Origin of the sequence: Pseudomonas sp. 2957, assembly GCF_031456345.1 — a bacterium.
GTDB lineage: Bacteria > Pseudomonadota > Gammaproteobacteria > Pseudomonadales > Pseudomonadaceae > Aquipseudomonas > Aquipseudomonas siliginis.
The window spans coordinates 1-230686 of the sequence record NZ_JAVDUL010000006.1; the positions used below are offsets into that span (position 1 = coordinate 1).

Genomic DNA, 230686 nt, shown 5'->3' on the forward strand with positions numbered 1-230686 from the left:
GAATGCTGACCGCGCTGTTCTAGCGTAATAAGCCCTGCGGAAATCTTCGAGGCAGGCTCAGGAGTTGAATCCACCCGCGATCGGCTCCCTCTCCCTCCGGGAGAGGGCTGGGGTGAGGGTGCTTTTGATCTTTCAGCCATCCGTCGAACGACTAAGCGCTGCCCATTGCTCAATACTCTCCGCCGTCTGCTGCAACTTGTCACGCACCAGCGCCAGCGCATCACTGCCCAATAGCAGGTGAGCCGGCGGATCTGGACTGTCGATGATGGTCAGCATGGCCCGTGCAGCTTTCAGCGGATCGCCCAGCTGCTGGCCGCTTTTCTCCTCCCGGGCCTTGCGCACCGGATCGAAGCTTGCGTCGTAGTCACTGATGCTACGCGGCGTGCGTTGCATCGAGCGGCCTGCCCAGTCGGTGCGAAATGACCCCGGCGCCACAGCGGTGACAAAAATATTGAAGGGTGCAAGCTCCTTGCTCAAGGTGTCGGAGATCCCTTCAAGCGCAAACTTGCTGCCGCAGTAATACGCGATCCCGGGCATGGTGATATGGCCCCCCATCGACGTGATATTAAGAACATGCCCCGCGCGGCGCTGGCGAAAATACGGGACGAACGCCTTGGCCACCGCCACCGCGCCGAACACGTTGACGTCGAACTGGCGGCGCATTTCCTGCAGCGACGACTCTTCAAAAATCCCCTCGTGGCCATAACCTGCGTTGTTGACCAGCACGTCCACCGGGCCGTGGCGATCCTCCACTGCCGCAACCACCCCATCGATGGCATCGAAATCGGTAACGTCCAGCACCACCCCATGAGCGCGTTCGGGCGACAGCGCTTCGAAGGCTGCCAGCGCTGATTCGCTGCGCACTGTGCCGATGATCTTATGGCCCTGGGCAAGTGCTTCCTTGGCCAGCGCTTGGCCAAAGCCGCTGCTGACACCGGTGATGAAAAGGGTCTTCATGGATCTGTACTCCAGCAGGCAATTGGAGAGGCCATGCTAGGGCGGATAACGCTGGCGGACGATGCCGAATCGGATCGGAGTATTGCCTGTTCCTATCAATAGGGTTTTCGATCAGGTCTTGCCTCAAAAAACGGAAAAGTCCTGCAGGTTTCAAACCTGCAGGACTTTTCTTGTTTCAGCGACACGCGCTTATGCTGCGCGACGACCTAGGGTCCGGTCTGATCCATCAGCGGCGAGGGCCTGGCCCATTGAGGTGCGGTCTGAGCCGTCGGCAGCGATGGCCTGACCCTGCGGCGTACGTTCCGAGCCATCGGCAGCAACAGTCTGCTGTGGTTCGTTGACCTGGGTGAAGAAACGATCTTCCTGATTGCTCGGTACGGCGAATGCGCTGGCGCTGAGGGCGAAAGTGGCGACGGCGATCAGTTGGCTTACAGTTTTCATGGCGGTGACTCCGGTCAAGTTGAGATTGAGGTCCGGGTCGTTCAGATCCGTATCTGGTTAACCCGTTGCAGTGGTGTGTTCTGCATGGGTTCAGATTAGGGGGCAGGGCGGTGTCGGCGTTAGGCGGATACTGTTGGCAATTTGCTTGATTCTGCTCGCTGAAGATGATTTACAGGCTAGCGACCTTATGGCTTCACGGCGCCGCGAGCAATCAGGTTCCGCCAGTGAGATAGCTTTGCACTTGCCTGACTACATCCCGGGCGGTGCGGGTTACGCCGATCAATGTGGCAGAAGCGAGCCCCGTCCAGTCGCCGTAACCCACCAGCCACAGATCGGGTATCGCAACGCTTCGGCTTTCGTCAACAATCACTTTGCCATCCCGGCCTACAACGCCCAGGTTGTTCAGGTGGTCGAGCGCTGGAGAAAAGCCCGTGCACCAGATGACAGCGTCCACCTTTGTCTCGATCCCCGATGACCACACAACCCCTGTCGAAGTAAAACGCGTGAACGGCCGTACTGCGTTCAGTACACCGCGTTCGCGAGCCTCCTTCACCGGTGGCACCATGACGATGTCGCCCAGCCCTCCAATGGGCTGTTGAGGCTCGACGCCATCCTGCTGCGCCTTCAGTCGAGCAGTAGCGCGTTCGAACAGGACGCGTCCATCCACCTCATCAGGTAAGAACGTTGGGGCCTGTTGCGTGACCCAGGTTGCCTGCGCCACTTTGGAGACCTCGGCGTAAATCTGGGCGCCGGAGTTGCCGCCACCGACGACAAGGACGGTTTTACCCGCAAACCCGTTCGGCCCGACGTAATGAGCGGAATGAAGCTGCCTGCCTGCAAACAACGCCTGGCCGGGATAGTCCGGTACGAACGGGCGGCTCCAGGTGCCTGTTGCACTGATAACCGCTTTGGCGTCCCAGTGGTTGTCCTTTGAGATAACGCGCAAGCCGCCTTCGATTTTCTCGACACCGGTCACCCGCGTGGAGCGGATGATGGGGAAGTCATACCGGCGCTCGTACTGAGTCAGGTATTCGACAACATCGTCTCGCCCGGGCGTCCCCTCGGATATGGCCGGCATCGGCCAGCCTGCAATCGAGCTCCATGCCGACGGCGAGAAGAGTCGCAGCGAATCCCAGCCATGCCGCCAGGCGCCTCCCGGTCCCGGCTCGGCATCGAGCAGCACGTAAGACAAGCCTGTGCGCTTCAAAAAATAAGCGACAGTCAGCGCGGATTGGCCACCACCAATGACCACAACATCAAGTGTCGAATTCTGACTCACCAGCATCCTCCCGGCGCAAAGGCCTCAACGTGTGAAAAATCGGGGTCCGGCCATACCGTTGTCCCACTCAGGCATCAAATGGAACGCTGGTTGACTCGTCTGGACAGCTCTTCGGCGGATTCCTTGCGCTCGGAATAACGGTCGACCAGGTAATCCTGACGATCGCGCAAGAGCAGCGTGAACTTCATCAATTCTTCCATCACGTCCACCAGGCGATCGTAGTAGGCGGAAGGCTTCATACGACCGGCCTCATCGAACTCTGTGAAGGCTTTGGCCACGGAAGACTGGTTCGGGATGGTGAACATCCGCATCCAGCGGCCAAGTACCCGCAACTGATTGACCACGTTGAATGACTGCGAGCCGCCGCAGACCTGCATCACAGCGAGGGTTTTGCCTTGCGTAGGTCGTACAGCGCCCAGCGCCAGCGGAACCCAGTCGATCTGCGCTTTGAACACGGCACTCATGGAGCCGTGACGCTCAGGAGAGCACCACACCTGACCCTCGGACCATTGCATCAGCTCGCGCAGTTCCACGACTTTGGGATGCGTGTCGGGTGCGTCATCAGGCAGCGGCAGACCCGCAGGATCAAAAATCCTGGTTTCGGCGCCAAACTCATTCAGCAGGCGTGCCGCTTCTTGCGTGACCAGACGACTGAACGAGCGCTCTCGCGTCGATCCGTATAGCAGCAAAATGCGAGGTTTGTGGGGCGAAGGATTACGCGGAGACAGCTGCTCCAGCGTAGGAATGTCGATCAGGTCGGCGTGTACGTTTGGCAATGTGTCTTGCATATGAACTCCTGCGGCGGCACCTGGAGGGGGGGCGCCTCGGTTGATCTTCAAAGCGAACCGATGCGGTTCAGTTCAGCTTGCAGTTGGTCAGGGCTCATGGTCTTGAGCGGCAGTGCGAGAAAAGCACTCACGCGTTCCTGGATTTTGGCCAGTGTGCTTTCAAACGCTGCGGTGATCTCGGCTTCCGACCCGCTAGCCTCAGACGGGTCGGCCAGCCCCCAATGCGCCTTCAAGGCTGGGCCGAAAAAGATCGGGCATGCTTCTCCCGCAGCCCGATCACAGACGGTGATCACGATGTCCGGAGGCGAGCCCTCAAAAGCATCCGAAGCCTTGCTGCTCAAACCCACTGTGGAAATACCCGCCGCCTCCAGCGTTTGCAGTGCCCGTTGATTCACCCGGCCACTGGGAAAGCTGCCTGAGCTGACAGCGTCTACGCCCTCGGGCGCCAAATGGTTGAAAAGCGCCTCGGACAGAATGCTGCGGCAGCTGTTGTGGGTGCACATGAACAAGATTTTCATCAGACGATTCCTTGATTCAGAAACTGAGGCGCAGTGCCAGGGTGGTTGATCCGGTGGGCATGAATCAGCTGCACATGGCCTGATTGACCGGTCGGTCGCTCATGCAGCACAGGCGCTTGGCCTCGGTTTCCAGCCATGGCTGATTGGCGTCTGCCACTGCCTTCAAAACTGCTGCCACCCACGCGGGCACATCAGGATTCAGTCGGTAGTACACCCATTGACCCTGGCGACGATCCAGCAGCAAACCGGCGGAGCGCAGCAGCGCCAAGTGGCGAGAAATCTTCGGCTGACTCAGGTCGAGCGCTGCCGTCAGCTCGCATACACACAACTCGCCTTCGCGCACGACAAGCAGGGAAATTTTGGCCCGGGTGTCATCGGCCAGACACTTGAACAAGGTGGTGGGGGTCATGGGTTCTGTCATACATCCTCCAGAAGCTTGTGTCTTGACCAAAACGAAGAGCCTGATGCGCTTGCGGATGTCGTGACGCGTAGGGTGAAAGGCGGCGGGATGATTGCCGAGCAATGGATACGGATAACCGAATATACGCATAGTCATATATCCGGTAAAGCGAATATAACAGGGGTTGAACCGTCGAGACTGATAGCGACGGACCGCGCGGATAGTGCCCGCGATTTGTCTGATTCCAACTGATTGAAAATAGCCATTGACTTAGAGCACGCTCAAACCTTTACGGTGATGACATGAATCCAGAACTGACAATTTCACAGTTGGCCAAGCGCCTTGATTTGAGCGCTCACACGATCCGCTATTACGAGCGCATCGGGCTGTTCGACCCGGTTGGGCGCGGTGGCAATGGCCACCGGGTGTACGCCGAGAAGGATGTGCTGTGGGCCGAGTTTCTGCTCCGGTTGAAGGCGACCGGAATGCCGATCCAGCAAATGCTGCGGTATGCCGAACTGCGCCGATCAGGCGACTCGACCCTGGCAGAACGCCGCGAGCTTCTCGAGCAGCATCGCCGGGACGTGCAAGCGCAGATCAGCCAGTTGAGCCAGTCCCTGGAGGTTCTGGATAACAAGATTCAGATCTATCACCAACTCGAGCAAAAGGAGCATCACCATGATCCGTAAACTTCCCGGTTTCAACCGCTTGCTGTCCGCCACATTGATTGGCGCAAGCGTGACCAGTGTGGCAGCGCCCGTGGACATGACTGATCGTCGAGCGCGCGGAGAAGCCGCTCTGACGCAGATTACTGGCGGACCTGGTCAGGCAGTGGTTGATTCATTGAAGGATACTGCTCCAGAGCTTGCGGACTGGATTCTGAGTTTTGCCTACGGCGATGTCTTCGCCCGCCCCGGGCTCGATCACTGCACTCGTGAGCTGGCAACCGTTGCGGCACTGACCGCACTGGGCAATGCACAGCCACAACTGAAAGTGCATATCGGCGGCGCCCTGAACGTCGGGTGCACACCGGAGGCGGTGGTCGATGTGATCTTGCAAATGACCGTATACGCAGGATTTCCCAGCGCCTTGAACGGTATAACGGCTGCGCGTGAAGTCTTTGCTGCTCGCGGGATCAGTGTTAAATCCTAGGTGCGCACGCTGCAGAAACTGCGGGATAAAGCCAGATTCAACCTACCACCCACCCCCCATGCAACTGCACAAACCGCACCTGCAGCCATTCGATAAACACCTGCACCTGCGCCGGCAAATGCGTGCGGCTCGGGTACAAAAGCGTCACTGGCCGAGGCAGCGGGCGCAGCGGTTGCAGAATTTCCACCAGAGCACCGTTAGCCAGATGCTCTGCCACCGCGATACCCGGTGCCTGAATAATGCCGAAGCCCGACACGCCACACTGCACGTAGGCGTTCGACTCGGTGACGGTAATACCTTGGCGGCTGACGTAGGATTTCTGTTTGCCCTCAACTGAAAACTGCCAGGGCAAGGTGCGGTTGTTCTGGCCCGAGAGAAAGTTCACGCCTTGATGGTTCGCCAGATCTCCAAGCGTTTCCGGTGTGCCGTGCTCGCGCAGGTATTCGGGCGCGGCGCAGGTGACCATGGTCGCCAAGGCGATAGGGCGGGCGATCAGGGTTGAGTCGGGCAGCTCGCCGATGCGCAGCGCGCAGTCGATGCCTTCGCCGACCAGATCAACCGCACGATCGGTGACGCCCAGCACCATATCGATGCCGGGGTAGGTGTCGGTGAATTCGCGCAGGCTTTTGATGAATTCCAGCTGCGCGAACGCCGTGGGAATGTCGATGCGCAGGCGGCCGGACAGCGTGGCTCCGGTGCGATCGAACATTGTGGTGGCGGCGGTGATCTCGGCCAGAATTTCCTGGACCCGCTGATAGAAAAGTTCACCCTCGGCGGTGAGTGCGACTTTCCTCGTAGTGCGCTGGAAGAGGCGCACGCCCAGCGATGTTTCCAGTTCCTGAATATAGCGAGTGACCTGCGGCCGGCCGATGTCCAGCGACTCAGCGGCTTTGGTGAAACTGCCCAGCTCCGCCAGTCGGGCGAACAGGCGCATTGATTGCAGTAATTCCATGACTTTTCCGGTGAGCTTCAGTATCTGGATTTGTTGCCTGAGAATAGAACAATCATGTCTGTTTCCAAGCATTTATTGCGCTGATGTAAAAGCCAATCATGGCCCCAAGGCAAGCCCGCTGAGGGTTTGCGGCCAATAATGCATTTGGAGACACATCATGAAAGCGTGGTTACTGAAAGATTTCGGGCTCGACAATCTGCAACTGGGCGAGACGCAAACCCCGCAGCCCAAGGCTGGCGAGCTGCTGGTCAAGGTCGGCGCGGTCTCGCTGAATTTTCGCGACAAGGCCATCGTTGACGGTATCTACGAGCCGCACCTGGTGCCGAAACCGCTGATTCCGGTGAGCGATGCCGCCGGTACCGTAGTTGCAATCGGCGCCGGTGTTACTCGTTTCAAGGTTGGCGACCGCGTCAATTCACATCTGTACTCGCGCTGGTTGGATGGCGAGCCGGGGCCGAGCGAGCCGGATTATTGCTTCGGTTCGCCGCTGCCCGGTGGCCTCGCCGAGTACATGATCATTCATCAGGACAGCGCCGTCGGCGCGCCGGCCAACATGAGCGATGAAGAGGCGGCGACACTGCCGATCGCCGCACTGACTGCGTGGTATGCGCTGGTGGATTTCGGCGCTATTCAACCGGGCCAGACTGTGTTGGTGCAGGGTACCGGCGGCGTATCGATTTTCGCCGTGCAGATCGCCACCGCGCTGGGCGCCAAAGTCATCGCTACCTCAAGCAGCGATGAAAACCTGCACGCGGTAAAACGTCTGGGCGCGGTCGCCGGTATCAACTACCGCAGCACGCCGAACTGGGCGGACGAGGTGCTGAAACTCACCGAGGGCAAGGGTGTGGACCTGCTGCTCGATGTGGCGGGAGGCAATGGCATCAATCAGTCGGTAGCAGCGACCAAGGCCTCGGGGCGGATAGCGCAGATTGGCTTTCTGACAGGGCAGACCGTCGAGCTGAACCTGATGCCGCTGATCTTCCGCCAGACCACCATTCGCGGCATTGCGGTGGCACCGCGTTCATCGTTCGACCGGATGAACGTGTTCCTCGCCGAGCACGACATTCGCCCGGTGATCGACCATGTCTATCCATTCGAACAGGCGCGCGAGGCCTATGAGCATCTGGCGAAAGGGGCGTTTGGCAAGGTTGTGATCAAGGTAGGCTGACAACGAAAAAGGCGCCGATCAAGGCGCCTTTTTTGCTGGTCTGGTTTTTTACGGCTCGCCTCGCTCAACCATCGCGCGCCATTGCTGCACACTCGGACGTTGCTGCATGCGCGCGTGCCATTCGCGCAGTGCCGTGCAGTCTTCCGGGACTTCCAGCTCAACCAGCGCCGAGAAGATCATCCCGCCCAACACGGCGATGTCCGCCATGGAAAAACTGGTGCCGGCCACGAACGGCTGCTGACGCAGCAAGTTGTCGAAATAGCGCATGCCGCGCACAGCCTTGTCCCGCATGCGCATGCCCCATTCAGCGTTCTGGTACAGCTCCACTTTCGGGCCGAGTCCCGGGGTTGCATGGTGGAAATACACGCTGACGGCATCGAGAAATTCGATCTCGGCACGTTTGGTCAGCATGTGTATTCGTCCTTGCTCAATCGGTGTGCGGCCGGTGAGGACAGGGTTGCCATCGAGAACGTCCAGGTATTGCGTGATGGCCGTGCATTCGGCGAGCAGCGTGCCGTCTTCCAGCTCCAGCACTGGCAGCGTTCCGGAGTAGTTCAAGCGCAAGAACTCGGGGTTCTTGTGTTCGCCTTTCCACAGATTTACCGAGACGAATTCGGTGCGGGCCAAAAGCGATTTTTCCGCCAGGGCGATGCGCACGCGCGCCGGGTAGGGGCCGTTGTACCAGTCGTAGATTTTCAATGCGGAAATGGAGTGAGCGTCGTTTTGAGTCGAGTTAGCGGTCATTTCAGTTGCCCTGCCTGTCAGTTGGTAGGCAAAGACTGCGACCAGAATTTATTCCTGTCAATCCCCTACCTGCCAATTGGCAGGTAAATCTTTCGCGGGTACACTCCGCCCCATTGACCGATAGTCAGCGAGGACACAGACATGAGCGTGAACGCACGCGAAGCTATTCTGGACGCCGCCAAAACAGCGGCGCAGACCCACGGCTACAACGGCATCAACTTCCGTAGCATCGGTGAAGTGGTGGGTATCAAGAACGCCAGCATCTACTATCACTTTCCCAGCAAGGCCGACCTCGGCGCGGCAGTTGCCGAGCGTTACTGGCAAGACGCGGCCAAGGCGCTGGACGGTATTCGTGAGGCCAATCCCGAGCCGCATCAATCCCTGAAGCTGTACCCGTCGATATTCCGCACTTCGCTGGAGAACGGTAATCGGCTGTGCCTGGTCAGCTTCATGGCTGCCGAATACCAGGATCTGCCAGACCCGGTGAAGGACCAGGTGAAGAAGTTCGCAGAGGTCAACATCGAGTGGCTGACCCAGGTGTTGATCGCTGCAGGAGCTGCCGACGAAGACAGCTGCGAGGCGCGGGCGCGGGCGATTTACGCGGCGGTGGCCGGTGCGCAGTTGATTGCACGCAGCCGAGGGGATATTGCGTTGTTTGATGAGTTGATCGGCAGCTACGAAAGCGCCGGGCTGATCTCGGCGGATTTCACTGAGTAGCTTGCCACTCGCGCCGAGATCCACTTGCGGCTGTAAGCCAGCACATGGTCAGCAGTGGCGGTCGGGAAGTGAATGAAGCCATGCGGACACTCTGGCAGCACGTACATCTCCACCGGCGCCGCTTGCTGCCAGCGCTCAGCGATGAGTCGCGTGTCATCCAGCAGCGGATCGAGGTCGCCGACAAACAGCAGCGCTGGTGGCAGTCCGCTGAAATCGCCGTACAGCGGCGACAGCGGTGGCTGGCGTCGTTGTTCGTCGCTGATATCCGGCGTGAGCAGGCGCAACGCTTCGACCATGCCGGGGCCGTCGAGCACCAAGGTATCGGCGGGCGCGGTGCGCACGCTGGGTGTGCCGGTCAGGTCGTAGACGCCGTAATACAGCAGCGCGCCGCAGATCCGTCGCAGCAGTTCTGGCGAAGATTTGAGGGCGAGCAGGGTGGCCGCCGCCAGATGTCCGCCGGCCGATTCACCGACGACGACTACGGGCAATCCGGCAAATTCAGCATCGTTCAAGATGCCGCGAGTGGCGCTTAGGCAGTCCTCCAGCAAGCCCTCGATCGGCGTCGACACGGCCAGCCGATAATCCACCGACAGCACCGCCACGTCGCAAGTATTGACGATGGCGATGTTGAAGTTGTCGTTCATCTGCGCATTGCCGATCACCCAGCCGCCACCATGGAAATCCAGCACCACGCCTCTGGCTTTGCCCTTGGGGCGGATGATGCGCACGGGCACCGTGTCGATGATCTTCCGTTCGGCGCTCAGCCGATGCTGGCGCAGCTTGCCAGCGCCGCCGAGCTGACCCGCCCGCAGCAACGCCTGAATCAGCCGTGGGGTGAGGCGATTGCGGATCTTGAAGCGTGGCAGCCAGGCGAGCTTTTTGTTGAATGCGCGAACCTGTGCCAGCTCAGGCTCGCCTTGCGGCCATGGAAATTCGCTCACAGGCGATTCTTCATCAGGATCGAGCAGTTCAGCGCCGCCGCAACGCACAGCCACGCCAGGTACGGGAACAGAATCAGTCCGGTGACCACGTCCAGTTGCAGGGCGAGCACGACCATCACCGCGACCACCACCCACAGCACCGCCAGAATCACCAGCGCCGCCAGCACCTGATGCGCGCCGAAGAACACCGGCGTCCACAGCGTGTTCAGGGCGATTTGCGCGGCCCACAAGGCCAGCACCGTTTGGCTGCCGGGAATCAGGCTCAGGCGATAACCGGCCCAGGCCAGCAGCAGGTAGATGATCGTCCACGCTACCGGAAAGGCCCAGTTGGGCGGGGTGAAAGAGGGTTTGGTCAGCGATTCGTACCACGGACCAGGTTTGAACATCACGCCAGTGGTTGCCGCCGCCGCGCAGGCCAAGAGGAAGATGAAAAAGGTCATTGCCAGTCCTTAGCTGTGATCAGCTGTTGTGGAGAGTTAAGAAGAGGACGCTTCGCTGCGCAAAAAGTTTGTTCGCAAATGCAATTTGGCAGTCAGGTTGAACTAAAAGCTGACCGCTGCGTCAGGATAAACAGTGCCTTTTCCCACCGACGCGGACGACAACATGTACACCTATCACATTGAATACCGTTTCAACGGCGAGCCTCGTACTTATCTGCTCGAACTCAAGGAAGCGCAACTGGCCGAGCACGACGCGGCGATGCATCTGCTCGAACTGCATCTGGGCGATGCAGAAAACAGCCTGGTCATGCCCACGGCGGATTCGACGCCAGAGCAGATTCTCGAGCAGGCCGAGCGGGTAGGGATTACGCATATCCGGGTGGTCAGCCGGACCAATTGACGCCCGCATGCGGCGCAGGCGTTAGCAGAATGTGCTCTGGATTCAGGCCATGCGCCGCAATACCAGCACCATCCCCGCGCCTACGAGGCCCATGCAGGCGATCAGCACGGGAAAGGACATCCACCATGGGACGCCGGACGTCATCATGCTGAACTCCGACATGCCACCGATGCCGGCGATCAGGTTCAAGGGAAGGAATACGACGTTGATCAGTGTCAGCTTGCGCAGGGCCCGGTTCATGCTGTTGTTGGCAAGATTGCCGTGGGATTCGATGAGGTTGGCGAACACCTTGGCGTGAATTCTGGCCTGCTGAAAGCTTTGTTCGTTTTCCACGATCAGATCGTTCAGCGCAGCCAGTTGACTGTCGCTGAAGCCCTGACGCTGGCCGTGGTTGCGCAGCAGGGTCAGCACCGCTCCGTTACTTTGAATCGCATTGACGTAGTACACGAGGCTTTCGCTCAGGTTGTACATCTGCGCCAATTGCTGATTGTCCATCGCCCGGGTGAATTGCTGTTGAATCTCCCGGGCGATCTGTTTGACCACGCGCAAATGCCCAAGGTAGTGATGAACGCTTTCAGCGAGTAATGCCATCAGCACGTCCAGCGGCCCGGTCATTTGCGCATCGTGTTCCAGCCCCGAAAGCAGCGAGTTGCTCGCGCAGATGACCACCAGGCGTTTTTCGCTCAGCACCACTCCGAACGACGAAACGTTGAATGCGCGCCCGTCGAAGCTTTCCGGACGCTTCCAGATCAGGAACAGGTGATCTGGCTTGACCTCGATGCGGGCCACTTCATCTGGGTCCAGCGACGACTCTATCGCTTGTGCGCCAATGCCCAGGCGTCTGTGCAAATCCAGTTGCTCGGCTGCGTCCGGGGCGACACACAGCCAGACAGTCGCCTGGTCCTCCGATGTCCTGTGCAGGGCGCCGCAATCAATGCAATAGCCTTCAATCATTGCTCACCACGCTTGGCCACGGTGTTTGAGCTCGAGCCTTTGGGTAAAAGCCTGTAATACGCGCCGGTACAATTCGTCGCCCAGCACCGCGTCTTCGATGCCCGCATCGAGGTTGGGATTGTCGTTCACTTCGATGACCAGGACCCGATCGCCCGCCTGCTTGAGGTCGACGCCGTAGAGGCCGTCGCCGATCAGCCGCGCCGTCTGTACGGCGAGCTGCACGACTGCGGGCGGGGCTTGCTCGACCGGCACCGCCTCGCACATTCCGTTGATCTCGCCGGGCAGCGCCTTGTGGTTGTAAATCTGCCAATGCCCCTTTGACATGAAATACCTGCAGGCATACAGCGCTTCGCCATTGAGCACCCCGACGCGCCAGTCGTATTCGGTGTAGCAATACTCTTGCGCCAGCAGCAACACCGAGTGTTCGAATAACTCTTGCGCGTCCGTGGCCAGCGCTTGTGCATCGGCGACCTTGATCACACCCCGTGAAAAACAGCCATCGGGGATTTTCAATACCAAGGGAAAACCGAGGCGACGCCCTGCGTTTTCGAGTTCCTGCGGACGATCCTTGTAGAGTATTTCCGTTGCCGGCATGCCCAGCCCGCGACGCTTCAGCAAATCGGCCAGATAAACCTTGTTGGTGCAGCGCAGGATGGACGACGGATCGTCAATCACCACAAGGCCTTCGCTTTCAGCCTTTTTCGCGAACCGATAGGTGTGATCGTCCACCCGTGTTGTTTCGCGAATGAACAGCGCGTCGAATTCGGCGAGACGTGCGTAGTCCTTTTTCTCGATCAGTTCGACATCGATACCCAGCTGTTCGCCCGCAGCGATGAAACGCTGCAATGCCTCGGGGTTAGACGGCGGCAGGGCTTCGTCAGGATCATGCAGGATGGCCAGGTCGTAGCGGGCCACACGTTTGGAGGCGGGCTGACGCCACGTTCTGCGATTGAAGGCATCCAGCGCATCAGCGAAAACATGCTGCTGTTCATCGCGAAGTTTGTGCAGTGCACCGGCCTTGATGCCTGCGATCTGCCAGCTCTCACCACGGCGGAATTCCACCAGCAGGATAGGGCAGGGGAACGCCTCGAACAGCTGACGGCCGATCTCTTGCAGCGGCTCGATCGAGGCCTTGCCGAAGTACAACGACAGCGTGAAAGCCTCGGTTTCGCCGTACGGGTGGTTCGCCAGCGCCCGCTCCAGGGTGCGCTCCAGATCATTCAGCCCCACCCCGTAAAGCGCTTTGCGCGCCAGCTCGCTGACGGTGCGTACCGAGGGGAAAACCTTGTGTCCGCGCGCTTCGGCCAGCAATGAGCAGTAATAGCCCTGACCGAGGTATTTGTAATTGCGGCAGAGGTTTATGACCTGGGTGCGATGAGGAAAATCATCGCTGTGTTCAAGGTAATCCTGAGCCAGCATCAGGCTCTCGCTGGGCAGGTAATCAGCCCAGTCATCCTTGCGTTCGACCAGTATGAGCAATCGACTTCCCGAGGGCTTGATACTGGGAGGTTCCTCGCTGAGGGAGATTGTCGAATGCTCGGTTTTGTCTAATACTTCGTTCACGTTGGCTTGCACCGCTGACATGAGTAATGAATCCCTGTTGAAGAAGACGCCGCTTCAATAAATCACGGGCCTTTCGGTCTGTCCCGGTTCGTTACTCAAACTTTACGGTGCGGTCATGTCTTTTGATTTTCGCTTTGCATCCATGGACGATATCGACGATCTGGTCGAATTGGAGCGGATGTGTTTTACCCTCGACCGGTTGAATCAGCGCAACTTCAGCTGGATGCTCAGTCGAGCGAATGCCGCGCTGATTGTCGTCACCTCGGGCGCAACACTTTGCGGTTACGCGCTGGTGCTTTTTCACCGTGGCACCTCACTTGGACGCCTGTATTCGATTGCGGTCAGCCCCGCCTGGCGCGGGCATGAGCTTGGCCAGCGTCTGCTGGAAAAGGCCCAGGCCTGCGCATTGGCGCGCAACTGCGCATGGCTGCGTCTGGAGGTGCGCGCTGACAACAGCGCTGCCATCCGCCTCTACGAAGCCAACGGCTATCAACGCTTTGCCAGTGTCGAGGACTACTACGAAGACCACTGCGAGGCGTTGCGCTACGAGAAACGCATCCTGCGCGAAACACCAGCGCCCGCCCGGCAAGTGCCGTATTACCAGCAGACCACCGAGTTCACCTGCGGCGCCGCGTGCCTGCTGATGGCCATGTCCGCCATCGATGCGAACCGTGCCATGACCCGAGCGGAGGAAATCCAGTTGTGGCGCGAGGCAACCACCATTTTCATGACGGCGGGGCACGGTGGCTGCAGTCCTCAGGGCCTCGCACTGGCGGCCTGGCGGCGCGGTTTCGATGTGCGCCTTGAGGTAAGTCACCCGGGCTCGCTTTTTCTTCACGGCGTACGCAGCACGGAGAAGAAGTCGATCATGAAACTGGTCGAGGATGGGTTTGCCCAGGAACTGGCTGCCACGCAAGTCGAGCAGGTTCTGGGTGATTATCTGCAGATCGGCGCTGCGTTGGCGGCCGGATACAAACCGCTGGTGCTGATCAGCAGCTACCGATTCACCCGCTTGAAAGCGCCGCATTGGGTCATCATCACCGGGTGTGACGAGGACTTCGTCTACTTGCATGATCCTGATGTCGACCACAGCAAACTCAAGCGCGGCCTGGACTGCCAGCACTTGCCGGTCAGTCACCAGGAATTCCTGCGCATGACGGTGTTTGGCGTACAGCGGGTTCGCGCAGCCGTGATGCTGCGCTCCCGTTGAGGAGGGTGGCTAGGCGCCCAGCACTTCCTCGCCGATACAGTAGCGATCCCTGCCTTTCTGCTTCGCGGCATAAAGCATTTTGTCAGCCGACTCGATAAGAGTGGCAGGGCTCACTTCATGTTCGGCCGGTTTGCCAACCGCAATACCTGCACTGGCGGTGACGTGACCCAGTGGATGGGCTTTGTGCTCCATTCGCAAGGATCGAATGGCCTCAAGAATTTCCTGCGCCACAAGCGCCGCCCCGCGAATATCGGTGTTGGGCAGCAACACGGAAAACTCCTCGCCGCCATAGCGCACGGCGAGATCACCCGGCCGTTTTACCGCCTGCGCAATGGCCTGGCCGACGGCGCTCAGGCAATCATCACCTGCCGCGTGCCCATAGCTGTCGTTGTAGAGTTTGAAGTGATCGACGTCGATCATGATCAGTGAGATCGACGAACCCTGGCGTCTGGCCAGACGAATTTCGTCAATCAAGGCAGTGTCCAGTCGCCGACGGTTGGCCAGCCCGGTCAGGCTGTCGGTCAAGGCCATGTCCTTCATGGCCTGGTGTGCCTTGCGCAAATCCTTTTCCATCACCATCCGTTGGCGCAGTTGCCTCAAGACGATCAGTCCGAAGACCGTGAACGCGGTGATCACCGACATCAACACAAAGCCGGTTTTGATGAGGTCCCAGCGCCACGGCGCAATGATCGATTCGCGGGACAGGCCGGTTTCGACCACCAGCGGATAGGTGCTCAAAGCTCTGTAACCGTACAGACGCTGGGTGCCGTCGACGACCGCTCGGACCTCGGCGATCCCTTGATTGGAAAAGGGCAGGTAGTTCTTGAACACCTCACTGTCGGCGAGGCTCTGACCGATTATCGAAGCGATGAAAGGACGACGCACGAGAATGGTTCCATTGCGCAACGCCAGCACCAGTGCACCCTTGTCGTCGATCTTGAAATCGCCGTAATAGTCGACGAAGTAACTGACTTTGATGGTGCCAAGCAGCACGCCGGCGAAGGAGCCGTCCGGGTTATTCAAGCGGCGGGAAATCGGAATGATCAGGTCGTCTGTGGATTTGCTTTTGACGACATCACCGATACGCACGTTTCGATCGGTGTTGGCGCGGTGATATTGAAAGTAGTCGCGATCGGCATTGTTCGCCGGGTCCGGAATCATTTCCTTGTCGGTGACGATCCATTTGCCGTCCGGGCCGTAGATAAACAGTCCATGCAACTGCGGCATCAATTTGGCCTGCTGCACCAGCAAGTTGTGGATGCGCGGTACGTTGATGTTCTGCAGACCGTCGCCTTCGACGCGCTCGCCCAGGGCGGCGGTCAACACATCGACCTGGCGGATGGCGTCTTCGGCATGTTGCGCGGTTGCCCGCGCGAGGTTGGTGACCGAATCACGCGCCGACGAGAAGGCTGCATGATAGTCACGCCAGGTTCGCCATCCCTCCACGCCGAGAAACGCCAGAATGACCGTCAGCATGAAGATGACTGTCAGGCGGAAAGCGGCTATCTCGCTGGCAGCTTTGATGGGAGCGGTTTCTGCGGCGTCATGCCCCTTGGTTTTGGGCATCTTACGACCGAGCATCTGAGGGTCCTTATGCTTGTCATCTCTCATCTCTTGAAAGATGACCATCCTTTTCCACCTGGAATTCAATTTACTGCCTTGGCCAGGCGGTCGCGATTGGATCGTTCAAAGCCGTGCCGGGTCAACATCTGTAATTGAAGCGCGCCTTGAGGTGAGACTTGTGAGCGATATCATCACGGCCGATGACTTGAACATCGACCTGCGCAATGCCAGCGAAACCGGCCTGTTCAAATGGTTGCTGGCGAGTTTTCTGATGGGCAAAAGGATTCAGGGCGCCATTGCCGCCAAGGCGTATCAAGTCATAGTAGAGCAGCATCACCAAGACACCCCGCAAAAGCTCGCGCAGTGTACGCACCGTCAACTGGTGTCGATGCTGGGGCAGGCGCGTTACGTGCGCTACGACGAAAGCACGGCGTCGCGACTACTCGCGCTGGCCAACAAGCTCAATGCCGAGTACGCCGGTAAGGTCAGTAACATCGTGGCCGCAAGCGCGGACCGTAAGGCGCTGGAGAAGCGCCTGTCCGAGTTTGAAGGGATAGGGCCGAAGACCGTCGAGATCTTCATGAGGGAAGCGGCGGCGGTACTTTTCTGAACGCCCGCTTCTGCATTGAAGACGGTGGCAACACTCGGCTCACAGAGCAGCAAGTCTTCCCGCCAGTTCCCGGTCAATGGATGGCTGCCACCTCCGATTGCTGGACTGTGGCTTGATCGGCAAAATTATTCGGGAGCAGGGTGCCCAAGCCGAATACATTCACCGCCATGCTGACTTTCAATCCTCGACAGGCCTGTTTGCAGTCCAGCTCAAAACCGGCGTATGCGTGCTCCATCAAACGTTGAAAATGTTCAGAAGTCAGTGCCAGGACTTTGCTGCTTTTCATGTGGTTTTCCTTGAGCAAGTGGCGACCCCGGTCCGGGGCCGCCGGACGGGTTCAGACATCTTTGCCTTGTACATAACCGGAGCCCAGATCAGCACCGGTCACCGGCTCGCTGAGTGGGTCAGAGGCTGTACGGGTCTTCATCGCTTCCAGCACCTGTTCGTCTTCAGCCGGAAGGGTGACGGTCGCCAGACCATCGCCGCCGTCGACTGCCGGCTCTGGGTTTTCCACGTACTCCCACGCGCCGCCCTCGTTCCACGGACCGCGCACGTTGGGCTCGCCAGACATATTGAAGTACTTGTTGGTGAACTCCGGCATCCCCGGCAGCTTGCCCTGCGGAAAGTTCGGCTGGATCGAATGCAGGGCTTTTTCGAAGGATTGTTGATGGGCGATTTCTCGTGTCATCAGGAAGCCAAGCGCCTCTTTGACGCCCGGATCATCGGTGATGTTGATCAAACGTTCGTAGAGGATTTTTGCCCGTGCTTCGGCGGCAATGTTGGAGCGGAAGTCGGCGGTAGGCTCAGTGATCGAGTCAACGTAAGCCGCCGTCCACGGCACCCCGGCCGAATTGACCAGCGGCGCGCCTGCGCCGTACAGCAGGCTGGTGATGTGCGAGTCATTACCGGCGCCATTCAGCGCACGGTACAGCTCGCCTTCCTCTTGAACGCCCTCGGCGAGTTGACCCTTGGCACCTCTGTTGAGCATGACGATGATCGAGCCGACCACCTCCAGATGGCTCAATTCTTCGGTGGCAATGTCCAGCAGAAGGTCTTTGCGCCCCGGATCTTCCTCGGCCAAGGCTTGGGTGAAATAGCGCGCTGCTGCGGCCAGTTCGCCATTGGCGCCCCCGAATTGTTCCAGCAGCAGATTGGCCAGACCAGGGTTGGGCTCGGCCACTCGAACGGTGTACTGAAGTCGCTTGTTATGTATGAACATTCAAATTTTCCTCAGACCAGGCTATCGCGCTTTTGCCCTGGTGGGCGTTAGCGCATGCATAGTTGTGAGGAGTGGGTGGAGCGGAAATTTCGTTTATTGCAGGCCGGCTGGACGGACGGCAGAGGGCGGAAAGTTCCGGAAACAGGACGGTTGGCTTGACCCTGTTCCACGACCAATGTGGGAGCGAGCCTGCTCGCGAATGCGGTACGTCAGTCACCGATTTGGCGGCTGATCCAGCGCTTTCGCGAGCAGGCTCGCTCCCACAATGGTTCGTTGGCAATCAAGCGATCTTCAACGCCCTCAGCACCACCAGCGTCTGCTCGGCGAAGACCTGCGCCTGTGCGGTCAGCGCGGCGATATTGGCTTCGGCAGTGAGCAGCGGCTGGCCGTTGTCTACCAGCACTTCACCTTGTTCGCTGATCACACTCCACGCCAGTTGCGCCCACTCGGCTGGCTGCTGTTTGCCTTGCTTGATCGAGATCAGGAACAGCTGCTGGAAGCGGCTGACCGTCACACCACCGCCAGTGACCGGGCTGGCCAGTGTCTGGACGTTGGCGCCGTACAGCGAGCGTTTGCACAGTTGCAGATTGAGCGCGGCGCAGCGACCGCTGACCTGCGACTCGGCGGCCTCGCTCTGGCACGGAGCGACCGCGCCCATACCGATCAGCACGGCCAGGGCTTGTTCGAGGTCGTCGTAAGCCAGCGCAGTCTCGGACAGCAATTGGCGCATGGATTTGGCCGCATAGTTTTGCGCCGCCAAGGCATCGAGCACCGGGCCGTAGATTTCCGCTTGCAGGGTCGCTTCGCCGGCAGGACCGGTGACCGAACCCGCGACAGTTTCCCAGGGTTGCAGCAACGCGAAACGGCTGTGCAGCATTCTCGCCCGGCGTTCGGCAGCGGACAGGCGGGTCGCGCCACGTACGTACAGGTCGCGGCGGAAGTGCTGGTTGACGAAGTAGTCCCGCGCTTGCTCGCGCATGATCGGATGTTCGATGGTTTCCAGAAAGTCCATGCCTTCAGCGCTCAGGTTGAGCGGGGCGACCGAGTCCAGCGGCACTGCCGTGGTGGCGTAGTCGAGTTTGGCCGGGGCCAGCGCGTCGACCATGTCGGCGAAGTACATGCAATTCCAGTCACGGTTGAAATACTCGTGGGCGACGTAGTGACGATCCTGACCCTTGATGCTCTGCAGCCGCGCGCCGAGACTCGGCGCCGCCGCGGCGTATTTCGGGTTGGCCGCGAGCAGTGCGTCGGAAAATTGCAGTGCGGCGTCGATGCGCTGGTCGGAGCGCGACGAGGCATTGGCAAAGCGGTCATGCAGGCTGAACAGATTGCGCAGCGGCGCCGACGGCGACCAGCCGGGGAAGCAGTTGTAACTGACGTAAAGCATGCCGCCCGGCTTCAGGTGACGGCGGGCGAATTCGACGATCAGTTTTTGATTGTCGCGGCTGACCCAGGTCCAGATGCCATGCAGGCTGATGCTGTCGAACTGCGGCAGATCATTGCGCGCCAGCAGCTGTTCGAAGCTGTCGTCATACAGGCGGGCGCCGTTGTTGGCGGCAGTCGCGAGTTCGATGGCATGGGCCGCCATACCCGGGTGAAAGTCCGTACCGACAAACGAACCCGGGTTGGCGGTGGCGTGGATGTTGATCGACACGCCCTGACCGAAGCCCAGTTCGCAGTGCACGCCTTCGTTGCTTTCCAGCGTGGCGAACCCGCGCAACAACAGGCAGTAACGCAGGAACACCGGATTGATCTCCCGGCTATAGCTGTAGGTGTAGCCTTCGTCGGTGAAATAACCTTCGTTCCAGGCGTTGCTCATGGGTACAGCCTCTTGTTCTTGAAAGTGATGGCAGTCTTATAAGGGGTTGTCGCTGCGCGCGACAAATTGAAAAAACGGATACTTCCCCAAACCCTGTGGGAGCGAGCCTGCTCGCGAAAGCTTTTTTTCAGTTTGAATATAATCGGCTGACACGCCGCTTTCATGAGCAGGCTCGCTGCCACAGGGATCTTCAACACATCCAAGCAGGATTGATACCGATCACGCACTCCACGGCCCATTCGCGCAGGCATTTTGTAGCCAGCCGAAACTGTCATATTCCCTCCCACTCGTCTGCCCATAGTGACCAGCCCAACGCTGATTTCATGAGGCTGCACTGTGTTCCAACGTCTTCTGTGTTCGCTGTCCGTTCTGAGCCTGTCCATCGCCGCTGCCCACGCGGCCGAGCCTGTCAGCCTCGACACGCCGCGCTTGAGCGGTATCGACAACTTTCGCGACATCGCCGGCATCACCACCGCGTACTCCACCGCCCACGACGGCGTTATGCGCAGCGGCGTGTTCTACCGTTCCAACGCACTGACGCCGTCGACGGCGGATCTGGCGACACTCAATGGGCTTGGCATCAAAGCCATTTACGACTTGCGCACGCCGAGCGAAATTGCCGCCACGCCCGACACGATGATCACGGGCGCGGCCTACCGCAATATCGACATCATTGGCAGCACCACCTCTGGTGCGAACATCACCAATATCTCGTTCCACAGCGCCGCCGAGGCCGTGGCGATGATGGAGGAAACCAACCGCGCCTTCGTCAGCGATGCCGGCATGCGCGGGCAGTTCGGCCAGTTGTTCAATGAGCTGGCCAGTGTCGACGCCGCGCAGTTGTTTCACTGCACCGCCGGCAAGGACCGCACCGGCTGGACCGCCGCCGTGTTGCAGAGCATCGCTGGCGTTGATGAGGCGACGATCATGGCCAACTACCTGGCGACCAACGACTACACCGCCGCCCGAGTTGCCGCGACCTTGAAAGCCTTGCCGCCGAGCATGGCCGCTGTCTACGAGCCGCTGCTCGGGGTGCAGGCCAGTTATTTGCAGGCCGGTCTCGACCAGGTCGCCGCTGAGTACGGCAGCATGGACAACTACCTCAAGCAGGGCCTCGGTCTGTCCCAGGAAACCATCTATGTGCTGCGCGGAAAATTGGTGGAGTACAACAGCTTGCCGGGTCAGGCCGGGCTGATCGGCAATGCCGCCGCTGGTGCCGAGTTGCTGCGCCAGCTGCAGAACTCCGAGCTGTCCGGCACCTACAGCGCCTACAACTACTACCTGCAATCGGCGATCGACGCCGGCAGTCTGGGCGGTGTCGAATCTCAAGTCGGCGGTCAGGTCCACGCTGATGCGGCCAGCTACCTGCTGCGGCAGAACGCGATGATCGAACAAGCCGCCGCACCGTTTGCCAGCGGCAGCGATCTGAAGATCGGCCAATACCGCCTCTGGAGTACCGCGCTTGCCGGCTACCTCGGCACTGACGGCTCGACCCATGCCGAGAGCAGCAACGAACACAGCCAGGGCCTGATGCTCGGCATTACCCAGCGCTTCAACGAACAACTCAGCGCGCGCGGCGGCTTTGGCTACAGCAAGGGCAGCGTGGGCGGCGCGGGTGGCGAGGCCAATACAGACTTCACCTTCCTCAACCTCGGCGCGCGTTACGGCCTGACCAGCCTTGAACGCGGCATGTTTGTCGATGCCAACGCCAGCGCCGGATACGTCGACTACGACAGCAAACGCGAGCTTGGCGGTGGTCTCGGCACTGCCAAGGGCGACACTCACGGCAATCTCACTGGCGCGACCGTGGCGTTGGGTTATCGCCTGCCGCTGAGCAGCGTGATTGTCGAACCGAACCTGGGCTTTCGCGTCAGTCATCTCGACTTGCAAGGTTTCAAAGAGAAGGGCAGTGAACTGGCGCTCGACGTCGACGGCATCAAGCAAACCCGCCGCAGCGCGGTGGCTAATCTCGACGTGTCATTCGCGCCGGTGGCAATGGGTGCGTGGCAGTTGGTCCCGGGCGTTCGCGTGGGCTATGAACGTGCGCTCGGCGATCAGCAAGTCGACAGCGAAGGCCACCTGCTGGGGCTGGATATCGAGCAGCGCGCGGCGTTCGACAATCGCGACCAGTTCAGCGGCGGCGTTAATCTGATGGCCAACCTCGGCGCCCTGAGTGTAGGCGCTGAGGTCGGCGCCAACGGTGGCGGTGACAGCCATGGTTTCAATGGCGGTCTAAAGGCCAGTTACGCCTTTTGAACACAGCGAGCTCGGCAGGTTGCCGGGCTCTTGCGCTCAAGCATGCTGCGCACGCGAAGGTTGCTGTGTGCGTGCCGGTTGCGCGGTGGGTTCGGGCAGCGAGGCGACATGCACGGTGCGCGCCGGGAAGGCGAACGTCGCGTCCAGCTCGGCCACCGCTTCCATGATTGCCAGATTGATGCGTTGCTGTACGTCCATGTAGACGTTGTAGCTGGCGTCCAGAACGATATACACCGTCTCGAATTCCAGCGCGCTCTCACCAAAACTGCGGAAATGGCAGCGGTCGAAGCGCGCCTGTTTTTCGTTCTTGATGATGCTTTCAACGCGTTGAGTGATCTGGCGGATCTGTTCGCTGGTGCACTCGTAAGTCAGACGAAATTCGAACACCACTCGACGCTCCTGCAAGCGTTTGTAGTTCTGAATGGTGCTGCCGATCATGTCGGCGTTGGCCATGACAATCTGCTCACCGCCAAGACTGCGGATGCGCGTGGTCTTCAGGCCGACGTGCTCGACCGTACCGGCCAGCGTGCCGACGACGATGAAATCGCCCACCTCAAACGGCTTGTCGACGGCAATCGACAGCGAGGCGAACACGTCGCCGAGAATGTTCTGCACCGCCAGCGCCACCGCGATACCGCCGACACCCAGGCTGGCGACGAACGCAGTGATGTTGACGCCCAGATTCGACAGCATCGCCAGCAGAATCACCGCCCACAGCAACACCTTGACGCCCCACAGGCTCAGGGTCGCCAGAGCGCTCGCCTGAAAAGAGCCGGTCGCGTTATGCCGCGAAAAATAGCGATGCAGCCCCAGCGCCAGTGCGCGGTTGGTCCACAGGCCGACCTGCAACGCCGCCACCACGAACCACAAACTGCTGACCCGCCCGAGCCAGCGCTCGGGCAAATCCAGCAAGCCGATGCCGACCAGAATCGATGCCAACAGCAGCAACGTGGTGCTGGTCGCCGCCAGCACTTCGCTGGCCATGTACGTCAGATGCCCATTGCCGGCAGTGGCCCGCGCCTGCACCTTGCGGAAAACGAAGCGGATAGCCGTGGTGGTCAGCAGATAACTGAGCGTTGCGGCGAGCAACGCCAAGACCCAGTTCGCCAGTGAAATTCCCAGAAGTGTGTGCGTCGTGAAAAAGCCGATGAAATCCTCAGTCATTGAAACCCCCTTGCGAAGCCTGCGACGACGCTGGCGCAGAAGCGCAGCGCCGGCCGCAGCCAGGTAAACGCCGCCTGAATCGGCTATGCCGTCAAGCGACCTGTCTGGGGTTAGTCGTCCTGAGATTCCTGCTGTTCAATCAAATGCAGGTTTCGCCGGACCGAATGGTCAACGCCTGGCCTTCAACTCCGCTGGGCTTACGCCGTAAGCGCTTTGAAAATACTGACAAAAGCGCCCGACATTACTGAAGCCAAAGCTCAACGCCACCTCCGTCACAGAGCTTGCATGCCCGCGCACCAACGCTTCATAGGCGCGCTGCAAACGCACCTGCCGCTGATACGCCACGATCGACATCCCGACAAAACGCCGAAAACCTTCCTGCAATGCGCGCTGGCTGACATGGCTCAACCGCGCCAGGTCCACGCCACTGACCAACTGCTGCGGATGCGCCTGAATAAACTCCATCGCCACCTTCACATGTCGCGGCGCCACACACGGCGCCGGCCCCCGTAATGCCTCGGTGAAATTGTGCGGCCACGCCTCCAGCACCGCATCGATCAACATCTCGCGCAACCGTGACGGCATCAACGTGCCGCTGTTGATCAAGGCATCGAACTCAGTGCCCGTGGCCAGATCGATCAACGCCTTGAGGCCCTGAAATGCCGGGGTATTCAGATCCACGCTTGGCTCAAACACGATCTTCTGCACGACCGGTTTCTCCAGCAGCGCCGACAACCGCTCGGTGAGCTGCAGACGATTGATCGAAATGCCGTGATGCGCGTGATCGTCAACAAAACGCATCGAACGGATATCCGCCTTGTCGATCGCCAGACCGATGTGCGCCATGCCGATGGACTCGGTGGCGTGGTTGAAAACGATCTTGCCGGCGGTGGGGATGACGAAAGTGATTTCGTTCTGCGGATCGGGGAGGGTGACGCTGAAGTCGCCGTGGTAATGCATACGCCGAAAACTCACCCCGTCGTGCCGCCCGTAGACCCCGCCGATGATGATGTTGGAGGGCGGCGGCGGAGTATCGGCGTAGCGGTTGCCGAAGAGCCTGGAGAACAGGGCGCCGAAGTCGGAAGAGGTGAGGTTGTCGGAGCGCAGGATGATTTTTTGCCGGGTTGGGGAGGTGGCGGTGATGGGCGGCATTTTGGAATGCGGGCTCTTGGGGCGACGGGAGGGATGGGAAGATTAGTGAATTGGCGTGACTGTCTGGTGACAAGGCTTTGGAGCATCGTTTGCTTTCGACTTCAGCGGTCACTTCTGATGAATCGCCAATTCGGCGCCAGCACTACATGGTTAAGTTGAATGGTGTGAGTTTGCAAAATTGAATGGCGGCGACGCTACCGAACTAAATCGAATTGTGTCCGATTGCTTTACAGTGTGGGGAAGGATAGGTGGGAGTGCTATTGGCTTTATAGTAATCGAATATATTGTCGATCCGTTCCGTGTCTAATATAAGTCCGGTACTTCTATAGCGCTTCAATAAGCGAAAGGGTGATAGTTATGAAAAAGCTCCTTTTTTGTGCGGTTGCCGTTCTATTTATGATTGGCTGCGCTTCGTCCGGTAATCAAGCTGCGCTCGATGCCCATGCGGACGCGCCGGCGACCGCAAAGCAGCTAACGGGCAGCGAAATAAAAACTACGGTCATTGGCCGAAAATATTCCAGCGTAACGTCAACTGGTTATCCTTTCTCTCAAGTATTAAGCGCTGACGGAACTGCACAAATTCAGATCTCCAGCGAGTCCATGCAGTCAGGAAGTTGGGTGATTACGGGGGATGTGATCTGCGTTGCCTATCAAAAATACGGTAAGGAATGCAGCAAAGTGTTAACAGATGGGGGCTCGATTTGGTTCGTTGACAGTACGACGAGTAAAACCAACAACAAATTTATCGCCAACTAGAGCGGACATCATTTTGAGAGCGGGTAGCGGCTGCTTCACGCCTGGTTTATATCAGGTATTGAAAGAACGACGCCACTGACTGGGCGTAACCTTTTCCACCTGCCGAAAGGCCCGATAGTAAGAGTTGACGTCGTCATAACCCAGAAGATACGCCACCTCTTTGAGCTCCAGGCTCGTATCAGCCAGCAGCTGCAACCCAACTTGACGCCTCGCCTCGTTGAGCAGCGCGTTGAAGGTCGTGCCCTCGGACGCCAAACGGCGCTGCAAGGTTCGCTCGCTCTGCAACAGTTCTCTGGCGAGGTGTTGCAAACTTGGCCGTCCGTTCGCCAGCGTGCGCTTGAATATTTCAATGACCTGCTCACAGAAGCCAATCGGCGCCTCAATTGCGCGTAATGCGGCATCGAGGCCGGGGCTCATCATGTGCAGCACCTGCGCATTGTGTTGCAGAAACGGCCGGTCAAGATCAGAGGCGCTCACGATCATCTCGTCATGGCTGGCGCCGTAGTTGATGGGACAGGCGAAATAATCCGAGTGAGTTTCCAGCGGTGGCTTTGGCCGCCGCAAGCTCAATGACATAGGCGTGATGTGTGTTCCGGTGCCTCGTCGACCGAGCTCCAGTACCAAGGCAAAACACGCCTCCACTGCAAGATAGGGCGCAGGCCCCGTGCCGGATGGCCACTGAATCGTGAATGACACAGTGTTCTGGCGCTCGACCATGGATAATTTGTCGGGACTGCACAGGCGCTGCAAGCGCGCCAACCGCGCAAGTCCGTCGCGATAATCAGCAGCATATAACGCCGTGATGAACGCCATTTTGTGCTTCGCACTGGGCGTGTCGCGAACCATTTTTATCGCAAAAGCCGGATCCGCCGAAAGCGCCTCAATGGCGTTCCAGACAGCGAACAACTGCTGTGTGCTGACAAAGGTCGATTCGTTCAAATGAAGGTCAGGGGGCAGTTGAGCATGTTGCTCAATCAACGAGGGATCCAGTCCCAGCTGCGCTATTGATTCCCAGAACACCCTGGGCAATTTACACCGCTCGGCGCTGGTGTGAAGGTGCGGCATTTCCAGACTCCGAACTGCAGGATAGCGGTGATGCGTGATGCAATGCGCCGCCAATGGCGCGTTCTGCAAGTATTCTGGCGGAAGGCGCCCACAGGCTCATACCGCTTCGCTTTTACCATTGTCGTCAACACACCGAGCCAAAAGGAGCTCACGATGACAATGACTTTCTATACCAACCCCAATTCTCGCGGCCGTATGGTGCGCTGGATGCTCGAAGAAATCGGCTGCGCGTATGAGACGGTGGTGATGGATTACCAGTCGACCAGTCAGTCTGACCGCTGGGGTGGTGCTGCGCTGGCGGCGCCGACGATGAACGACGCTGATGGTTCGCGCGCCAGTTTTTTTCGCGACGTTAACCCGATGGGGAAGATCCCGGCCCTGGTGCATAACGGGCAAACCATAACAGAAACCGCCGCCATCTGTGCCTATCTGGCTCAGGCATTTCCCGAAGCCGGGCTGGCGCCAGTGGCAGCGGAGCGCGCCGCTTATTACCGGTGGATGTTTTTCGCTGCGGGGCCGCTGGAGCAGGCGGTCACCAACTACCGCGCCAGTTTCAACCCGACTCCGGATCAGGAGTTTTTCTTTGGCTACGGAAGCTATGAGCGCACGGTCGATCAGCTTGAGCGCGCGGTATTGGCGCATCCGTTTATCGCCGGGGAACGCTTCACCGCTGCAGACGTTTATGTTGGCTCCCACATTGGCTGGGGGTTAGGCTTGCAAACCTTGCCGCCCAGGCCTGCGTTTCTCGCCTATGCCCAGAAGTTGACCAGCCGCGACGCCTACAAACGTGCGGTGGCGAAGGATGAAGCGCTGTTGGGGGCCAGATGACTGATGCGCCTGCCATGATTTTTCGCAAAACTCAGGGAATTTGATAATGCCGCTCAACCGACTCGACTTCACCACACGCTTGCTGATCGATGCGGGCATTGGTGAAGGGATGCGAATCCTGGACGTAGGTTGCGGTTCGGGTGATGTTTCGTTTTTGCTGTGTGATCTCGTGGGAAGAGGCGGGGAGATCATCGGCGTTGATCACGATGCCGCTGCCATTGCCATTGCCGTTGCACGCCAGCGCACCGCAGGACATGCGCCGACCTTTCTTGAGGGAGACCTCTTGGAATTGCCAGACTCTATCGGCAGTTTTGACGCCATCGTCGGCAGGCGCGTTCTGATGTATCAACCGGATGCGGTGGCGACGATCCGAGCGCTGTCGAGATGTCTGCGTCCCGGCGGGATCATGATCTTCCAGGAACACGATACGACGATGGCGCCCGCCAGCGTCGAGCCTTTCCCTTTGCATGAAAAAGCGCAACGTTGGTTACAGCAAATGCTTGCTCGCGAAGGAGCGGATTTGCACATCGGGTTCAACCTGCACGGCATTTTCACTCAGGCAGGCTTGACCGTTGAAAGCGTGCGCGCTGAGTGCCTGATGCAAACGCCTGATGCGCCCTACAGCCTTGGCGCCATCGTTCGAGCATGCTTGCCGCGAATCATTGCGTTAGGGGTGGCCAGTGCAGAAGAGGTAGAGATTGAAACATTGCAGGAGCGTCTGGATCAGGAGCGTTCAGCTTCTTCGGGCATCTACGTCGGTGATGTGATGTTTGGGAGTTGGGCTCGGAAAAGTTGACGTTTTGAGAGGAGGATATACCGCGGATGCAGTGGGAAAGTGCGACGCTTGGAACGACCCACTGTGCCCGCTAGTCGTACCTGTCTACGAACATTTTTACAGGTACGGCGCAATGGATAAGACAATCACCGTGGATCAACTGGCAACCACTGATCTTGGATCAATCAACGAGATATGGCTCGGCGGGACCCATACCCAGTTATGCCTATGGCGTGCTGAACAAGTCTTCACCCACGAAATGCTCAGCGAGGGAACCCATGATCAGAATGTTCGACGCCTGTGCTTGCAGTTGGTTGACCCTGACGATCGAGACGCAGTGGCCCGTGTTGAGGCGGTAGCGCGCGAACGGCTGGAAGAAATGGGCAAGCAGGGCGAGTTTTACCCGGCCGAGGAGGCGGACACTCGTCAATAGCCGCTCCGCAGCTGATGAAAAGCGCTGCTGCTAAAGCAGCGCCTCAAGCGTGCTCTTCAACCCTGCGCACATCCCCCAAGGAATCACGCTGCATCGACTGCAAGTTCTTTTCAATGGTTTCGCACAGCGCTTCCATCTGAATCTGGTGTTCGCTGTGGCGAAACGGACTTTGCAGATCGGTGCCGATGCGCTCGATGGCCAGCAGCATGAACCCGACCACGGTCGACGCCAGCGGCGTGAACCAGCCGAGGGATTCCACCAGTCCTATCGGGACGATCAGGCAGAACAGCGAAATGAACAGCCGTGGGAAATATACATAAGGGTAGGGCAGCGGGGTATTGGCGATCCGCTCCATTCCGCCTTGGCTGTTGGACAAGTCCACCAGGGTCGACTCGAGCCGCGCCAGGCGAATACTGTCCAGATGCCCGGCCTTGTATTCGCGAGCGAGCAGAGTCGCCGACCCGGTGAGGATATCGTTGGCAAAGTTATTGGTCGTGCCGCTGCGGGCAAATTCTTCGGCGGGAATAAACGCTCGCACCTCGTCGGGACATGGCTGGCCCTGTAGGTGCGCGGCGAGGCAATTCACGTAGGCCACGTGGCGGCGCAACAGCGTGGATTTGACCGGGTTCACCTCGCCACCAGCGTCGTCCAGCAGCGTCAGCACCTGCCTGGCGAAGCTGCGGGAATTGTTGATCATCGACCCCCACAGCGTCCGCGCCTCCCACCAGCGGTTGTAAGCGCTGCTGTTGCGAAAACTGATCAACACGATCAACGCCGAACCGAGCAAGGTCAGCGGCATCAACGGCAGGTTCAGCTTGGCGTTGAGAAACAGCATGAAGTCGACGGTGACGGCGATGTCCCAGAGCAGCAACCAGAACAAAGACCAGCCCACGTAACCCAGGGTCTTGATGATCAGACGGTATTTTTTGACGATGGCAGCTTTCAAACGGAAACCTCGTGGCGAGCAGTTTGCTTAAACGCTTAAGCTCGGACGATGCCTGGCACCCGCAGTTCCCTGGTGGAGCGGTCAGCCGTCAGTCAGTCTGCAAAGTCTGGCCCTGTGCATGGCGAATGCTTTCAAGAAAAATCCTCGTCTCTCGATTCGACCGCAGATGAACCACCCGGCAAGCCGATGGCGCCGTTGACACGAATTGGCGCATTTTGGCTCGCGAGGTTTTTCTCGTCCGCCACATTAACTTTAGAAACTCCGGCAGATTCGCCAGCTGTTCGGGGCAGTTTTCCGGCAAGTCGGGCCGAGACTGACCGTGGTTGAGCAGCGTTCTACGCAGGACGCGCAAGAATCGAAGCGGTGGCGAACGATCGATCCAGATCAGCAGATCTGCACGGGCGACGCGATTTTCCCAAGTGGTTGAATGGCCACCTTCGAATATCCAGCGATCACGCGCCTCGACCTCCAGGCAGAGTCGGGTCTTCTCATCCGGGCTTCGCTCGATCCAGCCTGGCTGCCAGTGGATCGTGTCGATATGCACGACCGGCAACCCCGTGCGCTTACCCAGCTTGCGCGCCAACGTACTTTTGCCAGACCCAGGCTGACCAACAATCATCACCCGTTGCATCGAAGCTCCTTCTCGCTCTGCAAGCTGATTTTTTGGGCGGGCGATTCTACGGCAATGCCTGTCTCAGTCAATGACTCTTGAGCGCTACGCTGGGTTTTGCCGGACTGCCGACAAACTGGCTCGGCGGTCCGCCCGTTCGCCGAGCCGCCATCCCAGCAGCCCCCACAGCAGTGCACACAACGCGCCGACCAGCGCTGCCATGCCTGCACCTTGGCTGAGGGCGTCCAGCGCGCTTTTCGCCCAGGCACTGATGGCATCGCCGGCGCGGTAGACCACGGTGTCGATGAAGTTCTTCGCCTTGTACTTGCTTTCGGCATCGAGCGGGGCAAACAGCATCTCTCGGCCTGGGCGCACGAAGGCGTACTCACCGATGCGGCGCACGATCATCAGCGCGGCGATCAGGCCAAAGCTGGGGGCGAAGATCAGCCCGATAAACCCCGCGCACATGACCAGCGGCACCATGGCCAACAGCACGCCGACACCTAGTTTTTGCGCGAGGCGTCCAGTGATGAACAGCTGACAGAACAGGGCGCCTGCCTGCACGACAAAGTCGATGATGCCGAACACGCGCACCTGCGCCTCGCGGTCCGGGAAGTGTTCGGCGACGACGCGTGCCTGCTCGAAGTAAAGGAAGGTGGAGACTGTTGCCAGCAGCACCACAAAACCGCAGATGCCGAGCAGATAAGGTGATTTCACAACGGCCGTCATACCGCTGAACGGATTGCCCGGCAACGGCCTGCGAGGGCTTTCGCTCGGCGCGGCATCGGGGCGTCCTGCGCCACCCCTTTCACGCCAGTGCATCAGCTGGCGCTTGAACCACATCGCAGCGCCCAGCAGAACAGCGGCCAGCAGCATCAGGCCGGACTCGCCCAGCGAACCGATCAGCAAGGCGCTCAGCGCAGGGCCACAAAGGCCGCCGACGCTGGCGCCCGCCGCGATGAAAGCGAACAGGCGTTTGGCCTGGGCACTGTCGAATACATCGGCCATCAGGCTCCAGGCGACCGATACGACAAACAGGTTGTAGACCGATATCCACACGTAAAACACGCGCGCCAGCCACGGGCTTTCCTCGCCCAGGAACAAGGCGGCGAACAACAGCAGATTGGAGCAGAAGAATCCGTATACCCAGTCCACGAAATGCAGGCGCGGCACGCGTGCGCTGAGCCAGGCGAACAGCGGAACGGCCGTCAGCATGACCAGGAAGGTCGCGGTGAACAGCCACTGCAAGTTCTCGACGCCGGCAGTGATGCCCATCGATTCGCGGATCGGACGGAGCATGAAATAGCCGGCGAACAGACAAACGAACAGCAGAAAGCCGTTGAGCGCAGGGCGCAGCTCGTGAGCCTCGGCATTGATGATGGCGCCGGCGCGGTGGGCAAGAAGAGACGTATCCATGTTGCGCTCCTGTGGGAGTGGCAGGGCAATGGCACGGGGCCTGCCCGTGCCGGGCGGTCAGCGGTAGGTGACGCCGGTCAGTCGCTCAGAGAGTTGCCACAGTGTGGCCGAATTCGAGCGATCGGCAGCGGCCGGCGGCATCTTGGCGAAGCCCAGCGGCCCGCGCTTCTCGTTATCACCGGTGGGGCCGTAGTAGGCGCCGCCAACCGCCTCCAGCGCCGTCGCCGCATACAGCGTGGGCAGCGCGCCCTGCGCTGCGGAATGATACATGTCCCGCTCTACCGCCCATTGTTTGCCGAATTGACTGTCCAGGCCAGGCCCACGGGCGATCAGCTCGGTCACGGCGACGCCGGGGTGCGCGGCGATGCTGCGTATCCCCCAACCGGCGGCATCGCTGCGCTGCTGCAGCTCGATACTCCACTTGAGTATCGCCAGTTTCGATTGGCTGTAGCTGGCAAAAGGGTCGTAACTGCGCTCAGCCTGCAGGTCATCAAAATTAAGGGTCGCGCGCCCGGCGGCGATGCTCGACAGGCTGACCACCCGACCATCGTCGCTTTTGCGTAGCAGGGGCATCAGCAGGCCGGTCAGGGCGAAATGCCCCAGGTAATTGGTCGCCAGTTGCATCTCGTAGCCATCGGCGGAAACGCCTCGAACAGGCGGCGACATGATCGCGGCATTGTTGATCAGCACGTCGAGCCTCGGCAGGTGCCCTTGCAGACGGTTGGCGAGGTCGCGCACCGATTGCAGATTGGCAAGGTCCATCGTTTCGAATTGCACGCGCGCCTCGGGCACGGCTTGTTTGATTTTTGCGATCGCCTCGCGGCCGCGCTCGGCGTTGCGTGCGGCGATGATCACCACGGCACCGGCGCGGGTCAGGGCCAGCGCGTCTTCATAGCCCATGCCGCTGGTTCCTCCGGTGACCAGCACGATGCGGCCTTTCTGGCTGTGCATATCGTGGGTGGACCAGTCCGGCTTCGGCTCCGTTCGGGGAGTCGCCTGCGCAGCCAGTGTGCCGGCCATCGCGGAAATGGCGAACAGCATTCGGGTGGCCTTGAGGAGGCGTTGGGTCGCAGTATTGCTCGGCGTAGCGGGTGAATGGCTCATTGGGGAAATCTCATTCGCGTGACAGGTTCCCGGTTGGCGGGGGCGAGTGAGCAGTATCGGTGTACGAATGCGCGAGGATAAGTCGGGCATTGGTGGATGGCCCGTACGCTATGGCGTACAGTCAGTCGCTTGCGGAGGGAGCGTCCATGCGTAAACCAAACCTTACCGATGTGTCGATATTTGCTGCGGTGGTCGAGGCGGGGGGATTTCGTGCTGCCGCGCAAAAGCGCGGGCTGTCCGCCTCGTCGTTGAGCGACTGCATGCGTCGGCTGGAAGGCGACTTGGGCGTGCGCCTGCTCAATCGAACCACCCGCAGCGTCACGCCGACGGCAGCCGGCGAGCGATTGCTCGAACGCCTGCGCCCGGCCTTGCAGGAGATCGACGCCGCTTTCAACGATCTGGACGACGACGCTCAGCGCCCGGTCGGCACGCTCAAGCTCAATGTGCCAGTGCCGGTGGCACGCTTTCTGTTGCCCGATCTGCTGGCGCGTTTTCTGCGCCTTTATCCAGGGATTAGTGTTGAAGTGGTGATGGACAACACCTTCGTCGACGTCAACGCTGGCGGGTATGACGCCGGCGTGCGCTATGAAGAGAGCCTGGCCAAAGACATGATCGCCGTGCCCATCGGCCCGCGTCGACAACGCTTCGTTGCAGCCGCCGCCCCGCGCTATCTGGCTGAACGCGGTACGCCCACTCACCCCGAAGAACTGCCGGGGCATGACCTGCTTGGCCATCGGTTCGAGAGTGGCAAAGTCGGCGTATTCGAGTTCCATCGAGACGGCCGTATCGTGCGTATCCCGCCTCAGGGGCAACTGCTGACGTCGTCACACGATCTGAAAATTCGCTCGGCCATCAACGGACTGGGCATCGTCTATACCTTCGAGGACTTCCTGCGCGAGCCGCTCTCCGATGGTCGACTGGTGCCGATTCTCGAGGACTGGTGGCAAGCTTTCGACGGCCCGTTTCTTTACTACCACGGCCGCCGTCACATGCCTTCGCCGCTGAGGGCGTTTGTGGATTTTTTGCGGGGGGAAGGGGAGATTGCGGAGAGTTCAGGTGTCTTTAGCATCGTTTCGTAAGGCCAATCAGCCCTCAATCGAACTCTGCTCAAACCCCAATGCCCTAATCTGGGGTACATATGGTTGGCGACCCTTCTTTTATGCCAGAATTCCTCTGATTCTAATTTTACAAGGATGTTAAAGATGTCAGGCAAACCTGCCGCTCGCGTTAGCGACCCTACCTCTTGCCCTTTGCCTGGTCATGGCGTTAATCCAATTGCCTCTGGGTCTCCAGACGTTTTCTTCGATGGGTTAGCTGCCGCTCGGCAAACTGATAAGAGCGCATGTGGCAGCCCTATCGTCGGAGATGTAGCTTCGACGGTGCTCATCAATGGATTACCTGCAGCAACCGTTGGTAGCACTGGCGCCCATGGGAATAACGTCATCACTGGCTCCAGTACCGTAATAATTGGTAACTCGCATACTCCAGCGGATTTCACACCTCCTTCCGCAATGCCGCTTTGGGCACTGGTCTTCGATGAGCAGTTTCGTATCGTTGGTACTGATGGTCAGCCATTAGCTAACGTTCCCTACCACATCAAAGATGAGTCAGGAATGGTCTATACCGGGTTTTCAGATGAGTCGGGACGTACTCCGAGAATTGCTACGAGCAAACAAGAAACTCTGGAAATTACTACAGGAGTTGCGGCCCTTGAGAAGTGGGGTGAAGCATGACGGAGTTTTCTTGCAAAGTACCCACAAACAAGGAAGCCGGCTCGGTAAGTAACGTACCTGGCTATGCGATGCCGGCGAATATTCATCTTTTCGTCGCAGTCGATGAAATCGGCAAGGATGGATTTTTAGTTAGAAAAATTTACTCGTCTCCGGACAATCCTCATCTTGTCGCAAAAAATTTACCGGAATTCCAGATGAAACACGAAGTCTGGCCCGAAAAATATGGTATGCGCCCCGTCGCTCCGAACTCAAATGCCACCGTAGCAGAACACGTATTTAGCAGCAGGAAATATCCATCAAGCTATCTTTCAACAAGCTCCGAGTTTCCCGGCGGCTCTCCAAGGTTCGACGGAAAAGTTGTCTATATCGACATTGAGAAAGCGAAGGCGGCTGGAGCAAAGTTAGTTACGACGGAGGAAATCCTTAAGTCGTTAGAGGACTATAAAAAAGTAGCTCCGAAGAACTCGGCGAGAATCGACCAGATTGCTAGCTGGGTGAGAGATATCGACAAAGAAGTACTGGTGAAAGCAGAAAAAGTACCAGCAAATGCGATTTTCACACCAAGGTCTTATCAAGTGACCAATACGCTCATGAAGGGGGCAAGAGTCGTAAGGGTTTTCGCCATTGGTTTTACTGCGTATGACCTAAAGTTAGCAGCAGAAGAATCAATTAAGCAAAAAAGCGTTAAACCTATTTCTGTCGAAGTTGTGAAGCAAGCAGGCGGCTGGGGAGGCGCGATGGCCGGTGCAAGGATAGGGTTCGTTGCAGGTGCTGCGGTTGGTATAGAAACCGGACCTGGTGCATTTGTAAGTGGTGCAATCGGTGGAATAATATTTGGCACTGCAGGGTACCTGGGCGCGACCTGGCTCGCTGACTACCTACAAGAGTGAAAAAGTATATGAGCTGGTTAGGTCGTATGAAAAACGTGTTCAAGACTACCCCCGAGGAGCAAATCGTTGGTTATTCGGTTGTAGAGTTAAAATCTATATTTGGAATCACGGTCACTGAGGCTGTAGCAGGACATCGAAATTACCCTGTTTACTCAGCGTTGACTACTGCAGGAATACAAGCCTATTACTCAAGTTTTGTCATCGGCAGAGCTGAGGTAGCGGATCTTGAAAGCCTCATTAAAGAACGGTTCACACCTATCAATGAAAGAGTGTTCAATGGATTGGTCGTAACCCGCTTTCAACATCGACTGAGTGATGAACAGCTTATATTTTCGATTTCATATAAAGAATTCAATAGCGCTACGATTCGGCTGATCACCAACAGTTCTGAGCTATTGACCCTGTTAAGCGAAACGAAAATTGCGGCCCCTCCGCCGTGGTTGGTCTTCGATGGATACGAGGCGTCTTGGTGGGGAGGTGACATGCAGGGGGCACAAGGTTTTTACAACGACAACTATTTCTTTCCATTTTTTTCATCGCTAAGTCCAGCAGAAAGAACCGCTTATTACGCAAGATATTCCGCACCTGAGGAGTGGATCAGGAGCCTAGAGTTGACTCTGGATCTCGAATAGCTATAGCTCTGCTTCGGCCGAAAGTGGGGCACAGTTCGATGGATGCTTTCTGTCATTCGCGGACGCTCACAAGCGACCGCTACGGGTCACAAGCAGTCATTGAAATGAGCCAGAAGATGTACACAAAAAAAGCCTACTTTGCGGGCTTTTGTCGTACGTGAGGTAAGAGTGCTATTTACTTGTTCCGCAATAGCACATACGCTTCAGCGCCGTTTCGGTCATGCTGAAGAATAAAGTTGTTGTCCTGAATACGCACAATTGCTTGCCCATTATTATACAAATAGATTGCCCCTATCTTCTCTACATCAATAGACGCAACCAAAATGACCGAAAACACCAACAGCGACAAATTTGCTCGAATCATGGCCGTAATATCTTTAGCTGTTGCTATCTGCGCTATCCTTGTGGCCTACCTTCAACAAACCTACGCCCTTGATGAGCAGAAACGACAATTTCAAATATTACAAAAAGAAGATTTGACTGTTCGATTAAACCCGCACGTTGACGGCTAATCCGTATCACTTCTCATGACTTAGGATCTCTTGGACGTGTCGTACAGATTCCTTGGGAAGTCAGTTTCTCAAACACTGGAAACCAAAAGCTCTCTTTAATGCAGTACTCGATGAGTACTGGCCAATCACCAGACTTCACCTCCTACAGTGGAATCGATGGTGGAATAATGACCGCCGATCAAAAAACTGTGAAACTCCCATTGTTATTAGAGCCAGGTGAAAGCCGCTCATTTGTTATCTATGTGGGTATCTTAGTCACACCTAACGTATACGAAGCAATATCGATTAAAAGCAGCTCTAATGTTCGGACTAATAGTTCCTTAAAACTTGCACTGGCGAAGCAGGGGATGGATCTCTATGGAAATCATGTGGATTATCAAGAGTTTCCCGGCGGTGAATATAAGATGACCATCGACAATGAGAATCAGAAATCGCCAACGTTCTGATGCAAAGTAATCACAGGGCGCGGAAATGTTTTCCTAGTCTCCACAACGGAATACAGATTGGGAAAGTGATTATAGATCCAGATCGGACTTATCTATTCTCTGGAAATAAATCAGCCCCCTTACAGGATTATCGAATTGAAAAAAAGGGACTGATTTATTTCTCAGGAATTAATCAGTCCCTTTTTCTGTCAAGGTTTGGAAGTCTGTCGATCACAACTAGAGTATTGCGGCAATTCTCGGGATAGAGCGAGCGAGGCTCGGTGATCGTTCTGAAGCCCGTTCAGCGCACCAAAACTCATGTACAAATTGTGTCAGGTGGTTGTTGTAACCCAAGCCCACAGGAGATGAGCTCCCTTTCCGAGGTAGCATCTCTTCCCTAAGATCTCTACGCTTTGATTTGCGAATGAGCCGAAGGAGTTCCTGCTTTGGATCCATGAGTTTATCAGGTGAGCGAGTCATCAATGCTGGGCTTAATTGAGCGAACGCAGAGAAGCCTTCATGATCCGCAAGAACCCATGACTCGGCTTCCCGTACAGCTAATCTTAGGGAAAGTCGTGGGGATGGATGGGCGGGCATCCAAGCGTCACGCTGGGTAACCACACATGGTGCTTGGTCAGCATCCGCAAGCATGAGGACCGGCATAACGGTTTGAGCGATTGAGTTCATTTTGTCTATCATTAAGCGAAAAGGCGCACATCCGTTTGCGACAGTCGATTGCTGAATGATTGCCTCCTTCTTTAAATGACGAACTAGCTTTATCGCCAAAGCGCAACAAAGCTGATCCTCCCCCACGACAACAATACGCACCTCCATCACAGCAGGCCTAATTGATCTATGTGGCTTGGCCGAGCTTTCGGAAGCATAACCTCTGCAGGTGTCATCCCTGCGTTCATTAAACCCATTTCAAATTCATCTGCTACACGCGCAGTAGTTCCGTCTGCTCCAGGCTCAAGTAGTAATATTGAATTGCTTTCGAGAGGATTCCTTAGAAGCGCCTCACTATGCGTCGTAATTATAACCTGCCTACCAAGTGCCTTTTGCTTTCGCAATATCCTGTCAATCATCAATGGAATATGGGACACAATTGAGTCATTGAGCGATAACTCTGGCTCCTCTAGCAACAATAAACTGTTGCTTTCTTGCAGCATCCAAAGCAGGCCTATAAGACGCAAGGTTCCATCAGAGAATTGGTCCTCCCTTTGCCACGCCCCATGGTTCCTCCAATGTTGATACGATGCCATTAAATGGGGTTGGCCATTTGTTTTATCCAACTCAAATTTAAGCTCGCTGAACTGGGGTACCGCTTTCTCTAGTGCTGCTTGAATACGCCGGAGTTTGGCATCTCTGGACCGAGTCGGGGTTTTAGCGATTCTTTGTAATAAACCTTGACCAAATGGATCATCCTCTAAGATTCTTCCTGATGCTTCTGAAAATTTCAGCAGCTGAGGCACTAGGTGAAGGTAAGTTGTATTTCCCAAGAAATCAGAAATGTCGCGGAAATCCTTGTTCGCATTTATTTGTTCAAGCGCGGTTTGGGTAAGGCGCACTCGATCTTTTGCATCGTATCTATCAGGACGATTTAGGACTACAGCTCCATTAAATTTTGCTATTTCTTGAGTCACAAATATTCGCTGAGCACCCGTCCCCTCAGGTTTGAAACCCAAGGAGTATTCCCAAACCGGAGGCTCACCAAATTCTTCAGAAATTTCAATATCGATTTTTACTTCGATATCAGATCTTGCTTGCAGGCATCGAAGCTTTTTTATTCCGCCTCGATCCTCGATTGCTTTCTGTAATCCTCCACCAGCAGGTTTGCAGATATCGCGAAGAAATCTAAAAACATCCAGCAAATTGGACTTGCCTGAAGCATTTGAGCCGATAATGTAGGTTCTGTTTTGGAGGGGGACTTCAAGTTTTTTGAAGTTGCGCCAGTTTTTCAATGTTAGCTTGGTAATTAGCATCTCGCCATTCGCCCCTTTTTTTCGATTTTTCTTGGCTTCATCTGGACTCGATCAATAACCCGAACTTGCTCTCAGCGTCGAATTATTGAGTTGAGTATGAGCCGATCGTCCCACGCTTAGTTAAGTGCCTAAGCCTGCGCTTTTTGACCGAGCTTATCAAATATAAGTGGCCATCGAAACGGTGGCATCATTACGAGGAGCAATCTCGGTATTTGGCGGGGAGTCTGCACAACCTGAGGCCTACATAGGATGTCCAGTTTTCGGCGACGTCGCCCAAGATTTTTACGTCCCACTGAGCAGAATTTCTGCTTCTGGTTGGCTTTGCACTGCGAAAACTTCCGCGCTCTACGCTGCCTCGAAGCATTTAGCAGGCGCCACCAAGCAATCGCAACGGAGGTAAGCTGGAGTCAAATCCTAGCAGACTGCTATTGGCCGAAAGCCGACATTCGGCGACATGTCCACCTACGTAATATCCTGCAGCCTCTCGCGAGCAGATCCTCAGTTGATCCTGGCGGGCTTCTTTATTCACCATCGCCTGCTTTAACCGGAATTCGTCTGATAACGTCGTCATAAGGCACCAGGTCGAGAAAGGCAATGACCTCAACTGCCTGCATATTTCGTATGCGCATGATCCATACGTAGCTGTTGCGATAAGGCGCGCCATCGGCTGCGGTGGCGGTGCCGTCCCAGTGCACGACGACGTCATCGCCCTCAGCCCAGATATCCGTCACCGTCGGGCGAACGGGCGAGGCGAGCCGTTTTGCGAAGGGTTGGACTGCGCGTTTCAGGAAGTCATCTCGGCCGCGATAAGTACCCGCCGAGGGGCTCGTCCCCTTGATTGTCCAGATCACATCGGGAGCCAGGACATCTGTGAAGAACGTCCGGCCGCCTTGAGCCCACTGGTTGAACGCTTGCGCAATGAATTGGCGATTGCGTTCCGTAGTCGGTTCGCTGGCCACGGCGGGCGCCGGCCCTGCGATGAGTGTGGTGAGGACCAGTGCTAGCGCTGTAGAGAGGCGTTGAACAAGCGTCATTTCCTGTGCTCCTTAATCTGTCCGATGAGCCCCGTCGAGTTGGATGGGCCGTGGTTGTTATCTGTAAGCCGCTAGTTGCGTTTTCCCGCGCCGTTGCTCTATATGGGGCTTTGGCAAAGAATCGGCGCGGGTTTGGCCGGCAGTACCTCTGGGCTTCATCTGAAGTGTGACTTATGAGCGGAGGAGGGCTGTTGCAGGATCGTCCTGATTTCTTGCTTGATCATCCGACAGGCCAGATGTTTAACCGCCGCATCCCCACGTTATGGAGTTGTGTTTGAATTCCCTTTCAAAGCTTGTCGATATCGTTGGTCGTCACGTCCTGGATGACGGCATTCACAGCACCGCGATCCCAGGTGTCAGCCTTATTCGCTCGGCTTCGCCCACGATGCCTATGCCGGTGGTGTACGAGCCGACACTCTGCCTTGTCGCTCAGGGACGTAAACAAGCGATGCTGGGTACTACCGTCTATGTTTACGATCCGGCCAAGTACCTGATTGCATCGGTAGACCTTCCGGTGATGGGCTCGGTCATCGAGGCGAGTGAGGGTGTCCCTTATCTGTGCCTGGCGCTGGATCTCGATACCGCTGTGTTGAGTGAACTTGCGCTGCGCCATCCGCTAAGAGAAGAGAGCGTCAGTGCACCGCCGGCAGGCGTTACGCTCAACGATACGACTCCAGAACTGTTGGATGCAGCGGTTCGACTCGCGGGGCTGCTCGACAGACCGCGGGATATCGAAGCGCTCGCTCCGCTGGTGATTCGCGAAATGCTTTATCGCCTTCTAACCGAGAAAGGCAACAGCATCATCAGGCAGATGACGCAAGCAGACAGCCGCTTGAACCAGATCGCCAAGGCCATTGCCTGGCTACGCAGCCACTACAGCGAAGCATGCCGAATAGATGACCTCGTCAGTATCGCCGGCATGAGCCGTTCTTCTTTTCATACGCATTTCAAGGCGATCACCTCGATGAGCCCGCTGGAATTTCGTAACCAGTTGCGGCTACAGGAAGCACGCCGGCTGATGGTCACCGAAGCGGTCGATGCCGCAGAGGCGGGATATGCAGTCGGTTACGAAAGTCCCTCGCAGTTCAGCCGAGACTACGCCCGTCTGTTCGGCATGCCACCGGCGAAGGACGCCTGGCGGCTGCGCACGGACATTTGTGGAATTTGAATCCAGCACTTTTCTTCACGCAGAAAAAACGAGGCCGCATTTGCGGCCTCGTTTTCCATGTGTTCCGGACTACTGTTTGACGCTCGGGTAATCGCCGGTCGTGGCTGGATGACGACTCTTCGCCGTGAGAACGATGGACGTCCTGAGCGATCTCCCAGGCTGGCTGCCCCGAGGTGACTGGCAACGAATAGGTATGCCCGACCCAGGCCATGAACATGGCGAGAGCAAGCGCGATTACTACCGTCGTTGTCAGTGTTTTGCTGTACATGGCGTTAAAGGTTTCAACTCGTTGACAGGGCGTTCAAGCGATTTGCCTAATCCCCCCTGGGGGGATAGGATGCCAGCGATTCATCGAGCCCTGAGACTCAACTCATGAGTGAACACGAACACGAACACGACCACAGCCATCCCCACACTCACCAAAGTCATGAGGCGATCATCAAACGCCTCAAACGGGCGGACGGGCATTTGCGCGGCATCATCACCATGATCGAAGAAGGGCGTCAGTGTGTGGATATCGCCCAGCAGCTTCATGCGGTAGAGAAAGCGATCTGCCAGGCCAAACGCACGCTCATCCAGGATCACATCGACCACTGCCTCGAAGATACCGTTTCGGCGCTAGGCAATGGCGAGCGCGCACCGCTGGAAGCCTTCAAACAAATCACCAAGTACCTTTAGGTCTGACATGCCCGATTTCGCTGAACTGTTGCAGCAAGGCGGGGCTCACGCCTGGCTGTATTTCCCGAGCGCGATTCTGCTCGGCGCCTTGCATGGCCTGGAGCCAGGTCATTCGAAAACCATGATGGCGGCCTTCATCGTGGCCATCCGTGGCTCGGTCAAACAGGCTGTTTTGTTGGGGTTGGCCGCAACGCTTTCGCACACCGCCGTGGTGTGGCTGGTCGCCATCGGCGGCATGTACTTGGGCAAAGGCCTGGATGCTCAAACCACTGAGCCGTATTTCCAGCTTGCGTCTGCTGCACTGATCATCGCGATTGCCCTGTGGATGCTGTGGCGTACCTGGCGCGGTGAGCAGATGTTCAAGTTTGAGCAAAGCGATGATCACCATCACGGCGAACACGACCATGGTCATCATGATGAAACGCACCGAATAGATACCGGCCATGGCCGTGTTGAACTGTCGATCTTCGAGGAAGGCATGCCACCGCACTGGCGCCTGAAGACCTTGAGCGGACACGCCTGGGCAGCCTCGGATGTTCGCCTGACCACGACGCGTCCGGACGGCAGCAGCCAATCGTTCGCGTTCGTCGAGCGTGAGGGTTTTCTGCAGTCGACGGTGGATATTCCGGAACCGCACGAGTTCAGCGCTCGCTTGAGCCTTGGACATGCCGGGCATTCGCATGATTACGACCTGACGTTCCAGGAGCATGATCACGGGCATGCGCATTCCGAACTCGAAGGCCTGGAGCTGTCGATTGATGGCTATCAGGATGCGCACGAACGTGCTCATGCCAACGACATCCGTAAGCGCTTCACCAACCGCGAAGTGACCACGGGTCAGATCGTCATGTTCGGGCTGACTGGCGGCCTGATTCCCTGTCCGGCTGCCATCACTGTCCTGTTGCTGTGCCTGCAAGTCAAAGAGGTCGCGCTCGGCGGCATGCTCGTCCTGTCTTTCAGCATCGGCCTGGCGCTGACTTTGGTCACTGTCGGTGCCGCAGCAGCCGTTGGCGCCAGACAGGCTTCCAATCGCTGGCCGTGGCTGGGAACCGTAGCGCGCCGCGCTCCTTACCTGTCCAGCGTGCTGATCATTGGCGTTGGCCTGTATGTCGGCTTTCATGGCTGGATTGGCCTGAGCGCATAAGGCGGGAGTGTTGGTGCTTTTCGTTGCGGCACTCAGTCCGCCACCTGCCACCATAACCAGCCCGACAAACGACGCCGTGTGGCTTATGTTCGCGCCCAGTGACCCAGCCATCGTAAGCAATCGACCTTTGATCGAATCCTCGGAGAAGTCGCTTGCTCAATGAAGGCACCTGGCCATACGCTGCTCCGCGTGAGACATCTCACAAAGAATAACAACACGAGCATGGAGCAAGCCCTGATGAAACTGTCCGCCATTCTGATTGCCGCAATATTATCGATTACATCCGTTGCTGCCTTTGCGCACAGCGGTGGCACTGATTCAAAGGGTTGCCATCGCAACCATAAAACCAACGACTACCACTGCCACTAAACGGCAAAAGCCCAGCGCAAGGCTGGGCTTTTGAGACGAGCGCGATAGGGTGCGAGACATGAGCCCACGCCAACGCTCACCGCTGGTCTTTGAAACTTCGTACCTCACCAGCGACAGGGAGTTTGCGCTTACTCCACCGGCACGACGTTATCCAACGCCTGATTAACCGCCAGCTCGCCGAGCATGACGACCTGCGCGATACCTTGCAGCGTCTTGCGCGCAGATCCTTCAACCATCCCAATCACGTCACTCAACATCACCGAGGCCGAGCCTAGCGATTCGCTGGCGTTGACCAGCAATTCTTCAGTCGCGGTTTTCGGGTTGGCGAGGAACATGCTGCTGGTCTGGTAGGGCGTGGTTTTGATGGTGTCGCTGGGTTTGAGGTAGTGGTCGAGGGCGCGGTCGGCAGCTTCGTGGAGTTTTTTTGAGTCGAGGGATTCGTAGGGGGAGGTTGCGTCCGACTGTGGCGGGTTTGGCGTGACTTTGAACATGGTGAAGCTCCATATGTGACCAAGGGAGCCATCACTCTCGCTACCAAACGAAGGGTGGTGGCCATACGAAGGTTGGTAGACCGGCCCACATGGAAAAACCGGCGCGCTCGAAAACGCCCTGCGCATGGCCACCATAAAACCGATGCGAAAGCATCTGCATAGAATGACGTTATGCGCCATGTGGAAAGCGGGCTACCAAACCCGATCACTGTTTTCAGTGACCGGCCAACGATAGAACCACGGCCCGAGGCGCACAAGCCGGCGGATTCTGGCGTAGTCGTAGGCAATGGCGCAAGGCGTTGTAGCTTGCTGGAACAGTCTGGATGTCGGTTTTAAACGGGGTGTTTAGGGAATTGGTTTTGGCTGAGGTTTCGTGTTGATCGGGCTGGGGTCTTCGCGAGCAGGCTCGCTCCCACAGGTGTCGAGTGGGCAACGTTTACAGCGTCGTGCCAGTCGGGCGGTCACACATTTTGAACTTTGCTTTCGGCGCCATTTCCATTGTTTGAGGTGACAACCCTCCAGCTCCTACCCACCTGAATCAAGGAATGACCGTGACGGCTCCCACTGATAAAACTTCTCTGCGCCGGGCTATCACTTTCCCGATGCTGTTTCTGTTTATTCTCGGCGATGTTCTGGGGGCGGGCGTTTACGCACTCGCCGGAACGATCGCGGGGGAGGTGGGCGGCGCGATTTGGGTGCCGCTGCTGATCGCATTGTTCTTCGCCATGTTGACGGCGGGTTCCTACGCAGAACTGGTGACCAAATATCCCCACGCCGGGGCTGCTTCGGTATTCGCGGAAAAAGCCTTCAAGTCACCGCTCATTTCCTTCCTGGTCGGTTTTTGCATGCTGGCGGCTGCGGTCACCAGTGCAGCGGGTTTGTCGCTGGCGTTTGCCGGTGATTACTTGAACGCCTTCGTCGACGTATCGCCGCAGATTGCAGCGCTGGTGTTTCTTCTGGCTATCGGCCTGCTCAATGCGCGGGGGATCAAGGAGTCGCTTGGGGCAAACCTGGTGATGACCGTGATTGAACTGTCCGGGCTGATTTTGGTGATCGTCGCCGCTGTCTGGTATTTCCGCACAGGCGATGCGGATCTGGGGCGGACGCTCACGTTCAAGCCGGGCGTCAGTCCCATGCTGGCGGTGTTGGGGGCGGCGTTGTTGGCTTTCTATTCCTTCGTAGGCTTCGAAACCTCGGCCAATCTCGCCGAGGAAATCAAGGACGTGCGCAAGGTCTACCCGCGCGCCTTGTTCGCGGCTTTGCTCACCGCTGGCGTGGTTTACATGGCGGTGGGCGTGGCGGCTTCTTCGGTGTTGCCTACCGAGAAGTTGGTGGCCACGTCGGCGCCTTTGCTCGAAGTTGTCCGCGCATCGACCCTCGCAATCCCGCCGGCACTGTTCTCTTTCATTGCGCTGATTGCTGTGGCCAACGGTGCGCTGTTAACCATGATCATGGCCAGCCGATTGACCTATGGCATGGCGAATCTGGGGCTGTTGCCGGGTGTTTTGGGTGCGGTGCTGCCTGAACGAAAAACTCCATGGGCTGCCATTGTTGCAACTACCGTGGTCGCTATTGCCCTGACACTCACAGGCACGCTGGCAACGTTGGCAGAGACGGTGGTTTTGCTGTTGCTGTTCGTTTTTCTGAGTACCAATGTGGCGGTGCTGGTTCTTCGTCGCGACAGGGTGGAGGAGGATCACTTTCGCGTGCCGACCTTCGTTCCGGTGCTTGCGATTGTTTCGTGTCTGGTGCTGCTCAGTCAGCAGGGGTGGGAGACGTGGTTGCGGGCGGGGGCGCTGATCATTGTCGGGATGTTGCTGCATGGCTTTTCTCGTATCAATTTTTCTGCGATCAGTAAGGCCGGGTAGTGCAGCAGCTTGGGGAATTGGTGTTGTTTGGGCGGGCGTATTCGCGAGCAGGCTCGCTCCCACAGTGGATGGGTGGTGGTTTTCAGAATGAGTCACACGTTGTCAGTCGGCGGGCGGGTGAGTAAGCTGCCGACATGAATCAGTCCTCAGTTTCCCCATCCTTCCCCGGCCCGCGTGGTCCCGTTGATCACGACATTCGTGATCAGATTGTCGCGGCGGCCAACGAGCATTTCAGCCAGTACGGCTACGCCAAGACCACGGTGTCCGATCTGGCCAAGGCCATCGGTTTCTCCAAGGCGTACATCTACAAATTCTTTGATTCCAAGCAGGCGATTGGCGAAGCCATCTGCGCTAACTGTCTGGGGCAAATCGTTGCGGCGGTCGAGCAGGCGATCAACGAGGAAGACCTGACGCCTACCGAGCGTTTCCGCCGTTTGGTGAAAACCGTGATCGCCACGGGTGTGAATCTGTTCTTCAACGATCGCAAACTCTATGACATTGCCGCGTTTGCAGCGGGTGAGAACTGGCCAAGTGCGCAGCGTTACGATGCGCAGATCAAGCGCTTTATCACCGACATTGTCCGCGAAGGGCGCGAGGCCGGTGAGTTCGAGCGCAGGACGCCGCTGGACGAGACGGTCGAATCGATCCACTTGGCGCTGCGGCCCTTCGTCAATCCACTGATGCTGCAACACAACCTCGACTTTATCGAAGTGGCGCCGACGCTGACTTCGAACCTCATCCTGCGCAGCTTGATGCCTTGACCCTCTTCTGATCTGAATACTCGGATCAGTCGCCCCAACCCCATCCTGTTCCTGACGCAACGACATTTCCGCTGTTCTGATTGTGACTCTTAACTGGTATGGTCACTAGGGCAACATGGCCGCCGCAGTTTGGTTATTTCAGTGCTGCGTACCGGGGTTCGTACAGCGCGAAATACAAGAACAGCGCCAGCGGGCTCGGTACTTCTGTCAGCTATCGCTTCTGATTCAGCGCTGAACATCGGGCCGGTGACTCTGTGACTGTTGACGATATCGGTCACAAGATTGAGAATATGATGATCATCCTATTTTCAGTGAAGGAATTCCATGCGCCGGCTCCGACCTTTTCCCCTCGCGGTATGTTTATTGCCCCTGGCCCTGACGGCGTGCGGTGATTCTTCCACCGCGCAGGATCCGCGTACCTTGGCGCCCTTTGTCAGGTCGGCGGCGGTGCAGCCTGCAGAAGACGGCTCCCGATCGTTCACCGGTGTCGTGGCGGCGCGAGTGCAGGGCGACCTGGGTTTTCGCGTCTCGGGCAAGGTGCTTGAGCGTCTGGTTGATACCGGCCAGACGGTCAAGCGCGGCCAGCCGCTGATGCGCCTGGACCCGATCGACCTCGGCCTGCAGGCGCGAGCTCAGGAAGAAGCGGTCAGCGCCGCTCGCGCCCGAGCCAAACAGACTGCCGGTGACGAAGCGCGCAATCGCCGGCTCGTCGCCGCCGGCGCCATTTCGGCATCGGCCTACGATCAGTTCAAAGCCGCAGCCGACACCGCCAGGGCGCAACTCAATGCCGCTGTCGCGCAAGCGGACGTTGCGCGCAACGCTTCCGGTTATGCGGTGCTGGTGGCGGACGCTGACGGCGTGGTGGTGGAAACCCTCGCCGAACCGGGGCAAGTCGTCAGCCCGGGACAACCGGTGGTGCGGTTGGCGCGGGCCGGTCAGCGGGAGGCCATCGTCCATCTGCCCGAGACCTTGCGGCCCGCACCGGGCTCGACCGCTCAGGCAAAACTGTATGGCGATACCTCAGCTGCCGTGAGCGCAAAACTGCGTCTGCTGTCCGACTCGGCCGACCGCACGACTCGCACCTTTGAAGCGCGCTATGTACTTGAAGGGAAACTGGCCAATGCGCCGATCGGTTCGACAGTCACCCTTGATATCGCCCAAGGTTCTGCGCCAAAACAGGCGCTGACGGTGCCCGTCGCCGCGATCTACAACCCAGGCAAAGGCCCCGGCGTGTGGGTCATCGCCGGCACACCGGCGAAAGTGAGCTGGCGCCCGGTGGAGGTCCTGGGCTTGAGCGATGACTCGGCTCGTGTCGCTGGCCAGCTCAACGTCGGTGAACCGATTGTCGCGCTGGGCGCGCATCTGCTGCGCGATGGCGAAGAAGTGCGCTTGCTTGCCCGCGACGATGGCCAGATTGCCGGGAGTCGTCCATGAGCGAGGGCCGGTTCAACCTTTCCGCCATCGCCGTGCGCCAACGTGCGATCACGGTGTTTCTGATTTTTCTGATCGCCGTGGCCGGCGTCCTGTCGTTCTTCAAATTGGGCCGGGCGGAAGATCCGCCGTTCACGGTCAAGCAGCTGACCGTCATCACCGCGTGGCCAGGAGCGACCGCGCAAGAGATGCAGGATCAGGTCGCCGAACCCCTCGAAAAACGCTTGCAGGAACTGAAGTGGTACGACCGCTCGGAAACCTACACGCGTCCGGGACTGGCATTCACCGTGGTCTCGTTGCTCGACAGCACACCGCCATCGCAGGTGCAGGAAGAGTTCTACCAGGCACGCAAGAAGCTCGACGATGAAGCGATCAGGCTGCCGGCGGGTGTCATCGGGCCGATGGTCAACGACGAGTTTTCCGACGTGACCTTCGCGCTGTTCGCCTTGAAAGCCAGGGGCGAGCCACAGCGCTTGCTGGTGCGTGATGCGGAGAGGTTACGCCAGCGGCTGTTGCATGTGCCTGGCGTGAAGAAGGTCAACATCATCGGCGAGCAGGCGGAGCGGATATTCGTCTCGTTTTCCCATGATCGGCTGGCGACGCTGGGCTTGGCGCCACAGGACATCTTCGCCGCGCTGAACAATCAGAACGTGCTGACCCCCGCCGGATCGGTCGAAACCAAAGGGCCGGAGGTATTTTTGCGCGTCGATGGCGCGTTCGACACGCTGCAGAAAATCCGTGACACGCCTGTGGTGGCGCAGGGACGAACACTCAAACTGTCTGACGTGGCCACGGTCGAACGCGGCTACGAAGACCCGGCGACCTTCCTCGTACGCAACAACGGCGAAGAAGCCTTATTGCTCGGCGTGATCATGCGCGAGGGCTGGAACGGTCTCGATCTGGGCAAGGCGCTGGACGCCGAAACGGCCAGGATCAACGAGGAAATGCCCTTGGGCATGACCCTCTCCAAAGTCACCGATCAGGCGGTTAATATCGACTCGGCCGTTGGCGAGTTCATGGTCAAGTTCTTTGTCGCGCTGCTGGTGGTCATGCTGGTGTGCTTTCTCAGCATGGGCTGGCGCGTCGGCGTGGTCGTCGCAGCGGCGGTGCCGTTGACCCTGGCGATCGTGTTTGTGGTGATGGCGGCCACCGGCAAGAACTTTGACCGGATCACCCTCGGCTCGCTGATTCTGGCGCTCGGGCTGCTGGTCGATGACGCGATCATCGCCATCGAAATGATGGTGGTGAAGATGGAGGAGGGCTACGACCGCATCAAGGCCTCCGCTTATGCCTGGAGTCATACGGCAGCGCCGATGCTGTCCGGCACACTGGTCACGGCGATTGGCTTTCTGCCCAACGGATTCGCGCAATCAACGGCAGGCGAATACACCAGCAACATGTTCTGGATTGTCGGCATCGCGCTCATTGCTTCGTGGGTCGTCGCCGTGGCTTTCACGCCGTACCTGGGCGTGAAGCTGTTGCCGGACATCAAGAAAGTCGAAGGCGGGCACGCGGCAATCTACGACACGCCGCGCTACAACCGTTTCCGGCGCGTTCTGGCGTGGGTGATCACGCGCAAATGGCTGGTGGCCGGTGCGGTGGTCGCGCTGTTTGCTGTTGCGATCCCAGGCATGGGGCTGGTGAAGAAGCAGTTCTTTCCAACCTCGGACCGTCCTGAAGTGATGATCGAAGTGCAGATGCCCTACGGCACCTCCATCAAGCAGACCAGCGCGGCGGCGGCCAAAGTCGAGGCCTGGCTGCACAAGCAGGATGAAGCAAAAATCGTCACCGCCTATATCGGCCAGGGTGCGCCACGGTTTTTCCTGGCAATGGCGCCGGAGTTGCCGGATCCATCGTTCGCCAAAATCGTCGTCCTGACCGACAGCCAGGACGCCCGTGAAACTCTGAAGTTGCGTTTGCGCGAAGCGGTCGCCGAAGGGCTTGCTCCAGAGGCGCGGGTTCGGGCGACGCAGATCGTATTCGGCCCGTATTCGCCATTCCCGGTGGCCTACCGGGTAATGGGGCCTGATCCGGCGAAATTGCGCGACATCGCCGAGCAGGTCCGGGCGGTGATGCAGAACAGCCCGATGATGAGAACCGTCAACACTGACTGGGGGCCGCTGACGCCGACGCTGCATTTCAACCTGGATCAGGATCGCTTGCAGGCAGTGGGGCTGACGTCCAGCGCAGTCGCCCAGCAGTTGCAGTTTCTACTTAGCGGCGTGCCGATCACGGCGGTGCGCGAAGACATCCGTTCCGTGCAGGTCGTTGGCCGTGCGGCGGGCAATATCCGCCTGGACCCGGCGCAGATCGAAGACTTCACCCTGGTCGGCGCAGCGGGGCAACGCATCCCGCTGTCGCAGATCGGCCAGGTCGAAGTGCGCATGGAAGACCCGATCCTGCGCCGCCGCGATCGCACGCCGACCATCACCGTGCGTGGCGACATCGCCGAAGGCTTGCAGCCGCCGGACGTCTCAGGCGCGATCATCCGGCAGTTGCAGCCGATCATCGAAAAGTTGCCGTCCGGCTACCGGATTGAACAGGCGGGCGCCATCGAAGAATCCGGCAAGGCCGGCAAAGCGATTCTGCCGTTGCTGCCGATCATGATCGCCATGACGCTGCTCATCATCATCGTTCAGGTACGCTCGATTTCGGCGATGATCATGGTCTTCCTCACCTCGCCATTAGGCTTGATCGGTGTGGTGCCGACGCTGCTGATCTTCAACCAGCCGTTCGGCATCAATGCGCTGGTCGGGTTGATTGCGCTGTCGGGGATTCTGATGCGCAACACGCTGATTCTGATCGGGCAGATACATCACAACGAGCAGGAAGGGCTGGCGCCGTTCCATGCCGTTGTCGAAGCGACAGTGCAACGGGCGCGGCCGGTGTTGTTGACCGCGCTGGCGGCGATTCTCGCGTTCATTCCGCTGACCCACTCGGTGTTCTGGGGCACGCTCGCGTACACGCTGATCGGTGGCACGTTTGTTGGCACCATCATCACGCTGGTGTTTCTGCCGGCGATGTATGCGATCTGGTTCAGGATTCGGCCTGAGCGCTGACATCGAGCACGATTTTTCCCCGGGTGTGTCCGGCCCAGCTTTGTTTAACCGCGTCGACAACTTCTGTCAGCGGTACCACTTGAGCCTCAAGGCTGAGCTTGCCGGATGTGAACAGCGCGGCAATCTCGGCCAATTGGCTGCCATCGGAGCGGGTGGCGAAATTTTTGCCACTCACACGGTGCTCGCTTGCCTTCTGTGCAGAGGGTGCGCTTACGGGGGAAACCAGAACGCCCCCGCGCTTGATCACACTCCATGAGCGGTTCTGAGTTTCGCCGCCGACCAGATCAATGACCGCATCGAGGTCAGCAACGCTGTCTTCGAATTTAGCCGTGGTGTAGTCAATCACCTCATCGGCGCCAAGTGAACGCAGATAGTCGTGGTTCTTCGCAGAGCTGGTCGCGATCACATAAGCACCGGCAAGGCGGGCGAGTTGGATTGCGAAGCTGCCCACGCCACCTGAGCCGCCGTGAATGAGGACTTTTTGACCAGCCTGAATCCCGGCGTGTTCATGCAAGGCTTGCCAAGCAGTCAGTGCTGCCGCCGGCACGCCGCCGGCCTCTTGCAACGACAGGGTTGTCGGCGTGTGGGCCAGACGATCTGGCGTTGAGAGGGCCTGGGTAGCATATCCGCCGGTAATCCCGATAAACCCGAACACCTTGTCGCCAACGACAAAGTCTCTGACATTCCTGCCCACCGCGGCGACTGTGCCTGAGACTTCCACGCCAGGCGTGTAGGGCAGTGGCAGAGGAATGAATTGCTGCATGGCACCGGAGAGGATTTTCCAATCGATTGGATTGATCCCACTACCGGCAACATTGATTAACACCTGATCGTCATTGGGTTTCAGATCCGCAAGTTCTTTGAGCTCCAGCGCTTCTGCCTGGCCGTACTGCGCGACTTGGATCGCTTTCATGATTCTCTCCGTTGTGATGGTCAAGGCTCGTCGGAAGGAATGGACGTGCCGGCGATTCGATTAGTGGCGACGTGCGTCGAGGCTGAAACGCCCTGCGCCGAAAGAAACGATCTGCAAGAGCCCACCGGCCATGGCGATATTCTTGAAGAAGTGAATGAACTGATTCTGGTCCGCCAGGGCGTTATGGAAAATCAGTGCGGTCAGTACGCTGAAAATCGCCAACAGCGCTGCGGTGGTACGTGTGCGATAACCGGCGATCAACGCTACGCCGCCGAGAACCTCGACAGCAATCGCCACGCCCAACGCCAGTTCGGGAAAAGGCAACCCGACAGAGCCGATGTAGCCAATCATCATGGCCGGTGCCGCGATTTTCGACAGGCCCGAAAGAATGAAGATCGCGCTCAGAAGAATCCGCCCGATCAAGGAAACGGTGCTGTTGAGGTTGGAAGACGTTGAAGCAGTGACGCTGGAAATTGTGGCTGCGTGGGACATGACGTGGATTCCGCTGATTTCAGCGCTTCACCATGAAGCGCCGTTGTGGAGCAGATGATGTCATCGCGAGGCTTTGCGCAATAGCCGACAAGTTTCGATGATCAGGTTCGAAAAACTAGAAATGCAGCAGAAATCGAAGTGGACCTTCCACTGTGGTCAGCGACGTGTGTTGGGGAGCAGGATCAGGCAAATGTCGCGGATTAATCGGATAACAGTGGCGGGGCGGATTCGGTACGTTGGTCTCGAACGCGGTTCAGCCGAATCCTGAACCGCCGCTATCTAGAGGAGTACTGCAATGAACGAGACTAAGGTTTGGTTGGTTACAGGCTGTTCCACCGGGTTCGGTCGCCACATCGCCACGGCGCTGCTGAATGAGGGTGAGCGTGTGGTGGTCACGGCGCGCAACACACAGCAGATCGAGGATCTGGCCGCCCTCGGCGACGCTTTGATTCTGCCTCTGGACGTGACCGATCCGGCGCAGGCGATGCAGGTCGTACAGGCGGCCGAGCATCGCTTCGGGCGAGTGGACGTGCTGATCAATAACGCCGGCGTCGGCTATTTCTCATCGGTAGAAGACAGCGACGATGGGGCTGTTCGGCGGATGTTCGAGGTCAACTACTTCGGCACGGCCCATATGATTCGCGCGGTACTGCCTGGCATGCGCAAGCGGCGCACCGGCATGATCGTCAACCTCACATCGGTAGGCGGTCTGGTCGGGTTCGAAGCGGTCGGCCACTACTGCGCGACGAAGTTCGCCGTTGAGGGCCTGTCGGAAAGTCTGCGCGCCGAAGTTGCGCCACTGGGTATCGGCGTGATGACCGTTCAGCCCAGCGCCTTCAGAACCCAATGGGCGGGATCTTCGGGCGTTGCGCAAACGGTGGCCGAGGATTATCAGGCAACCGCCGGCGCTGCGATGCGCGCGTACCAGCAATCTGTTGGCAATCAAGCTGGCGACCCAGACAGGGCGGCAGCGGCGATCTACGCCGCGGTTACCTGCGCAGCGCCGCCGGCGCGCCTGCTGTTGGGCAATGAAGCCTATGAGGCAGCGCAGGCGAAGCTTGCCGCCATGGGCCGCGAGTTCAGCGCATGGGAGTCTACCGCCCGTGGCGCGGACTTCCCGACGGCCTGACAGGCGAAGCCCGCACTGATGGCATGGACGCTACAGAATCAGGCAAACACCTGAGAGGAGTGAGTTAACGGGGACGACGCGGTGCGGGAAAAACTGGGCGAGTGAGTTGACTCGCCCAATTTTGAACGGCATTTACCGAGGAGTATTTGTATGAATTCGTCGTCCCCGTCCCGACCTTTCATGTGGCTCTGCGCATTCGCAGCGGGGGCCATGATCGCTAATCTCTATTATCTGCAGCCGATCCTGTCGTTGGTAACGGGGGCATTTGGTATTCCGCTTGCCACGTCCGGCCTGCTGGTGAGTTGCGCTCAACTTGGCTACACGCTGGGCATTGTGCTGGTCGTCCCGCTCGGTGACGTCCTCGAAAGAAGAGCGCTTCTGAGCCGGATGTTTACCATCAACGCATTAGCGCTGTTTGTGGCTGCGGCCAGCCCGAATTTCTTGCTGTTCTGCGCCGCGGTGTTGATCAGTGGAGTCACGGCATCCGCTGCCATGTTGATTGTGCCGTACGTAGCGTCCATCGCAGCCGAGCATCGGCGCGGTCAAGTGATCGGCGTGGTGATGACCGGGGCCTTGCTCGCGATACCGCTGTCGTGGCTGGTCTCCGGCGGTATCGGCAACGCGGCAGGTTGGCGCTTGGTGTACGCCAGCGCCGGGTGCGCGGCGCTGATCCTGCTCATGCTGCTCAGAATCACCTTGCCAACCGAGCCCGAGCGCCGAGGCCAGCCCGTGCGTTATGAGCAGTTGATGCGCTCGTTGTGGCAACTCATCCTCGAGTACCCAGCGCTTGCTCGCCGGGCGCTTTACGGTGCGCTGGGAATGGCCAGCTTCAGCATGTTGTGGACTGGATTACCAATACTGTTGTCGCAACCGCCGTTCAATTTTTCGACTTCGAGCATCGGACTGATCGGGCTCACGGGAGTGACTGGCGCGTTGATTCCCGGTGTGGTTGGCCGGCTCTGTGATCATGGCTACCGGCACGCGCTGGCATTCGGGTTGGCCTCGTTGATGATACTGGCCTGGGCAGTGCTGAGCTTTGCGGCGACAGGGCTCTGGATAATTATCGCTGCCGCAATGGCCTTGAACGTTGGCGTAATGGGCTTGCAGATCACCCATCAATCGGTCATCTACAAACTGGCCCCCGCAGCCAACTCACGGATTACCGCGGTGTTTATCAGTATCAACTTTGTTGGCGGCGCTATTGGCTCCGCAGTTGCAAGTTTCGGTATTCGGTATGTCGGCTGGAAAGGGCTGTGCCTACTGGGCGCTGCTTTGCCCGCGGCTCTTGTGCTGGCCTATGCATTGAAGGAACGGCCCTTTGCCCGCGTTGCGGTTCAATGAACATGCAAATGGGCGGCGAGGAAATCCATCAGGGCTCTTACGCGTGCGGGCAGATGTCCGCCTTGGCCGACGTAAATCGCATGAATCTCCGTGACGCTTGCAGGCACGAATGGTTGCAGGACACAAACCAATCTTCCGGCAGCCAGGTCATCTGCAACCTGGCAGAACCCCAGCTTGGCTAGCCCTGCGCCCAGCACCGTCAATTCACGCAAGGCATCGCCATCGCTGACGCGCAGATTGCCTTTTACCGGGTACATACGTTGCTCGCCGCTCTCGTCGAGCAAGGCCCACTCCATGGCGGGAGGCGAAAAGGTGAAACCCAGACAGTTGTGATCGGCAAGGTCTTGAGGCACCAGCGGAGTGCCCTTGGCCGCCAGGTAGTCAGGAGATCCTACGATCAGCCCTCTGGATTGCCCGAGTCGTTTCGCCACAAGGTTGGAGTTCTTGAGCGCTCCGGTGCGTATGGCGATATCCGCACGTGCTTCGATGAGATCGACCACCTCATCGGTGAGGAAAAGTTCGACGCTGACCCCAGGATGTTGATTCATGAACAAGTTGATGATGGGAAGAAAAAGCTGGCGGCCGATACCCACATTAGAGCTGATTCTGACCACTCCCTGCGGTGCAGAACTGGCAGATGCTTCGCGTTCCGCTTCGTCAAGATCGGCCAGTATGGCAACGCTGCGTTAGTCTTGATGGCGCGCTGGCCTGAACACCTCCAGGGACGACCTTGTTCATTTGTTGGTTATGGCACCACGACCGGCGGGGAGGATGAGGTCGACGAGCTTGGATGCGAGTTGTTGAAGCTGCAGGCCATGCCTGTTGGTGGTTATGTGAAGTTCGCTGAGATTGCCGAGCGTCTCGAACAAGGCTTCGGACTGGAGCACTTTGCGCAAGCACGGGTTTCGATGGCGCAGTTGTTGATCCAGCTGGCCTGGTGGGCACGGGCGCTGAAAGATGCGCGGGCCTTCTCTCCTTTGCAGAAGTTCGCGTAGTCCGTCGCTTAGACGTTCTGCGAGCGCCTGGAGCATTGGGCAAAACCTGTGCAGGAATTGCATAACGGCACCGCGCCGCGACTTTTTACTCTTGCTTCAAGTCCTGCTGAACGGCAGGAAACTCTGATCTGAAAACAGGAGTTCTAAAATGTCCGATGTCGAAATTCGCGTAACCCCTGATGCGCAAGAAAACGCCACGGCAAATCCAGCCGGCGATCAGGGCAAGTACGTTGGCATGTGGGTGACAGCCGACGGTCATATTCGCCATGAGTTGCTGCCAGGAGGGCGATATGACGAGGCCCGCGGTCGGCAAAAAAACGCTTATCAAGGGCGCTACTGGCTGGAAGGCGACCACATCGAGTATGTGGACGATACTGGCTTTACCGCAGACGGAGAGTTTCGAGATGACGTGCTGTACCACGCGGGCATGGTGTTATATCCCGAGCGCTGACGCATAAGCCGGAATGAACATTCCGGCTTTTTTATTGGTGTCGTATTACAGATTCTGTGGGCGGAATTGATCGCGCAAATCCAGGGTTTCGCCCGCCACCATAAATTTCCCCTGCCCGCGGTAATGCAGGGTTTTGGGGTTTTTCACCGACGTAGCCACATGCGCCTTGACCACTTCCCACACGAACAGACCGTACTCGCCGATAAGATTGGAGTCGAACAGCTTGCACTCGAAATTGGCGTAGCACTCTTTGATCAACGGGGCCTTTACCCGTTCTGCGGGGGCGGCTGTGAGGTCAAATTGGGCAAACTTGTCGATGGCCCCACCGCTGCTGTTGCCGACGGCAACAACCTGGTCCACCAATTCGACGGTGGGCACGTTGATGACGCACTGCTGGCTGTTGCGGATCAGCTCGTAGCTGTGGTTTGCGCTCCAGATGTAGCAGCCAAACAGGGCGGGGGAGAACTGCATCATCATGTGCCAACCCATGGTCATTATGTTGGTTTCACCTTGCCAGGCGGAGGTCACCAGGACGATGGGGCCGGTTTCCAGATGCTGGCGAACCTCGCTCAAAGGGAAGTCGGATTTTCGAAATGCGGTCATGGCGCCTCCGGGGATCAAAAGAGGATAAACAGTTGTTGTCAGTCGCTTTCGACAATTCAACTTTCCTGCTTTTTGACATGCACCTCTCTGGCAGCCTTGCTCAGGCTGTCGGATTTTTGCTCTTTTTCCTGGATTGATTACGTCGGCAAAAGCTGTTCGCCGAACCGCTTGATCAGCCACTGCCCAGCCGGACCGGGCGGCGAGTCGGTTCGATAAATCGCATCGAAGGCATAGGTGCCGCCTTTACAGTCGGGCATATCAAGCTCGACCAGGCGTCCTTCGTCCAGGTCAGACTGAACCATGGGCACCGGCATATTCCCCCATCCGATGCCCTCTTTGAGAAGCATGTGTTTGGCGCCCAGATCCGCCAGTCGCCAAGTGCGAGTACTCACAACGGCAAAGTCCTTGTCACCCGTAAGCGTTGAACGATCCGATAGCACCAATTGAACAAACTCTCTGGCAGCGCCAGGGGATTTGGAACACTCGGTTGCAAGCGGGTGTGCAGGCGCGGCGACCGGTATCAATTGAACACTGCCCACGCCGATGCGCTCGATGCCGTCCAGGCCAATGTCCAGCGGACCGCTGATGCCGACTCCAGCTTTCTTCTCCATCACCAGCTGGGTCACTGCCCCCAAGGCTTCCATGTGCAAGTGCAGAGTGACTGTGGGAAATTCTTCCCTGAAGGTCCTCAACGCATCGACTACTCGCTCGGCAGGGAGCATTACATCGAGCGCGAGGTGAACTTCTGCTTCAAGCCCATGCAGCAAACCGGAGACTTTTGCGCGCAGCCCATTTACGCCGTTGGTAATAGTGCGTGCTTCAGCCAGGACGGTTCGACCTGCCTCCGTCAGTTGCGGTTTGCGCGTGGTTTTGCGGTCAAACAGTGAAACCCCGAGCTGCATCTCCAGATTGGAAATGGAGTAACTCACCACCGATGTCGCGCGATGCAGTTTTCTGGCCGCAGCGGCAAAACTGCCCACTTCTACAACCGTCAGAAATACTTTCAGTTGATCAAGCGTTGGTGTTCCTGGATCGGAGATCATTTCTACTGTCTCGAACGTTTGGGGAGTACTTGTCCTGATTTTGCAGACAGCAGCATATACGCAAGATTGAGCACTTGATCGGCTCTAACAATCAATTGACCGGTTTGTTTCTTCGGCAAGCCATTCGCTGCGCGTGATCTCCCACACCTCCACCGGCATCGGCCCCGACACAAACTGGCCGTCCCGCGTTTCAACCATCCGCATGCCTTCATCTTCGGAAATCTTGCGCGAGGCGTGGTTGGCGGCGGCCTTGGGCACCTGCATCAATGGGCGCATCAACGTATCGAACCAGTAGGCATTGATCACCTTGCAGGCCTCGCGCATGTAGCCGTTGCCCTGAAACTGAGGGGCGAGCCAGAAGCCTCGATGGTTACCCGGTTGATCAAACAGGCTGATACTGCCGATGCAGCTCTCGGGCTGAACGCGGGTGCGGATCATCCAGTGCCATTCCTTTGCGGCAGCCATCGCGGGCAGCGCGACATCGCGGACGTAAACAAGCCCGCCGTCGTCCGGATACGGCCACGGAACGCGGCTGTCGAGATAGCGCACGACCTCCCATTGCGGAAACAATTGTTGCACCGCCGCTGCATCACTCAGTTGCAGCGGCGTGAGGATCAAGCGGCGGGTGTAAAGCGTGGGGATGCAATCCATGGCAATCAATCCTTGCGAGCAGTGGCGGGCAGGACCGGTACTCTCTCAAACGAGCAGTTCAAGTGTCGAGCGACCTGTGCGGGGTCTCACTCAAGCAGTTCGATCAACTCCCCACCGTCCTCTTTCAACCGCTGCAAAAACACCTGTGCTTCCAGCAATTGATACGGAAAATACAGCCCCGGCCTTACCGGCACTTGCCCATCCAGCCCAACCAGTCGCTCCAGCAACATGGCCACACTGAGCCCGGTCAACGCTGCTGCGCCTGATCGGTGAACCACGGCGTGGCGTGTGCGCAATGGCTGGCCATCGTGATCCGTGCCTTCAAGTTCGATGTGTATTTCCGTCGACATCGGCTGGCCCTGACGCCGGGTGGAGCTGACGCCGCTGGCGAGGTTGAACTCGACGTTCGGGGCGTCGGTGGCGGCGGCCAGGCCTGTCACGTCGATGGAGGAGAAGCCGGCGCCCTGCAGGGTGGTGCCGTCGACGGCGCGGAAGCTGACTTTGGCATCGTCGCCTTCACGCCAGATGAATTCGCCGTCACGGCGGGTCAGCGCGGCGGGCAGCATTTTGTTCAGGTGCTCGAAATCGACGGCTACCGTCGGGCCGCCGCCGTCCTGTTCGTCGACCAGCGCATGAATCCGGATGTCGTGCACGCGGGCGAATGCCTTGGCGATGTGCAGCGTTGCCACGGTGGTGGCGCCGACCATCCATTCGTAGCCGAGGACAATGGGAGACGCGTCGGGCGAGTGGATGAAACTGGCGATCTGCGGGGCGATTTCGAACACGCCGGAAGAGATGCTCAGGTGCGGCACCTTGCGCTTTTGCGCAAAGCGCAGCCCGGCGAGGGCGTGGTCCATGTAGAACAGGGCGATGGCGCTGACCGGGCGATCACCCAGCCCCAGATCATCTGCGCGAGCATCGATGACCACACCCTGGGCATTGCCGATTTGCTCGGCGGTTTGCTCAGCCTTGGCGAGGTCGCGTCCGCCGATCAGCAAGGGGACGTCGGGATGCGCCGCGCGCAATGCGCGGGCCGTCTGATGGCCGATGGCGCCGGACCCGCCCATGAACAGAATGGGATGAAGTGGCATGAATCCTCCTCATTTTTCCTGGATTGAAACGTGCTTGGGCTAGACACCCTAGCACGCACTTTCCAGTTCGCCGGTGCGCTTGGTCTGCGCACCGACGAACGACCACTTGAGGAATCAGCCCAGATGATGGCGCTCTGCAAGGCGATAAACATCGGTGTCGAGGCCTTCGAAACGGGCTTTCAACTGCAACGCCAGATACAGCGAATAGTGCCGTGACTGATGCAGGTTGCCGCCGTGGAACCAGAGATTTTGCTGCTGGGTCGGCTTCCACATGTTGCGCAGTTCACCTTCATACGGGCCGGGGTCGTTGGTGGTGCCGGAACCCAGGCCCCAGCAGCGCCCCACCTTGTCGGCGACTTGCTGGGAAATCAGCTTAGCGGCCCAGCCGTTCATCGAGCCATAACCTGTCGCATAAACGATGAGATCGGCCGGCAAGCGGCTGCCATCGGTGAGCACCACCGCATCCGCTTCGATGCGTTCGACACCGAGGCCCGGCGCGCTCTTGAGCTTGATCGTGCCGTTGGCGATCAGTTCCGAGGCGCCGACGTCGATGTAGTAACCCGAGCCACGGCGTACGTATTTCATGAACAAACCCGATTCGTCATCGCCGAAATCGAGCATGAAACCCGCCCGGCTCAGGCGTTCATAGAAGTCCTTGTCGCGCTCCTTGATCGCGTCGAAGATCGGCCGATGAAACTGTGGCATGACCTTGTACGGAATCGAGGCGAACAGCAGGTCGGCCTTGTCCGTGGTCAGCCCCGACTCGAGCGCCTCTTCGGAATAAAGCCCGCCGAAAACCAGTTCCATCAGGCTGTCCGAACGCACGATGTGCGTGCTCGAACGTTGCACCATGGTCACCTCGGTGCCGTTTTCCACCAGATCGGCGCAGATGTCGTGGGCTGAATTGTTCGCGCCGATGACCACTGCGCGCTTGCCTTTCCACGCATCGCCGCCGGGGTGACGGCTGGAGTGATGTTGCTGGCCCTGGAAGTTTTCAGCGCCTGGATACACCGGCACATTCGGTACGCCAGACATGCCGGTGGCGAGGATCAGTTGCGTCGGTTGCAGGGTGACGGGCTCGCCGTTGCGCAGGACCTCCACGGTCCAGCGGCCAGTCTCTTCGTCAAACGTAGCGCCGAGGCATTCAGTGCGCGGCCAGTAGTTGAGTTCCATGACCTTGGTGTACATCTCCAGCCAGTCGCCGATCTGGTCTTTCGGGGTGAACACCGGCCAGTGGTCGGGGAAGGGCAGGTAGGGCATGTGGTCGTACCAGACCGGGTCGTGCAGGCACAGCGACTTGTAGCGGCCGCGCCATTGATCGCCGGGGCGTTCGGCTTTGTCGATGATCAGCGTCGGTACGCCCATGCGTTTGAGCCTTGCGCCGAGGCCGAGCCCGCCCTGACCGCCGCCGACGATCAGGCAGTACGGTTGCGTGGTGATGCCCAGCGCCGCTTCTTCATCGCGGCGGCGCTCCAGCCAGTTGCGCTTGTCAGCGTGGGCATGGCCGTGGCTCGCGCCCATCGGCCGGCGGCGGCCGCTGGGTTCTTCGAAGCCTTTGAGTTCGCGCATGGTGGTCAGCAGCGTCCAGCACAGACCGTCCTTCAGGCGCACGTAGCCTTTGCCGCGCGCCGAGTCGGTTTCCAGGCTCATCCAGCCTTCAAGCACGCCATCGCTAAGAGTGGCTTCACCTTCGAGTTGCCAGCGTTCGGGCCGGGTCTGCTCAAGGCGTGTTTCGAGCATGTCGCGAATCGCCGGTTTGCCTTCCAGGGTGACGAGGTTCCAACTGAACAGCAGCAAGTCACGCCAGTGGCATTCTTCGGCAAACAGCTCCAGCGTGCCGTCCACATCTCGTTGCGCCAGACGTCCGCCGAGGCGTTCGACCCAAGCGGCGAGTTGCGCTGTTGGCGATTGCAAAGGGGTTTCAATAGCGATGTTCATGGGGCCACTCCCGATCTTGTTGTTTTGGTAAGCCATGGCATCAGAGCAAGGCTTGGGCCATCTCCTTGAAAGACGCGGGCCAGAGCGTTTGATGCAAAGGCCGACAAGGCTTGGCACAGGCGACATGTCACAAATTCGAGAATCGCGGATGACACTGTGTCACCCGGCGCGAAATTCCCCCGCAACGAGCTTTTCATCTAAGCTGCGGACACACCCGTGTCTTCACCGAAGCGGAGAACAACAACAATGAAACCGGCCTCGATCAACGCCCACGCGCGCCAGGTACTGCAAGCCGTGCAGGGCTCTGTTGCCAGCCACAGCGCGGCGGCGGACCTGGCGATCACCCGTTCGTGGCGGCGTTGCCTGGATCAATACCAGCTCGATCCGGCCAGCCGCCGCGCGCCGGATGTGCTCGAACAGGCGCGTTTGCGCGAACACCGTGCGCCGCTGGAACACATCATTTCCGTTGCGCACTGGCAGATGAACAGCCTGCACCAGCAACTGGGACGTGACGGCCATGTCGTGCTGCTCACCGATGCGCGCGGCGTGGCGATCGACAGCGTGTTCAACGAAGCCGAACGCGGCGAGTTCCAGCGCTCCGGGCTGTGGCTCGGCTCGGTCTGGAGCGAGGAGCACGAGGGCACCAACGGCGTCGGCACCTGCCTGGTCGAGCGCCAGCACGTGACCATTCGCCGCGACGAGCATTTCCGTGGCCAGCACGTCGGCCTGACCTGTTCGGCCAGCCCGATATTCGACGCCAGCGGTGAGTTGCTCGCGGTGCTCAACCTGTCCTCCGTGCGCGAGGAAAGCAGCCTTGAGCAACGCTTCAAGGCCATGGCCCTGACCAATCTGTCGGCCAGGTTGATCGAGAGCTGTTTTTTCCTTGGCCACGATCCGCAGCGCTATTTGCTGCGGTTTCATCCCGACGCCGGGTTTGTCGGGCTGCTGGGTGAAGGCCTGCTCAGCTTCGACGAGAGTGCGCGGATCTGTTCGGTGAATGCGGCGGCGCTCGATTTGTTGGGCCTGAGCCGCGAGCAGATGGTCGGGCAGTCGTTGACGATGCTGCTGGAAACGCCGATGGAGCAGTTGCTCGAGCAGGCCAGTGCTCAGGCGCACGTCTGCTGGCCGATGCGCCTGGCCGACGGGCGCTTGTTCTACGGCCAGTTGCGCGAACCGATCCGCTCCGCGCCGTTGACCCTTGCGCCTGTCCCGCCAATCAAGGATGAGCGCGTGTGCCTGGAAGACCCGCGCCTGCAACGCGGATTCGCTCGCGCGTTGCGTGTACTGGAGCGTGACGTGCCGGTGTTTCTGCAGGGTGAAACCGGCACCGGCAAGGAGGCCTTTGCGGCAGCGCTGCATCGCGCCAGCTCGCGCGCCGGCCAGCCGTTTGTTGCGATCAACTGCGCGGCGATCCCCGAGACGCTGATTGAAAGCGAGCTGTTCGGCTATCGCGGCGGCAGCTTCACCGGCGCGCGCAAGGACGGCATGGTCGGCAAGCTTGAGCAGGCCCATGGCGGCATTCTGTTTCTCGACGAAATCGGCGACATGCCCCTCGCGCTGCAGACCCGTCTGCTGCGCGTGCTCGAAGAGCGCCAGGTTGTGCCGCTGGGCAGCGCAACGCCGCGACCGCTTGATGTACGCCTGATCAGCGCCAGTCACCAGAATCTGCCAGCCTGCGTGGCCGACGGACGCCTGCGCGAGGACCTGTTCTATCGCATTGGCGGTTTCGCCGTGGAACTGCCGCCGCTGCGCGAGCGTTCCGACAAGGGCCGTCTGCTCGACCTCCTGCTGCGCGAAGAAGCGGCGGGCGCCACTGTGCGGCTGCAATCGGGAGTTCGAGAGCGCTTGCTGGCGCAGCCCTGGCCGGGCAACGTCCGGCAACTGCGCACCTGTTTGCGTACGTTGGTGGCGTTGGCAGTGGAAGGCCGGGTCACGCTGGAGGACGTGCATGAGTTACTGCCCGCAAGTGACGACCAACCTGTTGACGATCCACTGGGCGTATCCGAACGGCAAACTCTGCTGAGCTTGATTGAAGCTGAACACTGGCATATCGCGCGAGTTGCCCGTCGTCTGGGGATTAGCCGCAATACCCTGTACCGCAAGCTTCGTCAGCATGGGATCACTCGACCTGGTTGAAGACAATCGCGATCATTTGCGTTCATTCGCTGTTGATTGCGTGCATTGCCGGGAAATTGCTTGGATCCAATCATTGACTCATTATATCGCACGCCGACAAGCGGTAGGCTGAGCCTATTGCTAAAAGTGATGGCGCAATGACATATTGCAGCACCTTTCCTCACTTCAAGATGTACCGAAAATGCGCCCCCTCAAGTCACTTGTTGCAGCGTCGTTGCTGCTCAGCGGGTGCAATGGAATGCCAGTCGCTTATGTTCAGGATCCTGTTTTAGACCAAGCCTTTGTCGTCCACTCCGGCGCGCCTTTGCCTTACGTGCTGATGGGTTCGGCTGTGCAATGGAATGAAGACTTCGCCGTGACGGTGAAGCACATTCCTTACTTGTCGGGCACGGTTTTCCAAGGGCAGGCAGACGTACAGTTCTTCCGCCACAAGGCCAATAGCGTGCCGGCGTGGCGCGGCTACAAGCCGGGCGAGGAGCTGACTTCAGTGGGCTTCAATTCGCTGTACATGTCGGTCAAGGGCACCGGCCAGGCGTTGCCGGCCATGGTTCGCCTCGACGTCAAAGAGGGCAATGTGCTTTACGGCACCCACAATGGCGCACTGGCCAAAGGCATGTCCGGCGGGCCGGTGTTTTCCGCCGATGGCAAAGTGGTTGGCATCAACGTGGCGTTTCTCACCCGCGATGATGTCAGCCGCCTCAAGCGCAAGGACTTGCTCGATCAACCGCGCGTAAGCATCTTTTTGCCGTACGCGGAGATCAATCGCGAGTGGTCGCGCTATCAGGCCAGCATCACCCCCATAGCGCCACCAGCGACCAAACTGGCCAGCCGCTGATCAGCGTTCGCGCAACGCTTCGCGGGCGCGGTTGAGTGGTTTGATCAGGTAGTCGAGCACGGTTTTCTCGCCGGTACGAATGTCCACCGTGGCGATCATCCCGGGCACGATGGCGAAGCGTTTGCCGGCCTTGTTGCGCAGTTCATCCGACGCGGTACGGATGAACACGCGGTAGTAGAAGATTTCCGGCTTGGCTTCGTCCTGGATGGTGTCCGGCGAGATCGTCACTACTTCACCGTCGAGGCTGCCGTAGATCGAATAGTCATAGGCGGTGATTTTCACTTTCGCCGCCTGGCCTGGGTGAATGAAGGCGATGTCGCGCGGCGAGATGCGCGTCTCGATCAGCAGTTGTTCATCGAGCGGTACGATCTGCATGACCTGGCCGTTGGGCGCAATGACGCCGCCAATCGTGCTGACCTCGATGTCCTTGACGATGCCGCGCACCGGCGAGCGCAGGGTCAGGCGCGACAGTGAATCGGTGCGCCCACGGATCACCGCTTCGAGCATTTGCGCTTCGGCGTTGGCCTTGGCCAGGTCTTCGCGGGCGCGGACCATGTAATCGGAGCGGGCTTCGGTGGCCTTCAATTCCAGCTCCGAACGCTGACGGGTCAGGCGCAGCACTTCAACCCGACTCGAGGCGCCGATCTTCGCCAGGTTTTCAGTGATCGCCAGTTCGCTGCGCACCAGTTTCAGCGAGCTCTGAATACCGTCGAGGGTTTCCGCCAGACCTTTGCGCCGGGTCTGGTAGAGCTCGGTTTCGGCGCGGATCAGATCAGGAAACTCTTGCAGCGATGCGTCGAAGGTCAGGGGCTTTTCGCTGACTTCGGCCTGCAAGCGGTTGACGCTGGCCAGCGCCGCGCGGTACTTGGCCGCGCTTTCGCCGACGTTGGACTGGTTCTTCACTGGGTCCAGTTGCGCGAGGATCTGCCCGCGCTCGACCAAAGCGCCTTCGCTGACATTGAGCTGCTCGAGAATGCCGCCCTCCATCGACTGAATGACTTGCTCGCGCGAGCTCGGCACCACTTTGCCGGTGCCGGTCGAGACTTCGACGATCTCGAACCAAGCCGCCCAGGCAATGAAGCAGGCGAGCATCAGCGCGCAACCCCAGATCACCTTTGCGCCACCGGCAAGTGCGCGCTCATCGCGGCCATCGAGGTAGGACATCGGATCTGGCACGTCGGTCATCATCGGCTTCATACCGCCACTCCTTTACCCGGTGCGCGCAGCCGCGCCAATGCCGCGTCGCGATGGTCGTCAATGACGATGCGGCCGTTGTCGAGAACGATGATCCGCTCGACCAGTTGCAACACACTGACCCGATGCGTGGCAACCACCAGCGTTCGGCCCTGGGTCCAGGTCGCGAGTTTTTCCAGCAGCAGCCGCTCGGTGACGTCATCGAGCGCGGCGGTCGGTTCGTCGAGCAGCAGCACTTGTGGCTGGCGGATCAATAAGCGCGACAGCAACAGGCTTTGACGCTGACCGCCCGACAGGCCCAAGCCACCTTCAAGCACCAGATGATCCATGCCTTTGGGCAGCTGCCGAACGAAGTCCAGCGCACCGGTGACAGTCAACGCGGCGATGATTTCCTGATCGCTGGCCTGACCGGCGCCGAGGGTGATGTTGTCGCGCAAGGTGCCGTGAAACAGTCGCGCCTGTTGCGACAGCAGGCCGACATCGCGGCGCAGATCGGCCGGATCCAGATGTGCCAGGGCGATGCCGTCCAGGGTGGTTTCACCGCTGCTCAGATCCATCGCGCCGCCCAGTGCTTGCAGCAACGTCGACTTGCCAGCACCGTTGCGGCCGAGCAGGGCGATGCGCTCGCCGGGGCGGATGCTCAGGTCGATGTTGTTGAGCGCCGGGGACGATTCTTCGCTGTAGCGGAAGCTGGCCTGACGCAGGCGGTAGTCGCCGCGAATCGCCGGCAAGTGCACGCGCTGGCTGCCTTCGGGATGATCCACCGGCATCTGCATGATCCGGTTCAAGCCTTCGAGCGCGACCTTGGCCTGCTGCCATCGGGTGAGCACGTGGGTCAGTTGCGCCATCGGCCCCATCATCCGCGACGACAGAATCGACGCCGCGACCAGACTGCCGGTGGTCAGGTCGCCGGCAATCACCATTGGCGCGCCGAACACGATCACCACCGCGAACACTCCGCCTTGCACATTCTGCGTCCACGCCACCAGGCTGTTGGTCAAGGTGCGCAGGCGCAGGCTGCTGTCCGCCGAGGCGGCGTTGTACTGGTTCCACTGTTGCTGGAAACGCTGCTCGGCCTGCAATGCCTTGATGTCGTCGAGGCCCTGAATACTTTCCACCAGCATGGCGTTGCGCAGCGCCGCTTCACGCATCGACGCATTGGCGAGTCGCGCCAGACGCGGTTGCGCGATGATCCCGGGCAGCAACATGAACACCAACGCCACCAGTGGAATCAACACCAGCGGCCCACCGATCAAATAGAACACCAGCAGGAACAGCAGAAAAAACGGCATGTCCGCCAGTGCCGTGGCAGTGCTGGAGGTGATCAGGTCGCGGATCTGCTCCAGCTCGCGCAACTGCGAAATGAACGAGCCGGTGGATTTCGGCCGCGCGGAATTGCGCAGGCGCAGGGCATGGCCAAAGACCAGATCGGAGACGCGCAAGTCGGCGCGTTTGCCCAGCACATCGGTGATGCGCAGACGCAGAATGCGCATGACGAAATCGAACAGCAGCGCCAGCATCACCCCACCGAACAACACGTACAGGGTCGGCAGCGACTCGGCCGGAATCACCCGGTCGTACACCTGCATGGAAAACAGCACCCCGGCCATGCCCAGCAGGTTGGCGACCAGTGAGGCGATCATCACTTGGCTGTAGGGCCGCAGATCGGTGAGGACGATGCGCCGGAACCAGTGCTCGTCGTAGGGCTTGATGTAATCGTTGGTGCGCACGTCCGCCACCGGTTGCGTCGGACGCAGAATCACCGTGCGCAGGGCTTGCTCGGCGAGCGCGGTGGCGTCCATGCGACTCTGCAAACCCTGGTCGCCACTGAAGCAGATGCCCAGCTCGCCGGTCTCGCCGATGCTTTCGAGCACGCCGACCTGACCGTCACGCAGTTGCACCACCAGCGGCGTGCGCCAGCGACTCAGGCTCTTGTTGTCGAATGCCGCGAATTTCACGCTTAAACCGGCCTGCCGCGCCATGTGCCGAACCACTTCTTCGACGCGGCCTTCGCTGTGCACCGAAGCCAGGCGCACGCTTTCCGGCGAGACGTCGAGGCGATAGTGGCGGGCGACCTTGAGCACCGCTTCCAGCCATGGCGAATAATCTTCGCGAGCTTCGGCAGCAGCGGGTTCGGGAACAGTGATGCTGGCATCGGTCATGGCAGGATCTCGACATTCTGGATGGCGCTGTGGTCGATGCCGAAGACCCGGCGAATCGCACCGCTGTTGTAGAAGCAGTCGATCTGCAGACGTTGCAGATCAGCCTGGGTGTTGACCAGATCGAAGCGCGACTGATGGATTTCCTGCTCGGCGTTGAGCAGGTCGAGCAGCGGTCGCGTGCCCAGTTCCAGGTACTGGCGGCCATACAACATGCGTGCCTCGGTGATGCTGGTCTGGCGAAATTCCAGCGAGCGCAGCCGCCGGTTCAGGCCCGAGGTTTGCGCCTGGGCTTCGGCCAGACCCTGGCGCGCTTGCAGACGGGCGAAGTCTTCGGCCGAGTCCGCTGCGGTCAGCGCATGCCCGGCGGCGCGGCTGCGCGCACTGATCGCACCGCCCTGATAGATCGGCACTTCGAGATTGAGAAAGATCCCGACCTGAGTGCGATCGGCGCGCGAGTTCTGATCGTCGTAGTGGTCATCCAGATATTGGTTGACCGACGGTTGCAGCGACAGGGTCGGGTAGGCCTCGGCTTTGGCCTGGGCCAGCTCGGCCTGGGCCTGGGTGCGTTGCGCAGCCGCCTGGAGAACGGCGGGCAGGGTGTCGGAAATCTGCGACGCGTCACAGGCCTGAGTCAATGTCGGCGCGGCGGCGTCGCTGACTGCTGGCGGCGTGCGTCGTCCGAGCAGACTGGTCAGGGTCGCTTGCCAGCGTGCGTACTGCGCCTTGAATTCCTGCAACGTCGCCGTCGCGCCTTCTGCGCGGGATTGCGCCTGGACCATATCGGAGCGGGTGCTGGCGCCCATGTCGCTGCGCTGTTTGGCCAGGTCGACGATGCCGCCGATGCCCTGAATCTGTTCACGGGCAACCTCGAGCAGACGCTGATAACGCTGCACTTCGATGTAGGCCCTGGCGGTGTCGCGGGCGATGTCGTCGATCGCCAGCAGAATCCCGGCCTGACTGCGCGCCACCCGGGCGCGGGCGGCGTCGACCGAACTGGAAACCTTGCCGAAGTCATACAGCATCTGCTTGAGGGAAATGTTCACCGACTGGCTGCCGGCATCGCTGCCGTAACCGCTGGTGTAACCACCCTTGATGCCGCCGGTGACCTGCGGGTAATAACCGGACTCGGCGACGTTGACCCCTTCGCCTTGCTGGAACAGGGTGCCGATGGCCTCGCCGATGCGTGGGTGCCAGTCCACGGCGAGCCTGACCGCTTGTTCCAGCCCCAAAGTATCCGCGTTGGCGGCCGTTTTTGAAGCAGGGGCAGGGCGCTGACGATTGTCATTGCCTGCCGGTTGTTGCAGTTGCGACGGGCTGATGCTGCGCAAGCTACTGTCGAGGTTGTCGTCGGCGCGAACGCCGACGGTGAAAGCGGGGTAGAGGCCGATGGTCAACAGGACCACCGGCCATTTCTGGCGAAAAACTGACTCCACAGACTTCCCTTACTGTTGAGAGACCGACGTTTGATGTCTTGTTTCAAACCACTTGAATGCCGTTCTGCACCCACAAGTGGTGGCTCGGATCCTCCTGTGCCGTGTATTGAACATAGTCGATGCCGTCGGCCTGTTGCGTGCCATCGGCGACCCAGCCATCGGTCATGTGCACGCTGTCCCTGTCGTCACCCTTGATCAGCAGGGTGTTGTTGTCCGAAGAGGTAATCGCCAGCAGATCGCCGAGATTCAATGTCAGCGCAACCGCACTGGAATGGTTGAGGTCGAGGATTTCGACGTTGTGGATCTTGCTCTGCAGATCGCCGAGGTTGATCGACACATCGCCACCGGCCCAGAGCAGGGTGTCGGTGCCGCTGCCGCCGTCCACCGAGGTGAACTGCTGATAGGCGATGATCAGCGTGTCGTCGCCACCGCCACCTTGCAGCGTGACGGCGCCACCGTGCGAGCCGTCGAGGGTGTCGTTGCCTTCGGTGCCCTGGATCAGTTCGCTACCAGCGACATGGGCCAGACCGAGGTCATCGCTGGCCAGTGCCGAGAACGCGGTGCTGGCGAATGCGCCGGCATTGTTCAGGTCGATGGTCAGCGTCGCGGTATCGACCGTGCCGTTGGGATGGGTGAGCTGATAGGTAAAAGTGTCTTCCTGACCGATCACTGCATCGGTCAGGCCGGCCTTGAGCGTGTAGGTGTAGTTGCCGTTGGCCTGGACCACCAGGGTGCCGTAATTGCCGACCAGCGAGACGCCGTTGTAACCCGGCGCGACGTAACTGCCGGCGACCAGCACGCTGAGCAAGGTGTAGACCGAGCCCAACACATCGGCGCCGCCGCCAGCGGTGTCGGTGAGCAGGTTGCCCGATACCGGTGTGTAGCTGCCGACCACGAACTGATTGTTGTAGGTCGCGACGTTGATCAGGCTGGTGTTGACGCTGGTCAGCAGGCCGAGGCCGCCCACTGCCACCCGCACCTGATAACTGCCGGCGGTCTGGTCGTCGAACTTGATCCCGTAGTTGCCGCCGCCGAGATTGACCAGGGCGTTGCCGCCGTAGCTCTTGACCAGCACGTACTGATTGGTGGCGGTGTTGAGCTTGTACAGGCCCACCGTCATCGAACCGAGCAGCGCCAGCAGGTTGCTCGAATTGACCACCACGGTCAGGTCACTGACGGTATCGGCCGCGACCACGGTGTTGTAGTTACCGCTGCCGCCGCCCAGCAGCACATTGAAGGTGCCGAGGGCAGAGTTGGTGGTGACTTCGCGGTTGATCAGGGTGACGTCAGTCGAGGCGACGTCTGGCGTGGCATCCACCACCAGCGCCGGGCTGCCAAGGTTGGCATCGTTCCACACTTCGCTGGCTTGCGGGCTGTCGATGCGCACGTACAGATTGGCGGTGTCGCTCAAACCGTTCGGGTGCACCAGTTGGTAGTTGAACACGTCGACTTTGCCGACGCTGCCGACACTGCCGTTCGGTTTGTAGCTGTAGTTGCCGTTAGCGTCGATGGTCAGCGTGCCGTACAACCCTTGCACCGTGGTGCCGGCCCCAGCGCTGACCCAGGCGCCGTTCTTGAAGATCTGCAATTGCGCGCCGTTGTCCGGGCCGGTCTGATCGGCCGTGCCATCGACGCCGACGTTGGTGATGACGTTGCCGGTCACCGCTGGCCCGGCAATGCCGTTGAACTGGGTCAGGCTGCTGACATCCAGTTGCAGCTGGGTATTGACCGTGGTCAGCACGCCGATACCGGTGCTCGAAACCGTCAGTCGATAATCGCCTGACAGCAAATTACCGATGTCGACCCGTACACCCTGGCCGGCGAGCGCGATCAGGTCAAGCAGACCGCCGCTGCCGTTGACATCCAGAGTGACCCAGTTGCCGCTGGCATCTTTCACTTGCAGGGTGTAGACCACGCCATCGATCAGCGAAATCAGACTGCTGGTGGTCAGCGTCAGGGTCGGATCAAGACGCGTGCCGCCGGCCACGGTGAAGGTGAAGGTTTTCGAGAACCCGGCCAGCAGTGTGGTGAACGAGTCGTTAAAGGTCTGCGACGCGGTGACCGGTGCCAGGGTGACGGTGCCGACGGCGAGGTTATCGCTGGCGACCACTGGCGCGTTGACGTCGACGTCCGGCGCAATGACGTTGGCGGCCACCGAAACGTTGCCGCGTGCGTCGCTGAGATTGACGGTGAGGTTTTCACCGTTGATCTGCGCACTGCTCAGGGTGACGTTAAACACGCCGAGGTTGTCGACCGTGCCAGTGCCCAGAACGCTGCCGCTGGCCGACTTGATGGTCACGGTTGCACCGGCTTCACCGGTACCGGTGACGGTCAGGCCATCGGCACCGACCAGCAGCGCCGTTGCCGCAGCGGGCGGTGTCAGGTCTGGCGCCGTCGCGGTCGCCGCTGCCGATACGTTGCCACTCGGATCGGCCTGGGTGACGCTGAGTACCTGGCTGTTGATCTGCGCTGAGGCTAGTGCCACGGAGAAACTGCCGTTAGCGGCGACGGTCGCGGTGCCGAGCACCGCACCACCGACGCCGAGCACGCTGATGGTCGAACCGGGCACGCCGACGCCGGTGAGCACGGTGCCGCTGCCATTGACGCTGACGCCAGTCGGCGCGCCAGGGGCGGTAATGTCCGGCGCCGTCAGGCTGGCATTGGGCGACAGATTGCCGGCCGGGTCGACCAGACGCACGGTCAACAGCTGCCCGTCGAGTTGCGCGGTGTTCAGGTTGAAGCTGAACGTACCGCCACTGCCCACGGTGGTGGTGCCGATCAGCGCGCCGCCGGGGCCGTAGACGTTGACCGTCGCACCGGCTTCGCCCGTACCGCTCAGGGTCAGACCGTTGGCAGCGAGCGTCAGACCGCTGGCCGCGATCGGCGCCTGTACGTCAGGGGCCGTCAGGTTGAAAACCGGCGACAGATTGCCCGTCGGGTCGGCCTGTTGGACGTTGAGCTGTTGGCCGTTCAGTTGCGCGCTGGACAGTTGCACGGTGAAGGTGCCGCCAGCATTGACCACGGCGGTGCCGAGCACGGTGCCCGCCGCGTTGGTCACGCTGACTGTGGCGCCGGCTTCACCCGTGCCGCTGACCGCCAGGCCGGTGCCGTTCAGGCTGACATTGCTCAGCGGCGCCGGCGCTGTGGTATCGGCGACGCTGAGGTTGGTAACCGGCGAAACGTTGCCCGCCGCATCACTCTGCGTGACGCTCAGTTGCTGGCCGTTGAGTTGCGCCGATGACAAGGTCACCGAGAACGAGCCATTGCCCGCCACCGTCGCCGTGCCCAGCACCGCGCCTCCCGCACCGCGAACAGTGACGGTCGCGCCGGCTTCACCGAGCCCGCCGAGCACCAGACCGGCACCGCTGAGGACCAGTGCTGTCGGAGCGGCCGGGGGAGTGATATCGGGCGCAGTTACGTTAAGACCGGATGAGGTGTTGTTGGCCGCATCGGTCTGTGTCGCATTGAGCACCTGACCGTTGACCTGCTGCGTATTGAGCTGTGCGCTGAAAGTGCCATTGGCGCCAACCGTCGCATTGCCCAGCACCACGCCGCCAGCGCCGGTGATGGTCACCGACGCGCCGACTTCGCCGCGACCGGTAACCAAAGTGCCGTTGGCGTTGACCGCCAGATCGCTGAGTGGCGCCGGCGCCGAGGTGTCACCTGCGGTGATTTCAGTCGGCAGCGAGGCGCCACCCAACGCAGTGTTGGCGGTGACTTCGAGGCTTTGGCCGTTGGTTTGCGCAGGCGTCAGCACCACGCTGAACGTGCCATCCGCGCCGGTGACGCCGGTGCCGATCAGACTGTTGTCAGGCCCATAAACATTAATGGTGGTGCCGAGCGCCGCCGTGCCGGTCAGCGTCAGACCATCGGCCGTAAGCGCCAGATTGGCTGGAGCGTCCGGTGCCGGAACCGCCGGAACAGTCAGGTCGGCGTCTGCGGACACGTTAGTCGCGACGTCTGTTTGATTCACTGTCAGCACTTGGCCGGTGGTGATGCCGGGGTCCAGATCGATCAGGAATGTGCCGTTGGCCGCGACTGTGCCGGTGCCGACAATGTTGCCCAGCGCATCGGTCACCTCGACACTGGCACCGGCTTCGCCACGACCGGAGAGCTGGCTCAGATCGCCGCTGATGGTCAGACCGGTGACGGCATCTGGAGCGGTAGTATCAGCCGCCGGGTAGAGCAGCACTGGCGATGCGTTTTGCGCCTCATCCGTCGCGATCACCGACAACAACTGACCGTTGGCCTGGGCCGGATTCAGCGTAACGGTGTAGGTGCCGTCGCCCAATGCCACCGCTGTGCCGAGCACGGTGCCGGTGGCGGACAGCACAGTCACGGTGCTGCCGGCTTCGGCGGTTCCGGCGAGCAAGGTGCCGGCGCCGGTCAGCGATGTCACCGTTGGTGCGATCGGTGCAGTGCTGTCCGGCGCGTCGACCAGTACGGGCTCGGACTGGTTGTTTTGCGCGTCGGCTTGCACTACCGAGAGCGCGCGGCCATCGAGTTGCGCCGAAGACAAGGTGACGCTGAAGCTGCCATCTGCGGCCACCGTCGCCGTGCCGAGCACCACCGCGCCGTCTCGCACGGTGACGGTCGCTCCGGGCTCGCCAGTACCGGTGACGGTCAAGCCGTCCTGGCTGACATTGAGGTCGGCCACCTCCAGGGGATCGGTGATATCGCCCGCTTGCACGGGCGCTGTCGGCGATGTGTTGGATGCCAGATCGGTCTGATTGACGCTCAACAGCTCGCCGTTCACTTGCGGCGGATTGAGGGTCACGCTGAACGAGCCATTGCCGGCCACGGTTGCCGAGCCCAGTACCGTGCCAGTCGCGCTGAGCACGCGCACCGTGGCGCCGGCTTCACCGCTGCCGGTCAGTGTCAGGCCATCAGGCGTGAGAACGAGGTCGGTGGGCGCAGCGGGCAGGGTGATGTCCGGCGCAGTGACGGGCACGATCGGCGAAGGGTTGCCCGCCGCATCGCGCTGGATCACCGACAAGGCTTCACCATTGAGCAGCGGCTGGTCGAGCGTCACGCTGAAACTGCCGTCGGCCTGCACCGTGCCAGTGCCGACGATAGTGCCCAGCGCATTGGTGACGACCACCTGCGAGCCAGCCGCACCGGAGCCGGTAATCAGGCTGCCGCTGGCGTCGATATCGACATCGGTCAGCGCGGCAGGAGGCGTGCTGTCCGGCGCGGTCAGGGTGCCGGCAGGCGAGGCATTGCCGGCCGCATCCGCCAACACCACGAACAGCGCTTGGCCATTGGTCTGCACCGGGGTCACGGTGATCTGGAAACGACCATCGCTGCCCACCGTGCCGGTGCCCAGTTCGGTGCCATCGGCCGACGTCACACGGACAGTGGCGCCGACTTCGCCGGTACCGGTGAGCAGGCCGCCATCGGCATTCAGTTGCAGATCGGCCGGCGTCGCTGGCGGGGTCAGATCCGGGGCGGTGACCGTGACCGGGGCGCTGACGTTACCGGGTGGATCAGCCTGCTGCACGCTGAGGATCTGTTCGTTGATCTGCGGCGGATTGAGGGTGACGCTGAAGGTGCCGTCGCCGAGTACCACGCTGGTGCCGAGCAAAGTGCCGTTGGCATCGCGCACGGTCACGGTCGCGCCGGGTTCGCCAGTACCGATGACCAGCGCGCCGGACGAGTTGATATCGACGTTGTCCAGTGGATCAGGCGGGGTGAAGTCCGGCGTGGTCAGGTTCACTGCCGGCGAGTCGTTGCCCGCTGCGTCGGCCTGGACCACGGTGATCACTTCGGCGTTGGTCAACGCCGGGTTCAGTGGCAGGGTGAAGGTACCGGTCGCGCTGACCACGGCGGTGCCAAGCACGTTGCCGTCACTGTCGATGACCCGGACTTGCGCGCCGGGTTCGCCGCGCCCGGTCAGGCTTGCGCCGTCGCCGCCGATGCTCAGTTGCGAAACGGCCGCTGGCGGTGTGCTGTCGACCGAAGTGAACGGCGTGGCTGCCGAGGTGTTGCCCGCCGCATCCGTCAGCGACACGGTCAGCGCCTGGCCATTGGCTTGCGGCGTGGTCAGGGTGATCGCAAACGTGCCGTCGATGCTCACGGTGCCGGTCCCGACCAGCGCTCCGGCGGCGTTGTACACGTTGACCGTGGTGCCGGCCTCACCGGTACCCGACAGCAGGGTGCCGTCAGCACTTGCCACCAGCGCCGCCGGCGCATTGGGCGCGAGCAGGTCCGGGGCGATCAGGTTGACGCTGTTGGATTCGTTGCCGGCGGCGTCGGCCTGGCTCAGGCTCAAAGTCTGGCCAGAGGTCTGTGCCGGGCTGAGGGTGACGCTGAACGTGCCATTGGCCGCCACCACGGCGCTGCCGAGAACCACTCCGCCGGTGCCGAGCACGGTCACCGTGGCGCCGGCTTCACCGCGCCCGGTCAGGGCCGTGCCGTTCGGTGCCAGGCTCAGTTCGCTGAGCGGCGTTGGCGCGGCGATATCGGCAGCGGTGTAGTCGGTCGGGGATGAATTGATACCGGTACTCGACGTCGCCACGGCAGACAGCTGTTCGCCGTTGAGTTGCGCGGCGTTGAGGGTGACGCTGAAAGTGCCATTGGCCGCCACCAGCGCGCTGCCGAGCAACACGCCCGAGGCATTGCGAATGCTCACGGTGCTGCCGGCGGTGGCCGAGCCGGTCAGGGTCAGGCCGTCAGCGCTGAGGGCCAGATTGGTCGGTGCGCTTTCCGCCAGATTGCCCGGTGCAGTCACCGGCGCTGCCGGTCCGGTGTTGCCGGCAGCATCGATCTGCACCACGGAAAGATTCGATCCAGCCACCGCAGCCGGGGACAACGTGACGCTGAAATTGCCATTGCTGGCAACGGTCGCAGTACCCAGCAAAACACCTCCGGCATCGCGAACTTCCACGCTGGCGCCGACCTCGCCGATGCCGGTCAGGGTGGCACCATTGGCGCTGACCGCCAGATCGCTCGCCAACAACGGCGCCGTGCTATCGACCGCATTGAGGATTGCCGGGGCTGACGGATTGCCTGCCGCATCGGTGGCCGTCACGTTCAGCGACTGGCCGTTGGTCTGCGGGCTGTTGAGGGTAATCTGGAACGTGCCGTTCGCGGCCGCCGTGGAGGTGCCGAGGAGGTTGCCCTGGCTGTCACGCACGGTCACCGTGCTGCCGGCCTCGGCGTTACCCGACAGTTGCACGCCGGCAGCGTTGAGGGTCAATGCGCTCGGAATCGCCGGCGCAGTCAAATCCACGGCGGTGACTTCAACCGCAGTCGACACATTGCCCGGCGGATCCTCCTGAGTAACGGTCAGCACCTCAGCATTCAGTTGTGCTGCGTTGAGGGTGACAGTGAACGCGCCGCCGCTGCCGACCTGTGCGGTGCCGAGCAAGGTGCCGTCGGCGCTGCGCACAGACACGGTGGCGCCGGGCTCGCCGTGGCCGGTGACGGTGACACCGTCAGCATTCACCGCAACCTGGGTCAGTGCCGCCGGCGGGCTGATGTCGGGGGCGCTGACACTGGTCGATGGCGAGACGTTGCCGGCAGGGTCGGTCTGGCTGATCGCCAGCGCTTCACCATTGGTTGGCGCTGGCGCCAGGGTCACGCTGAACGAGCCGTCCGCGCCAACTACGGCGCTGCCTAGCACGGTGCCGTTGGCGGTGGTGACACTGACGGTTGCGCCAGCTTCACCCGTGCCGCTGAGGGTGCTGCCATCGGCGCTGATCAGCGGATTCTGCACGGCGGCCGGCGGGGTGCCGTCGACGGTGACCACGCCAGTGGAAATCGAGGTGTTGCCGTTGGCGTCGGTCAGGGTGACCTGCAGGGTTTCGCCGGTGTTCTGCGCATTGGGCAAGGTGACCTGGAAATTGCCGCTCTGATCGACCACGCCGGTGGCCAGAACATTGCCGGCGGCATCGCGCACGGTCACGGTGCTGCCGGCTTCGCCCTGGCCTTTGACCACGGTGCCGACGTCATTGATGCTCACGCCAGTCGCCGCAGCTGGCGGTTGCAGATCGGTAGCGATAATGCCGGCGGGTTGCGACAGATTGCCGGCGGCGTCGCTCTGGATCGCGGTAAGCGCCTGGCCATTAAGTTGTGCCGGCGTCAGCGTCAGGCTGAACGTGCCGTTGCTGGCGACCAGTGCAGTACCGAGCACGGTACCTGTGGCGTCGGTGACAGTGACCGTCGCCCCGGCCTCTCCGCGTCCAGTGAGTGTCGTGCCGTTGGCATTCAGCGCCAGATTGGTCACAGCGTCCGGCGCCGTGCCATCGATCGCCGTCACCGTGCCCGGAATCGACACGTCACCGTCGGGACTGGTGGCCGTCACCTGGAGGACTTGCGCATTGATCTGTTTGCTACTGAGCAACAGGGTGAAGCGGCCGAAGCTGTTGATCAGCCCGGAGCCGAGCACCGTGCCGCTGCTGCTGGTCACCGTCACGGTGCAACCGGGCGTACCGGCGCCGGTCAGGGTGAAACCATCGGCACTCAAAGCCAGATCGGTCGGGGTCGCGACCTGGGTACCGTCCAGTCCTGCCAGCGGCACAACGGGCGAATCATTGCCGCCGCCGTCAGTGCTGATGACTTCCAGATTGCCGCCGGGCTCGGCCGGTGGACTGAGGGTCACGACGAAGCGGCCGTCCTCACCCGCCGTTGCGGTACCCAGCACGAGAGCGCCGCCAGCGATGCTGACGGTGACCGTCGTGCCCGGTTCGGCAAGTCCCGACACTTGCGTGCCGGCCGGGTTGAGCGCCAGATCGCTGACCGCTGCCGGCGGGGTGCTGTCCGGCGCAGTGACGCTGCCGGGAAGCGAACTGTTGGTGCCGTCCGACACCACGACTTGCAAGGCTTCGCCATTGGTCTGCGCCGTATCGAGGTTGACCGTGAAGGCGCCCGTGCCGTCAGCGGTCGCGGTGCCGATGACGTTGCCGTCGGCATCCAGCACCTGCACCGTGTTATTGGGCTGCGTGGTGCCGGTGACCGTGGCACCCGCCGGATCGATGAGCAGACCGCTCGGTGCAGGTGGGGCGGTGATGTCCGGTGCGGTGACCGGTGTGGCGGGCGAGGGCAGGGCGCTCGCATCGGTCTGGATCACACTCAGCACCTGACCGTCGAGCTGAGCCGGGCTCAGGTTGAGGCTGAAGCTGCCGTCGCTGGCGACCACCGTAGTGCCAAGCACCGTGCCGTCCGCCGCGCTGACAGTTACGGTGCTGCCGGCTTGCCCGGTGCCGGTCAACGTCACGCCGTTGTTGGCGAGCACGAGATTGTCCGGTGCCAGAGGCGCGGTGGTGTCCGCTGCCGTCAGCGGCGTGCTGGAGGAAACGTTCACGCCATCCGATTGGCTCACTTGCAGTTGTTGGCCATCGATCTGCGGGCTGTTCAGCGTCACCGTGAAGGTGCCGGTGCCGTCGACGATCGCGGTGCCCAAGGTATTGCCGGCCGAATCCTTGACCGTCACCGTGGCGCCGGGTTCGCCGGTGCCGCTCAGTTCAGTGCCGCCTGCGTTCAGCGTCAGATCCGAAGGGGCAGTGGGAGCCTGGATATCCGGCGCTTCAACTGGAACTGCCGGGGAGCCAGTGGGCGAGCCATCGGTCTGCACAACGCTGAGGTTCTGGCCGTTGGTTTGTGGCGAGGACAGGGAGACTTCGAACCGGCCGTTGCTGCCGACCAAAGCTGTTCCCAGCACGGTCCCGTTGGTGTCAGTGACAGTAACGGTGGCGCCGATCTGACCCGCGCCGGAGACTACGGCGCCATTGGCAGAAATGCTCACATCGGTCACGGCGACCGGCGTGGTCAGATCGGGTGCGGTGACGTTGACCGGCGCCGAAGGATTGCCTTCCGCGTCGGTCTGGATCACTTGCAGTTGTTGCGCATCGGTCTGTGGTGTGGAAAGTGGAACGGTAAAATTGCCATCGGCATCCACCGTGCCCGTGCCGATGATGTTGCCGGCCGGATCGCGCACAGTGACCGACGCACCCAACTCACCCTTACCGGTGAGCGTCTGCCCCTGAGCGTCGAGCGCGAGATCGGAGACGGCCGTCGGCCCTTGGGTGTCAGGCGTCACGTAGTTCAGTGGTGCGGAAGTGTTGCCAGCGGCGTCGCTGGCACTGATCTGCAGTGTTTCGCCGTTGTTCTGCGGACTGCTCAGTTGCAGGCTGAACGTGCCGTCCGCCGCCACCACGGCCGTGCCGAGCACATTGCCGTTGGCGTCGCGCACCGTTACGGTCGAACCGGGCTGGCCGCGTCCGCTCAACTGCGTGCCATCGACGCTTACCGCGATGTCGCTGGGTTGAGTCAGGCCATCGAGATCAATGGCGATAACGGTCGCTGCTGGCGAAGGGTTGCCGGCGGCGTCGGTGACCAGCACGCTCAGCGCCTCACCATCGATTTGCGCGGCGTTAAGTTGCACGGTGAACGAGCCATCGGCTGCCACCTGCGCTGTGCCGAGCAGCGTACCTTGCGCATTGGTGACGCTGACCGTGCTGCCGGGTTCGCCACGGCCGGTCACCGAAAGGCCATCGCTGCTCACGGCCAGATCCGTTGCAGCAGCGGGGCCGGTGATGTCTGGTGCATTGAAGGTCACGGTCGGCGATTGCGCACCGGCGCTGTTGACCGCCACGATACTGAAGGTTTCACCGTTGGCCTGCGCACGAACCAGCGTCAGCAGGAAAGTGCCGTCAGCAGCCACCGCCGCACGCCCGAGCAATTCGCCGTTGGCGGCACGGACTTCAATCGTGGTGCCGGCTCGGGCGGTGCCGGTGAGTTGACTGCCGTCGCTGCTCAAATCGAGATTGCCTGGCGTCGTCGGTTCGACGATCTCCGGCGCGCTGACCGTTGCGCCGGTCGAGATATTGCCTGCCGCATCGGTGGCATTCACGGTCAGCGACTGGCCGCCGGTTTGCGCGGGGCTGAGGGCGACGCTGAAAGTGCCATCCGCCGCCACCACAGCGCTACCGAGCAGAGTGCCATCGGCGGCGCGCACCTGGATGGTCGAGCCGGCTTCACCGGTGCCGCCGAGTTGCGTGCCATCAGGGCTCACGCTGAGATTGCCTGGTGCGGTCGGCGCGGTGGTATCCGGCGCAGTGACCGTACCCGGCGTCGAAACGTTGCCCGCGGGGTCGGTGAGCGTGACGTCGAGCGGCTGGCCATTGTTCTGTGGCGTACCCAGGTCGACCTGGAAACTGCCATCGGCGCCAACGGTTCCGGAACCCAAAAGGTTGCCGGCTGCATCGCGTACCTGAACGACACTGCCAGCTTCGCCAAAACCACTCAGCACCCGGCCATCGGCCGACAAGGTTAATCCGGTCGCAGGCGCAGGAGGCGTCGCGTCTCCATCGCCACCACCACCACCACCGCCGCCGCCGCCACTTCCGCCGGCAGCGGCTGCCGCACCACCCGCGCCCAACAGGCCAAGCCCGGCAATCGCCCATGCCGGCGTCGCGCCATCCACCACACCGACGCCAGCGATCAGCTCGTCCAGCGAATTGATTTCGTCAAAGGTAAAGCCATTGAACGGCTCGGCGCTGTAGCGCGCCTGCCACAGCGTCGCGTCGTCACCCTGAAAGACAATGTCATTGGGCACGCCGTCAGGGCTGGTGACAAAGAAATTGGAGATTTTGATTTGCTCGCCAGACTTCAGATTGACGATCAAATCCTGACCGCTGCGACTGGTCGACGCCAATTGATCGGGCCGAACCGGCATTTGTACAACTGAAGGCTGATTGAGCTGAACATTGCCCCAGTTCTGGGCAGTGAGCTGAGAATTGGCTTTGTCGGCAATGACGATGTTGTCCATTACTACTCCCTGTAAATGGGTGGGGCGGACGTCCACGGATGGTTTTAAAACCATAGATAGGGAGTGTCAGATGGGGCTGCCTGATTTTTGACGAGCGTATGGATGGGCCATTTGCCCACGTTTATCTCTTTGAAAATTCGTTCTATTCAGGTCGTTACCGTTTGTCGGGACGTTGGATCCAAGCGGTTTTTGGGTGCAACAAAATGTGTCGTTTTCGACATTGTCCAAAGGAACGCTGGAAAAGGTCCGGGCGAAAACGCCGAGGGTGATGGCTAAGCGATATTGAATTTCTCAAAGCGCAGGCCACCCTCCGCAGCTGCCTGTCTGCGAAGGTATTAATCAATAAGCGTAGAAGTGGGGGGAAGGCTTTGTATAAGAAATCCTGTTTTACCGTTTCAGCGGTTCTTTCTATCCCTCAGCAGTTAATGCGCTAGCTATCGATCGCCGAAGTGATCGGACGATATCCAGCGCAGACTGATCGCTAACACTGCCGGGGCACTGATCAAACATATGTGGCGCCCCAGGGTAGACATGCAGTTCGACGGCAGCCCCGGCGCGCGACAGACGCATGGCATATGCAACGTCTTCTTCCAGAAACAGATCCAGCGCCCCGACGGCCAGAAACGTCGGTGGCAAGTCACGCAGATCGTCTTGCAGGGCCGGCGAAAACCAGCCGATTGGCAGATCATCCAGCGCTTGGTCAGCGCGCAGGCAATCCCAACAGAACTGGTTGGCTTGCGCCGGCCAGCCAATCACTCCGGTCGTGCTGTTCTGGTGAGGCGAGGCCGGGCTGCCCGAACGGTAATCGAGCATCGGATAAACCAGCACCTGGCTGGCGATGGAATATTCGCCGCGATTCCGCGCCACGATGGCCAGCGCTGCTGCCAGACCTGCACCGGCACTGTGACCCATGACGATCACGTTGTCGGCGTCCATGTTGAGCGTTTGCCGTTGGGCGAAAACCCAGCCGAGGGCGGTGTAGCAATCTTCCAGGGGAATAGGGAAGGGGTGCTCTGGCGCGAGACGGTAATCGACAGCGACGATGATCGCCTGAAGTTCTTCGGCGAGGTTAGCCAGATAGTCATCGGCCATTTCGGGGCAACCAAGGACGAAACCTCCACCGTGGATGTACAGGATCACCGCAAAATTACCGCCCGGTGCCCCGGCGGCAGGCCGGTAAAGACACAGGCGCAAATCCTCACCGTCGTGGGCCTTGGTCCATAGGCTTTCACCGCGCGCTTGTTCTCGGGATTTGAATGTCGCATGGACACGCTCCCTGATCGCGGGCAGCGTCTCCAACGTCCAGGCTTGTGCGCCGGGGGTTAAAAAGCTTTTGAAGTCGGGATCCAGCAGTTCATGTGCTTTCACGTTCTGCCTCCTGTTCTCGAATGAGCGAGCGCCTCTGATCGAAGCGCCGCCCACGGTGGAGTTACAGCCAGGCTTTGATCTGCGCGCAGACAGCCGGCGTCGAAATGCCGTAGCGATCATGCAGCGTCGGCAGGGCACCGGCGTCGAGGAAGGCGTCGGGCAACGCGATCTGTCTGAAGGTGGGCGTCACGCCATTGCGCAACAACAACCCGGCAACCGCCTCGCCCAAACCGCCGATGATCGAGCTGTTCTCGGCTGTGACCACCAGACGCCCGGATTTGCGTGCTTCGGCGAGAATGGTGTGTTCATCCAGCGGCTTGATGGTCGGCACGTGCAGCACGGCCACATCAATGCCGTCGGCCTGCAATTGCTTGGCAGCTTCCAGTGAGCGCATGGTCATCAGCCCGGTGGAGATGATCAGCACATCATTGCCCGTGCGCAGGGTCTTGGCCTTGCCGATCTCGAATTTATAACCGTACTCGTCCAGCACCAACGGCACATTGCCGCGCAGCAAACGCATGTAGACCGGGCCTTGGTGAGCGGCGATGGCCGGCACGGCCTGTTCGATTTCCAGCGCATCGCACGGGTCGACAATCATCAGATTGGGCATGGCGCGGAAAATAGCCAGGTCATCGGTGGCCTGGTGGCTCGGCCCGTAACCCGTGGTGAGACCGGGCAAGCCGCAGACGATTTTGACGTTAAGGTTTTCCTCGGCGATGGCCATGCAGATGAAATCGTAAGCACGCCGCGAAGCGAACACCGCGTAGGTGGTGGCGAAGGGTACGAAACCCTCACGCGCCATGCCCGCCGCAGCGCTCATCAGCAACTGTTCGGCCATGCCCATTTGATAGAAACGCTCCGGATGCGCCTTGGCGAAAATGTGCAGGTCGGTGTACTTGGACAGGTCAGCCGAGAGACCGACGATGTCCGCGCGCTGGTCTGCCAGCGCTGCGAGCGCATGGCCGAACGGTCCCGAACGGGTCGCCTGGCCCTCGGAGGCAATCGAGGCAATCATCGCCGAGGTGGTCAGGCGCTTTTTCACCGGCGCGCCAGTAGCAGTCGAAGGCGCAGTGTTGGCGGCGTTGCTCATTGGTCTTTTCCTTCTGCAAGATTGCTCATTGCCAGGTCCCATTCGTGTTCTTCGACGCGAATGAAGTGATTCTTTTCCCGGTTCTCCAGAAACGGCACGCCTTTGCCCATTTTCGTGTCGCAGATGATCACCCGCGGTTGATTGCCCGAATGCTGGCGTGCGGCATCGAAAGCAGTCACCAGTGCGTCAAGGTCATTGCCATCGACGCGCTGGGTAAACCAGCCAAAGGCTTGCCAGCGATCGACAATGGGTTCGAACGAAAGAATCTCGCTGGAGTAACCGTCGGCCTGCTGGTTGTTGACGTCGACGATGGCGATCAGGTTGTCGAGCTTCCAGTGCGAAGCCGACATCACCGCTTCCCAGGTCGAGCCTTCATTGAGTTCGCCATCGGACAGCAGGTTGTAGACGAACGAGGCCGAGCCTTTGCGCTTGAGGCCCAGGCAGGCACCGACCGCGATACCCAGGCCCTGACCCAGCGAACCGCCGGTGATTTCCATCCCCGGGGTGTAGGCGGCCATGCCCGACATCGGCAGGCGGCTGTCATCCGAACCATAGGTTTCCAGCTCGTCGAGGGGAATGATCTCGGCTTCGATCAGCGCTGCGTACAGCGCGATGGCGTAGTGGCCGATGGAGAGATAGAAGCGATCGCGCTGCTCCCATTCGGGATCTGCGGGGCGATGATTCATCGCATGAAAGTAAGACACCGCCAGCAGGTCAGCCGCGCCGAGGGCCTGGCCCACATAGCCCTGGCCCTGAACCTGACCCATGCGCAGTGCATGGCGGCGAATATTGTGCGCGCGCTGGGTCAGGCTCAGCGATGCAGCGTGTGCAAGATTAGTCGTCATGATGAAACTCCGTTGACTCAACGATTGACCAAAGCGGCGGGAATACGCAGGACCAGGCTCGCGCCGAGGAACAGCACCCCGGTGATGAGGTACATGCCGATGGCGCTGGAACCGGTCAGGGTAGTGATCCAGCCGATCAGATAGGGCGAGCAGAACCCGGCGAGGTTGGCGAAGCTGTTGACCGCGGCGATGCCGGCGGCCGCAGACACCCCGCCAAGCAGCGTGGTGGGCAGCATCCAGAACAACGAGGTGGCGGAGAGAATGCCGGAGGCGGCCAGGCACAGGCTGAGGATCGACAAGGTCGGATTGCCGCCCATCATCGCTGCCAGGCTCAAGCCGATCGCACCGGCGATCATCGGCACGATCAGGTGCCAGCGGCGCTCGCGATGTTTGTCGCCACTGCGGCCGACCAGGAGCATGGCGGCGATGGCGCACAGGTAAGGCAGGCTGGTCAGGAAACCGATGTGCAGCGGGTCGGAAACCCCTGCGTTACGCACCAGTGTCGGCAGCCAAAAGGTGATCGCGTATTGGCCCATCACCACACAGAAGTAGATCGCCGCCAGCAGCCACAAGCGCCGGTCGCGGATGAACTCGCCGACCGAGGCATGGGTGACCTTTTGCTGGTCGTCTTCGGCCAGCTCGCGAGTGATCAGCGCTTTTTCTTCGTCATTGAGCCAGGTCGCCTGATGCACGCCGTCCTTCAGATAACTCAGTACCAGCAGGCCGACGAGCACGGTGGGCACCGCTTCCAAAACGAACATCCACTGCCAGCCGGCCCAGCCGTGCACACCGGCAAAGTGGTTCATGATCCAGCCCGAAAGCGGGCCACCGACCATGCCTGACAGCGGAATGGCGATAAACCACAACACGGTCATGCGCGCCCGCCGATAGGACGGAAACCAGTAGGTGAGGTAGAGCAGCAGGCCCGGCGCCAGACCGGCTTCGGCAATCCCGAGGAGAAAGCGCAGGGCATAGAACTGCCAGGCGGTTTCGACGAAGGCAAACAGCGCCGAGACGATGCCCCAGGTGATCATGATCCGCGCAATCCACACTCGCGCGCCGACCTTGTGCAGGATGATGTTGCTGGGCACTTCGCAAAGGAAATAGCCGATGAAAAACACCCCGGCGCCCAGTCCGTAGACTGTTTCGCTGAGGGCCAGATCGTTCATCATTTGCAGTTTGGCGAAACCGACGTTGACCCGGTCCAGATAGGCGCACAGGTAGCACAGCATCAGGAACGGCATCAGCCGCCAGGCCGTTTTGCGATAGGCAGAAGAACGCACGGTCGAAACCGCTTCGAGCGACAGGGTAGTCATGATGGTCTGATCTCTTGTTTTTATTGACCGCCAGGCCATCAGGCCCGGCTGCGTCATCGATCCAGAACCGCACGGGCCACGCAGGCCCGCCCAGAGTTACTCAGTGAATCAGCATGCCGCCGTTCACATCGAGGGTGATGCCGGTCAGATAAGCGGACAGGTCGCTGGCCAGAAACAGCGCGGCGTTGGCGACGTCCTGCGCTTGACCCAGGCGACCTAGCGGAATGCCGTCGATGATGGCGTGGCGGCGTTCATCCTGCATCAGGCCGCCGGTGATGTCGGTGTGAATCAGGCCCGGGGCGATGGAGTTGACGCGGATGTTGTCCGGCCCCAATTCCCGCGCCATGGCCTTGCCCAGCCCCAGTACACCGGCCTTGGCCGCGCTGTAATGCGGGCCGCCGAAGATGCCGCCGCCGCGCTGGGCAGACACCGACGACATGCAGACGATGCTGCCGGAAGACTGTTGGCGCATCAGCGGAATCACCGCCTGGGACATGAGCAAAGTGCCGCGCAGGCTGACGTCCAGCACCTTGTCGTAGTCCGAAGGACGAATATCCAGAGTCTTCAGTGGCTGGGTGATACCGGCGTTGTTGACGAGGATATCGATGCGCCCGAAGTGCTCGATGATGGCGGCGACGGCTTGCTGAACCTGCGCTTCGTCGGCCACGTTGGCCGCCAAACCCAGATGACCTTCGCCCAGTGCTGCGGCGGCGTCACGTGCTGCGGATGCATCCAGATCGAGGATGACCACGCGAGCGCCGTGTTGCGCAAATGTACTGGCGGTAGCGCGGCCAATGCCACGGGCAGATGCGGCGCCGGTAATGATTGCGACTTTGCCTTGAAGAAGCATGAAGGATTCCCTCGAATTGTTTTTATTGGGTCGGTGTGTAAGTAACCGATGACTCAGCTTGTCCTCCGGGGCGAGCGTGAGCAATAACGCGGAAGTCACTCAATGCTGAAAAAAATTCAGCACTCGTCAGGCCGTTTCGCAAATGCTTGAATGAAACCGGTCCGTACATCACAAGAAATCACCACGGAGTCCCCATGCGCTCTGACACTGAGGCATCGATCATCCTGCCACCGCTGAAAGCAATTCAGGCCTTCGAACAAACCGCGCGCTTCGGCAACGTCGCCAGAGCGGCGGAAGTGCTGGACCTGACACCCTCGGCAGTCAGCCATCAACTGGCGAAACTGGAAGGGATGATCGGCCGGCAATTATTCGTCCGTGCTGCCCGTGGCGTCTCGCTGACGCCGGTCGGCGAGCAATACCTCAAGGAAGTTTCCGGGATTTTGCACAGTCTCGCCGTTGCCACCGAACGTGCTGCCAGCGATGTCAGCCTCGATTGCCTGCGCTTGCACTCGTCGCCAAGCTTCGGCCTGCTCTGGCTGATGCCGCGCCTGGAAGCGTTTCGTGCGAGTCATCCGGACATTCAGATCAACCTGTCGTGCTCATATGAATCGCTGCACTTCAGTCGCGACAAGATCGATGTCGATATCCGCCACGGTCTGCCGAACTGGCCAAGCTATGAGGTGCGCACGGTCAGGAATGAGACGTTCGCGGTGCTGACCTCACCGAAACTGCTCGCGCAACGCCCGGTGCGCGGGGCGGCGGATCTGCTGGAGTGCGATCTGATTCTGTCGGAAGCCACCCTGCTCAAATGGCCGCAATGGTTTGCTCAGCATGGTCTGGCGCGTCCGGAACGGCCTTATGCATTGAGCTTCGATCGCTCGTACATGTCGCTGGAAGCGGCGAGTCATGGCTTGGGTTTCGCGCTGGAAAGCACATTGCTGGCGCAGAAGTATCTGGCGGCGGGCACGCTGGTCGAAGTCGCGCCTGAATCACTGAGTGCTGCGGTGGCTGCGCACCATTTGGTATTCCCCAAGGCGCATTCGAGCTTTCCACGGGTCAGGCGTTTTCTGGCGTGGATGGAGAGCGAGTTGGGCCACGAGTTCGCGTATTGAGTCGGGATCAATTCTTTCAAACTCTCTGAACCGCTCAAGGTCAATCCATTATCGGTCTTGATCATTCACGCAAGAGCGCACTTTCCCGCGCGCTGCCGATCCGCGAAAAACCAAAGGCTGAGCAGGCTGTTGTTTTCTGTGTTCATCGTTTCTTTAGAAGGGGCTGATTTATGGTCATCACATATCTGGGATGGGGATCACTGATCTGTAAGCCGGGGAAGCGATGAGCACCCGCAGCCAGGCGCAGATTGCCGCGATCTTTGATCAGCTGTTGGCACTGCGAGAAAGCGTGGACATTCTTCAGCACGTGGAGGGCGATAGCGTCGAGTCGCTGCGTGGTCATCAGACCGTGGACGCCCCCGAGTCGCTGGATCTGGTGTTTCAAAAGCTGCATGAAGACATCGCCAGCATGGAGGAAACCTTGGCGACGATTGCCGAGGCTACCGGGGATGTGTCGAAGTTGTGAGGGTGTCGCGGGGCTGGCATGCAGAGATGATTTGCCTGGTCTGGCGTCTTCGCGAGCAGGCTCGCTCCCACAATGGATTTGTGAATCGACTGATTTCCGGGATCTGACGCAACCCCCTGTGGGAGCGAGCCTGCTCGCGAAAGCGCTGGGTCAGGCACTTACTCTGTTGGATGTGCCGACGCTATCGCGAGCAGGCTCGCTCCTACAACGGGGCTGGATCTCTCACCACGCGCAACGCATCCACCACCAGTGAAAACGCCGGCGACGGTTGGCGACGGCTGGGGTAGTAGAGGTGGAAGCCACCGAACGGTTCGCACCAGTCTTCCAGCACTCTGACCAAACGCCCTTCAGCCAGATGCGTACCGAACTCGTCTTCAGGCAGGTAGGCAATCCCTAACCCGTTCACAGCCGCGTCGGCGATGTGCACGGTGGAGTTGAACACCAGTTGGCCGTCGACCCGTACTTTCAGCTTTTTGCCCTCGCGCTCGAATTCCCACGCATCGACACCGTCGTAGGTCGGAAAGCGGATGTCAATGCAACGGTGCGCCGCCAGATCGCGCGGATGTTGCGGGGCGGGGTGCTGGGCGAAGTAGCTGGGCGAAGCGACCACGGCCATGCGCAGTGGCGGGCCGATCGGTACGGCGATCATGTCCTGGGCGACGGTATCGCTGAAACGCACGCCGGCATCGAAGCGGTCGGCCACGATGTCGCGGAAACCGTAGTTGATATCGAACTCGAGCTTGATGTCCGGATATTGCAGCAATAGTGGCGTCAGCTTCGGCAGCAGAGTGGTCTTGATGATGTTGTCGCCGCAGGTGATGCGCACCGTGCCGGCGGGCTTGTCGCGCAACTCGGTCAGGGCGTCCAGCTCGGCTTCAATTTCATCGAAACGGTGCCCGACGGTGTGCAACAGGCGTTCGCCGGCCGCGGTCAGTGACACGCTGCGCGTAGTGCGGGTCAGCAAGCGAATTTTAAGACGTGCCTCCAGCGCCGAGACTACCTGGCTCACCGCCGATTGCGTCACGCCCAGTTGCACCGCCGCGCGGGTGAAGCTGCCGCTGCGGGCAACCGTGACGAAGGCAAGCAGGTCGTTGAAATTGGGTTTGGCCATGGGCGCGCGCTCGGGTTTATTGATTAGCAGAGTTTATAACCGCATTAAGCACTCATTAGCTAATCAAAGTCTCGAGCGTGCGCAACAATACCTTCATCCCGGCCACGCCTGGCTTCTCGATCAAGGACGCCCCCATGAAACGACTGTTCATACTGCTCGGGTTTCTCCTGAGTTCATTCACTGCATTCGGAGCTGACATGTCCCACGGCGCTGACAATTTCTTCAAAAGCGATAAGGTGACCCTGCAGAAGGTCAGCTTCAAAAACCAATATCAACTCACCGTGGTCGGCAACCTGTTTGTCCCCAAAGGGCTCGACCCGGCAGCGCGCAACGCGGCGATTATCGTTGGCCATCCGATGGGCGCGGTAAAGGAGCAGAGCGCCAATCTGTATGCGCAGAAGCTGGCGGAGCAGGGCTTTGTCACCCTGTCGCTGGATCTGTCGTTCTGGGGCGAAAGCGAGGGCGCGCCGCGCAATGCCGTGCTGCCGGATATGTACGCCGAAGACTTCAGCGCGGCCGTCGATTACCTCGGCACACGGCCATTCATCGACCGCGAGCGCATCGGCGTGTTGGGCATTTGCGGTAGTGGCAGCTTCGTGATCAGCGCGGCGAAAATCGACCCGCGCATGAAAGCCATCGCCACGGTCAGCATGTACGACATGGGCGCCGCCAACCGTGACGGCCTAAAGCATTCGCAAAGCCTTGCGCAGCGCAAGCAGATCATTGCGCAAGCGGCCGAGCAGCGTTACGCCGAGTTTACTGGCGGCAAAGTCGAATACACCGGCGGCACGGTGCTGGAACTGAAGGCCGACACCCATCCGATCCAGCGTGAATTCTTCGATTTCTACCGCACCCCGCGCGGCGAATTCACCCCGGCCAGCTCGACGCCGCAACAGACCACGCGCCCGACGCTGAGCAGCAACACCAAGTTCATGAACTTCTATCCATTCGTCGATATCGAGAGCATCTCGCCGCGCCCGATGTTGTTTATTGCCGGTGCCGACGCGCACTCCCGTGAGTTCAGCGAAGAGGCGTTCCGGTTGGCGGGGCAGCCGAAAGAACTGGTGATTGTGCCGAATGCCGGCCATGTCGATCTGTACGACCGGGTCGAGCTGATTCCTTTTGCCAAGCTGACGCAGTTCTTCAAGAGCAACCTGAAGTAACTTTCAACGCGACGGAGCAAAGCGATGCGGTTTTTTGCCCACGGCTGGAAGGGATTCGTACTGATGGCATGGCTGCCCTTTGCTCAGTCTGCTGCTAACCCGGAGGAGACCACGATGTGGATGACCGTCGGAGAACACCGTTTTGCCATTGCTCTTGAGGACAACCCGAGCACTCGGCAATTGCTCACGCGATTGCCGCTGAGCCTGAACATGGTCGACCTGCACAGCAACGAAAAATACGCCACCGTGCAGCCGCCCTTGCCCACGCAGCCCTATCGGCCGGGAACGATCCACAACGGCGATTTCCTTTTGTATGGCGACGATACGTTGGTGGTCTTCTACAAAACCTTCGATTCGTCTTACCGCTATTCGCGTCTTGGTCGCATCGACCGGACGCAGGACTTGGCCGAGGCTTTGGGGCGCGGCGATGTGCGGGTGACGTTCACGCTGGATGAGTGAGGAGATTCATTGATGAAGCTGAAAACTCTACATCAGCCGCGCCTTCTGCGCATCGTGGCCCTCGGCTGCGCGGTCCTTGCCAGCGCAGCCTGCGTGAATCCTCTCTGCGCCAATCCTTCCCGATCACAGGAGAAACCGATCATGCAAGAACAGCCTCTGACGCTTAAGCAACTGGCGATCGCCCCGATTGCCGCCAACGTTGCAATCGGCGATATGCCGCGTTTGCACGACGCACTCAATCGTGGTCTCGATGCCGGGTTGAGCATCAGCGAAACCAAGGAAGTTCTGGTGCAGCTGTACGCCTACGCCGGGTTCCCACGCAGCCTCAACGCCTTGTCCTTGCTAATGAAGGTTGTGCAGGAACGCGCCGCGCGGGGCATTGAAGACGCGCCCGGACGAGAGCCCGGCCCGGTTCCGTCGGGGTATGCACTTACCGAACTCGGCACCGACAATCAGACCCGTCTGGTCGGCGCGCCAGTGTCCGGCCCGCTCTTCGAATTCGCCCCGGCGATCGATCAGTTCCTGAAAGTGCACTTGTTCGGCGACATCTTCGCCCGCGACAACCTGGCATGGACGGATCGGGAACTGGCGACGGTTGGCGCGCTGGCGGCAATGGCTGGGGTGGAATCGCAGCTGGAGTCACATTTGAAGATCAGTCTGAATGTGGGATTGACGGTTGAGCAGTTGCGGCAAGTGGCGCAGGAGTTGGAGGCGCGCGGGGATTTGCAGGCTGCTGAGCGGGTGGGCGCGGGGCTGGGGAAAATCCAGCGGTGAGGGCGGCTCGGATTCATTGCCGCCCTGTTAACGCAATTTCTACAGTGCGCGCTGGCGCCGACTCGCTCCCGGTGAGCTTCCCGTTATCCGCTTGAACGCACGACTGAACGCCGCTTGGGAGGTGTAGCCCAAGCGCTGCGCCACTTCTTCGATCGGCAGTCTTTCCAGTGTCAGCCACTGACTGGCCAAGCGCATGCGCAGTTCGGTGGCGTAGCGCAGCGGCGGGGTGCCGAGGGTGGTCTGGAAGCGTTCGGCGAAGACCGAGCGTGAGGTGTTGCACAGCGTTGCCAGCTCGGCGACGCTCCAGTCGCGCCCCGGTTGTTGGTGCAGGGCCAGCAAAGCTTTCGACAGACGAGGGTCGCGCAGGGCGGCGACGAGACCGGAGGCATTGCCGCAAGCGCATTCGACCCAGCCACGAACAATCATTGCCGCCACTACGTCGGCAAGGCGAGCGAGAATGCCGGCGAAGCCGATGCGCGCTGCGCTGACTTCGCGTTCCATGGTCGCAAGAATTGGCATAAGCCCCGGATAACGCTGGCCGCCGGCGTCGATCAGCATCAGTCCCGGCATCAGCCGACCGAGGCCCTGCAGGCTGCCGAGCTCGAACTCCATACAGCCACTGAAGAGCAGGGCGCTATCGGGCGAAACGGCGCTGTGACCGACCTGCACCGCGCAGACCGTATCGCCGAGTGGCGCGGCGACGGCGCTGTCAATGTCCTGCACTTCGGCGTTTGGGTGTGACAGCAACTGGTGCGCTGCACCATGGGCAATGAATACCGCATTGCCCGCCGCCAACTCGTAAAGGCTGCCGTCCTCCAGTCGCAACACCGTCGATCCAGCGGCAACGAAGTGGAAATACGCATGGCCCGATTTGTCGCTGAAACCCAGACCATACGGCGGACCGGCGTGGATCCGCCGATACTGCACGCCACGCAGACGCATGCTTCGCAGCAATTCAGTGATCAGGTCTGATGACAGTGAAAAGGAATCAGTGCTGCTCATGTTCGGGGTTTCGATCAAAAGTTCAAGACTGCGCATCATAGATCATCCGGTTTGCCGCTAATAGACTGCTCTCTTGAAATGTCCGAGGGAGTCTTGAAATGAATGAATGTGTAGGTGATGGGCGAACTGAAGAGGAGCCGATGGCTCCTGCGTGGATGGCGGTTTTCTCACTGGCGATGGGGGTGTTCGGTTTACTCACTGCGGAATATCTGCCGGCCAGCCTGCTGACACCAATGGCGCTGGATCTCTGCGTCAGCGAAGCGCTGGCCGGGCAAGCAGTGACGGTGACCGCAGTGGTGGCGCTCTTTGCCGGATTGCTCGTACCTGGATTGACGCGCAGTCTTGATCGGCGGCTGGTCTTGCTCGGTTTCTCGGTACTGATGATCGCGTCGAATCTGCTGGTGGCGCTGTCGTCGAGCCTCGCAGTTTTGCTGATCATGCGCATCCTTTTGGGCATAGCTCTGGGCGGATTCTGGAGCATGGCGGCGGCCGTGGCGATGCGCCTGGTGCCGGCGGCGCTGCTGCCACGGGCGCTGTCGATTATCTTCAGCGGGATCGCCGTCGGGACCGTGGTCGCGGTGCCATTGGGCAGTTATCTCGGCGGCCAGTTTGGCTGGCGCAGTGCGTTTTTCGCAGCTGCGGCGGTTGGCGTGGTGACGCTGGTCTTTCAAATGTTCACGTTACCGAGTCTGGCGCCACATCGACCGTCACGCCTGCGTACGGTGCTTGAGGTGTTGCTGCGACCGGGCATTGCCATTGGCATGTTCGGCTGTGTATTGGTGCACACCGGCCACTTCGCGTTGTTCACCTATATCAGGCCATTTCTGGAAAGCACCACCGGAGTCGGCGCGCAGACGCTGGCGCTGATGCTGCTCGGTTTCGGCGTGGCGAACTTTGCCGGCACGCTGTTCGCCGGCTGGCTGTTGCAGCGCAATCCACGCGCAACACTGGTGCTGATGCCGGTGTTGGTGGGCGTTGCTGCTCTGGCGTTGGTCGGGTTACCGGCGTCGCTCACCGGGCAGGCGTTGCTTCTGGCTCTGTGGGGGATGGCCTTCGGTGGCGTGCCGGTGGCATGGTCGAACTGGGTGGCGCGATCGATACCCGATCAGGCCGAAAGCGCAGGCGGCATGGTCGTCGCATCGGTGCAGTCGGCGATTGCCGCAGGCGCCGCCGCCGGCGGTTCGGTGTTCAGTTTCAGCGGCATCAATGGCGTGTTTGTAGCAGCTGGAATTCTGATGTTGCTGGCCGCGCTGCTGATTGCCCTGAAGGTCAATGTCGATGTGCCGGAGCCGGGTTCGGCGCCGGTGGCACCGGTGCATTTGTGATTTGATCAATCCGCCTTACGCGTGGCGGCAATTTCCCAGATTTGCATGATCTGAGTGATAGCAGCATCAATGTTATCCAGCGCGGTGTTGTCTCTGGCGAGGATGGATATGCCCTGCAGGAAACTGTCGAATACCGTCGCCATCGCCGCCGCACTTGTGCCGCTGGCCAGCTCGTCGGCATTCACAGCGCGTTCGACGCAGGCTTGAATGCCGGCACGGGTGCGCTGCCTTGAGTGGGTCAGGGCTTGCGCCACATGGGCGGTTTCCGGGCTCGGTGCGCTCATGACGCCGAGGGTAACCATGCAGCCCTTGGGGTGTGTGTCGTCGCACTGCATGCGTGCCGACTGGCGCAAAGCGGTCTCGATCGCCTGGCGTGGTGGCAGGCTGTCGTCCCACAGGCACTCGGTGACTTGCGCATAGGTGGTTAAATAACGCTGCACGCATTCATCGAACAACGCTTCCTTGGAACCGAACGCGGCGTAGAAGCTAGGTGCAGAGATACCGCCACCCAGGCCTGCCTTCAATTGGGCCAGCGATGTCGCGTCGTAGCCGTGTTGCCAGAACAGTTGCAAAGCCTGATCGACGGCGTCGTCGCGATCAAACTGACGGGGGCGACCGGTTCTCGCCATGACCTGACTCCTCATTGATTTAATATAAAGACTAGTCGATACAGAAATTGTTGACAACGCTGCGCATGCACCCTCAGGATCTAGATCGATCGGTATTTAAATCTGAGTCGGTTTTTTCGAGGAGCTTCCAGTGACACCTTCAATCACGTTAACGGCTACGCCAAAAGGTCTGCCCATCGGCGCTTTGCTGGCGCTGGCCATGACTGGCTTCATCTGCATCGTCACCGAAACCCTGCCGGCGGGCCTGTTGCCGTTGATCAGTGAAGGCCTGGCGATTTCGCCGTCCATGGCCGGGCAAATGGTTACCGCGTACGCATTGGGTTCCGTACTGGCGGTGATCCCGATGACCATCGCCACCCGGGGCTGGCGGCGCCGCAACGTGCTGCTGCTGACGATTGTCGGTTTCCTGCTGTTCAATTCGATTACCGCGCTGTCGTCGCATTACGGCGTGACGCTGGTCGCGCGGTTCTTCGCCGGGGTTGCGGCGGGTCTGGCATGGAGTCTGCTGGCCGGCTATGCGCGACGCATGGTTGAGCCCGAACAGCAGGGCAAGGCGTTGGCGCTGGCGATGGTCGGCACACCGATTGCGCTGTCGCTGGGCGTGCCTCTGGGTACGTGGCTCGGTGGGCTGGTCGGTTGGCGCACTACATTCGGTCTGATGTCGGCGCTGACCTTGGTACTGATCGTCTGGGTACTGGTGAAAGTGCCCGACTACCCGCCGCAGCCGGCCCATCAACGCCTATCGCTGAGCAAAGTCCTGACTACCCCGGGCGTGCGTCCTGTGCTAGCAGTGGTGATCAGTTGGATGCTGGCGCACAACATTCTCTACACCTATATCGCTCCGTTCGTGGCGCCGGCGGGCATGGCCGAGCGGGTGGATGTGGTGTTGTTGAGCTTCGGCATCGCCGCTCTGGTCGGGATATGGCTGACGGCGAAGCTGGTCGAGCCGCTGCTGCGTTCGACGGTTCTGCTGAGTTTGGCGACCTTTGCCGCCGTCTGCGTGGCGCTGGGATTTGGCGGAGGCAGCCCAGAGGTGATTTATCTCGGCGTGGCGGCATGGGGTTTAACCTTTGGCGGCGCGGCGACGCTGTTGCAAACGGCGCTGGCTGATGCGGCGGGCGACGGAGCGGATGTCGCCTTGTCGTTGAACGTAGTGGCGTGGAACAGCGCGATCGCTGGCAGCGGTGTCGTCGGCGGCGTGCTGCTCGATCAGTGGGGCGTTACCTCATTTCCGTGGGCCATGCTGGCACTGGTCGCTATCGCCTTCGCCATTGCCTGGGGTGCCCGGGCCCACGGTTTCAAGTCGGGCCCGCGCTCTGTAGAAGCTTCGGTGGTGGCGGGGCATTGAACCCCGCCAGCAGTTTCTTCAACCGCGCTTCGGCAGTTTCCAGTTAGGCCGGATGAAATGGCAGGTGTAGCCGTTCGGAATCCGCTCCAGGTAATCCTGATGCTCGGGTTCCGCTTCCCAGAACGGGCCGGCCGGTTCTATTTCCGTAACCACTCGGCCCGGCCACAACTTCGATGCGTCTACATCGGCGGCGGTGTCTTCAGCGACGGCACGCTGCTCGTCGTTGAGGTAGTAGATCGCCGAGCGGTAGCTCGGGCCAAGATCGTTGCCCTGACGGTTAGGCGTGCTCGGGTCGTGGATCTGGAAGAAGAACTCAAGGATCTGCCGGTAGCTGATCACGGCCGGATCAAACTCGATTTCGATGGCTTCGGCGTGGTTGCCGTGGTTGCGATAGGTCGCATTCGGCACATCGCCGCCGGTATAGCCGACGCGGGTTTTCAGCACACCCGGATAGCGGCGCAACAGATCCTGCATGCCCCAGAAGCAGCCGCCGGCGAGAATGGCAGTTTCGGTTTGAGTGGTCATGGTGTGTGCTTCCTCTCGAGACGATGGGGGGATACCCACTGTTATGAGGGCGGGTTGAGAGAATCCAAGGTCACGCTCATGAGAATCGACCACTGGCCTGCTGATCAAGCGACATGCAGGCGACTGCGATTTTCATCAGATCGTATTCAACCAAAGCCAAAGAACGAACGCAGCTTGCTCGGTGACTTGCGCTCGTAGAACGGTTTGGTCTCCCTGAGGAAGTAATCACTCAGCCCGGCTTGTCCCGTCAGCACGCGGCAAAAATCAACCGGCCCGCCATCAGGGGCTGTGTCCGCAGCGACATTGCCGGCTTCGCGCATGACCTGTTCGATATCGCCATCCGCTTCGATGCCGACGATCAAGTGCGGTTTTTCATCAACCGAGGGGTCGTGCATCAGCGCCAGGAACGCGCGTTTCACATTGGCGTGTTTGGCCAGCAGTTGCGAGAGCGAATGGACCATCGTCGATGGGTAGTCCGAAGGCTGTCCAAGCAAGACGTTGGTTTCTTTTTCAACGGTACGCTGCGTGGCGGGCCGGCCGATTTCGCCTGAGAGCAGGCGTTGCGCTTCCTCCGGAAAGAATTCCTTGCCGTACGGCGACTTCGGATTGAGAAAGAGCAGCGCGCCCAGCGTGATTTCGAACAATGATCGGGCAGGGATTTCTACATAGCTCTGCTCGCTGTCGATGGATTGTTGCAGCGTTGGCAGCGAGGAGAAGAACGGAATGACCGGCGTGCCATCGGGCTTCTGCCAATGGGCGATGCTGATGTTGCTGCCGGCTTCGAGATTGACATGACCTTGCGCCGCACCGGCGGTGCCGAGGATGTAGACAGTGGAATCCAGCAGGGTGCGATAGAACTCAGGGCGATGCGCAGGTTCATCGGCCGCCAGTCGGAGCGATGTTTCCAGAGGGTTTTCTTGGGAAGTATCCATGAGGTCAGTCCGTTATTTTCAATGGAGAGCGATGATTATCTGGTCGGTCCGATGAGACGTGCTGTCACGATGATACTCGTCCAGAGATTCGAATCCTGCGTCGTTCTAACCCACACCACAAAGCCAACTGTGGGAGCGAGCCTGCTCGCGAAGGCGTCGTGTCAGTTGAAATAACTCACGGCTGATACACCGCTTTCGCGAGCAGGCTCGCTCCCACATTTGAATTTCGCGTTGGGTCTTATAGCAAACTCCACGAAACCCCAACATAAGCCCCCATCCCTTCACCCGGAGTCGACCGCGCAGCATCCAGACCTTTGTCGTCATACCCCGGCGTGACCGTTGCCGCGTAGCGTTTGCCGGTCAGGTTGCGCATGTCGACCCAACCTTGCCAGTCGCCCTTCGGGGCGTTGTAGCCCAGGGTGGCGCCGAACAGGGCGTAGGGATCGGCGTAGTAGCTGTTGGCGTAGTCCACGGCAACTTTGGAGACCAGTTGCGTGTTCACGGCGGCAAAGAAGCCCTGCGGCCAGTCGTAACGCAGTTCGCCTTGGTAATAATGCATCGGCAGGCCCGGCAAGCGGTTGTCGCCGAAGCGTTCGTCGTCGCGGTAGTGGAAGTCGCTGAAGGTGTAGGCCTGGCGCAAGCTCAACTGGCGGCCGTCGGCGGCGGTCCAGAGTTTGCTGTTCAGGCTGGCCTCGATGCCTTGGTGCACGGTCGGGCTGGCGTTGAGTTCGTAGGGCGTGACGGCGTTGGCGTCCGGCAGTACCGAGAGCAGTTCGTGACGAACTTGCGCGTAGTACCAGGCCAGGCTCCATTCGCCCAAATGGCTGTCGCCACGGCCGCCGAGTTCCAGAGTGGTAGCGGTCTGGTTTTGCAGTTCGACCGGGTCGCGCTGGGTGCCGGTGGCGGCGCCGTTGCCGGCAGGGAAGCGCACGTTGGAGCTGTAGATCAGCGACCACGGGTGCGGTGCTTCGACGGAGCGGCTGAGGTTGCCGAACACTTGCACGTCCGGGGTGATCTGGTAGCGCAGGCCGATGCGCGGTGCATAGTCCCAGTCGCTGAGACTTGTTTTGCCGCCGCCCTGCGGATAGGTCACGGCGCTTTCGCGGCGGGTGTAGATGGCGGCAAGGCCGGTGGTCAGCCACAGGTCGTCGGCAATTTCCAGGTCATTGCCGAAATGCAGCACGGTATCTGAACCCTGATAAGTGAAATTACGCATCCGCGTGCCCGGGGCGTAGCTGGCGGTGTTGCCACTCGGGATGCGCACGAACTCGCTGGCGCCATCGTTGGGCAGGTGCTTGGTCACGCGCAGGCCGACGTTGCTGCGGCTTTCCATCCCGAACAAAGTGTCGCGGCGTTTGTAGTCGAAGGTGCCGCTGACGTCGGTATAAGCCACCTTCAGCCGGTTCGGGCCTTCGCGCAGATCCATCGGGTAGTCGTGGTAGGCGAGGCCGGTCTGGATGCTCGAATCGTCATCGAGGTAGAACGTGGTCTTGTTGCCGATGAACGTACTGCCGGGCTGCTTGCGGCTGTCATCGCGGGCCACATACGCCGGGTTGGCTGCCCGTGGGCTGTGTTCGATGGAATGCTTGGTCACGCGACCGGCGAGGTCGTTGTCGGTTTCGCGATAGCGGAAGTAGAAGCGGGTTTCCAGATTCGGGTTGAAGCGATAGCCGAAGTTGGCGACCAGGCCTTTGCTCTCGCTGGCGGTGTGGTCCTGATAGCCGTCGGCGTTGGCATCGGTCAGGGACACGTAGTAATCGAAATCTCCCAGCACTTGCCCGGAGCTGACCTGGCGCTGCTGATAGCCATGGCTGCCGGTGGCGTAGCGCACGTGCAGCTTTGGCGCGGTGTAACCGGTGTGGCTGACGTAATCGATAGCTCCGCCCAGTGCCAGCGCGCCGCGATCGAAGCCGTTGGCGCCGCGCAGCACTTCGACATGGTCGACCCACAGCGGCTCGAGCAATTCATACGGCGTGCCGCCGGGGCCGGTCAGCGGCAAGCCATCCAGCATCGTGTACAGCCCCGAGGCGTGGGCACCGGGTGCGCGGTTGATGCCTGAACCACGGATGGAAATCTTTACGCCTTCGTTGCCCGCCGACTGGGCATACACCCCCGGCTGATAGGCCAGCACATCCTGATTGCTGGCAACGCGGCCCTGCAACGGCTGGCGCATGTCGACCACGTTGGCGCCGCCGGGAACCTGCTCAAGGCGTTGCCGCGCTTCTTCGACCGCTGCATCGCTGCCACTGCGCTCATCTGCCGAAATCAGCACTTGCCCCAGCTCCAGACCTTGGGTCTCGGCCATCGCCGGGCAGGCCAGGGCCAGACCGAGCAGGGCAGTGGGCAATGATTTGGACGACGGCATCGAAAAAACTCCAGCAAACAGGGGATCGGGCAATGAACAGTGCGACGTCGGAACAACCTCAGGAAACACATGGCGACAGGGCTTTTTTGCCCGGCAATGGCAAACAACCGGGCGTGAACTAACCTCACGGATCAGGCCCTTCGGGTCAATAAACAAATTCAGCGGGCTGTTGAAGCGCGAGGACAGGTTCATGGCGAAAGACAAGAAGAAACCTGCAAAGGCAATCGAACGTCCGCGCTTGAAAAACAAGGACTATCTCGAACAGCTGCGCAAGCTCCACGTTGAGCTGGTCAAGCTGCAGGAGTGGGTCATCGCCAAAGGTGTCAAGGTTTGTATTGTTTTCGAAGGGCGCGACGGTGCGGGCAAGGGCGGGGTGATCAAGGCGATCACGGAGCGCGTCAGCCCACGGGTGTTCCGCGTGATGGCATTACCGGCGCCAACCGATCGAGAAAAAAGTCAGATGCATGTACAGCGCTATCTGCCGCATCTGCCGGCGGGCGGCGAGGTGGTGATTTTCGACCGCAGTTGGTACAACCGCGCCGGTGTCGAACGGGTCATGGGTTTTTGTACGGAGGAGCAGGCCGACAAGTTTCTCAAGTCGATCCCGTGGGTGGAAAACGCCATCGTCGATTCGGGGGTGATCCTGCTCAAGTACTGGCTTGAGGTCAGTCCGGAGGAACAGACCCGCCGGCTTGAAGCGCGAATCAATGACGGGCGCAAGATCTGGAAACTGACACCCATGGATCTGAAATCCTACAGCCGCTGGTATGACTACTCACGGGCGCGGGACGAAATGTTCAAGCACACCGACACCGATTGGGCGCCGTGGAGGGTTGCCGACTCGAATGACAAACGTCGTGCGCGGCTGAACATCATCACTGATCTGCTCAGTCGCATCCCCTATGAAGAGGTGAAGCGCGACAAGGTCGAGTTGCCGAAACGGCAGAAGCCGGGCAAGTACCGGGAGCCGGATTATGCGTACAAGCGGGTGGCGGAGCGGTTTTGACATTTGCGGGTTTTTTTGGGCGTGGCGGCCTTTGGGCCGACCAGGCTCTTGGGGTTTTGGGTGTATATCCGTTTTTTCGGGTGTTGCGGCTGGCGGTTCCGCTCTTACAGCGGGTCACTTTTGCAGACGCCCAAAAGTAACCAAAACGCTTTTCTCCTGCGTTCGGCCCTCGCAGGCTCGGGTTCCTTCGCTCCGGGATCGATCCTGGCGCAGCGGCTCCGGTTTGCTTCGCTGCACCTACACTCGCTGTGTACGACTGCGTCGTACGGTCGCTGCGCTCCCACGCCCGGATCAATCCCTCCACTCAGCCTTCCGACGTCGCCGGTGAGTCAAGATCAAAAGCACTCGAGCTTGCGCTCATTGTTGAGTGGTGCGGCTTCGCCGCGGGCAGCTGCGCTGCTTTGCGTTTGCTTTGTAGGCGAGCCTGCTCGCGAAGGCGGCCTGACAGCCGACCTGTTCTTGAGCTGGTACGCGATCCAACTGTAGGAGCTGCCGAAGGCTGCGATCTTTTGATTTTGCTTTTCTGTGGCAGTGAGCCTGCTCGCGATGAAGGAGGCACATTCAAATTTTTTGAAAGATATATCGCTATCGCGAGCAGGCTCACTCCGACAAGGTTTTGCGCATCAACCGTCCATCCGTCGTCTGCCCTGAACCTCTCTCGCGCTGATTTTTCTACCGGGTAAGTCCCTCAGGAGATACCGGTATGTTCGATCAGCAAAAGCAGGCATCACTGGCGGCATGGCGCAAGATGGCAGAGCAGGCCGAGGGCGATCTGGATCCGGAACAGCAATATGACGAGCTGCTCAAGGCTGCGGATCAGATGGAGGAGCAAGGCCTGATCACCAGTGCCGAATGGCGCCAGTTGGTGCGTGACGCCGGCAACGTGTTCACCTTGAACCCAGAACAGCCACAGCGCTGACAGCTGTCATCGGAGGACGTCCCATGCTCAGTTATCTGTTTATCGGCGCCAACGATGTCGAGCGTTCGGCGGCTTTTTACAAGGCGATCCTGACGCTGCTTGGCTACCGGCATGATCGCGAAGAACACTACTGTTTCTACTTGCCCGATTGCGCCGACAAGTCCAACGGGCCCGGGAGTGTGCACATCTCGCAACCGTTCAATGGTGAGCCGGCGACACCCGGCAACGGCATGATGCCGGCATTTCGCACCGACTCGCGGCACCAGGTCGATCAGGTGCACAAGGCCGGGCTCGACCATGGCGGCAGCGACGAAGGCGCGCCTGGCACTCGCGAGGCCTATACGCCGGACTTTTACGTGGCCTATCTGCGCGACCCCGAAGGCAACAAGCTGGCTGTGTTCTACAGCGGATGATGGATGGAGCCTGTTGATTCGGCCCTGATGGCCGCCCGCGCCCAGTTCGCGATCACGATCAGCTTCCACATCGTGCTGGCGGCGTTCAGCATCGGTCTGGCGAATTTCCTCATGGTGCTGGAAGCGTTGTGGTTGAGGACCGGGCGCCAGGTTTATCTGGATGTCTATCGCTACTGGCTCAAGGTATTTGCGCTAAATGTCGCAGTGGGCACGGCGTCGGGATTGATTCTGGAGTATCAGTTCGGTCTCAACTGGTCGCGGCTGTCGGTGCAGGCCGGTGATGTCATCGGCCCGCTGATGTTCTATGAAGTGATGGCGGCGTTTTTCATTGAAGCCGGATTTCTCGGCATCATGCTGTTCGGCCTGAAGAAAGTCGGTCCGCGTCTGCACTTTTTTGCCACGTGTGCGGTGGCGGTGGGCTCGCTGATCAGCGCGTTCTGGATTCTTTCCGCCAACTCATGGATGCAAACCCCCGCCGGCTATTCGATTGGCGCGGACGGGCGTTTCCTCGCTGAGGACTGGTGGGCAATCATCTTCAATCCTTCGTTTCCCTATCGCTTGGCGCACATGCTGCTCGCCGTGTTCATCGGCAGCGCGACGCTGATTGCCGGGATCAGCGCCTGGCAATTGCGCCAGGCCCGGGAAAACCCGCGCGCTCGCCTGCAATTTTCCATGGCGCTGTGGGTGATTGCGCTGCTGATGCCGGTGCAGATTATCGTCGGGGACCTGCATGGCCGGCACAGTTTGCACGCTCAGCCGCAGAAAGTGGCGGCGATCGAAGGCTCATGGACGCGCCCGCCAGAAGGCGCGGGGGAGCCACTGCGCCTGTTCGCATGGCCGGATATGCAAGAGCGCCGCAACCACTGGGAGGTTGCGATTCCGCGCATTGGTTCCCTCTACCTGCAGCATGACCTGACCAGCACCATCGCCGCGCTTGATGAATTTCCGGCTGAGGACATCCCGCCCGTGGCGCCGGTGTTTTTCGCATTTCGGCTGATGGTCGGGCTGGGGCTGTTGATGCTTGGGCAGGGTGTGGTCAGCCTGATCCTGCGCCGACGTAATCGCCTGTACACGGCGCGGCGCTGGCTGGGAGCGTGCGTGCTGCTGGCGCCGGCCGGATTTCTGGCGATGCTCAGCGGCTGGGTCGTCACCGAAGTGGGGCGACAGCCGTTTACCGTTTACGGATTGATGCGCACGGCGGACAGTCTGTCGTCGGTGTCCAGGGCTCAAGTCGTCGGGTCGACGTGGCTGATTCTGCTGTTTTATCTGCTGATCTTCGGCATCGGTCTGTGGGTGTTGCTGCGTCTGTTGCGCGAGCCGCCGCAGCAGGACCAACCCGGGCCGCAGCCCACCCTTGCCGACGAAACCGGGCACTGAGGAATCGCAGACATGGACACGGACTGGCTGACTCTGTTGTGCGCCGCCGCACTGGCGTTCTCGGTGATGAACTACGTGTTGCTCGACGGCACCGATCTGGGCGTCGGCATGCTCATGGGCCTCACGGATTGCAAACACCAGCGACGAGCCATGGCGGTGTCGATTCTGCCGGTGTGGGACGCCAACGAAACCTGGCTGGTGCTCGGCGGCGGCGGGCTGCTGGCGTTGTTTCCGCTGGCGTATGCGATCTTGCTGCCGGCCTTGTACGTGCCTTTTATCGTGATGTTCCTCGCCTTGATCGCGCGGGCCATGGCGCTGGAATTTCGCGATTACGCACCGAACGAGCGGCGCAAGCGCATCGTCGACGGCGTGCTGGCCCTGGCTTCGCTGCTGACCGGATTGGTCCAGGGCATGGTGCTCGGTACCCTCGTGCAAGGCATCGCCCATCAGGGCGGTCAGTACATTGGCGATGGCCGCGACTGGCTTAATCCGTTCCCGGTGTTTTGCGGTGTGGTGCTGGTGCTCGGTTACGTCTGGCTGGGGACGTGCTGGTTGTACTGGCGGACCCTGGATGAATTGCAGCAGCACTCGGCCCGCCAGGCCCGCGTCTTGGCGCTGGTCGTCGTGGCGTTATTGCTGGTGCTGATTGCATGGACGTCGACGTTGCAGCCGCAATACGCCCAGCGGCTTGCCGATATTCGGCTGTGGCTGGCGGCAGGGCTGATCCTCAGCACTCTAGGATGGGGGTTCAGCAAAGGTTTTCACGGGCGCTTTGACTGCGTGCCGTTGTTCGCCGCATTAGGCGTTTTCGTGCTGGCATTCGCGGTGATGCTGGTCGCGCTATTTCCATTCATCATTCCGCCGGATCTGACTTTGGGCGAAGCAGCCTCAAGCCCGAACAGCCAGATCTTCATGCTGGTCGGATTCGCCGTACTCATACCGATAACCCTAGCCTACAACACCTTCGGTTTCCGCGTGTTCAGCGGCAAAGTGCGCATTGCCAGCGATGGCTGATATTCACGTCACCCGACCTTTTTTGCTCACCAGCGACAGTCGCGAAGCCCGTAGCAGATCAGCAAAAGCCGCCTTGTCGATTGGCCGACTCATGAAATAACCCTGCACCTCGTTGCATTGATCCTTGCCGAGAATCGCCAGTTGCTCCTCGGTCTCGACGCCTTCGGCGGTCACCGTCAGCCCCATGGCTTTGCCCAAACCGATGATCGCCTGCACCACGGCACGGTCGTTGGCGCCGCTGCTGATCGAGGCGATAAAGCGTTTGTCGATCTTGATCCCGTCGAATGGATAGGCGCGTAGGTAACCGAGCGACGAATAACCGGTGCCGAAGTCGTCCATATTAAGGCGTACGCCGAGCTCCTTGAGCTGATTCATGGTGGTCAGCGCGCCGTCGGTGTCATTGAGCATCACGTTCTCGGTGATCTCCAGTTCCAGACGGCTGGCCGGGAAACGCGTATCCACCAGCACTTCACGAACATCCTCGACGACATCGCTGAGGGCGAACTGCGCAGGCGAGAGGTTGACCGACAGCAGAATGTCATGGGGCCATTCCAGCGCGGTTTCGCAGGCTTCGCGCAGCACCCAGCGGCCCAGCGGTACGATCAGGTCGGTCTGCTCGGCCAGCGGAATGAACACGTCCGGTCCGAGCAACCCTTGGGTCGGATGCTGCCAGCGCACCAGCGCTTCGACTGAAACGATGTGTTTGCCGTCGACCTTGTAGCGCGGCTGATAGTGCAGGACAAATTCGTTGTGCTTGAGCGCGTGGCGCAGGTCATCTTCCATTTGCCGGCGCGTCTGGATCTGGTCGCTCATGTGCGCTTCGAAATAGCACCAGGTGTTCTTGCCGTCGGACTTGGCCTGATACAGCGCGATGTCGGCGTAGCGGATCAGATCGCTGGCGGCAAAACCGTGTCGACGACTCAGGGCGATGCCGATGCTGGCGCCGATGTGCAGCGGATGTTGTTCGTAATTGATCGGTTGATGCAGGCTGCCGATCAGCCGTGTGCAGAATTTGTCGATCTCGTTATGGCTGTCCATGCCGTTGAGCACCACGACGAATTCATCACCACCGAGACGGGCGACGATGTCGTGCTCGCGGGTGCATTCGCGCAGGCGCGTGGCGACTTCCTGGAGAACCGCGTCACCGGCAGGATGGCCGAGGGAATCGTTGATCGGCTTGAAGTTGTCCAGATCGATCATCAGCAGCGACAGCGGTGGCGAGTGTTCTTTCAATATCAGCACTTCATCCAGATAACGCGCCAGTTTGTTGCGGTTGGGCAGACCGGTCAGGGCGTCATGCATCGACAGGTGCTGGATCTGCGCATGGGCGGCGACTTCGTCGGTGATATCGCTGGCAGTGCCGCGATAGCCGACGACGCTGTCCTTGTCGAAAATCGGCCGCGCCGAGAGCCGGCAGTGGCGTGGCTGCCCGGAGTGATCGCGATAAGTGCAGCGCAAATCGCTGGCGCTGTTTTCTTCGCTGAGTTTGCGCAGCCACAGCTCCAGTGGTGTGGTGTCGCAAGTCAGTAATTCGCCGATGTCCTGGCCCAGCCACAGAGCTTGCGGGTAACCGGTGACTTCGCTGAAGCGCGCCGACAGATAGGTCAGCGACAACTGATCATCAACTTCCCAGATCCAGTCCGACGCCGCTTCGGCCACGGCGCGAAAGCGTTCTTCACTGGCTTCGAGGGCATGATTGGCTTTCTCGAGTGCCTGATTCGAGGCCTGCATGGCATGAATGCTGTTGTCGACGTATTGCGATGAGCGCAATGCATGGCGGAAAAAATAGGCGGTGAGCAGCATCAGCACCAGAAACGTCGCGCCGAGCGGCGGCACCAGCGTCCACAGCAATTGCTGACCGGGTCGCTGCAGGTCGGCAACCAGGCTGTAGCCGGTGCTGTCGAGGGGTACGCTTGGATGGCCTTTCTCAATGGTTTCATCCGGGACGAGGGTCAGGTTCGTCAGGCCATAACCGCTGCCAATCTTGCGCAGTTTGGTCGGGGTCAGCTTGTCGACGAACACCAGCACCGAGGTGTTTCTCAGTTCATCCAGCGGGCGCTCGTCGTTGGGAATGATCGCGGCAGCGGTGATCAGCGCCGGCCAGCCTTCGAACAATGAATAACTGCTGATCGGCTTGGTCAGATCAGGCTGACTCAGCACCTGCTCGACCAGCGCCGAGGCGGGCGCTTGCAGTACGCTGGATACGTCGGTTTCAACCATCTGCCCGCGAATCACCGCGTACTTGGTGCGATTGCGATCAAGGACGAACACGCCGTCGTAGCCGTCGCTGGTGAACAGCGTCTTGCCCATGTTCTGTTCGGTGTAGGCCCAATTGACGTCGATCGGCCCGCTCAAGGCCTCATAGGCGCGGGTCCAGTAGGCATAACTGGTGATGTAGTTTTTCGACGCGGTGATGCGGTTTTCCACGGCGCGCACGGAATAGAACTGGTTCTGTTCCAGATCTTTCGCGTCAAGGGTATTGGCAATGCCAAGCAGGGTGCTGATCGCGGCAATAACGCCAGCGACGAACAGTGCGCCAACGGCGATGGCCAGGCGCCGGGTGACGGCGCGTTGCGGGGTGGGGATTGGCTGCGCAGGGAGAATAACGGCCATGTGCTCGTCCTTGATCCGGTGTCTTCTGAATCTAGAACAATGGCGAGCGCACAATGTTCAGATTGTTGTAATTGGTATCGCCTGGATTTTTTCAAAGTGTAGCGAATCCGTTGGAATTTCCAGAACCGCCGGCCAGCGGCGAATCCCGAAAGGGCGAGACTTCCCGCACAAAAACCGGATAATGGCCGCCATTCGTTTAGCCGTATTCTGGTAATCCCGCATGGAAATCAAGGTCAACTTTCTCGACAACCTTCGACTTGAAGCCAAGTTCGACGACTTCACGGTGATCGCCGATCAGCCCATCCGCTACAAGGGCGATGGCTCGGCACCGGGGCCGTTCGACTACTTCCTGGCGTCGTCGGCCTTGTGCGCGGCTTACTTCGTCAAGCTGTACTGCGACACGCGCAACATCCCGACAGAGAACATTCGCCTGTCGCAGAACAACATCGTCGACCCGGAAAACCGCTACAACCAGATCTTCAAGATCCAGGTCGAATTGCCCGCCGACATCTCGGACAAGGATCGCCAGGGCATCCTCCGTTCCATCGACCGTTGCACCGTGAAGAAAGTGGTGCAGACCGGCCCTGAGTTCATCATCGAAGAAGTCGACAACCTCGACGCCGATGCCCAGGCCTTGTTGATGCCGCAGTCCGATTCCCAGGCGGGCACCTACATCGCCGGCAAGGACCTGCCGCTGGAACAGACCATTGCCAACATGTCGAAGATCCTCGCCGACCTCGGCATGAAGATCGAAATCGCCTCGTGGCGCAACATCGTGCCCAACGTCTGGTCGCTGCACATTCGCGATGCGCATTCGCCGATGTGCTTCACCAACGGCAAGGGCGCGACCAAGGAAGGCGCACTGGCGTCGGCGCTTGGCGAGTTCATCGAGCGCCTCAATTGCAACTTCTTCTATAACGACCAGTTCTGGGGCGAAGACATCGCCAACGCCGAATTCGTCCATTACCCGGACGAGAAATGGTTCAAGCCGGGTCCGAAGGACGAATTGCCCAGCGAGATTCTCGACGACTACACCCTCGGCATTTACAACCGCGACGGCGAACTGCGCGGCTCGCACCTGTACGACACCAACTCCGGCAACACCCAGCGCGGCATCTGCTCGCTGCCGTTCGTGCGCCAGTCGGATGGTGAAGTGGTGTACTTCCCGTCGAACCTGATCGAAAACCTCTACCTGAGCAACGGCATGAGCGCCGGCAACACCTTGGCCGAAGCGCAGGTGCAGTGCCTGTCGGAAATTTTCGAGCGCGCGGTCAAACGCGAAATCCTCGAAGGCGAAATGGCCCTGCCGGATGTACCGCAAGAGGTACTGGAAAAATACCCGAGCATCCTCGCCGGCATCAAAGGCCTTGAAGAGCAGGGCTTCCCTGTGCTGGTCAAGGACGCCTCGCTGGGCGGTGAATTCCCGGTCATGTGCGTGACCCTGATGAATCCGCGCACCGGCGGCGTCTTCGCCTCGTTCGGCGCGCACCCGAGCCTGGAAGTCGCGCTGGAACGCAGCCTGACCGAACTGCTTCAGGGCCGCAGCTTTGAAGGCCTCAACGACTTGCCGCAGCCGACGTTCTCGGGGCAGGCAGTGACCGAACCGAACAACTTTGTCGAGCACTTCATCGATTCCAGCGGTGTGGTGTCGTGGCGCTTCTTCAGCGCCAAGCCAGACTTCGAATTCGTCGAATGGGACTTTTCAGGCCAAGGCGAAAACTCCAACGCCGAAGAAGCCGCGACGCTGTTCGGCATCCTCGAAGACATGGGCAAGGAAGTCTACATGGCGGTCTACGAGCACATCGGCGCCAAAGCCTGCCGCATCCTCGTGCCGGATTACTCGGAAATCTACCCGGTCGAAGACCTGATCTGGGACAACACCAACAAAGCCCTGCAATTTCGCGCCGACATCCTCAACCTGCACAACCTCAGCAAAGTCGGCCTGCGCAACCTCGTTCAGGGCCTGGAACGCAGCGAGCAGGACGATTACACCGATATCACCACGCTGATCGGCATCGAGTTCGATGACAACACACCGTGGGGCAAGTTGACGATTCTGGAACTGCGCCTGCTGATCTACCTCGCGCTGCAGAAGTTTGACGAGGCCAAGGATCTGGTTGAGGCGTTCCTGCAATACAACGACAACACCGTTGAGCGTGGCTTGTTCTATCAGGCTGTGAATGTGGTGCTGGAGATGGAGCTGGACGAGGATCTCGAGCTGGAAGACTACGAGGCCAACTTCCGTCGGATGTTTGGTGACGAGCGTATGGATGCTGCGATTGGTTCGGTGAATGGCAGTGTGCGTTTTTACGGTTTGACGCCGACGAGCATGAAGCTGGAAGGGCTGGATCGGCATTTGCGCTTGATCGAAAGCTATAAAAAGCTGCATGCGGCGCGGGCTGGTGTGGCGGCTTTGTCGCGTTGAAGAGCTGGCTCAGAACGTTTCGCTTTCGGCTTGAGTGTGGCTGCGTGGCTTGAACCGCAGCCCCTCACCCCAGCCCTCTCCCGAGGGAGAGGGAGCCGATTTTCAAGCTTTTCAGAATTTGTGTTCGACTCGGTTTCCCAGGTCGGCCTATTCCACCAGACACCTCGGTCAATCCCCTCTCCCTCTGGGAGAGGGCTAGGGTGAGGGTTTTTTCAAGATTTGAGTTCGGCTCGGTTTCCCAGGTCGGCGTATCTGCACCAAGCACCTCGGTCAGTTCCCTCTCCCTTTGGGAGAGGGCTAGGGTGAGGGGCTTTGGCTTTCGCGGCCATGCGCTGCATCCGCCAACTGCCCCGTATCCACCCGCACAAACACCGAATCACCCACCGCCGTCAGCACTTCCCCGGCATACACCTCGCAAATCACCCGGGTCTTGCGCCCGACTTCACCTTCGACTCGCGCGCGCAAGAGCAGCGGCACGCCCATCGGTGTGGGTTTGATGAATTTGATCCCGAGGTTGCCAGTCACGCAGTCGATGCGCGGCAGGCTGCCGGCTTCGCGGTTCTCCGCGCGGTAGTGCCAGGCCATGGCGGTCCAGTTCGAATGACAGTCGACAAGCATGGCAATCAGCCCGCCGTAAACCAGATCCGGCCAGCCGCAATATTGAGCTTCGGGCAGATGCTCGGCGATAACGTGTTTGCCGTCCTCATCCCAACGACTTTTCACGTGCAGGCCTTGCGGATTGCGGCCGCCGCAGCCGTAACAAACGCCTTCGGGGGCGGCGAGGTCTTGCAGTGGGGTGTCGTGGCTGGACATGGCGGGTTTCATCCTGGAGTGGCGAGGCCGGACAGGCGCAAGCGGTTGCGTCCGCCGCGTTTGGACTCGTAGAGCGCGGCGTCGCCAAGTTCGATCAGCGCCGCCAGACTGGCCGGCGGTGTGTCGAACAGGGTGGCGCCGATGCTCAAGGTCACCGAAGCGGACGTGGGATAGGTGTGCGACGCCAGGGCCAGAAACTGTTCGCGCAAGGCGTTGCCCAGTTCAAGGATAGCTTCCGCTGACGCGTTGTTGAGCAGCATCAAAAACTCATCGCCACCCAGCCGCGCCGTCAGCGCATGGGGCGGCAGCTGGGCGCGGATCATCTCGCTCAGAGCAATCAGCAAGCGATCACCGGCGATATGCCCGTACTGGTCGTTGACCAGTTTGAAGTTGTCGATATCGATCAACAGCAACGCACCCGGTCTTTGCGCGGATACGCCGGCCAGCAGGCGTGGCGTGCGCTTTTCCAGGGCGCGGCGGTTGTAGAGGGCCGTGAGCGGATCGCGCTCGGCGAGGCGGGCGATCTGCTTTTCCCGGCGATAACGCTCGGTCCCGGTCATCGACAGGGCGATCAACATGATCGCCATCGCGCCTTCGACCAGCGAGATCTGAATGATCTCGCCGCGAAATGCCGCCAGATCGATCAGCGTGCCGGGGATCACCACGGTCAGGGCCTTGGCCACATAAAAGATGCCGTGGCCGAGCAGCACATAACGCAATTGCACCGCGCCCACGCTCAACGACTTGCCGTGCGGGCGCAGCAGCGAACTGGCCTTGAGCGTCGGGATCGCCACCAGCAGCGAGTTGGCCACCAGCATGGCCTTGGACCACAGCGGCCCGTCCGGCAACGTCAACATGATCAGCCAGGTTGCGAAAATCAGGTACCACGCCGGCGATAGTCGGGTCTGGGTGAAGCGCGCCACACCGAGCAGGAAAAAGAAATGCGCGGTCACCAGCAGGCCGTTGGCGAACCAGATGCCCAGCAGCAGAAAACCGCTGCTGCGCAGCAGCGCGAGGGTGGAACCGATGGTGATGGTGGCGAAACCGGCGCTCCAGAACAGTAGCGAAGGCTCACGGATGCTGCGCCACTCGACCGCCAGGTACAGCGCGGCAGCGGCTGCGAGGGCGATCGTGATGGTCAGCATCGTTGGCGGGTCGAGCGGCATTTCCGGGCAGGCCTGTCTGTATGGCAATAGGCCTGCGATTGTAAGCGTTTGGTCAGGTTTTTCGCAGGGGGCGCGTTGCCGGGCAGACCACTGGCGCTTCAGCGGTCACTCTTGCGGGCTTAGCCAGGTGTCTACCACGCGGCGATCGAGCTCTTCCCAATAGGCCATGCCCAGCACCCGCGTGGTGTTGAGCCCGCGCAGGTAACCGCGCAGTTGCTGGGCAGTGTCGCGGATCAATTGCGCATCGCGGGTGGTTTTGTCCAGCAGGACGCTTTCGTACTGCACCAGGTATTCGGCTACGCGGTCGCGATATTCGGGCAGCACGGCGTCACGGATCAGATCAAACGTTCTCAAGGCGAGACCCTCATCATTTTTCTTGAATGTGCTCAGTGTGCATCAGTCTGCGCGACGCGCAACTATTGCTGGAAGTAATAGTGACCATCAAGAAACGCAAGTTCTGCTTTGCCGGCGATCGGCGGAAAATCACCTCCATCGAAGACGCAGCTCAAGGAAATTGCGCGATGAACATTCTGACTCGACTGGCAATGATCGCCCTGCTGATGGGCGGGGTAGTTATCGCACCGGCTTACGCAGACGACGCCCGGTCGTGTCACCTGCAACCCATCGCCGCCAGCGCCTCGGCCCTGCAGCACACGCAGACCGTCGGGGTGTTGTTGAGCGAAAACACACTGCAGAACCTGCAATATCTGGAGCGCTACCACGACATGGCGCTCAACGGTGCGAAAGACGCACTGGATTCGCGAATCCGCGACGCCTTTGTCGGCAGTTCCGACCCGGAACTGGCCCTCGACTGGCTGATGAGTTCGCTGCAGCAACAGTTCGTCTCGGTGACCGTTTACGACAATCTGGATGAGCTGCTTCAGGCCCATCCGGATGTGGTGGTCAAGCTCGATACCTTCAATCGCTTGCTGACCCAGCGCAACAGTCTGGTCGAGGCGCGCTTCTCTGCACGGTTCTACGACGCCGATCTGCAGTACATCGGCAAGGCCGAGGGGGCGATCGAGCAGGAGCTGCCTTCGGTCTGGGTGCATGACCGGGCGGCGCCGCAGATCGCGGCACAGATCAATCAGCAGCGTGATCTGCAACTCAATGCGCTGAAGCAATTCGATGTGTCGCTCAAGGCCCTGGTGGCGTCGAGCTGATTCTCCAAAAAGTTGAATGGCAGCGGCGATCCCGTGAAGTCGAACCGTTGCCGGTTGAACCGAACCTTTATTTTCAGGATTACCCCGATGCGTCCTTTATTCGTGCCAGCCATGGCTTTTGTTTCCCTGTTGCTCGGCGGTTGTGCTTCGGCGCCGAACGATCCGACTCTGACGTTGCAGACCAGCAAGACGCCGGCGCAGTACGCCGATTGCGTGGTGCCGAAGTTGCAGGGCAGTGCGTTGAATCCGACGGTTTCGCAGAGTCAGCGCAGTTATCGGATTGTGGTGCCGAGCAAGGTATCCGCCGACAACGTGCTGGAGGCGTACAAGGCGGGGAAGGGCGGCAAGGTGTTCATTTATGAGCGGCATTTGCTGGCGTCGAATTTGTTGCCTTCGAGTTTTGAGCGGGCGGCTCAGGAGTGCATTTGATCTGAGCGCTTGACGGGTTTTGACAGAGCTCCTTTGGTTGGCCGCAACCAACCAATTTTTTCGCCCCACACTGGTTTTCGGTTGTGGGGCTTTTTTTTGGACTTGGCGGCCTTTGGGCCGACCATGCTTTGGGGTTTTTGGGTGTATATCCTTTTTTGGTGGTGTTGCGGCTGGCGGTTTCGCCCTTACGGCGAGTCCCTTTTGGCAAACGCCCCAAAAGGAACCAAAAGGTCTTCGCCCTGACGTTCGGCCCGCTCGCTGGGGCTCGGGGTTCCTTCGCTCCGGGATCGATCCGGGCGCAGCGGCTCCGGTTTGCTTCGCTGCACCTCCTTCCGCTGTGTCTGGCTGCGCCAGACGGTCGCTGCGCTCCCACACCCGGATCAATCCCTCCACTCAGCCTGCCGACGGGCTCCAGGATCAAAAGCTACTCGAGCTTGCGCTCATCGTGTTGGGTGGCGGGACGGCCTGCTTGGTTTGCTTTTGCTTTCCTGTGGGAGCGAGCCTGCTCGCGAAGGCGGCCTGACAGCCGACCTGTTCTTGAGCGGAACGCGATCCAACTGTAGGAGCTGCCGAAGGCTGCGATCTTTTGATCTGGCCTTCGCTTTTGCTTTTCCGTTGAGAGCAAGCCTGCATTGGACTTTGGGTGTTGACCAGTTCCTGTCTACGCCACAAAAAACTGTGGGAGCTGGCTTGCCAGCGAAGGCGGCCTGACAGACGCCCCATTTCTCACTGAATGTACGCAATCAAACCTGTGGGAGCGAGCCTGCTCGCGAAGGCGGTGTGTGCCGCGATCACGAACAGCGCTCCGGAACCCGTTCACCCCGTCACACACCCAACCGGCACTTTCCCCGCAAACGTATCAACCAGACTCGCCACCACCATTTCCCCCATCCGCGTGCGTGTCTGAAGCGTGGCGCTGGCCCGATGCGGTTGCAGCACCACCTGTTCATTAGCAAACAACGCTTCCGGCACATTCGGTTCATCGACAAACACATCCAGCCCAGCCCCGGCAATCTCTCCCGCCGCAAGCGCGGCCACCAGATCCGCCTCATTCACCAGTTTGCCCCGGGCGACGTTGATCAGATAACCGTCCTTGCCCAGCGCTTGCAGCACTTGCGCGTCGATGATCGCTTCGCCCTTGTCCGCCGCGGCGGCGAGGATCAGGGCGTCGCTGTCGCGGGCGAGTTGTTTGAGGTCGGCTACGAAGGTGTGGGGGACGTCGCTCATCGGTTGCAGGTCGGTGTAGCTGATCGGGCAGCCGAAGGCGGCGGCGCGGGTGGCGATGGCGCGGCCGACGCGGCCCATGCCGACGATGCCGATGCGCATGCCGGAGACTTGTCGGGCCAGGGGCAGTGGCGCGAGTGGGGTTGGGCTTTGCGGCCATTGGCCGGAGCGTACGTAGCGGTCGCTGGTGCACAAGCCGCGACAGACCGAGATGAGCAGGCCGATGGCGAGGTCGGCGACGTCTTCGGTGAGGGCGCCGATGGTGGCGGTGACGCGGATGCCGCGGTCGCGGGCGTAGGCCAGATCGACGGCATCGGTGCCGACGCCGTTGACCGCGACGACTTCCAGGTTCGGCAGTTGCGCCATCAGCGCCTGGCTGATGCCGGTGTGGCCGCCGGTGATGACGCCGCGAATGTTGGCGCCGTGTTCGTTTATGTAGGCGGGTTTGTCCGCTTGCTGGAAGTAGCGGCGTACGGTGAACAGTTCGTCCAGACGCGCGTTGATTGCCGGGATCAGGATCGGGCTCAGTTGCAGGATTTCTGGCTTCATGGCTACCTCGTTACGCAATAAAAAGGCCGGCTCAACCGCGGCCGGCAAACGGCATGGCGCTGGCCATGACGGTCATGTTCAGGACGTTGGCCGACAGCGGCAGGCCGGCGATGTAGCGCACTGCATCGGCGACGTGTTTGACGTCGACCATCGGTTCGACGGCGATGCTGCCGTTGGCCTGGCGTACGCCTTGGGTCATGCGCACCGACATTTCCGTCAGGGCATTGCCGATGTCGATCTGGCTACAGGCGATGTTGAATTCGCGGCCATCCAGCGCCAGGGACTTGGTCAGGCCGAGCACGGCGTGTTTGCTCGCGGTGTAGGCGCTGCTGAACGGGCGCGGCGTGTGGGCCGAGATCGAACCGTTGTTGATGATCCGCCCGCCCTGCGGCTGTTGTTTGCGCATCAGCCCAAACGCGCCGCGAGCGCACAGAAAGACTCCGTTGAGGTTGGTGTCGATCACGTTGCGCCACTGCTCGAAGGTCAGCTCGTCCAGCGGCACGGCGGGGGCGTTGACCCCGGCGTTGTTGAAGACCACATCGAGGCGGCCGTAGACCTCGGCAATGGTCGCGAACAGCACGTCGACACTGGCCGGATCACGCACGTCGGTGGGCACCGCCAAGGCTTGATGACCCTGGCTCTGCGCCAGTTCGACCAGCGTTTGCAAGGGCTCGGGCCGGCGTCCGGCGAGCACGAGGGTGAAGCCGTCGGCCATCAGGCCGAGTGCCACGGCGCGGCCGATGCCACTGCCGGCGCCGGTCACCAGCGCGACTTTCAAAGAGGTTGTCATATTGTTGTTCTCCTTTTTCTCAATCCGCTGGAATCAGGGCCGTGGGCCGACGCGCATTTCCAGGTGGCCGATGCCGTCGATGCCAGCGCTGATCACATCGCCGGGTTGCAGACTGTCAACGCCGGCGGGGCTGCCGGTCATGATCAGGTCGCCGGCGCGCAGGGCCACGGATTGCGAGATGCGCGCGATCACTTCGCTGACCGACCAGATCTGGCTGTCGAGGTTGTCGCGCTGGCGTTCTTCGCCGTTGACGTTCAGCCACAACTCGCCTTCGGGATGGCCGCAGCGGCTCACCGGGACAACGGCAGTCATCGGCGCGGCGCCGTCGAACACCTTGGCGCCTTCCCACGGCAAGCCGTTGCTCTTGGCTGCGCGTTGAACATCGCGGCGGGTCAGGTCGAGGCCGGCAGCGTAGCCCCAGACGTAGGCCAGAGCCTGATCTTCAGGGATATTGGCGCCGCCTTCACCGATGGCCACGACCAGTTCGATTTCGTGAACGAAGTCCTCGCACACTGAGGGGAAGGCGATGTCGCCGACGGCATCGACCACGCAGCTCGGCGGTTTCATGAAAAACACCGGCGGCTGGCGCGACTGGCCTTGAGAGTCCGGCCATGGGTAGTTGCGGCCGACACAGAACACCCGGCCGACGGGGAAGCGCTGCTCGGTGCCGAGGACCGGCAAGGTCACGGGCAGATCCGGGGTAAAGACGTATTCAGTCATGTTCATCCTGCGGGTCATCCTGTTTGAAAGGGCAGCGTACGGCGGCTGGCGTCGGCGAAGTTGGACGAAAGCCGCCTGCGTTTGGACAAATCCGGGCTTTTCGCCTCAGCGCACCTTCAGCTCGATGCGGTACAGACGTCCGAGCAACAACGAATAGGAGAGCGTGCCGATCAGCGCGACGCCGCCAATAAACCAGAAGGCATAGGCGAAGGTGCCGGTGGCGTGGACGATGGCGCCGATCACGATCGGCGTGACGATGCCGCCGATGTTCGCCGCCAGGCTGGTAATGCCGCCGGTGAGGCCGATCAGCTCTTTTGGCGCCACTTCCGATACCGCCGCCCACGATGAGGACGCGATGCCTTGGGCGAAGAACGCGATGGTCAACACGGCGATGCAGATCAGGTTGGAGTCGGTGAAATTCACCAGCACGATCGACATGCCCAGCATCGAACCGACCACCAGCGGCAACTTGCGCGCAAACGACATCGAGTAGCCGCGACGGATCAGCAAGTCGGAAACGATGCCGGCCAGCAGAATCCCCACCGTCGCACCGACGAAGGGCAGCACGGCGAAGATCCCGGCCTTGATCATGGTCAGTTTGCGTTCTTCGATCAGGTAGGTCGGGAACCAGGTGAGGAAGAAGTACAGTGCAGAGGTGCTGGCGAACTTGCCGATGCAGATCGCCCAGATCTGCCGATAGCTGAACAGCTCGGCAATCTGCCGCCAGTTGAAACGGGTGCGCTCCTGGCTGCTCTTGACCAGGCCGCCGCCGGTTTCGATGTACTTCAATTCTTCCTGGCTGACTTTTTTGCAGTTCAGCGGATCGCGATACAGGTACAGCCACAGCACACCGAAGACGATGCCGAGTGCGCCGGTGCTGTAGAACACGTGGCGCCAGTCAAAAGTGGTCGCCAGCCACAGCAGCGCGCCGGTGAACAGCGCCGTGCCGAGGTACTGACCGCACACGTAAATGCTGCTGGCCATCCCGCGTTCCCGCGCCGGGAACCACACCGTCACGGCGCGGCTGTTGGCCGGAAAAGCCGGGGCTTCCATGGCGCCGACCGCCAGGCGCAGGCCAAACAGCGAGGCAAATCCCGTGGCGAAACCCTGGCAAACGGTGACGGTCGACCAGCTGATCAGCGAAACGCCGTAGGTGAAGCGCGAGCCAAACCGATCAGCGATGAAGCCGGCCGGCACCAGCGCCAAGGCATAGGTCCAGGCGAACGCGGAAAAGATCAGGCCCATCTCGATCTTGTCCAGGCCCAAATCCTTGGCCATGAACGGCGCGGCGATCGAGATGTTCACCCGGTCGATGTAATTGATGATCGTCGCGATCAGCAGCAGCGACAGCATGAACCAGCGCCGCCGGGTAGGCAGACGCTGCGCCGAAACGGCATCGCGTGCACCGGCAATCACCGGCGGCACCGTGGCACTGGAAGAATGAGAGCTGGACATGCGGAGACCTCGTTATTGTTAGAAGAGTCGAGATTTTTCGAGCAGCCGATGCCGTTGCCCGCAACGTGTGGGGCGAGGCAATCGGACGGGTTGCAGCGCGGCGTTCAGACGTTCAGGAACGTCTTTGTGCGATTGATTTCAAGGGGAGGTCGGGCGGGGCGGCGAGGGGAAATAGCAGGATCATGACGTGCGCACCTTTGATTGTTTTTGAAAGAGGTTGGGCTGCGTTGGTCATTACAGTGGTCGTACAACGGTTCTAAATCAACCGATGGGTTAGAACGTTTTTTCTTGAAAAAAGTGGGTTTGGCGAACGTGTCCAAAAAGATAAATACGATTTGTCTTGAGAATAAAGATCAGGTTTAAATCTCAAGCGTCTGAAAAACAACGACTATCTGTATTTTCACGGTAATGCGGTTTTTGGACAGGCTCATAGTGAGGCTTCTTTCAAAAAAGACAACGTCATCGTATGACTCGTTGCCGCCCACCGCACAACCCTGCAAGATGACGGGCGCCACCTCACTGCCCGGAGGACCTCCCGCCCATGTCTTCACCCAGCCGTATCCCGACCTACGTCATGCAGCAACGCAGCGAATTGACCGATTTCTACATTCGCGACAAAAAGGGTCGGCGCGCCGAAACCGCGCCTCACCGGCATGAGTATTTTCAAATCCAGATCAACCTCGGTGGCGACACCGTGCAGCACATCGGCAGCGTGCAGCGGCCGTTCCCGCGCAACACTCTGGCGTTCATCCTGCCGCACCGCGTGCATGTGATTCCGCATCCCGCAGACAGCAATTTCATCGTCATCAATTTTTCCCAGACGTTCCTCTTGCCGCATCTACAGTGCGACCCGATGGATCTGGAAGAGGTGTCAATCCTGCTCGCGCCTGAACTGTCGCCGTTCCGCTTTCAGGAGCATCTGGATTTCATTTTGGGCGATGAGGATTTCGCTCAGGTCTGCGGCCTGATCGAGCAGATGCGCAGCCTTGATGAGAACCGTCAGTTCGGCACACGGGAAATGCTCAAGGGCTTGTTGCTGCAGATGATCGGCAGCGTGTGTTTTCTTTACGCCGAGCCGCTCAAGCGCCTGGCGGAAGAGAATGCCGCCGAGAACAGCCGTCGCGACGCCTTGAGCCGAATGTTCGAGTACTTGCGGAAGAACATCGCCGATCCTGATCTCAACCTGATCAAAGTCGCCGCTGCGACCTATCTGTCACCGACTTACCTGACGCACTGGCTGCGCAAGGAGATCGGCAAGACGTTCACCGAGCTGGTGCTGGAGCGGCGCATGCACGCGGCGCGCAATTTCCTGCTCAACAGCACGCGCTCGGTGGGCGAGGTCGCGCGGCTGTGTGGATTTGCTGATGAGGCCTATTTCTCTCGACGTTTTCGCCAGATTCATGGCCAGCCACCGGGGCAGTTTCGTCGCCGCCAGCTCAATCCGGATACGCCGCAGACACCACTGAATACTTAGAACGGCGCTCAGACCCATTTGAAGCGGGCAGGGAAGCGCGCCACGAAACAGGTGCCTGCCTCGCTGTCGGACGTCACGGTCAAGGTGCCGTTGTGCGCATTGGCAATTTGCCCGGCAATGTACAAGCCCAGCCCCAGCCCTTCATTGCGCTGACCGGCTTCGGAACGTGAGAACGGTTCAAACAGCAGCGGCATCAGCGCGGGTGGAATCGGCGCGCCCTGGTTGGTCAGCGAAATCACCATCTCGTCGCCCTCGGCAAACGCCTTGAGCACGATCGGTTCGGCCGTAGAACCGTGGGTCACCGCGTTGCCCAGCAGATTCGACAACAACTGACTGATCCGCAGCGGGTCGCAATAGACCCCGGTCGGTACCTCAAGCGAATCAATAAACGTCGCCTGCGGGTACGCCACCTGGATTTCTTCCAGGGTCTGGCGCAGCGTTTGCTGCAAGTCATCGACCAGTTTGCGCTGCACCGGGATGCCACTGCCGAGCCGACCCCGGGCGAAGTCGAGGATGTTTTCGATCAGCACGCCCATGCGCACCGAACTGGTACGGATCGCCGATAGCAGCGTGCGCGAGCGCTTGTCTTCGGCTTTGCTTTGCAGCAGATCGGCGCTCATGCGAATGGCACTGAGTGGCGTGCGCAAGTCATGGCCCAGTACGGCGATGAACTGCTCGCGCAGACGGCCCAATTCGTTGGCATCGGCCAGTGCGGTTTTGGTCGCGTGCAAATGGCCCTGGGTATCCAGGCTCATTGCAATCAGCTGGGCGAAGAGGGTGAGGGTCTTTTCGATGGCCGGGTCGTCGAGGTTCGCCGGAACCGAATCAATGGCGCAGAGTGTGCCGAAAAACTCGCCATTGGCCTTGATGATCGGAATCGAAATGTAGCTTTCCAGACCATAGGTTTTCGGCGTGTGGTGCGTGGAGAAAACCGGGTGCTGGCTGGCATGGCCGAAGATCACCGGCTGATGGTGCTGACGGATCTCATGACAAATCGTCGATTCCAGTACCAGTTCGCCGCCGGGCAACAGGCCGAAGTCTATCGAGTCATCCACGGCGCAAGCGATCCACTTGCTCTCGGTGACCCGCGCTACAGCGGCGAAGCGCATGCCGGTCGTATGCTTGACCATGCTCAGGATCACCGGCACAGCGTCGATGCTGCCGATGGCCTGGAGGTCGGAGGAGAAATCTGTCTGGGGCATGGCCGGCGCTTCGCGAAAGTGTCGCCAGAGACTATCGGTAATTGCCGGCCATGCCTAATGAACCTGCAAAAAAGGGCGCCGGGAAAACTCCCGACGCCCTGTGCGGTGCTTGCTGAGCGCTATCGCCTCAGAACTTGTACTTGGCGGTCATCATGTAGCTGCGCGGGGTGCCGTAGTTATCGGTCGAGCCCCAGGTCACGTCGGTGCCGATGGAGGAATAGTACTTGCGGTCAAAGATGTTGTTGGCGTTGACCTGCAGGTCGAGGTGCTTGTTGACCTCGTAACCGGCCATCAGGTCGGTGACCGCGTAGCCGCCCTGTTCGAGGCGATAGCTGCCGCCGTTGGCCAGAGCGATGTCGTTGTACATGCGGCTCTGCCAGTAGACGTTGCCGCCCACGCGCAGTTTTTCCAGCGGGCCTTTGAAGCGGTACACGGTGGAGACCTTGAACAGGTGCTCGGGCATGTCGGTGTCGAATTTCTGGTTATCGTTGGCCGGGTTTTCGTCCTTGATGTAGTGGGCGCGGGTGTAGGTGTAGCCGGCGCCGACTTGCCATTGCTCGGTCAGCGCACCTTGCAGTTCCATGTCCACGCCTTGGGCGCGAACCTTGCCGGAGGTTTCGTAGCAGGTCAGTTCCGGGCAGCCGAGCTGGGTCGCCGCCTGGGTGGCGCGGTTGGTCTGGTCCATCTGGAACACCGCCACGCTGCCGTTCAGCGCGCCGTCGAAATATTCGCCCTTGATACCGACTTCGTAGTTTTCACCGACGATCGGCTCGAGCACTTTGCCGCCGAGGTCCTTCTGGGTTTGCGGGGTGAAGATGTCGGTGTAGCTCGCGTAGACCGAGTGATGGTCATCGAGTTTGTAGATCAGGCCGGCGTAACGGGTCAGGTTGCGCGTGACCTTGAAGTCACCGTCGGCACTGCGATCGTCGTAGTCATACCAGTCTAGGCGGCTGCCGAGGATCAACGTCAGCGGGTCGGCCAGGCTCAAGCGCGTGGTCAGGTAAACCGCGTCCTGGGTGGTGACGTTACGCGACTTGCCACTGCGGACGAAGTCAGGCTTGGGCGCGGCGATCGGCAGACCGGTGTCGTAGGGCGAGTATTCCTTGGTGGTGGCGTCGTACACGCGGTTGCTGGCGCCGACCACCAGTTCGTGAGTGCGGCCGAACGCTTCGAACGGGCCGCTGGCGAAACCGTCGAAGGCGCGTTGCTTGTCGGTGTGGTGCGATTGGTAGGCGGTGGTTTCCAGCGGGCCGTCGTAACGCGACAGGTACGTGCCGGAGAATTCGCCTTCGGTTGTCGAAGTCGAGCCGCCGAGGTGCAGTTTCCAGTCATTGGCGAAACGGTGTTCGACTTCACCGAACACGGTGTCGACCTGCAGCTTGCGGTTTTCCCAATCGGTGCCCGGGTAGGTGGAGCGGGGCAGGTCGAGGTGGTGGCCGTTTTCGCCGATCGGCAGGCCGCCCCAGAAATAGTTGGTCTGATCGTTCTGCCGGGAGAAACCGAGGGTCGCGGTGGTGCTGTCACTCAGGTCGGCTTCACCGATGGCGTAGAACAGGCCGTGATCGTTTTCTTCCTTGTCGCGGAAGCTGTCCGCGCCCTGATACGACGTCACCACCCGGCCACGCAGGGTGCCGCTGTCGTTCAGCGGGCTGGAGGCATCGACTTCGCCACGGTAGTCATCCCAGCTGCCGGCGGCGCCGGTGAGGGTTACGCGCTGATCAGCGGTTGGACGCTTGCGCACCATGTTGATCGCCGCCGACGGGTTGCCGGCACCGGTCACCAGGCCGGTCGCGCCACGGACGATTTCCACCCGGTCGAACATCGCCAGGTTCGGTTGCACCGCCAGGGTGTACGGCGAATACGAGCTGGGCAGGCCGTCGTACATGATGTTGTCGATGTCGAAACCGCGCGCCTTGTAAGTCTGCCGGCCCGGGCCGCTGGCCTCGCTGAGGAACAACCCCGGCGTGCCGCGCACCACGTCGTTGACGCTGGTCATGTTCTGGTCGTCCATGCGCTGGCGAGTGATCACCGTCACCGCCTGCGGCGTTTCGCGCATGGTCAGCGACAGCTTGGTCGCGGTCTGCATCGGGCCGGTGGTGTAGGACTGCGTGTCTTCGGTGGTGCTGCTCATCTGCGTAGCGCCGATTTCGGTCGCTTGCAGTTCCAGCGGGCCATTGGCTGGCGCAGTGGCTGCGGTTTCTTCAGCCAACGCAGGAGCGATGCTGGCCATGCCGATGGCGATTGCGAGGAGGTTAGGTGAAAGGTTCGAGCGGCGGTGAATGGTGTGAAACGACATCTATCTGCTTCCCCAAGATTTACCCAAACGAAACTAATGCGAGTGAATGTAAGAATTATTCGCATTAGTATGTCGGAAGTTTCCGGGGGAATAAACCCGTACGAGTCAGTTAGTTAATGATTTTTTCACAATTGGATTTGATGGCCTCCGCAGGCAAATGTGGGAGCGGGCCTGCTCGCGAAGGCGGTGTGTCATTCAACAGATGCGTTGTCTGATACGACGCTTTCGCGAGCAGGCTCGCTCCCACAGGGTTATGCGGTTTTTGCTATCAGTCCAGATCCTTCGCCTCATGCCGCTCCGGCACCTGACTGTCTTCATCACCCCAGGTGCGATTCACTCGCTGCCCACGGATGACCGCTGGCCGCTTGGCGATTTCTTCCGCCCAGCGCTGCACATGGGTGTACTCGTGCGCGGCGAGAAATTCCGCCGCCGAGTAAACGTTGTTGCGCACCAGTTGCCCGTACCAGGGCCACACGGCGATGTCGGCGATGGTGTAATCGTCGCCGGCCAGATAGGTGTTGTCGGCGAGACGGCGGTTGAGCACATCCAGCTGCCGTTTGGCTTCCATGGTGAAGCGGTTGATCGGATATTCGAGCTTCTCCGGCGCATACGCGTAGAAGTGCCCGAAACCGCCGCCCAGGTACGGCGCCGAGCCCATTTGCCAGAACAGCCAGTTGAGGGTTTCGGTGCGACCGGCCGGATCCTTGGGCAGCAAGGCGCCGAACTTTTCCGCGAGATACAGCAGGATCGAACCGGACTCGAACACCCGGATCGGCGGCTCGACGCTGCGATCCAGCAGCGCCGGGATTTTCGAGTTCGGGTTGACCTCGACAAAACCGCTGGAGAACTGATCGCCCTCGCCAATGCGGATCAGCCACGCATCGTATTCGGCCTCGCTGTGGCCAAGTGCGAGCAACTCTTCGAGCATGATGGTGACCTTGACGCCGTTGGGCGTGGCCAGCGAATACAGCTGCAACGGATGCTTGCCGACCGGCAGTTCCTTGTCGTGGGTCGGCCCGGCGATCGGCCGGTTGATGCTGGCGAAGTGGCCGCCGGACGGGGCTTCGTGTTTCCAGACCTTGGGCGGAACGTAAGACGCATTGCTCATGAAACGGACCTCGTCGATGCTGGGAGAGAACAGGTAGACACCGTAGGGAAAATTTCCGGCGGGTGCCAGCGGTGAGTGCGGTTATTCATATTGAATGATGTAAACCGATCTGCCGCCTTCGCGAGCAGGCTCGCTCCCACAGGGTATGTATTGGACAGAGAAACAGGGTTCACCCGTATTCATTGTGGGAGCGAGCCTGCTCGCGAAAGCGTCGGCAGGGTCGCCGCGCCTAATGGCTCCAATACCGCCCAACCGCACCCCCGACTCCCTGCACCGGATCTGTCTCAGGAAACGCCAGCCCCGCAATCCGCGCCAACTGCGCATCACTCGGCGCGGCCCGGCAAATGTCCGCCTGCTGCCCCGGCGGATAAGCACCCACCACGAGAAAATCCTCACTCGATCCCAGATTGCAGTGCCCGGTTCCGGCCGGCAGCAACAACACATCCCCGGCGCTGACGTCGACGGCTTGCCCGTCAGGCCCGCCCAACATCAACCGTGCCTGACCGGCCGCCACGCCAAGCACTTCGTGGCCTTCAGTGTGGTAGTGGTGATAGTCATAAATGCCATAGCGCCACTGCGCCGGCCAGCCATTGGCGCCGAAGGTCTGCTCGAAGCGCGCCGCCGGATCGTCGCCCTCGACGGCCACCGCGCTGCGGTAGATCAGCACCGGCAGACGCGGATTGTTCGGCACCCAGTCATTGCGTTGAAGCAGCAGGGTTTGTACTTCAGTCATGACCCATCCTCCTTCGATCATTTCTCAATCGACCACAGAGCAGAGCGCACGCCTCAAAAATCATTGCCGCGCAAACACGGTGCCTGAGCCCATGCCCGTGCGATCCAGCGAAACTTCATCGCGCAGCGGGCTGTCCAGACCCTTACATGTCCATGCAGCGGTAAATGGCGAGGGTCAAGATGACGATGACAGTTGGTGATTTTCTGGTTGAGCGGCTCAGCGAATGGGGCGTCACGCGAATTTTTGGCTATCCGGGGGATGGCATCAATGGTGTGTTCGGCGCCATGAGCCGAGCCAAAGGCAAAATCGAATTTGTCCAGGCGCGGCACGAGGAAATGGCCGCGTTCATGGCCTCGGCCCACGCCAAGTTCACCGGCGAGCTGGGCGTGTGCATCGCCACCTCGGGTCCCGGCGCTTCGCACCTGATCACCGGCCTCTACGATGCGCGCATGGACCACATGCCGGTGCTGGCCATTGTCGGTCAGCAGGCGCGTACGGCGCTGGGCAGTCACTACCAGCAGGAGCTGGATCTGGTGTCGATGTTCAAAGACGTCGCCGGGGCTTTTGTGCAGCAGGCTTCGGCGCCTTCGCAAGTGCGCCATCTGCTTGATCGTGCGGTGCGCACTGCGGTCGGCGAGCGCCGCGTCACCGCGCTGATTCTGCCCAATGACTTGCAGGATCTGCCTTACGAACAACCGGCGCGCGCCCATGGCACCGCGCATTCCGGCGTCGGCTACAGCAAGCCTAAAGTCGTTCCTTATGCCGCCGATCTGCAACGCGCCGCCGAGGTACTGAATAGCGGCGAGAAAGTCGCGATTCTGGTCGGTGCCGGCGCGCTGGAGGCGACCGACCTAGTCATCGCCGTGGCAGAAAAACTCGGTGCCGGTGTCGCTAAAGCCTTGCTGGGCAAAGCGGCACTCCCCGATGACTTGCAGTGGGTCACCGGCAGCATCGGCCTGCTCGGCACCGAGCCCAGCTACAAGCTGATGAGCGAGTGCGACACCTTGCTGATGATCGGTTCGGGCTTCCCGTATTCCGAGTTTCTGCCCAAGGAAGGCCAGGCGCGCGGCGTGCAGATCGACTTGCAGCCGGACATGCTCAGCCTGCGTTATCCGATGGAGGTCAATCTGGTCGGTGATTCAGCGGAAACCCTGGCCGCGTTGCTGCCCTTGCTGGAACAGAAAACCTCGAACAAGTGGCGCAAGAAGATCGAAGGCTGGCGCAGCAGCTGGGAGAAAACCCTGGAAAAACGCGCCATGGCCAAAGCCGATCCAGTCAATCCGCAACGGGTGGTCTACGAGTTGTCGCCGCGTTTGCCCGAGCAGGCGATTATCACCAGCGACTCTGGCTCTTGCGCCAACTGGTTCGCCCGTGACCTGAAAATCCGTCGCGGCATGAAATGCTCGTTGTCCGGTGGCCTGGCCTCGATGGGCGCGGCGGTGCCGTATGCGATCGCGGCGAAATTTGCCTACCCGGAACGCCCGGTCATTGCCCTGGTCGGCGATGGCGCGATGCAGATGAACAACATGGCCGAGCTGATCACCGTCGCCAAATACTGGCGACAATGGCAGAGCCCGAAATGGATCTGCGCGGTGTTCAACAATGAAGACCTCAATCAAGTCACCTGGGAGCAGCGGGTGATGGAGGGCGATCCGAAGTTCGAAGCGTCGCAGAGCATTCCCGATGTGCCGTATCACCTGTTCGCGATCTCCATTGGCCTCAAGGGCATTTTTGTTGATCGTGAAGAAGAGGTCGCCGCTGCGTGGGAGCAAGCGCTCGCCTCGGAAGTGCCGGTGCTGATTGAGTTCAAGACCGACCCGAACGTGCCGCCGTTGCCGCCGCACATCAAGCTTGAGCAAGCGAAGAAGTTCGCCACAACCCTGCTCAAGGGTGATCCGGATGAAGCCGGGGTGATTGTGCAGACTGCCAAGCAGGTGCTCGGCGCCGTGTTGCCCGGGAAGAAATGACGGTGGGCGCTTGAACGAGCCAGCGATCTTTATCGGTTGCGCCGGCTGGAGTCTCCGTCGCGAGCACTGGCCGGCATTCCCCGCCGAAGGCACGCACCTGCAACGCTACGCCGCGCGCTTCAACTGTGTGGAAATCAACAGCTCGTTCTACCGCCCGCATCGGCGCCAGACCTACGAGCGCTGGGCTGATTCGGTGGCGCCGGACTTTCGCTTCGCCGTGAAAGTGCCGAAGCTCATCACCCATGAACAGCGGCTGGCGGACAGCGCGGCCGCGCTCGATGAGTTTCTCGGGCAATGCCAGGGCTTGGGTGATCGCCTCGGCTGCTTGCTGGTGCAATTGCCACCGAAACTTGCCTTCGATGCGCCGGTGGCCGAGGCGTTTTTTCGTGCCCTGCGCGAGCGGTTCAAAGGCAGTGTGGTGCTGGAACCGCGACACGAATCGTGGACTGGCGCTGAGGCGATGCTGGTCGATCTGCAAATCGCCCAGGCGGTGGTCGATCCCTCGCGGATCAGCAGCGACACCGCGCCGGGTGGCTGGCAAGGCCTGCAGTATTGGCGCCTGCACGGCTCGCCACGGATTTATCACAGCGCTTATGAAGCGGCCTATCTGCAACAGCTTGCTCAGAACCTGCAGCGCGCGAAGGCCGACGGCAGAGACATCTGGTGCATCTTCGACAACACCGCCAGCGGTGCCGCCACCGCCGATGCGCTGGCTTTGAAGGCGTTGATCGAAGGCGGTGAACGCTGAACGACGACGCTCTCGCCACCCACACAAAAGATCCGGCTACAGGTAAACTCCGCGCACTTTTTCAAGGAGTTCACATGAGTTACTACCAGCCGGGCATTCTCGCTACCCCTGTTCCTGCGCAAGCACGTCATCTGTTTTTCGCCCTGGCGTCGGTTGAAGCCTTGCCGCAAGCGATCGACAACCTGCTGATGCTGGTGGATGGCAAGTCGGCGGTGGTTGGCTTTGGTGAGTCGTTGACCAAGGCGCTGAATGTCGAAATCGCTGGCCTGCGCAGCTTCCCGGCGCTGACCGGAGTTGGCGTGAATAACCCGTCGACCCAGCATGCCCTGTGGATCTGGCTGCACGGTGTCGACCGGGGTGAACTGCTCAACCGCTGCAACGCTATCGAAGCCGCGCTGGCCCCGGCCTTGCGTCTGGTCGAGATGCAGGAAGCCTTCCGCCACATGGAGGGCCACGACCTCACCGGTTACGAAGACGGCACGGAAAACCCCCACGATGACGCCGCTGTCGCCGCCGCGCTGCTGAGCAGTGGCGCGGACGGGCTGGTCGGTGGCAGCTTCGCCGCGATCCAGCAGTGGCAGCACGATCTCAAGGGTTTTCACCGCCTCTCTGCTGGGGCCAAGGACGACATCATGGGGCGTCGCTTGAGCGATAACGAAGAAATCGACGACGCGCCGATCTCCGCCCACGTGAAACGCACCGCGCAGGAAAGCTTTGCGCCGGAAGCGTTCGTCGTGCGCCGCTCGATGCCGTGGATCGAAGGCGATCGTGCCGGTTTGATGTTCCTCGCTTTCGGTTTCTCCCTCGATGCCTTCGAAGCGCAGCTGCGCCGTATGAGCGGTCTGGAAGACGGTATTGCCGATGGCTTGTACCAGATCAGCCGGCCAATCACCGGCGGCTACTACTGGTGCCCGCCGCTCAAGGACGGACGCCTTGATCTGCGCGCGTTGCGCATCGGCTGAGGACTGCATATGAACGTGGTGCGCTGGGGCATGATCGGTTGCGGCAGTGTCGCTGAACGCAAGAGCGGGCCGGCCTTTTACAAGGCGCCCGGTTCGGCACTGGTCGCGGTGATGGGCCGACGCCTCGAAGCGGTGACCGACTACGCCGCGCGCCACAGCATCAGCCGCGTTTATACCGACGTCGACGCGCTGATCAACGATCCCGAAGTCGACGCGGTGTACATCGCCACGCCGCCCGACAGCCACCACGCCTACAGCCTGAAAGTCGCCGCTGCCGGCAAGCATTGCTGCGTGGAAAAGCCCATGGCACTCAACGCCGGGCAAAGCCGCGAGATGCAGCAAGCGTTTGCCGCTGCCGGTCTGCACTTGTTCGTCTCCTATTACCGCCGCTCGCTGCCGCGCTTCGCTCAGGTGCGGCAATGGCTGGAGGAGGGGCGCATCGGCGATGTCCGCCATCTGAGCTGGACACTGACCAAAGCGCCGTCGCCGGCTGATCTTGAGGGTCGCGATAATTGGCGCACCGACCCTGCGGTGGCTGGCGGCGGCTACTTTGCCGACCTGGCCAGCCATGGCCTGGACCTGTTCCAGTATCTGCTTGGCGACATCGTTGAAGTCGCCGGTTTCACTGCGCGTCAGGCAGGTTTGTACGCGGCTGAAGATGCGGTCAGCGCCACTTGGCGATTCGCCTCCGGGGCGTTGGGCACGGGCTGCTGGAACTTTGTTGCGGATCGCCGTGAGGATCGCGTCGAGATTATCGGCAGCAAAGGGCGGATCGGTTTTTCGGTGTTTGACGAGCATCCGGTGCAGCTGTTTGCCGATGAGCAGATCAGCCTGGAAATCGCCCATCACGAGCATATCCAGTGGCATCACGTGCTGGGGATGAATGCGCATATTCGTGGTGATTCACAGCATCCCGCCGTGGCCGAGCAAGCCGTCAAGACCGACTGGGTCATGGACCGGATACTCAAACGCTGAATAGCTTACGATCCCCTGTGGGAGCGAGCCTGCTCGCGAAAGCATTCTGTCAGTCAGTATCTTGGGTGACTGACACACCGCTTTCGCGAGCAGGCTCGCTCCCACAGGTTTTGCCGGCGCAACACGCATCTAAGGTTATGCCCAAACAGTATTTCTCAACCTCGTCATAACGTCTCTAAGATCACGTCATAACTCGTTATAACAAGTGATCCGACGATGACCGATAACGTTCTCTCCCTCAGTAGCGTTCCGCTGCACACCCAACTGCGCGACGTCCTGCGTGCGCGGATTCTCGACGGTGAATACCCGCAAGACAGTCAAATGCCTTCCGAAAGCGAGCTGGGTGCGCTGTTCAAAGTCAGCCGCATCACCGTGCGCCAGGCCTTGGGCGATCTGCAGAAAGAAGGGCTGATCTTCAAAATCCATGGCAAGGGCACCTTCGTCGCCAAGCCGAAAACCTTTCAGAACGTCAGCAGCCTGCAAGGCCTCGCCGAGTCGATGACCGGGCGCGGTTATGAAGTGATCAACCGCCTGCGCAGTTTCAAATTCATTCCGGCCGACAAGCGTGTGGCCGAGCGGCTGCAGCTCGCCGAGGGTGAAATCGTCGCGCAGATCAAACGCGTGCGCCTGATCAACCGGGAGCCGATCTCGTTGGAAATCACCTACCTGCCCAAAGCCGTCGGCGAGCGGCTGGAGAAGGCCGATCTGGTCACCCGCGACATCTTTCTGATTCTGGAAAACGACTGCGGCATCGCCCTCGGCCACGCCGATCTGGCCATCGATGCGGTGCTGGCCGACAGCGACCTGACCCAGGCACTCAGCGTCGAAGCGGGCTCGCCGATCATGCGCATCGAGCGCCTGACCCACGATGCCCACGGCCAGCCGCTGGACTTCGAACACCTTTATTACCGTGGCGATGCGTTCCAGTACCGCCTGCGGATCGACCGGCAAAAAGGGGAGCAGGCATGACCCGCAACGTTCTAGAACAGGAATACGACATCGTCGTGATTGGCGGCGGCACGGCCGGGCCGATGGCGGCGATCAAGGCCAAAGAGAAGAACCGCGATTTGCGCGTTTTGCTGGTCGACAAGGCCAACGTCAAGCGCAGCGGCGCGATCAGCATGGGCATGGACGGCCTGAACAACGCGATCATTCCCGGCCACTCGACACCGGAGCAGTACACCAAGGAAATCACCATCGCCAATGACGGCATCGTCAATCAGGCGGCGGTCTACGCCTATGCGACGCACAGTTTTGAAACCATCGAACAACTCGACCGCTGGGGCGTGAAGTTCGAGAAGGACGAGACCGGTGACTACGCGGTAAAAAAGGTCCACCACATGGGCGCCTATGTGCTGCCGATGCCGGAAGGGCACGACATCAAGAAAGTCCTGTATCGGCAGTTGAAACGTGCGCGGGTGAGCATCACCAATCGCCTGGTCTGCACGCGTTTGTTGACCGACGAGGAGGGCGCGGTCAACGGAGTGATGGGCTTCGATTGCCGCACCGCCGACTTCCATGTGATCAAGGCCAAAGCAGTGGTTCTCGCCTGCGGCGCGGCCGGGCGCCTCGGCCTGCCGTCGTCGGGCTACCTGATGGGCACCTACGAAAACCCGACCAATGCGGGCGACGGCTACGCGATGGCCTATCACGCCGGCGCCGAACTGGCCAATCTCGAGTGCTTTCAGATCAACCCGTTGATCAAGGACTACAACGGCCCGGCCTGCGCCTACGTCACCGGCCCGCTGGGTGGCTACACCGCCAACAACAAGGGCGAACGCTTCATCGAGTGTGACTACTGGAGCGGGCAGATGATGTGGGAATTCCATCAGGAACTGGAGAGCGGCAACGGTCCGGTGTTCCTCAAACTCGATCACCTGGCCGAAGAAACCATCCAGAACATCGAGGAAATCCTGCACAGCAATGAGCGCCCGAGCCGTGGCCAGTTCCACGCCAACCGTGGCACCGACTACCGCACGCAGATGGTTGAAATGCACATTTCGGAAATCGGCTTTTGTAGCGGCCACTCGGCGTCCGGTGTGTGGGTCAATGAGCGTGCCGAGACTTCAGTGAAAGGCTTGTATTCGGCCGGCGACATGGCTGCGGTGCCGCACAATTACATGCTTGGCGCGTTCACTTACGGCTGGTTCGCCGGGCACAACGCGGCGGAGTTCGTCGCCGGCCGCGAGTTTTCCGCACTGGACAGCGAGCAGATCGCCAAGGAAAAAGCCCGGGTCTACGCGCCGCTCGACCGCGAACACGGCCTGCCACCGGCGCAGGTGGAATACAAGCTGCGCCGCTTCGTCAACGACTACCTGCAACCGCCGAAAGTGACCAAGAAGATGCAGATCGGCCTGCAGCGTTTCAGCGACATCGAGCACGATCTCGAGCAGATGAAAGCCAACAACGCTCACGAACTGATGCGAGCGATGGAAACCAGCGTGATCCGCGATTGCGCCGAAATGGCCGCCCGCGCTTCGTTGTTCCGCGCCGAAAGCCGCTGGGGCCTGTACCACTATCGCGTCGATCATCCGCAACGCAACGACGCCGAGTGGTTCTGCCATTGCCATCTGAAGAAGGGCGAGGACGGGCGCATGACCAGTTTCAAGAAAGCCGTCGAGCCTTACATCATCCCGCTCGATGCCGAAGAAATGCAGGCCTATGACCGCCTGCGGGTCGGCGCCTTCGCCGCTTGATGCATCACTAGAAAGAGAGTCCGAACCATGGCTTATCAAGCTCAGGAAATCTTCTTCCGCTCCAACGCCCCGGTCACCGTGGACGAGGACAAATGCATCGCCGAAAAGGGCTGCACCGTGTGCGTCGACGTCTGCCCGATGGACCTGCTGGCGATCAACCCGGCCACGCAAAAGGCCTACATGGCGTTCGATGAATGCTGGTACTGCATGCCGTGCGAGAAGGATTGCCCGACTGGGGCGGTGAAGGTCGACATCCCCTATTTGTTGCGTTGACCCCAAATCCATTGTGGGAGCGAGCCTGCTCGCGAAAGCAATCGTTCGTTCAACAATGATGGTGACTGACCCGCCGCCTTCGCGAGCAGGCTCGCTCCCACATTGCAATTGTGATTATCCAATAGCCATCCGGTGAACCCCGGACGCTGAATGCAAAACACCCCTCGTTTCCCACCGCGCCCTGATCGCGGCGGAGACGAACTTCAAACAAATGATTCGAGGGGAAACACTCATGTTGCGTGCAGCACTTGCCGGTCTGGTACTGGCTTCATTCACCTTGTCGGCCTCGGCCGAAACCATCCGCATCGCCATCGGCACTCAGGACACCACCATCAACTGCGCCGCTGGCGGGTTGTTGATCAGGGAACTGGGTCTGCTGGAAAAATACCTGCCCCACGATGGCGCCTACAAAGACGCGAAGTATGACGTGCAGTGGAAGAATTTCACCAGTGGCGCGCCGCTGACCAATGAGATGGTCGCCGGCAAACTCGATTTCGGTGCCATGGCCGATTTCCCCGGTGCGTTCAACGGCGTGGCATTCGAAACGGCGGGCAAGCACAGCCTGTTCATCAACGTGCTGTCAGGCAGCATCAAGGGCAGCGGCAACGGCATCGTCGTGCCGAGCGCTTCGTCGGTGCAGAGCCTCAGCGAACTCAAGGGCAAGACCATTTCGGTGCCGTTCGCCTCGACGGCTCACGGCATGTTGCTGCGCGCCGTGGCAGAGCAGGGCTGGGACCCGCTCAAGGATGTCAACATCATCGCCCAGCCACCGGAAGTCGCCGGCTCGGCATTGCAGGCCGGCAAGATCGACGCCCACGCCGATTTCGTGCCGTTCGCCGAGCTGTTCCCGAGCCGTGGTTTCGCCCGCAAGATCTACGACGGCGCCCAGGCCAACGCGCCGACTTTCCATGGCGCACTGGTGGATCAGGCCTACGCCAGGAAGTACCCGGAAATCGTCGTCGCCTATTTGCGCGCGAGCATCGAAGCCAACCAACTGCTTGCCGCCGAACCCGAGAAGTACAGCGAACTGATCGCCAAAGTCACCGGCGTCGATGCCGAGGTCAACTACCTGTTTCACGGCCCGCTCGGCGTACAGACCCGCGACCTGAGCTGGAAACCTGAATACCGCCAGGCTGTCGGTACCGCCATCGATACCTTGAAGCTGCTGAAGAAAGCCGATCGCGGGCTCGACCTGAACAGCTTCATCGACGACCAGTACATCCGCGCCGCCTTCAAGGCCTCAAATCTAGATTACACCGCGCAACTGGCCAACTACGCGCAGACGCCATTGCCGGGCGTGGATGCGGCGACGGGCAGAGCCATCACCGACGTCAGCCATGTCGCGGAAATCTGGGTGCGCGGTGAGGAAAAAGTCCGCCGTTACGGCTCGGCTGAAGCGGCCTTCATCGCGTTGGCAGGGTTGAAGCAGGAGGGCAAGAACATTCGCGCGGTATATGCGCAGGCCAGTGACAGCGGGATCAAGTTGCTCGCTGAACAGGCGTGGTTTGCCAGCGACGCCAAGGGCCGCCTCAGCGCATTTCTGCTCAAGGGCCAGGCCCAGCAATACGCTGCGGCGCAGGGTGGCAAGGTGTTCGACTTTAGCGATGCCACTGCGCAGGTTGTTGCTGCGCGCTGAAGATCAAAAGCCCCTCACCCTAACCCTCTCCCAAAGGGAGAGGGGACTGACCGAGTTGTTGGTAAGAGATACGCCGACGTGAAGTACCGAGTCGAACTGAGGTCTGCAAGCGCTGAAGATCAAAAGCCCCTCACCCTAACCCTCTCCCGGAGGGAGAGGGGACTGACCGAGTTGTTGGTGAGAGATACGCCGACGTGAAGTACCGAGTCGAACTCAGGTCGTGAAAAGCACGCAAATCGGCTCCCTTTCCCCCTCGCCCCCCTGGGGGAGAGGGCTGGGGTGAGGGGGTAAATCTCAGCCATCACACAGAACCCGAACTGGAAACCGGACTATGAAAACACCGTTGCGCTGGACATCAAGAGCCGCCTCACTGCTGCTCTGCCTGCTCTTCTGGCAACTAGCCGCCAGCCATCACTGGAACCTCGGCCTGGTCACCTTTGCCAACGTGCCGACGCCCTTGGCGGTTACCGAAGCCGCACTGGGCCTGGGCGACTCCGGCAAACTCTGGCAGCACCTGAGCAGCAGCCTCGGCCGGGTCTTCGCCGGTTACGTGGCGGCGTTGATCCTCGGCATCGCCCTGGGTCTGGCCATCGGCCGTTCGAAATGGGCTGAAGACATTTTGCTGCCGCCACTGGAAGTCCTGCGCCCGATCCCCGCCGTGGCGTGGATTCCGCTGGCGATCCTGATGTTTCCGTCCTCGGAGTTGTCGATGGTTTTCATCACCTTCACTGGCGCGCTGTTCCCGATCCTGCTCAATACCGTGCACGGCGTCGAAGGCGTTGATCCACGCCTGATCGCCTCGGCAAAGAGCCTCGGGGCCGGGCGTCGGGCGATTCTGCTGGAAGTAATCCTGCCGGGCGCTGCGCCGAGCATCATCACTGGCCTTGCGATCGGCATGGGCACTTCGTGGTTCTGTCTGGTGACCGCGGAAATGATCTCCGGGCAGTTCGGCATCGGTTACTACACCTGGGAGTCCTACACCATTCAGAACTACGCCGACATTGTCGTCGGCATGCTCCTGATCGGCGTGTTGGGCATGGGCAGCAGTTGGCTGATCAAACGCCTGGGCGGCTTGTTCACGCCTTGGCATCGACCGCAAGGCAAAGCCTGATGAGCGTGATGCAAACCCCAGCAGGGCGGATCGACATTCGCCAGTTGTCCATCGTCCTCGGCCAGGGCCGCGAAGCCTTCGAAGCGGTGCAGGGCCTCGATTGCCAGATCGAACCCGGCCAGTTCGTGTGCATTCTCGGCCCCTCCGGTTGCGGCAAGTCGACCTTGCTCGGCGCCCTGGCCGGACACTTGAATGCCAGTACCGGCAGCTTGAAAGTCGACGGCAGCGCGGTGACCGGCCCGTCGCCGCAGCGCGGCATGGTGTTTCAGCACCACACGCTGTTCCCGTGGCGCACGGTGCGCGACAACGTCGCCTTCGGCTTGAAAATGCGCGGGGTCGGCAAGGCTGAGCGCCATCGCGCCGCTGACGACATCCTCAAACTGGTCGGCCTCGAAGGCTTCGCCGAGCGCTGGCCGGATCAACTCTCCGGGGGCATGCAGCAACGGGTAGAAATCGCCCGGGTGCTGGTCAATCGCCCGCGACTGTTGCTGATGGACGAACCGTTCGGCGCGCTGGATGCGCTGACCCGTCTGAACATGCAGGAACTGCTGCTGGACATCTGGACGCGCATCCGCACCACGGTGGTTTTCGTCACCCACGACATTGACGAGGCGCTGTTTCTCGCCGACCGCTTGCTGGTGATGAGCGCGCGACCGGGGCGAATCATCGAAGATTTGCCTCTGGACTTTCCGCGTCCGCGCACCAGCGAACTGGTGACCAGCCCGGAATTCGCTCGCCTCAAGCGCCACTGCCTCGACCTGCTGCGCCACGACAACGACCGACCGCTGCCGCGCCTCAATCCGCTCGGCCTGCCTCCTGAAAACCCTTTGCCGCGATTTGCCTTATGACCTCTATTTTTGCTGTGACCGACAACGATGACATCCGCGCCCTGCAACCGCGCTTGACGGCGGAAGACCCCGGCGTGCGGCGCATTGCCCTGATCGATCTGGCCGATCTCGAAGAACCGGATGGCTTGCTCTGGCTGGTTGATCGACTTCGTCAGGATCCTGCCGAGGATGTTCGCGCTGAAGCTGCGCGATTGCTTGAAGCGTGGGAGGACGATGCGGTCGTGCAAGCCTTGTGCGAAGCGCTGACGGATCCGTCGCCCGCTGTGCAATCGGCGGCGGCGCAAAGCCTGAGCCTGCTCAAGACTGCAGCGGCGGGGCGCGTGATTCTGCCGTGGACCGAACATGCCGATGTGAGTGTGCGCATCGCCGCATTTCGGGCGTTGCGAGAATTGCGCTTTGCCGAGGCCGCGCCGGCTGCTGTCGCGGCATTGGAAGATGCCGATGCTCATGTTCGGCGCGAAGCGGTTGGCGTGCTCGGCTGGCTCAAACAGCTCGACGCGCTGCCAGCCCTGGCGCAACTGGCCAGCGACGACCCGGACACCGAAGTGCGCCGCGCCGCGACCGGTGCGCTGGGTCTGGCCAGTGGCGCCGAAGTGTTGCCGGCGCTGCGCCAGGCCTTGCACGACCCTGCCTGGCAAGTGCGCGAAGAAGCCGCGACGACACTGGGCAAGGTTGGCCACAGCGACGCCGGCCCGACCTTGGTCGAAGCGCTGAGCGATGATTACTGGCAAGTGCGCCTGCGCGCCGCTCGCAGCCTTGGCCGCTTGCGTTTCGTCCCGGCGCTGGACGCGCTGATCGACACCCTCGGCCACCGCATCAGCAACCTGCGCAAGGAGGCCGCGCTGGCGCTTGGAGAGTTGAACGATCGCGGCGCCGTGGCCGCGTTGCAGGCAGCGCAGGACGACGGCGACCCGGAAGTGCGCAAAGCCGTGCGCATCGCGTTGAGTCAGCTGCAATGAATCCGCTGTCGGTGGGCAACTCGCAGAGTGAGCGCACGTTACACCTGAGCTGGCCGGACGGGCGCGAATCGCTGCTCAAGCATGCCGATCTGCGCCGGCAATGCCCTTGCTCGCAATGCCGCGCATTTCGCCTGCGCGGTGTCACGCCGCTGGTTGATGATCGCGTGCGTCTGATCGAACTCAACCCGCAGGGGTATGGTGTGCAACTGGTGTTCAGCGACGGGCATCAACGCGGGATTTATCCGTGGGAGTACCTGGCGCAACTGGCTTCCTGACCTTATCCGATGATCGTTCCCATGCTCCGCGTGGGAATGCAGCCCGTGACACTCCGCGTCACTGGACGCGGAGCGTCCCTTGAGGCATTCCCACGCAGAGCGTGGGAACGATCAGATTCATCTGATTGCAGCTCCCTGCGTCGGCATGCGCCGACTGGCGGTTCTTGTCAGGAAATTCCCACAGGAGTACAAATGTACTCCATGACCAATCTGACTCCCCGCCGTACCGCCATTCTGACCTTTATCCGCGATCGCATCGCCGAGCACGGTCAGCCCCCAAGCCTCGCTGAAATCAGCGAGGCTTTTGGTTTTGCCTCGCGCAGCGTGGCGCGCAAGCATGTGCTGGCGCTCACCGAAGCCGGTTTCATCGAGGTCAATCCGCATCAGGCCCGGGGCATTCGTTTGCTCGGCCAGCCATCGCGTCCGGAGCTGCTGGAGATCCCCGTACTCGGTCGTGTGGCCGCCGGCGCGCCGATTGGCGCCGATGCCGATATCCATAACCGTTTGCTGCTCGACCCGGCGCTGTTCTCCCGCACCCCGGATTACATGCTGCGGGTGCAGGGCGACTCGATGATCGAAGACGGCATTCTCGATGGCGATCTGGTCGGTGTGCGGCGCAATCCCGAGGCGCTGAACGGCCAGATCGTCGTTGCGCGTCTGGACGGTGAAGTCACCATCAAACGCTTCGAACGGGTCGGGGATGAAGTGCGCCTGCTGCCGCGCAACCCGGCGTACAAGCCGATTGTCGTGCGTGATGATCAGGATCTGGCCATTGAAGGCGTGTTCTGTGGTCTGGTGAGGCAAGGCTGATGGGCGCCGTCGTTGCGTTGGATACGCTGTTCAATGGCGGCCAGGTCTGGCGCGGCAGGCCTGCGCCACCGGCGGCGAGTCCGCAGCCGACCGGGCATGCGGGACTGGACGCAGCTCTGCCCAGCGGCGGCTGGCCGGAAGCGGCGCTGAGCGAAATCCTTCTCGCCGGCCCTGGTGTCGGCGAGCTGCAACTGGTCTGGCCAACCCTGGCGCGATTGTCCGCGGCCGGTGAGCGCATCGTGCTGGTGGCGCCGCCGTTCGTGCCGTACCCGCAGGCCTGGGCCAATGCCGGGGTCGATTTGCGCCAGTTGTCGGTGATTCAGGCCAGCGAACGCGATGCCTTGTGGGCGGCGGAGCAGTGTCTGCGCTCGGGCAGTTGCGGCGCGGTGCTGTGCTGGCCGAACAAGGCCGACGACCGGGCTTTGCGGCGTTTGCAGGTAGCGGCGGAAACCGGCCAGACCCTGGCCTTTGCCTGGCGCCCGTTGAGCGAGGCGGTCAACCCGTCACCGGCAGCGTTGCGCATAGCCATCGATGCCAAACCGGCGCAACTCCGCGTACTCAAATGCCGTGGCGGGCTGGCGCGTGCGGCGCCGATTGCCTTTGCCGTGGGGCACTGATCGTCATGCGCTGGGTATGTATTCTCTTTCCGCAACTGGCCCTCGACGCTGTGCTGCGTCAGCGGCCCGACCCTGAAGAGCCGCTGGTGCTGCTCAGCGGTCCGGCCCAACGCCGAGTGCTGCAAGCGGTAAATCCGGCGGCGCGCAAACTCGGCCTGCGCCCCGGCATGTCGATGACCGCCGCGCAAGCCATGAGCAAAGGCTTTGCCACCGCCGATTACGAGGTGGCCGAGGTCGAGCGCTGGCAGCAGTTTCTCGCCGCGTGGGCCTATCGCTTCAGCGCGCAGGTCAGCGTGCATTACCCGCGTACCGTGGTGTTCGAGATCGAATCCAGCCTCGGACTGTTCGGTACCTGGCCGCAATTTGAAGCTCGCCTGCGCCAGGAATTGAAAGATCTGGGCTTTCGCCATCGCATCGTCGCCGCGCCGAACCCGGTGGCGGCGCGAGTGCTGGCCAATGCCTACGATGGCCTGGTGGTGCCGGACAGCGAAGCCTTGCAGCATCATCTCGGGCAATTGCCGGTTGATCGTGTGGGGCTGGAGCCGAATGTCGCCACGGCGTTGTCACGCATGGGCCTGCGCAATCTCAGTCAGGTGCAAAGCCTGCCACGCCAGGCACTGGCCCGGCGTTTCGAAGCGCAGATGCTCAAGCACCTCGACACGCTGTTCGGCGCACGCCCTCTGGCGCTGGCGTTCTATCTGCCGCCAGACCGTTTCGATATCCGCATCGAACTGAATTTCGACGTGCAATCCCATCAAGCCTTGCTGTTCCCGTTACGGCGCTTGACCGGCGACCTGTCGGCGTTCCTCTGTGGGCGCGACAGTGGCGTGCAGCGTTTTGACCTGCATCTGGAACACGCCGGCCTGCCGGACACGGTGATCAAGGTCGGCCTGCTCAGTGCCGAGCGTGACGCGGCGATGCTGTTTGAACTGGCCCGTGGCCGGCTGGAGCAAGTCCAGGTCGAGGCCCCGGTGCGTGGTTTTCGCTTGCACGCCGATGACCTGCCGAGTTTCGTTCCGCAGTATCAGGAACTGTTCGACGACCGCCCGCAGCAGACCTTGCCCTGGGAGCAATTGCGCGAACGTCTGCGCGCACGGCTGGGTGATGACGCGGTGCAGGGCTTGCGCTTTCAGGCCGATCATCGCCCCGAGTGCGCGTGGCAGAATGGCGTCGACAAACAGCCTTGCACAGGTTTGCCCAGCGTGCAGCGCCCGGGCTGGCTGCTCAACGAACCGCAGAGCGTGCCGGAAGGTTCGGCGCGGATTCTCATGGGGCCGGAGCGCATCGAATCCGGTTGGTGGGACGGTGGCGACGTGCGGCGTGATTACTACCTGATCCAGAACCGCGCCGGTCAGCAGGGCTGGGCCTGGCGCGCTGTGGGTGAGGGCGGCCCGCTGTGGCTGCAAGGCTGGTTCGCATGAGTGCCGATTACGCCGAACTGCATTGCCTGTCGAATTTCAGTTTCCAGCGCGGTGCCTCCAGCGCGCTGGAGCTGTTTCAGCGGGCGAAAAAGCACGGCTATCATGCGCTGGCGATCACCGACGAGTGCACCCTCGCCGGGATCGTTCGTGCATGGCAAGCGGCGAAGTCCGTGGAGTTGCCGCTGATCATCGGCAGCGAGGTGCGCATCGACAACGGCCCGAAACTGGTACTGCTGGTGGAAAACCTTGCTGGTTATCAGGCCCTGTGCGGCTTGATCACCCAGGCCCGGCGGCGTACGCAGAAAGGCCAGTATCAGCTGCTGCGCGAAGACTTCGACGAAGCACTGCCGGGTTTGCTGGTGTTGTGGGTGCCGGATTCAGTGGATGACCGGGAAGAAGGGCGCTGGCTGAAACAAACCTTCGGCGACCGCCTGTGGCTCACGGTGCAACTGCATCGCGGGCAGAACGATCAGCAGCGGCTCGCGGCATTGTTGGCTCTGGCGGCTGAGCTGCAGATTCCAGCCGTGGCCAGCGGCGATGTGCACATGCATGCCCGGGGGCGCCGTGCCTTGCAGGACACCATGACCGCGATCCGTCATCACGTCCCCGTGGCCGAAGCGGGTCTGCGCCTGCATCCCAATGGCGAGCGGCATTTGCGTTGCCTTGATGTGCTGCGCGAATTGTATCCGCCGGCCTTGCTCGAGGAATCGGTCAACCTGGCCCAGCGCTGCACCTTCGATCTGAGCGAGCTGCGCTATCAATATCCGAAAGAGCTGGTGCCCAAGGGCCACAATGCCAGTTCCTGGTTGCGTCATCTGACCGAGGAGGGCATTGCCTGGCGCTGGCCGAAAGGGCCTCAGGCCAAGGTGCTCAAGCAGATCGATGACGAGCTGCAATTGATCGCTGAACTCGGCTACGAAAGCTACTTCCTCACCGTGCACGACGTGGTGCGCTTTGCCCGCACGCAGAACATCCTCTGTCAGGGCCGTGGTTCGGCCGCCAACTCGGCGGTGTGTTTTGCCTTGGGCATCACCGAGATCGATCCGGATCGTACTACGCTGCTGTTCGAACGCTTCATGTCCAAAGAGCGCAACGAGCCGCCGGACATCGATGTCGATTTCGAGCACGAGCGCCGCGAGGAAGTCCTGCAATACGTGTTCAACCGTTATGGCCGGCGGCGTGCGGCGCTGACCGCGGTGGTCAGCACCTATCACGCGACCGGTGCCGTGCGCGATGTGGCCAAGGCCCTCGGCCTGCCACCGGATCAGATCAACGCGCTGGCCGATTGCTGCGGGCGCTGGAGCGATGAAACGCCGCCGCTGGAACGTTTGCGTGAAGGCGGCTTCGACCCGGACAGTCCGGTGCTGCGTCGGGTACTGAGCCTGACCGGGCAACTGATCGGCTTCCCCAGGCACCTGTCGCAGCATCCCGGTGGTTTCGTGATTTCCGAGCAACCGCTGGACACCCTGGTGCCAGTGGAAAACGCAGCCATGGCCGATCGCACCATCATCCAATGGGACAAGGACGACCTCGATGCGGTCGGCCTGCTCAAGGTGGATATTCTCGCCTTGGGTATGCTCAGTGCGATTCGCCGCTGCTTCGACCTGCTGCGCCGGCATCGTGATCTGAACCTGACACTCGCGACGATTCCACCTGAAGACAAACCGACCTACGAAATGATCAGTCGCGCCGATACCGTCGGCGTGTTCCAGATCGAGTCGCGGGCGCAGATGTCGATGTTGCCGCGCCTGAAGCCAAAGACTTTCTACGATCTGGTCATCGAAGTGGCGATTGTCCGTCCCGGGCCGATTCAGGGCGGGATGGTTCATCCGTATCTGCGCCGACGTAATAACGAAGAGGCGGAAACCTATCCGTCGCCGGCGCTCGAAGTCGTACTCAAAAGAACCCTGGGCGTGCCGCTGTTTCAGGAACAGGTCATGCAGATCGCCATCGTCGCTGCCGACTACAGCCCCGGTGAGGCCGATCAACTGCGCCGTTCCATGGCCGCGTGGAAGCGCCATGGCGGACTGGAGCCGCACAAGGAGCGCCTCGCCGCCGGCATGAAAAAGAACGGCTACACACCGGAATTCGCTGCGCAGATCTTCGAGCAGATCAAGGGCTTCGGCAGTTACGGCTTCCCCGAATCCCATGCCGCCAGTTTCGCTTTGCTGACCTACGCCAGTTGCTGGCTCAAGTGTCACGAGCCGGCGGCGTTCGCCTGCGCATTGATCAACAGTTGGCCGATGGGCTTTTACAGTCCGGACCAGATTCTGCAGGACGCGCGGCGGCACCAATTGCAGATCCGTCCGGTGGACGTGCGCGCCAGCGACTGGGATTGCAGCCTCGAACCGTTGAGTGCCGGGCAACCGGCGATTCGCATGGGCCTGCGCATGATCAAGGGATTTCGCGAAGAGGACGCACGGCGCATCGAAGCCGCGCGCCGACACGGGGCGTTTGCCGATGTCGCTGACCTGGGTGAGCGCGCCGCCCTCGACAGTCGTGCGCAGGCCTTGCTGGCAGACTCCGGCGCTTTGCGCGGTCTGGCCGGGCATCGTCATCGTGCGCGTTGGGAAGTGGCCGGGGTGCAGAAACAGCTCGGCCTGTTCGCCGGCCTGCCCAACGAAGAGGAAGTCAAAATCGTCCTGCCCAAACCCAGCGTTGGCGAAGACCTGCATGCTGATTACTCGACCGTGGGGACGACGCTGGGGCCGCATCCACTGGCGTTGTTGCGTGGCGAGTTGCAGGCCCGGCGTTGCCGCAGCTCGCGGGAATTGATGGATATCGAACATGGCCGGCCGGTCAGCGTGGCCGGTCTGGTCACCGGCCGACAGCGCCCCGGTACGGCCAGCGGCGTGACGTTCGTGACCCTGGAAGACGAGTTCGGCAACGTCAACGTGGTGGTCTGGCGTGACCTGGCCGAGCGTCAGCGCCAAGTGCTGGTGGGGTCGCAATTGCTCAAGGTCGACGGCCGCTGGGAACGCGAAGGCGATGTGCGCCACCTGATCGCCGGGCGCATGAGCGACCTTAGCCCGCTGCTCAATGGCATTCACGTGCAGAGCCGGGATTTCCACTGACCTTTGTGGGAACGAGCCTGCTCGCGAAAGCGCAGTCTGAGGCAATGACGATGTTGACTGTGCCGCCGCCTTCGCGAGCAAGCTCGCTCCCACAGGGATTTTGGTTGCAATGAAGATGGTCGATCTGCCTCGTATCAGAGTGGGAGCGAGCCTGCTCGCGAATGCGGACTGTCAGGCAATGACGATGTCGAACGTGCCTCCGCCTTCGCGAGCAGGCTCGCTCCCACAGGTTTTGGCTGTTTATCCAAAATCGAGATAAATCAAAAGGCTGCACCTTTGGGCCGAAGGCAGATATTCTGCGCTTCACACCGGTACGGGAACCCGATCAACTCCATGGCCAGCCACTGCCAGGATGAATTGCCCGACGCCAAAGGAGTGTTCGAATGAGCGAAAAGAAACTGGAAACCACGGTCGACCGCGTCTACCAAGGGGTTTACGCGGCGATCAGCAAGCGTTCGTTGCGCCCAGGCATGAAGCTGGGTGAGGCCTCGCTGGCCGAGTTGTTCAATGTCAGCCGCACGTCGGTGCGTGCTGCGCTCAAGCAATTGGAAGCCGATGGTCTGGTCACCACTGAGCCCAACAAAGGTGCATCGGTGTCGCTGCCCAGTGACGCAGAGCTGCGTTCGCTGTTCGAAACCCGGCGGTTGATCGAAATCGGCATCGTCACCGAACTGTGCCGGCGCAAAGACACCGTTGCGATGCAGGATCTGCGTGAGCACTTGTTGCTGGAGGATGCCGCCCATGCGGCCGGCGACCATGAACGGCTGATCCATCTGCTCGGCGAATTCCACCTCAAACTGGCGCGCAGCCTCAACAATCCGGTGCTGCTCGACTGGTTCCAGAAGCTGATCTCGCGCGCTTCGCTGTATGCCGCCGCGCTCGATGACGACAGTCATCAAGCCTGCCGCGACGATGAACACCTGCGTTTGCTCGAGTACATCGAGGCCGGTAATCAGAGCGCCGCGATCGAGCTGACCTGCACGCACCTCAACGGAATCGAGAAGGCGATTCTCGACGTTGCTGCAAAAATGAAAACCGGCTATCACCCACTCAAACACTTGATTGGCGTCTGAATGGCTCTGTGTCGCAAATCGGCTATACCTCCAATGAAACCAATGCGTTTTCAGGGCCTCGAAACACACGGGCGTCGCGTCGTTGTAGCGTTGCGATAGATCGGAAAACCGCAAAAAAGGACACTGAGTCAGGCGATGCAGTTTTTATCCGAAAGCCATGGCTGTGAGGGCTGGAAAGGCGAAATGGCCGGACGCATCCGTGCGTTCGACTGGAGCCTCACCGAACTGGGTCCGCTCGCCGACTGGCCGGCCAGCCTGTGTAACACCGTGCAGCTGATGCTGGCTTCGCCGCTGCCGATGGTGATGCTCTGGGGCCATGCCGGCTACATGATCTACAACGACGCCTACTCCGAATTCGCCGGTGGCCGCCATCCCTATCTGCTTGGCGTGCCGGTAGAGTTGGGCTGGCCGGAAGTCGCCGAATTCAACCGCCACGTCGTTGACACTTGCCTGGCCGGCGGCACCTTGTCCTATCGCAACAAAGAGCTGGTATTGCTGCGCGACGGCGTGCCCGAAGACGTCTGGATGGACTTGTATTACAGCCCGGTGGCCAACGACGAAGGCGTGCCCGGCGGCGTCATGGCGATGGTGGTCGAAACCACCGAACTGGTGCATTCCGAGCGCCTGCGTCAGGCGGCCGAAGATGCCTATCGCGCCGACAACGAGCGCGTGCGTCTGGCGCTGAATGCCGGCGCACTGCTTGGCTCGTTTGTCTGGGACATCAAGAACAATCGCTTCTCCGCTGACGAACGTTTCGCCCGCACCTTTTCCTATCCACCGGATCAGGACCTGAGCGATCTGCAACAAGAGATCGCCGAATCGCGCATTCATCCCGAAGATCATCGGTGGGTGCAGGAGCGAGTTGCCCATAGCTTGCGCACTGGCGAGCCGTACAACGCTGAATACCGCGTGCAGCGGGCCGACGGCCAGTACCTGTGGGTGTTGGCCAGTGGTGCCTGCGAGTTCGATGAGCAAGGCAAACCGTTTCGCTTTCCCGGTGTGCTGATCGACATCCATGAGCGCAAAAACGCCGAAGAATCACTGCTCAAATTCACCCGCAATCTCGAACAGCGCGTGGCGGCCGAAGTGAATGCGCGGCTCGCGGCCGAGGAACAACTTCGCCAATCGCAGAAGCTCGAAGCCATCGGCGGCCTGACCGGTGGCGTTGCCCACGACTTCAACAATCTGCTGCAAGTCATCGCTGGCAACCTGCATCTGCTCGCCCGGCATGAGCCCAACAATGCCAACGTACAACGCCGGGTCGTGGCTTCGCTGGCGGCGGTCGAACGCGGTGCCAAACTGTCTTCGCAACTGCTGGCCTTTGCCCGGCGGCAACCGCTGTCACCGGCCGTGTGCAATCCAGAACAAATTTTCGAAGGCGTGGGCGAATTACTCCAACGTGCATTGGGCGAAACCATTCAGATCGACGTGCAGTTGCCGCCGCAGCCCTGGCACATCAACGTCGACCGCAACCAACTGGAAAACGCGATTCTCAACCTGGCCATCAACGCCCGCGACGCGATGAAGGGCGAGGGCGTTATCGGCCTCAGTGCCGCCAATGTCTGTCTGGACAGCGAATACTGCGTCGGCAAGGGCATCGCGTCCGGTGAGTATGTGCGCGTGGCGATCACCGACACCGGCGTGGGCATTGCCCCACAAATGCTGGAACAGGTTTTCGAACCGTTCTTCACCACCAAGGCCGACGGGCAGGGCACTGGCCTCGGTCTGAGCATGGTCTTCGGCTTCGTCAAACAGAGTGGCGGCCACGTCGAGATCGACAGCAAGCTCGGCGAAGGCACGCGGGTGCAGTTGTATTTCCCGCGCAGTCTGCGTCCGGTTCGCGAAGAGACCGCCAGTGTCGGCGAACGCAAGAGCGGCGGCCACGAAACCATTCTGGTGGTGGAAGACAATGACGCGGTGCGCGCTTCGGCGGTGGAGTTGCTGCGCGAAGAAGGCTATCGGGTGATGACCGCCGGCAATGGCGACGTGGCCATGCAGATGTTGCTGGAAGGCATCGAGATCGATCTGATCTTCACCGACGTGGTCATGCCCGGCCTGATCAAGAGTTCCGATCTTGCTGCCTGGGCCAAGGTGCAGACACCGCCGGTGCCGGTGCTGTTCACTTCCGGGCATACCCGCGACATCATTTCCCGCGACCACCAGCTCAGCCCCGATACGCATCTGCTCGGCAAACCCTACAGCCCGCAAGCCTTACTGCAGATGATTTGCGAGGTGCTCGGCACCTGATGCCGAGCGCTGCCCAGTTTTTCAATCAAGGCAGGCCGATGATTTCCAAGCGCAATTCCAAAGCACCCGCCGGCATGGTTCGTGTGCGCGGCGCCCGCGAACATAACCTGAAGAACGTTGATGTCGATATTCCGCGCGATGCGCTGGTGGTGTTCACCGGTGTCTCCGGTTCGGGCAAGTCGTCGCTGGCGTTTTCCACTCTGTATGCCGAGGCCCAGCGGCGGTATTTCGAATCGGTGGCGCCGTACGCGCGGCGGCTGATCGATCAGGTCGGCGTGCCGGATGTCGATTCCATCGAAGGACTGCCGCCTGCCGTCGCTCTGCAACAACAGCGCGGCACGCCAAGCGCGCGTTCTTCGGTGGGCAGTGTGACGACGCTGTCGAGCCTGATCCGCATGCTCTATTCCCGGGCCGGGAGTTACCCGCCGGGGCAGCCAATGCTGTATGCCGAGGATTTTTCACCGAACACGCCGCAGGGCGCCTGTCCGGAGTGTCATGGACTTGGTCGCGTCTATGAAGTCACCGAAGCGCTGATGGTGCCGGACCCGAACCTGACCATCCGCCAGCGTGCAGTGGCGTCCTGGCCCTTGGCCTGGCAAGGGCAGAACCTGCGCGACATCCTCGTGACCATGGGCATTGATGTCGATATTCCCTGGAAGAAACTGCCGAAAAAGCAGCGCGACTGGATTCTCTTCACTGAAGAAACGCCGACGGTGCCGGTGTACGCCGGGTTGACCCCGGAGGAAACCCGCGTAGCCCTCAAACGCAAGATGGAACCGAGTTATCAGGGCACCTTCACCGGCGCCCGGCGCTACATCCTGCACACCTTCACTCACTCGCAAAGTGCGCTGATGAAGAAGCGTGTTTCACAGTTCATGCGCGGTAGCCCGTGCCCATTGTGCGAGGGCAAACGGCTCAAGCGCGAGGCGTTGTCGGTGACCTTTGCCGGCTACGACATTGGCGAGTTGTCGCAGATGCCGTTGCTGCAAGTGGCCGAAGTGCTGCGGCCTGTAGCAGCGGCAAATTATCTGGAACACGCCGAGGAGAGCGGCGACACCCTCAGCCATGCGCAAACCCGCGAGGCGCGTCAGCAGCGGGTCGCCCATGGCGCGAGCGGTCACGCCAGCGCGCCGGACGTGCGCCATACGCCGAACCTGTCGCTGGAAAAGCGTCTGGCGGCGCAGCGCATCGCTGAGGATTTGCTGGAGCGGGTCAGCACCCTGACCGATCTCGGCCTGGGTTATCTGGCGCTGGAACGCAGTACGCCGACCTTGTCGTCGGGCGAGTTGCAGCGTTTGCGCCTGGCCACGCAATTGGGTTCGCAGCTGTTCGGGGTGATTTATGTCCTGGACGAACCGTCTGCCGGTCTGCATCCGGCGGATGGCGAGGCGCTGTTCGAAGCGTTGCAGCACTTGAAGGCTGACGGCAACACGCTGTTTGTGGTCGAGCATGATGTCGAAACCATGCGCCGCGCCGACTGGCTGATCGACGTCGGCCCGGCGGCGGGCGAGAAGGGCGGGCGCGTGCTGTACAGCGGTCCGCCTGCGGGACTTGCTGATATTGCAGATTCGCAGACCCGCGCTTATCTGTTTGCCGAAAACCAACGCCCTGAGCGCGCCGCGCGCAAGCCGAGCGGCTGGCTGAAGCTCGACGGCGTCACCCGCAACAACCTGAATAATCTCAGCGCCGAATTCCCCTTGGGCTGTTTCACCTCGGTGACCGGCGTATCGGGATCTGGCAAATCGAGTCTGGTCAGTCAGGCCTTGCTCGAACTGGTCGGCGCGCAGTTGGGCCGTCCGGTGGCCGAGGCCGAGTCAGAAGAACCGAGCCTGGAAGATGACACGCCGCCGCCCAGCACCGGGCAGATCAGCGCCGGCCTGGAGTCGATCAAACGCCTGGTGCAGGTTGATCAGAAACCCATCGGACGCACGCCGCGCTCCAATCTGGCGACTTACACCGGCTTGTTCGACAACGTGCGCAAGCTGTTCGCCGCGACTCCCGAAGCGCAAGCGGCGGGCTATGACGCAGGGCAGTTTTCTTTCAACGTCGCCAAGGGCCGTTGCGCTACTTGCGAGGGTGAGGGGTTCGTCAGTGTGGAATTGCTGTTCATGCCCAGCGTGTATGCGCCATGCCCGACCTGCCACGGAGCGCGGTATAACCCGCAGACATTGGCGATTCTCTGGCAGGGCTTGAGCATCGCCCAGGTGCTGCAACTGACTGTCGATGAGGCGGTGTCCGTGTTTGCCGAGCAGGCGGGGATTCGTCGTTCGCTTGAAGTGCTGCGCGATATCGGCCTGGGTTATCTGCGCCTGGGACAACCGGCCACGGAGCTCTCCGGTGGTGAGGCGCAGCGAATCAAACTGGCCACCGAGTTGCAGCGCAGCCAGCGTGGCGCGACCTTGTATGTACTGGATGAGCCGACCACGGGATTGCACCCGAGAGATGTCGATCGCTTGCTGGAACAACTCGATACGCTGGTGACAGCGGGGCACACGGTGATTGTGGTCGAACACGAAATGCGTGTGGTCGCGCAGAGCGACTGGGTGATCGACATCGGCCCCGGCGCCGGTGATCAGGGCGGCAGGATCGTCGCCGCCGGCACACCGCAAAAAGTTGCGGCGAGCAAGAAGAGCAAGACTGCGCCGTTTCTGGCTCGGGCTTTGAGCCGATAACTGCAGCGCCTTGCTGGCCGCCATCGCTGGCAAGCCAGCTCCCACAGGAATTCAAGTTGTTGCCGAAAATCTGCGCACACTGATGCCCCCTGTGGGAGCTGGCTTGCCAGCGATGGCGCCAGTTCAGGCGCCATCCAGCGTACGGCGGACCTTGTCGAGCAGTTCGCTGATCTGGAACGGTTTGACCAGCATGTCCATGCCGGTGCCGAGGAAGACCTGGCGGTTGAGCGCGGTTTCGGCGTAGCCGGTCATGAACAGGATCGGCAGCCCTTCGTGCCAGCCACGGGCAACATCCGCCAACTCCCGCCCGCTCATGCGCGGCAGGCCGACGTCGGTCAGCAGCAGGTCGATCGACGGGTCATTCTGCAAGCGCTCCAGCGCCGATTCGATATCCGCCGCTTGCGTGCAGCGATAGCCGGCATCCTCCAGCACTTCGGTGACGAACAAGCGCACCGTGGCCATGTCCTCGACGATCAGCACATGCTCACCACTGCCTTTCGCGTCAGGCACGGGCACAGGCGCATCGGCCCCGGTCGGGTCGTTGGTGCCGGGCAGCATGATGGTCACTTCGGTGCCACGTCGGGCGACGCTGCGAATGTGCGCGTCACCGCCCGACTGACGGGCAAAACCGTAGATCGTCGACAGCCCGAGCCCGGTGCCCTGGCCTAAAGGCTTGGTGGTGAAAAACGGTTCGAACACCTTGTCGATCACGTTGTGTTCAATGCCGGTGCCGTCGTCGCGTACCGACAGCGCCACGTACGCGCCATCGGCCAGATTCGGATCGCCATGGGAATAAGCGGCGTAAGTATTGACCCAGATATTGCCGCCCGAGGGCAGGGCATCACGGGCGTTGATCACCAGGTTGAGCACCGCGCTTTCCAGCTGCACCGGGTCGACCAGCGCAATCGCCGGTTTGTTGGTCAGTTCCAGCTTGAGGGTGATGCGCTCGCCGATGGTGCGCACCAGCAATTCTTCCAGCGAGCGGACATGCTCGTTGATGTCCACCGGCCGTGTATCGAGCGGCTGCTGGCGGGCAAATGCCAGCAGACGATGGGTCAGCGAGGCCGCGCTCATGGCTGAGTTCAGCGCTGCTTCGGTATAGAACTGCACCTTGTCCAGACGCTCATCGGCCACGCGTTTCTGGATCAGTTCCAGACTGGTGATGATCCCGGTCAGCAGGTTGTTGAAGTCGTGGGCGATACCGCCGGTGAGCTTGCCCAGCGCATCCATTTTCTGCACTTGCAGCAATTGCGCTTCGGCGTGCACGCGCTCGGCGACTTCCTTGGCCAGCTGCGTGGTGGTGTCATCCAGCCGCGCCAGGTGCGAGCGCTCGCGGTGGCGGTGTTCGGTGACGTCCTCGACGAACACCAGACTCAGTTCCGGGGTGCGATACGGCGAAATCTGCCATTGCGTCTCGCGAATCTCGCCCTGCACACGCATGTTCAGCGTGCCTTTCCAGCGCTCGCCGTCGACCAGACGCAGACGCAGTTCATCGAGGATCGAGCATTGATCTTCGGCAAAGCATTCACGCAGCGCCTGCGCGTCGCGGTTATCGACGATCAGTTGGGCAAAGGCGTGGTTGCATTCATGCACTTTCAGATTGGCATCGAGCACGGCGATCGGTGCCGAGACGTTGGCAAAAATCTCGCGGAAACGCGCCTCGCTTTCGCGCAGGGCATTTTCCGTGTCGCGCACCCGCAGCAGGGTACGCAGGGTCGCCAAGAGCACATCGGGGTCGACCGGGTGAATCAGATAAGCATCGGCACCCGCGTTGAGACCAGTGATGATATCGCCGGTCTGGATCGACGCCGCTGACACATGAATCACTGGCAGCAGCGCGGTGCGCGGGTCGGCGCGCAGCAGGCGGACGATGTCGAAACCGCTCATGTCCGGCAGGTTGACGTCGAGGATCAACGCATCGAGGGCTTCGCCCTCGATCAGGGCCAGGCCGTCGCTGCCGGTGCCGGCTTCGAGCACCGTGTAGCCATGGCGCTCCAGGCGCCGGCGCAGGGCGTAACGGGTGGCGACGTTGTCATCGACGATCAACAGGCGGATGTCACGATTCATCGACGTTCTCCAGAGCGATCGCCAGCGGGATGATGACAAAGAACGTCGAGCCGACGCCCGGCGTACTGTCTACCCCGACTTCACCGCCGAGCAGGGCGGCGAAACGCTTGCACAGTGACAGACCCAGACCGGTGCCGCGCAGACGTTTCTGCAATGGCGAATCGACTTGGGAGAAGTCTTCGAACAGCGTGTCATGCAGTTCGGCCGCGATGCCGATGCCGGTGTCGCTGACGGCAAAGCGCACTTTGTCTTCACCTTCCATTCGCGCCGATACCCGCACTTCGCCACGGGTGGTGAATTTCAGTGAGTTGGAAATGAAGTTGCGCAGGATCTGCCCGAGCTTCTTGTCATCGGTATACAGGCGCGGCAGGCCCAGCGGCTCTTCGAAGATCAGATCCACCGCCGAGGCGTCGACGATTGGCCGGAACATCCCGCGCAGGGCGGAGAACAGGTCGAACATGTCGAACCAGGCCGGGGAAATGCTGATGCGCCCGGCTTCGATCTTCGCCAGATCGAGCAGGTCATCAACCATGTCGCTGAGCTCTCGGGCAGCGGTGCTGACGAAGGCTACCTGCTTGTGCTGTTCAGGGCTGAGCGGACCGTCGAGTTCGTCAGCGAGCAGACTGTTGATGCTCAGTATCGAGCCCAGCGGTGTGCGGAATTCATGGCTCATGTACGACAGGAAACGGCTCTTGAGATCCGATGCCTGACGCAGTTCTTCGGCCTGATTGTCGAGCTCGGCGTACAGCGCCAGAACACCCTGGTTGGTTTCATCGAGTTCTTCGCGCAGGGCAGTGGTTTCGCGCTGCAACTGAGCGATGAGCGCCGCCTGTTCGGCGTGGCTCAAGTGAGTCGATTCAGCCATGGGCGGCCTCCAGAGCCACGACCAGCACCGTCACGTCATCGCGACCACGGCAAAAGTCGCGGTGCAGGACGCTGGCTATCACGGCAGGATGGCGATGCACCAGGCCGGGGTAGTCTGCAAGATTCCAACGGGACTGTAGGCCGTCGCTGTACATGATCAATAAATGTCCGTTCACGTGAGCATAGTCAAAGGGTTTGGCTTTACGGTACTGGCCGCCAACGATACCGGGGTGTGAGGCCAGGCCGCGGGATTTGCCAGGCTCCAGCAGACTGGCGCCGATGTTACCGACACCGGCGAACGTCAGGCCGTCGCGCTGGCTGTCAAACTGCGCGAACGCCACGGCGCCACCGCGGGTGCCGAGCATTTCCTGATGCAGGTCTTCCATCAATACCACAGGATCGGCAAACGGTGCCCGGGCGAATGCCTGCGCCCCGGCCAGGCCTGCGCGCTCGGCGTCTTCGCCATGACCGAGGCCATCGACCACCAGCGCGCTGATCCGCGAGCCTTCATACGCCAGATGCCAGACATCGCCGCAGGCTGGATCGGCATGCAGCGAATGCTGGCTGACGCCGAAGCGGATATCGGCCTGACGATCGCTGCGCGGAAAAATTCGCGCCAGCAACACCGCGCCACGGTGGTCGGCGTAGACATCGAAGACATTGGTCTGCCGCGAAACGGCGCCGAGGCCGATGCCCTGCGTACCGCCAGTGGAAAAGCCATCCGCCAGACAGGCATCCAGATCAAAGCCCTGCGCCCGATCCACGGTCTGCATTTCGATGCCGAAACCGCTATCCGGCCGAACCAGTACACGCAGGTGAAATTCACCACGCTGGGCATGCTTGAGCACGTTGCTCGCCAGTTCGGTCGCGACCAGCGCCACGCGGCCGGCATCGTTTTCGTCGAAGCCATGCTGCTCGGCGAGTTTCTGCGCGGTGCGCCGCGCGTGGCCGATCTGGCTGCTGTCCTCGATCGGCAGAACCTGGGTCAACGACCCGGTGATATTCATGTCCATCGTGTGATCGTAATGCGCGTGCCTTTGCCGGGCTCAGTGTCGAGTTCGAATTCATTGACCAGGCGCTTGGCGCCAGTCAGGCCAAGGCCCAACCCGCTGCCGGAGGTCCAGCCGTCGGTCATCGCCAGTTTGATGTCGGGGATGCCAGGGCCTTCGTCGCGGAAGGTGATGCGCAAACCGACCCGGCCGTTTTCCTCGAGAATCTGCCAGTCCATGTCGCCGCCGCCGCCATAGACCATGGTGTTACGCGCCAGCTCACTGACAGCGGTCACCAGTTTGGTCAGGTCGATCAGGCGCATGCCACATTCGGTGGCGAGCTTGCGCGTGGTCTGGCGGGCCAGCACTACGTCCTGTTCAATGAGAATGGGTTGCGTACCGCTACTGCGCACGGTCATTGTGCAAGTACTCGTTCCCGCAGCAGTTTCATCCCGCGTTCGACGTTCAGGGCGGTGCTCACGTCTGGCAAAGTCATGCCCAGCTCAACGAGCGTGATCGCCACTGCCGGCTGCATGCCGACCAGCACGGTTTTGGCGTCCATGATTTTCGACAGCCCGGAAATGTCGCCGATCATGCGCCCGATGAACGAATCGACCATGTCCAGCGCCGTGATGTCGATCAGCACGCCCCGGGCGGATGTCCGGCTGATGCGCTCGGACAGATCGTCCTGCAGGGTCAGGGCGAGTTGGTCATGCATGTCGACCTGAATGGTCACCAGCAAGATATCGCCCATTTGAAGAATCGGAATACGTTCCATGGTCAAGCCGTCTTGACGAGGCTGACACCCAAGCGGGTCAGGGCCAGTTTCAATGCGTCGGCCAGATTGGCCTTGGTCACTACGCCTTGCAGATCCAGACCCAGGTGAACGATGGTTTGCGCAATCTGTGGACGCACGCCGCTGATGATGCAGTCAGCGCCCATCAGGCGGATCGCGGTCACGGTTTTCAGCAAGTGCTGGGCGACCAGAGTGTCGACGGTTGGCACGCCGGTGATGTCGATGATGGCGATTTCCGAACCGGTGTCGACGATGCGTTGCAGCAGCGATTCCATGACTACTTGGGTGCGCTGCGAATCGAGGGTGCCGATCATTGGCAGGGCGAGGACGCCATCCCACAGCTTGACCACCGGAGTCGACAGTTCCAGCAGCTCTTCCTGCTGACGCTTGATCACCGCTTCACGGGATTTCTGGAAGGTGCCGATGGTGTGCATACCGACGGTGTCGAGCAATTCGGAGACTTCCAGCAATTGCTCGGCAAGCAGTGCCGGCTGGTCCTGATAATGGTTTTGCAGCAGGGCGAACAACGGGCCTTTCAGGGCAAAGATGAAATTGGCGGTTTGCTGGGAATCCTGGCCGAGCAGGGCGCGGCTCTGCGACAGTTTTTCAAGGAACTGACGGGTATCCTCCCAACCCGCAGCGGCAATCTTGCTGCCGTTGCCGTTTTCCAGACCCGCCAGGAGCAGGCCCAGCAAGTCGCGGGTTTGCTGAGCGAGGTCGTGTTCCTTGAGGTTGCGTGTGGCGCCGCTGGCTTCGAGGCGTTTGGTCCACTCGCTCAACAGCTGAGTCTGGTTGTTCTTGATTGCTTCAACTGTGCTGTTCTGCAGTGCTGCCATGTGCGTGTCGCTCCGTTACGTATATGGGCCGGCTCGGCGAAATGACCGGCGCGATTTGACTGACATTTACCGCTTGAAATAGTTGTTCAGCTAGCGATGAATTTTTCTGCCTGCCGCGTCGAACGCCCCGGTAACTCTAGTCGGCGTGGCGGCAGGCAACGATCTTTTGAACGAATCTGCGGCGTCAGGCTTCGAATCTGCATGCCCGACGTTTTCCAGTCGTGCTGGAAGAAGGAGGCAGGACTATGAATGAGGTGGATATGAACGAGCAAGCGCCGCAACAGCAAAATCAGTCCTCAGAGTCAATTAACCGCAACGACCCGGCCATCGACCCGCAAACACCGGGGCAAAATACTCCCGCGCCGGCTGAAGAAGGGCAGGCGGACAGCGCGGCTGCCGAGGTCGATCAAAAGCAGCATCACAACGACAACAGCAACGATTTCAGCCCCGGCTTCAAGCCTGACCCGGACCGTCCTGAACCGGGCGAAAGCACTGACGCCGATATCGACACCGATGGCGGTTGATCGCTGAAACGCAAAAAGGCCGCATCGAAGGATGCGGCCTTTTTATTGCCGGCCGGTTACTTGCTCGGATGTTTGGCTTGCAGCTCTTTGGCGTGGGCCAGGTGTTTTTCCAGCGCTGGCAGCATCTTCTGCGCGAACGCTTTCAGCTCAGTAGCGCCCTTGGCCTTGTCATCGGTCACGGTGTTCGCCTGCTTCTTGAACAGCTCGATGGTCTCTTCGTGAGCCTTGACCTGGTTGTTGGCGTAGGCCGCATCGAAGGATTCATCGCGCATGTCGAGAATCTTTTCCTTGGCCTGCTTGACCAGGGTGGTGTCGTCAGGGACTTCGATGTCATTGGTGGTCGCGATCTTCTTCAGCTCTTCATTGGCCTTGGTGTGATCAGTGATCATTTGGTTAGCGAAGGCTTTGATGTCGGCTGACTGGCTTTTTTCCAGTGCCAGCTTGCTGGTTTCGATTTCGGCGATGCCACCAGCGGCGGCATTGTCGACAAAGTCGTTGTCGGTTGCGGCAAAGGCGCTGCCCATGCCGGCAGACAGTGCAACAGCCAGAGCGAGATGACGCAGGTTGAATCCGTCCATTGGGTATCTCCACGCAGGTTTTTGTGAGCGTTATCCAATGGAGCGAGCGCAGACGCCAAAGGTTTTATCGCATTTACGACAGGGCGACGAACGGCAACCGCTGGTCTGACAGGGAGTCGACAGAAGTCATCGGGCAAGGCCATGCTGATAATGAGTCAGCGCATCGGTCGCGCTGGTTGTCGATCAAATTGATGGAGGTGTTTCATGCCGGTTTCACATGATCTGTATCAGGACCTGGGCTGCAAGAAGGAAGAGATCGAGCAAAAACGCTCCGAGGATCCGAAGCTGGATTCGCTGCTCAACAAGTATTTCGACGTGGATAAAGCCGTGGTCGAAGCCGAGAACGCCAAGTCAGACGCCCCCACTGACGACGAATTGAAAAAGCTCAAAGAGAAGCGCGTGATCGTCAAGGAACAGATCGTTGCTCAACTCGCCGGGCAGCCGCTGACGGGACAGTAGTCCCCCGACCCGTGGTCATTTTCTGAAGGGAACGGCTACGGCCAATGGCACCTCCAATGTGCAGAGTCTGCAAACCATCGACTCGTTGCGAGGTGCCTTATGAACGACCCCAAATTCCCCAGTGAAGAGCAGGGTGGTTTCGACCCGATTCCTACCCGTCCTGAACCGAACAGCCCGGCGCATACCACAGCGCATCCGGAAAAAACCGTGAAGGAACTGCCGGAGGATGAAGATCCGGAGAAGTTCGACCGGTCCGGCAACTGACAGACCGCTATCGCTGGCAAGCCAGCTCCCACAGGTTCATCTGGTGAACACATATTTGGAGTTCACACGGACGCTGTGGGAGCTGGCTTGCCAGCGATATCGTCGGTCCATACGGTGAAAATTTTTCTGTTTTACTTAAGCGCCGCATCCAACCCCATTCGCCCCATATGCATGGCCTTCAACGAGCCGAAATACAACCACTGCCCATACTCGCGCACCGTGGTAATCGGCGAATAATTGCCTTCGCTCGCGTCCTGCAGATTGGCAATCACCTTGCCGTCCAGGTCCAGTCCCAGCACAAACCCGCGCTTTTCGACAGGCTTGGGCAAAACCGTCAACGCCCGCACGATCATCTTGCGCACGAACGGGTGTTCAGCGGTGCCATCGAGCAAGGCATTGCGCGGCGCATACAGCGCTACCCAAAAGCGATTGCTGCCATTGAACGAGAGGTTGTCCGGAAGCCCTGGCAAGTTGTCGATGAACACATCATGGGTACCGGCCTTCGGCCCGCTCAGCCAGTAGCGGCTGATGCGATAAGCGCCGGTTTCATTGACCAGCACATAGGCCTCGTCCGGACCAAGAGTGACGCCATTGGCAAACTGCAACTTGTCGAGCAAGACGCTGGTCTTGCCGGTTTGAAAGTCGTAGCGCAGCAGACGTCCGTCGGCGCCGTGCTCAATGATCGCCTCGCCGTCATGACCATAGCCCCAACGGCTCGAGGCATCGCTGAAGTAGGCGTAGTGGCCTGACTTGTCGACCGCTACATCATCGGTAAATCCAAATGGCACGCCGTTGGCCTCGGTGGTCAACGGAATCACGCGGCCCTGCGCATCCAGCGACAGCAAGCCTTTGACCGCATCGGCAACTACCAGTATGCCGTTCGGATGACGGGCCAGGCCCAGTGGACGGCCACCGGTGTCGGCCAGGACCTTGCGCTGCGTGCCGTCGAGGCTGCTACGGATGAGCCTGCCGTCATGCAATCCGGTGATGAGGAATTCGTCTTCCAGTAGCAACGCCTCAGGCCCTTCAATGTCGCTCGGCCCGACCTTCGCCACAGCTTTGAGGCGCTGGTTGTCCGCGTAGATGCCGTCTTCCAATGACGGCGCCGGTGGCGGCGTCCAGGCGACCGGTTCGACCTTGGTCGGCAGCAACAACAAGAAGGCGATGACGAGAACGATCAGCAGGCACAGCACATAACGTAATTTCACGCGCTGGCCCTCGCCGCGCCGATAAACTGCGCAGCCATGTCGCGCAGGGCGAGCATGGATGCGGCAGATTCGCGCTCGATGCGCCGCTTGAGCAGCAGGCGATTGGCAAGACGCATGAGCAAACCGTCAAAGCGATATTCCAGCGTGCGCACGAAACGCGTGCCGCCAGCCTCCGCTGAGCACTCGTAAGTCAACCGCAGGGACAAGCCCTGATCACTTTGCGCGCGTGCGCACCAGCGCCGGCCCGGCAGATATTCAGTAACCTCCCAACGCAAGTGACCGGCACGTCCGCCGGCATGGATGTCCTCTTCGAAACGTGCACCGGCATGCAGTGGACCTTGCGCACCGTCAATCTTCAATGAGGAGGGATGCCAGTCCGGCCAGTGACTGACGCTGGCGGCATAAGCCAGCACGGCGACCGGTTCGCCGGCGATATCGATCTGGTGCTGCATGCGCGTCGTGGGCATTTGCGAATCACTCAAAGGGGCGGGTTCCGGCTCGCGGTACAGCGTGCCGAACAGGTAGTCCATCAAGGGCAGAACGATGTTGAAATTGCGCTCCTGCATGCGCTCGCGGCGGTGATGCAGTTCGTGCAGACGGCGCATCTGGCGAATCCACGGCAAACGAGTCAACGGATTCTGCGGCGGCAGATGCTCACAGGCATGGAATACCTCATAGAGCAGATAACCGAACACCATGCACCCGGCAAACAGCCCGGCGACATTGGCGTTGACCTGCGCGAGCAGCCACCAGAGGGGCAGGGTGATCAATAGCGTATGAATGACGATCAGCCAGGCTGGAAACAGAATCACTCGCCAGTCCCGCGCGCTGTCGTAGGTCATATGGCCGGGGGTGAAAAAGCTGTGATGGTCGCCGGCATGTCGTGCGTAGAACATCTTTGCGAAAGCTTTTTTGCGATGGCCCAGATGACGATGGACCATGTACACGCCGAAGTTGAACAACAACAGGCTCAGCGGCACTGTCAGCCATTCCAGCCAGCTCACTGAATGCACCGTGCGCCAGAACGCAGCGACGGCGAAAATGCCGAACAGCAACACGAACGCGCCATGCAACCACGGGTTGTATAAAGGATGAATGGCCGCACGGTAGCGGCTGCGGAATGCCTCGGTGGTCTGCCTCAACGCTTTCACCTGCGGGTATTGTTGTTATACCCGGCAGATTAGCCGATCCGCTGACTTGTGCAGGGCGAACCTTGCGGCCTTAAGCGCCATGCTCTGGACTGAAGCCGCCCGTCAGCTCAACGGGTTCCAGCGCTGCGACCAGTCATCATCGGTGCGGATCACCTCGCGCAACAGATCGAAGGCCTGTTGCAGCACTGCCGAGTCGCGATCGCGGGAATACACCAGATAGGTCGGATAACCGAATTCCGGGGCTTTGGTGACGGCTTCCAGTGCGCCGGTCTCCAGATAAGTGCGCACGACCCGGGTACGGAAATAACCGCTGCCACCATGTTCGAGGATGTATTGCAGGGCCAGTGGGCCAAGGTTGAAGCTCAGCGCGGCTTTGGCTTTTTCCGGCAGGGCGGCGTCGTGCTGACGACGAAAGTCCGGTCCCCAATCGATGTAGACGTAAGGCTCCGGACGCTCGGGCGCGCGCACCAGAATCAGTTTTTCCTCCAGCACTTGCTCGACCTGCAATCCCGGCCAGTATTCCGGTTGATAAACCAGCGCCGCATCGAGCACACCGAGTTCGAGCTGACGCAAAAGATTTTCGCCGTCGCGAATTTCCATGCGCAGTGCGTGGCCGGGGATTTTCTCCCGAAGTTCCGCCGCCCAACTGAGCATCAGCGGGTTGCACAGGCTGACCTCACCGCCAATGTGCAGAACGTTGTGATAACCCTCGGGCAGCGGCAAGTCGCGGCGCGCGGCTTCCCAGGTCTGCACCAGTTGATTGGCGTAGACCACGAATGCTTCGCCATTGGCCGTCAACTTCGCCCCGGCGCGATTGCGCACGAACAGCGTGCTGCCCAACTGGCCCTCGAGTTTCTGCACCCGTGCGGTGATCGCCGTTTGCGTGACGAACAGCTTCTGCGCGGCGGCGGCAAGACTGCCGTGGCGGACGATTTCGAGGAAAGTGCGGGCGAGGTCGATGTCCATGGGGCAGGGCCGATATCTGAAGGTGGGGCGCATTGTAAGTCAAAAGTCCCTCTCCCCAACTTGAAAGCCACAACGGATTAAACCGCTGAAAATTCCGTTTAAGTCCTACGGAAACAGGAGCGTTTTGATCAGATGAGGGGATATTTCTGACGACTTTTTCAGGTTGGTCGTCGGACGCCGGATCTATAGGATCAGTCCTGACATTGAAGTCATCGAGCGCACAGATCGCTCTGGACCTGGACAAAGGATGGACTATGCGAATCCCACTGATTGAAAGCCATACGCCTGCTTACTCGCCTCGCCATTACTGGCGCGACGACCGCGCGAGATGCCCCTCGGAGGACGTTGCCATGCCGAGCGCCAAAGTGCCCCGGCTCACGGGCCTGAAGAAGCTTGAGGGCAAACCTCTGGAATTGCTGTTGCGAGGGCAGGACACCGGCGACGATCCGATGCTCATTCTGCGCTGCACAGCCGAAGGATTTGAGCTGCACGATGTGGTGAACATGATCGCAACCTCCGAACTGTACCAACAGGGAGAGATGGTCAAACGTATCACCGGCAAATCTGTGAGAACCGTGCGACGTCTGCTCAAGGAAGGCGCGTCGGTGCGCCTCGACACGCCGCAGAGCATCATCGCCTACCAATATGCGGCAGCGCTGGAGCTGGCCATCGAGGTGTTCGGGCGACAGGCCAAGGCCGAATCATGGCTGGAGCAACGCGCCACTTACTTCTACGGTTATGTGCCGCTCGATCTGGTTGGAAATGCGTTGGGCTTCAGGATGGTGGAGGAGTATCTGAACCAGATCAAATACGGGGTTTATCAATGAATCCCTTGCCCTGGGATGATCGCTGGTACGCGTGGCGGCTGGATCGCGAGGTGTACAGCGAGACCTGGGACAGCGGCCTGGGGTCGAAACGGGACGGCGGTCGCTGGAATACGCCCGGCCGCAGAGTCGTTTATGCGTCGGTCGACCCCTCCACGGCGATACTGGAGGTGGCCGCCCATGGCAGCTTCGATGCACTTGATCAGGAGCCCTACGTATTGACCTGTTTTGAAATCACCCACGACGCCAGCGTCAGAATCGTGCAACCGGAAGATGTGCCCAATCCGCATTGGCTCACCCCGATAAAAACCTCGCCCAACCAGCGAAAGTTTGCCGACGCACTGCTGGCTGAACATCCATTTGTTCTGGTGCCATCGGTGGCCACCCGACACTCGTGGAATTTGCTGGTGAGTTGCGATCTGGCGGAAGGTCAGTTCAGGATGGTTTCGCAAGAGCGGTTTGGGCTGGATACGCGGTTGTTGCAGGAGGGTTGATCGGATTTGTGTGGGCCTGCGAATCCGACACGACAATTTCCAGGTTCCGGGAGCGATCAAGGGCCGATGAGTCGCTGCCAGCTACATTCGCGGCGGCTCGCATTCTACGTCTGGATTGAAGCTTTCAACCAATATAAAGATCCGGTACATTTCGCGCCCACGCTTACTACAAGGAAGTTAAAGATGGCAAAGCCTGCCGCTCGACTCAGCGATCTTAATGCATGCCCGATCACAGGCCATGGCACCAATCCCAGTAACAGCGGTTCCGGTGATGTAAACATCAATGGAATGCCAGTTTTGCGTGTCGGAGACACCACAGCGTGCGGAGATACTGTCACCGAAGGCATCAGCAATATTTTGATCAATGGCAAGCCTATTGCTTTCTTGGGCAGTGCAACGGCCCACGGAGGCATGATAATCACGGGCTCTGGCGACGTTTTTGTCGGCACCCAGGTCGGTTCCGCACCTTTCTCCCCGATTATCACTGTTCCTAAACACAGCGAGCGCTTCCAACTGGTTGATGAGGCCACTGGCGAAGCTATTCCCGACATGCTCTATTGCATCGAAACGGGTGACGGGCAGCGTCTCGTCGGCCATACCGATAGTCATGGTAACGCCGCGCGAGTGTTTACGGCCAACCCGACTTCGATAGTTGTGCAGTGGGGTAAGGAAGCCGCCGCCCATCTCGATGCGCTCGGCCTAGATTACTAAGGGAGGTGGCAGGTGGCAGCCCCCAAAAAGAATCAAGCTCGAACAAGCGATCAACATACAACGACCCAAGTGAAAGGTACGCTGGCACAGGATTACGTAACGGTTGTGGGTGCGTCTTACATGTCCCTTTATGAAAAGGTTCGTGGCCAGAAGGGCAACAAGATGCGCTTTATCAATCAGGGTATCCGCCAACTCACAAAGTATCCAACCGGCACTCCAAACTTCACGATCCAGCGTGTATTTCTGATTTTCAAAAATGACTATCCGGAGAACTTGCTGACGGCTTTGAAGGACGTTGTCGAAAATCAGCACGGGGCCCAGTACCGAGAGATGGACTCGATATCCGGTCTTGTGGATTTCATCGCAGCTCGGCAACGCCGCGGGCGCGAGATCAAACAGCTCGACTTTTTTTCCCATGGTGTGGTGGGCAGTATCGAGTTGGGCTACGAGCTGGATAAAAACGATAGCTACCGTCTGCGTGATGCACAGGCGTATATGTTCAAACCCGAAGCGTTTGCCTATGGTGCGAAAATTCACTCCTACGCTTGTCGCACAGGTTTGGGTATCGATGCCGACTTCAAGGTCAATGAAACAGAAGATCCTCATTACGAGCGCAGCCTGGCGCAGATTCTTGCTAATGCTACCCGGACCACCGTGTGGGCATTTCCAAGACGCAGCAACTACGACACAACTTATGGTACTGCCGCGGAACGGGGATCTGTGCCGGGCATTCGTGAAAGAGAAGCAGCTGATGGGCGAGCGATGCGGAATTATTTGAGTCGAAAAACCGCTTATGAACGAAAGCTGATCGAACATCGCAAGACCCTCAAAGACCCAACGGCGCAATTACCTGATGAACAGGCGCCGCAGGCGCCGACGCCAACAGTCTCTGAAGAAGAGCGCAATTTGCTGGCGCACGATGACAGCCGAGCATTGTATGAACGAAAGATTGGATTTCCGCTGGATGCCTTAGGCGCACATCGTGACGTTCGATCAGGTGATACACCGGACGGCGTACCCAAACACCTGCTTGCCTATAAACCGCTATGACGCTCCTGAAGTTTATAGGCAAACGTCACGTCTTCTGTGTCTTGTTGATTGCTGCCAGCTTTGCAGGACTATTTATTTACGCCAAGGAAGCCCAGATGCCAGCCAAAGCAATGATGTATTACGGCCCGTGGAGTCCGGAAGAGAACCGTTTCGATGCCAGCCGGTGGTTCAGTTCAGGTATGTATCGCCCGCGTCTCATGGGTACTCCGCCTGAAGAGAGCCCAGTGACCATGCTGCGCAATAAGCCTGAAAGTTTGCGACATATTGAGAATGATGTTCTCTTGACCGAAGCGTTATTCGCTGTAGGGCGACAGTTTCCGAAGTTGGACACCGAAGACCTCATTCTGAATACGCCGGACCTGCACCGCCAGATACGGTATGCCTATAGTTCATTTGCCGAGCCTGACAGGCCGGTGGATTCCTATTGGCTTTTCATCACGTTTGCAAACAAGACCGTGGTCGTTACGATCGATTGGGACGTGACAGAAAAGAAACTCCTGCCCCGCTCGATGGCTTCGAATCTGATCGAAAAAAGTGATGAAGAGGCGGCATACCTCCAGGTAAAAAAAGAGCTTGATGGGACGGCTTCAGCCAAGCGTTAACTCACGTTGCCATGTCTTCAATGGTTGAAACGACAAATCCCGCCAATAAGCGGGATTTGTGTTTTACCAAGAAGCTTCTTACGAAGGGAACAGCTCGGACAGCTTCATCGACAGCATCATGTCGCCTTCAACGCGCAGCTTGCCGCTCATGAAGGCCTGCATGCCGTCGGTCTCGCCGCTGACGATACCTTTCAGGGTTTCGCTATCCAGCACCAGCGTGCAGTTGGCGTCCGGGTTTTCGCCTTCCTGAATGTTGCAGGTGCCGTCTTTGACGATCAGTGCGTAATGCTTGTCTTCGTCGGTGATGTTGAAACCGAAGACCAGATCCAGACCGGCAGCGGCGGCTGGGTTGAACTTGGCTTGCATTGCTTTTACGGCATCAGCTACGGAGGTCATGGTTCGATCCTTTCTTGGTCATGGGAGCTGGGTGGTTACAGCCAGGGTCACAGTAAGCCGGACTCAGCGAAAAGTGATGAGTTCCGGGGCCTTCAGCAGTTGCAGGTGTGCGTGACTGTTGAAGGAAGCCAGAGCCACCTCGCGACCACGAAACTTCAGTTGGTTGAGCGAGGTGTTGACGATTTGCCAGTTCAATTCAAAGGCCTGTCTGGCAGGCATTTGCGTAATCAGGTGGAGCAGGGCAGTGATGGTGCCGCCGGAGGTAAACACGGCGATTTTCTGGTTCTTTTCCGCCAGGTCGAGGATGCGGTGCAGCCCGGCCTGAACCCGTTCGACGAAACCCAGCCAGCTTTCCAGTCCGGGTGTGTCGTAGGTGCCGGCAAGCCAGCGCTCGACGATCAGGGCGAAGATGCGCTGGAATTCACCGCGGTTCTGCGCGGCGTTGCGCAGGATGTCGAGGGCTTCCGGCTCTTCCGGCAGCATGGCCGGGAGCAGGGCGCGGATCACCGCGTCGGCGTCAAATTCGTTGAAAGCGGAATCGGTTTCGAGGACTGGAACCGGCAGGCCTCTGGCGCTGAATTGCTCCAGTGCACTGCTGGCGGTGTGCTGTTGGCGGCGCAGATCACCGGCAAGGCAACGATCGAAGCTGATACCAAGGTCGGCGAGGTGCTGGCCGAGAATTTCTGCCTGACGCACACCGGTCGGCGACAGGACGTCGTAATCGTCTGCACCAAAGGAGGCCTGGCCATGTCGTATCAAGTAGATGCTGCCCACGTCCGCGTCGTCCCGGTACGTTGAAGGTCAGGCGAGGTTATGAGGATGGCGTAAGGCTGTCAATGAAAAAACATACGCTTGTTTGAAATGCCCGTTACAGGCGTGTTGCCAGAGGTTTCACGGCTGGCCGACGAGCCGACGCATGGGTATGCTGGAGCCATTCCGCGTGTAATACACCGTCACGCATTGCTTTGAGGAGTCTCTGTGGATTTTTTCACCGAATACGCCAGCTTTCTGGCCAAGACCGTCACACTGGTGATCGCGATTCTGGTGGTGCTCGCCAGTTTCGCCGCGTTGCGCAGCAAAGGCCGGCGCAAATCGGCAGGGCAGTTGCAGGTCAGCAAGCTCAACGATTTCTACAAGGGGCTGCGTGAACGCCTGGAGCAGACCTTGCTCGACAAGGATCAGCTCAAGGCATTGCGCAAGGGCGAAGCGAAAACGGAAAAAAGCGCGAAGAAACAGAAGAACAAGCCTGAGACCAAATCCCGGGTGTTCGTGCTCGACTTCGACGGCGATATCAAGGCTTCCGCCACTGAGAGCCTGCGCCACGAGATCACCGCACTGCTGACCCTGGCCACGCCGAAAGACGAAGTGGTTCTGCGTCTGGAAAGTGGAGGCGGCATGGTGCACAGCTACGGTCTGGCGTCTTCTCAACTTGCGCGAATCCGTGATGCGGGCGTGCCACTGACAGTTTGTATCGACAAGGTCGCGGCCAGCGGCGGTTACATGATGGCCTGCATCGGCGACAAGATCATCAGTGCACCGTTCGCCATCCTCGGTTCGATCGGCGTGGTCGCGCAATTGCCTAACGTCAATCGCCTGCTGAAAAAGCACGACATCGACTTTGAAGTGCTGACCGCAGGTGAATACAAACGCACACTGACCGTGTTTGGCGAAAACACCGAAAAGGGCCGCGAGAAGTTCCAGGAAGACCTCGACATCACCCATCGCTTGTTCAAAAACTTCGTGGCGCGGTACCGCCCGCAACTGGCGATCGATGAAGTGGCTACCGGTGAGGTGTGGCTCGGTATCGCTGCGCTGGAAAACCAATTGGTGGACGAGCTCAAGACCAGCGATGAATACCTGGCGCAGAAAGCCAAACAGGCTGAGATTTACCACCTGCACTACGCCGAGCGTAAAAGCCTGCAGGAACGCATCGGCATGGCCGCCAGCGGTTCGGTAGACCGCGTGCTGTTGAGCTGGTGGAGTCGTCTTACCCAGCAACGCTTCTGGTGAACACCAGGCATAAAAAAACGCCGGTCAATGACCGGCGTTTTTGTGTCCGCAATAAACCCGCTGGCTTAGCGCCGACGGAACAGCGGCAGCGGTTCGTCACTGGCGGCCTGGTAGGTCACCGAGAAGTCCTTGAGACCTTCCAGTGCTTCGTACGGGTCTTTATCCGCGCGAATGGCAAAGGCGTCGAAGCCACAGCGGTGCATGTAGAACAGCTGGTCCCGCAGCACGTCGCCAATCGCGCGCAGCTCGCCTTTGAAACCATAACGGTCACGCAGCAGACGGGCATTGGAATAACTGCGGCCATCGGTGAACGCCGGGAAATTCAGCGCGATTACCTGGAACTCACCGACGTCTTCACCGATTTCTTCGGCTTCCTCGTCAGCATCCAGCCACACGCCCAGACCGCCGTCGCGGGCTTTGAGCATGCGGCTGTGCTCGCGCCACAACTGCAGAGGAACGATCAGATCGTCGCAGTTGCTGATCTCATCGATGTTGAAATCCTTCGGCAACAGGTGCCAGGTTTCGTCGACGACTTCGTTGTTCTTAATGATTCGCTGCATAGACGCGTTCCTTGAAGAGGTCGATGCCAATACGCTGATAAGTGTCGATGAAGCGCTCGTCTTCGGTACGTTGTTCAACGTAAACGTCGATCAGCTTCGAGATCACGTCAGGCATGGCTTCCTGTGCGAAGGACGGGCCGAGGATCTTGCCCAGGCTCGCATCACGGCTGGCGCTGCCGCCGAGGGAAACCTGGTAGAACTCTTCGCCTTTCTTGTCCACGCCGAGGATGCCGATGTGGCCAACGTGGTGGTGACCACAGGCGTTCATGCAGCCGGAGATGTTCAGGTCCAGTTCGCCGATATCGAACAGGTAATCCAGGTCATCGAAACGGCGCTGGATCGATTCGGCAATCGGGATCGATTTGGCGTTGGCCAGCGAGCAGAAGTCACCACCGGGGCAGCAGATGATGTCAGTCAGCAGGCCGATGTTCGGCGTGGCGAAACCGCTTTCACGCAACTCACCCCACAGGGTGAACAACTGGCTCTGCTCGACATCGGCGAGAATGATGTTCTGCTCGTGGGAGGTGCGCAGTTGACCGAAGCTGTAGCGCTCGGCCAGATCGGCGACGGCGTCGAGCTGCTTGTCGGTAATGTCGCCCGGGGCAACGCCGGTCGGCTTCAACGACAGCGTCACAGCGACATAGCCCGGTTTTTTGTGCGCCAGGGTGTTGCGGCTGCGCCAGCGGGCGAAACCCGGATGCTCTTTGTCCAGATCGGCCAGTTGCGCGGTCTGGTTGTCGAGGGTCTTGTAGTCCGGATCGACGAAGTGCTTGGCGACGCGATGCAGTTCGGCCTCGGTCAGCGTGGTCTGGCCACCGCGCAGGTGCTCCATTTCCGCGTCGACTTTCTGCGCGAACACCTCAGGCGTGAGCGCCTTGACGAGGATCTTGATCCGCGCCTTGTATTTGTTGTCGCGACGGCCGTAGCGGTTGTACACCCGCAGGATGGCGTCGAGATAGCTCAGCAGGTCTTGCCACGGCAGGAATTCATTGATGAATGCGCCAACCACCGGCGTACGACCGAGGCCACCGCCGACCAACACTCGGAAGCCCAGCTCGCCAGCAGCGTTATAGACAGGTTCCAGACCGATATCGTGGACTTCAATGGCAGCGCGGTCACTGGTCGAACCGTTGACGGCGATCTTGAATTTGCGCGGCAGGTAGGCGAACTCCGGGTGGAACGTGGTCCACTGACGGACGATTTCGCACCATGGACGCGGGTCGATCACTTCATCGGCGGCGACGCCGGCAAACTGGTCGGTGGTGACGTTGCGCAGGCAGTTGCCGCTGGTCTGAATGGCGTGCATCTGCACGGTCGCGAGTTCAGCGAGGATGTCCGGGATGTCTTCAACCGCCGGCCAGTTGAACTGCACGTTCTGCCGCGTACTGATGTGGGCATAGCCCTTGTCGTAGTCGCGGGCGATCTTCGCCATCATGCGCACCTGACGCGAAGTCAGCTGGCCGTAAGGCACGGCCACGCGCAACATCGGCGCGAAACGCTGGATATACAGGCCATTTTGCAGGCGCAGGGGGCGGAATTCTTCTTCGCTCAGCTCACCTGCCAGATAGCGTCGGGTCTGATCACGGAACTGCTTGACGCGGTCCTCGATGATCCGCTGATCGTACTCGTCGTATACGTACATATAAGTCCTGTTCTCAGGCTTGGGCTTCTCGGAAAACGCTGCGTTTTCGCTTGCTGGAGTCCGATGTTGCCTCTGCAATTCTGCGCGCACGGCCGCGCACTCCGTCACGGAGCCGGGGCAATATACCCGTTTGCAGTTATGCGCAAAAGTGATGTTTGAGTATATGTAAAGAACCAAATCGCCTAACGCGAATGCCGGTCATCTAATCCACATTTGTCGTGCGGACAATCATCGTCTTAACTGTGATCGAGTCTTTGTGCAATCACCGATAAAACCGACAAGAGGCGATGCAATGAGCAACCCGACCAAAGCCAGAAAAAGCGACAGCAGTGTCGACGCGTGGGCCATTTTGTTTCTGATCATTCTCGTAGTAGGAACAGCGGTCTTCTGGGTCAGTCACCAGTAACATCCGCGCTCCGGGCCGTTCTCCCAAGGCCCGGATAACCTGTGGCAGATGCCTGTTCAGTGCCATCACACCCCGGCCAGATACAGCACCAGCTTGACGATGGCAAACAGCGTCAGGCCGAACACCGCCGTGAACAAAACTCCCAGAATCACAAAGTGACTGGGTTTGCCGTGGGTGAAATCCCTTTCCCGGTTCTTGCCGCTCTGCACCCCGAACGCCGCCGCCATGACGCTGTGCAGCATCTGCCAGAAACTCGGCGGTTTGTTGTCGACTGGATCGTCCATAAATCCCTCTGCGAAAAGTCATCCTCCTGAAGCATAGCCAATCCGCTGGGTCCGGGATGCCATCGAAGCAGCCCGGACAAGTTTGAGCGATACCCGGATAACGCAGAAGCGATAACGCGACATGGTTTGCTGTCCGCTCCATGAAAAAGGAGTGACCATGAACGTTATCCCGCCCAAACCAGTGTCCGCGCTGCCTGCGTCGACCGCTCAGCCGGCAGACCCCGGTCGGTCAGTAAAGCTCATTGCAACGCAAAGTCTGCACGGCGAGTTTCTCGAGACATCGATCCCGCAATGGTTGACCAGCGCTTTGCCGCATCGGCGCGAGGCGCTCAAGGCGGTTCCGACCGCGTTACCGGCCTGGTATCAGAATGCGACGCCGGCCCAGCGCAAAACCCTCGACGAGACTTTCAAGGCCAGTGTCATTGCCCAGAACAGTCTCGACAAGAGCATGGCGAAATTCGTCGATGTCGAATCATTCGCCAGGCCGTTATTGATCAAAGCCTTGAAGGATAAATACGCGCTGGAAATCGACGTAGACAACACCCTGTTATGTCTGCGGCGCCCGGTCGAAATGGGTATTCAGAGAACCGTTTTGGCCTCGTTCGAGGTTCTCAAGATCACGCTGCTGGAAGCCTCGCTGCACAACTTCGAAGCTGACGAATGCGAGGGGACCTATCATTCAAGCTCCGGTTTTGTTGTGGCGACGCCTGCTGCGGACACATTCAAGCACGTCGACACAGGCCTCTCGGTCAGCCAGTTTTTGCACCTTTGCCGCAATCTGGATATAGGTCAGCAATACCAGACTTACCTGCAGGGTTTTTTTCATCCGGGGGACGCGGTGGCAGAGGCGGTGCTCAGCGAACGCTTCATCGCCAGCCAGAAGGCAGCGATGCGCGCCGCAGCCGAACAGGCGCTATTGCGCAATGACATCGAGGCGGCAGATCACGCGATGATCCTCTCGGTCATCGACGGCGAAATGCACCCGTGGATGGGGCGCAAGCAAGTCTGGTTCCAGGACCTCGGCCTGATGAAAAAAAGGCTGACCGGGTGCGTGGCTTTCGTCATCTGCGAAAAATACCGTTACACCGATGAACTGATCCTTTACATCCCCAACGACCCGGAACATCCGCTCAAGCGCTACACGTTCGAGCAAATGCGCGAAGAGCTCAAGCGCTTGCTCACTGCACGTGATGCGTCGCAACCGACCAGCGCAGAGCCCACCGCATACCAGCGTTTTTTCAGTCAGTTCCTGCCCTATGATCAGCGCCCGTACTATTTCAGCCAGTTCAGGCAAAAGGCAGCCGACTCACCTGGCGATGCCTGGGACGTTCTGCGTTCCCCTTGGCTGGCCTTCGTACAGGGTTTTACCAGTGGTTCTACATTCACCACCATCGAACAGGTTCCGCCCGAACGCACGGTCAAGTGGGAGCCGGCGGTTGATCCGTACATCGCGCCTTCGACAGTCGAACGCAAGGGCAGGGGGCTTTGGGCGCCCAACGAGGACTTGTGGCAATACCTTTATGCGCAGAATCGCGCCAAGGTGTTGGCCGACGCGCGAAGCCACGCGGTACCCACTGCCGATGTCGATGCGAACGCACGAGATGCCAAACTGGCCCATCTGATGCAGATCGGCATGCTGGGCTTGAATCTGGTGTCGATGTTCGTGCCTGTGCTGGGCGAAACAATGATGGTCGTGATGGCGGGACAACTGCTGTATGAAACCCTTGAAGGCGCTATCGAGTGGAGTGAAGGTGATCGCAGGGCCGCCAGGGATCACCTGGTCGACGTGGCCGAGAATCTCGCTCAGGTTGCCGTGATGGCGGGTGTTGGAGCAGGTGTAAGGAAGTTCTCGGCCGCCAGGGCTGTACCGGTCATCGAACAGTTGAGTCCGGTCACGTTACCCAATGGCGAAACCCGCCTGTGGAAACCTGATCTCAGCGGCTACGAGGCCGCTGTTGTCCTTGACGCACACCTGACCCCGAATCCTTCCGGGCAGTATGCGGTGGATGGCAAAACCTGGATCCGTCAGGACAACAAGGTGTATGAGCAGGTCTTCGACGACTCGATCAACCAGTGGCGCATCAAGCACCCGACCGATCCTGCAGCCTATCAACCTGTTCTGCAAAGTAATGGCCATGGAGCGTGGCGCCATACCCTGGAACGTCCTCTGGAATGGGATCGTCTGACGCTGTTGCGGCGCATGGGCCACATCTGCGAGCCGCTATCCGATACGGAGCTGCTCAAAGCGATGGATATCAGCGGCGTCAGCGACGATATGTTGCGCAAGATGCACCTCGACCATGGGGTGCCGCCACCGGAGCTGATTCAGGCCATGCGCTTGTTGAAAACCGATGCACAAGCCGCGCAAGTCATTGAGCAACTGGAGGGTGGGGCGCCGGTCGATGACAAGTATCTGTATGCCCTGCCACTGGTCACTGACATGCCGCGCTGGCCGGCCAATCGCGTACTGGAAGTCTTTGAGGGGACGCAACTGACCGGCAGATCCGTCAAGTATGGCGGCGGATATCGGGTGCGGGGTGTCGGGGGCAAGGCACCGATCCGGATTTCCCGGGCGGACGTCCTCAGCGGCGACCTGCCGCAGCTTGTTCTGGGCGGACTGGATGAATCGGAAATCGTCCACCTGCTCGGAGGTGAAGGTGCGCGGGTTCGAGAAGCGAGACCTGCAGAACTCGCCAAGCAAATTGCGGCCTATGCCCAAACCCGCCAATCGGCCATTTACGACAGTATTTATCAGGGCACCGAGCCTGTCGCCGATCAGGTCAGGCAATTGCAGAACGCCTGTCCGGGACTCAGTGAGTCAGCTGCACAGCAAGTGCTGGCGCAGGCGCGGCCGGATGAACTGCAACGGCTCGGCTCAACTCGTCCCATACCGCTGCGCATGCTGGAGGAAGCTCGCTGGTATGCGCGCCGCAGCCGGCAGGTGCGGGCATATGCGGGGCTGCGCAGCGAGAATATTGCCTCGGCGGACAGTCGACGCCTGGCGTTGCACACGCTTGAACGGTTGCCCGGCTGGCCGGACAACTTGCGCCTTGAAATACGCGAGGGCAGCGACAGCGGTCCGTTGCTTGAGAGCATTGGCAGCCAGACGGCCTTCGAGAGAAAGTACCTGATCAAAAGCGGCCAGCAATTTCAGGCATTCAACGACCGAGGCGAAACGCTCAACAGCCTGCCACGCCACGGCGACAACTTTTATGCCTCTCTCATGCACGCTCTGCCGGATCACGCGCGGCGCGCCCTGGGGGTGCCCGAGGTCAGTCAGTCGGCCGAACTGCAAAAGAAAATCATCGCCCACGCTGACCAGCACCACGGCATGGCGGCCGCATTGCTGGAACAGCCAGCGCAGTGGATGAGACCGCCTGTACGGGTAAACGAAGCGCTGATCGGCTATCCCGCCAGCGGAAGAGCGGGTTGGCTGGAGCGCAATCTGGTTGCCGACCTGCGCGACCTCTACCCGGGCCTCACCGATCAGCAGGCCAGTGGATTGATCCTTGAGCAGGTGCGTGCGGGCAGAAACAACCGGGAGATTTTTCGGTGGTTGCAGTCGCGACGCGAAGAGTGGCAACAACTTGAGGCAACACTGGACGAGTGGGCGGGGACCAACGCGATGGCTCCCTGGGAACCTTCCGGTACTGTTCAGAATCTGCTGGTCGCGCAAGCGCTTAAAACCAGTTGGCGCAATGCCCTTTTGGTCGATGAAGTGCCCAATGCGGATCAACTGCGCCTGGTGACTTACGATGCTTTGCCCGCGCTGACAGCAGACTTTTCCCACGTGCGTAAATTGTCCCTTCGCGGAGATGGCATTACTGATGGCAATGCCGACGCTTTTCTTGCCCTGTTTCCCGGCCTGGAAAAACTCTCGCTGGGTGAGCGCGAGAGTTATTTTGATTTGGGTATGCACCAGCAGTCGCTGTCCTCTCTGCCCGCAAGCTTAGCCAGGATGCCTGCATTGAAAACGCTCAAGCTGAGGACCTCGGCCCCGGCAATGGCCACAGATTTCCCTCAGCGGGTGAAAATGTTGACCTCGCTCGAAGCCCTTGAACTCGATTTTCAAGGATTCATTGACGAGAACCCGCCGGCACTGGAACTGGCCGCGCTCAAACACCTGAAACGACTCAAGATCGAAGCACCCGGCATGACGCAATGGCCAGCATCGGTACAAGCGCTTCCCGAGCTGCAGAGGCTGGATCTGTTTCGGACGTCAATCGCTTCCATTCCTCCAGCGCTTTATACCGGCCATGAAAAACTGTGGGCGGGCCTGTCACTGAATTGGTCGAACTTCTCCCATGAGGCATTCAAACCAGCATTCGAGTACGTCAAAAATTATTCGGGGTCCATGGGGCATCTGATGGACCTGAACTTGATGGTCCGCCAGTACTGCCTCGGTGAGCTGAAATTCCTCACGGGTGAAGGCCGCTTTCTCGATCCATTGCCTGAGCACATCATGACTGTCTGGAATACCCCGGAAACCCGGTTGAAAGCGATCGAACTGCTGCGCCTGGAACACGCCGGGATCTTCCGCCGGTTTTATCAACCGACGACGTCCGATGGCCTGCGTGGCGCTGCACGCGAGCCGCGCTGGCAGTCGCCGCCGAACAGCGCGGTGGTGCGTGAGCTTGAGGAAAACTGGCGCGCGAGCGTACGCAAACGCTATCGCCTGCTCGACCTGGGGGACGATTCTCTGGTATTCGAGCTGTCTGACACAGACGGTTTGAACCATGGCGCGGCCATCAGCGAGCTCGTGCCATTGCCGGCCGGTACATTTTCCCATGTGCAGACCTTACGTCTGGATCGGTTGAACGTGCCGGCTGGACAGATTCAGGCTTTTCTGCAAGCGTTCAGCGGCGTGCGGACGCTGCAAATCACAGGCTGCGGATTGACCGAGTTGCCGGTGAAACCGGCGGATTTTGCGCAGCTGACGCGGCTGGACCTGTCCAGCAACCAGATCACCTCTACGGGGGAAATTCAAAGCCAGTTCGCCGAGCTCAAGGCGCTTGAGTTTCTGAACTTGCGGCGCAACCGTTTGACGGCGCTGGACGTGACGGCCATGCCGAAGCTCGAAGTGGTGGATTTGAGTGGCAATAGCCTTCAAACGTGGCCAGCGGGGGCGGAAAATCTGTCCGGGTTGAAGTGGCTGGATCTGCGAGACAACAGCCTCGATTCGCTGCCCGAGCGCGTTCTTGCCATCGACAGCGTATTGCTCAAGAGCCATCTGACCGGGAACCCGTTCAGCGCTGAGGCAGAGGCAGCTCTGACGGCGGCGCGCGGGCGTATCGAGGCGAGCAACGGTTTGCCTCGAGGTGCATTGAAAAGCTATGAAAGTCAGCCGGCCGGCTACCTGGTCGCTGCGAACACCTCGGTGCCAGGCACCGCGTTTTCCCGGATCCACGAGTTTCTGTTACCACTGCGTACTGCGTCATCTGCGGCTGAAGGTAGCGCAGGTCTGGTCAGGCGGTTGCGGGAATTGAATCCGGACCTTTCCCAGGAACAGGCCCAGCACTGTATTGCGCGGTTGGGCGGCGCAGGGTTGGATGAAGCGCAGATTGATGCCCGGATCAAGGACTGGCGAGAGAGTGACGAGGCGCTGACGCGTCAGTTGAACGGTTGGATCTTCAAGCCGGCGGCCGCGAGGGTTTCGACGCAAGACAGAGTCTTCACGGCGATGAGAATCCGTGATTGCTGGGTCGATGGACTGACCCGTCATACCGAAGAAGCGGGTCGCAAGCTCGACCTCAGCGGCTTGTACATTGTTGAGTTGCCGCCTCTGTCGAACGCGTTTACGCAAGTACGAACGCTCGACCTGACTTCGGTAGGGTTTTCCTTGCAGAGCCTGAATGATTTTTGCAGCGCTTTCCCTGAACTGACCACGCTGGTGCTTAACTCCAACAATCTGGAGGGGCTACCGGAGGCTGTCGGTACATTGCACAGGCTGGAGCATCTGGAGCTACGCATTAACTATTTTGCTGAAGCGCCTGGCGTTTTGCAGCAAATGGGCAATCGCCTGCGTTCGCTGGATCTGAGTCATAACCAACTGAGCCAATTCAACGCCAGCGCACTCACCCGGATCGAGCGCCTGAATCTGTCTCTCAATTCGATAAGCCACTGGCCTGATGGGGTACAGGCACTGGAGCATTTGCAAACTCTCAATCTTCTTGGCAACCGTATTTCCCTATTTCCCGACACGCTGCTGGATGGCAACCATGAGCGACTTGTGGCAGGCACCGACCTGCGCGGAAACCGACTGCCTCTCGAGAGTCTGGAACAGCTCAGGGACTACAGTGCGGCTAACGCGAACCGTGGCGTCATGGGGTATTCGTTTGCCTCTCTCGAGCGCGCAATTACCGAGTATGAAGCGACGTCCGAAAGCGAGCCCGATACGCCTTTTGATTCCGACAGTAGCGATAGCGATGACAGTAATGCCGGCGGTGCCGGACGCGTGGACAGGCATGAAGCCGTGGAAGCAGACGAAATCATCGCCAATCCGCAGCAAGACGTAGATGAGCAGGCAATGAACACCTGGCTCAATTACACCCGGACCCAGACGCGCGAAACGCGGCAAGCGCTATGGCTGCAATTGGCGCGCGAACCCAACCATGAGGCGTTCTTTCACCTGCTGTCGATGTTGCACGACACTGCCGATTTCAGTGTGTCGGGCGCTGATCTGACGCAACGGGTATGGCGGGTGATAGAAGCGGCAAGCGAAAACACGGAGTTGCGCGAGTTGCTCTTCTTCAACTCCGCGACTCACGGCACCTGCCCCGATGGCCGAATACTGTCGTTCAGTGAGCTGGAAACGCGGGTCTATGAATACACCGCATTGCGCGACATCCCACGCCATCTGCCTGATCAGCGCGGCATGGCGTTGGTCGAGCTGACGCGGCGCCTGTTCCGACTGGAAAGGGTCGACAGGCTGGCGGAAGCAGCTGGCAGGTTCCAGGACCGGGCCGAAATCCGTCTGCAGTACCGAATCGGCATGACGCGCGGCTGGCCCGACGGGTTAGAGCTGCCTGCGCAACCGGATCACATGTTGTACAGGACACCGATCGAGGGACAACTGCTGAGCGAGGCACGCGCTTCTGTGCTGGCCGACGAAGCGTCAGGCCTGTTCCTTGAGGACCTGATTGCCCGCGATTACTGGATTCGCTACATGCGCGACCGACACGCCGCCATCTTCGATGAGCTTGAACGCAGCGCCACACACCGTCAGGAAGAAGTCGAGGATGCGCATCCAGACAAGTGGAACGACGAGGACTCGCGGAGACTGTACGTGGAAGCGATGAGCCAGTTGGAAATCGAGCTGGCGCAGGCACGCACCGACAAACTCAAGGAGCTGTCTCGCCAGGAACTGGTAAACCTTGCGCGGGTCGCTGCAGGGGATTCGCAGACACGCCCGGCGTCACCGCAACCGGGGCCGTCCTCGCGTCGGGACTGAGGAACTGACCCGATCCGGGAATCGCAAACTCCCGGATCGGCTTTGCAACAAGCCTCAGCTGTCGTAACCCAGATTCGGCGCCAGCCAACGCTCGGTCACGCTCAGATCCTGTCCCTTGCGTGCGGTGTAGCTCTGCACCTGATCCTTGTCGATCTTGCCGACGGCAAAGTATTGCGCCTGCGGATGAGCAAAGTACCAGCCGCTGACCGCAGCGGCGGGGAACATTGCGTAGTGTTCGGTGAGGAACACACCACTGCGCCCGGCGCGCATTTCGGCAGCCTCTGGATCGAGCAGGGTGAACAGCGCGGCTTTCTCGGTGTGATCCGGGCAGGCCGGGTAGCCGGGAGCGGGGCGGATGCCACGGTATTGCTCTTTGATCAGTGCATCGTTGTCGAGGGTTTCATCCTTGGCGTAACCCCAATGTTCTTTACGCACTTGCTGGTGCAGCCATTCGGCGCAGGCCTCGGCCAAGCGGTCGGCGAGGGCCTTGACCATGATCGAGTTGTAGTCGTCGCCAGCGTCCTGATAAGCCTTGGCCACTTCTTCGGCGCCGATGCCGGCGGTGGTAATGAAGCCGCCGACGTAGTCGGTGACTTCGCTGTCTTTGGGCGCAACGAAGTCGGCGAGGCAGAAGTTCGGCTTGCCGTCGGTCTTGATGATCTGCTGGCGCAAGTGATGCAGCTTGGCCAATGGCTTGCCGTTATCGTCGTACAGCTCGATGTCGTCTTCGTTGACTTGATTGGCTGGCCAGAAACCGAACACCGCACGGGCGCTGATCAGCTTTTCGTCGATCAGTTTGGTGAGCATTTCCCGGGCGTCCTTGTATAGCGCAGTGGCGGCCTCACCGACCACTTCGTCTTCGAGGATGCGCGGGAACTTGCCGGCCAGGTCCCAGGAAATGAAGAAAGGCGTCCAGTCGATGTACTCGGCCAGCACGTTCAAATCGATATTGTCGAGCACCTTGCTGCCGGTGAAGGTCGGTACCACTGGCTGATAATTGGCCCAGTCGAATTGCGGCTTCTTGGCGATGGCGGCGGCATAGCTCAGGCGTTCGGTGCGGGCGCTGCGATTGGAAGTGCGCTCGCGCACGTCGATGTATTCCAGGCGGGTCTTCTCGACGAAACCGGCCTTGAGTTCCTTGGACAGCAACTGGGTTGCCACGCCGACGGCGCGCGAGGCGTCGGTCACGTAGACCACGGCATCGTTGCTGTACTTCGGCTCGATCTTCACCGCAGTGTGCGCCTTGGAGGTGGTCGCGCCACCGATCATCAGTGGCAGATGGAAGTCCTGACGCTGCATTTCGCGGGCAACGTGGACCATCTCGTCCAGCGACGGGGTGATCAGGCCGGAAAGGCCGATGATGTCGCATTTTTCTTCTTTGGCGACCTGCAGGATCTTCTCGGCCGGGACCATCACGCCGAGGTCGACGATGTCATAGCCGTTGCAACCAAGCACCACGCCAACGATGTTCTTGCCGATGTCGTGCACGTCGCCCTTGACCGTGGCCATGAGGATCTTGCCCTTGGCTTCCGGCTTGTCGCCTTTCTCCAGTTCGATGAACGGGATCAAGTGCGCCACGGCCTGCTTCATCACGCGGGCGGATTTCACCACTTGCGGGAGGAACATTTTGCCGGCGCCGAACAGGTCGCCGACGATGTTCATGCCGGACATCAACGGGCCTTCGATCACTTCGATCGGCCGCGCAAACGACTGCCGGGATTCTTCGGTGTCTTCGACGATGTGCGTGGTGATGCCCTTGACCAGCGCGTGTTCCAGACGTTTGTTGACGTCCCAGTTACGCCACTCTTCGGTCTCGGCTTCCTTGACGCTACCGTCGCCCTTGTACTTGTCAGCGATGGCGAGGAGGGCGTCGGTGCCGTCCGGGGTGCGATTGAGGATCACGTCTTCGACCGCGTCGCGCAGCTCGACCGGGATCTGATCGTAGATCTCCAGTTGACCGGCGTTGACGATGCCCATGGTCAGCCCGGCGCGGATCGCGTAGAGCAGGAACACCGAGTGAATCGCCTCACGCACCGGGTTGTTGCCACGGAACGAGAACGACACGTTGGACACGCCGCCGGAGCTCAGCGCATACGGCAGCTCGTCGCGGATGTAGGCGCAGGCATTGATGAAGTCGACGGCGTAGTTGTTGTGCTCTTCGATGCCGGTGGCGACGGCGAAGATGTTCGGGTCGAAGATGATGTCTTCCGGCGGGAAGCCGACTTCGTTGACCAGAATGTCGTAGGAGCGTTTGCAGATCTCTTTCTTGCGCGCTTCGGTGTCGGCCTGGCCGGCTTCGTCGAAGGCCATCACCACCACCGCAGCGCCGTAGCGCTTGCACAGCTTGGCGTGATGGATGAACTGCTCGACGCCTTCTTTCATGCTGATCGAGTTGACGATGCCCTTGCCCTGGATGCACTTGAGGCCGGCTTCGATGACTTCCCATTTCGACGAGTCGATCATGATCGGCACGCGCGAGATATCCGGTTCGCCGGCGATCAGATTGAGGAAGGTCACCATGGCCTTCTTCGAATCGAGCATGCCCTCGTCCATGTTGATGTCGATGATCTGCGCGCCGGCCTCGACCTGCTGCAGCGCGACTTCGAGGGCTTCGGTGTAGTTGTCTTCACGGATCAGGCGGGCGAATTTTGCCGAACCGGTGATGTTGGTGCGCTCGCCGACGTTGACGAACAGCGAGCTGCGATCAATGGTGAACGGCTCCAGACCCGAAAGGCGGCAGGCCTTGGGGATGTCCGGAATCTGCCGCGGCGCGTAACCGGCCACAGCTTTGGCAATCGCTTCGATGTGCCCCGGGGTGGTGCCGCAGCAGCCGCCGACGATGTTGAGGAAACCGCTCTGGGCGAATTCCTCGATGACTTTGGCGGTTTGCGAGGGCAGTTCGTCGTACTCGCCGAATTCATTCGGCAGGCCGGCGTTCGGGTGCGCGGATACGTGGGTGCTGGCCTTGTTCGACAGCTCTTCCAGGTACGGGCGCAGTTCGCTGGCGCCGAGGGCACAGTTCAGGCCTACGGAAATCGGCTTGGCGTGCGCTACCGAGTTCCAGAACGCCTCGGTGGTCTGGCCCGACAACGTACGGCCGGAGGCGTCGGTGATGGTCCCGGAAATCATGATCGGCAATTCGACGTGCAGCTCTTCGAACACACCTTGCACGGCAAAGATCGCCGCTTTGGCGTTGAGGGTGTCGAAAATGGTTTCGATCAGGATCAGGTCGGCGCCGCCCTCGATCAGGCCTTTGGTGGCTTCGGTGTAGTTTTCCACCAGCTCATCGAAGGTGACGTTGCGGTAGCCGGGGTTGTTGACGTCGGGCGACAGTGAGCAGGTGCGGCTGGTCGGGCCAAGCACGCCGGCCACGAAGCGCGGCTTGGCCGGGTTTTCGGCGGTCTTGGCGTCGGCAATCTTGCGCGCCAGACGTGCGCCTTCTACGTTTAACTCGTACGCCAGCTCTTCCATACCGTAATCGGCCATGGAAATGCGCGTGGCGTTGAAGGTATTGGTTTCGAGAATGTCGGCGCCGGCGTCCAGATAGGCTTTTTCGATACCGCCGATCACGTCCGGACGGGTGATCACCAGCAGGTCGTTGTTGCCCTTGACGTCGCTCGGCCAGTCCGCGAAGCGCTTGCCGCGATAATCCTGTTCTTCGAGCTTGTAGCTCTGGATCATCGTGCCCATCCCGCCGTCGAGAATCAGGATGCGCTCTTTGAGGGCTTGCTTGAGAGCTTGAAGGCGGACGCTGCGATCGGACATGTGGACTACTCGGAAAGACCATTACGAAGGAGCGCGATCATAGCAAACCTGTGCGCTTTTGGAGCATGTGCAGCTTTTGCATGAATATCGCTCATGTTGGTACGAGCGTCATAACGGTAGAATCGCAGCCTTTTTTTATCATCGAGATCAGCAGCATGCCGCACCGCTTCATCAGTTTATGGTTGCTGGTCCTGAGCGGGAGCGTTGCGGCGCAAGATCCCGCCATTTCTTCTTCCATCTCCTACAGCCGAGACATCCAACCGATCTTCACCGAAAAGTGCGTAGCCTGCCATGCGTGCTATGACTCGGCCTGTCAGCTCAATCTCGGCAGCGGCGAAGGCGCCGCCCGTGGCGCGAGCAAGATGCCGGTATATGACGGCGAACGTACCCAGGCTGCACCGACCACGCGCTTGTTTTACGACGCCTTCGGCAAGCGCGCCTGGCAGCAGAAAGACTTCTATTCGGTACTCGATGCCCAGGGCAGCCAGGCCGCGCTGATGGCACGGATGCTTGAACTCGGCCACAAGACGCCGCTGACGCCGAACGCCAAGCTGCCAGAAGAGATTGTTCTTGGGCTCAATCGCAACAATCTATGCGCAATGCCTGCGGAGTTCGACGGATATGCCGGCGCGCACCCGAAAGAGGGTATGCCGCTGGCCGTCACCGGTCTGACCGACCAGCAATACCAGACCTTGCAGCGCTGGCTGGCGTCTGGCGCGCCGATTGATGAGCAGAGCCTGGCGCCGACTGCCAAAGAGGCCATGCAGATCTTGCAGTGGGAGAACCTGCTCAATGCTCCCGGTGCTCGGCAAAGTCTGGTCGGGCGCTGGCTGTTCGAGCACTGGTATCTGGCGCACATCTATTTCAAGGACGGTGAGCCGGGGCATTATTTCCAGTGGGTGCGTTCGCGTACGCCGAGCGGCCAGCCGATCGACCTGATCGCCACGCGCCGCCCCAACGACGACCCGGGCACGCAGGTGTATTACCGCTTGTGGCCGGTGCAAGGGGTGATCGTGCACAAGACGCACATCACTTATCCGCTGAGCGCGGCGAAAATGGCCCGGATCAAGAGCCTGTTCTACAGCGGCAACTGGCAGGTCAACGCGTTACCGGGTTACGGGCCGCAAAGCCGTGCCAATCCGTTTGCCACTTTCGAAGCGATTCCGGCGCAGGCGCGCTATCAGTTCATGCTCGATAACGCCGAATACTTCGTCCGCACCTTCATTCGCGGCCCGGTGTGCCGTGGGCAGATCGCGACCGACGTGATCCGCGACAACTTCTGGGCGCTGTTCCAGGCGCCGGAACATGATCTCTATATCACCGACCCGAACTACCGCGGCCAGGCCACGCCGCTGCTGGCGATGCCGGGGCAGAACGACGATGTCGGCAGCGTGCTGAGCCTGTGGCGCAACTATCGCGACAAGCGCAACGAATACGAGGCACTGCGCCGTGACAGCTATGCCGATCTGCCGGCGCCGAGCTGGTCGACGCTGTGGGCCGGCAACGACAACGCCTTGCTGAGCATTTTCCGCCACTTCGACAGCGCTTCGGTGACCAAGGGGCTTATCGGAGAGGTGCCGCAAACCATGTGGCTGTTCGACTATCCGCTGCTGGAACGCACCTACTACCAGCTCGCGGTCAATTTCGACGTGTTCGGCAACGTTTCCCATCAGGCGCAGACCCGTCTGTATTTCGACCTGATCCGTAACGGCGCGGAACAGAACTTCCTGCGCCTTATGCCCGCCGACTCGCGTGAGGATTACCTCAACGATTGGTACCAGGACGGCGGCCAATTCAAGATGTGGCTCGATTACGAGGCCATCGATGACGACAAACCGACCGCATTGAAGCTCGACGAAAAAGACCCGAAACACGATTTCGCCATGCAGTTGCTGGCGCGCTACGGTGATCTGAACGCGCGGCCAGACCCGATCAATCGCTGCGACGGCGCTTATTGCTCGCGACCGAATATCGATCCGGCGTTGCAGAATGCCGAGCAGGCTTTGAGCCGTCTGGCCTCGCGCCCGGCCGCAGGGCTGAAAGTCATTGACCAGTTGCCCGAAGCGACCTTGCTGCGCGTTGAAACCGCCAGCGGCAAGCGCGAGGTTTACAGCCTGCTGCGCAACCGCGCCCACAGCAACGTGGCGTTTTTGCTCGGTGAGTCGCGGCGCTATCAGCCGGGACTCGACACCTTGACGATCTATCCGGGCGTGCTCAGCAGTTACCCGAACTTCATGTTCAACGTACCGGCCGAGCAGGTGCCGGCGTTTGTCGATGCCATGGAAAACGCCAGGGATGCCAATCGGTTCGAAAAGATCGTCGAGCGCTGGGGCATTCGGCGCAGTCATCCGCAGTTCTGGCTGTATTTCCACGATCTGAGCCAGTACATCCATGAAACCGACCCGGTGGAAGAGGGCGTGCTGGATATGAACCGGTACGAGAATCTTTGAGTATTCGCAGGCGTGTGCCCGGGATTCTTTCCCGACAAAAATACTAGGACTTTGTCAGCCGCGCCGATTGGCGTAAACTGCGCCCACGCCTGCGAGGAGTTTTTATGACCGCTATTACCATTACCGACGCCGCCCATGATTACCTGGCTGATCTGCTCTCCAAGCAGAACACCCCGGGCATCGGCATCCGTGTCTTCATCACCCAGCCTGGTACCCAGTACGCCGAAACCTGCATTGCCTACTGCAAGCCAGGCGAAGAGAAGCCTGAAGACACCGCGCTGGGGCTGAAAAGCTTCACCGCCTACATCGATTCCTTCAGCGAAGCGTTTCTTGATGACGCGGTCGTTGATTACGCCACCGACCGCATGGGCGGCCAACTGACCATCAAGGCACCGAATGCCAAAGTGCCGATGGTCAATGCCGACAGCCCGGTCAACGAGCGCATCAACTACTACCTGCAAACCGAGATCAACCCGGGGCTGGCCAGCCACGGCGGTCAGGTCAGCCTGATCGACGTTGTCGAGGACGGCATCGCTGTGTTGCAGTTCGGTGGCGGTTGCCAGGGCTGCGGCCAGGCCGACGTAACCTTGAAGGAAGGCATTGAGCGCACCTTGCTCGAGCGCATTCCTGAGCTCAAGGGCGTTCGCGACGTGACCGACCACACGCAGAAAGAAAACGCCTACTACTAAGGCGTTCGCTGTGAACATGAAAAACGGCGCCCCGTGAGCGCCGTTTTTTTATGGGCAACTCTTGCCGCCCCCATTCGCGAGCAGGCTCGCTGCCACATTGAAATGCAATGACCTGTGGGAGCGAGCCTGCTCGCGAAGGCATCTTCAAGGGCGATAAAGATGCGCATGCCCGGCGCGATACAACGATGATTCGCTGAACACCTCGCTGCCCAGCACCCTGCCAACCAAGATCAGCGCCGTACGCCGAAAGCCTTTGGCCTCGACCTTTGCGGCAATGTCCGCCAATGTACCTACCACCCAGTCCTGATCCGGCCATGTCGCGCGGTGAATAACGGCAATCGGGCAGTCCGCGCCGTAATGCGGCAGCAGTTCAACCAGTATTTTTTCCAGATGATTGACCCCCAAGTGGATCGCCATGGTCGCGCCGTGCTGCGCCAGGCTCGCCAGTTCTTCGCCGGCGGGCATCGCGGTCTTGTCGGCGTAACGGGTCAGGATCACGCTTTGCGAAATGTCCGGCAGAGTGAGCTCTGCGCCCAGCAGTGCTGCGCATGCCGCTGTGGCGGTCACGCCAGGGATGATCTCGAAAGGAATGCTCAGCTCACGCAAGTGGCGGATCTGCTCACCAATCGCGCCGTACAGACCTGGATCCCCCGAATGCACACGGGCCACATCCTGGCCTTTGGCATGGGCGCTCCTGATCAAATCGATGATTTGTTCCAGATGCAGTTCGGCGCTGTTGGCCACGATTTCGGCCTGATGACCTTCCAGCACCGCTGCGGGTACCAGCGAGCCGGCATAAATGATCACCGGGCAGCTGCGAATCAGCCGTTGGCCTTTGACGGTGATGAGTTCCGGGTCGCCGGGGCCGGCGCCGATGAAGTAGACGGTCATCGTTGAATCCTTGTGAAGAGGCGCAGGCACACTGCAGATGAAGTGTGCTCATGATCGATGGCGGGGATTATCGGGATTTTATGCAGCGCCGGCCAATGCCAGCGTGGCCTGCGCATATTTCTGCCGAGGAATCAGCAGTTTCGCCGGCGCCTGAATCAGTTGCTCGGCCAGCGCCAGCGCGGCGCTTTCCGCCACGCCGTAGCAGCCGGTGCGCTCAAAGGCGATTTGCGATTGATGGCTGAGGCGCTGCTGGTAGGTCGCCAGCTCGGCACTGTTGAAATACTGCAGCGGCAGGTTCAACTGTGTGGCCAGTTCCAGCAACCCCGGTTCGTCGCGTTTGAGATCGATACTCGCCAGAGCCTTGACCGCTCGCAGTTCGATGCGGTGTGCCTGCAAAGCCTGGTCGAGTAATGCACGCAGCGTACTGGCCGGGCAGCCGCGCTGGCAGCCGAGGCCGACCACGAAGGTCGGCGCTGCGCGGTCATCGGTCATGCTTGATATGGGCCTGCGCTTTTGCGGCGGAACAACCATGCACTGATCAAGCCCAAGGCCAGCCAGAACGCGACGTTGGTCAGCTGCGAAGCGATTTTGAACTGGGTTTCCAGTGCCTCTGGAGCGAGCATCGAATGCACCTGCGGTTGCGGCGCGCCGATCACATGCGGCACGGCGAGAATCGCTACACCAAGAAGCTTCATCAGCCAGTGACGGCTGAAAGCGATCAGTGCCAGGCCGACAGCGGTCGAAGCGGCAGTGCCGATCCACCAGATCTGCCGCGAAGCCAGATCGGCGGCGGCTGTGCCCGGCAATTCAGGTGGCAGGCCCAGGGTCGGCGCAAGAACGAACGTGGCGTAACCGGCCAGACCCCAGAGCAGCCCTTGCGAGGTCTTGGTCGGCGCGCGCAAGGTGTACAGGCCGGCGAGCATCAAGGCGAAACCCACTGCCACCACCAGATTACCGCCAGTGGTCGAGACCACACGCTGCCAGCCGTCTTCCGGCTCCCAGGCTTCGCCATCATGGCTGTGGGCGGCGGTGCCGGCGGCGTGTTCGTGGACTTGCGCGACCGGTTCGGATTTCTCGAAGGTTTCGGCCTGCAGAATCAGTGGCGATACCCAGAAACTCTGCAGCAGGGTCAGCAGCAGGGCGGCCAGCAAGCCGGTGAAGCCTGCGGTTTGCGCGATACGTTTGATCATTTCGGCAGGCCTCAGTGGCACGGGAACGCGGCGCTGTGGCGGGTATCGTGGGCGGCGTTGTGCACCGCTTCGATGTGCGAGAAACCGGCGAACCAGACCAGGCTGGCACCGAGGATCGAGGCGAAGAGGGCGGCGGCGACGCGTTGGCCGAGTGTGGTGCTGCTGGAGATGTGGTCAGTGTGGCTGACGGTGTTACTGATGATCGACATAGCGCTTCCCTCTGAAATGTCAGCGGGTAAACAGAGCGCATGAAAATCCCTGCGGGCCGGGCACGCAGGGATTTCGAACAGCGCCCGCCCACCGCGGGTTTGTTTGTGTTCAGCGGCGCTTGCGCGCGCTGGGTGTTGCGGGCCGGTCTCCGGGCTCGCGAGGGGTTGGCTGGTCGCCGACCTGCAAGCATCACCTTCCCATGCCGGGGCACAGTGGATCTGACGCTTCGCTCGCTTACCGTTGCGGGGGCAGCACCGGACTGACATGGCTTTGAGTAAAGCACATGATTCACCGGTTTCCCGTTTCACCCTGTGAAGGGCACCCGTAACAAGGTGTGCAGGAGAACATGGGTTTGGGTTTTTAGTCAATTTCCGGGAGTTTTCGGTACTGCGGTGGGGGTATTTTTCTGATGTTTTTGTGTGTATATCCGTTGCTGCGGGTGTTGCTGATTACGGTTTCGCCCTTACGGCGAGGCACTTTTTCCAAACGCCGAAAAAGTACCCAAAAAGGCTTGCTCCTACGTTCGGCCCTCGCAGGCTCGGGTTCCTTCGCTCCGGGACTGATCCGGGCGCAGCGGCTCCGGTTTGCTTCGCTGCACCTACACTCGCTGTGTACGACTGCGTCGTACGGTCGCTGCGCTCCCACGCCCGGATCAATCCCTCCACTCAGCCTTCCGACGTCGCCGGTGGATCAAGATCAAGAGCACTCGAGCTTGCGCTCATTGTTGAGTGGGGCGGCTGCGCCGCGGGCAGCTGCGCTGCTTTGCTTTTGCTTTTGTGGGAGCGAGCCTGCTCGCGAAGGCGGCCTGACAGCCGACCTGTTCTTGAGCTGGTGCGCGATCCAACTGTAGGAGCTGCCGAAGGCTGCGATCTTTTGCTTTTGCCTTTGCCTTTGCCTTTGCTTTTGCTCTGGCTTTTGATCTTTTGCCCCTTCGGCAGGCTTCGTTACGGGATCGATCCGGGGGTGGGAGCGCAGCGACCGTACGACGCAGTCGTACACAGCGGAAGGAGGTGCAGCGAAGCAAACCGTAGCCGCTGCGCCCGGATCGGTCCCGTAACGAAGGTACCCCGAGCCCCAGCGAGCGGGCCGTACGCCGGGGCAAAGCCTTTTGGTTCCTTTTTGGCGTTTGAAAAAGGGACTCGCTGTAAGAGCGAAACCATAAGAAGCCGTTACCGCAGCAACGGATATACCCCCAGTTTCAGACTCACCGACCATTGACCCACGACGGACCCATGCGTAGCCTTGCGCTTTCGAGGTTCTTCGGCACTCGCCGAAGCTAAGAAGGGAACGCGGTCAAAGCCGCGGCTGCCCCCGCAACTGTGAACGGTGATGTTCGTTGCCACGCCACTGCCAGCTCAACCGATGAGCCAGCGGGAAGGCGCAATGGACGCCAGGCACAACGCCTGAACGCCGTCAGCCAGGAGACCTGCCTCGTCACAGATTCTCACTACAACCGGGCGGGGTGATCCGGTGGCGAATGCTTCCGGCGTGCACGCGCGCTGCCGGTTCTCGTCCCGTATGCCCGCCGCTTGCCAAAGGGCATACCGATGAAAACACTGGCCAAACTCCCCGTCACCATCGTCACCGGTTTCCTCGGTTCGGGCAAAACCACGCTGCTGCGGCACATGCTCGACAACGCTCAGGGCCGGCGCATCGCGGTGATCGTCAACGAGTTTGGCGAGCTGGGCATCGACGGTGAAATCCTCAAGCAATGCACCATCGGCTGCACCGAAGAAGAGGCCAGCGGCCGCGTTTATGAGCTGGCCAACGGCTGCCTGTGCTGCACCGTGCAGGAAGAATTCTTCCCGGTGATGCGCGAACTGGTCGCCCGTCGCGGTGACCTCGATCACATTCTCATCGAAACCTCCGGCCTGGCTCTGCCCAAGCCGTTGGTGCAAGCCTTCCAGTGGCCGGAAATTCGCAGTGCCTGCACCGTCGACGCAGTCATCACCGTGGTCGATAGCCCGGCGGTCGCCGCAGGCACATTCGCTGCGTTCCCGGATCAGGTCGATGCCCAGCGCAAGCTCGATCCGAACCTTGATCACGAGTCGCCGCTGCATGAACTGTTCGCCGATCAACTGGCCAGCGCTGACCTGGTGATCCTCAACAAAGCCGACCAGACCAGCCCGGAAGATCTGGCTCGCGTACGCGCTGAAGTCGCCGAAGAGCTGCCGCCAGCAGTGAAAATCATCGAAGCCAGCAACGGCCGCCTGCCGCTCGACGTGTTGATCGGCCTCGGTGCCGGCTCTGAAGAGCATATCGACAGCCGCCACAGCCACCACGATCATCACCACGACGGTGATGACGACGATCACGATCATGACGCCTTCGATTCGATCTCCATCGAATTGCCGCAAGCCGACGAAAGCCTGCTGCTCGACGCGCTGACGCAACTGGTGGTGCAGCACGGCATCCTGCGGGTCAAAGGCTTCGCGGCGATTCCGAACAAGCCGATGCGCCTGTTGATCCAGGGCGTGGGCACGCGTTTCGACAAGCATTTCGACCGTCAGTGGGGCGCCGAAGAAGCGCGCGTCACGCGTCTGGTGCTGATCGGTCAGGAGCTTGATGCGGCACAACTCGAAGCGCAATTGCGCGCTGCGCTCAGCGTTTAAGCCATGCACCTGCTCAGGACCCAGCCCGGCGGATTCGTCTCGGACGACAACATTGCCGACCTCGGACAAACCCCCGCCGAGCTGGTGATCCTGTGCAGCGGCGATTCCAGCCTGGCGCTGCTCGCCGAGGCTGCGCAGCAACTGCCCGATGATTATCCGAGCCTGCGTCTGGCCAACCCGATGCAGGTCCAGAATCATGCCTCTGTCGATCTGTATGTCGACGAAGTGCTGCGCCACGCCAAGGTCATTCTGATCTCACTGCACGGCGGCATCGCCTATTGGCGCTACGGTGTCGAGCGGCTGGTCGAGTTGTCCGAACGCGGCGTGCAACTGATTCTGGTGCCCGGCGATGACCGCCCGGATCCCGAACTCAGCGACTTGAGCACGGTCAGCGCCGAAGTGCGCGATCGACTCTGGCAATTCCTGCGTCAGGGCGGCATGGGTAACGCGCTGGATTTCTTCCGTTGCCTGGGCAACCAATGGTTCGCCCGCGATTACCCGTGGAGCGAGCCGCAAACCCTGCCGCGCACGGCGATTTATCACCCACAGAAAAACAGCGCTGCCCTGAGTGACTGGCAAGCCGAATGGCTGCATGGTCAACCCGTGGCGGCGCTGTTGTTTTATCGCTCGCATTTGCAGGCGGCGAACACGGCGTTCATCGATGTGTTCTGTCAGCGTTTGCAGGCAGCCGGGCTCAATCCGCTGCCGATCGCGGTGGCCAGTCTGAAAGAACCAGGTTGTCTGTCGGTGGTCGAGGACTGGCTGGATGAAGTCGAGGCGGGGGTGATTCTCAACACCACCGGTTTTGCCCAGTCCAGCCCCGAAGCGCCGCATCTGCGCCCGTTTCGCCGCAACATCCCGGTGATTCAAGCGATCTGCGCCCAGGACAACGAGCCTGGCTGGCGCGACAGCGAGCAGGGCCTCGGGCCGCGCGATCTGGCGATGCACATTGCTTTGCCCGAACTTGACGGACGCATCATCAGCCGCCCGATCAGCTTCAAGGATCTGGCCTGGCGCAGCGAGCGCAGCCAGTCCGATGTGGTCTGTTATCGCGCCCAACCTGAACGCATGGATTTCGTCGCCGAACTGGCGCGGCGCTGGATTGCTCTGGGGCGGGTGCCCAATGGCGAAAAACGCATCGCGCTGATCCTCGCCAACTACCCGACCCGCGACGGCCGCATCGGCAACGGTGTCGGCCTCGATACGCCAGCGGCGGCGCTGAACATCCTCCGCGCTTTGCGCGAAGAGGGTTATCCGGTCACGGCCGAGTTGCCCGATAGCGGCACCGAGCTGATCCAGCAATTGCTCGGCGGTGTCAGCAACGACCTCGACAGTCTCGACCTGCGCCCGTGCCAGCAAAGCCTGGCGATGGACGATTACCTGGCAATGTTCAACGCGTTGCCGGAGGCGAATCGCGCGGCGGTACTCGAGCGCTGGGGATCGCCACACAACGATCCGATGTGTCGCGACGGCCGGCTGATGATCGCCGGTCTGCGTTTCGGTCTGACCTTTGTCGGCATCCAGCCGGCCCGCGGTTATCAGGTCGATCCCAGCTCGGTGTATCACGACCCGGATCTGGTCCCGCCGCACGGCTATCTGGCCTTCTATTTCTGGTTGCGCAACACCTACGGCGCCCACGGCGTGATCCACGTCGGCAAGCACGGCAATCTCGAATGGCTGCCGGGCAAAGGTGTTGGGCTGTCGGAAAACTGCTGGCCCGACGCGCTGCTCGGGCCGTTGCCGAATATCTATCCGTTTATCGTCAACGATCCGGGCGAGGGTGCCCAGGCCAAACGGCGCACGCAAGCGGTGATCATCGACCACTTGATGCCACCGCTGACCCGCGCCGAAACCTATGGGCCGCTGCGCAATCTGGAGTTGCTGGCCGACGAATATTACGAGGCGCAACTGCTCGATCCGCGCCGTGCCCGCGAGTTGCAGCGCGACATTCTGCAATTGGTGCGGGACACGCAGATCGACCGCGAGCTGCAACTGGATGCAGCGCTGGACAGCGATGCCGATGCGGCGATCTGGTTGCCGCGTCTCGACACTTATCTGTGCGATCTGAAGGAATCGCAGATTCGCGATGGGTTGCACATTTTTGGTGAATCGCCGAGCGGGCGCTTGCGTATCGACACCTTGCTGGCGTTGCTGCGCATCCCGCGCGGTGACGGTAAAGGCGCGCAGTCGAGCTTGTTGCGAGCGTTGGCCAAGGCGTTTGAGTTGGGCTTCGACCCCTTGGATTGTGCATTGGCCGATCCTTGGAATGGCCCGTGTCCGATCGAGTTGCAGGCCATCAGCGAAGAAGTCTGGCGCACCGCCGGCGACACCCGCGAACGCCTCGAACTCTTCGCCGCAGACCTGATCTTCCAAGCACTGAATGTCCCCTGTGGGAGCGAGCCTGCTCGCGAAAGCGGTGCGTCAGGTAAATCATTGTTGAATGACACACCGAGTTCGCGAGCAGGCTCGCTCCCACAAGGGGCGGGTTGGGCTGAGGTTGATTCGATACTCGACCATCTGCGCGAAGTCGTCGCCCCGCGCCTCGACGCTTGCGGCCCCGCCGAAATGCGCGGTCTGCTCGACGCCCTCAGCGGTCGTTTCGTCCCGGCCGGCCCCAGCGGTGCGCCCAGCCGTGGCCGCCTCGACGTGCTGCCGACCGGGCGCAACTTCTATTCGGTGGACGTGCGCAATCTGCCGACCACCACCGCGTGGCGCATCGGATTCCAGTCGGCAACGCTGATTCTCGAACGGCATCTGCAGGACCACGGCGATCACTTGCGCCAGCTCGGCCTGTCGGTCTGGGGCACCGCGACCATGCGCACCGGCGGCGACGACATCGCTCAGGCCATGGCTTTGATGGGCGTGCGTCCGGTCTGGGCCACGGGCAGTCAGCGCGTGGATGATTTCGAGATTCTGCCGCTGAGCCTGCTCGATCGTCCGCGAGTTGACGTGACGCTGCGGGTTTCGGGGTTTTTCCGTGATGCGTTTGCCAATCTCATCCGCCTGTTCGACGCCGCCGTGCAAGCGGTGGCCGCGCTGGACGAGCCGGATGACTTGAACCCACTCGCAGCCAAGGTGCGTGCCGAACGCGAGGCGTTAGTGCAATCGGGCGTCGATGAGGACACCGCGCGGCGTCAGGCCGGGTGGCGCATCTTCGGCGCGAAACCGGGGGCGTATGGCGCCGGGGTGCAAGGCGCCATCGATGGGCGTCTGTGGCAGTCGCGCGAAGACCTCGCCGAGGTCTACCTGAACTGGGGCGCTTATGCTTACGGTGGTGCCGACGAGGGCACGGCCGCCCGCGCGCAATTCAGCCAGCGCCTGAGCCAGGTGCAAGCCGTGCTGCAAAACCAGGACAACCGCGAGCATGACTTGCTCGATTCCAACGATTACTACCAGTTCCAGGGCGGCATGCTCGCGGCGGTGGAGACTCTGCGCGGCGAAGCGGCGGCCAGCTATCACGGCGATCACAGCCAGCCGGATCTGCCGAAGATTCGTACCTTAAAGGAAGAATTGAACCGCGTGGTGCGCTCGCGCGCGGCGAATCCGAAGTGGATCGACGGAATCAAGCGTCACGGCTACAAAGGCGCGTTCGAACTGGCGGCGACGGTTGATAATCTGTTCGCCTTCGATGCGACGACGCAGTTGATCGACGACCATCAGTACGCGTTGCTGGCGGAGGCATATTTGCTCGATCCGGCGACCCGGGATTTTGTTCGTGAGCATAATCCCCATGCGCTGCGCGACATGACCGAACGCATGCTCGAAGCGCAGCAGCGCGGGATGTGGCAGGAGCCGGGGGCTTATAAAGAAGCGCTGGAGAATTTGCTGTTGGATATCGAGGAAGATATGTAGCCGCTAAAAAGCTACCCTCACCCCAGCCCTCTCCCGGAGGGAGAAGTGGCCGATTTTTAGCGCTGTCGAAATTTGCGTCGACCCGATGCATCACGTCGACAGAACTCGAGAGGCCATCACGGTCTGTTCCCTCTCCCTCTGGGAGAGGCTAGGGTGAGGGCAACAACTGACACACCACAACGTCACGACCATCCACGACCACGAAAGAGAAACCCATGACCGACACCCCGCATTTCCCGCTCTCCGCCGTGGTCGGCGCCGATGACTTGAAGCTCGCCCTGTGCCTGACCGCCATCGACCCGAAAATCGGCGGCGTACTCATCGAAGGCCCGCGCGGCATGGCCAAGTCGACGCTGGCGAGGGGCCTGGCGGATCTGCTCGCCAGCGGCCAGTTCGTCACCTTGCCGCTGGGCGCCACGGAAGAGCGCCTGGTCGGCACCCTCGATCTCGACGCTGCCCTGAGCGACGGTCGCGCGCAGTTTTCGCCCGGTGTCCTGGCCAAGGCTGACGGTGGCGTGCTGTACGTCGATGAAGTCAATCTGCTGCCCGATCATCTGGTCGACCTGCTGCTCGATGTCGCCGCCAGCGGTACCAACCTGATCGAGCGTGACGGCATTTCCCATCGGCATTCGGCGAAATTCGTCCTGATCGGCACCATGAACCCGGAAGAGGGCGAACTGCGGCCACAACTGCTTGACCGCTTCGGCTTGAACGTTGCCCTCAGCGGCCACACCGCGCCCGCCGAACGTGGACAGATCATTCGCCGGCGGCTGGATTTCGACAGCAATCCGCAAGGGTTCTGCGCGCAGTGGGCGAGCGAGCAACACATCCTGCGTTCGCGCTGTGAAAGCGCCCGCGAGCGCTTGGCAGCCATCCCGCTGGATGATGCGGCATTGGCGTTGATTACCGAGCGTTGTTTCGCCGCCGGCGTCGATGGCTTGCGCGCTGATCTGGTCTGGTTGCGCGCGGCTCGCGCCCATGCGGCGTGGCGTGGGGCCGATGCGATTGCTGAAGAGGATATCGACGCGGTGGCCGAATTTGCCCTGCGCCATCGCCGTCGCGAACAACCTTCATCCAGCGCCCAATCACAAGCGCAATCTCCGTCAGGCACAGACAGCAAATCCGGCGAAGGCCAGGGCCAGTGGGGCGAGATGCCGGCAACGGCGCAAGCTACCGGTGCCCGCCGCGAAGTTCCGAGCTGGCCGCCACAGGCAAAAAAGCCCTAGGCATTCGCCCCCGATCAGACGCGGGGGCGAATGCCAGACCCCGTGCCGGACAACTCGACAATGGCCGCCAGGGCCAACGGCACGCTGCCAGCAGCGGTTCGGTGAACTGGCCGGGCACGCTGCTCAATGGCCGCCCGCAGCGCCGCGCCGATTTGCTGTTTCAACAGCGCACCCGTTCGCCCCATGAAATCTGGCTGGTGATCGTCGACGCGTCGGCCTCGACCCGTCGCCATCAGGCCTTGAGCGATGCCAAGGGCCTGCTCGCGCAGTTGTTCGACGATGCTTACCGCCAGCGGGCGCGGCTGGCGTTGCTGACCGCCAGTGGTTCTGCGCCGAAATGGCAGGTGCAAGGTTTGAAGGCCTCAAGCGGCCTGAGCACCTGGCTTGACGGTCTGGGCGCTGGTGGCGGCACGCCGTTGCTCGCGGCGCTGGAACAGGCGCAGCAATGGCTGACGGTTAGACGCAAGCGCTTTCCCGCCGAACAGCAACGCTGTCTGATCGTGACCGATGGTCGCTTGAAAGAGCTGTCGGGGTTGCCGGTGCTGGCGTGCCCGGGATTGCTGATCGACATCGAACGCGGGCCGATTCGACTGGGCCGGGCGAAGGATCTGGCGACCGCGCTGCAAGCGCAGTATCAGCATATCGATGAGCTGGGTCTACGCTGAAATCCGCCGCACCGCTCGCACCCTGTGGGAGCGAGCCTGCTCGCGAAGGCTTTTTCGGCAACGCTGAAAGTCTCCGATCAAGGTCATTCATACAGATTTTGAAATGATTTCCCGCTGTGGAGCAGGCCGGTCGACGCTGTACGCTCGAAGGCCATTTTTCATTCAGGATCTACATGAACACCCTCTCGGAGCCTCCCAGTCAGCACTCTCCAGCACGCCTTCGCGCGGTCTTGATCCTTTCGCAGCATCCCGTCTTCCGACCCCCGACTATGGTTGATAACGCGGCTCTTGAGCCTTCGCGTTGCGCTTCGCCGTGTCCGGCCGCCTGAATTCACTGAAGAGAGATCGAGACGTTTTATGGAATGGTTAGCGGATCCCACAGCCTGGTTAGGCCTGTTGACTCTGATCGTGCTGGAACTGGTGCTGGGTATCGACAACCTGGTGTTCATCGCAATTCTTGCCGACAAACTGCCGCCGCATCAGCGTGATCGTGCGCGCATCATCGGCTTGTCGCTGGCGTTGATCATGCGTCTGGGCCTGTTGGCGAGCATTTCCTGGCTGGTTACGCTCACGCAACCGTTGTTCGAGGTGTTCGACAAGAGCTTCTCCGGTCGTGATCTGATCATGCTGTTCGGTGGCGTGTTCCTGTTGTTCAAGGCGACGATGGAGTTGCATGAGCGCCTCGAAGGCCATGTCGGCGAGCGCTCGACCAACACGACCTACGCGCTGTTCTGGCCGATCGTGGCGCAGATCGTGGTGCTTGACGCGGTGTTCTCGCTCGACGCGGTGATTACCGCCGTGGGCATGGTCGATGAACTGGCGGTGATGATGATCGCCGTGATCATTTCCATCGGCCTGATGATCGTCGCCAGCAAACCGCTGACCCGTTTCGTCAACGCACACCCGACCGTGATCATGCTGTGCCTGGGCTTCCTGATGATGATCGGTTTTGCCCTGACCGCAGAAGGTCTGGGCTTCCATATCCCGAAAGGTTACCTGTACGCGGCCATCGGTTTCTCGATCCTGATCGAGGTGTTCAATCAGATCGCCCGGGCACGGCGCAAACGTTCGATGCAGGGCGTGCGGCCGATGCGCGAGCGCACGGCCCATGCGGTGATGCGTCTGCTCGGCGGGCGCAAGCTGGCGGCGGAGGAGGTTGGCGAGGAAATCTCCGACCTGCTGGACAACGGTGAAGCGCCGGTGGCCGAGCTGTTCGACCGTCGTGAGCGGGTGATGATCAGCGGTGTGCTGCAACTGGCGGAACGGCCGATTCGCAACCTGATGACGGTGCGCGCCGACGTTGACCTGATTGATCTTGCGGATGACGCCGAAACCATTCGCACGAAGTTGATGCATTCGTCCTACTCGCGCTTGCCGTTGATTCGCGATGGCGCGGTGGACGAGCCGCTGGGCTTCGTACACAAGAAGGAACTGCTCAAGGAATATCTGGCGGGCAACGAGCCGAACCTGGAGCATCTGGCTCGCAAGACCGTCAATCTGCTCGACAGTTACTCAATCCTCAATGCCCTGGAGCAGATGCGCGCGGCCTCGACCCACATCGCTTTCGTGGTCAACGAGTTTGGCGATTTCGTCGGCGTATTGACCATGACCGACATCCTCGAATCGATCGCTGGCGAACTACCCGATGCCAGCGAAATCGAAGGCCCGGACGTGGTCGAAGAGCGCGGCGGGTTTCTGGTCAGCGGCGCGCTGCCCTTGGCTCGCGTTCGCCAGCGTACCGGCTTCGATGCCGAGCCGACCGAGGATTATCAGACGATGGCCGGGTTGGTGATGAGTCTTCTGGATCGCTTGCCGATGACCGGCGATCAACTGGAATACGAGGGCTGGCAATTGACTGTCAAAGCGGTGGAAGAGCGGCGGGTGACGCGGGTGTTGCTGGAGCGCGCTGCCGCGTAATACTTGCGTTTTCTAAAAGCTGTGCCGGCCTTTTTGCGAGCGGGCTCGCTGCCACATTGCAATGCCGTTCAATGTGGCAGCTAGCCTGCTCGCGAAGGCAATTTGGCAGGCACTCCATACCTCTGAGGAGGCTCGTTCAGTACATCCTCCGTAGGCGCCCATGTGGGACGGTACGCAAAGTACGAAGTGTCTGACGCAGCCAAGGCAGATCATGCTTCCGTTTACGCGCGGCAAAGGGGGCTTTGGTCTTGCCGATGTGCGAGGCGAAATCCCGTGCGAGGGTTTCTTCAGTGCCGATACCTTTGAGCTTTTTCAGCAGCCTGCCGTTTTTATAGAACAGCACGGTTGGCGTGCCCGTGACATTCGGGTGCTTGGGCGATTGGCTGGTGTTGAGCATATAGATGTTGGCGCGCAGTCGGTAAGGCTCGGCAATCTGCCGAAAGATCGGCCCGGCCCATTCGCAGGCGGGGCAATGTTCATTGGCGAAATAAATAATGACCGGACGCCAGGTTTTCAGGGCTTTGCGGTAAACCGGGGCCAGCGCGGCAGTTGTGTTGGTGACGTTCATCGAAGGGTCCTTTTCAACGAGCGGATAGGTTGCTTGACGTTAAAGGAGTAGGCATGTCGGGGTCTACTGTCAGAAATTACAGGTGGACTGCGTAACCACGAGAAGTGCTGTCGTCACGGTGATAGCCGTCGCGAAACGGCAGGGTGGTGATGTCTACAGGCAGGCGCTAAAGCGCTGATACCGGGTTTTGCTCAACTGTCACCCTGATTCGCACCACAAAGGCGCGATCTGACCCAAGTTGGGAACGCATTACCCCTTTCCTGGCTTTGTCAGGTGTTTCCTTCGCTCCTGGTCGGGCCAAACCCTTTGGTCCACGAAACATATCTTGTTGATTCCAAAAGCGTTCAACGCAGTTACAGATTTCGCGAGATTCCTGTGGCACACTTTCTGCTGTCTATTCCGTAGTAACAAACCGTGTTCCGGTATAGCGGAATAAACACAATTCTGGAGTGCTTGCCATGCGTCGCCATCCTTCGTTGTTCAAAGCGTGTGTTTTTGTCCTTGCGGCTTCTTCCTCGGTCATGGGTCTGGCCCAGGCGGCCGACAGCAAGCTCGACAGTGTTCTCGCCCGTGGCAAGTTGATCGTGGGCACCGGCAGCACCAACGCGCCGTGGCACTTTCAGGGCGCGGACGGCAAGTTGCAGGGTTTTGATATCGACATCGCCAGGATGGTGGCCAAGGGACTGTTCAACGACCCGAGTAAAGTCGAGTTCGTGGTGCAGTCGTCCGATGCGCGTATCCCCAACCTGCTGACCGACAAGGTCGACATGAGCTGCCAGTTCATCACCGTCACCGCGAGCCGCGCGCAGCAAGTGGCATTCACTCTGCCGTACTACCGCGAAGGCGTCGGCCTGCTGTTGCCGAACAACAGCAAGTACAAGGAAATCGAAGACCTGCAGGCAGCGGGCGATGACGTTACCGTTGCGGTGCTGCAAAACGTCTACGCCGAAGAATTGGTGCATCAGGCATTGCCCAAGGCCAAGGTCGATCAGTACGACAGCGTCGACCTGATGTATCAGGCAGTGAACTCTGGCCGTGCCGATGCCGCCGCAACCGATCAGTCGTCGGTCAAATACCTGATGGTGCAGAACCCGGGCCGCTACCGCAGCCCAAGCTACGCCTGGAGCCCGCAAACCTACGCGTGTGCGGTGAAACGCGGCGATCAGGACTGGCTGAACTTCGTCAACACCGCGCTGCATGAGGCCATGACCGGGGTTGAGTTCCCGACCTACGCCGCCTCCTTCAAGCAATGGTTCGGTGTCGATCTGCCGTCGCCCGCGATCGGTTTCCCAGTCGAATTCAAATGATCCCGTGAGAGTGGGGCGATTTCAGTCGCCCCGCTCAAGGTACTGCTGACCATGAATTATCAGTTGAACTTTGCCGCCGTGTGGCGCGATTTCGACACCTTGCTGGCAGGGCTCGGGCTGGGCTTGCAGCTGGCGCTGGTGTCGATCGCCATCGGCTGCGTGATCGGCCTGCTGATGGCGTTTGCATTGCTCTCCAAACATCGCGCCTTGCGGGTGCTGGCCTCGGTGTACGTCACGGTGGTGCGCAACACGCCAATCCTGGTGTTGATTCTGTTGATCTACTTCGCACTGCCCAGCCTTGGCATTCGTCTGGACAAGATTCCTTCGTTCATCATCACGCTGTCGCTGTATGCCGGCGCGTACCTGACCGAAGTCTTCCGTGGCGGCTTGTTGAGCATTCCCAAAGGCCAGCGCGAAGCCGGGCTGGCAATCGGTCTCGGTGAATGGCAGGTCAAGGCTTACGTCACCGTGCCGGTGATGCTGCGCAATGTGCTGCCGGCGCTGTCGAACAACTTCATTTCGCTGTTCAAGGACACCTCGCTGGCGGCTGCGATTGCGGTGCCGGAGCTGACCTATTACGCGCGCAAGATCAACGTCGAGAGCTACCGGGTGATCGAAACCTGGCTGGTGACCACGGCGTTGTATGTCGCGGCCTGTTACCTCATTGCCATGCTGCTGCGTTACCTCGAGCAGCGTCTGGCGATCCGCCGATAGGAGGCTGCGATGTACCAATCCCCCAGTTGGTTGCATGAATTGTGGCTCGCGCGCGAGCCTTTGTGGCAGGGCTTTCTGACCAGTGTGCAGGTCTCGGCGCTGGCCATCGTCTTGGGCACCATGCTCGGCGTGGTTGCCGGCCTGGTCCTGACTTACGGCAGATTCTGGATGCGCGCGCCGTTTCGGCTGTACGTCGATCTGATTCGCGGCACGCCGGTGTTTGTATTGGTGCTGGCCTGCTTTTATATGGCGCCGGCGCTCGGTTGGCAGATCAGCGCGTTTCAGGCCGGAGCCTTGGGCCTGACGCTGTTCTGCGGCTCGCACGTCGCCGAAATCGTCCGTGGCGCCTTGCAAGCCCTGCCGCGCGGGCAGATGGAGGCGGGCAAAGCCATCGGTCTGACGTTCTACCAATCCCTCGGCTACGTACTGTTGCCTCAGGCGCTGCGGCAGATTTTGCCGACCTGGGTCAACTCGTCCACCGAAATCGTCAAGGCTTCGACCTTGCTCTCGGTGATCGGCGTCGCCGAATTGCTGCTCAGCACGCAACAGATCATCGCCCGAAACTTCATGACCCTGGAGTTCTACCTGTTCGCCGGTTTTCTGTTCTTCGTCATCAACTACGGCATCGAATTACTCGGCCGGCACATTGAAAAGCGGGTGGCCTTGCCATGACTCAAGCTCAAGTTGCTTCACAGAATCAGGCGCTGCTGGATATTCGCGGTCTGCACAAACAGTACGGCGCGGTGGAAGTGCTCAAGGGTGTCGACCTGAGCATGCAGCGTGGCAACGTCGTTACGCTGATCGGCTCCAGTGGCTCGGGCAAGACCACGCTGCTGCGTTGCGTGAACATGCTCGAAGAGTTTCAGGGCGGGCAGATTCTGCTCGACGGCGAATCCATCGGCTATGACGAGGTCAACGGTAAACGCGTACGTCACCCGGAAAAGGTCATTGCTCGCCATCGCGCGATGACCGGCATGGCGTTCCAGCAATTCAACCTGTTTCCGCACCTGACCGCCTTGCAGAACGTCACCTTGGGCCTGCTCAAGGTGAAGAAGATGCACAAGGACGAAGCCGTGGTGCTTGCCGAAAAATGGTTGGAGCGTGTCGGCCTGCTGGAGCGGCGCAATCACTTTCCCGGTCAGTTGTCCGGCGGTCAGCAACAGCGCGTAGCGATTGCCCGAGCGATTGCGATGAACCCGAGCCTGATGCTCTTTGACGAAGTCACCTCAGCCCTCGACCCGGAACTGGTTGGCGAGGTGCTCAACGTGATCAAGGGGCTGGCCGAGGACGGCATGACCATGTTGTTGGTGACCCACGAAATGCGTTTCGCTTTCGAGGTCTCGGACAAGATCGTTTTCATGAATCAAGGGCGAATCGAAGAGCAGGGGCCTCCCAAGGAACTGTTCGAACGCCCGCAATCGCCGCGTCTGGCGGAATTTCTCAAAAGCACGCGGTTTTGAATCTGCACTTTTGCAATCAGGAGAAACACCCATGAGCATTACGCGTTACGGCACCGGCAGCACCGCCGCCGGCGGCCAGCCTCGTCCATTCGCCCGCGCAGTCAAAGCGGATGGCTGGCTGCATGTGTCCGGCCAGGTACCGGCGGTGGATGGCGAGATCATCGTCGGCGGCATTGTCGAACAGACCCACCAGACCATGAAGAACCTGATCGCCATTCTCGAAGAGGCTGGTTATGGCCTTGAAGATGTGGTCCGCGCTGGCGTCTGGCTGGACGATCCACGTGATTTCAGCAGTTTCAACAAGGTCTTCGCCGAGTATTTCAAACCCGAACACGCCCCGGCGCGGGCCTGCGTGCAGGCGAGCATGATGGTTGATTGCAAGGTTGAGATCGACTGCATTGCCTACAAGAAGAAGGCCTGAAACAAGTGCAGCCCTCTTCGCGAGCAGGCTCGCTCCCACATTTGGAATGCGTTTTCCTGTGGGAGCGAGCCTGCTCGCGAAAGCGATGTAACAGGCGACACTGGACTCTCGGTAAACTCCCGGCGACTTTGAATGGAAACCACTGACATGACCGAAGACACCATCAAGCGCCGGGCACGTGGTCTGGACCGGGCGTTCGATATCCTCGATTTTCTCAAGGAAATCGGCCAGCCCTTGCGCCCCAATGACATCGCCAACGGCATCGGCGGCCCGAAATCCACGGTCTACGAGCTGGTCGCATCCTTGCTGGAGCGGCGGATTCTGGAACCGGTGGGCAAGGACGGCCACGTCTATCTCGGCCGCCAGTTGTACTTCCTCGGCCAAGCGCATCTGCGCCATTTCGACCTCAGCCGCGAGGCCGATCACGCCTTGCAGGAGATCGTCAGCCAGACCCGCGAAACTGCGCAGATGTGCCTGCTCAACGGGCGCAAATACACGGTGGCGTTGATGAAGGAGGGCGAGCGGCATTTCCGCATCTCATCGGATATCGGCGAAAACGCGCCGATCCCGTGGACCGCCTCCGGGCGCCTGCTGCTCGCGCATTTAAGCGATCAGCAGATCATCGACCTGATCGACGAGGACGACTACATCCTGCCCGACGGCGAACGTCTGCCACTGGAACGCTTTCTGGCGGAGATTCGTCAGGCTGGCCTCGATGGCTTCTTCTCCTTCGACAGCGTCGCCGACACGTTCACCCATTGCTTCGCCGCGCCGGTGAAAGACCCGCAAGGCGTGGCCATTTGCACGTTGTGCATCGTCGCCCCACGCGCCGATGCAAAAAACAATTACAACGACTATCGCCGGGTGCTGATCGAGAGCGCCAACAGCCTCGCCCGGCGGATCAACGAATAACCGCGGCTGCCTGCGGCCGCGACTGTGAGGACTGGACCATGACCACTGCCATCAACTCTGCCGTAGAAAAAGGCGACGCCGCCATCGGCGCGCAACTGACCCGCGACGTCAGCCTGCCGGCGTTGGTGCTGCACCGCGAGGCGCTGGAGCACAACATTCGCTGGATGCAGAAATTTGTCAGCGACAGCGGCGCCGAACTCGCGCCCCACGGCAAAACCAGCATGACCCCGGCACTGTTCAAGCGACAGCTCGACGCCGGCGCCTGGGGCATCACCCTCGCCAGCGCCACCCAGACCCGCGCCGCTTATGCTCACGGCGTACGTCGGGTGTTGATGGCCAATCAATTGGTCGGCACGCCTAACATGGCGTTGATTGCCGATCTGCTCGCCGATCCGACGTTCGATTTCTATTGCATGGTCGATCACCCGGACAACGTCGCCGACCTCGGGGCTTACTTCGCTTCCCGTGGGGTCAAGCTCAACGTGATGATCGAATACGGCGTGGTCGGCGGGCGCTGCGGGTGCCGCAGCGAGCAGGAAGTCATCGAGCTGGCCAAGGCCATCGATGCGCAACCGGCGCTGGCACTGACCGGCATCGAAGGTTACGAAGGCGTGATTCATGGTGATCACGCGGTTAGTGGCATTCGCCAGTTCGCCGCATCGCTGGTGCGCCTGGCGGTGCAGCTGCAGGACAGCGGCGCTTTCGCCATTGCCAAACCGATCATCACCGCATCGGGTTCAGCCTGGTATGACCTGATCGCCGAATCCTTCGAAACCCAGAACGCCGCTGGCCGCTTCCTCAGTGTGTTGCGCCCGGGCAGTTATGTCGCGCACGACCACGGCATCTACAAAGAGGCGCAGTGCTGCGTGCTCGACCGTCGCAGCGATCTGCACGAAGGCCTGCGCCCGGCGCTGGAAGTCTGGGCTCATGTGCAGTCGCTGCCGGAACCGGGTTTCGCGGTGATCGCCCTGGGCAAGCGCGACGTCGCATTCGACGCCGGTTTGCCAATGCCGTTGTTGCGCTACAAGGCCGGTGTGGTGCCGGCGACAGGTGATGATATCGGTGCGTGCAAGGTCACGGCGGTGATGGATCAGCATGCGTTCATGACCGTGGCGCCGGGTGTAGAACTGCGGGTCGGCGACATCATTTCCTTTGGTACTTCGCATCCGTGCCTGACGTTTGACAAATGGCGTGTTGGGTTGCTGGTGGATGAGCAGTTGGCGGTCATCGAGACCATGGCGACTTGTTTCTAAGGCTTGAGATTGCGTTGCGGCGGCTATTTCGCGAGCAGGCTCGCTCCCACAGAGGACGCATTTGAATGTGGGAGCGAGCCTGCTCGCGAAGACGCCCGCTTAGCCACCACTGAACCACCCGAGATCCCACCCGATGAAAATCCTCCGCAACACCCCGCGCATCGCCCTGATCGGCGAATGCATGATCGAACTGCAACAACGTGCCGACGGCAGTCTGCAGCAAAGCTTCGGTGGCGATACCCTCAATACGGCCGTGTACCTGTCCCGCGCGCTGGGCGACAAGGCGCAAGTCGACTACGTCACCGCGCTGGGCGATGACAGTTTCAGTGACGCAATGTGCCAGATCTGGCGCAGTGAAGGCATCGGCCTCGATCTGGTGCAGCGCTTGCCTGGTCGGCTTCCCGGTTTGTATTGCATACAGACCGACGCCAACGGCGAGCGGCGCTTTCTGTACTGGCGCAACGAAGCGGCGGTACGCGATTGCTTCACTACCCCTGCGGCCGAGCCGATTCTCGCGGCCTTGCCGGACTACGACGTGCTGTATTTCAGCGGAATCACCCTCGCCGTACTTGGCATGCAAGGCCGTGCCCGCCTGATCAAGACGTTGAGCGAAGCCCGGCAGCGCGATGCGCGCATCGTGTTTGACAATAACTACCGTCCACGCTTGTGGGCTTCTGTGGAAGAGGCGCGGGCGGCGTATCGCAGCGTCTTGCCTTATGTCGATCTGGCGTTGCTCACCGTGGATGACGAACAGGCGTTGTTCGGGTTTGCCGATTGCGCTGAGGTGTTTGCGACGTATGCGCAGATTGGCACGCCAGAAGTGGTGCTCAAGCGTGGCGCCGAGGCGTGCCTGATTCGTTGTCAGGGGGAGGCGTTTGAGGTGCCGGCGCAAAAGGTCGACAAGGTTGTCGACACCACGGCGGCGGGGGATTCGTTCAGTGCGGCATATCTGGCCCGGCGCTTGCTCGGCGGCAGCCCGGCAGAGGCGGCCCAAGCGGGACATGAATTGGCCAGTCGGGTGATACAGGTGCCAGGGGCGCTGATCCCCAGGTAGTCAGAGAATGGCCGCTTGCTGCGCAATCGGTTCGCGAGCAGGCTCGCTCCCACAATGAAAACCCGGTCGAAATGTGGGAGCGAGCCTGCTCGCGAAGAAGCCCGGCAGCCAGCCGATCAATCCCGATAAAACACCTGCACCAGGTGATAACCAAACTTGCTCTTGATCGGTCCATGCACGGTGCGCAGTGGTTTCTTGAAAATCACCGCATCAATCACGCCGACCATCTGTCCTGGACGTACTTCGCCCAGATCACCGCCGCGTTTGCCGGACGGGCAGGTGGAAAACTTCTTCGCCAGCACATCGAATGCTTCGCCCTTGGCGATGCGCTGTTTGAGTTGTTCGGCCTCTTCGGCGGTTTTCACCAGAATGTGGCGGGCTTGGGCTTTCATCGTGCAATACCTGATAACGGGGTGACAGCGGGGCGCGCGATTATGCCTCAAGTCACGGGGTCGGGTTGCTCAACTTGCGAATCTTGCTCGCCAACACTTCCAGGACAAAAGGCTTGGCGACCATGTCCATGCCCTCTTCAAGAAAGCCCTGGCGCTCGGCAGCAATCTGCGCGTAACCGGTCATGAACAGCACTTTAAGGCCGGGACGATGCTGGCGCGCAATTTCCGCCAACTGGCGACCGTTCATGCCGGGCAGCCCGACATCGGTGACCAGCAGATCGACACGTTGCGCGGACTCGAACAAGGGCAGGGCGATCTTGGCGTTTGCCGCTTCGAAGGTTTTGTAGCCCAGCTCCCTCAGCAGATCGAGCACCAGCATGCGCACCGCCGCGTCATCCTCGACCACGATTGCGGTTTCGCCAGAAGATGAAGCAGCAATCGGTTCGGCTTTCTTCACAGATGAGGTTTCCGGCGTCGGCTCAAGCAAGCGCGGCAAGTACAGGCGCACGCAAGTACCTTGCCCCGGCACGCTGTCGAGGCTGACGTGACCACCGGATTGCTGGGCGAAACCGTAGATCATCGACAGCCCGAGCCCGGTGCCCTGGCCGATCGGCTTGGTGGTGAAGAACGGATCAAACGCTTTGGAGCGAATTGACGGAGTCATGCCGGTGCCGTTATCGCTGACCGCGAGCATGACGTATTCCCCGGCCTTGACCGGTTCGAGAATGGTGATGTCGCTGCTGTCGAGGTAGACGTTGGCAGTCTGGATCAGCAACGTGCCGCCTTCGGGCATCGCGTCGCGGGCGTTGATCACCAGATTGAGCAAGGCATTTTCCAGCTGGCTGACGTCGGTGCTCACCGGCCAAACGTCTTCGGGCAGGCGCAGTTGCAGGTCGATCGGATCGCCTTTGGTGCGGCGGATCAGATCTTCCAGCGAGTGCACCAGCTCATTGACGTTCAGTTGCTTGCGGTCCAGCGACTGGCGCCGCGAGAACGCCAGCAAGCGATGCGTGAGCGCCGCCGCGCGATTGGCCGATGACACGGCCGCTTCGGTAAAACGGCCGATCTCGTCGGCACGACCATTGGCGATGTAGCGCTGCATCAAGTCCAGACTGCCGATAATGCCGGTGAGCATGTTGTTGAAGTCGTGGGCGATGCCACCCGTGAGCTGGCCGACGGCTTCCATCTTCTGCGCGTGGCGCAAGGCATCTTCGGCGCGCTCGCGTTCGAACATCTCGTTCTGCAAACGCTCGTTGGCCTGAGCCAGTTGCTCGGTGCGCGCGCTGACCCGCTCTTCGAGGGTCTCGTTGAGATTACGCAGGGCTTCTTCGGTTTTCTTGCGCTCGGTCTCGTCGATGACAAAGATGTAGAAGCCGTTCACTGCACCGTCTGCGCCATGTCGCGGCAGATAATTCATAAGGGCATGACGGATGCTGCCATCGCGGTGCGGTGTGTAGAAACTGAAGGAACAGGCGCGCCCGGCCAGCGCTTCGGCGATGTACGGTGCACGCAGGAAATACGCCTCTTCGCCGATGACTTCGCGAATCTTGCGCCCGTACAACTCTTGCGGTGTGAGGCCGTACCAGTCGAGATACGCTGCGTTGTTCAAGCGAAAACGTTCTTCGGCGTCGACATAGCTGATCAGTATCGGCATGGCGTTGATGATCAACTGCAATTCGGTCTGGCTCTGACGCAGCGCTTGTTCGGTGTGTTTGCGTTCGGTCAGGTCCAGCGCCGCGCCGAGAAAGCGCATCGGCCGACCATGATGATCCTTATAGCAACGCCCCCGCGCGAACACCCAGCGCAGCGTGCCATCGGCCTGCAACAAGCGATATTCCTCAGCGTACTCGGTGCCGTGGGTGATGCAGTGCTTGATGCCGCGCGCAACCATTGCGCGGTCTTCGGGGTGCACCCCGTGCATATATTCGCTGATCGGCAATTGCCCGGCCTTGCTCGGATCAACGCCATGCAGTTCGGCAAAATGCGCATCGGCAATGAATCGGTCTTCGCCAATGTCCCAGTCCCACGTTCCGACGGCGTCGGCGGCGGCGAGGGCCAGTTGCAGACGCTCTTCGGACTGGCGCTGAGCCTTGAGGCTTTCCTCGGAACGGCGCTGCAATTCCAGGGCAATACGGCGGCGTTCGTTGGTCTCAATGGCAGTGATCAGAATGCCAGCGACCTGTGCGGTTTCATCGCGAATCGGGCTGTAGGTCAGGTCCAGCCAGAAATCGGTTTTTTTGCCGTCCCGCTGTACGCTGAAACGCTGCTCGCTGAAGCTGCGCACCTGACCCTGCAGCACCGCTTGGTAGATCGGCTCGGCAAAATCCCGCACTTCCGGCCAGATCTCATGCGTTGGCTGGCCGAAGGCTTCGGGATGCTTGCTGCCGGCGAGCAGGGCAAAGCCATTGTTGTAGATCTGCGTGAGTTGCGGCCCCCACAACAGCAGCATCGGCATCGGCGAATGAATCACGATGTCCACCGCCGTGCGCAGGCTCTGCGGCCAGCTGCCGGCGGCGCCCAGCGGACTGCGGCTCCAGTCGGTGCGGGCGATCAGGGCCTGGGCGTCATCGGTGGTGGGTACAGCATTCATGTTTCAATCCTGAGCGTGGTTCGGTGAGACGGGGTCTATCATTGTTGCAGGAGCCGCGCCAAGCGTAGGCCAAATCTGCTCATTCAATGCTTCGCGGGTGCTTTCAGCCATGGAAATCGATGCACTGTTGTCAACATTGTCGCAAAAAAACGGTTCGGATCTCTTCCTTTCCACCGGCGCACCACCGAGCGCTCGCATTGATGGTGTGCTGACGGCGCTCAGCGATCAGCCATTCAAACCTGGCGAAACCGCGGCCATCGCCACCTCCCTGATGGACGCCGAGCAGCGCCGGGAGTTCGACCGGGATCTTGAAATGAACCTGGCAATCTCCCGAACGGGCGTCGGCCGGTTCCGGGTGAACATTTTCAAGCAGCGCAACGACGTTTCGATCGTTATCCGCAACGTCAAGCTCGACATCCCGCGGTTCGAAGACTTGAAACTGCCGCCGGTGTTGCTGGAAACGGTGATGCTCAAACGTGGCCTGATTCTTTTTGTCGGCGCTACCAGTTCGGGCAAGTCGACCTCACTGGCCGCACTCATCGATCATCGCAACCGCCACAGTGCCGGACACATTGTTACCATCGAAGACCCGATCGAATATATCCATCGGCACAAGCGCTCGATCATCAATCAGCGTGAGGTTGGCGTTGATACGCGCAGCTTTCATGCTGCACTGAAGAACACTTTACGCCAGGCACCGGACGTCGTCCTGATTGGTGAGATCCGTGACCGCGAAACCATGGAGCACGCGCTCTCGTTTGCCGATACAGGGCATCTTGTGTTGTCCACGTTACATGCGACCAATGCCAATCAGGCGCTGGATCGCATCATCAATATGTTTCCCGAGGAGAAGCGCGAGCAGCTGTTGCAGACATTGGGCAACAACCTGAAAGCCTTTATCTCTCAGCGCTTGGTACGCACTGTCGATGGCCAGCGCAGGGCGGCCGTGGAAGTGTTATTAGGTACGCCGACTGTCGCTGATGCGCTCCGTCGCAATGAGTTGGCTGAGTTGAAAAGTATCATGGAGAAATCCGAAGACTCAGGCATGCAGACATTCGATGCTGCACTGTTACAGTTAGTCCTTGCGCGTGTTATTACAGTAGAAGAAGCTTTGAAAAACGCGGATTCGACAAACAACTTACGGTTAGGCATCAAGCTCAAACTTGATTCTCCAATCAACGAAAAAGCATCAACAGGGGATTGGGGGTTGGTGGAGTAAGTTGTCGTGTCTGTAGGCTGCTGAGCGGTCAGGTGATCGATGTTTGAAATCTAGACTAATACTTGGTTAGTTGTGGTTTGGCCTGTTTTTATTAGATTTGCGATCTCGATAGCAAGTCCATGTAAATAAACAGGTCAATAAAATGAAAAATCGATGTGGTGCAGGTGCTCTTTCCAAATTGAGCGCTGCCGATAATGTGCGTTGTTCTGCCGCAGATGAATTAGAACGAATGGCACTTCTAGACCAGTTGAAAAGATTTCTTGTTGAAGCTCCGGAAGACGTTGCACGGGATATTTCAAACGACGACCAAAAGATCATCTGGCTCTCGCCTGAATCCTCTTTTGGACGGTTACAGAAACCGGCCAGCGAGATGCTTCAGGATCTGATGAGCTTACTCGGTTCCGGCACCTACAGTAGAGTTACGTCTTCGGGTGAAATTCACATATACGTTACTCATGAAGGGTGGATGGATGTATCGGATAACGTCAAGAGTAATCCCGGCGCGAATGAGAAGTTCGAGAAGTTAGTTGCTATTGCAGCAGGTCTTGGTGGATTCGTTCACCTTGATAACGCAGTGCTGTTGTCGCAGTGGTTGCGTTTTCACGGGTTCAACGTGCCGGATGACAGAGAAAAACTAGAAAGCTTGATTGGCTTTTTGGAGTGGAAGTGGCCTGAAGGAGATGATTTTGGTAATTACTGGGGGCAGATAACTGGGCTAAATGATACGTCGATCACCTTGACACCACAGCAGTGTGCAGAGATTCGCGCAGTGACGAGTAAACTTTTCCCTGCGAATGAGAATCTACTTAACACAATCTTCAGAAGCGTCAGACCGTATAACGTTACTACCGTTAATTGGGACAGCGCTAACGAGGTCGTTGCAATGCTGGTTCGTCATCCAGCGTCGCAGAAAATTGCCAAGGAATACGTCATTGCACTGGACTGGTGGGGGGCGAAGGATTCCGAGGAAATCAGTAGTGACGATCTAGCTCAGGTATTGCTCACCGCAATAATTTTGCAGTTGGATTCATCCATAGGCGTTACTGGTAAGCGCAACTGCATCGGAACCTTTGATATATACGATTCGAGCACCATGGCTGATAGGCCGTTATATGCCATACGTGAAAATTTTGAGGCTTACCTTGTAGCAAAGGGCCATTCGCACTCGATTATTCCTCTCGCTTCCCACCTGCTCCTGGCTCATGTAGCGCCTTGTCTCTTGGTTAAAAATCTGCCCCAAGAGCTTCACGCTGGCTCGATCGGCTGGGTGACGTTTTGCCAGGCGGTGAGCTTTATCGAGATCAATTGTCGAGGCGTCTCTCGCTTCATGACATATGAACAAGTCATGAAGTTTGCAAGCATGGAAACGGTCAGCCCGGTACTGGGGGAGCTGCAAGGTATTACTGCGATCGACCCTATCATTGACTGGGCATTGATGAATGAAGTCATCACTCATGAGCAACTGAGCACGTCTGCTCTTACAGCAGCTCAAGACGCTTTGAATGCGTATAAAACGCACGTGGATGATATTGTTTTGGGAATCAAGGCATTTGGGGCGGCTCCGCCCAATCGGAAACGACTGGCGATGACTGCATTGAAGCAGGCGGTTGCTGATTTTGATGTTATTGAACAACCTCTTTTGCGTCCTGAGACTTATTCTGCAATGAGAGTGTCGATGCTTGATCTTCATATCGAAGGGTTGCTGGCGTCCGGAACATGGGATTGGAATAAAGAGCCCGGCATTTTCGATAAGTATCCGCAGCTTTTGGCCTTGCCTGCCATCAAACCAGCATTCGAAGCTGAGCTCGTTAGCTATCACTGCAATATTCATAATGCGATGGCTTCAAACATAAAGCTGGCGATAGCAGGAATGCCTCGAGCCGATCGAGATGTCTTTGCCTCAAGCAAGATCACGTTTTTTACTGTACGTCCTTCGGTTGCAGAGATTTACTATCCGTCATCGGCTAATTATAACTTGGTCGGCGCGGGTAATCAGCCACCCAAAAATATCGAAGTTCAGCTCAAGAAAGACCAGGCGGTGGGGCGGTTCGGTGTAATTATGATAGCTTCCTTCGGGAATAATCAGACTTTATGCTATGAAATGTTTACCTTGCTGGGAGAGTGCAGAAGAAACGATGAGCTAGGCAAATTGATTATTTATACCCAAAAAATGAACATGCCTGGAAGGGTTGAATATACAGGGAAGCCCAATGATGCATTTTTCCCTTTGCCCCCCACGCATAACGTTCCAACTGATTTCGATAGCTACATTGTCGGAAAAAAGCCGTCGCCGAATGCCTCTGGGATTATGGTTATAGAGAAACTTGGCACTGTTATGGCTCCGACTTCTGCGTCGCGGGTCGTTCGTAATCATTATCAGTTTTTCGTAAATGAGCATATCGAAAATATTGCCCAATTTGTTGTGAAGAACAGACCATTGGGCAGCCTCCAGGATTTCAGGGAAGTCTTCACCGAATACACTGATAAAGAGCGTGCGGAGAACACTTATAACGAGGTGCTGACGTATATTATTGACCTGTGTGTCCCGTTCAAGAAATGTATCGAAGACTTGGCTTCCGGAAATAGAAATCAGGTGGTTGACGGAATTTACGCGTGCACGATGGATGCTATCGGTATTTTCTTCACTGTACTGGGTGCCCCGGCTAAAATTCTGCATATCGCAGCCAAAACAGTTTCGTTAACGGCAAAAATCGGCAGCCTCGTCAGGTTTGGCATTTCTCTGACAGTCTCGACTTTCAATCCGATTGATGGATTGCCAACTGCTGGATACCAAGCGTCAAAAGCATTGTTCAAAAGCGTCATGCATTTGGGCGCGTCGGGCGCAAAAGTCGTGGAATCTGCCGTTGTCCAGATGAGCAGACTGACCGGTACGGCGCGGGAATTTCACAAGCTGGCGAATGCTACCGATGTTGGTTTCGGGAGGTGGCGCCCGCTTGGAAGCACCGCGTCTTCTTTCAATGTCTGTGCCATCAAGAAAAGCAGTGAGTGGTACGCGGCCAATCGGCTAGGTAAGCCGTGGGGAAAACGACTCGTCAATTTCGACCTGCAAGAGAAGTTTAGTCTGCCATTACTGCAGAAACCGGTTCCGGGTGTTTTTACAGCTCACATTCTCGAGCGCAGTCTGCCACTGGCCCGTTTCAAAATAGACAGCGCAATTGAAATGCTGGGCTCGCCGGCGCTGAATTTCAAAACCGACCCCGCGATTGGATTGTTTTTTGGCAGTACCGCGGCGGCGCGTGACGAATTGTCCAATCAGCTAAGCGCCATCAGGCTGGATTTCGGCGGAACGTCCGCCAGTAATTTCCTGTTGGATAGCCTGAAACTAGATGATGGCGTCATTGAGGTAAATCCATTCGATTACAGTAAATGGAAGAGCGCAGGAGCTACAGATAAAAAGCGTGTTCAGTACATGACGGTCAATACACGTAACTTCAACCAGCGATTCAGCCTGACAGGTTACGGCGAAATCGCTGATGACCTCATCCACGAAATGATTCGGGTCAACCCCGCCAAGACCAGTCTGATCACTGCCGAGGGGGCGACCCGAGATGGTAAGGTCGGTTTGGATGTGGCGCCTTTACTAAACTTGGCAAAGGGACGCTTGCCCCGATCTGAGCCTATCACTGGCAGTTTTCACGAAAGTGCTCAAGCGCTCCTCAATGCAGACTCGCTGATGCTCGTTATTGCCTTGCTCAGTTTGTTGAAAACAAACGAAGCGTTGTTTTCGCTGAATCTCAGCATCATGCGCGCAGCGATCGAAGCCAGTGGAGATCAGCCCCTCACCGGTGAAGTTGTAATACAGCTGAATTGAGGCTGCGCCAGACGAAATTCAGTGTTGAATAACTTCGGTCATGGCCAGTTCGCGCCGATCCCGAAACTGCTCCAGCGCTTCGGGATTGGCCAGTGCATCGGTATTTTTCACTGGCCTCCCATGCACGACATCGCGCACCGCCAGCTCTACGATTTTGCCGCTGATGGTGCGCGGTATATCGGTTACTGCGACGATGCGTGCGGGAACATGCCTGGGTGTGGTATTGGCGCGGATCACTTCGCGGATTCGCTGTTCAAGCCCTTCATCCAGCTCGACGCCGTCGCGCAAACGCACGAACAACACGACGCGCACATCCTCCTGCCATTGCTGACCGATGGCGACGCTGTCCAGCACTTCACTGATTTTCTCGACCTGCCGATAAATCTCCGCCGTGCCGATGCGCACGCCGCCCGGATTCAACACCGCATCCGAACGGCCATGGATCATCATCGCTCCATCGCGCATTTGCTCGGCGTAATCACCCTGTGCCCAGACGCCGGGAAACTGGCTGAAATAAGACTGGTGCAGTTTTGTGCCGTCGGGGTCATTCCACAAGCCGATCGGCATCGCCGGGAAGTGCCGCGTGCAGACCAGTTCACCTTTCTCACCGATCACCGGCTGGCCAGCGTCGTTCCACACCTCGACGGCCATGCCCAGGCTCTTGCCCATGATTTCTCCGCGACGTACCGCTGACAGCGGGTTGCCATTGACGAAGCACGAAACGATGTCGGTGCCACCGGACATTGAGGCCAGACACACCTCGGTTTTGAAGTCGCGATAAACGAAATCGTAGCTTTGCGGTGACAAAGCCGAGCCTGTGCACAGCAGGGTTTTCAAACTGCTCAAATCATGGCTTTCCCGTGGCCTGGCGCCGCTGCTTTCCAGCGTCGCGAGGAATTTCGGACTGGTGCCAAACACGCTGATGCGTTCATCGTCGATCAGGTCGAGCAGGCGCTGGTGATCCGGGTGGAACGGCGAGCCGTCGTAGAGCACCACGGCGCTGCCAACCGCGAGCGCTGAAACCAGCCAGTTCCACATCATCCAGCCGCAGGTCGTGTAGTAGAACAAGCGGTCACCGGGACCGAGGTCGCAGTGCAAACCATGTTCCTTGACGTGTTGCAGCAGCACGCCGCCGGTGCTGTGGACGATGCATTTCGGCACGCCAGTGGTGCCGCTGGAGTACAGCACGTAGAGCGGATGATTGAACGGCACCGGGGTGAAATCCGGATCACCACCGGGTTGATAAAAATCTTCCCAGAAGCAGACATCGGCTAGGGTTCGGTAATCCCCGATGCGAGCTTGCGGGCGAGCGTACGGGACGATGATCAACTGCTGCAGTGACGGCAGTTGTGCAAGGATTTCGTTGAGCTTGGCGGTCTGATCCAGGGTTTTTCCGGCGTATTGATAGCCGGCACAGGTGAGCAGCACTTTCGGTTCGATCTGGCCAAAGCGATCGATCACGCCGTGGGTGCCGAAATCGGGCGACGAGCAGGACCAGATCGCGCCGAGGCTGGTAGTGGCCAGCATCGCCACCAGGGTTTGCCAGGTGTTGGGCATGCACGCCGCCACGCGATCACCCCGGCCAACGCCCGCCGCGCGCAGGCTCGCCTGAAACCCGGCGACCTGTTCGGCCAGCTCGGCCCAGGTCAGTTGTTCGCGCTGACCATTCTCTGCAACTGCGATCACGGCCACGGCATCGTCGCGTCGGCGCAACAGGTGTTCAGCGAAGTTCAGGGTCGCGCCGGGGAACCACTCGGCGCTGGGCATTTCTGCACCTTCACGCAAGACGGCGTCGGGCTGAGTGTGGAAGCGGATGTCGAAGAAATCGACGATCGCCTGCCAGAACGCCGGGCGCTGATCGATGCTCCATTGGTGCAGGGCAGGGTAGCCGTCGAGCTTGAGCGAATGCCGCTGATTGATATCGCGCCGGAAGGCATCCATACGCGAAACGGCGATACGCTGGGTGTCGGGTTGCCAGAGAATATCGGACATGGGCTTGCCTCTTCTTATCGGATTCGTACAGGCCAGGGAGATCGTTCCCACAATGGCCAGGTGTTTATTGCGCCAGCCAGCCACCATCAATGTTCCACGCCGCGCCGCGCACCTGGCTGCCGGCTTCGCTGCACAAGAACAGCACCAACTCACCCAGATGCTGCGGTGTGACGAACTCCAGCGAGGGCTGTTTTTCCGCCAGCAGATCATGCTGCGCCTGCTGCGGATCGACGCCCTTGGCCGCGCGATCGTCGATCTGCTTCTGCACCAGCGGCGTCAACACCCAGCCCGGACAGATCGCATTGCAGGTGACATTGCTGGTCGCGGTTTCCAGCCCGACCACTTTGGTCAGGCCGATCACGCCATGCTTGGCGGCAACGTACGCGGCTTTGCCGGTGGAGCCGACCTGGCCATGCACCGAGGCGATATTGATAATGCGCCCCCAGTTCTTGCGGCGCATGCCCGGCAGACTCAAACGGGTGCTGTGGAACACCGATGACAGGTTGATCGCAATGATCGAATCCCAGCGCTCAACCGGAAACTCTTCTACCGCCGCAACGTGCTGAATGCCGGCGTTGTTGACCAGAATGTCGACGCCGCCAAACTCGCGCTCGGCGTAGGCGACCATGTCGGCAATCTGCGCTCGGTCGCTGACATCGGCGGGATGATGGCCGACCTTGCCGCCGAACTGAGCGACTTCGGCGATCACCTTCGAAGCATCGCCGAAGCCATTGAGAATCAGGTTGGCGCCAGCCTTTGCGAGGGTCAGCGCGATGCCCAGGCCGATACCGCTGGTGGAGCCGGTCACCAAAGCTGTCTTGCCGGAAAGAGTGGTCATGAATACCTCACACAATACCAGTGGCGTAGAAAGTGCCGATCACCACGAAAACCGCGAGGGTCTTGATCAGCGTAATACAGAAAATGTCTTTGTAGGCTTCGCGGTGGGTCAATCCGGTCACCGCCAGCAGGGTGATCACCGCGCCGTTGTGCGGCAGGGTATCCATGCCGCCACTGGCCATCGCGGCCACGCGGTGCAGCACTTCCAGCGGGATATTCGCCGCGTGCGCCGCGCTGATGAACTGCTCGGACATCGCCGCCAGCGCAATGCTCATGCCGCCCGAGGCCGAACCGGTGATGCCGGCGAGCAGCGTCACGGTGATCGCTTCGTTGACCAACGGATTGGGAATCTGCTTGAGCCAGTCGGCCAGCACCAGAAAGCCCGGCAGCGAAGCGATTACCGCACCAAAGCCGTATTCAGACGCGGTGTTCATGGCCGCGAGCAACGCACCGCTGACCGCACTTTTGCTGCCTTCGGCGAGCTTGCTTTTAATGGCCTTAAAGCCGAACGCCAGCACCATGAGGATGCCGACCAGCAACGCCGCCTGCACCGCCCAGATCGCCGTGAGCTTGGCGATTTCGGTAGTGACCGGCGCGGCCATGCCCGGCAGTGCGAGGCTGTGGGTCTTGCCATACCACTGCGGAATCCACTGGGTAAACAGCAGGTTCATGATGCCCACGGCCAGCAATGGCGACAGGGCAATCCACGGGTTGGGCAGTTTCAGGTCTTCGGCAGTTTCCGGTTCGTTGCGCAGTTCAGTGCCGTAGCCTTCGCCGGCACGTTGCGCCTTGTTGCGTTGGCGCTGCAGAAACAGCATGCCGGCGCAGAACACGAAAATCGTGCCGATCACCCCCAGCCACGGCGCCGCCCATGCGGTGGTGTTGAAGAAGGTGCTGGGGATGATGTTCTGGATCTGCGGCGTGCCGGGCAGAGCGTCCATGGTGAACGAGAATGCACCGAGGGCAATGGTCGCCGGGATCAGACGTTTGGGGATATTGCTCTGGCGGAACATCTCCGCTGCAAACGGATACACGGCGAAGACTACGACGAACAACGACACGCCGCCATAAGTGAGCAGGGCGCACACGAGCACGATCACCAGCATTGCTTGTTTGGTGCCGAGCAGGCGAATCGCAGCGGCGACGATCGAGCGTGAGAAACCCGACAGTTCGATGAGCTTGCCGAACACCGCGCCGAGCAGGAATACCGGGAAATAGAGCTTGATGAAACCGACCATCTTGTCCATGAACACCCCGGTGAACGCGGGGGCAACGGCGGACGGATCGGTGAGCAGCACCGCGCCGAGGGCGGCGATCGGGGCGAAGAGGATGACGCTGTAGCCACGGTAAGCGGCGAGCATCAGCAGCGTCAGGGCTGCCAAGGCAATGATCACACTCATGGTGTGTCTCTCCAGATTGTTATTTTTGTGGGTGAAACGGGTGTGGAGAGGTGTTAGCGAGATTTGTGCCAATCTTCTAACTGTTTGAAATATAAGGAAATTAGATCTCGGTCGAGTTCTCGAAGCTGTTTTTGTCTCTTAGTTGAGATTTTCTTTGAATGGGCCGGAGCCTTCGCGAGCAGGCTCGCTCCCACATATGACATGCATTCCCCTGTGGGAGCGAGCCTGCTCGCGAAGCTTTTGTTTTGTCTTCATACAGAGATTCGATATCTCTTTATGTAGACTCGACAATCCCCAGCGCAGCCATTTTCTTGTACAGCGTCGACCGCCCCAGACCCAGCCGAACCGCAGCCTCCGGTACCTTCCCCGCGCATTGCGCCAGGGTCGATTCGATCAACTGCCGATCAAAGCGCGCCCGCGCCTGCGCGAATGTCTCCCGAGCCGATGCGTGCGTGCTCGGCTCGGACGTCCGCGCAACGGGAGTAAACGTGCCAATCGCCCCGCGAATATCCTGCTCGGTCAGCATGAGGTCATCACTGAGCAACGCCGCCCGCTCCAACACATTGCGCAACTCACGGATGTTGCCCGGCCAGGCATGCTGGCCCAACAGCGCCAGCGCATCGCGGTGCAGTTCATGCTGGCTGCGCAGTTCTTCGAGAATCGCCTCGCTCAGCGCCGGCAGATCTTCGAGACGTTCGCGCAGCGGCGGCACCTGGATCGGCAGCACATTGAGGCGGTAGTACAAATCGGCGCGAAATTCGCCGCGCTTGATCGCTGCCTGCAAATCCGTCGACGTCGCGGCGATTACCCGCACATCGCTCTGAATCACTTCATTGGAGCCGACCGGCTCGAACTCCTTTTCCTGCAACACGCGCAACAGTTTGCTTTGCAGCGGTAGCGGCATATCGCCGATCTCGTCGAGAAACAGTGTGCCACCCTGAGCGATTTGTAATTTACCGATGCGGCCCTTGCGGTCAGCGCCGGTGAAGGCGCCGGGTGCCGTGCCGAAAAATTCGGCTTCCAGCAGCGCCTCTGGAATTGCCGCGCTGTTGATACTGACGAAGGCTTTGTGCGCGCGCGGCGAAGCGCTGTGAATGGCTTGTGCGAGTAACTCTTTTCCAGTGCCGGTTTCTCCCAACAGCAACACGGGCGAATCAGCGCTGGCGCTTCGTCGCGCACGTCGTTTGACTTCAAGGCTGGCGGCGCTGGTACCGATGAAATGGGCGAAGTTGTATTTGGTCTGCCGCGCACGCAGCAGTGAGCGGGTCGAGGCGAGTTCTTCCTGCATGCTCAGGTAACGCTTGAGCATCGGCGACAGCGTGCGCAACTCGTCGAACAGGGCAAAACCGATGGCGCCGATCACGCTGCCGGCATCGTCGTGGATCGGCAGGCGCATCACCACCAGCGGTTCCTTTGGGGTGTCCTGCATGTCCAGCAGAATCGGCCGACCGGTGCGCACCACCTCGCGCAGCAAACTCCCGGGGATCACGCTTTCGCAAGGCTTGCCGATAGCGCCTGCCGCTGAATCGAGACCAAAGCGCCGGGCGTAGCGTTCGTTCATCCAGACGATATTCGCATCGCGGTCAACAATCACCGTGCCTTCGCTGGATTGCTCGATGATCTCGAACAGCGAACGGATCGCCAGGGTGCGTACCCGTTGGTAGTCCTTGAGGCTTTCGGTGGTGTTCATTGAGGCTGATCCTGATTGTTTGTTGCTGGTACCGGTCCCTTCGCGAGCAGGCTCGCTCTCACAGGGGACTGCATTCCAATGTGGGAGCGAGCCTGCTCGCGAATGCCGCGCCGCGGATTTACAGAAAAAAACCTACCCCGGATGCGCCGCCGCCAACAGCTCTTTGGTGTAGGGATGTTGCGGGTTGTCAAACACGTCGTGACTGGCACCACGCTCTACCACCTGGCCGTCCTTGATCACGATCATGTCGTGTGCCAACGCGCGCACCACCGCCAGATCATGGCTGATAAACAGGTAGGTCAAACCGTATTTTTCCTGCAAATCACGGAGCAGGGCGACCACTTGTTTCTGCACAGTGCGGTCGAGGGCCGAGGTCGGTTCATCGAGCAGGATCAGCGCCGGTTTCAGCACCAAGGCCCGGGCGATGGCGATGCGCTGGCGTTGGCCGCCGGAAAATTCATGCGGGTAGCGATGGCGGCTTTCCGGGTCGAGGCCGACTTCCCTGAGCACGCGAATCACTTGCTCATCACATTCATTAGCGGTCGACTCGCAATGCACTTCCAGACCTTCGCTGATGATCTGTGCCACCGACATGCGCGGGCTCAGGCTGCCAAACGGGTCCTGAAACACCACCTGCATCTGCCGCCGCCACGGCCGCAGCTGCTTTTGATTGAGGCCGTCCAGCGCTTCGCCCTGAAAGCGAATGCTGCCCTCGGAATCCAGCAAGCGCAGGATCGCCTGACCCAGCGTCGACTTGCCCGAACCGGATTCGCCAACAATGCCCAAGGTCTTGCCGCGCTGAATATTCAGACTGATGCCATCGACTGCGCGCAGATACTGCTTGTGCCTGAACAGCCCGCCGCCGACCTGGAAATCGACGCGCAGGTCAGCGACTTCCAGCACATTTTCACGTTCGTCACGGGGCAGGGCTTCACCTTCCGGCTCAGCGTTCAACAGCACGCAGCTGTAAGGGTGTTTGGGTTCGGTGAACAGGGTTTCGCAGGGTGCCTGCTCGACGATCTCACCAGCCTTCATCACACACACCCGCTGCGCGATGCTGCGCACCAGATTGAGATCGTGACTGATCAGCAGCAGCGACATGCCCAGGCGCTGTTGCAGGGACTTGAGCAGCAAGAGAATCTTGCGCTGCACGGTGACATCCAGTGCCGTTGTCGGCTCGTCGGCAATCAACAACTCCGGTTCGCAGGCCAGGGCCATGGCGATCATCACCCGTTGCCGTTGCCCGCCAGAGAGTTGATGCGGATAGGCTTTCAGGCGTTCCTTGGGCTTTTGAATGCCGACCAGTCCGAGCAATTCGAGAATGCGCTGCTGCGCTTGCTTGCCGCCGAGGCCGCGGTGCAGCAACAGAGTTTCGCCGATCTGCTTTTCGATGGTGTGCAACGGATTGAGCGAAGTCATCGGCTCCTGAAAGATCATGGCGATGCGATTGCCGCGCAGTTCTCGCAAGACCTTCGGATCAGCACCGAGCAGTTCCTGCCCGCGATAGCGGATGCTGCCACGGGTTTGCGCCTCGCTCTCAGGCAGCAGTTGCAGGATCGAATGCGCGGTCACCGATTTTCCCGAGCCCGATTCGCCGACCAGAGCCAGGCACTCACCGGGGCGGATATCCAGGCACAGGTCACGCACCACAGTCTGACCATGGAAGGCGACATTGAGGTGGCGGATTTCAATCAGGTTTTCAGTCATGGTCACGCTTCAGGATCGAGGGTCAAAAGCGTCACGTAGCGCTTCGCCGATGAATACCAACAAGGAGAGGATCAGCGCCAGGGTAAAGAACGCGGTCAACCCGAGCCACGGTGCTTGCAGGTTCTGCTTGCCCTGACCGATCAGTTCACCCAGCGAAGCGCTGCCGGCCGGCATGCCGAAGCCGAGGAAATCCAGCGCGGTCAGCGTCGAAATGGCCCCGGTCAGAATGAACGGCAGGTAGCTGAGCGTCGCATTCATTGCGTTGGGCAGGATGTGTCGGAAGATTACTTTACGGTCAGTCAGGCCCAGGGCGCGTGCGGCTTTGACGTACTCCAGATTGCGCCCGCGCAGGAACTCGGCGCGCACCACGTCCACCAGCGCCAACCAGGAAAACAGCGCCATGATCCCCAGCAGCCACCAGAAATTCGGCTCGACGAACCCGGAGAGGATGATCAGCAGATACAGCACCGGCAGCCCCGACCAGACTTCCAGCACGCGTTGTCCAAGCAGGTCGACCCAGCCACCGTAATACCCCTGCAATGCGCCGGCGGCGATACCGATCAGCGCACTGACAAATGTCAGCATCAAGGCAAACAGAATCGACACCCGAGCGCCAAAGATGACCCGCGCCAGCACATCGCGCGCCTGATCGTCGGTGCCCAGCCAGTTCACCGAAGTCGGCGGACTTGGCGCCGGTTTGTTCAGATCATAGTTGGGGGTGTCGTCGCTGAACGGGATCGGCGGGAACAGCAACCAGCCACCGTCCTTGCGTATCAGATTCTGCACGTACTCGCTGCGATAATCGGCCTGAAACGGCAGTTGCCCGCCGAACTCCTGTTCGGTATGGCGCTTGAACACCGGGAAGTACCACTGGCCCTGATAACTGACCATCAACGGTTTGTCGTTGGCGATCAACTCGCCACCCAGCGTCAGGATGAACAGGCCGATGAACAGCCACAGCGACCACCAGCCACGACGGTTTTTCTTGAACCGTTCGAAACGGCGACGACCCAAAGGCGAGAGCTTGAACATCAGGCATTCCTCGCGGCGAAGTCGATACGCGGGTCGACCAGGGTGTAGCACAGGTCGCCGATCAGTTTTATCAGCAGGCCGAACAGGGTGAAGATGAACAGTGAACCGAACACCACTGGATAATCCCGCGATACCGCTGCTTCGTAACTCATGCGCCCAAGGCCATCGAGGGAGAAGATCACTTCGATCAGCAGTGAGCCGGCGAAGAACACACTGATGAACGCCTGAGGTATCCCCGAGACCACCAACAGCATGGCGTTGCGAAACACGTGTCCGTACAGCACGCGGCGTTCGCTCAAGCCTTTGGCGCGGGCCGTTACTACGTACTGTCGGGTGATTTCATTGAGGAACGAGTTTTTTGTAAGGATCGTCAGCGTCGCGAATCCACCGATCACCAGCGCCGTGACCGGCAGCACCAGATGCCAGAAGTAATCGGCAATCTTGCCCAGTGTCGACAGCGATTCGAAGTTGTCCGACACCAGCCCGCGCACCGGAAACCAGTTGAGCGAAGTGCCGCCGGCGAATACGACGATCAGGAACATCGCGAACAGAAACGCCGGCATGGCGTAACCGATGATGATCGCCGTGCTGCTCCAGATATCGAAATGGCTGCCGTGGTGCACAGCCTTGCGGATGCCCAGTGGGATCGACACGAGATAGGTGATCAGCGTCGCCCACAGCCCGAGCGAAATGGTCACCGGCATCTTTTCCAGAATCAGGTCGGTGACTGTTGCGCCACGGAAGAAGCTCTTGCCGAAGTCCAGTTGCGCGTAATTCTTCAGCATCAGCCACAGACGCTCGTGGGCCGGTTTGTCGAAGCCGTACTGCTTTTCGATGTCCTTGATCAGCTGCGGGTCGAGGCCACGGCTGGCGCGCGAAGCGTTGCTCGAGGTCTCACTGGCACCGCCGCCGACACTGGCGCCGCCAATGCCTTGCAGGTGGGCGATGGCTTGTTCGACCGGTCCGCCGGGCGCGGCCTGAATGATGACGAAATTGACCAGCAGGATGATCACCAGCGTCGGAATGATCAGCAGCAGGCGCCGCAGTATGTAACCCCACATCAGTGCGGCCCTCCGGGTCTGCCGCGACTGATTTTCTCAGCGGTCATTTGCTGATTGGTCAGCGGCGTGCGGCTGATTTCCCACCAGCTCTCGATGGCTTCGTCGTTGCTCGCCTGCACCGTGGGAATGCCGAAGCGGTTCCACCACACGGTCGAGGTGCCCGGCGGGTAATAGTTGGGAATCCAGTAGTAGTTCCATTGCAGCACCCGGTCCAGCGCATGGGCGTAATGCAGCATGTCCGATTGGGTCGAGGCGCGAATCAGGCCGTTGATCAAAGTGTCGACTGCCGGATTTTTCAGCACCATGTAGTTGTTCGCGCCCGGATCGTTGGCCGCTGCCGAGCCGAAGTAGTTGAGCAACTCGCCGCCCGGAGAAGTGGTAACGGGATAGCCGGTGACGATCATGTCGTAGTCGCGGCTCATCAGGCGATTGACGTATTGCGAGGCGTCGATGCGGCGGATATTGAGCTCGATGCCGATCTGTTTCAGCGTGCGCTTGTAAGGCAACAGCAGGCGGTCCATTCCATTCTGGCTGACCAGAAAAGAGAAGCTCAGCGGTTCGCCGGCGCTGTTGACCAACTGGTCGCCATCCGGTTTCCAGCCAGCCTGCTCGAGCAGTTCCAAGGCTTGCAACTGCTTGTCACGGATGATGCCGCTGCCGTCGGTCTTCGGTGCTTCGAAGACTTTGCTGAACACTTCAGCAGGCACCTGACCGCGCAGCGGTTCAAGGATTTTCAACTCCTGCGCATCGGGCAACTGCCGGGCGGCGAGATCGGTGTTGGAGAAGTAACTCTGCTGGCGGATATAGACGTTACGCATCATCTGCCGGTTGCTCCATTCGAAATCCCAGAGCATCGCCAGTGCCTGGCGCACGCGGCGGTCCTGGAACATCGGCTTTTGCAGGTTGAACACGAAACCCTGGGCCGATTGCGGCGCTTCAGTGGCGAGGTGGGCTTTCTGCAAACGGCCATCGCTGAGGGCAGGGCTGTCGTAGCCGATCGAATAGCCGGTCGCGGAAAACTCGCGGTTGTAGTCATAGGCGCCACCACGCAGCACCTGGCGGGCGACATCGGTGTCGCCGAAGTACTCGATGCTGAAATGGTCGAAGTTGTACAGGCCGCGGCTGACCGGCAGGTCCTTGCCCCACCAGTCGCCATTGCGTTCGAAAGTGATGCTGCGCCCGGAGTCGACCTTGCCAACCCGGTACGGCCCGCTGCCCAGCGGCGGTTCATAACCACCGCCGCTGGCGAAATCGCGGCTCTTCCACCAGTGTTCGGGGAATACCGGCAAGGTCGCGATGTCCAGCGGCAAAGTTCGGTTTTCGTTACTTTTGAAGTCGAAGCGCACGGTCAGCGGTGCCTCGATGTCGACGCCTTTGACGTCGGCGAACTGGGTGCGATAACGCAGGCTGCCCTGGGTCATCAGAAGGTTGTAGGTGTAGCGCACGTCTTCGGCGGTAATCGGTTTGCCATCGGCAAAGCGCGCCTTCGGGTTGATGAAGAAACGTAGCGAAAGACCATCGTCCGAACGTTCCATCTTCTGCGCAACCAGACCATAGACGGTGTAAGGCTCGTCCAGCGAGCGTTGGGCCAGCGGCGAGTACAGCAGGCCGTCGATCTGCGTCACGCCGATGCCTTTGTCTATATAAGGCAGCAAATGGTCGAAGTGGCCGATCTCGATGGCCGAGCGCCGCATCGTCCCGCCCTTCGGCGCTTGCGGATTGGTGTAGTCGAAATGGCTGAAACCGGCGGGGTATTTGGCCGGTTCGCCGTAAACGGTCAGTGCGTGTTGCGGGGCAGCGTTCACGCCAGCGGCGCCAATGAGAAAGGCGAGGGCGGTGAGCATCAGTGTGGGAAAAACCAGTCGCATCGTCAGCCTTGGAACGCAAAATCGATAAGCGCAAGTTGTACGCGAGCCGCGCGCCACTCGCCAGCCGTATATGTAACTGAAACACAACGGCCCACCAGAAGGCGGGCCGTTGTCAGCAATCGGACGACGAATCAGTCCTGACGGCTGGTGACTTCCAGCAGGTGATAACCGAACTGGGTCTTCACCGGGCCTTGCACGACGTTGATCGGCGCGCTGAATACCACGGTGTCGAATTCCTTGACCATCTGGCCTGGACCGAACGAGCCCAGATCGCCGCCCTGACGGCTGGACGGGCAGGTGGAGTTGGCTTTGGCGACTTCAGCGAAATCGGCGCCGGCTTCGATCTGAGCCTTGAGTTCGTTGCACTTGTCTTCGCTGGAAACCAGGATGTGGCGGGCAGTGGCTTTGGCCATGGGGAATTCTCCGAACTGTTTCAATAAAAGGTGGAGCGTACCGGAATCAGTCGGCGAATTCTCGGCAAAGTTCCATTCTGCGTTCCTTGCCCGATTCATAGATCCGCCGCTTGCAGACGCTGGGCATGTTCGACGTACAGGTCGATCGGATCCGGCGAGGGCGCTTTTGTGCCCGCGCTCCGCCGCAGGCTGGCCAAATGATCCATTGGGTAATCGGAGCGGATCACTTGGCCGAGATGGCTACTGAAGCGTCCGACGAAACCATCATTCTGCTGGGGTTCGGTGGTGAAATATTGCGACAGGACCCGGCAGGTTGCTTGAACCGGATCCAGCACTGGCAACGTGGATTGCGCAACAACCCCGCTCCACGAGTAGTAGCGCACGCCGTTGACTTGCTCAGGACCATGCCCGCCCCAGGTTTGCGGCAGTCCCTGGGGAAATTTGTCATTGAATTGACCGACGCCGACCGTGGTCAATGCGTTGAGTGCGGCTAACGCATTCTGCGGCAATGTCACGCTGCCGCTCAGTAGTGACAGCAAGTCGGCAAATTGTGTCGCCACGTTCTGTGCGACGGCTTCGGGAAGCTTGCCTGGAATCAGTGCCCTGCGCAGGAAGTCGGCGAGCTCCGAGCCATGGTTCGGGCCACTGACGGAGGTGACCGAAGCAACGACGTCTGGTGCAAGCGCCGCCGCATAGCGTGCAGCGAGTGCGCCTTGACTGTGTCCTATTAGGTTGACTTTCTTCGCGCCTGTGCCTCGCAACACGCAAGCAATCTGTGACAGCAGTTGCTCGCCCCTCATTTCATTGTCGTGGGTGGCCGAAAGGTGTGGAACAAACAATCGACAGCCGGCCGTTTTCAGCACGGACTTGACGTCATGGAACAGCTCGCAATGACCGATACGCTCGAACCCGAACAGACCGTGGACCAACAGGATGGGATAACGAGTTGTAGCATTCCGTTGCATGTTCTTACCTTTTTCGTAGAAGTTCATCGGGAAATCACCGGGCCACTCTAAAACACTCATCCCGTTGAAGAAGTACGAAGAGGCTTCACATTGCGTTTGAAAATGGACTACGAGGCGTACGAAATTTCGGAGAGCTGTGAAATCCGAATCGGAAGTTCAGTGGGTCGTTTGTCGGCATAACCGCGTGACCTCTGCTGTTGCCTACTTTGCGAGTAGCGGTTACGCCGTTGTCGCGGTGGATTCGGCTGACATCCGGAACGTTCAAAGAGGTCCTCAATGTAGATGTCAGTGTCGTCATTCGGGGCGGCACGTTTTCCAGGGAGTGGAAGCGAAAATGAATAGCCATGAAATCGAGTTTTGCTGGCGGATGCGCCAGCCGATGGTTGCCGAAGTGTCTATCGAACCTCTGGTCGCGCCAACGATTGACGGGCTCCAAGGGAGCGTGTTGGATCCTTCGCTGGCCAAGGCCATCGTTCGCATTTCCCCTTATGCCAACATGAGCTGCGGCGATCAGATCGTGCTGTCTTGGGAGGGGCTGGATATCGAAGGCTTTGCCTATCAATACGAGAGTGTTCGATTCATCAGCCAGGCCCAGGTTGGCAAAGACGTCATCTTCGTCATCAGGGCCATGCATGTCGCTGCGCTGGACGGGGGTTCGCTTGAGGTTTACTGGGCACTTCAAAGTGCGTCCGCACCCAAGGCAGTGGAATCTGCTCGCCTGCAACTGTCTGTCGGGGACGTTGGACCGCATCTGTTGGCGCCGCAAATAGAGGGCTCGGTAAACGGAGCGCTGGAGCCGTCGCGAGTGGTCGAAGGCACCCTGGTGACCCTGCAGCCTTACGCTCGGATGTCAGCGGGCGACCGGATCATGCTGTCGTGGCATGGAGATGCTTCGCCTGAAATATTCACCGACTCGTTGAAGGTCGAGGCCTGCGCCGTCGCGCAAAGCCTGTCCTTCTGGGTGCCGGCCAGCTACGTCGAAGCGCATCGTGGTGGCGAGGTGGTGGTCGCCTACCGTGTTGAACAGCGCTGTGGAGCCATCCGAACCTCGGAGCCTGCGACGGTTTTCATTGGGCCGGCAGTGCGTGCTGAACTGGCCGCGCCGGATATTGTTGGGGCGATCGATGATGTGCTGTCGGTGAAGGACTCGATAGAGGGGGTTTCCATTCTGATTGAAGACCCGCTGGTGCAGGAAGACGAGTTGGTCTATCTCAAGTGCGATGGTGATTTTTTCAGTCATCGCGATGATCTTGAAATCACTCGGGAGACGGCCGGGCAACCGGTGAGTTTCATTGTTCCCCATCGGTTCTGGCGCGAGCACCACGGCACGACGGTGGAAATTGCCTACACCATCGAACGTCTGGACGATACCAGTCAGCAATCTGCCGTGAGGCGGATCAGCATAGTGGCATAACCCGGGGAAGGTCGGCCCTCCGCGCTTCGTATGGAACGGGAGGGCGATCTGCGATCAGGCCCTGGCGTTAGCGAGGCGCCGTGCGGCGTCGGTCAGCAAATGTTCCGTTGCGTCAAAGCCGAGGCAGCCATCAGTGATCGATACGCCGTAGCGTAGAGAGGTGCTCAGCGGCTGGCAGCCTTCGAACAGATGAGATTCGAGCATCATGCCGATCAGCGAGTGGTTGCCACGCAGGCGTTGTTCAAGCACCTCGTTGAAGACGGCTGGCTGACGCAGTGGATCCTTGCCGCTGTTGGCATGGCTGCAATCGACCATGATCCGGCTGGGAATCTTCAGTCGGCTGAGTTCGGCGCTGATGTTGGCTACGCTGGTTGCATCGTAGTTCGGCCCTTGATGGCCACCGCGCAGCACAATGTGGGTGTCAGCGTTGCCGGCTGTCTGCACGATCGCTGGATGCCCTTGGCTGTCCACGCCGAAGTGCCGATGCGCATGGCCTGCCGAGCGCATGGCGTCGACAGCAACGGCGGCGCCGCCGTCGGTGCCGTTCTTGAAGCCCACCGGCATGTTCAAGCCACTGGCCATTTCGCGGTGGATCTGCGACTCGGTGGTGCGGGCTCCAATGGCCACCCAGCTCAGCAGGTCATCAAAGTAGCCGGCGGCCATGGGTTGCAGGAGTTCGGTAGCGACCGGAAGTCCGAGCTGGATCATTTCCAGCATCAGTTCGCGCGACAGCGTCAGGCCGGTAGCCATGTCGTCAGTGCCGTCCAGATGCGGATCGTAGGCCAGACCTTTCCAGCCAACTGTCGTACGCGGCTTTTCAACGTACGCCCGCATCACCAGCAGCATTTCACCGCTGACATCCTCGGCCAAGCGAGCGAGTTTGCTGGCGTATTCGATTGCTGATTGCGGGTCATGGATAGAGCAGGGGCCAACGATGACCAGCAGGCGTGGGTCTTCACCGTCAAGGATGGCGCGCACCGCCTGGCGATGAGTGTTGACCTGTTGATGCAGGGAATGGCTGAGCGGCAATTGCTGTTTGAGCTGCAACGAGCTGGGCAGACGCAGGGTCAGCGCTTCGTTGGCAGAATCGATTGTGGATAGCGGCAAAGCGGAAACTGAAGAGTTCATGTTCGGTCTTCCTGGGCGGATGGCGGGTCTTTCCCGCGCAATCGGCCCTACTGGGGTGTTCGACAAATGGCCGTACTGGCTAGGCATGTGTGTTTGCCACCTGTGGGTGACCGATCGGAGGCGGCAGGCTGTCCCGAGCGGAGGCTGGTAAATCGCCAGGCGCTAAAGCTGTCGTAACGGTAATAAGTGGCGTAGTTCATGGTGTAATCCTCGAAATGTGGTGTGTCGCTGAAAGTGATGGGCCTGAAAAAACAAAACCCCCGGTCGGGAGGCCGACCGGGGGTTGAGAAATCTCTGGTAGGCGACCCGTTATCATGGGCGCCGTTTGGGTATCAGGCGCGCCAGTGGCTAAACCAATACCCAAAATAAAAGTTGTCAGGAGCGCAAGTGTGATTCACCCGGGCAGCCGCAACCGAGCGCAGGGCGCTGTTGGTGCAAGACTGTGGAAGGGTGTTGAACATGTGCTGTCTCCGTTGAATGCGCCGAGCTTACTCGACGCTGATACGCATCAGCAATCAGAAAATGCTATTGCCCGCCGCTCAAAACGCCTATCACTGGCAAACCATGCGGGTGAAGGGCAACTTTGCAGTCATGGAGAAAGCTGAATGAGTTATCGAATCCGGCATGCCACCCGTGATGATCTTGCTTTTGCGCGGGATCTGACCTGTCGCAACATGCTGCGCTATTACATTGAGCACGACCTGTTGTGGCAGGACGAGGCGTTCGACGCAGGCTGGCAGTATCGTGACAACTGGATGATCCTCCAGGATGAACTGGCGATCGGTTTTTTCAGTCTGAGCCAGGATGCGCGGGCGCTGTACATACGCGAATTGCAGATTGATCATCTCTGGCAAGGGCAGGGCGCCGGTTCCTGGGCCATTGGTCAAGTTACCGAAATGGCTCGTCAGGCAAGACGACCGGCACTGCGACTGACAGTGTTTGACAATAACCGGGCGCAAGAACTGTATGCACGCAAAGGACTGCGCATCGTGGGCAGGGATGAGTGTTTCCTCAGGATGCAGCTCGATTTGAGTACAGCTGTGCTCTGAAACCCACAGCCGGCAAGCCCTGAATGATGAATTGAAACTTTTTAAATGCGGCTTTCCGCTAGGTCTGTCTGGCACTTTTTGCTAAGGTGTCCGGCATCCCAATAAGACCATATCGCGAGGTGTCTGCTTGATTAGGGTGCTAGTGGTCGACGACCATGATCTCGTTCGCACAGGCATTACACGAATGCTGGCCGATATCGATGGCCTGCAGGTGGTGGGTCAGGCCGAGTCAGGTGAAGAGTCCCTGATCAAGGCCCGTGAATTGAAGCCTGACGTAGTGCTCATGGACGTCAAGATGCCCGGCATTGGCGGCCTCGAAGCCACGCGGAAGCTGCTGCGCAGCCACCCGGACATCAAGGTGGTTGCCGTTACGGTGTGCGAGGAAGACCCTTTCCCGACGCGTTTGCTGCAGGCCGGGGCGGCTGGTTACCTGACCAAGGGCGCGGGTCTGCCGGAAATGGTTCAGGCCATTCGTCTGGTCTTCGCCGGGCAGCGTTACATCAGTCCGCAGATCGCTCAGCAGTTGGCAATCAAATCATTCCAGCCCACCAATGATTCGCCGTTCGATGCGTTGTCCGAGCGGGAAATCCAGATTGCGTTGATGATTGTCGGTTGCCAGAAGGTCCAGATCATTTCCGACAAGTTGTGCCTGTCGCCGAAAACCGTGAATACCTACCGCTATCGCATTTTCGAGAAGCTTTCGATCAGCAGCGACGTCGAGTTGACACTGCTCGCGGTGCGTCACGGCATGGTGGATGCCAGCGCCTGACCATGACCGAGAAATTTGATTCCAGTGCTTTCCTGTCGACCGTCAGCGGTCGGCCCGGCGTCTATCGCATGTTCGACAGCGAAGCGCGCCTGCTCTATGTCGGCAAAGCGAAAAACCTGAAGAAACGTCTGGCGAGCTACTTTCGCAAGACCGGGCTGGCGCCGAAGACGGCCGCACTGGTCGGCCGTATCGCTCAGGTCGAGACGACCATCACCGCCAACGAAACCGAAGCGCTGCTGCTGGAACAGACGCTGATCAAGGAGTGGCGCCCGCCGTACAACATCCTGCTGCGCGACGATAAATCCTATCCGTACGTGTTTCTCTCCGACGGGCAGTTTCCGCGCCTGAGCATCCATCGCGGGGCAAAAAAGGCCAAGGGCAAGTATTTCGGCCCATATCCGAGTGCCGGTGCCATACGCGAAAGCCTGAGCATCCTGCAAAAAACCTTTTTCGTTCGCCAGTGCGAAGACAGCTATTACAGGAACCGCACCCGTCCGTGCCTGCAATACCAGATCAAACGCTGCAAGGCGCCGTGCGTGGGGTTGGTCGAGCCTGACGTCTACGCCGAAGACGTGCGCCACTCGGTGATGTTCCTCGAAGGTCGCAGCCATGCGCTGACCAACGAGCTGTCCACGGCGATGGAAGAGGCAGCGATCAATCTCGAGTTCGAGCGCGCGGCCGAATTGCGCGACCAGATCGGGTTGCTGCGCCGGGTACAGGACCAGCAGAGCATGGAAGGCGGAACCGGCGATATCGACGTTATTGCCGCATTCGTCAACCCCGGCGGCGCCTGTGTTCACCTGATCAGCGTGCGCGGCGGGCGAGTGCTGGGCAGCAAGAATTTTTTCCCGCAGGTCGGCATCGAGGAAAACGTTTCCGAAGTCATGGCGGCGTTTCTCGGCCAGTACTACATCAGCAGCCCCGAGCGGGATTTGCCGAGCGAGTTGATCGTGAATGTGGTTCACGAAGATTTTCCAGCGCTGATCGAAGGGATTCATACCTTGCGCGGCCGCGAATTGGCCATCAGCCATCGGGTGCGCGGTACCCGTGCGCGCTGGCAGCAACTGGCCGTGACCAACGCTGAGCAAGCGTTGGGCGCGCGTCTGGCCAACCGTCAGCACACCGCCGCGCGATTCGACGCGCTGGCCGAAGTGCTGAATCTGGATGAGCCGCCGCAACGTTTGGAATGCTACGACATCAGTCATTCCAGCGGCGAAGCGACGGTTGCCTCCTGCGTGGTGTTCGGGCCGGAAGGTGCGATCAAGTCGGATTACCGCCGCTACAACATCGAAGGCGTCACCGCCGGCGACGATTATGCGGCCATGCACCAGGCGCTGACCCGCCGGTTCAGCAAACTCAAGGACGGCGAGGGCAAGTTGCCGGACATCCTGCTGGTCGACGGTGGCAAGGGCCAATTGTCGATGGCCCGCGATGTGCTCAACGAACTGGCCGTACCGGATCTGATCCTGTTGGGCGTAGCCAAGGGGGCCACGCGCAAGGCCGGTTTCGAAACGTTGTATCTGAATGATGCAGCGCACGAGTTCACCTTGCGCGGCGATTCGCCCGCATTGCACCTGATTCAGCAGATCCGCGATGAGGCGCACCGCTTCGCAATCACGGGCCATCGAGCCCGTCGCGGCAAGACCCGCCGAACCTCGACGCTTGAGGGTGTCGCAGGGGTAGGGCCAACGCGCCGCCGTGACCTGTTGAAACATTTTGGTGGATTGCAGGAGCTGTCTCGTGCAAGCATCGAAGAGATCGCCAAAGCCCCGGGGATCAGTAAAAAGCTCGCTGAGTCGATTTATGCGAACCTGCATAGTGAGTAGAATGCCCCTTCACCTCGTAGCCAGTTGTGCCGATGAATATCCCTAATCTGATTACCGTTCTACGCGTCCTGCTCATCCCGATCTTCATATTGCTGTTCTATCTGCCTTACCAATGGAGTTACATGGCCTCCGCTTCGGTTTTTGCCTTTGCGGCTGCAACCGACTGGCTCGATGGTTATCTGGCGCGCCGATTGGAGCAAAGCACACCGTTCGGGGCGTTTCTCGATCCGGTCGCCGACAAGCTGATGGTCGCTGTTGCCCTGGTCTTGCTGGTGCAGGAACACGGCAATCTCTGGCTCACGCTGCCCGCAGCAGTCATCATCGGTCGCGAGATCGTGATTTCGGCGCTGCGCGAATGGATGGCCGAACTCGGCGCCCGAGCGCAGGTAGCGGTTTCCAATCTCGGCAAATGGAAAACCGCTGCGCAGATGCTCGCGCTGGTAATTCTGCTGGCTCATCCAAAGGCATTGAGCTTCTGGGTCGTGCTCGGTTATACGCTGCTGATCGTCTCGGCAGGGCTGACCCTGTGGTCGATGGTTCAATACCTTCGCGCCGCCTGGCCGCACCTGAAGACCGATGTCGAAAAGA

The 230686-nt window shown here is 60.0% G+C and carries 194 protein-coding genes, 2 pseudogenes and 2 riboswitches (1 of these 198 cut by a window edge); of the genes and pseudogenes, 99 read left to right on the plus strand and 97 right to left on the minus strand.

Annotated elements, in window-relative coordinates; translation table 11 throughout:
* Window positions 1–132: 132 nt before the first annotated feature.
* The 6 genes from J2Y39_RS21090 to J2Y39_RS21115 all read right to left on the minus strand — a co-directional run bounded on the left by J2Y39_RS21090 (window position 133) and on the right by J2Y39_RS21115 (window position 4404).
* Complete coding sequence (locus J2Y39_RS21090) at window positions 133–957, minus strand: oxidoreductase (RefSeq protein ID WP_150635626.1); 825 nt, start codon at window positions 955–957, stop codon at window positions 133–135.
* A 189-nt stretch (window positions 958–1146) separates the two neighbouring features.
* On the minus strand, window positions 1147–1398 hold the full coding sequence (locus J2Y39_RS21095) for a hypothetical protein (protein WP_056784925.1): 252 nt from the start codon (window positions 1396–1398) through the stop codon (window positions 1147–1149).
* A 211-nt stretch (window positions 1399–1609) separates the two neighbouring features.
* Window positions 1610–2683 carry an ArsO family NAD(P)H-dependent flavin-containing monooxygenase gene (locus J2Y39_RS21100; RefSeq protein WP_310219509.1) on the minus strand — a complete coding sequence of 358 codons (1074 nt, stop codon included), beginning with the start codon at window positions 2681–2683 and terminating at the stop codon, window positions 1610–1612.
* Between the two features lie 68 nt (window positions 2684–2751).
* Entirely contained in the window at window positions 2752–3465 is a 714-nt protein-coding gene (gene arsH / locus J2Y39_RS21105; protein WP_150635624.1) for an arsenical resistance protein ArsH, read from the minus strand.
* Window positions 3466–3512: 47 nt separating this feature from the next.
* Window positions 3513–3983 carry an arsenate reductase ArsC gene (locus J2Y39_RS21110; protein WP_256808740.1) on the minus strand — a complete coding sequence of 157 codons (471 nt, stop codon included), beginning with the start codon at window positions 3981–3983 and terminating at the stop codon, window positions 3513–3515.
* A 64-nt stretch (window positions 3984–4047) separates the two neighbouring features.
* The gene (locus tag J2Y39_RS21115) at window positions 4048–4404 is read right to left on the minus strand and encodes a metalloregulator ArsR/SmtB family transcription factor (protein WP_256808739.1); all 357 of its coding nucleotides are present in this window, start codon (window positions 4402–4404) and stop codon (window positions 4048–4050) included.
* A gap of 281 nt (window positions 4405–4685) precedes the next feature.
* Here J2Y39_RS21115 and J2Y39_RS21120 point away from each other — a divergent pair, with 281 nt between their 5' ends.
* Together J2Y39_RS21120 and J2Y39_RS21125 are read left to right on the plus strand one after the other, a co-directional pair.
* A complete protein-coding gene (locus tag J2Y39_RS21120; protein WP_056784936.1) occupies window positions 4686–5072 on the plus strand; it encodes a MerR family transcriptional regulator in 387 nt (128 codons plus the stop codon).
* 70 nt (window positions 5073–5142) lie between these two features.
* Window positions 5143–5535: a carboxymuconolactone decarboxylase family protein gene (locus J2Y39_RS21125; RefSeq protein ID WP_370593534.1), complete on the plus strand. Its 393-nt coding sequence runs from the start codon at window positions 5143–5145 to the stop codon at window positions 5533–5535.
* Between the two features lie 37 nt (window positions 5536–5572).
* Here the strand turns inward: J2Y39_RS21125 and J2Y39_RS21130 are convergent, their stop codons facing one another.
* Window positions 5573–6487: a LysR family transcriptional regulator gene (locus J2Y39_RS21130; protein ID WP_056784938.1), complete on the minus strand. Its 915-nt coding sequence runs from the start codon at window positions 6485–6487 to the stop codon at window positions 5573–5575.
* Between the two features lie 157 nt (window positions 6488–6644).
* Here J2Y39_RS21130 and J2Y39_RS21135 point away from each other — a divergent pair, with 157 nt between their 5' ends.
* Window positions 6645–7655, plus strand: coding sequence for an NAD(P)-dependent alcohol dehydrogenase (locus tag J2Y39_RS21135; protein ID WP_310219514.1), 1011 nt, complete (start codon window positions 6645–6647; stop codon window positions 7653–7655).
* A gap of 48 nt (window positions 7656–7703) precedes the next feature.
* Here the strand turns inward: J2Y39_RS21135 and J2Y39_RS21140 are convergent, their stop codons facing one another.
* The gene (locus J2Y39_RS21140; RefSeq protein WP_252887741.1) at window positions 7704–8399 is read right to left on the minus strand and encodes a glutathione S-transferase; all 696 of its coding nucleotides are present in this window, start codon (window positions 8397–8399) and stop codon (window positions 7704–7706) included.
* 141 nt (window positions 8400–8540) lie between these two features.
* Here J2Y39_RS21140 and J2Y39_RS21145 point away from each other — a divergent pair, with 141 nt between their 5' ends.
* Entirely contained in the window at window positions 8541–9116 is a 576-nt protein-coding gene (locus J2Y39_RS21145; RefSeq protein WP_056784946.1) for a TetR/AcrR family transcriptional regulator, read from the plus strand.
* Here the strand turns inward: J2Y39_RS21145 and J2Y39_RS21150 are convergent.
* Complete coding sequence (locus J2Y39_RS21150; RefSeq protein ID WP_310219516.1) at window positions 9074–10057, minus strand: alpha/beta hydrolase; 984 nt, start codon at window positions 10055–10057, stop codon at window positions 9074–9076. The genes J2Y39_RS21145 and J2Y39_RS21150 overlap by 43 nt on opposite strands.
* On the minus strand, window positions 10054–10497 hold the full coding sequence (gene tspO, locus J2Y39_RS21155; RefSeq protein ID WP_041480509.1) for a tryptophan-rich sensory protein TspO: 444 nt from the start codon (window positions 10495–10497) through the stop codon (window positions 10054–10056). Before tspO ends, J2Y39_RS21150 begins: the two co-directional genes overlap by 4 nt.
* A 133-nt stretch (window positions 10498–10630) precedes the next feature.
* On the opposite strand from tspO, the gene J2Y39_RS21160 reads away from it, so the two are divergent.
* Entirely contained in the window at window positions 10631–10897 is a 267-nt protein-coding gene (locus tag J2Y39_RS21160) for a hypothetical protein (RefSeq protein WP_041480507.1), read from the plus strand.
* Window positions 10898–10939: 42 nt separating this feature from the next.
* On the opposite strand, the gene J2Y39_RS21165 is transcribed toward J2Y39_RS21160, so the two are convergent.
* Both J2Y39_RS21165 and J2Y39_RS21170 read right to left on the minus strand, forming a co-directional pair.
* Complete coding sequence (locus tag J2Y39_RS21165; protein WP_150742655.1) at window positions 10940–11851, minus strand: magnesium transporter CorA family protein; 912 nt, start codon at window positions 11849–11851, stop codon at window positions 10940–10942.
* A 3-nt stretch (window positions 11852–11854) separates the two neighbouring features.
* Window positions 11855–13435: a RimK family protein gene (locus J2Y39_RS21170; protein WP_310219519.1), complete on the minus strand. Its 1581-nt coding sequence runs from the start codon at window positions 13433–13435 to the stop codon at window positions 11855–11857.
* Between the two features lie 94 nt (window positions 13436–13529).
* Here J2Y39_RS21170 and J2Y39_RS21175 point away from each other — a divergent pair, with 94 nt between their 5' ends.
* Complete coding sequence (locus tag J2Y39_RS21175; RefSeq protein ID WP_310219520.1) at window positions 13530–14624, plus strand: GNAT family N-acetyltransferase/peptidase C39 family protein; 1095 nt, start codon at window positions 13530–13532, stop codon at window positions 14622–14624.
* Between the two features lie 9 nt (window positions 14625–14633).
* On the opposite strand, the gene J2Y39_RS21180 is transcribed toward J2Y39_RS21175, so the two are convergent.
* Window positions 14634–16205, minus strand: a complete 1572-nt coding sequence (locus tag J2Y39_RS21180) for a sensor domain-containing diguanylate cyclase (RefSeq protein ID WP_310219522.1) — start codon at window positions 16203–16205, stop codon at window positions 14634–14636.
* A gap of 160 nt (window positions 16206–16365) precedes the next feature.
* Here J2Y39_RS21180 and J2Y39_RS21185 point away from each other — a divergent pair, with 160 nt between their 5' ends.
* A complete protein-coding gene (locus J2Y39_RS21185; RefSeq protein WP_310219524.1) occupies window positions 16366–16797 on the plus strand; it encodes a DNA methylase in 432 nt (143 codons plus the stop codon).
* A gap of 73 nt (window positions 16798–16870) precedes the next feature.
* On the opposite strand, the gene J2Y39_RS21190 is transcribed toward J2Y39_RS21185, so the two are convergent.
* The 3 genes from J2Y39_RS21190 to J2Y39_RS21200 all read right to left on the minus strand — a co-directional run bounded on the left by J2Y39_RS21190 (window position 16871) and on the right by J2Y39_RS21200 (window position 19835).
* Window positions 16871–17083: a hypothetical protein gene (locus J2Y39_RS21190; protein ID WP_095179668.1), complete on the minus strand. Its 213-nt coding sequence runs from the start codon at window positions 17081–17083 to the stop codon at window positions 16871–16873.
* 51 nt (window positions 17084–17134) lie between these two features.
* Complete coding sequence (locus J2Y39_RS21195) at window positions 17135–18016, minus strand: manganese catalase family protein (RefSeq protein WP_071171961.1); 882 nt, start codon at window positions 18014–18016, stop codon at window positions 17135–17137.
* Between the two features lie 280 nt (window positions 18017–18296).
* The gene (locus J2Y39_RS21200; RefSeq protein WP_310219527.1) at window positions 18297–19835 is read right to left on the minus strand and encodes a class I SAM-dependent methyltransferase; all 1539 of its coding nucleotides are present in this window, start codon (window positions 19833–19835) and stop codon (window positions 18297–18299) included.
* Window positions 19836–20171: 336 nt separating this feature from the next.
* On the opposite strand from J2Y39_RS21200, the gene J2Y39_RS21205 reads away from it, so the two are divergent.
* Window positions 20172–22091 carry a tyrosine-protein phosphatase gene (locus J2Y39_RS21205; protein ID WP_310219529.1) on the plus strand — a complete coding sequence of 640 codons (1920 nt, stop codon included), beginning with the start codon at window positions 20172–20174 and terminating at the stop codon, window positions 22089–22091.
* A gap of 36 nt (window positions 22092–22127) precedes the next feature.
* Here the strand turns inward: J2Y39_RS21205 and J2Y39_RS21210 are convergent, their stop codons facing one another.
* Window positions 22128–23255, minus strand: coding sequence for a mechanosensitive ion channel family protein (locus tag J2Y39_RS21210; protein ID WP_150742647.1), 1128 nt, complete (start codon window positions 23253–23255; stop codon window positions 22128–22130).
* A gap of 168 nt (window positions 23256–23423) precedes the next feature.
* Complete coding sequence (locus J2Y39_RS21215) at window positions 23424–24407, minus strand: helix-turn-helix transcriptional regulator (protein ID WP_310219531.1); 984 nt, start codon at window positions 24405–24407, stop codon at window positions 23424–23426.
* 357 nt (window positions 24408–24764) lie between these two features.
* On the opposite strand from J2Y39_RS21215, the gene J2Y39_RS21220 reads away from it, so the two are divergent.
* On the plus strand, window positions 24765–25163 hold the full coding sequence (locus tag J2Y39_RS21220; RefSeq protein WP_310219533.1) for a hypothetical protein: 399 nt from the start codon (window positions 24765–24767) through the stop codon (window positions 25161–25163).
* Window positions 25164–25214: 51 nt separating this feature from the next.
* On the opposite strand, the gene J2Y39_RS21225 is transcribed toward J2Y39_RS21220, so the two are convergent.
* On the minus strand, window positions 25215–26228 hold the full coding sequence (locus tag J2Y39_RS21225; protein WP_310219534.1) for an AraC family transcriptional regulator ligand-binding domain-containing protein: 1014 nt from the start codon (window positions 26226–26228) through the stop codon (window positions 25215–25217).
* 30 nt (window positions 26229–26258) lie between these two features.
* Between J2Y39_RS21225 and J2Y39_RS21230 the strand changes: the two genes are divergently transcribed.
* From J2Y39_RS21230 to J2Y39_RS21240, 3 genes are all read left to right on the plus strand, one after another.
* Window positions 26259–27056 (plus strand): glutathione S-transferase family protein, encoded by a 798-nt coding sequence (locus tag J2Y39_RS21230; RefSeq protein ID WP_217356742.1) that lies wholly within the window; start codon window positions 26259–26261, stop codon window positions 27054–27056.
* Window positions 27057–27102: 46 nt separating this feature from the next.
* Window positions 27103–27852 (plus strand): methyltransferase domain-containing protein, encoded by a 750-nt coding sequence (locus J2Y39_RS21235; protein ID WP_310219536.1) that lies wholly within the window; start codon window positions 27103–27105, stop codon window positions 27850–27852.
* A gap of 112 nt (window positions 27853–27964) precedes the next feature.
* A complete protein-coding gene (locus J2Y39_RS21240) occupies window positions 27965–28264 on the plus strand; it encodes a hypothetical protein (RefSeq protein WP_236169219.1) in 300 nt (99 codons plus the stop codon).
* A 43-nt stretch (window positions 28265–28307) separates the two neighbouring features.
* Here J2Y39_RS21240 and J2Y39_RS21245 read toward each other — a convergent pair whose 3' ends face one another.
* From J2Y39_RS21245 to J2Y39_RS21260, 4 genes are all read right to left on the minus strand, one after another.
* Window positions 28308–29210, minus strand: coding sequence for a bestrophin family protein (locus tag J2Y39_RS21245; RefSeq protein WP_056784990.1), 903 nt, complete (start codon window positions 29208–29210; stop codon window positions 28308–28310).
* 88 nt (window positions 29211–29298) lie between these two features.
* Entirely contained in the window at window positions 29299–29841 is a 543-nt protein-coding gene (locus J2Y39_RS21250; RefSeq protein ID WP_310219537.1) for an AAA family ATPase, read from the minus strand.
* 84 nt (window positions 29842–29925) lie between these two features.
* Window positions 29926–31236 carry an MFS transporter gene (locus J2Y39_RS21255; protein WP_310219538.1) on the minus strand — a complete coding sequence of 437 codons (1311 nt, stop codon included), beginning with the start codon at window positions 31234–31236 and terminating at the stop codon, window positions 29926–29928.
* A gap of 57 nt (window positions 31237–31293) precedes the next feature.
* Window positions 31294–32340, minus strand: coding sequence for an SDR family oxidoreductase (locus tag J2Y39_RS21260; RefSeq protein WP_310219539.1), 1047 nt, complete (start codon window positions 32338–32340; stop codon window positions 31294–31296).
* A gap of 146 nt (window positions 32341–32486) precedes the next feature.
* Between J2Y39_RS21260 and J2Y39_RS21265 the strand changes: the two genes are divergently transcribed.
* The 6 genes from J2Y39_RS21265 to J2Y39_RS21290 all read left to right on the plus strand — a co-directional run bounded on the left by J2Y39_RS21265 (window position 32487) and on the right by J2Y39_RS21290 (window position 36553).
* A complete protein-coding gene (locus tag J2Y39_RS21265) occupies window positions 32487–33419 on the plus strand; it encodes a LysR family transcriptional regulator (RefSeq protein ID WP_310219540.1) in 933 nt (310 codons plus the stop codon).
* A 123-nt stretch (window positions 33420–33542) separates the two neighbouring features.
* Window positions 33543–34073, plus strand: a complete 531-nt coding sequence (locus J2Y39_RS21270; RefSeq protein ID WP_310219541.1) for a PAAR domain-containing protein — start codon at window positions 33543–33545, stop codon at window positions 34071–34073.
* Window positions 34070–34963, plus strand: a complete 894-nt coding sequence (locus J2Y39_RS21275; RefSeq protein ID WP_310219543.1) for a glycine zipper family protein — start codon at window positions 34070–34072, stop codon at window positions 34961–34963. The genes J2Y39_RS21270 and J2Y39_RS21275 overlap by 4 nt, the downstream gene beginning before the upstream one ends.
* Before the next feature lie 26 nt (window positions 34964–34989).
* Window positions 34990–35595 carry a hypothetical protein gene (locus J2Y39_RS21280; protein WP_310219544.1) on the plus strand — a complete coding sequence of 202 codons (606 nt, stop codon included), beginning with the start codon at window positions 34990–34992 and terminating at the stop codon, window positions 35593–35595.
* Between the two features lie 323 nt (window positions 35596–35918).
* Entirely contained in the window at window positions 35919–36107 is a 189-nt protein-coding gene (locus tag J2Y39_RS21285; protein ID WP_310219545.1) for a hypothetical protein, read from the plus strand.
* 110 nt (window positions 36108–36217) lie between these two features.
* Entirely contained in the window at window positions 36218–36553 is a 336-nt protein-coding gene (locus tag J2Y39_RS21290; protein WP_310219547.1) for a hypothetical protein, read from the plus strand.
* Window positions 36554–37365: 812 nt separating this feature from the next.
* Here J2Y39_RS21290 and J2Y39_RS21295 read toward each other — a convergent pair.
* Together J2Y39_RS21295 and J2Y39_RS21300 are read right to left on the minus strand one after the other, a co-directional pair.
* Complete coding sequence (locus tag J2Y39_RS21295) at window positions 37366–38514, minus strand: AAA family ATPase (protein ID WP_310219549.1); 1149 nt, start codon at window positions 38512–38514, stop codon at window positions 37366–37368.
* A 521-nt stretch (window positions 38515–39035) separates the two neighbouring features.
* Window positions 39036–39548: a nuclear transport factor 2 family protein gene (locus J2Y39_RS21300; RefSeq protein WP_310219551.1), complete on the minus strand. Its 513-nt coding sequence runs from the start codon at window positions 39546–39548 to the stop codon at window positions 39036–39038.
* 274 nt (window positions 39549–39822) lie between these two features.
* Here J2Y39_RS21300 and J2Y39_RS21305 point away from each other — a divergent pair, with 274 nt between their 5' ends.
* From J2Y39_RS21305 to J2Y39_RS21320, 4 genes are all read left to right on the plus strand, one after another.
* Window positions 39823–40716 carry an AraC family transcriptional regulator gene (locus J2Y39_RS21305; RefSeq protein WP_310219553.1) on the plus strand — a complete coding sequence of 298 codons (894 nt, stop codon included), beginning with the start codon at window positions 39823–39825 and terminating at the stop codon, window positions 40714–40716.
* 372 nt (window positions 40717–41088) lie between these two features.
* Window positions 41089–41394, plus strand: a complete 306-nt coding sequence (locus tag J2Y39_RS21310) for a metal-sensing transcriptional repressor (RefSeq protein WP_122699136.1) — start codon at window positions 41089–41091, stop codon at window positions 41392–41394.
* A 7-nt stretch (window positions 41395–41401) separates the two neighbouring features.
* Window positions 41402–42538 carry a nickel/cobalt efflux transporter gene (locus J2Y39_RS21315; RefSeq protein ID WP_310219556.1) on the plus strand — a complete coding sequence of 379 codons (1137 nt, stop codon included), beginning with the start codon at window positions 41402–41404 and terminating at the stop codon, window positions 42536–42538.
* 237 nt (window positions 42539–42775) lie between these two features.
* Window positions 42776–42907: a YHYH domain-containing protein gene (locus J2Y39_RS21320; protein ID WP_116657708.1), complete on the plus strand. Its 132-nt coding sequence runs from the start codon at window positions 42776–42778 to the stop codon at window positions 42905–42907.
* Window positions 42908–43035: 128 nt separating this feature from the next.
* Here the strand turns inward: J2Y39_RS21320 and J2Y39_RS21325 are convergent, their stop codons facing one another.
* Complete coding sequence (locus tag J2Y39_RS21325) at window positions 43036–43398, minus strand: DUF6124 family protein (protein WP_095179679.1); 363 nt, start codon at window positions 43396–43398, stop codon at window positions 43036–43038.
* A gap of 545 nt (window positions 43399–43943) precedes the next feature.
* On the opposite strand from J2Y39_RS21325, the gene J2Y39_RS21330 reads away from it, so the two are divergent.
* From J2Y39_RS21330 to J2Y39_RS21345, 4 genes are all read left to right on the plus strand, one after another.
* Window positions 43944–45266, plus strand: a complete 1323-nt coding sequence (locus tag J2Y39_RS21330) for an APC family permease (protein ID WP_310219559.1) — start codon at window positions 43944–43946, stop codon at window positions 45264–45266.
* Window positions 45267–45400: 134 nt separating this feature from the next.
* On the plus strand, window positions 45401–46027 hold the full coding sequence (locus J2Y39_RS21335; RefSeq protein ID WP_016774383.1) for a TetR/AcrR family transcriptional regulator: 627 nt from the start codon (window positions 45401–45403) through the stop codon (window positions 46025–46027).
* Window positions 46028–46351: 324 nt separating this feature from the next.
* Window positions 46352–47461 (plus strand): efflux RND transporter periplasmic adaptor subunit, encoded by a 1110-nt coding sequence (locus tag J2Y39_RS21340; RefSeq protein WP_310219561.1) that lies wholly within the window; start codon window positions 46352–46354, stop codon window positions 47459–47461.
* Window positions 47458–50517, plus strand: coding sequence for an efflux RND transporter permease subunit (locus tag J2Y39_RS21345; RefSeq protein WP_310219563.1), 3060 nt, complete (start codon window positions 47458–47460; stop codon window positions 50515–50517). The genes J2Y39_RS21340 and J2Y39_RS21345 overlap by 4 nt, the downstream gene beginning before the upstream one ends.
* On the opposite strand, the gene J2Y39_RS21350 is transcribed toward J2Y39_RS21345, so the two are convergent.
* Entirely contained in the window at window positions 50495–51430 is a 936-nt protein-coding gene (locus J2Y39_RS21350; RefSeq protein ID WP_252887764.1) for an NADP-dependent oxidoreductase, read from the minus strand. The two genes, J2Y39_RS21345 and J2Y39_RS21350, sit on opposite strands and share 23 nt — an antisense overlap.
* 60 nt (window positions 51431–51490) lie before the next feature.
* Entirely contained in the window at window positions 51491–51922 is a 432-nt protein-coding gene (locus tag J2Y39_RS21355; RefSeq protein ID WP_082228565.1) for a DoxX family protein, read from the minus strand.
* A gap of 295 nt (window positions 51923–52217) precedes the next feature.
* On the opposite strand from J2Y39_RS21355, the gene J2Y39_RS21360 reads away from it, so the two are divergent.
* Together J2Y39_RS21360 and J2Y39_RS21365 are read left to right on the plus strand one after the other, a co-directional pair.
* Entirely contained in the window at window positions 52218–53051 is an 834-nt protein-coding gene (locus tag J2Y39_RS21360) for an oxidoreductase (protein ID WP_310219565.1), read from the plus strand.
* Between the two features lie 180 nt (window positions 53052–53231).
* A complete protein-coding gene (locus J2Y39_RS21365; RefSeq protein ID WP_310219953.1) occupies window positions 53232–54392 on the plus strand; it encodes an MFS transporter in 1161 nt (386 codons plus the stop codon).
* Here the strand turns inward: J2Y39_RS21365 and J2Y39_RS21370 are convergent.
* Window positions 54386–55006, minus strand: coding sequence for a LysR substrate-binding domain-containing protein (locus tag J2Y39_RS21370; RefSeq protein ID WP_310219567.1), 621 nt, complete (start codon window positions 55004–55006; stop codon window positions 54386–54388). The genes J2Y39_RS21365 and J2Y39_RS21370 overlap by 7 nt on opposite strands.
* On the opposite strand from J2Y39_RS21370, the gene J2Y39_RS21375 reads away from it, so the two are divergent.
* Both J2Y39_RS21375 and J2Y39_RS21380 read left to right on the plus strand, forming a co-directional pair.
* The gene (locus J2Y39_RS21375) at window positions 54929–55387 is read left to right on the plus strand and encodes a hypothetical protein (RefSeq protein WP_310219968.1); all 459 of its coding nucleotides are present in this window, start codon (window positions 54929–54931) and stop codon (window positions 55385–55387) included. The two genes, J2Y39_RS21370 and J2Y39_RS21375, sit on opposite strands and share 78 nt — an antisense overlap.
* 235 nt (window positions 55388–55622) lie before the next feature.
* Entirely contained in the window at window positions 55623–55838 is a 216-nt protein-coding gene (locus tag J2Y39_RS21380; protein ID WP_051600681.1) for an Atu4866 domain-containing protein, read from the plus strand.
* Between the two features lie 45 nt (window positions 55839–55883).
* Here J2Y39_RS21380 and J2Y39_RS21385 read toward each other — a convergent pair whose 3' ends face one another.
* The 5 genes from J2Y39_RS21385 to J2Y39_RS21405 all read right to left on the minus strand — a co-directional run bounded on the left by J2Y39_RS21385 (window position 55884) and on the right by J2Y39_RS21405 (window position 61164).
* Window positions 55884–56441, minus strand: coding sequence for a flavin reductase family protein (locus J2Y39_RS21385; protein ID WP_076563260.1), 558 nt, complete (start codon window positions 56439–56441; stop codon window positions 55884–55886).
* Window positions 56442–56578: 137 nt separating this feature from the next.
* A complete protein-coding gene (locus J2Y39_RS21390) occupies window positions 56579–57484 on the minus strand; it encodes a LysR family transcriptional regulator (protein WP_024012654.1) in 906 nt (301 codons plus the stop codon).
* Window positions 57485–57568: 84 nt separating this feature from the next.
* Entirely contained in the window at window positions 57569–58135 is a 567-nt protein-coding gene (locus J2Y39_RS21395; RefSeq protein WP_076563259.1) for a GNAT family N-acetyltransferase, read from the minus strand.
* A gap of 86 nt (window positions 58136–58221) precedes the next feature.
* A complete protein-coding gene (locus tag J2Y39_RS21400) occupies window positions 58222–59226 on the minus strand; it encodes an NAD(P)-dependent oxidoreductase (protein WP_122601597.1) in 1005 nt (334 codons plus the stop codon).
* A gap of 114 nt (window positions 59227–59340) precedes the next feature.
* Window positions 59341–61164, minus strand: a complete 1824-nt coding sequence (locus J2Y39_RS21405) for an NAD(P)/FAD-dependent oxidoreductase (protein ID WP_122507437.1) — start codon at window positions 61162–61164, stop codon at window positions 59341–59343.
* Between the two features lie 246 nt (window positions 61165–61410).
* Here J2Y39_RS21405 and J2Y39_RS21410 point away from each other — a divergent pair, with 246 nt between their 5' ends.
* Window positions 61411–63300 (plus strand): sigma-54-dependent Fis family transcriptional regulator, encoded by a 1890-nt coding sequence (locus J2Y39_RS21410; protein WP_056785066.1) that lies wholly within the window; start codon window positions 61411–61413, stop codon window positions 63298–63300.
* A 238-nt stretch (window positions 63301–63538) separates the two neighbouring features.
* Window positions 63539–64135 carry a trypsin-like peptidase domain-containing protein gene (locus J2Y39_RS21415; RefSeq protein ID WP_310219574.1) on the plus strand — a complete coding sequence of 199 codons (597 nt, stop codon included), beginning with the start codon at window positions 63539–63541 and terminating at the stop codon, window positions 64133–64135.
* On the opposite strand, the gene J2Y39_RS21420 is transcribed toward J2Y39_RS21415, so the two are convergent.
* The 9 genes from J2Y39_RS21420 to J2Y39_RS21460 form a co-directional block, all read right to left on the minus strand.
* Complete coding sequence (locus tag J2Y39_RS21420; protein ID WP_370593533.1) at window positions 64136–65323, minus strand: HlyD family type I secretion periplasmic adaptor subunit; 1188 nt, start codon at window positions 65321–65323, stop codon at window positions 64136–64138.
* A gap of 5 nt (window positions 65324–65328) precedes the next feature.
* Entirely contained in the window at window positions 65329–67491 is a 2163-nt protein-coding gene (locus tag J2Y39_RS21425) for a type I secretion system permease/ATPase (RefSeq protein ID WP_056785069.1), read from the minus strand.
* Window positions 67488–68924, minus strand: a complete 1437-nt coding sequence (locus J2Y39_RS21430) for a TolC family outer membrane protein (protein WP_143978997.1) — start codon at window positions 68922–68924, stop codon at window positions 67488–67490. Before J2Y39_RS21430 ends, J2Y39_RS21425 begins: the two co-directional genes overlap by 4 nt.
* Before the next feature lie 43 nt (window positions 68925–68967).
* Window positions 68968–80694 (minus strand): BapA/Bap/LapF family large adhesin, encoded by an 11727-nt coding sequence (locus tag J2Y39_RS21435; RefSeq protein WP_310219577.1) that lies wholly within the window; start codon window positions 80692–80694, stop codon window positions 68968–68970.
* A gap of 408 nt (window positions 80695–81102) precedes the next feature.
* Window positions 81103–82062, minus strand: a complete 960-nt coding sequence (locus J2Y39_RS21440; RefSeq protein WP_310219578.1) for an alpha/beta hydrolase — start codon at window positions 82060–82062, stop codon at window positions 81103–81105.
* A 61-nt stretch (window positions 82063–82123) separates the two neighbouring features.
* A complete protein-coding gene (locus tag J2Y39_RS21445) occupies window positions 82124–83152 on the minus strand; it encodes a transketolase family protein (protein WP_310219579.1) in 1029 nt (342 codons plus the stop codon).
* Window positions 83149–83997 (minus strand): transketolase, encoded by an 849-nt coding sequence (locus J2Y39_RS21450; RefSeq protein ID WP_310219580.1) that lies wholly within the window; start codon window positions 83995–83997, stop codon window positions 83149–83151. Before J2Y39_RS21450 ends, J2Y39_RS21445 begins: the two co-directional genes overlap by 4 nt.
* A 17-nt stretch (window positions 83998–84014) precedes the next feature.
* Window positions 84015–85313, minus strand: a complete 1299-nt coding sequence (locus tag J2Y39_RS21455) for an MFS transporter (RefSeq protein WP_041480451.1) — start codon at window positions 85311–85313, stop codon at window positions 84015–84017.
* Window positions 85314–85413: 100 nt separating this feature from the next.
* A complete protein-coding gene (locus J2Y39_RS21460; RefSeq protein ID WP_252883659.1) occupies window positions 85414–86163 on the minus strand; it encodes an SDR family NAD(P)-dependent oxidoreductase in 750 nt (249 codons plus the stop codon).
* 194 nt (window positions 86164–86357) lie between these two features.
* On the opposite strand from J2Y39_RS21460, the gene J2Y39_RS21465 reads away from it, so the two are divergent.
* Together J2Y39_RS21465 and J2Y39_RS21470 are read left to right on the plus strand one after the other, a co-directional pair.
* Window positions 86358–87275: a LysR substrate-binding domain-containing protein gene (locus J2Y39_RS21465; protein ID WP_024012668.1), complete on the plus strand. Its 918-nt coding sequence runs from the start codon at window positions 86358–86360 to the stop codon at window positions 87273–87275.
* A 223-nt stretch (window positions 87276–87498) separates the two neighbouring features.
* A complete protein-coding gene (locus tag J2Y39_RS21470; RefSeq protein ID WP_217850224.1) occupies window positions 87499–87741 on the plus strand; it encodes a hypothetical protein in 243 nt (80 codons plus the stop codon).
* Window positions 87742–87943: 202 nt separating this feature from the next.
* On the opposite strand, the gene J2Y39_RS21475 is transcribed toward J2Y39_RS21470, so the two are convergent.
* On the minus strand, window positions 87944–88852 hold the full coding sequence (locus J2Y39_RS21475) for a LysR family transcriptional regulator (RefSeq protein WP_252869309.1): 909 nt from the start codon (window positions 88850–88852) through the stop codon (window positions 87944–87946).
* A 134-nt stretch (window positions 88853–88986) separates the two neighbouring features.
* Between J2Y39_RS21475 and J2Y39_RS21480 the strand changes: the two genes are divergently transcribed.
* From J2Y39_RS21480 to J2Y39_RS21490, 3 genes are read left to right on the plus strand one after another with little or no spacing between them, the layout of a single operon-like run.
* Window positions 88987–90015 carry an alpha/beta hydrolase gene (locus J2Y39_RS21480; RefSeq protein WP_310219583.1) on the plus strand — a complete coding sequence of 343 codons (1029 nt, stop codon included), beginning with the start codon at window positions 88987–88989 and terminating at the stop codon, window positions 90013–90015.
* A gap of 24 nt (window positions 90016–90039) precedes the next feature.
* Entirely contained in the window at window positions 90040–90474 is a 435-nt protein-coding gene (locus J2Y39_RS21485; RefSeq protein WP_310219585.1) for a cyclophilin-like fold protein, read from the plus strand.
* 12 nt (window positions 90475–90486) lie between these two features.
* The gene (locus J2Y39_RS21490) at window positions 90487–91248 is read left to right on the plus strand and encodes a carboxymuconolactone decarboxylase family protein (protein WP_409037438.1); all 762 of its coding nucleotides are present in this window, start codon (window positions 90487–90489) and stop codon (window positions 91246–91248) included.
* A gap of 39 nt (window positions 91249–91287) precedes the next feature.
* On the opposite strand, the gene J2Y39_RS21495 is transcribed toward J2Y39_RS21490, so the two are convergent.
* Window positions 91288–92289, minus strand: a complete 1002-nt coding sequence (locus J2Y39_RS21495; protein WP_371857501.1) for an AraC family transcriptional regulator — start codon at window positions 92287–92289, stop codon at window positions 91288–91290.
* Between the two features lie 59 nt (window positions 92290–92348).
* Here J2Y39_RS21495 and J2Y39_RS21500 point away from each other — a divergent pair, with 59 nt between their 5' ends.
* Complete coding sequence (locus tag J2Y39_RS21500; RefSeq protein ID WP_409037439.1) at window positions 92349–93575, plus strand: MFS transporter; 1227 nt, start codon at window positions 92349–92351, stop codon at window positions 93573–93575.
* A gap of 5 nt (window positions 93576–93580) precedes the next feature.
* Here the strand turns inward: J2Y39_RS21500 and J2Y39_RS21505 are convergent, their stop codons facing one another.
* On the minus strand, window positions 93581–94204 hold the full coding sequence (locus tag J2Y39_RS21505) for a TetR/AcrR family transcriptional regulator (protein ID WP_056785092.1): 624 nt from the start codon (window positions 94202–94204) through the stop codon (window positions 93581–93583).
* A 130-nt stretch (window positions 94205–94334) separates the two neighbouring features.
* Between J2Y39_RS21505 and J2Y39_RS21510 the strand changes: the two genes are divergently transcribed.
* The gene (locus J2Y39_RS21510) at window positions 94335–95552 is read left to right on the plus strand and encodes an MFS transporter (protein WP_076563247.1); all 1218 of its coding nucleotides are present in this window, start codon (window positions 94335–94337) and stop codon (window positions 95550–95552) included.
* Window positions 95553–95570: 18 nt separating this feature from the next.
* Here the strand turns inward: J2Y39_RS21510 and msrA are convergent, their stop codons facing one another.
* From msrA to J2Y39_RS21525, 3 genes are all read right to left on the minus strand, one after another.
* Window positions 95571–96077 (minus strand): peptide-methionine (S)-S-oxide reductase MsrA, encoded by a 507-nt coding sequence (gene msrA, locus J2Y39_RS21515; RefSeq protein ID WP_016774420.1) that lies wholly within the window; start codon window positions 96075–96077, stop codon window positions 95571–95573.
* Window positions 96078–96223: 146 nt separating this feature from the next.
* Window positions 96224–97009 carry an enhanced serine sensitivity protein SseB gene (sseB, locus tag J2Y39_RS21520; RefSeq protein WP_310219592.1) on the minus strand — a complete coding sequence of 262 codons (786 nt, stop codon included), beginning with the start codon at window positions 97007–97009 and terminating at the stop codon, window positions 96224–96226.
* Window positions 97010–97247: 238 nt separating this feature from the next.
* Window positions 97248–99374 carry a TonB-dependent receptor domain-containing protein gene (locus J2Y39_RS21525; protein ID WP_252877965.1) on the minus strand — a complete coding sequence of 709 codons (2127 nt, stop codon included), beginning with the start codon at window positions 99372–99374 and terminating at the stop codon, window positions 97248–97250.
* Window positions 99375–99564: 190 nt separating this feature from the next.
* Here J2Y39_RS21525 and ppk2 point away from each other — a divergent pair, with 190 nt between their 5' ends.
* The 5 genes from ppk2 (at window position 99565) to cydB (ending at window position 104103) form a co-directional block, all read left to right on the plus strand.
* Window positions 99565–100380: a polyphosphate kinase 2 gene (gene ppk2 / locus J2Y39_RS21530; RefSeq protein WP_056785103.1), complete on the plus strand. Its 816-nt coding sequence runs from the start codon at window positions 99565–99567 to the stop codon at window positions 100378–100380.
* Window positions 100381–101083: 703 nt separating this feature from the next.
* Window positions 101084–101299 carry a hypothetical protein gene (locus tag J2Y39_RS21535; protein WP_310219594.1) on the plus strand — a complete coding sequence of 72 codons (216 nt, stop codon included), beginning with the start codon at window positions 101084–101086 and terminating at the stop codon, window positions 101297–101299.
* A 23-nt stretch (window positions 101300–101322) separates the two neighbouring features.
* Complete coding sequence (locus J2Y39_RS21540; protein WP_310219596.1) at window positions 101323–101712, plus strand: VOC family protein; 390 nt, start codon at window positions 101323–101325, stop codon at window positions 101710–101712.
* A gap of 3 nt (window positions 101713–101715) precedes the next feature.
* Complete coding sequence (locus J2Y39_RS21545) at window positions 101716–103089, plus strand: cytochrome ubiquinol oxidase subunit I (RefSeq protein ID WP_310219597.1); 1374 nt, start codon at window positions 101716–101718, stop codon at window positions 103087–103089.
* Between the two features lie 12 nt (window positions 103090–103101).
* Window positions 103102–104103 carry a cytochrome d ubiquinol oxidase subunit II gene (gene cydB, locus J2Y39_RS21550; RefSeq protein WP_310219599.1) on the plus strand — a complete coding sequence of 334 codons (1002 nt, stop codon included), beginning with the start codon at window positions 103102–103104 and terminating at the stop codon, window positions 104101–104103.
* 3 nt (window positions 104104–104106) lie between these two features.
* Here cydB and J2Y39_RS21555 read toward each other — a convergent pair whose 3' ends face one another.
* Window positions 104107–106716 (minus strand): EAL domain-containing protein, encoded by a 2610-nt coding sequence (locus tag J2Y39_RS21555; protein WP_310219601.1) that lies wholly within the window; start codon window positions 106714–106716, stop codon window positions 104107–104109.
* 220 nt (window positions 106717–106936) lie between these two features.
* On the opposite strand from J2Y39_RS21555, the gene J2Y39_RS21560 reads away from it, so the two are divergent.
* Window positions 106937–109141, plus strand: a complete 2205-nt coding sequence (locus J2Y39_RS21560; RefSeq protein ID WP_016774429.1) for an OsmC domain/YcaO domain-containing protein — start codon at window positions 106937–106939, stop codon at window positions 109139–109141.
* A gap of 297 nt (window positions 109142–109438) precedes the next feature.
* Here J2Y39_RS21560 and J2Y39_RS21565 read toward each other — a convergent pair whose 3' ends face one another.
* The 3 genes from J2Y39_RS21565 to J2Y39_RS21575 all read right to left on the minus strand — a co-directional run bounded on the left by J2Y39_RS21565 (window position 109439) and on the right by J2Y39_RS21575 (window position 111474).
* Complete coding sequence (locus J2Y39_RS21565) at window positions 109439–109954, minus strand: PaaI family thioesterase (protein WP_310219604.1); 516 nt, start codon at window positions 109952–109954, stop codon at window positions 109439–109441.
* Between the two features lie 8 nt (window positions 109955–109962).
* Window positions 109963–111120, minus strand: a complete 1158-nt coding sequence (locus J2Y39_RS21570; protein WP_310219606.1) for a GGDEF domain-containing protein — start codon at window positions 111118–111120, stop codon at window positions 109963–109965.
* Between the two features lie 105 nt (window positions 111121–111225).
* A complete protein-coding gene (locus J2Y39_RS21575) occupies window positions 111226–111474 on the minus strand; it encodes a hypothetical protein (protein WP_041480432.1) in 249 nt (82 codons plus the stop codon).
* 167 nt (window positions 111475–111641) lie between these two features.
* On the opposite strand from J2Y39_RS21575, the gene J2Y39_RS21580 reads away from it, so the two are divergent.
* Window positions 111642–112283, plus strand: a complete 642-nt coding sequence (locus J2Y39_RS21580) for a class II glutamine amidotransferase (protein WP_310219609.1) — start codon at window positions 111642–111644, stop codon at window positions 112281–112283.
* Between the two features lie 87 nt (window positions 112284–112370).
* Window positions 112371–112712: a hypothetical protein gene (locus tag J2Y39_RS21585; RefSeq protein ID WP_041480431.1), complete on the plus strand. Its 342-nt coding sequence runs from the start codon at window positions 112371–112373 to the stop codon at window positions 112710–112712.
* A gap of 816 nt (window positions 112713–113528) precedes the next feature.
* Here the strand turns inward: J2Y39_RS21585 and J2Y39_RS21590 are convergent.
* The 4 genes from J2Y39_RS21590 to J2Y39_RS21605 all read right to left on the minus strand — a co-directional run bounded on the left by J2Y39_RS21590 (window position 113529) and on the right by J2Y39_RS21605 (window position 117450).
* Complete coding sequence (locus tag J2Y39_RS21590; protein WP_310219610.1) at window positions 113529–114485, minus strand: 2-hydroxyacid dehydrogenase; 957 nt, start codon at window positions 114483–114485, stop codon at window positions 113529–113531.
* Window positions 114486–114516: 31 nt separating this feature from the next.
* A complete protein-coding gene (locus J2Y39_RS21595; RefSeq protein WP_310219611.1) occupies window positions 114517–115275 on the minus strand; it encodes an SDR family oxidoreductase in 759 nt (252 codons plus the stop codon).
* A gap of 33 nt (window positions 115276–115308) precedes the next feature.
* On the minus strand, window positions 115309–116001 hold the full coding sequence (locus tag J2Y39_RS21600; RefSeq protein ID WP_310219613.1) for a fumarylacetoacetate hydrolase family protein: 693 nt from the start codon (window positions 115999–116001) through the stop codon (window positions 115309–115311).
* A gap of 99 nt (window positions 116002–116100) precedes the next feature.
* A complete protein-coding gene (locus J2Y39_RS21605; protein ID WP_150635555.1) occupies window positions 116101–117450 on the minus strand; it encodes an MFS transporter in 1350 nt (449 codons plus the stop codon).
* Between the two features lie 541 nt (window positions 117451–117991).
* On the opposite strand from J2Y39_RS21605, the gene J2Y39_RS21610 reads away from it, so the two are divergent.
* Window positions 117992–118924: an AraC family transcriptional regulator gene (locus J2Y39_RS21610; RefSeq protein WP_041478660.1), complete on the plus strand. Its 933-nt coding sequence runs from the start codon at window positions 117992–117994 to the stop codon at window positions 118922–118924.
* Between the two features lie 8 nt (window positions 118925–118932).
* Here the strand turns inward: J2Y39_RS21610 and J2Y39_RS21615 are convergent, their stop codons facing one another.
* The 4 genes from J2Y39_RS21615 to J2Y39_RS21635 form a co-directional block, all read right to left on the minus strand.
* Window positions 118933–120126, minus strand: a complete 1194-nt coding sequence (locus J2Y39_RS21615) for a GAF domain-containing sensor histidine kinase (protein WP_310219616.1) — start codon at window positions 120124–120126, stop codon at window positions 118933–118935.
* Window positions 120127–120253: 127 nt separating this feature from the next.
* Complete coding sequence (locus J2Y39_RS21620; protein ID WP_310219618.1) at window positions 120254–122422, minus strand: TonB-dependent siderophore receptor; 2169 nt, start codon at window positions 122420–122422, stop codon at window positions 120254–120256.
* A gap of 268 nt (window positions 122423–122690) precedes the next feature.
* A complete protein-coding gene (gene yghU / locus J2Y39_RS21630) occupies window positions 122691–123530 on the minus strand; it encodes a glutathione-dependent disulfide-bond oxidoreductase (protein ID WP_041478663.1) in 840 nt (279 codons plus the stop codon).
* A gap of 229 nt (window positions 123531–123759) precedes the next feature.
* Window positions 123760–124263: a cupin gene (locus J2Y39_RS21635; RefSeq protein WP_310219620.1), complete on the minus strand. Its 504-nt coding sequence runs from the start codon at window positions 124261–124263 to the stop codon at window positions 123760–123762.
* Window positions 124264–124442: 179 nt separating this feature from the next.
* Here J2Y39_RS21635 and J2Y39_RS21640 point away from each other — a divergent pair, with 179 nt between their 5' ends.
* The 16 genes from J2Y39_RS21640 (at window position 124443) to J2Y39_RS21720 (ending at window position 142635) form a co-directional block, all read left to right on the plus strand.
* The gene (locus J2Y39_RS21640) at window positions 124443–126230 is read left to right on the plus strand and encodes a thiamine pyrophosphate-requiring protein (RefSeq protein ID WP_041478664.1); all 1788 of its coding nucleotides are present in this window, start codon (window positions 124443–124445) and stop codon (window positions 126228–126230) included.
* 10 nt (window positions 126231–126240) lie between these two features.
* The gene (locus J2Y39_RS21645) at window positions 126241–126978 is read left to right on the plus strand and encodes a DUF72 domain-containing protein (protein ID WP_310219623.1); all 738 of its coding nucleotides are present in this window, start codon (window positions 126241–126243) and stop codon (window positions 126976–126978) included.
* A 74-nt stretch (window positions 126979–127052) separates the two neighbouring features.
* Entirely contained in the window at window positions 127053–127940 is an 888-nt protein-coding gene (locus J2Y39_RS21650) for a Dyp-type peroxidase (RefSeq protein ID WP_310219625.1), read from the plus strand.
* 9 nt (window positions 127941–127949) lie between these two features.
* Window positions 127950–128915 carry a Gfo/Idh/MocA family oxidoreductase gene (locus J2Y39_RS21655; protein ID WP_310219626.1) on the plus strand — a complete coding sequence of 322 codons (966 nt, stop codon included), beginning with the start codon at window positions 127950–127952 and terminating at the stop codon, window positions 128913–128915.
* A 216-nt stretch (window positions 128916–129131) separates the two neighbouring features.
* On the plus strand, window positions 129132–129884 hold the full coding sequence (locus tag J2Y39_RS21665) for a GntR family transcriptional regulator (protein ID WP_252885886.1): 753 nt from the start codon (window positions 129132–129134) through the stop codon (window positions 129882–129884).
* Complete coding sequence (locus tag J2Y39_RS21670) at window positions 129881–131611, plus strand: fumarate reductase/succinate dehydrogenase flavoprotein subunit (RefSeq protein ID WP_310219628.1); 1731 nt, start codon at window positions 129881–129883, stop codon at window positions 131609–131611. Before J2Y39_RS21665 ends, J2Y39_RS21670 begins: the two co-directional genes overlap by 4 nt.
* Window positions 131612–131638: 27 nt before the next feature.
* Window positions 131639–131884 carry a ferredoxin family protein gene (locus J2Y39_RS21675; RefSeq protein ID WP_003225615.1) on the plus strand — a complete coding sequence of 82 codons (246 nt, stop codon included), beginning with the start codon at window positions 131639–131641 and terminating at the stop codon, window positions 131882–131884.
* 211 nt (window positions 131885–132095) lie between these two features.
* Window positions 132096–133520, plus strand: a complete 1425-nt coding sequence (locus J2Y39_RS21680) for an ABC transporter substrate-binding protein (RefSeq protein ID WP_310219634.1) — start codon at window positions 132096–132098, stop codon at window positions 133518–133520.
* Between the two features lie 331 nt (window positions 133521–133851).
* Window positions 133852–134631, plus strand: a complete 780-nt coding sequence (locus J2Y39_RS21685; RefSeq protein ID WP_310219636.1) for an ABC transporter permease — start codon at window positions 133852–133854, stop codon at window positions 134629–134631.
* Complete coding sequence (locus J2Y39_RS21690) at window positions 134631–135479, plus strand: ABC transporter ATP-binding protein (RefSeq protein ID WP_310219639.1); 849 nt, start codon at window positions 134631–134633, stop codon at window positions 135477–135479. The genes J2Y39_RS21685 and J2Y39_RS21690 overlap by 1 nt, the downstream gene beginning before the upstream one ends.
* The gene (locus J2Y39_RS21695) at window positions 135476–136438 is read left to right on the plus strand and encodes a HEAT repeat domain-containing protein (protein ID WP_095179718.1); all 963 of its coding nucleotides are present in this window, start codon (window positions 135476–135478) and stop codon (window positions 136436–136438) included. The genes J2Y39_RS21690 and J2Y39_RS21695 overlap by 4 nt, the downstream gene beginning before the upstream one ends.
* A complete protein-coding gene (locus J2Y39_RS21700; RefSeq protein ID WP_095179719.1) occupies window positions 136435–136713 on the plus strand; it encodes a DUF971 domain-containing protein in 279 nt (92 codons plus the stop codon). Before J2Y39_RS21695 ends, J2Y39_RS21700 begins: the two co-directional genes overlap by 4 nt.
* A gap of 192 nt (window positions 136714–136905) precedes the next feature.
* A complete protein-coding gene (lexA, locus tag J2Y39_RS21705) occupies window positions 136906–137523 on the plus strand; it encodes a transcriptional repressor LexA (protein WP_041478675.1) in 618 nt (205 codons plus the stop codon).
* On the plus strand, window positions 137523–138140 hold the full coding sequence (gene imuA, locus J2Y39_RS21710; RefSeq protein ID WP_041478676.1) for a translesion DNA synthesis-associated protein ImuA: 618 nt from the start codon (window positions 137523–137525) through the stop codon (window positions 138138–138140). The genes lexA and imuA overlap by 1 nt, the downstream gene beginning before the upstream one ends.
* A 5-nt stretch (window positions 138141–138145) precedes the next feature.
* Window positions 138146–139561 carry a DNA polymerase Y family protein gene (locus J2Y39_RS21715; RefSeq protein WP_310219643.1) on the plus strand — a complete coding sequence of 472 codons (1416 nt, stop codon included), beginning with the start codon at window positions 138146–138148 and terminating at the stop codon, window positions 139559–139561.
* Complete coding sequence (locus tag J2Y39_RS21720; RefSeq protein WP_310219645.1) at window positions 139558–142635, plus strand: error-prone DNA polymerase; 3078 nt, start codon at window positions 139558–139560, stop codon at window positions 142633–142635. The genes J2Y39_RS21715 and J2Y39_RS21720 overlap by 4 nt, the downstream gene beginning before the upstream one ends.
* A 140-nt stretch (window positions 142636–142775) precedes the next feature.
* Here the strand turns inward: J2Y39_RS21720 and J2Y39_RS26610 are convergent.
* A pseudogene (locus J2Y39_RS26610) lies at window positions 142776–142892 on the minus strand (metal ABC transporter ATP-binding protein); the annotation flags it as partial.
* A gap of 126 nt (window positions 142893–143018) precedes the next feature.
* Between J2Y39_RS26610 and J2Y39_RS21725 the strand changes: the two are divergent.
* From J2Y39_RS21725 to J2Y39_RS21735, 3 genes are all read left to right on the plus strand, one after another.
* Window positions 143019–143708, plus strand: coding sequence for a GntR family transcriptional regulator (locus tag J2Y39_RS21725; RefSeq protein WP_076563214.1), 690 nt, complete (start codon window positions 143019–143021; stop codon window positions 143706–143708).
* Window positions 143709–143843: 135 nt separating this feature from the next.
* On the plus strand, window positions 143844–145955 hold the full coding sequence (locus J2Y39_RS21730; RefSeq protein ID WP_310219647.1) for an ATP-binding protein: 2112 nt from the start codon (window positions 143844–143846) through the stop codon (window positions 145953–145955).
* A gap of 38 nt (window positions 145956–145993) precedes the next feature.
* Complete coding sequence (locus J2Y39_RS21735) at window positions 145994–148627, plus strand: excinuclease ABC subunit UvrA (protein ID WP_310219648.1); 2634 nt, start codon at window positions 145994–145996, stop codon at window positions 148625–148627.
* Window positions 148628–148750: 123 nt separating this feature from the next.
* On the opposite strand, the gene J2Y39_RS26615 is transcribed toward J2Y39_RS21735, so the two are convergent.
* The 7 genes and pseudogenes from J2Y39_RS26615 to J2Y39_RS21765 form a co-directional block, all read right to left on the minus strand.
* A complete protein-coding gene (locus J2Y39_RS26615; protein ID WP_409037442.1) occupies window positions 148751–149497 on the minus strand; it encodes a response regulator in 747 nt (248 codons plus the stop codon).
* 165 nt (window positions 149498–149662) lie between these two features.
* Window positions 149663–150694: pseudogene (locus J2Y39_RS26620) on the minus strand (response regulator); the annotation flags it as partial.
* Window positions 150684–151559 (minus strand): sensor histidine kinase KdpD, encoded by an 876-nt coding sequence (locus J2Y39_RS21745; protein ID WP_041478682.1) that lies wholly within the window; start codon window positions 151557–151559, stop codon window positions 150684–150686. The gene J2Y39_RS21745 and the pseudogene J2Y39_RS26620, both read right to left, overlap by 11 nt.
* Window positions 151552–152565 carry an ATP-binding protein gene (locus J2Y39_RS21750; protein WP_310219651.1) on the minus strand — a complete coding sequence of 338 codons (1014 nt, stop codon included), beginning with the start codon at window positions 152563–152565 and terminating at the stop codon, window positions 151552–151554. The genes J2Y39_RS21745 and J2Y39_RS21750 overlap by 8 nt, the downstream gene beginning before the upstream one ends.
* Complete coding sequence (locus J2Y39_RS21755; RefSeq protein WP_016774465.1) at window positions 152562–152966, minus strand: anti-sigma regulatory factor; 405 nt, start codon at window positions 152964–152966, stop codon at window positions 152562–152564. Before J2Y39_RS21755 ends, J2Y39_RS21750 begins: the two co-directional genes overlap by 4 nt.
* Complete coding sequence (locus J2Y39_RS21760; protein WP_056785183.1) at window positions 152963–153325, minus strand: STAS domain-containing protein; 363 nt, start codon at window positions 153323–153325, stop codon at window positions 152963–152965. Before J2Y39_RS21760 ends, J2Y39_RS21755 begins: the two co-directional genes overlap by 4 nt.
* A 2-nt stretch (window positions 153326–153327) precedes the next feature.
* Window positions 153328–154179 carry an STAS domain-containing protein gene (locus tag J2Y39_RS21765; RefSeq protein WP_041478684.1) on the minus strand — a complete coding sequence of 284 codons (852 nt, stop codon included), beginning with the start codon at window positions 154177–154179 and terminating at the stop codon, window positions 153328–153330.
* A 260-nt stretch (window positions 154180–154439) separates the two neighbouring features.
* Here J2Y39_RS21765 and J2Y39_RS21770 point away from each other — a divergent pair, with 260 nt between their 5' ends.
* A complete protein-coding gene (locus J2Y39_RS21770) occupies window positions 154440–154703 on the plus strand; it encodes a hypothetical protein (RefSeq protein WP_041478793.1) in 264 nt (87 codons plus the stop codon).
* Between the two features lie 56 nt (window positions 154704–154759).
* Here the strand turns inward: J2Y39_RS21770 and J2Y39_RS21775 are convergent, their stop codons facing one another.
* Window positions 154760–155281: a DUF4142 domain-containing protein gene (locus tag J2Y39_RS21775; protein WP_095179724.1), complete on the minus strand. Its 522-nt coding sequence runs from the start codon at window positions 155279–155281 to the stop codon at window positions 154760–154762.
* A gap of 204 nt (window positions 155282–155485) precedes the next feature.
* On the opposite strand from J2Y39_RS21775, the gene J2Y39_RS21780 reads away from it, so the two are divergent.
* Both J2Y39_RS21780 and J2Y39_RS21785 read left to right on the plus strand, forming a co-directional pair.
* Window positions 155486–155740 (plus strand): hypothetical protein, encoded by a 255-nt coding sequence (locus tag J2Y39_RS21780; protein ID WP_310219655.1) that lies wholly within the window; start codon window positions 155486–155488, stop codon window positions 155738–155740.
* A gap of 99 nt (window positions 155741–155839) precedes the next feature.
* Complete coding sequence (locus J2Y39_RS21785; protein ID WP_016774471.1) at window positions 155840–156004, plus strand: hypothetical protein; 165 nt, start codon at window positions 155840–155842, stop codon at window positions 156002–156004.
* A gap of 131 nt (window positions 156005–156135) precedes the next feature.
* Here J2Y39_RS21785 and J2Y39_RS21790 read toward each other — a convergent pair whose 3' ends face one another.
* From J2Y39_RS21790 to J2Y39_RS21800, 3 genes are all read right to left on the minus strand, one after another.
* Window positions 156136–157212, minus strand: coding sequence for an SMP-30/gluconolactonase/LRE family protein (locus tag J2Y39_RS21790; RefSeq protein WP_310219658.1), 1077 nt, complete (start codon window positions 157210–157212; stop codon window positions 156136–156138).
* The gene (locus J2Y39_RS21795) at window positions 157209–158354 is read right to left on the minus strand and encodes an SRPBCC family protein (protein ID WP_310219660.1); all 1146 of its coding nucleotides are present in this window, start codon (window positions 158352–158354) and stop codon (window positions 157209–157211) included. Before J2Y39_RS21795 ends, J2Y39_RS21790 begins: the two co-directional genes overlap by 4 nt.
* A 111-nt stretch (window positions 158355–158465) precedes the next feature.
* A complete protein-coding gene (locus tag J2Y39_RS21800; protein WP_056785192.1) occupies window positions 158466–159329 on the minus strand; it encodes a LysR family transcriptional regulator in 864 nt (287 codons plus the stop codon).
* A gap of 350 nt (window positions 159330–159679) precedes the next feature.
* Between J2Y39_RS21800 and J2Y39_RS21805 the strand changes: the two genes are divergently transcribed.
* From J2Y39_RS21805 to J2Y39_RS21825, 5 genes are all read left to right on the plus strand, one after another.
* Window positions 159680–160156, plus strand: a complete 477-nt coding sequence (locus J2Y39_RS21805; RefSeq protein ID WP_150635535.1) for an MbcA/ParS/Xre antitoxin family protein — start codon at window positions 159680–159682, stop codon at window positions 160154–160156.
* The gene (locus tag J2Y39_RS21810; protein WP_016774476.1) at window positions 160153–160647 is read left to right on the plus strand and encodes an RES family NAD+ phosphorylase; all 495 of its coding nucleotides are present in this window, start codon (window positions 160153–160155) and stop codon (window positions 160645–160647) included. Before J2Y39_RS21805 ends, J2Y39_RS21810 begins: the two co-directional genes overlap by 4 nt.
* Before the next feature lie 183 nt (window positions 160648–160830).
* Window positions 160831–161358, plus strand: coding sequence for a PAAR domain-containing protein (locus J2Y39_RS21815; RefSeq protein WP_041478692.1), 528 nt, complete (start codon window positions 160831–160833; stop codon window positions 161356–161358).
* 12 nt (window positions 161359–161370) lie between these two features.
* A complete protein-coding gene (locus tag J2Y39_RS21820) occupies window positions 161371–162408 on the plus strand; it encodes a hypothetical protein (RefSeq protein ID WP_310219663.1) in 1038 nt (345 codons plus the stop codon).
* Entirely contained in the window at window positions 162405–163010 is a 606-nt protein-coding gene (locus J2Y39_RS21825) for a hypothetical protein (protein ID WP_056785201.1), read from the plus strand. Before J2Y39_RS21820 ends, J2Y39_RS21825 begins: the two co-directional genes overlap by 4 nt.
* A gap of 78 nt (window positions 163011–163088) precedes the next feature.
* On the opposite strand, the gene J2Y39_RS21830 is transcribed toward J2Y39_RS21825, so the two are convergent.
* Both J2Y39_RS21830 and J2Y39_RS21835 read right to left on the minus strand, forming a co-directional pair.
* Window positions 163089–163406, minus strand: coding sequence for an SCP2 sterol-binding domain-containing protein (locus tag J2Y39_RS21830; protein ID WP_150635532.1), 318 nt, complete (start codon window positions 163404–163406; stop codon window positions 163089–163091).
* A 63-nt stretch (window positions 163407–163469) separates the two neighbouring features.
* Window positions 163470–164180, minus strand: a complete 711-nt coding sequence (locus tag J2Y39_RS21835) for a histidine phosphatase family protein (RefSeq protein WP_041478696.1) — start codon at window positions 164178–164180, stop codon at window positions 163470–163472.
* Between the two features lie 204 nt (window positions 164181–164384).
* On the opposite strand from J2Y39_RS21835, the gene sohB reads away from it, so the two are divergent.
* Window positions 164385–165416: a protease SohB gene (sohB, locus tag J2Y39_RS21840; RefSeq protein ID WP_310219665.1), complete on the plus strand. Its 1032-nt coding sequence runs from the start codon at window positions 164385–164387 to the stop codon at window positions 165414–165416.
* 65 nt (window positions 165417–165481) lie between these two features.
* On the opposite strand, the gene J2Y39_RS21845 is transcribed toward sohB, so the two are convergent.
* The 3 genes from J2Y39_RS21845 to J2Y39_RS21855 form a co-directional block, all read right to left on the minus strand.
* Window positions 165482–165976, minus strand: a complete 495-nt coding sequence (locus J2Y39_RS21845) for a DUF934 domain-containing protein (protein ID WP_041478697.1) — start codon at window positions 165974–165976, stop codon at window positions 165482–165484.
* Window positions 165960–167618 carry a nitrite/sulfite reductase gene (locus tag J2Y39_RS21850; RefSeq protein ID WP_056785207.1) on the minus strand — a complete coding sequence of 553 codons (1659 nt, stop codon included), beginning with the start codon at window positions 167616–167618 and terminating at the stop codon, window positions 165960–165962. The genes J2Y39_RS21845 and J2Y39_RS21850 overlap by 17 nt, the downstream gene beginning before the upstream one ends.
* Window positions 167619–168089: 471 nt before the next feature.
* On the minus strand, window positions 168090–168308 hold the full coding sequence (locus J2Y39_RS21855) for a DUF2970 domain-containing protein (RefSeq protein WP_016774481.1): 219 nt from the start codon (window positions 168306–168308) through the stop codon (window positions 168090–168092).
* 157 nt (window positions 168309–168465) lie between these two features.
* Between J2Y39_RS21855 and J2Y39_RS21860 the strand changes: the two genes are divergently transcribed.
* Window positions 168466–175758 carry a dermonecrotic toxin domain-containing protein gene (locus J2Y39_RS21860; RefSeq protein ID WP_310219668.1) on the plus strand — a complete coding sequence of 2431 codons (7293 nt, stop codon included), beginning with the start codon at window positions 168466–168468 and terminating at the stop codon, window positions 175756–175758.
* Window positions 175759–175812: 54 nt separating this feature from the next.
* Here the strand turns inward: J2Y39_RS21860 and metH are convergent, their stop codons facing one another.
* Entirely contained in the window at window positions 175813–179523 is a 3711-nt protein-coding gene (metH, locus tag J2Y39_RS21865; protein WP_150741997.1) for a methionine synthase, read from the minus strand.
* 155 nt (window positions 179524–179678) lie between these two features.
* On the opposite strand from metH, the gene J2Y39_RS21870 reads away from it, so the two are divergent.
* Together J2Y39_RS21870 and nfuA are read left to right on the plus strand one after the other, a co-directional pair.
* Window positions 179679–181973, plus strand: coding sequence for a fatty acid cis/trans isomerase (locus J2Y39_RS21870; protein ID WP_310219671.1), 2295 nt, complete (start codon window positions 179679–179681; stop codon window positions 181971–181973).
* A gap of 104 nt (window positions 181974–182077) precedes the next feature.
* A complete protein-coding gene (gene nfuA / locus J2Y39_RS21875) occupies window positions 182078–182662 on the plus strand; it encodes a Fe-S biogenesis protein NfuA (protein ID WP_003225494.1) in 585 nt (194 codons plus the stop codon).
* A gap of 144 nt (window positions 182663–182806) precedes the next feature.
* Here the strand turns inward: nfuA and cobM are convergent, their stop codons facing one another.
* From cobM to J2Y39_RS21895, 4 genes are all read right to left on the minus strand, one after another.
* Window positions 182807–183553: a precorrin-4 C(11)-methyltransferase gene (gene cobM / locus J2Y39_RS21880; RefSeq protein ID WP_056785217.1), complete on the minus strand. Its 747-nt coding sequence runs from the start codon at window positions 183551–183553 to the stop codon at window positions 182807–182809.
* A gap of 78 nt (window positions 183554–183631) precedes the next feature.
* Entirely contained in the window at window positions 183632–184045 is a 414-nt protein-coding gene (locus tag J2Y39_RS21885; protein WP_310219673.1) for a cobalamin biosynthesis protein, read from the minus strand.
* Window positions 184042–184743 (minus strand): CbtA family protein, encoded by a 702-nt coding sequence (locus J2Y39_RS21890; RefSeq protein ID WP_056785224.1) that lies wholly within the window; start codon window positions 184741–184743, stop codon window positions 184042–184044. Before J2Y39_RS21890 ends, J2Y39_RS21885 begins: the two co-directional genes overlap by 4 nt.
* An 11-nt stretch (window positions 184744–184754) precedes the next feature.
* On the minus strand, window positions 184755–184952 hold the full coding sequence (locus J2Y39_RS21895; RefSeq protein WP_016774486.1) for a CbtB domain-containing protein: 198 nt from the start codon (window positions 184950–184952) through the stop codon (window positions 184755–184757).
* A 122-nt stretch (window positions 184953–185074) separates the two neighbouring features.
* Window positions 185075–185294, minus strand: a riboswitch (cobalamin riboswitch).
* Window positions 185295–186189: 895 nt separating this feature from the next.
* Window positions 186190–186402, plus strand: a riboswitch (cobalamin riboswitch).
* 98 nt (window positions 186403–186500) lie between these two features.
* On the opposite strand from J2Y39_RS21895, the gene cobW reads away from it, so the two are divergent.
* The 5 genes from cobW to J2Y39_RS21920 all read left to right on the plus strand — a co-directional run bounded on the left by cobW (window position 186501) and on the right by J2Y39_RS21920 (window position 195225).
* Complete coding sequence (cobW, locus tag J2Y39_RS21900; protein WP_042610347.1) at window positions 186501–187565, plus strand: cobalamin biosynthesis protein CobW; 1065 nt, start codon at window positions 186501–186503, stop codon at window positions 187563–187565.
* A gap of 3 nt (window positions 187566–187568) precedes the next feature.
* Window positions 187569–191417, plus strand: a complete 3849-nt coding sequence (cobN, locus tag J2Y39_RS21905) for a cobaltochelatase subunit CobN (RefSeq protein WP_310219678.1) — start codon at window positions 187569–187571, stop codon at window positions 191415–191417.
* 215 nt (window positions 191418–191632) lie between these two features.
* Entirely contained in the window at window positions 191633–192643 is a 1011-nt protein-coding gene (locus tag J2Y39_RS21910) for an AAA family ATPase (RefSeq protein WP_310219680.1), read from the plus strand.
* Entirely contained in the window at window positions 192616–193308 is a 693-nt protein-coding gene (locus J2Y39_RS21915) for a VWA domain-containing protein (protein ID WP_310219959.1), read from the plus strand. Before J2Y39_RS21910 ends, J2Y39_RS21915 begins: the two co-directional genes overlap by 28 nt.
* Before the next feature lie 357 nt (window positions 193309–193665).
* Window positions 193666–195225: a TerC family protein gene (locus J2Y39_RS21920; protein ID WP_041478708.1), complete on the plus strand. Its 1560-nt coding sequence runs from the start codon at window positions 193666–193668 to the stop codon at window positions 195223–195225.
* A gap of 136 nt (window positions 195226–195361) precedes the next feature.
* On the opposite strand, the gene J2Y39_RS21925 is transcribed toward J2Y39_RS21920, so the two are convergent.
* A complete protein-coding gene (locus tag J2Y39_RS21925; RefSeq protein ID WP_310219683.1) occupies window positions 195362–195793 on the minus strand; it encodes a thioredoxin family protein in 432 nt (143 codons plus the stop codon).
* 458 nt (window positions 195794–196251) lie between these two features.
* Here J2Y39_RS21925 and J2Y39_RS21930 point away from each other — a divergent pair, with 458 nt between their 5' ends.
* The 8 genes from J2Y39_RS21930 (at window position 196252) to J2Y39_RS21965 (ending at window position 202914) form a co-directional block, all read left to right on the plus strand.
* Window positions 196252–197100 carry a transporter substrate-binding domain-containing protein gene (locus tag J2Y39_RS21930; RefSeq protein ID WP_041478710.1) on the plus strand — a complete coding sequence of 283 codons (849 nt, stop codon included), beginning with the start codon at window positions 196252–196254 and terminating at the stop codon, window positions 197098–197100.
* 51 nt (window positions 197101–197151) lie between these two features.
* Complete coding sequence (locus J2Y39_RS21935; RefSeq protein WP_024012746.1) at window positions 197152–197814, plus strand: amino acid ABC transporter permease; 663 nt, start codon at window positions 197152–197154, stop codon at window positions 197812–197814.
* Between the two features lie 9 nt (window positions 197815–197823).
* Window positions 197824–198486 carry an amino acid ABC transporter permease gene (locus J2Y39_RS21940; RefSeq protein WP_041478712.1) on the plus strand — a complete coding sequence of 221 codons (663 nt, stop codon included), beginning with the start codon at window positions 197824–197826 and terminating at the stop codon, window positions 198484–198486.
* Window positions 198483–199274: an amino acid ABC transporter ATP-binding protein gene (locus J2Y39_RS21945; protein ID WP_041478713.1), complete on the plus strand. Its 792-nt coding sequence runs from the start codon at window positions 198483–198485 to the stop codon at window positions 199272–199274. Before J2Y39_RS21940 ends, J2Y39_RS21945 begins: the two co-directional genes overlap by 4 nt.
* A 31-nt stretch (window positions 199275–199305) precedes the next feature.
* Complete coding sequence (locus J2Y39_RS21950; protein ID WP_310219688.1) at window positions 199306–199695, plus strand: RidA family protein; 390 nt, start codon at window positions 199306–199308, stop codon at window positions 199693–199695.
* A 147-nt stretch (window positions 199696–199842) separates the two neighbouring features.
* Entirely contained in the window at window positions 199843–200607 is a 765-nt protein-coding gene (locus J2Y39_RS21955; protein WP_150635937.1) for an IclR family transcriptional regulator, read from the plus strand.
* Window positions 200608–200645: 38 nt separating this feature from the next.
* Window positions 200646–201860, plus strand: coding sequence for an amino acid deaminase (locus J2Y39_RS21960; RefSeq protein WP_056785243.1), 1215 nt, complete (start codon window positions 200646–200648; stop codon window positions 201858–201860).
* Between the two features lie 133 nt (window positions 201861–201993).
* On the plus strand, window positions 201994–202914 hold the full coding sequence (locus J2Y39_RS21965; protein ID WP_310219691.1) for a sugar kinase: 921 nt from the start codon (window positions 201994–201996) through the stop codon (window positions 202912–202914).
* A gap of 116 nt (window positions 202915–203030) precedes the next feature.
* On the opposite strand, the gene J2Y39_RS21970 is transcribed toward J2Y39_RS21965, so the two are convergent.
* Together J2Y39_RS21970 and J2Y39_RS21975 are read right to left on the minus strand one after the other, a co-directional pair.
* The gene (locus J2Y39_RS21970; RefSeq protein ID WP_221729640.1) at window positions 203031–203306 is read right to left on the minus strand and encodes a peptidylprolyl isomerase; all 276 of its coding nucleotides are present in this window, start codon (window positions 203304–203306) and stop codon (window positions 203031–203033) included.
* Window positions 203307–203358: 52 nt separating this feature from the next.
* The gene (locus tag J2Y39_RS21975) at window positions 203359–205896 is read right to left on the minus strand and encodes a PAS domain-containing sensor histidine kinase (protein WP_305382861.1); all 2538 of its coding nucleotides are present in this window, start codon (window positions 205894–205896) and stop codon (window positions 203359–203361) included.
* A 109-nt stretch (window positions 205897–206005) separates the two neighbouring features.
* Between J2Y39_RS21975 and J2Y39_RS21980 the strand changes: the two genes are divergently transcribed.
* The gene (locus J2Y39_RS21980; protein ID WP_095179759.1) at window positions 206006–207115 is read left to right on the plus strand and encodes a PilT/PilU family type 4a pilus ATPase; all 1110 of its coding nucleotides are present in this window, start codon (window positions 206006–206008) and stop codon (window positions 207113–207115) included.
* 142 nt (window positions 207116–207257) lie between these two features.
* The gene (locus J2Y39_RS21985; protein WP_310219696.1) at window positions 207258–210947 is read left to right on the plus strand and encodes a hypothetical protein; all 3690 of its coding nucleotides are present in this window, start codon (window positions 207258–207260) and stop codon (window positions 210945–210947) included.
* Between the two features lie 18 nt (window positions 210948–210965).
* Here the strand turns inward: J2Y39_RS21985 and J2Y39_RS21990 are convergent, their stop codons facing one another.
* From J2Y39_RS21990 to J2Y39_RS22035, 10 genes are all read right to left on the minus strand, one after another.
* On the minus strand, window positions 210966–212939 hold the full coding sequence (locus J2Y39_RS21990) for an acetoacetate--CoA ligase (protein WP_310219697.1): 1974 nt from the start codon (window positions 212937–212939) through the stop codon (window positions 210966–210968).
* A 64-nt stretch (window positions 212940–213003) separates the two neighbouring features.
* Window positions 213004–213777, minus strand: coding sequence for a 3-hydroxybutyrate dehydrogenase (gene hbdH, locus J2Y39_RS21995; protein WP_310219700.1), 774 nt, complete (start codon window positions 213775–213777; stop codon window positions 213004–213006).
* Between the two features lie 7 nt (window positions 213778–213784).
* Complete coding sequence (locus J2Y39_RS22000) at window positions 213785–215176, minus strand: GntP family permease (RefSeq protein ID WP_016774505.1); 1392 nt, start codon at window positions 215174–215176, stop codon at window positions 213785–213787.
* Between the two features lie 274 nt (window positions 215177–215450).
* Window positions 215451–216866 carry a sigma 54-interacting transcriptional regulator gene (locus J2Y39_RS22005; protein WP_310219702.1) on the minus strand — a complete coding sequence of 472 codons (1416 nt, stop codon included), beginning with the start codon at window positions 216864–216866 and terminating at the stop codon, window positions 215451–215453.
* Between the two features lie 132 nt (window positions 216867–216998).
* Window positions 216999–218573, minus strand: a complete 1575-nt coding sequence (locus tag J2Y39_RS22010) for an ABC transporter ATP-binding protein (RefSeq protein WP_310219703.1) — start codon at window positions 218571–218573, stop codon at window positions 216999–217001.
* A 9-nt stretch (window positions 218574–218582) separates the two neighbouring features.
* Window positions 218583–219605, minus strand: a complete 1023-nt coding sequence (locus J2Y39_RS22015; RefSeq protein ID WP_041478730.1) for an ABC transporter permease — start codon at window positions 219603–219605, stop codon at window positions 218583–218585.
* Complete coding sequence (locus tag J2Y39_RS22020; RefSeq protein ID WP_039758569.1) at window positions 219605–220666, minus strand: microcin C ABC transporter permease YejB; 1062 nt, start codon at window positions 220664–220666, stop codon at window positions 219605–219607. Before J2Y39_RS22020 ends, J2Y39_RS22015 begins: the two co-directional genes overlap by 1 nt.
* On the minus strand, window positions 220666–222534 hold the full coding sequence (locus J2Y39_RS22025; RefSeq protein WP_310219704.1) for an extracellular solute-binding protein: 1869 nt from the start codon (window positions 222532–222534) through the stop codon (window positions 220666–220668). The genes J2Y39_RS22020 and J2Y39_RS22025 overlap by 1 nt, the downstream gene beginning before the upstream one ends.
* Before the next feature lie 131 nt (window positions 222535–222665).
* Window positions 222666–222947, minus strand: coding sequence for a peptidylprolyl isomerase (locus tag J2Y39_RS22030; protein WP_041478733.1), 282 nt, complete (start codon window positions 222945–222947; stop codon window positions 222666–222668).
* A 95-nt stretch (window positions 222948–223042) separates the two neighbouring features.
* Window positions 223043–223912: a triacylglycerol lipase gene (locus tag J2Y39_RS22035; RefSeq protein WP_310219961.1), complete on the minus strand. Its 870-nt coding sequence runs from the start codon at window positions 223910–223912 to the stop codon at window positions 223043–223045.
* A gap of 334 nt (window positions 223913–224246) precedes the next feature.
* On the opposite strand from J2Y39_RS22035, the gene J2Y39_RS22040 reads away from it, so the two are divergent.
* Window positions 224247–225326, plus strand: a complete 1080-nt coding sequence (locus J2Y39_RS22040; protein ID WP_310219707.1) for a hypothetical protein — start codon at window positions 224247–224249, stop codon at window positions 225324–225326.
* Window positions 225327–225380: 54 nt separating this feature from the next.
* On the opposite strand, the gene J2Y39_RS22045 is transcribed toward J2Y39_RS22040, so the two are convergent.
* Window positions 225381–226454, minus strand: a complete 1074-nt coding sequence (locus J2Y39_RS22045; protein WP_310219708.1) for a 3-deoxy-7-phosphoheptulonate synthase — start codon at window positions 226452–226454, stop codon at window positions 225381–225383.
* Between the two features lie 605 nt (window positions 226455–227059).
* On the opposite strand from J2Y39_RS22045, the gene J2Y39_RS22050 reads away from it, so the two are divergent.
* The 4 genes from J2Y39_RS22050 to pgsA all read left to right on the plus strand — a co-directional run.
* Window positions 227060–227503, plus strand: a complete 444-nt coding sequence (locus tag J2Y39_RS22050; RefSeq protein ID WP_310219709.1) for a GNAT family N-acetyltransferase — start codon at window positions 227060–227062, stop codon at window positions 227501–227503.
* Between the two features lie 127 nt (window positions 227504–227630).
* Window positions 227631–228272 (plus strand): UvrY/SirA/GacA family response regulator transcription factor, encoded by a 642-nt coding sequence (gene uvrY, locus J2Y39_RS22055; protein WP_024012761.1) that lies wholly within the window; start codon window positions 227631–227633, stop codon window positions 228270–228272.
* A 2-nt stretch (window positions 228273–228274) separates the two neighbouring features.
* Window positions 228275–230098: an excinuclease ABC subunit UvrC gene (uvrC, locus tag J2Y39_RS22060; RefSeq protein WP_150635509.1), complete on the plus strand. Its 1824-nt coding sequence runs from the start codon at window positions 228275–228277 to the stop codon at window positions 230096–230098.
* Window positions 230099–230130: 32 nt separating this feature from the next.
* Window positions 230131–230686, plus strand: partial view of a CDP-diacylglycerol--glycerol-3-phosphate 3-phosphatidyltransferase gene (gene pgsA, locus J2Y39_RS22065; RefSeq protein WP_041478738.1) — the 5' portion only. 5 nt of this gene lie beyond the right edge of the window; the window shows 556 of its 561 coding nt (coding positions 1–556); its start codon is at window positions 230131–230133; its stop codon lies beyond the right edge, outside the window.

Coding starts and splice junctions, on each gene's coding strand:
- J2Y39_RS21090 (WP_150635626.1), bottom strand. CDS start 957: ATGAAGACCCTTTTCATCACCGGTGTCAGCAGCGGCTTTGGCCAAGCG.
- J2Y39_RS21095 (WP_056784925.1), bottom strand. CDS start 1,398: ATGAAAACTGTAAGCCAACTGATCGCCGTCGCCACTTTCGCCCTCAGC.
- J2Y39_RS21100 (WP_310219509.1), bottom strand. CDS start 2,683: ATGCTGGTGAGTCAGAATTCGACACTTGATGTTGTGGTCATTGGTGGT.
- arsH (WP_150635624.1), bottom strand. CDS start 3,465: ATGCAAGACACATTGCCAAACGTACACGCCGACCTGATCGACATTCCT.
- J2Y39_RS21110 (WP_256808740.1), bottom strand. CDS start 3,983: ATGAAAATCTTGTTCATGTGCACCCACAACAGCTGCCGCAGCATTCTG.
- J2Y39_RS21115 (WP_256808739.1), bottom strand. CDS start 4,404: ATGACAGAACCCATGACCCCCACCACCTTGTTCAAGTGTCTGGCCGAT.
- J2Y39_RS21120 (WP_056784936.1), top strand. CDS start 4,686: ATGAATCCAGAACTGACAATTTCACAGTTGGCCAAGCGCCTTGATTTG.
- J2Y39_RS21130 (WP_056784938.1), bottom strand. CDS start 6,487: ATGGAATTACTGCAATCAATGCGCCTGTTCGCCCGACTGGCGGAGCTG.
- J2Y39_RS21135 (WP_310219514.1), top strand. CDS start 6,645: ATGAAAGCGTGGTTACTGAAAGATTTCGGGCTCGACAATCTGCAACTG.
- J2Y39_RS21140 (WP_252887741.1), bottom strand. CDS start 8,399: ATGACCGCTAACTCGACTCAAAACGACGCTCACTCCATTTCCGCATTG.
- J2Y39_RS21145 (WP_056784946.1), top strand. CDS start 8,541: ATGAGCGTGAACGCACGCGAAGCTATTCTGGACGCCGCCAAAACAGCG.
- tspO (WP_041480509.1), bottom strand. CDS start 10,497: ATGACCTTTTTCATCTTCCTCTTGGCCTGCGCGGCGGCGGCAACCACT.
- J2Y39_RS21165 (WP_150742655.1), bottom strand. CDS start 11,851: ATGATTGAAGGCTATTGCATTGATTGCGGCGCCCTGCACAGGACATCG.
- J2Y39_RS21170 (WP_310219519.1), bottom strand. CDS start 13,435: ATGTCAGCGGTGCAAGCCAACGTGAACGAAGTATTAGACAAAACCGAG.
- J2Y39_RS21175 (WP_310219520.1), top strand. CDS start 13,530: ATGTCTTTTGATTTTCGCTTTGCATCCATGGACGATATCGACGATCTG.
- J2Y39_RS21180 (WP_310219522.1), bottom strand. CDS start 16,205: ATGCTCGGTCGTAAGATGCCCAAAACCAAGGGGCATGACGCCGCAGAA.
- J2Y39_RS21190 (WP_095179668.1), bottom strand. CDS start 17,083: ATGAAAAGCAGCAAAGTCCTGGCACTGACTTCTGAACATTTTCAACGT.
- J2Y39_RS21195 (WP_071171961.1), bottom strand. CDS start 18,016: ATGTTCATACATAACAAGCGACTTCAGTACACCGTTCGAGTGGCCGAG.
- J2Y39_RS21200 (WP_310219527.1), bottom strand. CDS start 19,835: ATGAGCAACGCCTGGAACGAAGGTTATTTCACCGACGAAGGCTACACC.
- J2Y39_RS21210 (WP_150742647.1), bottom strand. CDS start 23,255: ATGACTGAGGATTTCATCGGCTTTTTCACGACGCACACACTTCTGGGA.
- J2Y39_RS21215 (WP_310219531.1), bottom strand. CDS start 24,407: ATGCCGCCCATCACCGCCACCTCCCCAACCCGGCAAAAAATCATCCTG.
- J2Y39_RS21220 (WP_310219533.1), top strand. CDS start 24,765: ATGAAAAAGCTCCTTTTTTGTGCGGTTGCCGTTCTATTTATGATTGGC.
- J2Y39_RS21225 (WP_310219534.1), bottom strand. CDS start 26,228: ATGCCGCACCTTCACACCAGCGCCGAGCGGTGTAAATTGCCCAGGGTG.
- J2Y39_RS21230 (WP_217356742.1), top strand. CDS start 26,259: ATGCGTGATGCAATGCGCCGCCAATGGCGCGTTCTGCAAGTATTCTGG.
- J2Y39_RS21235 (WP_310219536.1), top strand. CDS start 27,103: ATGCCGCTCAACCGACTCGACTTCACCACACGCTTGCTGATCGATGCG.
- J2Y39_RS21240 (WP_236169219.1), top strand. CDS start 27,965: ATGGATAAGACAATCACCGTGGATCAACTGGCAACCACTGATCTTGGA.
- J2Y39_RS21250 (WP_310219537.1), bottom strand. CDS start 29,841: ATGCAACGGGTGATGATTGTTGGTCAGCCTGGGTCTGGCAAAAGTACG.
- J2Y39_RS21255 (WP_310219538.1), bottom strand. CDS start 31,236: ATGGATACGTCTCTTCTTGCCCACCGCGCCGGCGCCATCATCAATGCC.
- J2Y39_RS21260 (WP_310219539.1), bottom strand. CDS start 32,340: ATGAGCCATTCACCCGCTACGCCGAGCAATACTGCGACCCAACGCCTC.
- J2Y39_RS21265 (WP_310219540.1), top strand. CDS start 32,487: ATGCGTAAACCAAACCTTACCGATGTGTCGATATTTGCTGCGGTGGTC.
- J2Y39_RS21270 (WP_310219541.1), top strand. CDS start 33,543: ATGTCAGGCAAACCTGCCGCTCGCGTTAGCGACCCTACCTCTTGCCCT.
- J2Y39_RS21275 (WP_310219543.1), top strand. CDS start 34,070: ATGACGGAGTTTTCTTGCAAAGTACCCACAAACAAGGAAGCCGGCTCG.
- J2Y39_RS21280 (WP_310219544.1), top strand. CDS start 34,990: ATGAAAAACGTGTTCAAGACTACCCCCGAGGAGCAAATCGTTGGTTAT.
- J2Y39_RS21285 (WP_310219545.1), top strand. CDS start 35,919: ATGACCGAAAACACCAACAGCGACAAATTTGCTCGAATCATGGCCGTA.
- J2Y39_RS21290 (WP_310219547.1), top strand. CDS start 36,218: ATGAGTACTGGCCAATCACCAGACTTCACCTCCTACAGTGGAATCGAT.
- J2Y39_RS21295 (WP_310219549.1), bottom strand. CDS start 38,514: ATGCTAATTACCAAGCTAACATTGAAAAACTGGCGCAACTTCAAAAAA.
- J2Y39_RS21300 (WP_310219551.1), bottom strand. CDS start 39,548: ATGACGCTTGTTCAACGCCTCTCTACAGCGCTAGCACTGGTCCTCACC.
- J2Y39_RS21310 (WP_122699136.1), top strand. CDS start 41,089: ATGAGTGAACACGAACACGAACACGACCACAGCCATCCCCACACTCAC.
- J2Y39_RS21315 (WP_310219556.1), top strand. CDS start 41,402: ATGCCCGATTTCGCTGAACTGTTGCAGCAAGGCGGGGCTCACGCCTGG.
- J2Y39_RS21320 (WP_116657708.1), top strand. CDS start 42,776: ATGAAACTGTCCGCCATTCTGATTGCCGCAATATTATCGATTACATCC.
- J2Y39_RS21325 (WP_095179679.1), bottom strand. CDS start 43,398: ATGTTCAAAGTCACGCCAAACCCGCCACAGTCGGACGCAACCTCCCCC.
- J2Y39_RS21330 (WP_310219559.1), top strand. CDS start 43,944: ATGACCGTGACGGCTCCCACTGATAAAACTTCTCTGCGCCGGGCTATC.
- J2Y39_RS21335 (WP_016774383.1), top strand. CDS start 45,401: ATGAATCAGTCCTCAGTTTCCCCATCCTTCCCCGGCCCGCGTGGTCCC.
- J2Y39_RS21340 (WP_310219561.1), top strand. CDS start 46,352: ATGCGCCGGCTCCGACCTTTTCCCCTCGCGGTATGTTTATTGCCCCTG.
- J2Y39_RS21345 (WP_310219563.1), top strand. CDS start 47,458: ATGAGCGAGGGCCGGTTCAACCTTTCCGCCATCGCCGTGCGCCAACGT.
- J2Y39_RS21350 (WP_252887764.1), bottom strand. CDS start 51,430: ATGAAAGCGATCCAAGTCGCGCAGTACGGCCAGGCAGAAGCGCTGGAG.
- J2Y39_RS21355 (WP_082228565.1), bottom strand. CDS start 51,922: ATGTCCCACGCAGCCACAATTTCCAGCGTCACTGCTTCAACGTCTTCC.
- J2Y39_RS21360 (WP_310219565.1), top strand. CDS start 52,218: ATGAACGAGACTAAGGTTTGGTTGGTTACAGGCTGTTCCACCGGGTTC.
- J2Y39_RS21365 (WP_310219953.1), top strand. CDS start 53,232: ATGTGGCTCTGCGCATTCGCAGCGGGGGCCATGATCGCTAATCTCTAT.
- J2Y39_RS21375 (WP_310219968.1), top strand. CDS start 54,929: ATGTTGATTCATGAACAAGTTGATGATGGGAAGAAAAAGCTGGCGGCC.
- J2Y39_RS21380 (WP_051600681.1), top strand. CDS start 55,623: ATGTGGGTGACAGCCGACGGTCATATTCGCCATGAGTTGCTGCCAGGA.
- J2Y39_RS21385 (WP_076563260.1), bottom strand. CDS start 56,441: ATGACCGCATTTCGAAAATCCGACTTCCCTTTGAGCGAGGTTCGCCAG.
- J2Y39_RS21390 (WP_024012654.1), bottom strand. CDS start 57,484: ATGATCTCCGATCCAGGAACACCAACGCTTGATCAACTGAAAGTATTT.
- J2Y39_RS21395 (WP_076563259.1), bottom strand. CDS start 58,135: ATGGATTGCATCCCCACGCTTTACACCCGCCGCTTGATCCTCACGCCG.
- J2Y39_RS21400 (WP_122601597.1), bottom strand. CDS start 59,226: ATGCCACTTCATCCCATTCTGTTCATGGGCGGGTCCGGCGCCATCGGC.
- J2Y39_RS21405 (WP_122507437.1), bottom strand. CDS start 61,164: ATGAACATCGCTATTGAAACCCCTTTGCAATCGCCAACAGCGCAACTC.
- J2Y39_RS21410 (WP_056785066.1), top strand. CDS start 61,411: ATGAAACCGGCCTCGATCAACGCCCACGCGCGCCAGGTACTGCAAGCC.
- J2Y39_RS21415 (WP_310219574.1), top strand. CDS start 63,539: ATGCCAGTCGCTTATGTTCAGGATCCTGTTTTAGACCAAGCCTTTGTC.
- J2Y39_RS21420 (WP_370593533.1), bottom strand. CDS start 65,323: ATGATGACCGACGTGCCAGATCCGATGTCCTACCTCGATGGCCGCGAT.
- J2Y39_RS21425 (WP_056785069.1), bottom strand. CDS start 67,491: ATGACCGATGCCAGCATCACTGTTCCCGAACCCGCTGCTGCCGAAGCT.
- J2Y39_RS21435 (WP_310219577.1), bottom strand. CDS start 80,694: ATGGACAACATCGTCATTGCCGACAAAGCCAATTCTCAGCTCACTGCC.
- J2Y39_RS21445 (WP_310219579.1), bottom strand. CDS start 83,152: ATGAGCAACGCCGCCAACACTGCGCCTTCGACTGCTACTGGCGCGCCG.
- J2Y39_RS21450 (WP_310219580.1), bottom strand. CDS start 83,997: ATGACGACTAATCTTGCACACGCTGCATCGCTGAGCCTGACCCAGCGC.
- J2Y39_RS21455 (WP_041480451.1), bottom strand. CDS start 85,313: ATGACTACCCTGTCGCTCGAAGCGGTTTCGACCGTGCGTTCTTCTGCC.
- J2Y39_RS21460 (WP_252883659.1), bottom strand. CDS start 86,163: ATGCTTCTTCAAGGCAAAGTCGCAATCATTACCGGCGCCGCATCTGCC.
- J2Y39_RS21465 (WP_024012668.1), top strand. CDS start 86,358: ATGCGCTCTGACACTGAGGCATCGATCATCCTGCCACCGCTGAAAGCA.
- J2Y39_RS21470 (WP_217850224.1), top strand. CDS start 87,499: ATGAGCACCCGCAGCCAGGCGCAGATTGCCGCGATCTTTGATCAGCTG.
- J2Y39_RS21475 (WP_252869309.1), bottom strand. CDS start 88,852: ATGGCCAAACCCAATTTCAACGACCTGCTTGCCTTCGTCACGGTTGCC.
- J2Y39_RS21480 (WP_310219583.1), top strand. CDS start 88,987: ATGAAACGACTGTTCATACTGCTCGGGTTTCTCCTGAGTTCATTCACT.
- J2Y39_RS21485 (WP_310219585.1), top strand. CDS start 90,040: ATGCGGTTTTTTGCCCACGGCTGGAAGGGATTCGTACTGATGGCATGG.
- J2Y39_RS21490 (WP_409037438.1), top strand. CDS start 90,487: ATGAAGCTGAAAACTCTACATCAGCCGCGCCTTCTGCGCATCGTGGCC.
- J2Y39_RS21495 (WP_371857501.1), bottom strand. CDS start 92,289: ATGATGCGCAGTCTTGAACTTTTGATCGAAACCCCGAACATGAGCAGC.
- J2Y39_RS21500 (WP_409037439.1), top strand. CDS start 92,349: ATGAATGAATGTGTAGGTGATGGGCGAACTGAAGAGGAGCCGATGGCT.
- J2Y39_RS21505 (WP_056785092.1), bottom strand. CDS start 94,204: ATGGCGAGAACCGGTCGCCCCCGTCAGTTTGATCGCGACGACGCCGTC.
- msrA (WP_016774420.1), bottom strand. CDS start 96,077: ATGACCACTCAAACCGAAACTGCCATTCTCGCCGGCGGCTGCTTCTGG.
- sseB (WP_310219592.1), bottom strand. CDS start 97,009: ATGGATACTTCCCAAGAAAACCCTCTGGAAACATCGCTCCGACTGGCG.
- J2Y39_RS21525 (WP_252877965.1), bottom strand. CDS start 99,374: ATGCCGTCGTCCAAATCATTGCCCACTGCCCTGCTCGGTCTGGCCCTG.
- ppk2 (WP_056785103.1), top strand. CDS start 99,565: ATGGCGAAAGACAAGAAGAAACCTGCAAAGGCAATCGAACGTCCGCGC.
- J2Y39_RS21535 (WP_310219594.1), top strand. CDS start 101,084: ATGTTCGATCAGCAAAAGCAGGCATCACTGGCGGCATGGCGCAAGATG.
- J2Y39_RS21540 (WP_310219596.1), top strand. CDS start 101,323: ATGCTCAGTTATCTGTTTATCGGCGCCAACGATGTCGAGCGTTCGGCG.
- J2Y39_RS21545 (WP_310219597.1), top strand. CDS start 101,716: ATGGAGCCTGTTGATTCGGCCCTGATGGCCGCCCGCGCCCAGTTCGCG.
- cydB (WP_310219599.1), top strand. CDS start 103,102: ATGGACACGGACTGGCTGACTCTGTTGTGCGCCGCCGCACTGGCGTTC.
- J2Y39_RS21555 (WP_310219601.1), bottom strand. CDS start 106,716: ATGGCCGTTATTCTCCCTGCGCAGCCAATCCCCACCCCGCAACGCGCC.
- J2Y39_RS21560 (WP_016774429.1), top strand. CDS start 106,937: ATGGAAATCAAGGTCAACTTTCTCGACAACCTTCGACTTGAAGCCAAG.
- J2Y39_RS21565 (WP_310219604.1), bottom strand. CDS start 109,954: ATGTCCAGCCACGACACCCCACTGCAAGACCTCGCCGCCCCCGAAGGC.
- J2Y39_RS21570 (WP_310219606.1), bottom strand. CDS start 111,120: ATGCCGCTCGACCCGCCAACGATGCTGACCATCACGATCGCCCTCGCA.
- J2Y39_RS21580 (WP_310219609.1), top strand. CDS start 111,642: ATGAACATTCTGACTCGACTGGCAATGATCGCCCTGCTGATGGGCGGG.
- J2Y39_RS21585 (WP_041480431.1), top strand. CDS start 112,371: ATGCGTCCTTTATTCGTGCCAGCCATGGCTTTTGTTTCCCTGTTGCTC.
- J2Y39_RS21590 (WP_310219610.1), bottom strand. CDS start 114,485: ATGAAGCCAGAAATCCTGCAACTGAGCCCGATCCTGATCCCGGCAATC.
- J2Y39_RS21595 (WP_310219611.1), bottom strand. CDS start 115,275: ATGACAACCTCTTTGAAAGTCGCGCTGGTGACCGGCGCCGGCAGTGGC.
- J2Y39_RS21600 (WP_310219613.1), bottom strand. CDS start 116,001: ATGAACATGACTGAATACGTCTTTACCCCGGATCTGCCCGTGACCTTG.
- J2Y39_RS21605 (WP_150635555.1), bottom strand. CDS start 117,450: ATGTCCAGCTCTCATTCTTCCAGTGCCACGGTGCCGCCGGTGATTGCC.
- J2Y39_RS21610 (WP_041478660.1), top strand. CDS start 117,992: ATGTCTTCACCCAGCCGTATCCCGACCTACGTCATGCAGCAACGCAGC.
- J2Y39_RS21615 (WP_310219616.1), bottom strand. CDS start 120,126: ATGCCCCAGACAGATTTCTCCTCCGACCTCCAGGCCATCGGCAGCATC.
- J2Y39_RS21620 (WP_310219618.1), bottom strand. CDS start 122,422: ATGTCGTTTCACACCATTCACCGCCGCTCGAACCTTTCACCTAACCTC.
- yghU (WP_041478663.1), bottom strand. CDS start 123,530: ATGAGCAATGCGTCTTACGTTCCGCCCAAGGTCTGGAAACACGAAGCC.
- J2Y39_RS21635 (WP_310219620.1), bottom strand. CDS start 124,263: ATGACTGAAGTACAAACCCTGCTGCTTCAACGCAATGACTGGGTGCCG.
- J2Y39_RS21640 (WP_041478664.1), top strand. CDS start 124,443: ATGACGATGACAGTTGGTGATTTTCTGGTTGAGCGGCTCAGCGAATGG.
- J2Y39_RS21650 (WP_310219625.1), top strand. CDS start 127,053: ATGAGTTACTACCAGCCGGGCATTCTCGCTACCCCTGTTCCTGCGCAA.
- J2Y39_RS21655 (WP_310219626.1), top strand. CDS start 127,950: ATGAACGTGGTGCGCTGGGGCATGATCGGTTGCGGCAGTGTCGCTGAA.
- J2Y39_RS21665 (WP_252885886.1), top strand. CDS start 129,132: ATGACCGATAACGTTCTCTCCCTCAGTAGCGTTCCGCTGCACACCCAA.
- J2Y39_RS21670 (WP_310219628.1), top strand. CDS start 129,881: ATGACCCGCAACGTTCTAGAACAGGAATACGACATCGTCGTGATTGGC.
- J2Y39_RS21675 (WP_003225615.1), top strand. CDS start 131,639: ATGGCTTATCAAGCTCAGGAAATCTTCTTCCGCTCCAACGCCCCGGTC.
- J2Y39_RS21680 (WP_310219634.1), top strand. CDS start 132,096: ATGATTCGAGGGGAAACACTCATGTTGCGTGCAGCACTTGCCGGTCTG.
- J2Y39_RS21685 (WP_310219636.1), top strand. CDS start 133,852: ATGAAAACACCGTTGCGCTGGACATCAAGAGCCGCCTCACTGCTGCTC.
- J2Y39_RS21690 (WP_310219639.1), top strand. CDS start 134,631: ATGAGCGTGATGCAAACCCCAGCAGGGCGGATCGACATTCGCCAGTTG.
- J2Y39_RS21695 (WP_095179718.1), top strand. CDS start 135,476: ATGACCTCTATTTTTGCTGTGACCGACAACGATGACATCCGCGCCCTG.
- J2Y39_RS21700 (WP_095179719.1), top strand. CDS start 136,435: ATGAATCCGCTGTCGGTGGGCAACTCGCAGAGTGAGCGCACGTTACAC.
- lexA (WP_041478675.1), top strand. CDS start 136,906: ATGTACTCCATGACCAATCTGACTCCCCGCCGTACCGCCATTCTGACC.
- imuA (WP_041478676.1), top strand. CDS start 137,523: ATGGGCGCCGTCGTTGCGTTGGATACGCTGTTCAATGGCGGCCAGGTC.
- J2Y39_RS21715 (WP_310219643.1), top strand. CDS start 138,146: ATGCGCTGGGTATGTATTCTCTTTCCGCAACTGGCCCTCGACGCTGTG.
- J2Y39_RS21720 (WP_310219645.1), top strand. CDS start 139,558: ATGAGTGCCGATTACGCCGAACTGCATTGCCTGTCGAATTTCAGTTTC.
- J2Y39_RS21725 (WP_076563214.1), top strand. CDS start 143,019: ATGAGCGAAAAGAAACTGGAAACCACGGTCGACCGCGTCTACCAAGGG.
- J2Y39_RS21730 (WP_310219647.1), top strand. CDS start 143,844: ATGCAGTTTTTATCCGAAAGCCATGGCTGTGAGGGCTGGAAAGGCGAA.
- J2Y39_RS21735 (WP_310219648.1), top strand. CDS start 145,994: ATGATTTCCAAGCGCAATTCCAAAGCACCCGCCGGCATGGTTCGTGTG.
- J2Y39_RS21745 (WP_041478682.1), bottom strand. CDS start 151,559: ATGGCTGAATCGACTCACTTGAGCCACGCCGAACAGGCGGCGCTCATC.
- J2Y39_RS21750 (WP_310219651.1), bottom strand. CDS start 152,565: ATGAATATCACCGGGTCGTTGACCCAGGTTCTGCCGATCGAGGACAGC.
- J2Y39_RS21755 (WP_016774465.1), bottom strand. CDS start 152,966: ATGACCGTGCGCAGTAGCGGTACGCAACCCATTCTCATTGAACAGGAC.
- J2Y39_RS21760 (WP_056785183.1), bottom strand. CDS start 153,325: ATGGAACGTATTCCGATTCTTCAAATGGGCGATATCTTGCTGGTGACC.
- J2Y39_RS21765 (WP_041478684.1), bottom strand. CDS start 154,179: ATGGCAGCACTGCAGAACAGCACAGTTGAAGCAATCAAGAACAACCAG.
- J2Y39_RS21770 (WP_041478793.1), top strand. CDS start 154,440: ATGAACGAGCAAGCGCCGCAACAGCAAAATCAGTCCTCAGAGTCAATT.
- J2Y39_RS21775 (WP_095179724.1), bottom strand. CDS start 155,281: ATGGACGGATTCAACCTGCGTCATCTCGCTCTGGCTGTTGCACTGTCT.
- J2Y39_RS21780 (WP_310219655.1), top strand. CDS start 155,486: ATGCCGGTTTCACATGATCTGTATCAGGACCTGGGCTGCAAGAAGGAA.
- J2Y39_RS21785 (WP_016774471.1), top strand. CDS start 155,840: ATGAACGACCCCAAATTCCCCAGTGAAGAGCAGGGTGGTTTCGACCCG.
- J2Y39_RS21800 (WP_056785192.1), bottom strand. CDS start 159,329: ATGGACATCGACCTCGCCCGCACTTTCCTCGAAATCGTCCGCCACGGC.
- J2Y39_RS21805 (WP_150635535.1), top strand. CDS start 159,680: ATGCCGAGCGCCAAAGTGCCCCGGCTCACGGGCCTGAAGAAGCTTGAG.
- J2Y39_RS21810 (WP_016774476.1), top strand. CDS start 160,153: ATGAATCCCTTGCCCTGGGATGATCGCTGGTACGCGTGGCGGCTGGAT.
- J2Y39_RS21815 (WP_041478692.1), top strand. CDS start 160,831: ATGGCAAAGCCTGCCGCTCGACTCAGCGATCTTAATGCATGCCCGATC.
- J2Y39_RS21825 (WP_056785201.1), top strand. CDS start 162,405: ATGACGCTCCTGAAGTTTATAGGCAAACGTCACGTCTTCTGTGTCTTG.
- J2Y39_RS21830 (WP_150635532.1), bottom strand. CDS start 163,406: ATGACCTCCGTAGCTGATGCCGTAAAAGCAATGCAAGCCAAGTTCAAC.
- J2Y39_RS21845 (WP_041478697.1), bottom strand. CDS start 165,976: ATGCAGCGAATCATTAAGAACAACGAAGTCGTCGACGAAACCTGGCAC.
- J2Y39_RS21850 (WP_056785207.1), bottom strand. CDS start 167,618: ATGTACGTATACGACGAGTACGATCAGCGGATCATCGAGGACCGCGTC.
- J2Y39_RS21855 (WP_016774481.1), bottom strand. CDS start 168,308: ATGGACGATCCAGTCGACAACAAACCGCCGAGTTTCTGGCAGATGCTG.
- J2Y39_RS21860 (WP_310219668.1), top strand. CDS start 168,466: ATGAACGTTATCCCGCCCAAACCAGTGTCCGCGCTGCCTGCGTCGACC.
- metH (WP_150741997.1), bottom strand. CDS start 179,523: ATGTCCGATCGCAGCGTCCGCCTTCAAGCTCTCAAGCAAGCCCTCAAA.
- J2Y39_RS21870 (WP_310219671.1), top strand. CDS start 179,679: ATGCCGCACCGCTTCATCAGTTTATGGTTGCTGGTCCTGAGCGGGAGC.
- nfuA (WP_003225494.1), top strand. CDS start 182,078: ATGACCGCTATTACCATTACCGACGCCGCCCATGATTACCTGGCTGAT.
- cobM (WP_056785217.1), bottom strand. CDS start 183,553: ATGACCGTCTACTTCATCGGCGCCGGCCCCGGCGACCCGGAACTCATC.
- J2Y39_RS21885 (WP_310219673.1), bottom strand. CDS start 184,045: ATGACCGATGACCGCGCAGCGCCGACCTTCGTGGTCGGCCTCGGCTGC.
- J2Y39_RS21890 (WP_056785224.1), bottom strand. CDS start 184,743: ATGATCAAACGTATCGCGCAAACCGCAGGCTTCACCGGCTTGCTGGCC.
- J2Y39_RS21895 (WP_016774486.1), bottom strand. CDS start 184,952: ATGTCGATCATCAGTAACACCGTCAGCCACACTGACCACATCTCCAGC.
- cobW (WP_042610347.1), top strand. CDS start 186,501: ATGAAAACACTGGCCAAACTCCCCGTCACCATCGTCACCGGTTTCCTC.
- cobN (WP_310219678.1), top strand. CDS start 187,569: ATGCACCTGCTCAGGACCCAGCCCGGCGGATTCGTCTCGGACGACAAC.
- J2Y39_RS21910 (WP_310219680.1), top strand. CDS start 191,633: ATGACCGACACCCCGCATTTCCCGCTCTCCGCCGTGGTCGGCGCCGAT.
- J2Y39_RS21920 (WP_041478708.1), top strand. CDS start 193,666: ATGGAATGGTTAGCGGATCCCACAGCCTGGTTAGGCCTGTTGACTCTG.
- J2Y39_RS21925 (WP_310219683.1), bottom strand. CDS start 195,793: ATGAACGTCACCAACACAACTGCCGCGCTGGCCCCGGTTTACCGCAAA.
- J2Y39_RS21930 (WP_041478710.1), top strand. CDS start 196,252: ATGCGTCGCCATCCTTCGTTGTTCAAAGCGTGTGTTTTTGTCCTTGCG.
- J2Y39_RS21935 (WP_024012746.1), top strand. CDS start 197,152: ATGAATTATCAGTTGAACTTTGCCGCCGTGTGGCGCGATTTCGACACC.
- J2Y39_RS21940 (WP_041478712.1), top strand. CDS start 197,824: ATGTACCAATCCCCCAGTTGGTTGCATGAATTGTGGCTCGCGCGCGAG.
- J2Y39_RS21945 (WP_041478713.1), top strand. CDS start 198,483: ATGACTCAAGCTCAAGTTGCTTCACAGAATCAGGCGCTGCTGGATATT.
- J2Y39_RS21950 (WP_310219688.1), top strand. CDS start 199,306: ATGAGCATTACGCGTTACGGCACCGGCAGCACCGCCGCCGGCGGCCAG.
- J2Y39_RS21955 (WP_150635937.1), top strand. CDS start 199,843: ATGACCGAAGACACCATCAAGCGCCGGGCACGTGGTCTGGACCGGGCG.
- J2Y39_RS21960 (WP_056785243.1), top strand. CDS start 200,646: ATGACCACTGCCATCAACTCTGCCGTAGAAAAAGGCGACGCCGCCATC.
- J2Y39_RS21965 (WP_310219691.1), top strand. CDS start 201,994: ATGAAAATCCTCCGCAACACCCCGCGCATCGCCCTGATCGGCGAATGC.
- J2Y39_RS21970 (WP_221729640.1), bottom strand. CDS start 203,306: ATGAAAGCCCAAGCCCGCCACATTCTGGTGAAAACCGCCGAAGAGGCC.
- J2Y39_RS21975 (WP_305382861.1), bottom strand. CDS start 205,896: ATGAATGCTGTACCCACCACCGATGACGCCCAGGCCCTGATCGCCCGC.
- J2Y39_RS21980 (WP_095179759.1), top strand. CDS start 206,006: ATGGAAATCGATGCACTGTTGTCAACATTGTCGCAAAAAAACGGTTCG.
- J2Y39_RS21985 (WP_310219696.1), top strand. CDS start 207,258: ATGAAAAATCGATGTGGTGCAGGTGCTCTTTCCAAATTGAGCGCTGCC.
- J2Y39_RS21990 (WP_310219697.1), bottom strand. CDS start 212,939: ATGTCCGATATTCTCTGGCAACCCGACACCCAGCGTATCGCCGTTTCG.
- hbdH (WP_310219700.1), bottom strand. CDS start 213,777: ATGACCACTCTTTCCGGCAAGACAGCTTTGGTGACCGGCTCCACCAGC.
- J2Y39_RS22000 (WP_016774505.1), bottom strand. CDS start 215,176: ATGAGTGTGATCATTGCCTTGGCAGCCCTGACGCTGCTGATGCTCGCC.
- J2Y39_RS22005 (WP_310219702.1), bottom strand. CDS start 216,866: ATGAACACCACCGAAAGCCTCAAGGACTACCAACGGGTACGCACCCTG.
- J2Y39_RS22010 (WP_310219703.1), bottom strand. CDS start 218,573: ATGACTGAAAACCTGATTGAAATCCGCCACCTCAATGTCGCCTTCCAT.
- J2Y39_RS22015 (WP_041478730.1), bottom strand. CDS start 219,605: ATGTTCAAGCTCTCGCCTTTGGGTCGTCGCCGTTTCGAACGGTTCAAG.
- J2Y39_RS22020 (WP_039758569.1), bottom strand. CDS start 220,666: ATGTGGGGTTACATACTGCGGCGCCTGCTGCTGATCATTCCGACGCTG.
- J2Y39_RS22025 (WP_310219704.1), bottom strand. CDS start 222,534: ATGCGACTGGTTTTTCCCACACTGATGCTCACCGCCCTCGCCTTTCTC.
- J2Y39_RS22030 (WP_041478733.1), bottom strand. CDS start 222,947: ATGGCCAAAGCCACTGCCCGCCACATCCTGGTTTCCAGCGAAGACAAG.
- J2Y39_RS22035 (WP_310219961.1), bottom strand. CDS start 223,912: ATGCAACGGAATGCTACAACTCGTTATCCCATCCTGTTGGTCCACGGT.
- J2Y39_RS22040 (WP_310219707.1), top strand. CDS start 224,247: ATGAATAGCCATGAAATCGAGTTTTGCTGGCGGATGCGCCAGCCGATG.
- J2Y39_RS22045 (WP_310219708.1), bottom strand. CDS start 226,454: ATGAACTCTTCAGTTTCCGCTTTGCCGCTATCCACAATCGATTCTGCC.
- J2Y39_RS22050 (WP_310219709.1), top strand. CDS start 227,060: ATGAGTTATCGAATCCGGCATGCCACCCGTGATGATCTTGCTTTTGCG.
- uvrC (WP_150635509.1), top strand. CDS start 228,275: ATGACCGAGAAATTTGATTCCAGTGCTTTCCTGTCGACCGTCAGCGGT.